Origin of the sequence: Actinomadura nitritigenes (assembly GCF_017573545.1) — a bacterium.
Classification (GTDB): domain Bacteria; phylum Actinomycetota; class Actinomycetes; order Streptosporangiales; family Streptosporangiaceae; genus Spirillospora; species Spirillospora nitritigenes.
Genome location: NZ_JAGEOK010000004.1, coordinates 56,587 through 284,651, shown reverse-complemented (window position 1 = coordinate 284,651; position 228,065 = coordinate 56,587). Strand labels below are relative to the sequence as shown.

General features: G+C 71.4%; 203 protein-coding genes, 3 tRNA genes, 1 other RNA gene and 1 pseudogene (2 of these 208 only partly in view). 124 read left to right on the top strand and 84 right to left on the bottom strand.

Annotated features, from left to right (window positions below):
- Together J4557_RS07630 and J4557_RS07625 are read left to right on the top strand one after the other, a co-directional pair.
- Positions 1-350, top strand: partial view of an AlkA N-terminal domain-containing protein gene (locus J4557_RS07630; protein WP_208265710.1) — the end only. 1,123 nt of this gene lie to the left of the window's left edge; the window shows 350 of its 1,473 coding nt (coding positions 1,124-1,473); its start codon lies beyond the left edge, outside the window; its stop codon occupies positions 348-350.
- A 15-nt stretch (positions 351-365) separates the two neighbouring features.
- Positions 366-875: a methylated-DNA--[protein]-cysteine S-methyltransferase gene (locus J4557_RS07625; RefSeq protein ID WP_208265709.1), complete on the top strand. Its 510-nt coding sequence runs from the start codon at positions 366-368 to the stop codon at positions 873-875.
- Here the strand turns inward: J4557_RS07625 and J4557_RS07620 are convergent.
- Positions 821-1,351 (bottom strand): DUF3995 domain-containing protein, encoded by a 531-nt coding sequence (locus tag J4557_RS07620; RefSeq protein WP_208265708.1) that lies wholly within the window; start codon positions 1,349-1,351, stop codon positions 821-823. The two genes, J4557_RS07625 and J4557_RS07620, sit on opposite strands and share 55 nt — an antisense overlap.
- A gap of 143 nt (positions 1,352-1,494) precedes the next feature.
- On the opposite strand from J4557_RS07620, the gene dnaN reads away from it, so the two are divergent.
- Positions 1,495-2,646 (top strand): DNA polymerase III subunit beta, encoded by a 1,152-nt coding sequence (dnaN, locus tag J4557_RS07615; RefSeq protein WP_372442454.1) that lies wholly within the window; start codon positions 1,495-1,497, stop codon positions 2,644-2,646.
- A gap of 34 nt (positions 2,647-2,680) precedes the next feature.
- Here dnaN and J4557_RS07610 read toward each other — a convergent pair whose 3' ends face one another.
- Both J4557_RS07610 and J4557_RS07605 read right to left on the bottom strand, forming a co-directional pair.
- Positions 2,681-3,265 carry a helix-turn-helix domain-containing protein gene (locus J4557_RS07610; protein ID WP_243775406.1) on the bottom strand — a complete coding sequence of 195 codons (585 nt, stop codon included), beginning with the start codon at positions 3,263-3,265 and terminating at the stop codon, positions 2,681-2,683.
- A gap of 92 nt (positions 3,266-3,357) precedes the next feature.
- The gene (locus J4557_RS07605; protein ID WP_208265706.1) at positions 3,358-3,840 is read right to left on the bottom strand and encodes a pyridoxamine 5'-phosphate oxidase family protein; all 483 of its coding nucleotides are present in this window, start codon (positions 3,838-3,840) and stop codon (positions 3,358-3,360) included.
- A gap of 135 nt (positions 3,841-3,975) precedes the next feature.
- Here J4557_RS07605 and J4557_RS07600 point away from each other — a divergent pair, with 135 nt between their 5' ends.
- The gene (locus tag J4557_RS07600) at positions 3,976-6,768 is read left to right on the top strand and encodes an ATP-binding protein (RefSeq protein ID WP_307799508.1); all 2,793 of its coding nucleotides are present in this window, start codon (positions 3,976-3,978) and stop codon (positions 6,766-6,768) included.
- Between the two features lie 5 nt (positions 6,769-6,773).
- Here J4557_RS07600 and J4557_RS07595 read toward each other — a convergent pair whose 3' ends face one another.
- A complete protein-coding gene (locus J4557_RS07595) occupies positions 6,774-7,226 on the bottom strand; it encodes an iron chaperone (RefSeq protein WP_208265704.1) in 453 nt (150 codons plus the stop codon).
- Positions 7,227-7,378: 152 nt separating this feature from the next.
- Positions 7,379-8,578: an alpha/beta hydrolase family protein gene (locus J4557_RS07590; protein ID WP_208265703.1), complete on the bottom strand. Its 1,200-nt coding sequence runs from the start codon at positions 8,576-8,578 to the stop codon at positions 7,379-7,381.
- 84 nt (positions 8,579-8,662) lie between these two features.
- On the opposite strand from J4557_RS07590, the gene J4557_RS07585 reads away from it, so the two are divergent.
- The 3 genes from J4557_RS07585 (at position 8,663) to J4557_RS07575 (ending at position 10,826) form a co-directional block, all read left to right on the top strand.
- On the top strand, positions 8,663-9,127 hold the full coding sequence (locus J4557_RS07585; protein ID WP_208265702.1) for a MarR family winged helix-turn-helix transcriptional regulator: 465 nt from the start codon (positions 8,663-8,665) through the stop codon (positions 9,125-9,127).
- A 152-nt stretch (positions 9,128-9,279) separates the two neighbouring features.
- Positions 9,280-9,945: a B3/B4 domain-containing protein gene (locus tag J4557_RS07580; RefSeq protein WP_208265701.1), complete on the top strand. Its 666-nt coding sequence runs from the start codon at positions 9,280-9,282 to the stop codon at positions 9,943-9,945.
- Entirely contained in the window at positions 9,945-10,826 is an 882-nt protein-coding gene (locus J4557_RS07575) for an EamA family transporter (RefSeq protein ID WP_208265806.1), read from the top strand. Before J4557_RS07580 ends, J4557_RS07575 begins: the two co-directional genes overlap by 1 nt.
- Positions 10,827-10,914: 88 nt before the next feature.
- On the opposite strand, the gene J4557_RS07570 is transcribed toward J4557_RS07575, so the two are convergent.
- The 3 genes from J4557_RS07570 to J4557_RS07560 all read right to left on the bottom strand — a co-directional run bounded on the left by J4557_RS07570 (position 10,915) and on the right by J4557_RS07560 (position 11,937).
- A tRNA-Ser gene (locus J4557_RS07570) sits at positions 10,915-11,002 on the bottom strand.
- 10 nt (positions 11,003-11,012) lie between these two features.
- Positions 11,013-11,483, bottom strand: coding sequence for a tRNA adenosine(34) deaminase TadA (gene tadA, locus J4557_RS07565; protein WP_208265805.1), 471 nt, complete (start codon positions 11,481-11,483; stop codon positions 11,013-11,015).
- A gap of 16 nt (positions 11,484-11,499) precedes the next feature.
- Entirely contained in the window at positions 11,500-11,937 is a 438-nt protein-coding gene (locus J4557_RS07560) for a tRNA adenosine deaminase-associated protein (RefSeq protein ID WP_208265700.1), read from the bottom strand.
- 161 nt (positions 11,938-12,098) lie between these two features.
- Here J4557_RS07560 and J4557_RS07555 point away from each other — a divergent pair, with 161 nt between their 5' ends.
- Entirely contained in the window at positions 12,099-13,397 is a 1,299-nt protein-coding gene (locus tag J4557_RS07555) for an alkaline phosphatase family protein (RefSeq protein ID WP_208265699.1), read from the top strand.
- Positions 13,398-13,401: 4 nt separating this feature from the next.
- On the opposite strand, the gene J4557_RS07550 is transcribed toward J4557_RS07555, so the two are convergent.
- Positions 13,402-13,887 carry a tRNA adenosine deaminase-associated protein gene (locus tag J4557_RS07550; RefSeq protein WP_151540955.1) on the bottom strand — a complete coding sequence of 162 codons (486 nt, stop codon included), beginning with the start codon at positions 13,885-13,887 and terminating at the stop codon, positions 13,402-13,404.
- 197 nt (positions 13,888-14,084) lie between these two features.
- Positions 14,085-14,456, bottom strand: coding sequence for a hypothetical protein (locus J4557_RS07545; protein WP_208265819.1), 372 nt, complete (start codon positions 14,454-14,456; stop codon positions 14,085-14,087).
- 83 nt (positions 14,457-14,539) lie between these two features.
- Here J4557_RS07545 and upp point away from each other — a divergent pair, with 83 nt between their 5' ends.
- The 7 genes from upp to J4557_RS07510 all read left to right on the top strand — a co-directional run bounded on the left by upp (position 14,540) and on the right by J4557_RS07510 (position 20,867).
- Positions 14,540-15,178 (top strand): uracil phosphoribosyltransferase, encoded by a 639-nt coding sequence (gene upp / locus J4557_RS07540; RefSeq protein ID WP_208265698.1) that lies wholly within the window; start codon positions 14,540-14,542, stop codon positions 15,176-15,178.
- 223 nt (positions 15,179-15,401) lie between these two features.
- Complete coding sequence (locus tag J4557_RS07535; protein WP_190863158.1) at positions 15,402-15,662, top strand: hypothetical protein; 261 nt, start codon at positions 15,402-15,404, stop codon at positions 15,660-15,662.
- 148 nt (positions 15,663-15,810) lie between these two features.
- Positions 15,811-16,341 (top strand): PH domain-containing protein, encoded by a 531-nt coding sequence (locus tag J4557_RS07530; RefSeq protein ID WP_151540952.1) that lies wholly within the window; start codon positions 15,811-15,813, stop codon positions 16,339-16,341.
- Between the two features lie 50 nt (positions 16,342-16,391).
- The gene (locus tag J4557_RS07525; RefSeq protein ID WP_243775405.1) at positions 16,392-16,922 is read left to right on the top strand and encodes an HAD domain-containing protein; all 531 of its coding nucleotides are present in this window, start codon (positions 16,392-16,394) and stop codon (positions 16,920-16,922) included.
- Between the two features lie 183 nt (positions 16,923-17,105).
- On the top strand, positions 17,106-18,572 hold the full coding sequence (locus J4557_RS07520; RefSeq protein WP_208265697.1) for a helix-turn-helix domain-containing protein: 1,467 nt from the start codon (positions 17,106-17,108) through the stop codon (positions 18,570-18,572).
- 128 nt (positions 18,573-18,700) lie between these two features.
- Positions 18,701-19,447, top strand: coding sequence for a FadR/GntR family transcriptional regulator (locus J4557_RS07515; RefSeq protein WP_208265696.1), 747 nt, complete (start codon positions 18,701-18,703; stop codon positions 19,445-19,447).
- A gap of 130 nt (positions 19,448-19,577) precedes the next feature.
- On the top strand, positions 19,578-20,867 hold the full coding sequence (locus J4557_RS07510; RefSeq protein WP_243775404.1) for a CynX/NimT family MFS transporter: 1,290 nt from the start codon (positions 19,578-19,580) through the stop codon (positions 20,865-20,867).
- A 31-nt stretch (positions 20,868-20,898) separates the two neighbouring features.
- On the opposite strand, the gene J4557_RS07505 is transcribed toward J4557_RS07510, so the two are convergent.
- Both J4557_RS07505 and J4557_RS07500 read right to left on the bottom strand, forming a co-directional pair.
- Positions 20,899-21,210 carry a type II toxin-antitoxin system VapB family antitoxin gene (locus tag J4557_RS07505; protein ID WP_151542554.1) on the bottom strand — a complete coding sequence of 104 codons (312 nt, stop codon included), beginning with the start codon at positions 21,208-21,210 and terminating at the stop codon, positions 20,899-20,901.
- A 72-nt stretch (positions 21,211-21,282) separates the two neighbouring features.
- A complete protein-coding gene (locus J4557_RS07500) occupies positions 21,283-22,077 on the bottom strand; it encodes a helix-turn-helix transcriptional regulator (RefSeq protein WP_208265694.1) in 795 nt (264 codons plus the stop codon).
- Positions 22,078-22,216: 139 nt separating this feature from the next.
- Here J4557_RS07500 and J4557_RS07495 point away from each other — a divergent pair, with 139 nt between their 5' ends.
- Positions 22,217-22,408 carry a DUF1059 domain-containing protein gene (locus J4557_RS07495; RefSeq protein WP_208265693.1) on the top strand — a complete coding sequence of 64 codons (192 nt, stop codon included), beginning with the start codon at positions 22,217-22,219 and terminating at the stop codon, positions 22,406-22,408.
- Between the two features lie 69 nt (positions 22,409-22,477).
- Here the strand turns inward: J4557_RS07495 and J4557_RS07490 are convergent, their stop codons facing one another.
- From J4557_RS07490 to J4557_RS07480, 3 genes are all read right to left on the bottom strand, one after another.
- Positions 22,478-23,233, bottom strand: a complete 756-nt coding sequence (locus J4557_RS07490) for an SDR family NAD(P)-dependent oxidoreductase (RefSeq protein ID WP_208265692.1) — start codon at positions 23,231-23,233, stop codon at positions 22,478-22,480.
- 195 nt (positions 23,234-23,428) lie between these two features.
- A tRNA-Ser gene (locus J4557_RS07485) sits at positions 23,429-23,516 on the bottom strand.
- Positions 23,517-23,526: 10 nt separating this feature from the next.
- Positions 23,527-23,871 (bottom strand): DUF952 domain-containing protein, encoded by a 345-nt coding sequence (locus J4557_RS07480; protein ID WP_208265691.1) that lies wholly within the window; start codon positions 23,869-23,871, stop codon positions 23,527-23,529.
- Between the two features lie 58 nt (positions 23,872-23,929).
- Here J4557_RS07480 and ffs point away from each other — a divergent pair.
- Positions 23,930-24,025, top strand: an RNA gene (ffs, locus tag J4557_RS07475) — signal recognition particle sRNA small type.
- Positions 24,026-24,082: 57 nt separating this feature from the next.
- Complete coding sequence (locus J4557_RS07470; RefSeq protein ID WP_208265690.1) at positions 24,083-26,764, top strand: DNA polymerase III subunit gamma and tau; 2,682 nt, start codon at positions 24,083-24,085, stop codon at positions 26,762-26,764.
- Positions 26,765-26,783: 19 nt separating this feature from the next.
- Here the strand turns inward: J4557_RS07470 and hemC are convergent, their stop codons facing one another.
- Positions 26,784-27,701, bottom strand: coding sequence for a hydroxymethylbilane synthase (hemC, locus tag J4557_RS07465; RefSeq protein ID WP_208265689.1), 918 nt, complete (start codon positions 27,699-27,701; stop codon positions 26,784-26,786).
- A 623-nt stretch (positions 27,702-28,324) separates the two neighbouring features.
- Between hemC and J4557_RS07460 the strand changes: the two genes are divergently transcribed.
- From J4557_RS07460 to J4557_RS07430, 7 genes are all read left to right on the top strand, one after another.
- On the top strand, positions 28,325-29,629 hold the full coding sequence (locus J4557_RS07460; protein ID WP_208265688.1) for a serine-rich family protein: 1,305 nt from the start codon (positions 28,325-28,327) through the stop codon (positions 29,627-29,629).
- A 399-nt stretch (positions 29,630-30,028) separates the two neighbouring features.
- A complete protein-coding gene (locus tag J4557_RS07455; RefSeq protein WP_194737378.1) occupies positions 30,029-30,424 on the top strand; it encodes a YbaB/EbfC family nucleoid-associated protein in 396 nt (131 codons plus the stop codon).
- Positions 30,425-30,487: 63 nt separating this feature from the next.
- Complete coding sequence (gene recR / locus J4557_RS07450) at positions 30,488-31,087, top strand: recombination mediator RecR (protein WP_208265687.1); 600 nt, start codon at positions 30,488-30,490, stop codon at positions 31,085-31,087.
- Positions 31,080-31,628: a DUF5063 domain-containing protein gene (locus J4557_RS07445; RefSeq protein ID WP_208265686.1), complete on the top strand. Its 549-nt coding sequence runs from the start codon at positions 31,080-31,082 to the stop codon at positions 31,626-31,628. Before recR ends, J4557_RS07445 begins: the two co-directional genes overlap by 8 nt.
- Positions 31,629-31,797: 169 nt before the next feature.
- A complete protein-coding gene (locus J4557_RS07440; protein ID WP_208265685.1) occupies positions 31,798-35,085 on the top strand; it encodes a DUF4132 domain-containing protein in 3,288 nt (1,095 codons plus the stop codon).
- Between the two features lie 46 nt (positions 35,086-35,131).
- On the top strand, positions 35,132-35,473 hold the full coding sequence (locus J4557_RS07435; RefSeq protein WP_208265684.1) for an ArsR/SmtB family transcription factor: 342 nt from the start codon (positions 35,132-35,134) through the stop codon (positions 35,471-35,473).
- A 97-nt stretch (positions 35,474-35,570) separates the two neighbouring features.
- Complete coding sequence (locus J4557_RS07430; protein WP_208265683.1) at positions 35,571-36,467, top strand: TIGR03620 family F420-dependent LLM class oxidoreductase; 897 nt, start codon at positions 35,571-35,573, stop codon at positions 36,465-36,467.
- Between the two features lie 136 nt (positions 36,468-36,603).
- Here the strand turns inward: J4557_RS07430 and J4557_RS07425 are convergent, their stop codons facing one another.
- Complete coding sequence (locus J4557_RS07425) at positions 36,604-37,419, bottom strand: alpha/beta fold hydrolase (RefSeq protein WP_208265682.1); 816 nt, start codon at positions 37,417-37,419, stop codon at positions 36,604-36,606.
- 190 nt (positions 37,420-37,609) lie between these two features.
- On the opposite strand from J4557_RS07425, the gene J4557_RS07420 reads away from it, so the two are divergent.
- Both J4557_RS07420 and J4557_RS07415 read left to right on the top strand, forming a co-directional pair.
- Positions 37,610-38,884 carry an aspartate kinase gene (locus J4557_RS07420; protein ID WP_151593830.1) on the top strand — a complete coding sequence of 425 codons (1,275 nt, stop codon included), beginning with the start codon at positions 37,610-37,612 and terminating at the stop codon, positions 38,882-38,884.
- Positions 38,885-39,159: 275 nt separating this feature from the next.
- On the top strand, positions 39,160-40,251 hold the full coding sequence (locus tag J4557_RS07415; RefSeq protein ID WP_208265803.1) for an aspartate-semialdehyde dehydrogenase: 1,092 nt from the start codon (positions 39,160-39,162) through the stop codon (positions 40,249-40,251).
- On the opposite strand, the gene J4557_RS07410 is transcribed toward J4557_RS07415, so the two are convergent.
- Positions 40,241-40,669 (bottom strand): nuclear transport factor 2 family protein, encoded by a 429-nt coding sequence (locus tag J4557_RS07410; protein ID WP_208265681.1) that lies wholly within the window; start codon positions 40,667-40,669, stop codon positions 40,241-40,243. The genes J4557_RS07415 and J4557_RS07410 overlap by 11 nt on opposite strands.
- Before the next feature lie 93 nt (positions 40,670-40,762).
- On the opposite strand from J4557_RS07410, the gene J4557_RS07405 reads away from it, so the two are divergent.
- Complete coding sequence (locus tag J4557_RS07405; RefSeq protein WP_208265680.1) at positions 40,763-41,431, top strand: TetR/AcrR family transcriptional regulator; 669 nt, start codon at positions 40,763-40,765, stop codon at positions 41,429-41,431.
- 13 nt (positions 41,432-41,444) lie between these two features.
- On the opposite strand, the gene J4557_RS07400 is transcribed toward J4557_RS07405, so the two are convergent.
- The 4 genes from J4557_RS07400 to J4557_RS07385 form a co-directional block, all read right to left on the bottom strand.
- Positions 41,445-42,506 (bottom strand): hypothetical protein, encoded by a 1,062-nt coding sequence (locus tag J4557_RS07400; RefSeq protein ID WP_208265679.1) that lies wholly within the window; start codon positions 42,504-42,506, stop codon positions 41,445-41,447.
- Between the two features lie 204 nt (positions 42,507-42,710).
- A complete protein-coding gene (locus J4557_RS07395) occupies positions 42,711-44,474 on the bottom strand; it encodes a S9 family peptidase (protein WP_208265678.1) in 1,764 nt (587 codons plus the stop codon).
- A gap of 33 nt (positions 44,475-44,507) precedes the next feature.
- Positions 44,508-45,443 carry a serine hydrolase gene (locus J4557_RS07390; RefSeq protein WP_307799505.1) on the bottom strand — a complete coding sequence of 312 codons (936 nt, stop codon included), beginning with the start codon at positions 45,441-45,443 and terminating at the stop codon, positions 44,508-44,510.
- A gap of 70 nt (positions 45,444-45,513) precedes the next feature.
- Positions 45,514-46,275: a MerR family transcriptional regulator gene (locus J4557_RS07385; protein WP_208265677.1), complete on the bottom strand. Its 762-nt coding sequence runs from the start codon at positions 46,273-46,275 to the stop codon at positions 45,514-45,516.
- 125 nt (positions 46,276-46,400) lie between these two features.
- Here J4557_RS07385 and J4557_RS07380 point away from each other — a divergent pair, with 125 nt between their 5' ends.
- Positions 46,401-46,559, top strand: coding sequence for a hypothetical protein (locus J4557_RS07380; RefSeq protein ID WP_208265676.1), 159 nt, complete (start codon positions 46,401-46,403; stop codon positions 46,557-46,559).
- Positions 46,560-46,573: 14 nt separating this feature from the next.
- Here the strand turns inward: J4557_RS07380 and J4557_RS07375 are convergent, their stop codons facing one another.
- On the bottom strand, positions 46,574-47,587 hold the full coding sequence (locus J4557_RS07375) for an NAD(P)H-binding protein (RefSeq protein WP_208265675.1): 1,014 nt from the start codon (positions 47,585-47,587) through the stop codon (positions 46,574-46,576).
- A 106-nt stretch (positions 47,588-47,693) separates the two neighbouring features.
- On the opposite strand from J4557_RS07375, the gene J4557_RS07370 reads away from it, so the two are divergent.
- Positions 47,694-48,656, top strand: coding sequence for a helix-turn-helix domain-containing protein (locus tag J4557_RS07370; protein WP_208265674.1), 963 nt, complete (start codon positions 47,694-47,696; stop codon positions 48,654-48,656).
- 55 nt (positions 48,657-48,711) lie between these two features.
- On the opposite strand, the gene J4557_RS07365 is transcribed toward J4557_RS07370, so the two are convergent.
- From J4557_RS07365 to J4557_RS07355, 3 genes are all read right to left on the bottom strand, one after another.
- Positions 48,712-48,870, bottom strand: coding sequence for a hypothetical protein (locus J4557_RS07365; protein WP_208265673.1), 159 nt, complete (start codon positions 48,868-48,870; stop codon positions 48,712-48,714).
- 54 nt (positions 48,871-48,924) lie between these two features.
- Positions 48,925-49,188 carry a hypothetical protein gene (locus tag J4557_RS07360; protein ID WP_208265672.1) on the bottom strand — a complete coding sequence of 88 codons (264 nt, stop codon included), beginning with the start codon at positions 49,186-49,188 and terminating at the stop codon, positions 48,925-48,927.
- A 329-nt stretch (positions 49,189-49,517) separates the two neighbouring features.
- The gene (locus J4557_RS07355) at positions 49,518-50,432 is read right to left on the bottom strand and encodes a LysR family transcriptional regulator (protein WP_208265671.1); all 915 of its coding nucleotides are present in this window, start codon (positions 50,430-50,432) and stop codon (positions 49,518-49,520) included.
- An 86-nt stretch (positions 50,433-50,518) separates the two neighbouring features.
- Between J4557_RS07355 and J4557_RS07350 the strand changes: the two genes are divergently transcribed.
- A complete protein-coding gene (locus tag J4557_RS07350; protein ID WP_208265670.1) occupies positions 50,519-51,634 on the top strand; it encodes a diaminopropionate ammonia-lyase in 1,116 nt (371 codons plus the stop codon).
- Positions 51,635-51,661: 27 nt separating this feature from the next.
- Here J4557_RS07350 and J4557_RS07345 read toward each other — a convergent pair whose 3' ends face one another.
- Complete coding sequence (locus J4557_RS07345; protein ID WP_208265669.1) at positions 51,662-52,564, bottom strand: helix-turn-helix domain-containing protein; 903 nt, start codon at positions 52,562-52,564, stop codon at positions 51,662-51,664.
- 119 nt (positions 52,565-52,683) lie between these two features.
- Between J4557_RS07345 and J4557_RS07340 the strand changes: the two genes are divergently transcribed.
- The 4 genes from J4557_RS07340 to J4557_RS07325 all read left to right on the top strand — a co-directional run bounded on the left by J4557_RS07340 (position 52,684) and on the right by J4557_RS07325 (position 57,676).
- Positions 52,684-53,658, top strand: coding sequence for a GlxA family transcriptional regulator (locus J4557_RS07340; protein ID WP_208265668.1), 975 nt, complete (start codon positions 52,684-52,686; stop codon positions 53,656-53,658).
- A gap of 127 nt (positions 53,659-53,785) precedes the next feature.
- The gene (locus J4557_RS07335) at positions 53,786-54,253 is read left to right on the top strand and encodes an RsbRD N-terminal domain-containing protein (protein WP_208265667.1); all 468 of its coding nucleotides are present in this window, start codon (positions 53,786-53,788) and stop codon (positions 54,251-54,253) included.
- 101 nt (positions 54,254-54,354) lie between these two features.
- The gene (locus tag J4557_RS07330) at positions 54,355-57,075 is read left to right on the top strand and encodes a helix-turn-helix transcriptional regulator (protein ID WP_208265666.1); all 2,721 of its coding nucleotides are present in this window, start codon (positions 54,355-54,357) and stop codon (positions 57,073-57,075) included.
- Positions 57,076-57,229: 154 nt separating this feature from the next.
- Positions 57,230-57,676 (top strand): DUF2690 domain-containing protein, encoded by a 447-nt coding sequence (locus J4557_RS07325; RefSeq protein WP_208265665.1) that lies wholly within the window; start codon positions 57,230-57,232, stop codon positions 57,674-57,676.
- 95 nt (positions 57,677-57,771) lie between these two features.
- On the opposite strand, the gene J4557_RS07320 is transcribed toward J4557_RS07325, so the two are convergent.
- The 6 genes from J4557_RS07320 to J4557_RS07295 form a co-directional block, all read right to left on the bottom strand.
- On the bottom strand, positions 57,772-59,445 hold the full coding sequence (locus J4557_RS07320) for a catalase (protein WP_208265664.1): 1,674 nt from the start codon (positions 59,443-59,445) through the stop codon (positions 57,772-57,774).
- A gap of 123 nt (positions 59,446-59,568) precedes the next feature.
- Positions 59,569-61,047, bottom strand: a complete 1,479-nt coding sequence (locus J4557_RS07315) for an NADH-ubiquinone oxidoreductase-F iron-sulfur binding region domain-containing protein (RefSeq protein ID WP_307799502.1) — start codon at positions 61,045-61,047, stop codon at positions 59,569-59,571.
- Positions 61,044-61,853 carry a hypothetical protein gene (locus J4557_RS07310; RefSeq protein WP_208265663.1) on the bottom strand — a complete coding sequence of 270 codons (810 nt, stop codon included), beginning with the start codon at positions 61,851-61,853 and terminating at the stop codon, positions 61,044-61,046. Before J4557_RS07310 ends, J4557_RS07315 begins: the two co-directional genes overlap by 4 nt.
- A 13-nt stretch (positions 61,854-61,866) precedes the next feature.
- Entirely contained in the window at positions 61,867-63,009 is a 1,143-nt protein-coding gene (locus tag J4557_RS07305; RefSeq protein ID WP_208265662.1) for a hypothetical protein, read from the bottom strand.
- 46 nt (positions 63,010-63,055) lie between these two features.
- On the bottom strand, positions 63,056-64,357 hold the full coding sequence (locus J4557_RS07300) for a sensor histidine kinase (protein ID WP_208265661.1): 1,302 nt from the start codon (positions 64,355-64,357) through the stop codon (positions 63,056-63,058).
- A complete protein-coding gene (locus tag J4557_RS07295; RefSeq protein WP_208265660.1) occupies positions 64,354-65,037 on the bottom strand; it encodes a response regulator transcription factor in 684 nt (227 codons plus the stop codon). Before J4557_RS07295 ends, J4557_RS07300 begins: the two co-directional genes overlap by 4 nt.
- A 100-nt stretch (positions 65,038-65,137) precedes the next feature.
- On the opposite strand from J4557_RS07295, the gene J4557_RS07290 reads away from it, so the two are divergent.
- The gene (locus tag J4557_RS07290) at positions 65,138-65,689 is read left to right on the top strand and encodes a hypothetical protein (protein ID WP_208265659.1); all 552 of its coding nucleotides are present in this window, start codon (positions 65,138-65,140) and stop codon (positions 65,687-65,689) included.
- A 132-nt stretch (positions 65,690-65,821) separates the two neighbouring features.
- Positions 65,822-66,583, top strand: coding sequence for an SDR family oxidoreductase (locus J4557_RS07285; protein ID WP_208265658.1), 762 nt, complete (start codon positions 65,822-65,824; stop codon positions 66,581-66,583).
- On the opposite strand, the gene J4557_RS07280 is transcribed toward J4557_RS07285, so the two are convergent.
- From J4557_RS07280 to J4557_RS07270, 3 genes are read right to left on the bottom strand one after another with little or no spacing between them, the layout of a single operon-like run.
- Positions 66,580-67,377 carry an ABC transporter permease gene (locus J4557_RS07280; protein ID WP_208265657.1) on the bottom strand — a complete coding sequence of 266 codons (798 nt, stop codon included), beginning with the start codon at positions 67,375-67,377 and terminating at the stop codon, positions 66,580-66,582. The two genes, J4557_RS07285 and J4557_RS07280, sit on opposite strands and share 4 nt — an antisense overlap.
- A complete protein-coding gene (locus J4557_RS07275) occupies positions 67,364-68,284 on the bottom strand; it encodes an ABC transporter ATP-binding protein (protein ID WP_208265656.1) in 921 nt (306 codons plus the stop codon). Before J4557_RS07275 ends, J4557_RS07280 begins: the two co-directional genes overlap by 14 nt.
- Positions 68,272-69,195, bottom strand: a complete 924-nt coding sequence (locus J4557_RS07270; protein ID WP_208265655.1) for a hypothetical protein — start codon at positions 69,193-69,195, stop codon at positions 68,272-68,274. The genes J4557_RS07275 and J4557_RS07270 overlap by 13 nt, the downstream gene beginning before the upstream one ends.
- Before the next feature lie 66 nt (positions 69,196-69,261).
- Between J4557_RS07270 and J4557_RS07265 the strand changes: the two genes are divergently transcribed.
- From J4557_RS07265 to J4557_RS07255, 3 genes are all read left to right on the top strand, one after another.
- Positions 69,262-69,561: a helix-turn-helix transcriptional regulator gene (locus J4557_RS07265; protein WP_190855998.1), complete on the top strand. Its 300-nt coding sequence runs from the start codon at positions 69,262-69,264 to the stop codon at positions 69,559-69,561.
- Positions 69,558-70,304, top strand: coding sequence for a hypothetical protein (locus J4557_RS07260; protein WP_208265654.1), 747 nt, complete (start codon positions 69,558-69,560; stop codon positions 70,302-70,304). Before J4557_RS07265 ends, J4557_RS07260 begins: the two co-directional genes overlap by 4 nt.
- 132 nt (positions 70,305-70,436) lie before the next feature.
- Complete coding sequence (locus J4557_RS07255; protein WP_208265653.1) at positions 70,437-70,979, top strand: Pycsar system effector family protein; 543 nt, start codon at positions 70,437-70,439, stop codon at positions 70,977-70,979.
- A 25-nt stretch (positions 70,980-71,004) separates the two neighbouring features.
- Here J4557_RS07255 and J4557_RS07250 read toward each other — a convergent pair whose 3' ends face one another.
- Positions 71,005-71,514, bottom strand: coding sequence for a hypothetical protein (locus J4557_RS07250; RefSeq protein WP_208265652.1), 510 nt, complete (start codon positions 71,512-71,514; stop codon positions 71,005-71,007).
- A 358-nt stretch (positions 71,515-71,872) separates the two neighbouring features.
- On the opposite strand from J4557_RS07250, the gene J4557_RS07245 reads away from it, so the two are divergent.
- The 10 genes from J4557_RS07245 (at position 71,873) to J4557_RS07205 (ending at position 89,094) form a co-directional block, all read left to right on the top strand.
- On the top strand, positions 71,873-73,000 hold the full coding sequence (locus J4557_RS07245) for an FAD-dependent oxidoreductase (RefSeq protein WP_208265651.1): 1,128 nt from the start codon (positions 71,873-71,875) through the stop codon (positions 72,998-73,000).
- Positions 73,001-73,580: 580 nt separating this feature from the next.
- Positions 73,581-74,945 (top strand): tyrosine-type recombinase/integrase, encoded by a 1,365-nt coding sequence (locus tag J4557_RS07240; RefSeq protein WP_243775403.1) that lies wholly within the window; start codon positions 73,581-73,583, stop codon positions 74,943-74,945.
- A gap of 587 nt (positions 74,946-75,532) precedes the next feature.
- Positions 75,533-75,658 (top strand): hypothetical protein, encoded by a 126-nt coding sequence (locus J4557_RS50755; protein ID WP_279576000.1) that lies wholly within the window; start codon positions 75,533-75,535, stop codon positions 75,656-75,658.
- Positions 75,659-76,291: 633 nt separating this feature from the next.
- A complete protein-coding gene (locus tag J4557_RS07235; RefSeq protein WP_208265650.1) occupies positions 76,292-76,981 on the top strand; it encodes a vWA domain-containing protein in 690 nt (229 codons plus the stop codon).
- 16 nt (positions 76,982-76,997) lie between these two features.
- Positions 76,998-78,434, top strand: coding sequence for a protein kinase domain-containing protein (locus J4557_RS07230; RefSeq protein WP_208265649.1), 1,437 nt, complete (start codon positions 76,998-77,000; stop codon positions 78,432-78,434).
- Positions 78,431-81,814 carry a DEAD/DEAH box helicase gene (locus J4557_RS07225; RefSeq protein WP_208265648.1) on the top strand — a complete coding sequence of 1,128 codons (3,384 nt, stop codon included), beginning with the start codon at positions 78,431-78,433 and terminating at the stop codon, positions 81,812-81,814. Before J4557_RS07230 ends, J4557_RS07225 begins: the two co-directional genes overlap by 4 nt.
- 1 nt (position 81,815) lies before the next feature.
- Positions 81,816-83,420, top strand: a complete 1,605-nt coding sequence (locus J4557_RS07220; RefSeq protein ID WP_208265647.1) for a hypothetical protein — start codon at positions 81,816-81,818, stop codon at positions 83,418-83,420.
- A 2-nt stretch (positions 83,421-83,422) separates the two neighbouring features.
- Entirely contained in the window at positions 83,423-85,813 is a 2,391-nt protein-coding gene (locus J4557_RS07215; RefSeq protein ID WP_208265646.1) for an AAA family ATPase, read from the top strand.
- Positions 85,814-86,154: 341 nt separating this feature from the next.
- Complete coding sequence (locus tag J4557_RS07210) at positions 86,155-87,921, top strand: hypothetical protein (RefSeq protein WP_208265645.1); 1,767 nt, start codon at positions 86,155-86,157, stop codon at positions 87,919-87,921.
- An 885-nt stretch (positions 87,922-88,806) separates the two neighbouring features.
- Positions 88,807-89,094: a hypothetical protein gene (locus J4557_RS07205; protein ID WP_208265644.1), complete on the top strand. Its 288-nt coding sequence runs from the start codon at positions 88,807-88,809 to the stop codon at positions 89,092-89,094.
- Here J4557_RS07205 and J4557_RS07200 read toward each other — a convergent pair.
- From J4557_RS07200 to J4557_RS07190, 3 genes are all read right to left on the bottom strand, one after another.
- The gene (locus J4557_RS07200) at positions 89,059-92,559 is read right to left on the bottom strand and encodes a phosphotransferase (RefSeq protein WP_208265643.1); all 3,501 of its coding nucleotides are present in this window, start codon (positions 92,557-92,559) and stop codon (positions 89,059-89,061) included. The genes J4557_RS07205 and J4557_RS07200 overlap by 36 nt on opposite strands.
- A gap of 302 nt (positions 92,560-92,861) precedes the next feature.
- On the bottom strand, positions 92,862-95,603 hold the full coding sequence (locus J4557_RS07195) for a phospholipase D-like domain-containing protein (RefSeq protein WP_208265642.1): 2,742 nt from the start codon (positions 95,601-95,603) through the stop codon (positions 92,862-92,864).
- A complete protein-coding gene (locus J4557_RS07190) occupies positions 95,600-97,354 on the bottom strand; it encodes a hypothetical protein (RefSeq protein WP_208265641.1) in 1,755 nt (584 codons plus the stop codon). Before J4557_RS07190 ends, J4557_RS07195 begins: the two co-directional genes overlap by 4 nt.
- A gap of 209 nt (positions 97,355-97,563) precedes the next feature.
- On the opposite strand from J4557_RS07190, the gene pglW reads away from it, so the two are divergent.
- Positions 97,564-102,114: a BREX system serine/threonine kinase PglW gene (gene pglW / locus J4557_RS07185; protein ID WP_208265640.1), complete on the top strand. Its 4,551-nt coding sequence runs from the start codon at positions 97,564-97,566 to the stop codon at positions 102,112-102,114.
- Between the two features lie 77 nt (positions 102,115-102,191).
- On the opposite strand, the gene J4557_RS07180 is transcribed toward pglW, so the two are convergent.
- Both J4557_RS07180 and J4557_RS07175 read right to left on the bottom strand, forming a co-directional pair.
- Positions 102,192-102,386 (bottom strand): DUF397 domain-containing protein, encoded by a 195-nt coding sequence (locus tag J4557_RS07180; RefSeq protein WP_208265639.1) that lies wholly within the window; start codon positions 102,384-102,386, stop codon positions 102,192-102,194.
- A complete protein-coding gene (locus tag J4557_RS07175) occupies positions 102,383-103,192 on the bottom strand; it encodes a helix-turn-helix domain-containing protein (RefSeq protein WP_208265638.1) in 810 nt (269 codons plus the stop codon). The genes J4557_RS07180 and J4557_RS07175 overlap by 4 nt, the downstream gene beginning before the upstream one ends.
- A 98-nt stretch (positions 103,193-103,290) precedes the next feature.
- Here J4557_RS07175 and J4557_RS07170 point away from each other — a divergent pair, with 98 nt between their 5' ends.
- From J4557_RS07170 to J4557_RS07145, 6 genes are all read left to right on the top strand, one after another.
- A complete protein-coding gene (locus J4557_RS07170) occupies positions 103,291-103,527 on the top strand; it encodes a hypothetical protein (protein ID WP_208265637.1) in 237 nt (78 codons plus the stop codon).
- A 478-nt stretch (positions 103,528-104,005) separates the two neighbouring features.
- Positions 104,006-107,584 carry a BREX-2 system adenine-specific DNA-methyltransferase PglX gene (pglX, locus tag J4557_RS07165; RefSeq protein WP_307799496.1) on the top strand — a complete coding sequence of 1,193 codons (3,579 nt, stop codon included), beginning with the start codon at positions 104,006-104,008 and terminating at the stop codon, positions 107,582-107,584.
- Between the two features lie 38 nt (positions 107,585-107,622).
- Complete coding sequence (gene pglY / locus J4557_RS07160) at positions 107,623-111,534, top strand: BREX-2 system ATPase PglY (protein ID WP_208265635.1); 3,912 nt, start codon at positions 107,623-107,625, stop codon at positions 111,532-111,534.
- Complete coding sequence (pglZ, locus tag J4557_RS07155) at positions 111,534-114,446, top strand: BREX-2 system phosphatase PglZ (RefSeq protein WP_208265634.1); 2,913 nt, start codon at positions 111,534-111,536, stop codon at positions 114,444-114,446. The genes pglY and pglZ overlap by 1 nt, the downstream gene beginning before the upstream one ends.
- Before the next feature lie 24 nt (positions 114,447-114,470).
- Positions 114,471-115,784 carry a BREX system ATP-binding protein BrxD gene (gene brxD / locus J4557_RS07150; RefSeq protein ID WP_208265633.1) on the top strand — a complete coding sequence of 438 codons (1,314 nt, stop codon included), beginning with the start codon at positions 114,471-114,473 and terminating at the stop codon, positions 115,782-115,784.
- Positions 115,784-117,874: a DEAD/DEAH box helicase gene (locus J4557_RS07145; RefSeq protein WP_208265632.1), complete on the top strand. Its 2,091-nt coding sequence runs from the start codon at positions 115,784-115,786 to the stop codon at positions 117,872-117,874. The genes brxD and J4557_RS07145 overlap by 1 nt, the downstream gene beginning before the upstream one ends.
- A 137-nt stretch (positions 117,875-118,011) precedes the next feature.
- On the opposite strand, the gene J4557_RS07140 is transcribed toward J4557_RS07145, so the two are convergent.
- Entirely contained in the window at positions 118,012-119,184 is a 1,173-nt protein-coding gene (locus J4557_RS07140; RefSeq protein WP_208265631.1) for a phosphorothioated DNA-binding restriction endonuclease family protein, read from the bottom strand.
- An 822-nt stretch (positions 119,185-120,006) separates the two neighbouring features.
- On the opposite strand from J4557_RS07140, the gene J4557_RS07135 reads away from it, so the two are divergent.
- From J4557_RS07135 to J4557_RS07120, 4 genes are all read left to right on the top strand, one after another.
- Positions 120,007-120,447 carry a MobC family plasmid mobilization relaxosome protein gene (locus J4557_RS07135; RefSeq protein ID WP_208265630.1) on the top strand — a complete coding sequence of 147 codons (441 nt, stop codon included), beginning with the start codon at positions 120,007-120,009 and terminating at the stop codon, positions 120,445-120,447.
- Positions 120,448-120,482: 35 nt separating this feature from the next.
- The gene (locus J4557_RS07130) at positions 120,483-121,985 is read left to right on the top strand and encodes a relaxase/mobilization nuclease domain-containing protein (RefSeq protein WP_208265629.1); all 1,503 of its coding nucleotides are present in this window, start codon (positions 120,483-120,485) and stop codon (positions 121,983-121,985) included.
- Between the two features lie 224 nt (positions 121,986-122,209).
- Positions 122,210-122,776, top strand: a complete 567-nt coding sequence (locus J4557_RS07125) for a hypothetical protein (RefSeq protein ID WP_208265628.1) — start codon at positions 122,210-122,212, stop codon at positions 122,774-122,776.
- 11 nt (positions 122,777-122,787) lie between these two features.
- Positions 122,788-122,988: a helix-turn-helix domain-containing protein gene (locus J4557_RS07120; RefSeq protein WP_208265627.1), complete on the top strand. Its 201-nt coding sequence runs from the start codon at positions 122,788-122,790 to the stop codon at positions 122,986-122,988.
- Between the two features lie 1,308 nt (positions 122,989-124,296).
- Here the strand turns inward: J4557_RS07120 and J4557_RS07115 are convergent.
- Both J4557_RS07115 and J4557_RS07110 read right to left on the bottom strand, forming a co-directional pair.
- Positions 124,297-126,174 (bottom strand): hypothetical protein, encoded by a 1,878-nt coding sequence (locus tag J4557_RS07115; protein WP_208265626.1) that lies wholly within the window; start codon positions 126,172-126,174, stop codon positions 124,297-124,299.
- A 960-nt stretch (positions 126,175-127,134) separates the two neighbouring features.
- A complete protein-coding gene (locus tag J4557_RS07110) occupies positions 127,135-128,397 on the bottom strand; it encodes a helix-turn-helix transcriptional regulator (protein WP_208265625.1) in 1,263 nt (420 codons plus the stop codon).
- Positions 128,398-128,932: 535 nt separating this feature from the next.
- On the opposite strand from J4557_RS07110, the gene J4557_RS07105 reads away from it, so the two are divergent.
- From J4557_RS07105 to cutA, 4 genes are all read left to right on the top strand, one after another.
- Positions 128,933-129,208 carry a hypothetical protein gene (locus J4557_RS07105; RefSeq protein ID WP_208265624.1) on the top strand — a complete coding sequence of 92 codons (276 nt, stop codon included), beginning with the start codon at positions 128,933-128,935 and terminating at the stop codon, positions 129,206-129,208.
- On the top strand, positions 129,151-129,762 hold the full coding sequence (locus J4557_RS07100; RefSeq protein ID WP_208265623.1) for a DUF2637 domain-containing protein: 612 nt from the start codon (positions 129,151-129,153) through the stop codon (positions 129,760-129,762). The genes J4557_RS07105 and J4557_RS07100 overlap by 58 nt, the downstream gene beginning before the upstream one ends.
- Positions 129,763-129,956: 194 nt before the next feature.
- Positions 129,957-131,090, top strand: a complete 1,134-nt coding sequence (locus J4557_RS07095) for a hypothetical protein (RefSeq protein WP_208265622.1) — start codon at positions 129,957-129,959, stop codon at positions 131,088-131,090.
- 44 nt (positions 131,091-131,134) lie between these two features.
- Complete coding sequence (cutA, locus tag J4557_RS07090; RefSeq protein ID WP_208265621.1) at positions 131,135-131,467, top strand: divalent-cation tolerance protein CutA; 333 nt, start codon at positions 131,135-131,137, stop codon at positions 131,465-131,467.
- On the opposite strand, the gene J4557_RS07085 is transcribed toward cutA, so the two are convergent.
- Positions 131,433-132,866: a helix-turn-helix domain-containing protein gene (locus J4557_RS07085; protein ID WP_208265620.1), complete on the bottom strand. Its 1,434-nt coding sequence runs from the start codon at positions 132,864-132,866 to the stop codon at positions 131,433-131,435. The genes cutA and J4557_RS07085 overlap by 35 nt on opposite strands.
- A 922-nt stretch (positions 132,867-133,788) precedes the next feature.
- Here J4557_RS07085 and J4557_RS07080 point away from each other — a divergent pair.
- The 7 genes from J4557_RS07080 to J4557_RS07050 all read left to right on the top strand — a co-directional run bounded on the left by J4557_RS07080 (position 133,789) and on the right by J4557_RS07050 (position 139,139).
- Entirely contained in the window at positions 133,789-133,977 is a 189-nt protein-coding gene (locus J4557_RS07080; protein WP_208265619.1) for a DUF397 domain-containing protein, read from the top strand.
- 453 nt (positions 133,978-134,430) lie between these two features.
- Positions 134,431-134,640 carry a hypothetical protein gene (locus tag J4557_RS07075; protein WP_208265618.1) on the top strand — a complete coding sequence of 70 codons (210 nt, stop codon included), beginning with the start codon at positions 134,431-134,433 and terminating at the stop codon, positions 134,638-134,640.
- A gap of 210 nt (positions 134,641-134,850) precedes the next feature.
- Entirely contained in the window at positions 134,851-135,045 is a 195-nt protein-coding gene (locus J4557_RS07070; RefSeq protein WP_208265617.1) for a hypothetical protein, read from the top strand.
- Between the two features lie 359 nt (positions 135,046-135,404).
- Complete coding sequence (locus J4557_RS07065) at positions 135,405-137,228, top strand: FtsK/SpoIIIE domain-containing protein (protein ID WP_208265616.1); 1,824 nt, start codon at positions 135,405-135,407, stop codon at positions 137,226-137,228.
- A 219-nt stretch (positions 137,229-137,447) separates the two neighbouring features.
- Positions 137,448-137,627, top strand: coding sequence for a helix-turn-helix domain-containing protein (locus J4557_RS07060; protein WP_208265615.1), 180 nt, complete (start codon positions 137,448-137,450; stop codon positions 137,625-137,627).
- A 146-nt stretch (positions 137,628-137,773) separates the two neighbouring features.
- The gene (locus J4557_RS07055; RefSeq protein ID WP_208265614.1) at positions 137,774-137,950 is read left to right on the top strand and encodes a CopG family ribbon-helix-helix protein; all 177 of its coding nucleotides are present in this window, start codon (positions 137,774-137,776) and stop codon (positions 137,948-137,950) included.
- Positions 137,928-139,139, top strand: a complete 1,212-nt coding sequence (locus tag J4557_RS07050; RefSeq protein ID WP_243775402.1) for a site-specific integrase — start codon at positions 137,928-137,930, stop codon at positions 139,137-139,139. Before J4557_RS07055 ends, J4557_RS07050 begins: the two co-directional genes overlap by 23 nt.
- 93 nt (positions 139,140-139,232) lie before the next feature.
- Here the strand turns inward: J4557_RS07050 and J4557_RS07045 are convergent.
- The 3 genes from J4557_RS07045 to J4557_RS07035 form a co-directional block, all read right to left on the bottom strand.
- Positions 139,233-139,306, bottom strand: a tRNA-Pro gene (locus tag J4557_RS07045).
- 37 nt (positions 139,307-139,343) lie between these two features.
- Entirely contained in the window at positions 139,344-139,973 is a 630-nt protein-coding gene (locus J4557_RS07040) for a class I SAM-dependent methyltransferase (RefSeq protein ID WP_208265612.1), read from the bottom strand.
- Positions 139,970-140,866: a metallophosphoesterase gene (locus tag J4557_RS07035; RefSeq protein ID WP_372442450.1), complete on the bottom strand. Its 897-nt coding sequence runs from the start codon at positions 140,864-140,866 to the stop codon at positions 139,970-139,972. The genes J4557_RS07040 and J4557_RS07035 overlap by 4 nt, the downstream gene beginning before the upstream one ends.
- Before the next feature lie 93 nt (positions 140,867-140,959).
- On the opposite strand from J4557_RS07035, the gene J4557_RS07030 reads away from it, so the two are divergent.
- A complete protein-coding gene (locus tag J4557_RS07030) occupies positions 140,960-141,415 on the top strand; it encodes a GatB/YqeY domain-containing protein (RefSeq protein WP_208265611.1) in 456 nt (151 codons plus the stop codon).
- 88 nt (positions 141,416-141,503) lie between these two features.
- On the opposite strand, the gene J4557_RS07025 is transcribed toward J4557_RS07030, so the two are convergent.
- Positions 141,504-143,780 carry a penicillin-binding protein gene (locus tag J4557_RS07025; protein ID WP_208265610.1) on the bottom strand — a complete coding sequence of 759 codons (2,277 nt, stop codon included), beginning with the start codon at positions 143,778-143,780 and terminating at the stop codon, positions 141,504-141,506.
- Between the two features lie 394 nt (positions 143,781-144,174).
- Between J4557_RS07025 and J4557_RS07020 the strand changes: the two genes are divergently transcribed.
- Positions 144,175-144,486, top strand: coding sequence for a WhiB family transcriptional regulator (locus J4557_RS07020; RefSeq protein WP_151540244.1), 312 nt, complete (start codon positions 144,175-144,177; stop codon positions 144,484-144,486).
- Positions 144,487-144,697: 211 nt separating this feature from the next.
- On the opposite strand, the gene J4557_RS07015 is transcribed toward J4557_RS07020, so the two are convergent.
- Positions 144,698-145,102 carry a hypothetical protein gene (locus J4557_RS07015; RefSeq protein WP_208265609.1) on the bottom strand — a complete coding sequence of 135 codons (405 nt, stop codon included), beginning with the start codon at positions 145,100-145,102 and terminating at the stop codon, positions 144,698-144,700.
- 125 nt (positions 145,103-145,227) lie between these two features.
- On the opposite strand from J4557_RS07015, the gene J4557_RS07010 reads away from it, so the two are divergent.
- A complete protein-coding gene (locus J4557_RS07010; protein WP_208265608.1) occupies positions 145,228-146,094 on the top strand; it encodes a MerR family transcriptional regulator in 867 nt (288 codons plus the stop codon).
- Positions 146,095-146,527: 433 nt separating this feature from the next.
- Here J4557_RS07010 and bagB read toward each other — a convergent pair whose 3' ends face one another.
- Together bagB and bagA are read right to left on the bottom strand one after the other, a co-directional pair.
- On the bottom strand, positions 146,528-147,688 hold the full coding sequence (gene bagB, locus J4557_RS07005; protein ID WP_208265607.1) for an ATPase BagB: 1,161 nt from the start codon (positions 147,686-147,688) through the stop codon (positions 146,528-146,530).
- A gap of 88 nt (positions 147,689-147,776) precedes the next feature.
- Positions 147,777-148,772, bottom strand: a complete 996-nt coding sequence (gene bagA, locus J4557_RS07000) for an ATPase BagA (protein ID WP_307799491.1) — start codon at positions 148,770-148,772, stop codon at positions 147,777-147,779.
- Between the two features lie 220 nt (positions 148,773-148,992).
- Here bagA and J4557_RS06995 point away from each other — a divergent pair, with 220 nt between their 5' ends.
- A complete protein-coding gene (locus J4557_RS06995; RefSeq protein WP_208265606.1) occupies positions 148,993-150,069 on the top strand; it encodes a slipin family protein in 1,077 nt (358 codons plus the stop codon).
- 78 nt (positions 150,070-150,147) lie between these two features.
- Here the strand turns inward: J4557_RS06995 and J4557_RS06990 are convergent, their stop codons facing one another.
- Positions 150,148-151,401, bottom strand: a complete 1,254-nt coding sequence (locus J4557_RS06990; protein WP_208265605.1) for an MFS transporter — start codon at positions 151,399-151,401, stop codon at positions 150,148-150,150.
- 81 nt (positions 151,402-151,482) lie between these two features.
- Here J4557_RS06990 and J4557_RS06985 point away from each other — a divergent pair, with 81 nt between their 5' ends.
- Positions 151,483-152,049 carry a MarR family winged helix-turn-helix transcriptional regulator gene (locus J4557_RS06985; protein WP_208265604.1) on the top strand — a complete coding sequence of 189 codons (567 nt, stop codon included), beginning with the start codon at positions 151,483-151,485 and terminating at the stop codon, positions 152,047-152,049.
- A 22-nt stretch (positions 152,050-152,071) separates the two neighbouring features.
- On the opposite strand, the gene J4557_RS06980 is transcribed toward J4557_RS06985, so the two are convergent.
- A complete protein-coding gene (locus J4557_RS06980) occupies positions 152,072-153,262 on the bottom strand; it encodes an FAD-dependent monooxygenase (protein ID WP_208265603.1) in 1,191 nt (396 codons plus the stop codon).
- Positions 153,263-153,419: 157 nt separating this feature from the next.
- Complete coding sequence (locus tag J4557_RS06975; protein WP_208265602.1) at positions 153,420-154,370, bottom strand: NADP-dependent oxidoreductase; 951 nt, start codon at positions 154,368-154,370, stop codon at positions 153,420-153,422.
- A gap of 156 nt (positions 154,371-154,526) precedes the next feature.
- On the opposite strand from J4557_RS06975, the gene J4557_RS06970 reads away from it, so the two are divergent.
- The 6 genes from J4557_RS06970 to J4557_RS06945 all read left to right on the top strand — a co-directional run bounded on the left by J4557_RS06970 (position 154,527) and on the right by J4557_RS06945 (position 158,049).
- Positions 154,527-154,931: a winged helix-turn-helix transcriptional regulator gene (locus J4557_RS06970; protein ID WP_208265601.1), complete on the top strand. Its 405-nt coding sequence runs from the start codon at positions 154,527-154,529 to the stop codon at positions 154,929-154,931.
- A gap of 141 nt (positions 154,932-155,072) precedes the next feature.
- Positions 155,073-155,438 carry a DUF4345 family protein gene (locus J4557_RS06965; RefSeq protein ID WP_208265600.1) on the top strand — a complete coding sequence of 122 codons (366 nt, stop codon included), beginning with the start codon at positions 155,073-155,075 and terminating at the stop codon, positions 155,436-155,438.
- Positions 155,439-155,487: 49 nt separating this feature from the next.
- Positions 155,488-155,646 carry a Sp36 family protein gene (gene sp36 / locus J4557_RS06960; protein ID WP_151540233.1) on the top strand — a complete coding sequence of 53 codons (159 nt, stop codon included), beginning with the start codon at positions 155,488-155,490 and terminating at the stop codon, positions 155,644-155,646.
- A gap of 54 nt (positions 155,647-155,700) precedes the next feature.
- On the top strand, positions 155,701-156,162 hold the full coding sequence (locus tag J4557_RS06955) for a RidA family protein (RefSeq protein ID WP_208265599.1): 462 nt from the start codon (positions 155,701-155,703) through the stop codon (positions 156,160-156,162).
- A gap of 131 nt (positions 156,163-156,293) precedes the next feature.
- A complete protein-coding gene (locus J4557_RS06950) occupies positions 156,294-157,112 on the top strand; it encodes an NUDIX hydrolase (RefSeq protein ID WP_208265798.1) in 819 nt (272 codons plus the stop codon).
- A 151-nt stretch (positions 157,113-157,263) separates the two neighbouring features.
- Positions 157,264-158,049: an MBL fold metallo-hydrolase gene (locus tag J4557_RS06945; protein ID WP_243775433.1), complete on the top strand. Its 786-nt coding sequence runs from the start codon at positions 157,264-157,266 to the stop codon at positions 158,047-158,049.
- A gap of 64 nt (positions 158,050-158,113) precedes the next feature.
- Here the strand turns inward: J4557_RS06945 and J4557_RS06940 are convergent, their stop codons facing one another.
- Positions 158,114-158,800, bottom strand: coding sequence for a Crp/Fnr family transcriptional regulator (locus J4557_RS06940; RefSeq protein WP_067483689.1), 687 nt, complete (start codon positions 158,798-158,800; stop codon positions 158,114-158,116).
- A gap of 207 nt (positions 158,801-159,007) precedes the next feature.
- Between J4557_RS06940 and J4557_RS06935 the strand changes: the two genes are divergently transcribed.
- Positions 159,008-159,634 (top strand): TetR/AcrR family transcriptional regulator, encoded by a 627-nt coding sequence (locus tag J4557_RS06935; RefSeq protein ID WP_208265598.1) that lies wholly within the window; start codon positions 159,008-159,010, stop codon positions 159,632-159,634.
- A gap of 1 nt (position 159,635) precedes the next feature.
- Here the strand turns inward: J4557_RS06935 and J4557_RS06930 are convergent, their stop codons facing one another.
- From J4557_RS06930 to J4557_RS06920, 3 genes are read right to left on the bottom strand one after another with little or no spacing between them, the layout of a single operon-like run.
- Complete coding sequence (locus J4557_RS06930; RefSeq protein WP_208265597.1) at positions 159,636-160,997, bottom strand: alpha/beta hydrolase; 1,362 nt, start codon at positions 160,995-160,997, stop codon at positions 159,636-159,638.
- Positions 160,998-161,026: 29 nt separating this feature from the next.
- The gene (locus J4557_RS06925; RefSeq protein ID WP_208265596.1) at positions 161,027-161,602 is read right to left on the bottom strand and encodes a carboxymuconolactone decarboxylase family protein; all 576 of its coding nucleotides are present in this window, start codon (positions 161,600-161,602) and stop codon (positions 161,027-161,029) included.
- A complete protein-coding gene (locus J4557_RS06920) occupies positions 161,599-162,477 on the bottom strand; it encodes an SDR family NAD(P)-dependent oxidoreductase (protein WP_208265595.1) in 879 nt (292 codons plus the stop codon). Before J4557_RS06920 ends, J4557_RS06925 begins: the two co-directional genes overlap by 4 nt.
- A gap of 182 nt (positions 162,478-162,659) precedes the next feature.
- Between J4557_RS06920 and J4557_RS06915 the strand changes: the two genes are divergently transcribed.
- On the top strand, positions 162,660-164,102 hold the full coding sequence (locus J4557_RS06915; protein WP_208265594.1) for a sigma-70 family RNA polymerase sigma factor: 1,443 nt from the start codon (positions 162,660-162,662) through the stop codon (positions 164,100-164,102).
- Between the two features lie 49 nt (positions 164,103-164,151).
- On the opposite strand, the gene J4557_RS06910 is transcribed toward J4557_RS06915, so the two are convergent.
- Positions 164,152-165,423, bottom strand: a complete 1,272-nt coding sequence (locus J4557_RS06910; protein WP_243775400.1) for a PucR family transcriptional regulator — start codon at positions 165,421-165,423, stop codon at positions 164,152-164,154.
- Between the two features lie 228 nt (positions 165,424-165,651).
- Here J4557_RS06910 and J4557_RS06905 point away from each other — a divergent pair, with 228 nt between their 5' ends.
- From J4557_RS06905 to J4557_RS06890, 4 genes are all read left to right on the top strand, one after another.
- A complete protein-coding gene (locus J4557_RS06905) occupies positions 165,652-167,856 on the top strand; it encodes a SpoIIE family protein phosphatase (protein WP_208265593.1) in 2,205 nt (734 codons plus the stop codon).
- Positions 167,857-168,037: 181 nt separating this feature from the next.
- On the top strand, positions 168,038-168,694 hold the full coding sequence (gene nth, locus J4557_RS06900; RefSeq protein WP_372442453.1) for an endonuclease III: 657 nt from the start codon (positions 168,038-168,040) through the stop codon (positions 168,692-168,694).
- Between the two features lie 125 nt (positions 168,695-168,819).
- Positions 168,820-169,416 (top strand): NUDIX hydrolase, encoded by a 597-nt coding sequence (locus J4557_RS06895; RefSeq protein ID WP_208265795.1) that lies wholly within the window; start codon positions 168,820-168,822, stop codon positions 169,414-169,416.
- Positions 169,417-169,598: 182 nt separating this feature from the next.
- Positions 169,599-170,795, top strand: coding sequence for a MarP family serine protease (locus J4557_RS06890; protein WP_208265591.1), 1,197 nt, complete (start codon positions 169,599-169,601; stop codon positions 170,793-170,795).
- 44 nt (positions 170,796-170,839) lie between these two features.
- Here J4557_RS06890 and J4557_RS06885 read toward each other — a convergent pair whose 3' ends face one another.
- The 5 genes from J4557_RS06885 to acs all read right to left on the bottom strand — a co-directional run bounded on the left by J4557_RS06885 (position 170,840) and on the right by acs (position 176,209).
- The gene (locus J4557_RS06885) at positions 170,840-171,292 is read right to left on the bottom strand and encodes a DUF309 domain-containing protein (protein WP_208265590.1); all 453 of its coding nucleotides are present in this window, start codon (positions 171,290-171,292) and stop codon (positions 170,840-170,842) included.
- Positions 171,293-171,390: 98 nt separating this feature from the next.
- Complete coding sequence (locus tag J4557_RS06880) at positions 171,391-172,314, bottom strand: alpha/beta fold hydrolase (protein ID WP_208265589.1); 924 nt, start codon at positions 172,312-172,314, stop codon at positions 171,391-171,393.
- Between the two features lie 9 nt (positions 172,315-172,323).
- The gene (locus J4557_RS06875) at positions 172,324-172,755 is read right to left on the bottom strand and encodes a phage holin family protein (protein WP_208265588.1); all 432 of its coding nucleotides are present in this window, start codon (positions 172,753-172,755) and stop codon (positions 172,324-172,326) included.
- Positions 172,756-172,782: 27 nt separating this feature from the next.
- On the bottom strand, positions 172,783-173,982 hold the full coding sequence (gene nhaA / locus J4557_RS06870; protein ID WP_307799489.1) for a Na+/H+ antiporter NhaA: 1,200 nt from the start codon (positions 173,980-173,982) through the stop codon (positions 172,783-172,785).
- Between the two features lie 259 nt (positions 173,983-174,241).
- The gene (acs, locus tag J4557_RS06865) at positions 174,242-176,209 is read right to left on the bottom strand and encodes an acetate--CoA ligase (protein WP_208265586.1); all 1,968 of its coding nucleotides are present in this window, start codon (positions 176,207-176,209) and stop codon (positions 174,242-174,244) included.
- A 246-nt stretch (positions 176,210-176,455) separates the two neighbouring features.
- Between acs and J4557_RS06860 the strand changes: the two genes are divergently transcribed.
- The 11 genes from J4557_RS06860 (at position 176,456) to J4557_RS06810 (ending at position 186,852) form a co-directional block, all read left to right on the top strand.
- Positions 176,456-177,247, top strand: a complete 792-nt coding sequence (locus J4557_RS06860; RefSeq protein WP_208265585.1) for a Fic family protein — start codon at positions 176,456-176,458, stop codon at positions 177,245-177,247.
- 87 nt (positions 177,248-177,334) lie between these two features.
- Positions 177,335-177,955, top strand: coding sequence for a pentapeptide repeat-containing protein (locus J4557_RS06855; RefSeq protein ID WP_208265584.1), 621 nt, complete (start codon positions 177,335-177,337; stop codon positions 177,953-177,955).
- Between the two features lie 1,021 nt (positions 177,956-178,976).
- Positions 178,977-180,053, top strand: a complete 1,077-nt coding sequence (gene ssd, locus J4557_RS06850; protein ID WP_208265583.1) for a septum site-determining protein Ssd — start codon at positions 178,977-178,979, stop codon at positions 180,051-180,053.
- On the top strand, positions 180,050-181,201 hold the full coding sequence (locus J4557_RS06845; protein ID WP_208265582.1) for a TadA family conjugal transfer-associated ATPase: 1,152 nt from the start codon (positions 180,050-180,052) through the stop codon (positions 181,199-181,201). Before ssd ends, J4557_RS06845 begins: the two co-directional genes overlap by 4 nt.
- On the top strand, positions 181,198-181,914 hold the full coding sequence (locus J4557_RS06840) for a type II secretion system F family protein (protein WP_307799488.1): 717 nt from the start codon (positions 181,198-181,200) through the stop codon (positions 181,912-181,914). The genes J4557_RS06845 and J4557_RS06840 overlap by 4 nt, the downstream gene beginning before the upstream one ends.
- Before the next feature lie 581 nt (positions 181,915-182,495).
- A complete protein-coding gene (locus tag J4557_RS06835) occupies positions 182,496-183,314 on the top strand; it encodes a type II secretion system F family protein (RefSeq protein WP_243775399.1) in 819 nt (272 codons plus the stop codon).
- Between the two features lie 108 nt (positions 183,315-183,422).
- Positions 183,423-183,617 (top strand): DUF4244 domain-containing protein, encoded by a 195-nt coding sequence (locus J4557_RS06830; protein ID WP_208265581.1) that lies wholly within the window; start codon positions 183,423-183,425, stop codon positions 183,615-183,617.
- Positions 183,618-183,640: 23 nt separating this feature from the next.
- Positions 183,641-183,994, top strand: a complete 354-nt coding sequence (locus tag J4557_RS06825) for a TadE family type IV pilus minor pilin (protein WP_208265580.1) — start codon at positions 183,641-183,643, stop codon at positions 183,992-183,994.
- A gap of 345 nt (positions 183,995-184,339) precedes the next feature.
- A complete protein-coding gene (locus J4557_RS06820) occupies positions 184,340-184,828 on the top strand; it encodes an Rv3654c family TadE-like protein (protein ID WP_307799484.1) in 489 nt (162 codons plus the stop codon).
- A gap of 177 nt (positions 184,829-185,005) precedes the next feature.
- Entirely contained in the window at positions 185,006-186,286 is a 1,281-nt protein-coding gene (locus J4557_RS06815) for a hypothetical protein (protein WP_208265579.1), read from the top strand.
- Positions 186,287-186,480: 194 nt separating this feature from the next.
- Entirely contained in the window at positions 186,481-186,852 is a 372-nt protein-coding gene (locus J4557_RS06810; RefSeq protein ID WP_208265578.1) for a hypothetical protein, read from the top strand.
- 85 nt (positions 186,853-186,937) lie between these two features.
- Here the strand turns inward: J4557_RS06810 and sftH are convergent, their stop codons facing one another.
- Positions 186,938-189,244: a DEAD/DEAH box helicase gene (gene sftH / locus J4557_RS06805; RefSeq protein WP_208265577.1), complete on the bottom strand. Its 2,307-nt coding sequence runs from the start codon at positions 189,242-189,244 to the stop codon at positions 186,938-186,940.
- Positions 189,245-189,492: 248 nt separating this feature from the next.
- Between sftH and J4557_RS06800 the strand changes: the two are divergent.
- A pseudogene (locus J4557_RS06800) lies at positions 189,493-189,847 on the top strand (STAS domain-containing protein).
- A 16-nt stretch (positions 189,848-189,863) separates the two neighbouring features.
- A complete protein-coding gene (locus J4557_RS06795; RefSeq protein ID WP_208265576.1) occupies positions 189,864-190,307 on the top strand; it encodes an ATP-binding protein in 444 nt (147 codons plus the stop codon).
- Positions 190,308-190,427: 120 nt separating this feature from the next.
- Here J4557_RS06795 and J4557_RS06790 read toward each other — a convergent pair whose 3' ends face one another.
- On the bottom strand, positions 190,428-191,360 hold the full coding sequence (locus tag J4557_RS06790) for an NADP-dependent oxidoreductase (protein ID WP_208265575.1): 933 nt from the start codon (positions 191,358-191,360) through the stop codon (positions 190,428-190,430).
- A gap of 124 nt (positions 191,361-191,484) precedes the next feature.
- Here J4557_RS06790 and J4557_RS06785 point away from each other — a divergent pair, with 124 nt between their 5' ends.
- The 3 genes from J4557_RS06785 to J4557_RS06775 all read left to right on the top strand — a co-directional run bounded on the left by J4557_RS06785 (position 191,485) and on the right by J4557_RS06775 (position 196,313).
- Positions 191,485-192,450 (top strand): AraC family transcriptional regulator, encoded by a 966-nt coding sequence (locus J4557_RS06785; RefSeq protein WP_208265574.1) that lies wholly within the window; start codon positions 191,485-191,487, stop codon positions 192,448-192,450.
- 619 nt (positions 192,451-193,069) lie between these two features.
- Positions 193,070-195,580: a sodium-translocating pyrophosphatase gene (locus J4557_RS06780; protein WP_208265573.1), complete on the top strand. Its 2,511-nt coding sequence runs from the start codon at positions 193,070-193,072 to the stop codon at positions 195,578-195,580.
- 259 nt (positions 195,581-195,839) lie between these two features.
- Entirely contained in the window at positions 195,840-196,313 is a 474-nt protein-coding gene (locus J4557_RS06775; RefSeq protein ID WP_208265572.1) for a SixA phosphatase family protein, read from the top strand.
- Here the strand turns inward: J4557_RS06775 and J4557_RS06770 are convergent.
- Entirely contained in the window at positions 196,288-198,606 is a 2,319-nt protein-coding gene (locus J4557_RS06770; RefSeq protein WP_208265571.1) for an FUSC family protein, read from the bottom strand. The genes J4557_RS06775 and J4557_RS06770 overlap by 26 nt on opposite strands.
- Before the next feature lie 179 nt (positions 198,607-198,785).
- Positions 198,786-199,274: an isochorismatase family protein gene (locus tag J4557_RS06765; protein ID WP_208265570.1), complete on the bottom strand. Its 489-nt coding sequence runs from the start codon at positions 199,272-199,274 to the stop codon at positions 198,786-198,788.
- Positions 199,275-199,367: 93 nt separating this feature from the next.
- Between J4557_RS06765 and J4557_RS06760 the strand changes: the two genes are divergently transcribed.
- The gene (locus tag J4557_RS06760; RefSeq protein WP_208265569.1) at positions 199,368-199,859 is read left to right on the top strand and encodes a VOC family protein; all 492 of its coding nucleotides are present in this window, start codon (positions 199,368-199,370) and stop codon (positions 199,857-199,859) included.
- 35 nt (positions 199,860-199,894) lie between these two features.
- Positions 199,895-200,695 carry a MerR family transcriptional regulator gene (locus J4557_RS06755; protein ID WP_208265568.1) on the top strand — a complete coding sequence of 267 codons (801 nt, stop codon included), beginning with the start codon at positions 199,895-199,897 and terminating at the stop codon, positions 200,693-200,695.
- 9 nt (positions 200,696-200,704) lie between these two features.
- Here the strand turns inward: J4557_RS06755 and serB are convergent, their stop codons facing one another.
- Positions 200,705-201,913, bottom strand: coding sequence for a phosphoserine phosphatase SerB (serB, locus tag J4557_RS06750; RefSeq protein ID WP_208265567.1), 1,209 nt, complete (start codon positions 201,911-201,913; stop codon positions 200,705-200,707).
- Between the two features lie 134 nt (positions 201,914-202,047).
- Between serB and J4557_RS06745 the strand changes: the two genes are divergently transcribed.
- A complete protein-coding gene (locus J4557_RS06745; protein ID WP_208265566.1) occupies positions 202,048-202,785 on the top strand; it encodes a VOC family protein in 738 nt (245 codons plus the stop codon).
- 9 nt (positions 202,786-202,794) lie between these two features.
- Here the strand turns inward: J4557_RS06745 and J4557_RS06740 are convergent, their stop codons facing one another.
- From J4557_RS06740 to J4557_RS06725, 4 genes are all read right to left on the bottom strand, one after another.
- The gene (locus tag J4557_RS06740; RefSeq protein WP_307799480.1) at positions 202,795-203,169 is read right to left on the bottom strand and encodes a hypothetical protein; all 375 of its coding nucleotides are present in this window, start codon (positions 203,167-203,169) and stop codon (positions 202,795-202,797) included.
- A gap of 14 nt (positions 203,170-203,183) precedes the next feature.
- Positions 203,184-203,402, bottom strand: coding sequence for a hypothetical protein (locus J4557_RS06735; RefSeq protein ID WP_208265565.1), 219 nt, complete (start codon positions 203,400-203,402; stop codon positions 203,184-203,186).
- A 234-nt stretch (positions 203,403-203,636) separates the two neighbouring features.
- Positions 203,637-203,864: a hypothetical protein gene (locus J4557_RS06730; RefSeq protein WP_208265564.1), complete on the bottom strand. Its 228-nt coding sequence runs from the start codon at positions 203,862-203,864 to the stop codon at positions 203,637-203,639.
- Complete coding sequence (locus J4557_RS06725) at positions 203,861-204,028, bottom strand: hypothetical protein (RefSeq protein WP_208265563.1); 168 nt, start codon at positions 204,026-204,028, stop codon at positions 203,861-203,863. Before J4557_RS06725 ends, J4557_RS06730 begins: the two co-directional genes overlap by 4 nt.
- 240 nt (positions 204,029-204,268) lie before the next feature.
- Here J4557_RS06725 and J4557_RS49345 point away from each other — a divergent pair, with 240 nt between their 5' ends.
- The 3 genes from J4557_RS49345 (at position 204,269) to J4557_RS06710 (ending at position 206,280) form a co-directional block, all read left to right on the top strand.
- Positions 204,269-205,087 (top strand): helix-turn-helix domain-containing protein, encoded by an 819-nt coding sequence (locus tag J4557_RS49345; RefSeq protein WP_208265562.1) that lies wholly within the window; start codon positions 204,269-204,271, stop codon positions 205,085-205,087.
- Positions 205,084-205,275 carry a DUF397 domain-containing protein gene (locus J4557_RS06715; protein ID WP_208265561.1) on the top strand — a complete coding sequence of 64 codons (192 nt, stop codon included), beginning with the start codon at positions 205,084-205,086 and terminating at the stop codon, positions 205,273-205,275. Before J4557_RS49345 ends, J4557_RS06715 begins: the two co-directional genes overlap by 4 nt.
- Before the next feature lie 222 nt (positions 205,276-205,497).
- Positions 205,498-206,280 (top strand): hypothetical protein, encoded by a 783-nt coding sequence (locus J4557_RS06710; protein ID WP_208265560.1) that lies wholly within the window; start codon positions 205,498-205,500, stop codon positions 206,278-206,280.
- On the opposite strand, the gene J4557_RS06705 is transcribed toward J4557_RS06710, so the two are convergent.
- Genes J4557_RS06705 through J4557_RS06695 form a run of 3 tightly spaced genes read right to left on the bottom strand, consistent with a single transcriptional unit; the run spans position 206,269 to position 209,338 of the window.
- Positions 206,269-207,297 carry an S-adenosylmethionine:tRNA ribosyltransferase-isomerase gene (locus tag J4557_RS06705; RefSeq protein WP_208265559.1) on the bottom strand — a complete coding sequence of 343 codons (1,029 nt, stop codon included), beginning with the start codon at positions 207,295-207,297 and terminating at the stop codon, positions 206,269-206,271. The two genes, J4557_RS06710 and J4557_RS06705, sit on opposite strands and share 12 nt — an antisense overlap.
- Positions 207,294-208,667, bottom strand: coding sequence for an MFS transporter (locus tag J4557_RS06700; protein ID WP_208265558.1), 1,374 nt, complete (start codon positions 208,665-208,667; stop codon positions 207,294-207,296). The genes J4557_RS06705 and J4557_RS06700 overlap by 4 nt, the downstream gene beginning before the upstream one ends.
- Positions 208,664-209,338: an SDR family oxidoreductase gene (locus tag J4557_RS06695; protein ID WP_208265557.1), complete on the bottom strand. Its 675-nt coding sequence runs from the start codon at positions 209,336-209,338 to the stop codon at positions 208,664-208,666. The genes J4557_RS06700 and J4557_RS06695 overlap by 4 nt, the downstream gene beginning before the upstream one ends.
- Before the next feature lie 189 nt (positions 209,339-209,527).
- Between J4557_RS06695 and J4557_RS06690 the strand changes: the two genes are divergently transcribed.
- From J4557_RS06690 to J4557_RS51565, 5 genes are all read left to right on the top strand, one after another.
- Positions 209,528-210,667 carry a GAF domain-containing sensor histidine kinase gene (locus J4557_RS06690; RefSeq protein WP_208265556.1) on the top strand — a complete coding sequence of 380 codons (1,140 nt, stop codon included), beginning with the start codon at positions 209,528-209,530 and terminating at the stop codon, positions 210,665-210,667.
- Positions 210,664-211,386 (top strand): response regulator, encoded by a 723-nt coding sequence (locus J4557_RS06685; RefSeq protein WP_190856097.1) that lies wholly within the window; start codon positions 210,664-210,666, stop codon positions 211,384-211,386. Before J4557_RS06690 ends, J4557_RS06685 begins: the two co-directional genes overlap by 4 nt.
- A 36-nt stretch (positions 211,387-211,422) precedes the next feature.
- Positions 211,423-212,208, top strand: a complete 786-nt coding sequence (locus J4557_RS06680) for a PP2C family protein-serine/threonine phosphatase (RefSeq protein ID WP_208265555.1) — start codon at positions 211,423-211,425, stop codon at positions 212,206-212,208.
- 478 nt (positions 212,209-212,686) lie between these two features.
- Positions 212,687-213,013 (top strand): DUF2752 domain-containing protein, encoded by a 327-nt coding sequence (locus J4557_RS06675; protein WP_208265789.1) that lies wholly within the window; start codon positions 212,687-212,689, stop codon positions 213,011-213,013.
- Positions 213,014-213,101: 88 nt separating this feature from the next.
- The gene (locus J4557_RS51565; protein WP_208265554.1) at positions 213,102-213,839 is read left to right on the top strand and encodes an RDD family protein; all 738 of its coding nucleotides are present in this window, start codon (positions 213,102-213,104) and stop codon (positions 213,837-213,839) included.
- A gap of 90 nt (positions 213,840-213,929) precedes the next feature.
- On the opposite strand, the gene J4557_RS06665 is transcribed toward J4557_RS51565, so the two are convergent.
- Positions 213,930-214,685, bottom strand: coding sequence for an Rv1486c family protein (locus tag J4557_RS06665; RefSeq protein WP_208265553.1), 756 nt, complete (start codon positions 214,683-214,685; stop codon positions 213,930-213,932).
- 241 nt (positions 214,686-214,926) lie between these two features.
- Between J4557_RS06665 and J4557_RS06660 the strand changes: the two genes are divergently transcribed.
- Positions 214,927-215,715, top strand: a complete 789-nt coding sequence (locus tag J4557_RS06660) for an ABC transporter ATP-binding protein (RefSeq protein WP_208265552.1) — start codon at positions 214,927-214,929, stop codon at positions 215,713-215,715.
- Positions 215,716-215,839: 124 nt separating this feature from the next.
- Positions 215,840-216,613 carry a sulfite exporter TauE/SafE family protein gene (locus J4557_RS06655; protein WP_208265551.1) on the top strand — a complete coding sequence of 258 codons (774 nt, stop codon included), beginning with the start codon at positions 215,840-215,842 and terminating at the stop codon, positions 216,611-216,613.
- A gap of 198 nt (positions 216,614-216,811) precedes the next feature.
- Here J4557_RS06655 and J4557_RS06650 read toward each other — a convergent pair whose 3' ends face one another.
- From J4557_RS06650 to J4557_RS06640, 3 genes are all read right to left on the bottom strand, one after another.
- The gene (locus J4557_RS06650) at positions 216,812-217,060 is read right to left on the bottom strand and encodes a DUF8836 family protein (RefSeq protein ID WP_151591000.1); all 249 of its coding nucleotides are present in this window, start codon (positions 217,058-217,060) and stop codon (positions 216,812-216,814) included.
- A gap of 90 nt (positions 217,061-217,150) precedes the next feature.
- The gene (locus J4557_RS06645; RefSeq protein ID WP_208265550.1) at positions 217,151-218,068 is read right to left on the bottom strand and encodes a Rieske (2Fe-2S) protein; all 918 of its coding nucleotides are present in this window, start codon (positions 218,066-218,068) and stop codon (positions 217,151-217,153) included.
- 321 nt (positions 218,069-218,389) lie between these two features.
- Positions 218,390-220,624, bottom strand: a complete 2,235-nt coding sequence (locus tag J4557_RS06640; protein WP_208265549.1) for a molybdopterin-dependent oxidoreductase — start codon at positions 220,622-220,624, stop codon at positions 218,390-218,392.
- 119 nt (positions 220,625-220,743) lie between these two features.
- Between J4557_RS06640 and J4557_RS06635 the strand changes: the two genes are divergently transcribed.
- The 6 genes from J4557_RS06635 to J4557_RS06610 all read left to right on the top strand — a co-directional run bounded on the left by J4557_RS06635 (position 220,744) and on the right by J4557_RS06610 (position 226,680).
- Positions 220,744-221,199 (top strand): NfeD family protein, encoded by a 456-nt coding sequence (locus J4557_RS06635; protein WP_208265548.1) that lies wholly within the window; start codon positions 220,744-220,746, stop codon positions 221,197-221,199.
- A complete protein-coding gene (locus tag J4557_RS06630) occupies positions 221,196-222,224 on the top strand; it encodes an SPFH domain-containing protein (protein WP_208265547.1) in 1,029 nt (342 codons plus the stop codon). Before J4557_RS06635 ends, J4557_RS06630 begins: the two co-directional genes overlap by 4 nt.
- A 146-nt stretch (positions 222,225-222,370) precedes the next feature.
- Positions 222,371-223,459 carry a CapA family protein gene (locus J4557_RS06625; RefSeq protein ID WP_208265546.1) on the top strand — a complete coding sequence of 363 codons (1,089 nt, stop codon included), beginning with the start codon at positions 222,371-222,373 and terminating at the stop codon, positions 223,457-223,459.
- A 49-nt stretch (positions 223,460-223,508) separates the two neighbouring features.
- Positions 223,509-224,267: a MerR family transcriptional regulator gene (locus J4557_RS06620; protein ID WP_208265545.1), complete on the top strand. Its 759-nt coding sequence runs from the start codon at positions 223,509-223,511 to the stop codon at positions 224,265-224,267.
- Positions 224,264-224,794, top strand: a complete 531-nt coding sequence (locus J4557_RS06615; protein WP_208265544.1) for a GyrI-like domain-containing protein — start codon at positions 224,264-224,266, stop codon at positions 224,792-224,794. The genes J4557_RS06620 and J4557_RS06615 overlap by 4 nt, the downstream gene beginning before the upstream one ends.
- 71 nt (positions 224,795-224,865) lie before the next feature.
- Complete coding sequence (locus tag J4557_RS06610) at positions 224,866-226,680, top strand: SDR family oxidoreductase (protein ID WP_208265543.1); 1,815 nt, start codon at positions 224,866-224,868, stop codon at positions 226,678-226,680.
- A 10-nt stretch (positions 226,681-226,690) separates the two neighbouring features.
- Here the strand turns inward: J4557_RS06610 and J4557_RS06605 are convergent, their stop codons facing one another.
- Both J4557_RS06605 and J4557_RS06600 read right to left on the bottom strand, forming a co-directional pair.
- Complete coding sequence (locus J4557_RS06605; protein ID WP_208265542.1) at positions 226,691-226,936, bottom strand: hypothetical protein; 246 nt, start codon at positions 226,934-226,936, stop codon at positions 226,691-226,693.
- Positions 226,937-227,112: 176 nt separating this feature from the next.
- Positions 227,113-228,065, bottom strand: the 3' portion of a protein-coding gene (locus tag J4557_RS06600) for an AraC family transcriptional regulator (RefSeq protein WP_208265541.1). Its footprint extends 142 nt past the window's final position; the window shows 953 of its 1,095 coding nt (coding positions 143-1,095); its start codon lies off the right edge, out of view; it ends in the stop codon at positions 227,113-227,115.

Sequence of the window (228,065 nt, the reverse complement as noted above, 5' to 3'; positions counted from 1 at the left end):
TCCCCAAGACCCGCCGCACCACCCTCACCACCCTCGTGGACGCGCTCGCCAACGGCGAGATCGACCTCGGTGTGGGAAGCGACTGGGACGAGGCCCGGACGCGTCTCTACGCCCTCCCCGGCTTCGGCCCCTGGACGGTCGAGACGATCGCCATGCGCGCGCTGGGAGACCCCGACGCGTTCATCGCGGGCGACCTCGGCATCAAGTACGCCGCCAAGGCCCTGGGCCTCCCGACCACACCGGCGGCTCTCACCGCCCACGCCGCACGGTGGCGCCCATGGCGCGCCTACGCCGTGCAGTACCTGTGGGCCACCAGCGACCACCCCATCAACTTTCTCCCCGCCAACTGACCAGGAGACGTACCCATGGAACCGACGCACGTCGTCGTGGACAGTCCCGTCGGGCCGCTCACTCTGGTCGCCATAGACGGCGCACTGTGCGGCCTCTACATGGTGAACCAGCGGCACCGTCCGCCACAGGAGTCCTTCGGCGCCCCGGGAGACCCCGGAGCCGAACCGTTCGCCGCCACCGCCGAGCAGCTCGCCGCCTACTTCGCCGGAGAGCTGACCGCGTTCGACCTTCCGCTCGACCTGCGCGGCACTCCCTTCCAGGGACGGGTCTGGGCCGCCCTCCAGGAGATCCCCTACGGCGAGACCACCACCTACGGGGAACTCGCCGTCGAACTCGGCAAGCCCAGCGCGTCCCGGGCCGTGGGCCTCGCCAACGGCAAGAACCCGGTCGGCGTCATCGTCCCGTGCCACCGTGTCGTCGGCTCCACCGGAAGCCTCACCGGCTACGGCGGCGGCCTCGACCGCAAGCGTTACCTCCTCGACTTCGAGCGGGGGACCCGCAGCGTCGAGGCGGCGCTCTTCTGAGCCACCGGGCTCCCCCGGAACGCCAGCCCGGCCAGGACGAACAGGACCCCGCCCGCGAAGAACCACGGCTCGTACAGCAGCGTGATGAACCGCTCGTCGGCGCCGAGATCCCCCGCGGCCTCGGTGCCGGCGGCCAGGCCGACCCAGTCCGGGACCGTCGGCAGCGCGTGCACCAGCAGCAGCCCGGCCGTCCCCCAGACGCCCAGGCTCAGCCACCGCCGCGAGATCCGCGCGCCCCACGGCCGGACGAGCGCCAGCGCCAGGACGGCCCCGGCCAGCGACAACGGGATCGCCGCCACGTCCACGACCAGCAACGGCACGTTGTCGAACAGGCTCTGCCCCGCCGGGAGCCCGGCCCGGCCACCCGCCAGCCAGTAGACGTGCACCAGCGCGAACAGCACCGCCCATGCCGCCGCCGCGTACGCGCCGACCGGGAACCTGCGGGCCGCCTTGCGGAAAGCCACTGCGTCGCTCATGCCCCCATCCTCCGGCGCGCCCGGCCGCCCGGCCTTCCCCCGCCGGTCGCGGGCACCTCCCCCGAACGGGGGAATCACCGTTCTGTCAGAGTCGGGAGTTACCGTGCTCGGAGAGCACGCGAAACGTGGAAAGGCAGACCAAGGTGGAGTTCCGAGTCGACCGTCAAACGCTCGCCGAGGCCGTGGCGTGGGCGGCGCGGACGCTGCCCGCGCGCCCCGCGCTGCCCGTCCTCGCCGGCATGCTCGTCGAGGCCGCCGCCGACGGCGGGCTCACGTTCGCCGGATTCGACTACGAGGCGTCCACCCGCGCGCGCGTCGACGCCGAGGTCGCCGAGCCCGGCCGCGCCCTCGTCCCCGGCCGGCTCCTCGCCGAGATCGTCCGGAGCCTGCCCGCGCAGCCCGTGGAGTTCACCACCAAGGGCGCCGAGGTCGTCGTCCGCTGCGGCCCCGCCGAGTTCGGCCTGCTCACCCTGCCCGTCGAGGACTACCCGACGCTGCCCGAGCCGCCCGCGCGCGCCGGCACCGTCCCCGGCGACCTGTTCGCCGCCGCCGTCGCCCAGGTCGTCCCGGCCGCCGGGCGCGACGACACCCTCCCCATGCTCACCGGGGTCCGCATCGACATCGACGGCGACACCATGTGGCTCGCCTGCACCGACCGGTACCGCATCGCCGCCCGCGAGCTGACCTGGTCGCCCGCCGAGGCCGGGTTCACCGCCGGCGTCGTCGTGCCCGCCCGCACCCTCGCCGACACCGCCAAGGCCATCCGCCCCGGCGCCGAGGTCGCCCTCGACCTCACCGGCGCCGCCGACACCCTGATCGGCGTCTCCGGCGGCGGCCGCAGCATGACCAGCCGCCTCCTCGACGACCAGTACATCAACTACCGGTCCCGGCTCACCGGCGACTGGTCGTCGGTCGCGGAGATCCGCACCGCGCCGTTCGTCGAGGCGATCAAGCGGGTCGCGCTGGTCACCGAGCGCGGCACCCCGATCCGGCTCGGGTTCACCGCCGGCGAGGTCCGCGTCCGCGCCGCGTCCGGCGACGCCGCCCGCGCCAACGAGAGCCTCGGCGTCGAGCTGTCCGGCGACGACATCGACATCGCGTTCGCGCCCCAGTACCTGCTGGACGGCCTCGCCGGCATCGACACCGAGTACGCCCGCCTGGAATGCGCCGGCCCGACCAAGGCCGCGCTGCTCACCGGCATCCCCGACCGGAAGGACGGCGAGGAGCCGCCCGCCGACGCCCCGTCCGACACCGGCTTCCGCTACCTCGCCATGCCCGTCCGCCTCTCCGCCTGACCCCGCCCGCCGCCGGAGCCCCGTGCCCGGCGGGTCAGAGGTCGAGGACGGCCAGGACGAACCGCAGGTCGCCGACGGCGGCGTTGCCGTAGGAGTGCGGGCGGTCGCCGACGAACACGGCGGCCGTCCCCGCCTCCAGCAGGTCGGTGCGGCCGTCCACGCCGAGCGTCAGCGTGCCCGCCTCCACGTAGACGATCTCCTTGGTGCCGGGGACGTGGGCGTCGCTCTCGCGGACCTCGCCGGGCCGCAGCTCCCACCGCCACAGCTCCAGCGACGGCCGCGGATCGCTGCCCGCGAGCAGCGTGCCCGTCCCGCCGTTCGCGCCCTCCCACAGCACGACGTGCCGTTCCGGGCGGAACACCCGCACCGGCGGCTCCTCCTCCACCTGCACCAGCCGGGTCAGCGGGACGCCGAGCGCGTCGGAGATCCGGATGAGCGTGCCGAGGTTGGGGTTGCCGCGCCCCTGCTCCAGCCCGACCAGCACGCCCTTGCTGACGCCGGACCGCCCGGCCAGCTCGTCCAGGCTCCAGCCGTGCCCCGCCCGCAGCGCCCGGACGGTCCGCGCGACGGCCTCGCCGATCGCCTGCTGCCCGCCCGACCCGTTCTCCTGCCCGCTCAACCCCGGCCTCCCGCCCGCACGGCCCGTGATCCGACGCCCTCCACGATCCCACCATCACCGGTCGCCGGCGTCCCGGCGGGCCCTCCGCGGCGTCAGGGCAGCCAGTGGCCGTCGCGCATCAGGTCGCGGTCGGGCAGCTCGTTCACCTCCCGCCACGCCTGGACGCGGCGCGGGGTGACGCGGAACCAGCGGTACGCGCCGGCCGACGTGCGCGGGTCGAAGCCGGTGCGCTCGGCGAACAGGTCGGCCCGCTCGCGCGGCAGCGCGTCCAGGTCGAGGGCCTCCACGTCCCCGTCGATCACGGTGACGTCGCGGGTGGGGCCGAGGCCGAGCCGGACGGTGCGGGCGGCGGCGAGGTTCCGGCCGGTCGGGCTGCCGGCCGGGGTGGCCATCAGCAGCGCCTCCCCGTCCCAGTCGAAGGACAGCGGCACCAGGTACGGGACGCCGTCGGGCGAGGCGGTGGCCACCCAGACGTCCACGTCGTGGGCGAGGCGGTGCTCGGTGTCGCCGCGGCGCCGGGCGCGGGACCGGGGTTCGGGAACGGTCCGGGTCTCCTGCTCGGAAGGGCTGGTCATGGTCGCTCCGGTGGTCGTGGGTTCGTGACCGGCCCGGGCGTCGCGCCGGGCCGGCCGGCGTGGTCCCAGCCTCTCCCCGCCGGGGCGCGGGCCGCCTCCGTGCCGGTCACGGAAACGACCACGGATAATGAACCGGTGTCCAGTCCAGCGGTGTCGGCCCGGGAGGCCGAGGTGCTCGCGCTGCTCGGGGAGCACCTCAGCAACGCGGAGATCGCCGCACGGCTGGTGATCTCCGTGCGCACCGTCGAGTCGCACGTCTCGTCGCTGCTGCGCAAGCTGCGGCTCCCGGACCGGCGGGCGCTCGCCCGGCACGCCGCCGAGGTCGCGCGCGCCGAGGAGGCGCAGGCGGCGCCCGCGCTGCCGGCGCCGCTGACCGCGTTCATCGGCCGGGCCCGGGAGCGCGGCGAGCTGGCCGGCGCGGTGCGGGCGCACCGGCTGGTGACCGTGGCCGGCCCGGGCGGGGTGGGCAAGACGCGGCTGGCGCTGGCCGTGGCGGCGGACATGGCGGGCGACTTCCCCGACGGCGTGTGGTTCGCCGACCTCGTCCCGGTCACCGAGCCGGGCCGGGTGGGGGCGGCTGTCGCGGCGGCCGTGGGCGTCGGCGAGCAGCCGGGCCGCGGCATCGACGACGCGGTGCCGGCCGCGCTGGCGGACCGCCGGGCGCTGCTGGTGCTGGACAACTGCGAGCACGTGCGCGACGGCGTCGCGCCGTTCGTGGAGCGGCTCCTGGCGGCCTGCCCGCGGCTGCGGGTGCTCGTGACGAGCCGGGCCCGGCTGATGGTGCCGTTCGAGCGGGTGGTGCCGGTCCCGCCGCTGTCGCGGGAGGGCGGCGACGAGTCGGACGCGGTGGCGCTGTTCATGGACCGGGCGGCGGCGGTCGGGTGGCCGCCGGGCCCGGCGGTGAGCGAGGGGGTCCTGGCCGTCTGCGAGCGGCTCGGCGGCATGGCGCTGGCGATCGAGCTGGCGGCGGCGCGGTGGGCGACGCTCGGCCTGGACGGCCTGACCGCCGGGCTCTCCGACCAGCTGCGGATCCTCACCGGCGGGTCCCGCGCGGACGACCGGCACCGGTCGGTGCGGGCGGTGCTGGACTGGAGCCACGACCTGCTGGAGCCGGAGGACCGGGCGCTGCTGCGCCGGGTGTCGGTGTTCGTCGCGCCGTTCACCGCGGAGGCCGCGGCGGACGTCGCCGGGTTCGGCCCGCTGGACCCGGCTGCGGTCGTCGACGGGCTCGGCCGCCTCGCCGAGCAGAGCCTCCTCTCGGTGGCGCCGTCGGAGACCGGCACCCGCTACCACGCGCTGGAGACGATCCGCCAGTACGGCACGGAGCGGCTCGCCGGCGCGGGCGAGGCGGCGGACGTCCGGTCGCGCCATCTGGCGTGGTGCCTGGCCGCCGCCGGCGCCCTGTCCGGCACCGGCGGCGCGGACTGGCGCGTCCGGTTCGACGCCGTCGCCGAGGACCTGCGGGCCGCCCTCACCTGGGCCTCCGACCAGCCGGAACACCGCGCGGACGCCTGCCGTCTCGCCCGCTCGATGGGCGAGCTGGCCTTCGCGCGCACGCTGCTCGGCGAGGCGCAGCAGCGGTTCGAGCAGGCCGCCGGGCTCGCCGGCGGCGCCGAGGCCGCCGCCGCGCTGCGGCAGGCAGCCGCCGTCGCCGGGTGCCGCAGCGTGGACGGCGAGATGTTCCGCCTGTACCGCGCCGCCGCCGAGTCCGCCCGCCGGGCCGGGGACTCCGCCGGCGCCGGACGCGACCTGGCGACGGCCGCGACCGTCGCGTACCGCTTCTCCAGCTCGTTCGAGCACGTCCCGCGCGTGGACGAGGTGACCGCCATGCTCGCGGAGGCGCGCGCGCTGTCCGGCGACGACGCGGGCGCCGGGGCGGCCGTCGCGCTGGCCGAGGCGGCGGTGCTCGCGGACGCGTTCGGCTCCGTCCAGGGGGATCCGGAGAATCCCGCGCAGGAGACGGTCGGGGAGGCCGAACGGGCGGTCGAGCTGGCCCGGCGCGCGGGCGACCCGGTGGCGGAGTCCGCCGCCCTCGACGCGCTCTCCGGCGCCCTGAGCTGGGCGGGCGACTCCTTCGGTGCGGCGGCCGCGGCCCGGCGCCGGATCGGCCTGCTGCCGGCCGAGCCGTCCGGGCCGGCCGAGACCCACGAGCTGATGGACGCGCTCGCGATGGCCGCCGGGACCTGCGTCGGGGTGGGCGAGCTGCCGGACGCGCGCCGGTTCGGCGGGCGCCTCGCCGGGCATCCGCTGCTGGCCGAGGCGGGCCACCACGCCACGTCCTGGCTGCTGGTCGCGGACGCGTTCGCGGGGAACGCCGGCGACGTCCTCGCCGGCAGCCTGCGGTTCCGCGACGCGTGGGAGCAGAGCGGGCGGCTGCGGACGCGCTCGCTCGGCCCCGCCGCCGCGTCCGTCGCGATGATCCACGGCCTGCGCGGCGACGCCGGCGCCCGGAAGGCGTGGCTCGCGATCGTCGACGAGGCCGGTCCGGAGGCGGACCACCGCCTCGGATACGGCGCGGTCTTCGACGCCATGGTCCGGCTCCACCACGGCGACGCCGCCGCGGCGCTGGACCGCGTCGCTCCCGCGCCCGGCGAGGTGTGGAAGTGGGTCTGCTGGGTGTGGCTGCACTGGTACGCGGCGCTGCGGGCGGAGGCGGCGGTGCTCGCCGGGCACGCCGCCGCCCGGGACCGGATCGCCGCCGCCCGGACCGTGGTCGCCGGCAACCCGGTCGCCTCCGCCCAGGTGGACCGGGCGGAGGCGCTGCTCGACGGCGACGTGCCGCGCCAGCTCGCCGCGGCGGCGGCGTTCGAGGCGGCGGGCTGCCGCTACCAGGCGGCCCGCACGCTGGTGCTCGCCGGGGGCGGGCACGCCGCCGCCGGGCAGGCCGCGCTCGCCGATCTCGGCCTCGCGCCCATGACCGTCCGGTAGCGCGGTCAGCCGACCGCTCGCTTCACCAGCTCGGCGATCCGGGCCTCGACCTCCTCCGTCATCTCGGTCAGCGCGAAGCCGGTCGCCCACATCGGGCCGTCGTCCAGCTTCGCCAGGTCGCTGAAACCGAGCGTCGCGTAGCGCGCCTTGAACTTCTCCGCGTTCTGGAAGAAGCAGACGACCTTGCCGTTCAGCGCGTAGGCGGGCATCCCGTACCAGGTCTTCGGCGCGAGCCGGGGGGCGGCCGCCGTGACGACGGCGTGGACCCGCTCGGCCATCACCCGGTCCGGGTCGTCCATCGCGGCGATCTTCTCGAGCACGTCCCGCTCCGCCTCCGCCGCCTTCTCGGCCTCCGAGGCGCGCCGCGCCGCCTTCTTCTGCTCCTTGGCGTGCTCCTTCATCGCGGCCCGCTCCTCGGCCGTGAAACCCTCGTAACCGCCGTTCCCGGTGGCCGCCATGATCGCTCCTTCGGTGGTGGTTCCTCGCGATCGCCGGTGCCGTCCCCGGCCGATCGCCGTGGTCACAGCCTTCCCCACCGGGAGTGCGGGTCGCCTCCGTGCTCACCACTGAATGTCCATTACGGAGCGGACCCCGGCGCCGGTCCGCGCGGTCACGCGGGGTGCGGCGCCGCGGCGGCCAGGCCGTGGACCCAGTCGAAGATCACCTCGTGCGCCTGCTGGAGGGCGCCGTTCTGGCAGTGCAGGTGCCCGCCGTCGGCCTCGGCGAAGGTGTGGACCCGCACGGAGCGGGCGCCGGTGAGGCGGGCGGCGAAGTCGCGGCCGAGCGCGGGGTCGTAGAAGTGCTCGCGCTCGGCCAGCAGGACGAGGGCGTCCGCGGTGATCCCGCCGGCCCAGGCGCGGTCGTCGAAGGGGCGCATCGCGTCGATCAGGCCGGGCAGCGTCCCGGCGCCGAACGTCCAGAGCGCGTTGGCGATCCCCCAGCGGGCCTGCGCGTCGAACCGGCCGTACAGGGGGACGGCGCGCCGCATCCACCACGGCATGCGCCGGAACGCGCCGCGCGCCGGCCGGGGCACGTTGTGGAGGAACGCGGTGAGCATTCCGGGGAAGTAGTCGTACAGGACGACACCGTCGTAGCGCGGTTCGAACGCGGCGGCCCTGGCGAGGAGGTGGCCGCCGAAGCTGATGCCGGCGCCGACCAGGAGCCGCGGCTCGACGAGGCCGGACAGCCAGTCGATCACCGCCCGGGTGGGACGCTCCCACTCGGCGGTGAACGGCATGCCGTGCTCGCGCAGCGCCGACCCCTGGCCCGGCCCGGTGAACATCAGCACGCAGTGGCCGCGCCGCACGGCCGCGGCGCCGAGCATGAAGTACAGCTCCTCCAGCGTGGAGTCGAAGCCGCCCTGCACGACCAGCACCGTGCGGGCGTCCGGGTCCGGGGGGCGCATGAACAGCGCCTCCAGGTCGGCGCCGTCGTAGGGGATGCGGGTGCGGGCGATGTCCGTGCCGAGGGCGTCGAGCCCGGCGTCGAACAGGTCGCGGCAGGCCGCCGCGGTCGCGGTGCGGCGCGGGTCGGCCGGGTCCAGGAAGAACTCGGCCTGCCGCGTGTAGTTGGCGGCCCTGAGCAGCGCGGTGCCCCGGGACACGGGCTCGCCGTACGCGCGTCCCCGCGCCGCCACCCGGTCCGCCATCGCGGACCACTCCCGGTACCACGACTCGAAGCCGCCCCGGCGGACGCGTGCCATGACGGCGGCGACCTCGCCGAACTCGCCGCCGTCGTAGGCCGCGGCCCACAGCCCGCGCAGCGCCTCGAAGTCGAACGCGGGCGTCCGGGAGAACCTGATCCTGCGCATGCGGCCCCATTTCTGTGTCATGACACATATCTGCCGGCGCCGAGCATATGCATGTCATGACACGTAAAGCAATAGACTCGTCCCGTGGAGCCCGTACTCGAACTGCTCATGGCCCTGAAGACCGCGCAACGCGAGGTCGAGCGGCGGTTCAACCACCTGCTGCGCCCCCTCGGCGTCACCGCCGTCCAGGCCGAGGCGCTGCTGATCATCGCCGACGAGCAGCCGGTCTCCATCGCCGACCTGGGCGCCCGGATGGCCGCCGACCCCGGCCATCCGAGCCGCCTCGCCGACCGCCTCGCCGCGGCCGGATGGATCGACCGCCGCCCCTCGCCCCGCGACGGGCGCCGGACCGACCTCACCCTCACCCCGGACGGCCGGGACCTGGTCGAGCGCATCGTCGCCGCCCGGCGGCCGTACTTCGACCGGGCGGCCGCCGCGCTCGCCGAGACCGGCCTCGACGGCGTCCTGCCGGACCTCCGGCGCCTGCTCGACCTGGTCCGCGCGCTCCCCGACCCGGCTGACGGATCCGCGGCGACCGACCCCGGCTGACCGAACCTGAGCGGCTGATCGGGGGTGGGCTCGCCGGAGAACAACCGGCCGCGTCCGCGTGTTGGAGATAACGGCTTTCCCAGAGCGCCCCTTCGGTCGGTATGATGAACTTTCGAGTTCACTCAAATGACCGCCAGAAGGGGAGCGACGGGATGCTGGAGCGGATCACCGTGGACGAGGCCGTGCGGGAGCTCCGTCCCGACTTCGCCGTGCTCGTCATGACCGCCGAGGGCCTGCACAACGGGCCGAGCGACGCGGTCTCCGAGGCATGGCTGCGCGAGGCCGGCGCGCACGCCGACGCCGCGGACCCGCACGTCGAGGCGTGGCACGAGGCGTACCGGGCGTTCGGCGCGAAGCCGAAGCGGACCCGCCCGTCCGTGGACGCCCTGCTGCGCCGCGCCGACGCGCTCCCCGCCGTCAACAAGGTCGTCGACGCCTACAATGCCGTCAGCGTCGCCCACGCCCTGCCGATCGGCGGCGAGGACCTCGACGCCTACCAGGGCCCCGCCCGGCTGGTCAGGGCCGCAGGCGACGAGCCGTTCGACGTGATCGCCGCCGGTGAGCCCGCCGTGGAGCACCCGGACGCCGGCGAGGTCGTCTGGCGCGACGACGCCGGCGTCACCTGCCGGCGCTGGAACTGGCGGCAGTGCGTCCGGACCCGGCTCACCGAGACCACCAAGAACGGCCTGTTCCTGCTGGAGCGCCTCGCGCCCTACCCCCTGGAGCGGCTGCACGCCGCCGGCGACGACCTCGCCGCCCGGCTGCGCGAGATCTCCCCGGACGTCCGGATCGAGAGCCGGCTCGTCGGCGGGGCGTGATGGTCACCGCCCTCGCCCTCGTCACCGCCGTCGCGTTCGGCGTCGCCGACTTCCTCGGCGGCGCCGTCTCGCGCCGGTCCACCGCGCTGAAGACCCTGGCGCTGTCCGCCCCGGTGGGGCTGCTCGTCGCCGTCGCGGCCGCGCTGCTCGCCGGCGGCGCGCCCGCGCCCGGCCCGGTCGCCTGGGGTTTCCTCGGCGGGCTCAGCGGCGGCATCGGCCTCATCACCTTCTACCGCGCGCTCGCCCGCGGCCCGATGAACGTCGTCGCGCCGGTGTCCGCGCTGGCCTCCGCGGTCCTGCCGGTCGGCGCCGGCGTCCTGCGCGGCGAGCGGCTGGACGAGACGGCCCTGCTCGGCGTCCTGCTGTGCCTGGCCGCGATCGGCCTGGTCAGCATGGAGAAGGGCGGGGAGGCCGAACCGTCCGGGACCGCCTCCCTCGTCCGCCGGCCGCTGGACAGCGGCCCGCTGATGGCGCTGGTGTCCGGCTCCTGCTTCGGCGTCTTCTTCATCGTGCTGAAGGCGGCCGGGGACGGCGCCGGGCTCTGGCCGATCGCCGCCGCCCGCATCGGCACCCTGACCGTCGTGTTCACGGCGCTGCTGATCACCCTGCGGACGCGCGGCGGCGACCGGGGCCCGCGGGTGAGGGGCCGGGCGCTGATCGGCCTCGCCCTGCTGTCCGGCATCCTCGACTCCGGCGCCAACGCCCTCTACTACCTGGCCGTCCAGGACGGCCTGCTCAGCCTCGTCACCGTCCTGACGTCGCTCTACCCGGCCATCACGGTGCTGCTGGCGAGGATCGCCTACAGCGAGCGGCTCCGCGCCGTGCAGCGCGTCGGGATGGCGATCGCGGTGGCGGGGGTCGCGCTCGTCACCGTCGGCTGACGCCTGCGAGGAACCGGCGCCGTCCACGGGGACCGGCGTTCATGAAAAAGGGCCGCGACCCGGATCCGGGTCGCGGCCCTCTCGACTGTGGCGGTGGTGGTGGGATTCGAACCCACGGAAGCTTGCACTTCACACGCTTTCGAGGCGTGCGCCCTCGTCCACTAGGCGACACCACCGCGGGGAAGCCTACCGGACTCTGCGGTGTACGAAGAACTCGGAGAGCAGCGCGCCGCACTCCGCCGCCAGCACCCCCGCGAGCACCTCGGGCCGGTGGTTCAGGCGGCGGTCCCGGACGACGTCCCATAGCGACCCGACGGCGCCCGCCTTCGGGTCGACCGCCCCGTACACGACCCGGTCCACCCGCGCCTGGACGGACGCGCCGGCGCACATCGTGCACGGCTCCAGCGTCACCACGAGCGTGCAGCCGGACAGCCGCCACTCCCCGCGCGCCCTCGCGGCGGCCCGCATCGCGACGATCTCCGCGTGCCCGGTCGGGTCGGCGCTCCGCTCCCGGTCGTTGCGGCCGGTCCCGATCACCGTGCCCGAGCCGTCCAGAACCACGGCGCCCACCGGGATCTCGCCGTCGGCGGCGGCGGCGCGCGCCTCGTCCAGAGCCCGGCGCATCGCCGCGCCGAACTCCTCGTCCGGTTCGGCCATGGAGTCGGCCTCGGAGTCAGTCACGGAGGCGGTCGAACTCCTCGCCGAACCCGGCGCGCTCGGCGACGGCCAGCAGCGCGTCGCCGGGCAGGGCCCGCTCGCCCAGGTCGCTGAGCTGCTCCGGGGCGACCCCGAGGTCCTCCAGCAGCGCGGGGTCGCCGCCGGCGTCGCCGTCCGGGACCTCCCCGACGAGTTGGTGGAACAGCGCGGCGAGCCCGTCCTCGCGGGCGGCCGACACGTACGCGCGGGGCTCGTCGTCGCCGTCCAGCCGGACGACCGCGAACCAGTCGTCGTCCTGCTCGACCAGCAGGACCACCGGGTCGCCGTAGGACTCGACGGCGGCCTCCCGCATCAGGTCGGCGACGTCGTCGACGTGCTCGGCCTCGGCGAGCTCGGCCTCGGCCCCGACCCAGCCCTGCGGGCTCTGCGCGAACACGGCGGCGAAGTACGGCACCTGCCCATTGTGACCCACGGGGTTGCGCCGGTCACACCCCTCGCGCGCTTTCGGTCATGAGGATATTTCGGGTTTTGTCCCATGGCGGTCCCCTGCGGTTCTTCCCCCGGTGCCCCAATGATCGTGATACTTCTCACCGGCCGGGCGGCGGGAGGAGCACCATGGGCAAGGACGAACTGACGAGGCGCGGGTTCCTGGCGGGAACGGCGGGGGCCGCCGCGCTCATCGCGGCGAGCGGGGCGGGCGGGACGGCGGCCGACGCGGCGGCGACCGTCCGGGCGCCCGTCTCCGAACTCCCCGACCCCGCCGACTCCGGCATCGACCACATCGTCGTCGTCATGATGGAGAACCGGTCCTTCGACCACTACATGGGCTGGGTCCCCGGCGCCGACGGCGAGCAGGCCGGGCTCACCTTCACCGACGCGCAGGGCGACGCGCACGACACCCACCACCTCAAGGTCCCGTACGGGTGCGGCTTCAACGACCCCGACCACTCCTACGAGGGCGGCCGCACCGAGTACAACGGCGGCGCCTGCGACGGATGGCTGCGCGCCGGCGACAACGACGTCTTCTCCATCGGCTACTTCAAGGGACCCGACCTCGGCTTCCACGGCCGCGCCGCCCTCGACTGGACGCTCTGCGACCGCTACTTCGCCGCCGTCATGTCGTCCACGTTCCCCAACCGGATCTTCCAGCACGCCGGGCAGACCGACCGGATCTCAAACACCTTCACCTTCTCCGAGCTCACCACGGTCTGGGACCGGCTGAAGGCGGAGAGGATCCCCGCGCACTACTACTTCAGCGATGTGCCGTTCACCGCGCTGTGGGGCCTCAAGCACCTCGACATCAGCCGCCACATCAACTACTTCTACGACGACGCCAAGCACGGCAGGCTGCCCGCCGTCAGCTTCGTCGAGCCCGGCTTCGTCGGCGAGGCGCTGCCCGGACTGTCCGAGGACGAGCACCCGCTCGCCGACATCCGGTTCGGCCAGAGCTTCCTCAACCGGGTCTACACGGCGATCATCGACTCGCCGAACTGGGCCCGCACCCTGCTGGTGATCAACTACGACGAGTGGGGCGGGTTCTTCGACCACGTCCCGCCGCCGGCCGGCCCCGACCCGCGTCCCGACCTCGGCACCGGGCTGCGCGGCTTCCGCGTCCCCTGCCTGCTGATCTCACCGCGCGCCCGGCGCGGCGCCATCGCCCACGAGGTGTACGACCACACGTCCGTGCTCAAGGCGATCGAGTGGCGCTGGGGCCTCGAACCGCTGTCCGTGCGGGACGCCGCCGCCCGCAACATCGCCGAGGTCCTCGACTTCGAGAGCGCCCCCCGGCTGAAGGCGCCGCACTACGACGTGCCGCGCCCGCTCACCCTCGGCTGCATCGACCCGCAGCACACCCACGCCGGCGACGACTGGGCCCAGCTCAACGCCTACGCCCTCACCCACGGGTTCAGGTGACGGGTCAGCCGACGGCGTCCAGGGCGCGTTCGAAGGCGGGGGCGAACCCGACGCGCCCCGCGATGCTGAGCAGCATCTCGTCCGGGTAGAGCTCCAGGTCGCCGGAGATCGCGCCGAGCTCCATCTCGTCCAGCCCCAGGTCCGCGAAGATCGACATGTCGCCGACCGGCAGCACCTGGTCGAGCTCCTCGTCCTCCGGGATCGGGATGTCCAGGTAGTCCAGGACCTGGCCGGCGAGCGGCCAGTCCACGGACGCCGTGACGTCCGACAGGAACACCATCACCTCGTCGCCGAGCAGCCGGATCGCCACGAAGAAGTCGTCGCCCACCGACACGAGCCCGACCGTCCCGCCCAGGCTCGGCTGCTGCCGCAGGGCATGGATCAGCCCGGCGAGATCCTCGGTCAGCGCCACCGGGAGGATCTCGGCCTCCCAGCGGTCGTCCTCGCGGTACACCACGACGGCGAAGTCCGTCGCGTCCACATCCGTCATTTCCACCCCACCGGCGCCGTTCCTGCCTGGGCATGGTCGCAGATGCGGCGCGCCCTCGCGTGCCCCACCGCCAAACTCGGCGGCGCACCGCCGGGTGAAGCGGGGAGTCGGCTCCGCTTTCCGGTACCCAACGGGACGAACCTACTCGATCCCCACTCATGCCCCACGAAGGGGGCGGCCCCTCCAGCGCCCGCCCGTCAGTTGATGCGGAACGTGCGGCGCCGCAGCGCCGCGTGGATCCGGGCACGCCGTGACCTGTGCGGCGTCACGCGGCGGCGCAGTTCCCGCGCCTCCGCCAGCTCCCGCAGGAAGATCGCCCGGCGGCGCAGCCGCTCGCGCACCTGCTCGGGCGAGATGTCGCCCCCGCCGCCGGGTCCGGGGCCCGCTGTGACATCGCTCACCGCCTCGTCGACGTCGGAGGCGTCGACGGGGAACGGCACCGGTTCGGGCGGGGGGACGAGGGAGTCGGGAGCCGGCGGCGCGCTCTCCGCGGGGCCGGATCCCGCCCCGGGCGGATCGGGCGCGGGCTCGCCCGCGCGCTCCGGCCGCCGCTCGCTGTCGCTGCTCATAACGCCATGGTGCCCAGCTCAGTGACGTCTATCCAAGATTCCGGCCCGGCCGCCTCGCGCGGACCGTGGGTTACGGTGTGCGCATGCAGACCCTCGCCGTCGACCATCCGCTCGTCGCGCACAAGCTCACCACGCTGCGGGACGTCCGCACCGACTCCCCCACGTTCCGCCGCCTGGCGGACGAGCTCGTCACGCTGCTGGCCTACGAGGCCACCCGTGACGTCCGGGTCGCCCCGGCCACCGTGGCCACCCCGCTGGTGGAGACGGACGGCGTCCAGCTGGCCAGCCCCAAGCCGCTCGTGGTGCCGATCCTGCGCGCCGGGCTCGGGATGCTGGACGGGATGACCCGGCTGCTGCCGACGGCCGAGGTCGGCTTCCTCGGCATGATCCGGGACGAGGGCACCCTGCAGGCCCAGACGTACGCCACCCGGCTCCCCGACGACCTGTCCGGCCGGCAGTGCTACGTGCTGGACCCGATGCTCGCCACCGGCGGCACCCTCGCCGCCGCGATCAAGCTGCTGTTCGACCGCGGCGCCGACGACGTCACCGCGATCTGCCTGCTCGCCGCCCCCGAGGGCCTCAAGTACCTCGAGGAGGCGTTCGCCGGGACGTCCGCGCCGATCCGCGTCGTCACCGCCGCGATCGACTCGCACCTGAACGAGCAGGGCTTCATCATGCCGGGCCTCGGCGACGCCGGCGACCGGCTCTACGGCGTCGTCTGACCGGGGGCACGGGGGCGCTCCCGCCGGGGTTCTGACCGCCGCCCGTAGCGGAGCGGCGGCGCCGGGGGACAGCGATCCGGGTGTGCGCCGCGTTCCAGATGTTCGTTCCTGGTGGCAAGGGGTACGAACGCGCTACGGAACGTCAGTGCGCGTTCCCCTCCGCCGCCCCGGCACAGGGGACCGTTACGGACCGGGCGGCGCGAGCGAGGGCCAAGGAGTCGCGATGACTCACCAAGGGGATGGCGACCTGCCGCGCTACGCCGCGATCGGCGAGCGGCTCACCGAGGAGTTCGAAGGAGTCCACCAGTCCGACACCGTGGAACGGTGCGTGTCCGCCGCGCGGCACGGCGCGGACGAGGTGTGCGGGGGAGCCTCGCCGGACCTCGTGGAGCGGATCGCGCGCCGGCACCTGGAGGTGCTCGCCACGGTCGCCGCCGAGAAACGCCGCAGGGCGCGCCGATCTTCTCTCGACAACGCGCCATAGCCCTTGCTTTGCCGGGGGTTGCGGCTGTGCGAAACTGAACCGGGGTCCGTGGGTCGACGCTCCGGGAGGCAGCCGTGCCCGCAAGGAAGCACATGACGAGGGCCGCGGCGGCCCCGCCCGATGGGCGCCGCTCCGGCCCGAGGCCGCGATGAGGCTGGTGACCCCGGGGGACTCGGCCCCGGCCTCGGTGAACAAGTACCTCCTCCCGCACGAGAACCAGGTGATCACGGTGCGCCGGCATCCGGCCGTGCTGATGGTCCCGGTCGGGCTCGTCCTCGGCGGGCTGATCGTCGCGGGCGTGCTGAGCAACACCGTCGCCAGCCAGGCGGGCACGGTGATCAGCTGGATCTGGTGGGCGTGGCTGATCCTGCTCGCCTGGTTCGTCTGGCGGGTCGCCGAATGGTCGGTCGACTACTTCGTGATCACGAACCAGCGGATGCTGCTGACCACCGGCCTGATCACGCGCAAGGTCGCGATGATGCCGCTGGCGAAGGTCACCGACATGAGCTTCAAGCGGACGATCGCGGGCCGGATGCTCGGCTACGGCGAGTTCGTCCTGGAGTCCGCGGGCCAGGAGCAGGCGCTGTCGAACGTCCCGTACCTGCCGTACCCGGAGCAGCTCTACCTCGAGGTCTGCGAAATGATCTTCCCGAACAAGAACGCCACCGCCGACGACTGACCCGGCGGACCCCTCCGGCCCCGCCCGATTCCGGGCGCTACGGTGCGGTCATGACCGGTTCCGCGCGGCGTCCGCTGCTGTTCCTCGACGTCGACGGGCCGCTCATTCCGTTCGGTTCGCCGCAGCCGTACCCGACGTACGAGACGGATCGGCCGCAATCGCGGGAGGCCGCCGCGCATCCGCTGCTGCCCAGGCTCGATCCCGCGCACGGACCGCGCCTGGCGGCACTGCCCTGCGAGGTGGTGTGGGCGACCACCTGGACGACCGACGCCAACGACTGCATAGCCCCCCGCCTCGGCCTGCCGGAGCTCGCGGTGGTCGCCTGGCCGGACCCGTCCGACGAGGACGGGCGGGACGAGCGGCACGGCCTGCACTGGAAGACGCGGACCCTCGTCGGCTGGGCGGCCGGACGGCCGTTCGCCTGGGTCGATGACGAGATCTCGGACGCCGACGGCGCCTGGGTGTCCGTCCATCATCCGGGACGGGCGTTGCTCCATCGCGTCGACGCGCGCGCGGGGCTGCGGGATGGCGATTACCGCGTCCTGGAGGAGTGGCTTCGGGGCCTCCGGGTTCCGGCGTGAGGGGTGCCGGAGCAATCTCGGCGGAATCGGCGATCTTGCGGGGATCGTCGGATAACGTCGGAGGCGACAGGTGCCGCGACCGCCCGGGGGGTCCTGCTTCATTACTCTCGATGTGCGATAACCCGCAATGTGCAATCATGTCGGCACCCCAGCCGCCTGATTACTTCCGCTAAGTGAGTCCACATGCCGGGTCCAGGCAATGTCGGCGAACGTGTCCGCAACCTGCGGCTCACCAGACGCCTGTCGCAGGCACAGCTCGCCGGTCACGACCTTTCCGACAGCTACATCTCATTGATCGAGTCCGGTAAGCGGACTCCGACGCCGACGGTCCTGCGCATGCTGGCCGAGCGGCTCGGCTGCACGCCGGAGTACCTCGCCGAGGGCGTCGAGCCGGAGCAGCGCGCGCACCTGGAGGTGCGGGAGCGCCACGCGCACCTCGCGCTGCTGGGGGGCGACCCGGGCACCGCCGAGTCGGGCTTCGACGAGGTGATCGCGCGCAGCGACGATCCGGACCTGACGTCCCGCGCCCGCTGGGGCCGCGCCCGCGCGCTGGAGGAGCTGGGCCGCGCCGACCAGGCGATCGCGCTGTTCGAGGAGCTGCGCGAGCAGGCCGAACGCGATCCGGGACGGGCGAGCTGGCTGCCGCCGGTGATCGCGCTGGCGCGCTGCTACCACACGGTCGGCGACCTCGGGCAGGCGATCGCGCTCGGCGAGCGGGCGATGGACCGGCTCGGCAAGCTCGGGCTCACCGCGGGGCAGGAGTACACCGAGGCGGGCAGGATCCTGCTCCTGGCCTATGTCGACCGTTCCGACCCGGCGCGCGCGCACGAGCTCGGTAGGCGGCTCCTGCATCCGGAGGACTCCGCAGGCGGCGAGTCCACGAGCGTCCACTACCAGCGGGCCAGTATGCGCGCGCTGGAGGAGGGGACGATCGGCGACTCCCTGTACTTCGCCGACCAGGCGCTGGCCGCCCGCACCGACGCGACGCCCGTGCAGGCGCGGGCGCGCCTCGACCTCGCCGCCGCGAAGGCGCTGCTGAGGGGCGTCACGCCGTTCTCCGAGCCGGCGCCCTCGTCGGCTGCGGACGTCGTGTCGCCGGGCGAGGGCGTGCCGGGCATCGAGAAGCCGCGCGCCGAGGGCTCCCGCCAGGCCGCGCAGGAGGCATTGGAGCTCCTGCAGGGGACGGACGCGCTCGAAGGGGCCGAGGCCACCGAGAGCACCATCGCCAAGGCGCGCGCGCTCGTACTCGTGGGGGAGCTGGACGAGGCCATCGCCGAGCTGGAGCAGTTCCTCGACACGGGGATGGCTCTGGCGCCGCCCGAGAAGGGGAACACCCTCACGCCGCATCCAGGCAACGACCTTGCCGCGCGCACACAGAAGACCGTCCTGGCCCGCCTGGTCCTGGCGCGGGCGAGGGTCGCGCAGGGCGACCGCGCGGCGGCCCAGGTCGTGCTGCGCGCCGCGTCCGAGCAGCTGAGGACCCTGCCGGCCGGGCGTCCCGCCGCGCACCTGCTGCGGGAGCTGGGCGAGCTGTTCGAGCTCGTCCAGGACAGCGAGTCGGCCGCCGCGGCGTACCGGCAGGCGCTGGAGGCCGCGGGCCTGCACGCCGCCCCCTCCCAGGAAGCCAACCACGACCTCGGACGGGTCTGACCCGCGGCGCGTCCGACCGGCGCGGCGGCCCCGGAATAAAAGCGGCGATGCGCCTGTCCTAAACTGGTGACGCAAACATGGGATGACTGGCTGACCGGATGTCGGCGCCCCTGGCTCGAGGAGGGACCGTGACGCTGCGCACCGCCCGCCGGTCATCGCTCGTCGACCAGGTGATCGAGCAGCTCAGGGGCGAGATCACCGGCGGTGCCTGGCCGGTCGGCGAGAAGATCCCGCCGGAGCCGGTGCTGTCGGAGACCCTCGGCGTCGGCCGCAACACCGTCCGCGAGGCCGTCCGGGCCCTCACCCACGCGGGGCTCCTCGACAGCCGCCAGGGCGACGGGACCTACGTGCGGGCCACGAGCGAGCTGTCCAGCGCCGTCCGGCGGCGCCTCGAGACGGCCGAGCTCGTCGAGATCCTGGAGGTGCGGCGGGGCCTGGAGGTGGAGGCCGCCCGGCTCGCCGCCGCGCGCCGCACCGACGCCGACGTCACCGCCATCGCCGACGCCCTCGCCCGCCGGGACGCGGCGTGGGCCGCGGGCGAGCACGCCGCGTTCGTGGAGGCCGACCTGGCGTTCCACACCGCCGTCGTGGAGGCGACGCACAACCAGGTCCTCACCGACCTGTACCGGGACTTCAGCACCGCGCTGAGGGCCAGCATCGGCGCGGCGGGCACCCTCCTGGAGCACGCGGACGTCCCGCACGGCCCCATCGCCGCGGCGGTGGAGGCGGGCGACGCGGCCGCCGCCGCGCAGGCCACCCATGCCTGCCTGGACCAGATCCTCGCCTCCACCGGCCCGTGGAAGGCCACGGCCCCGGCCGAGCAGGCTCCCAACTCGCCGAAGGTCCCGGAGGCCCCCGAGGAGCGCGAGCCCTAGCGGCGGAGCGCGTCCGGCATCACGCGGTTCGCCGCGTCCCATCAACGATCACCGGCGTGGCCGGCTCCCTGAGCCCGCCATGCCGCCCCCCAACGGTTCGACGCGCCCAACGGCGCATGACGAAGGCGACATGAACACCTCGGCGACACCCCCCGTCCCCCGTGCCCTGACCGCCTGGTCGCTCGCCGGCCTGGTGCTGCTGACGATCAACCTGCGGGCCGCCATCACCGGGATCTCCCCGGTGCTCGGCGACCTGCGCGACGCGTTCGGCCTCTCCGGGGCCGAGGTCGGCGTCCTCACCACGCTGCCCGTCCTCTGCCTCGGCGTCTTCGCGTCCCTGGCGCCGGTCGCCGCGCGCCGGCTCGGCACCGAGACCGCCATCGCCGGCTCCCTCCTGCTGATCACGGCCGGGATCCTGCTGCGGGTCGTCGCGGCGCCGCTGCCGCTGTTCGTTGGAACGGTCCTGGCGGGTGCGGGGATCGCGATGGGGAACGTCCTCATGCCCGCGGTCATCAAGCGCGCCTTCCCGAACCGGGTCGGGTCCCTCACCGGCCTCGCGATGATGCTGATGGCGACCAGCGGCGCCGTCGCCGCCGGCCTCGCCGTCCCGCTGGACGACGCGGGCGGCTGGCGCCTCGCGCTCGCCGTCTGGGCCGTCCCGTCGCTGGTCGCGGCGCTCGCCTGGGGGCCGCTCGCGCTCCGCGGCCGCCGCTCCCCCGACCGGCCGGCCGCGCCCACCGCGCCCGCCTACGCCGCTGCGGCGCGGGAGGGCTCGCTGCTGCGCTCGCCCGTCGCCTGGTACGTCGCGGTGTTCATGGGCCTGGCGTCGCTGATGTTCTACGTGCTGATGTCCTGGCTGCCGGAGATCATGAAGGACGCCGGGTTCGCCCCGGCCGCGGCCGGGATGATGGTCTCCACGATGATGATCGTCGGCATCCCGCTCGGCTTCCTCGTCCCCGTCCTCGCCGCCCGGCTGCGCGACCAGCGCGTCGTCGTCGCGGGCGTCGTGCTCACCATGGTCGTCGGGATCGGCGGCCTGATGGTCGCACCCGCCGCCGGCTGGGCGTGGACCGCCGTGCTCGGCATCGGCACCGGCAGCGCGTTCCCGCTCGCCTACACCCTGCTCAGCCTGCGCTCGCCGAGCCCGTCCGTCGCGGCGCGCCTGTCCGGCATGGCGCAGACCGGCGGCTACCTGCTCGCCGGGTTCGGCCCGCTCGCCATGGGCGTCCTGCACGGCGCGACGGGAGGCTGGCACGTCCCGCTGACGCTGCTGCTCGTCCTCGTGGCGCCGGAACTGGTCTTCGGGATGCTCGCCGCCCGGCCCGGCCTCGTCCGGCCTGCGCCGCGCCCGGGCGTCCCGGACGGCCGCCTCGTCGAGCCGAAGGGCCTGCCCGCCGCCGAACCCGCCCGCGCCCGCTGACCCGGGGCCGCACCCGGCGGCGGTCGCCGGATCAGCCGGTCATGTCGACGGCGTCCAGGTCCAGGACGCGCGCGTGCAGGACGAGCCGCTGGTGCAGCGCCGCCCGGAGCGCCCGGTGCAGGCCGTCCTCCAGGTAGAGCTCACCCTTCCACTGGACGACATGGGGGAACAGGTCGCCGTAGAACGTGGAGTCCTTCGCGAGCAGCGACTGCAGGTCCAGCTCCCGCTTGGTGCTCACGAGCTGGTCCAGGCGGACCTGGCGAGGGGGGATCTTGGCCCAGTCCCGGGACGACAGTCCGTGCTCGGGATAGGGCCTTCCCTCGCCCACCGCCTTGAAGATCACGCCCCGAGTCTACGTGCCCCGACTGGCCCGGTCACCGCATTCCACCGAATGGTAAACCAGTTACACCGCAGCTCAGAGGCCCCGTGAGTAACTGCCGTCACTCGGGTCCGGCGGCCCGGGAAGGGGCCCGGACGGCCCCCGGCGGGCGCCACCGGAGGACAACCAGGTGGTCGCCGCGTCCACCCGGCCGTGCACGCCCAGCTTCGGGTAGGCGTGCTCCAGGTGCTTCTCGACGGTCCGCGGGCTGATCGCCAGCCGCCGCGCGATCTGCCGGTCGGTGAGGCCCCGCGCCAGCAGGTCGAGGACCGCGGCCTCCCGCCGGGTCACCCGCTCCCGCGCGGCCGGCGCGAGCCGCCGCATCGCCCGCGCGAGCCGGGGCCGCAGCAGCTCGGCGACCGTCCGGTCGTCGTCGCCGAAGTCGCCGCGCCGCCGGTTGACGGCCAGGCACACGCTGCGCGGCTCATCCCCCGCCCACCCGGCGGGGAACGCCATCGCGAGCTGGTGCTCGGCGCCGAGCGGCCGGTACACGTCCGCGTAGGCGGCGAGGGCGTGGTACTCGGCCCGCGACTGCAGGTCGGAGCGGAGGAGGGGCGTGCCGGGCCCGGACGTCATGCGGGCGACCAGCGGATCGGCGGCCTTGTCCCGCGCGAACGCCGCCAGCGCGTCGCGGCTCAGCAGCCCGGCCGGGACCGTGAGCGGCCCTCCGGCGCCGTCCGGGCGCACCGACCACACGAGGCTGTCCCCCGGCAGCACGCTGAGCAGCATCGGCAGCAGCGCCGGGAGCAGCGTCCGCTCGTCGTCGGCGTCGATCAGGAGGTCGGTGACCGCCAGTACCCGCCGCAGCCCGACCTCCCCGGAGCCGGTCATGCCTCCCACTGTAAAACCCCAGGTCAGACGGGGACAAGGCGGCGTTCCCGGCCTGCCGTCGGGGCTGCGCATACGGGATTTCACGTATTCGCCTCCGGGCGCGCGCCGACCGAGACTGGCAGGGAGGGGAGGTACCGACATGCGCAAGGTAGCCGACTGCAGGGACTACCCGAGCGAGATGAACTGCACGCTCACCATCGCCGGCGAGGAGCAGGAGGTGGTACGGGCGGCCGCCGAGCACGCGGTGTCCGTTCACGGGCACGACGACAGCCCCGAACTGCGCGAGGAGATCCGCCGGGGGCTGAAGGACGAGGTGCCGCAGCACGCCTGAGCACACGACGTCCGGCGTGGCCGGGACGGAACCCCGTCCCGGCCACGTCCGTGTCCGGGCGGCGGGCCGTCAGCGGAGCTTGATCGCGCCGCCGTCGGCCATGACCGTCTGCCCGGTCATGTACCGCGCGTCGTCACCGGCAAGGAACGCGACGATCGGCGCGACGTCCCGCGCCGGGTCCCCGAACCGGCCCAGCGGCACCTTGGCGGCCGACTGCGCGTACTGCTCGGGCCGTGCCTCCGCCCACTGGACCACCCCGGGCGTCATCGCCATCGGGCAGACCACGTTCACCCGGATCCCGTACGCCGCCCACTCGTTCGCCGCGACCCTGCTCAGGCCGCGGATCGCCTCCTTGGCCGCCGCGTAGGACGCCTGGTTCGGCTGCCCGTCCAGCCCGGCGCCCGACCCGAAGTTGACCACCGACGCGCCGCCGGCCTTCTTCAGCTCCGGCAGCGCGGCCAGCATGAAGTTGCGCGTCGCGAACAGGCCGGTGTCCATCGCCAGCCGCCAGTCGTCGTCCGTCTGCTCCTCGAAGGGCTTCTGGCGGGACGCGCTCGCGTTGTTGATCAGCGTGTCGAGCCGTCCGAACCGCTCCACGGCCGCGGCGACGGCGCCGTCCGCGACGTCCCGGTCCGAGACGTCGCCCTGCCGGAAGACGACCGCGTCGCCGAGTTCCAGCGCGAGCGCCTCGCCCGCTTCCCGCTGCAGGTCCACCACGACGACGCGGGCGCCGCGTTCGGCGAACAGCCGCGTGACCGCCCCGCCGATCCCGGACGCACCGCCGGTGACGATGGCCACCTTCCCCTGAAGGCTCCCGTTTCCCATGCTCGGCCCCGCTCTCCACCTGGTCGTACGCCGCGGCGTTTCCCCACAGCTACCAGGCACGACGAAGCTTCCGGACCGGCGGTTCGACTCAGTGGGACCTCGCCGGGCGCCCCCTCCCGGGCGACCCGCCGGCATCGGGAAACGACGAAGGTCCCGGCCGCTGGGCGGTCGGGACCTTCGTTCGGCTCACGCCGATGGCGGAGGATGCGAGATTCGAACTCGCGAGCGCTTGCACGCAACACGCTTTCCAAGCGTGCGCCCTAGGCCACTAGGCGAATCCTCCACGGGAAAGCCTACCGGTTCCCGGGCAGTGACCTGACATCAATTACGGCGGAGACGGGGATCGGCCCGTACACGTGCGGGAAGACCTCGTCGCCGACCGGCTCGTGACGGACCGGCGCGTCCAGCCGCGCCGTGTCGATGACCAGCAGGACCAGGTCCGAGCGGGGGACGGAGCCGTAGAAGCGGCCGAGCACGCCGTCCACCTGGCCCATGTCGGACGAGCAGTGGACGAAGCCCTCCTCGTCGAGCGTCCGGCCGAGCGTCGACATGGCGTACGACACACCCGAGTCCCGCGCGGATTCCCAGTGGCGGCGTTCGGCGATGTGCAGGAGCGTCTGCTGCGTGGCGTCGGTCATGGGCGGGAGAGTACGCGGCAACCGTGCCGACCTTCGCCGCCGATGCCATAGACTCTGTGCAGACCCCTCGCACGGCGTCACCCTGTGAACCTCCCCAGGGCCGGAAGGCAGCAAGGATAAGCAGGCTCTGGCGGGTGTGCGGGGGGTCCCTTGCTTTGACCGCGACACCGCGCCTGTGACGCTCTGCTTCTCGAGGGAGGGCGGACCCCCGATGAGTCTGGCTCTGTACCGCAAGTACCGGCCAGCGACCTTCGCCGAGCTGAAGGGGCAGGAGCACGTCGCCGAGCCTCTCCAGCAAGCGCTGCGCAACGGCCGGATCAACCACGCCTACCTGTTCAGCGGGCCGCGGGGCTGCGGAAAGACCTCCAGCGCCCGCATCCTGGCCCGCTCCCTGAACTGCGAGCAGGGCCCGACGCCCGACCCGTGCGGCACATGCGACTCTTGCGTCGCGCTCGGCCCGTCCGGCACCGGCCACATCGACGTGATCGAGATCGACGCCGCCTCGCACGGCGGTGTCGACGACGCCCGCGACCTGCGCGAACGCGCGTTCTTCGCGCCCGTGTCGGCGCGCTTCAAGGTGTACATCATCGACGAGGCGCACATGGTGACCCGGGAGGGCTTCAACGCGCTGCTGAAGCTCGTCGAGGAACCGCCGCCGCACCTGAAGTTCGTGTTCGCGACCACCGAACCCGAGAAGGTCATCGGGACGATCCGGTCCCGGACGCACCACTACCCGTTCCGGCTGATCCCGCCGGGCGTGCTGACGGAGCTCGTCGAGGAGATCCTCAAGTCCGAGGACGTCCCGTACGAGGCGTCGGCGCTGCCGCTCGCGGTGCGGGCCGGCGCCGGGTCCGCCCGCGACACCCTGTCGACCCTCGACCAGCTCCTCGCCGGGTCCGACGAGCAGGGCATCACCTACGCGCGGGCCGTCTCGCTGCTCGGCTACACCGACTCCACGCTGCTGGACGAGGTCATCGCCGCGTTCGCCGCCCGCGACGGGGCCGCCGTGTTCGCCGCGATCGACCGGGTGATCGAGAGCGGCCAGGAACCGCGCCGCTTCACCGCGGACCTGCTGGAACGCATCCGCGACCTGGTGATCCTCTCGAACGTGCCGGAGGCGGGCGGCTCGGGGCTGCTGAACGTCCCGCCGGACGAGCTGGAGCAGATGCGGCGGCAGGCGTCCTCGATGGGGCCGGGGGAGCTGACCCGGGCCGCGGACCTGCTGCACACCGGGCTCACGGAGATGCGCGGCGCCACGTCCCCGCGGCTGCTGCTCGAACTGATCTGCGCCCGGATCCTGCTGCCGGCCGCGTACGAGGACGAGGCGTCCATGTTCGCCCGTCTGGACCGTCTCGAACGCCAGGCCGCGCAGGGCGGCTTCGGGGGCGGCGCGCCGGGTGACGGCCTGGCGCAGGCCTTCGCGCCGTTCGCGTCGTCGGGTCCGGGGCCGGGTCCGGGTTCCGCGCCGTCGGCGGGAGCCGCGGGGATGGCGCCCGGTGGAGGCGTTCCGGGAGGCGCGTCTTCAGCGGGTGTTCCGTCCGCTGGTGCTCCGTCGGCGGGTACTTCGGGTGCTTCGGCGGGAGCGGCTCCGGGAGGAGGAGCTTCCGCAGGAGGCGTCCCGGCGGGAGCGGCCCCGGCGGAAGCCGGCCCTGCGGGAGGAAACCCGGTCGGCGTCTCCTCGGCGGGAGGTGTCTCGGTGGGAGGCGGCACCGCAGGAGGTGCGTCGGCCAGTGAGGTTGCGGGCGGCGGGGCGTCTTCTGAGTCCGGCGGGGCGTCTTCTGAGTCCGGGGTAAGGCAGCCCCCGCCCGCCCAGGGGGGCGACCCCACTTCCAGTGTCGACCCCGCTCGCGGACCGGCGGGAGTGGAACCCGGTTCTGTGGATAACCGCCGCTCCGCCGCAGCCCAGCCGCAAGGTGCCGGTGGGCAGAGCGCTGTTGGGCCAGGTGCCAGCGGGCCAGGTGCCAGCGCGCGAGGTGCCGGTGGGCAGGGTGCCGGTTCTCAGGGGGCTGCGGCCTCCGGGACGGGGGCCGCTGCCGGTGGTGCGACCGGGCAGGCGCCCGCTGCGGCCGGCGGGGTGGACGTCTCGACGGTGCAGCGGTACTGGCCGGACATCATCGAGGCCGTCAAGCAGAAGAGCCGCGCGACCTGGATGGTCATCATGTCCGGCGTGCGGCCGGCATCGCTCGAGGGCCGCGTTCTCACCCTCGCGTTCGACGCCGAGGGGAACCGTCTCGGATTCGTCAACGGCAACCGCGACGTGATCCTCAGCGAGGTGCTCCGGGAACGGATGGGCGTCGACTGGCGGATCGAGACCGTGTCCGGCGGTGCGGGCGGCGGCCGGGGCCAGGGCGGCCCCGCGGGCAACACCGGACCGGGCGGTGGACGGCCCGGCGCGAGCGGCCCCGGTGGTCCGGGCGGCGGCGGTTTCGGGTCCGGTGGCGGGTTCGGTTCCGCCCCCTCGGGCGGCTTCGGATCGTCCGCCACAGGCGGATCTCCGTCCCCTGGCGGGTTCGGTTCGTCGGCGCCGTCCGGCTTCGGCGCCGGAACGGGCCAGAACGTGCCGCAGCAGGGCGGACCGGCTTCGAACGCCGTCCCGCGCCCGGCCTCCGGCGGGAACGGCGCCAACGGCGCCAACGGCGCCAACGGCTCGAACGGGGCGAGCAGCGGGAGCAACGCGTTCGGCGCGGGCGCGGCGGCCGGGGATCTGGGGCCGCTCCCACCCCCGCCGGACGAGCCGCCGCCGCCTCCCGAGCCGTCCCCCGTGGACGAGAGCGACGAGGTGGACCCGGAGGGGGACGCCGACGCGGACGGCACCGAGGCGGAGATGAGCGGGATGGCGCTCATCCAGCGGGAGCTGGGCGGTCAGATCATCCGGGAGATCGACAACTCCTGAGGTGCGGTGGCGGATCCCGTCAGTGCGGGATGCTCTCGATCAGGTCTCCGGCGCCCTTGCGGAGCAGGTCACCGGCCACGCGGGCGCCGAGATCCGCGCCCTTCTCCGGCGGGGACCACTCCTGCGCGTGCACGAAGCGCGAGCCGTCCGGGGTGAAGACCGCCCCGCGCAGGCTCAGCCGCCCGTCGCGTTCGATCCTGGCGTGGCCGGCGATCGGACTGTTGCAGTGCCCTCGGAGGTCGCGCAGCATCGCGCGTTCCGCGCTGACGCACAGCCGGGTCTCCCGGTGATCCAGGAGGCGCACCAGGTCCACGACATCGGAGTCAGCGCGGCGGCAGTCGATGGCGAGGACGCCTGATCCCACGGCGGGAAGGATGTCGAGGGCCTCGCCCGGCCTGTCGATCCCCAGGCGGGTGAGGCCCGCCCGCGCGATCACGACGGCGTCGAGGTCCTCGCCCGAGTCGAGCCGTTCCAGCCGCGAATCGACGTTGCCGCGCAGGTACTCGATCCGCAGGTCGGGACGGATCCGCCCGAGCTGGGCGCGCCGCCGCACCGCCGACGTCCCCACCCGTGCCCCCGGCGCGAGATCGGCCATGCGCCGGATCTCGCCCGCCGCCGGGAAGAGCAGCACGTCGGCGGCGTCGTCGCGTTCGGCGTACGCGGCGAACACCAGCTCGTCCGGCCGGGGCACGTCGCCGGGCACGTCCTTGAGGCAGTGCACCGCGATATCGACGCGGCCGTTCAGCAGCGCCCGGTCGATCTCGGTCATGAACGCGCCCTTGCCGCCGAGCTCGCCGAGGTGCCCCTGGTGCCGGTCGCCGGCGGTCGAGATGCCGACGACTTCGACGGGCACGTTCGCCGCTTCCCGCAACCGGGCGGCCACTCCGCGGGCCTGCACCATCGCCAGCGCCGACGTCCGGGTGCCCAGCCGCAGCACCCTTCCGTCCCCGCCCCGGGAGGACGCGGGTTCGACCGTGTCCGAACCGGCGGGCACCGGTGCCGGCGCCCCCGAGCCGTCCGCCGCGCCTTCCGCGGGGGTACCCGTTTCGCCGTCGCCCGTCATGTTCGTTCCCTTCTGTCGCGGCCTCGGGATTCCGCCGCCGTCCGCACGGTGGGCCGCTTCCTTGCCTGTGATTGAACCGTGCCCGCCGCGCGGCGCGTCGGGGACCGTGCCGTCCGCTGCCCGGCTGGTCGTGCGACACCGCCGCACGGACGCGGGGGTACCTGCTGACCTGGTGGTTCGGCGCTATCCTGCACAGAGAGCGAGTGATCAACTACAGGTGGCGATGACATCGCCATACCGGGAGCGGCGGATGCGGGCACTGATCGGCGAGCGTCGGCGATGCGCGGTCGACGGCACGGCCCTGTCGGCACGGGCCAGGCGGCACGGGCGACGGGCCCGCTCTCGCGTCCCCCGGACCGAGCCCGCCTCCCCCCATGTCACCCCCCTTCACGGACACGGCGCCTGACCGTTCCTGGTCGGCGTCGCTACCGAGTCCCCTCGCTGAGGTCGGCGACCGGAGGGGACTCCACTTCTCCGAAAGGGATGTGCACCACCTCATGATCGACAATCTCAAGCGCGGCCTGCTGGTCGCGGCCTCCATCAGCGGGGTCTTCGTCCTGGGTCAGGCCGCGGCACAGGCGGCCGGGGACGGCCACGACGGTCACGGCCATGCGAGCGCCGGTTCCGGCAACCAGAGCGCCGCCGTCAGCGGCAAGACCGGCCACGGCGGCAACGGGGGCAAGGCCACCAGCCATAACGCCGCAGCCTCAGGCAAGACCGGGAACTCCGGGAACTCCGGATCCACCGGCGGGAACACCGCCGGCAACCTCTGCGTCATGGCGGACTGCGCGGCCCTCGCGTCCTCCGGCGACTCCGGCAAGACGGGGAACACCGGCGACAGCGGGAAGGCCTGGAACGCGTCGAGCACCACCGGCGGCCACGGCGGCCGCGGCGGCGACTCGGGCAACAGCCTGGCGGAGGGCACGTCCGCGGCCGCGGCGGTGACCTACGCCAAGACGTACGGCGGGTGGAACGGCGTCGGTAACGCCGGGGCCGCCTCAGGCAACAAGTCCCTGGCGCACAGCGGCGACACCGGCAAGGGCGGGAAGGGCGGCGACGCCAAGAGCGAGAACATCGCCTTCTCCGGCCAGACCGGCGACTCCGGGAACTCCGGCTCCACCGGCGGGAACACCGGCTACAACGTCTGCGTGATGAGCAGGTGCGGGGCCGCCGCCACGTCCGGCAAGTCCGGCAACACCGGCAAGACCGGTGACTCGGGCGCCGCCGGGAACATCTCGCAGACCGGCGGCGGCAACGGCGGCCGCGGCGGCGACTCCGGCGACGCCGGATCCGAGGGGCACAGCAGGGCCCAGGCCGCGAGCGGCGCGACGAGCGACGAGCAGTCCCAGTCCCCGGAGGAGGGTCACCGGCTCGCGAACGGGGGCGGCGACGGCTGGTCCGCCGCCGACTCGGGCGACCACACCGCCGCCGCCACGGGCGACACCGGCAAGGGCGGAAACGGCGGCAACGCCGAGAGCGAGAACATCGCCGTGTCCGGTCAGACCGGCGACTCCGGCGACTCCGGCTCCACCGGAGGCAACACGGCCGTCAACCTCAGCCGCTCCCACCAGGACGGTGACGAGCACGGTGAGGAGCACGGTGACGAGCGCAGCGAGCACGGTGACCGCCCGCTGATGCTGGCCTTCGCCTCCTCCGGTGACTCCGGCAAGACCGGGAACACCGGCGACAGCGGGAAGGCCTCGAACAAGTCGAGCACCAAGGGCGGCAACGGCGGCCGTGGCGGCGACTCCGGCGAGGCCGGGGCCGAAGGCCACAGCGAGGCCTTCGCCGGCAGCCGGTGACCCGAGGTCGCATCGGCGACTGAACATCAGGTGACAACGCCGCCCCGCCCCGGCTCGAACGCGGGGGCGGGCGGCGACTCACCTGGACGGACCCGACGAACGGTCGAGGCCCCGTCCGCGTGGGAGGGGCCACCAGACCGGGGGCGCGCGCCTTGTGGCGCGCGCCCTTCGTCGTGCACCGACCCTCGGGGTCCCGCAGGCGGCGGGGACCGTCCGGGAGATCGGCGGGTCCCGCGGCGCGGAGTCCGGACATCGGGCGGCCCGCACGTACCGCATCGTCCCGTGACCCCGTAGTCTCGGGGGACGGACGTCCGGTGGTCGGCGCGGTCGCGAGAGAGCAAGGCCCTTCCGAGGGGGCCGGAAGAGGAGTGCACCGTGGAACCCGGTGGTCAGTTGAACATGCAGGAGCTGCTGCAGCAGGCGCAGGCCATGCAGGAGCAGCTGTTCGCCGCGCAGCGGGAGCTGGCGGAGGCGGAGGTGAAGGGCACCGCGGGGGGCGGGCTCGTCACCGCGACGGTCAACGGCCAGGGCGAGGTCACGGGGCTGTCGATCGACCCGAAGGCGATCGACGCCGACGACCCGGCGGACACCGCCGAGACCATCGCCGACCTGGTGCTCGCCGCGATCCGCGACGCGGCCCGGGAGGCGGCCGAACTGCAGCAGGAGAAGATGGGGCCGCTCGCGGCCGGCCTCGGCGGCGGGGGCGGCATCCCCGGCCTCGGCGGAGGCGGCGCGCCGGGCGGCGGCGGGATCCCCGGCGGCTTCCCCGGCCTGGGCGGCGGCTCAGGCGCCTGACGGCCGCCCCGCGCGAGCGGCCGCGACCGGCACAAGAGATCGTGAACTGAAAGGAGGGGTCCGTTGTACGAAGGGGTGGTCCAGAACCTCATCGACGAGCTGGGCAGGCTGCCCGGCGTCGGCCCCAAGAGCGCGCAGCGGATCGCCTTCCACCTCCTCGCCGCCGATCCGGCCGACGTCGAGCGCCTCGGCAAGGCGCTCAAGGAGGTCAAGGACAAGGTCCGCTTCTGCAGGACGTGCGGGAACGTCGCGGAAGAGGAGGAGTGCCGGATCTGCCGGGACGCCCGCCGTGACCCGTCGATCATCTGCGTGGTCGAGGAGTCCAAGGACGTCGTCGCGATCGAGAAGACCCGCGAGTTCCGCGGCCGGTACCACGTGCTGGGCGGCGCGATCAGCCCGATCGAGGGCGTGGGCCCGGACGACCTGCGGATCCGGGAGCTGATGCAGCGGCTCGCGGACGGCACGGTGACGGAGCTGATCCTGGCGACGGACCCGAACCTGGAGGGCGAGGCGACGGCGACGTACCTCGCCCGGCTGGTCAAGCCCATGGGGCTCACCGTCACCCGGCTGGCGAGCGGCCTGCCGGTGGGCGGTGACCTGGAGTACGCCGACGAGGTGACCCTGGGACGCGCATTCGAAGGACGGAGGCTGCTCGATGTCTGACACCAACAGCCCGCAGGACTGGAACGCCCTCGCCGAGCGGGTGGCGTGCCACGTCGACAACTACCTGAACGGGCTGGAGGCCGTGGCGCGCGGCGACGGCGGGGCGCACACGATCCCGCTGCTGCTGCTGGAGGTCTCGCAGGTCATCCTGGCGGGCGCGCAGCTCGGCGCCAGCGCGGACGTGATCCTTCCGGACAACTGGGAGCCGGAGATCGGCGACGACCCGGACCTCGACGCGGTCCGCACGGGCCTGGCGGAGCGGCTCGGGGACCTCGACGAGTACGTCGAGGTGTTCGACCCGTACAAGGACACCGAGCCGACGTCCTACCGCCTGTCGGACGACCTGGTGGACGTCGCCAGCGATCTCGTGCACGGGCTGCGGCACTACAACCAGGACCGTCCCCTCGAAGCGCTGTGGTGGTGGCAGTACTCGTACTTCAACCACTGGGGCAACCACGCGGGCGCGTCCCTGCGGGCGCTGCACGCCTACCTCGCGAACGACCGGCTCGGCGTGGCGCAGGAGGCCGCGGTAGCCCAGTAGGCCGCGGTAGCCCAGTAGCAGGCCCATCGCCCGGCAGGCGGGGCGAGGGTGTCCTCGGCATTGCGCCCTCTTCGCGGATTTCCGGTCGGCTCGTGGTTGCGCGCTGACAGCGGTTCGGATGCGCGGGATCGCGGGGTGGGTGTCGGAGGGCTGCCCTAGCGTGGGCGGTATGGATGATCTTTCCGCTTCGGAGGAAGACGCCCTGATCCTCCCGGACGCGTGGCGGCGCCGGATGTTCGCGCGGCGGGGCGGCCGGCCCGGGCCGGCGATCAAGGTGGACGGGTCCGCCGCGGAGGGCGTGCGCGAGCGGGTCCGCGCGCTGGAGGCCGAGCGGCCGATCGGCGAGCGGGACGGTGTCGGCCCGGAGATGGCCGAGGCGGCGCGGGAGTACCTGGCCGGTGCCGCGAACCCGCTGGGCGCGGCCGTCGTCGCGGCGCTGCTGGCAGAGGACGCGCGGTGGGACGGCGCCGTCGAGAAGCTCGCGGCTCCGCTGGCGGACGCGTGGGTGACCGAGCACGGGCTGCCGTTCGCGGCGTGCGCGTTCGCCGAGCTCAGCGGGATCCGGTGGGGCGTCCCCGGCCTCCGGGCCGGCGGGGCGGACGAGGGGGCCGGCAGGTCGGTCGGGTCGACGCCGGCGTGGCGGATCGGTGCCCGGCTGCGGGGGCTGCTGGCCGTCGCCGCCGAGGACGAGTACGACAGGGCGGTCGGCGCCCTCGCGCGATGCCGGCGCGGTGCGGCGCAGCGGACGGTGGTGTCGTTCCTGGTGCCGTCGCGGCTCGACTGGGTGCAGGAGTGCTGCGAGGCGCCGCCCGACCTGCGGTACGAGTCGGGCTTCCTGTGGATGCTGCACTGCGCGCTCGGAACGCCCCGCCATGTGGAGACGCTGGCCTGGTACGGGCTCCCCTACGTGTACACGTGGAACCGGTCGTGCCTGGTGACGATGCTGGACGGGCTGGACGGGCTGGGCGCGGCGGCGGTGCCGCTGTTCGTGGCGGCGTTCGACGCGAACCAGTGGGACACCGACCTCCGGAAGCTGATCGCGGAGACGCTCGCGATCGTGCCGGGCGACGAGGCGTTCCAGGCGCTGGTGGACCGCGCCGACCAGAGGCACGTGCGGCCCGCGCTGCTCGCGGCGATGAAGCGGTTCCCCGCGCGGGCGCTGCGGCTGCTGGTGCCGGCGGCCGCCGGCGCGCCGCATCTCGCCGAGGTGCTGGCGGGGCATGTGCGGGCCCATCCGGAGCTGGCGGCGGCGGCCGGTGCGGCGGTGCGGGACGACGGCCGGCTGCCGGACGCTCCGCTGGACGCGCTGCCGGGCCCGCTGGCCGATCCGCCGTGGCTGCGGAAGGCGAAGGCGGCGAAGCCCGTCGTGGTCGGGGGGCTCACGCCGCCCGCCGAGCCCGCGATGCGGTGGGAGCCGGGCGAGCGGGAGGAGTGGGCGAAGACCGACGAGCGCCACCGGGTCCCCGCCGGTGACGACTGGGACGCGCTGGTCGAGGAGTTCCGCGAGGGCCGCGCCTACGGGTACGGGCTGGGCGTTCTCACGTACGGGCCGGTGGAGAAGGTCCGGCCGTGGCTGGCGGGCTGGAAGCCGCAGCTGTGGGAGGCCGAGATGTGGCTGCGGCCGGTCGTGGCCCGGTTCGGGGTGGACGCGCTGCCGGTGGCGCTGCGCGTCGCGGAGGCCGATCCGGCGGGGCTCGCCGACCGGGCGCTGCCGTTCCTGGACGCGGGACTGGCACGGCTGATGGCCGCGTTCCTGACCAAGCCGAAACGGGGCCGCAAGATCGCGCTCGCGTGGTTCGGCCGGCACGGCGTGGACGCGGTGCCGCTGCTGGTCCCGGCGGCGCTGGGCAAGCCCGGCCCGGCGCGGAGGGAGGCCGAGGGCGCGTTGCGGCTGCTGGCCGAGAAGCACGGGAACGACGAGGTCATCGAGGCGGCGGCGCGCGCGCACGGCGACGAGGCCGCGGACGCCCTGCGGGCGGCCGTCATGGTGGATCCGCTGGAGCTCCTGCCGAAACGGATCCCGGTGGTGGGCGAGTGGGCCGTCCCGGAGACGCTGCCGCAGATCAGGCTCCGCGGGCGCGAGGACGCGCTGCCCGCCGATGCCGTCCGGCATCTGCTGACGATGCTGGCCATGTCCAGCAAGGACGAGGTGTACGCGGGGGTCGGCATCGTCAAGGAGACGTGCGATCCGGCGTCCCTCGCGGAGTTCGCGTGGGCGCTGTTCGAGCAGTGGCGGCGGAACGAGGCGCCTGCCAAGGACGGCTGGGCGCTGGCGCAGCTCGGCTGGCTCGGCGATGACGAGACCGCGCGCCGGCTGACGCCGCTGATCCGCGCGTGGCCGGGGGAGGGCGGCCACTCCAAGGCGGTCGCGGGCCTCGACGTCCTGGCGGCGATCGGCACGGACGTCGCGCTGATGCAGCTGTACGGCATCGCGCAGAAGGTGACGTTCAAGGGGCTGAAGGCGCGCGCGCAGGACAAGGTCCAGGAGGTCGCCGACGGGCTGGGCCTGACGGCGGAGCAGCTCGGCGACCGGCTGGTCCCCGACTTCGGGCTGGACGCGGACGGCGGGCTCGTCCTGGACTACGGGCCGCGCCGGTTCGCCGTCGGGTTCGACGAGCAGCTCAGGCCGCAGGTCGCGAACGAGGACGGCACCCGCCGCAAGGCCCTGCCGAAGCCCGGCGCGAAGGACGATCCGGAGCTGGCGCCCGCCGCGTACAAGCGGTTCGCCGAGTTGAAGAAGGACGTGCGGACGGTCGCCGCCGACCAGATCCGGCGGCTGGAGCGGGCGATGGTGACGCGGCGCCGCTGGACGGCGGGGGAGTTCCGGCGCCTGTTCGTGGAGCACCCGCTGATCTGGCACATCGCGCGGCGGCTGGTGTGGGTCGCGGAGGACGGCGGCAAGGCGGCGGCGTTCCGGGTCGCCGAGGACCGGACGTTCGCCGACGCCTCCGACGACGTGCTCGCCCTGCCGGAGTCGGCGCGCGTCGGCATCCCGCACCCGCTGGAGCTGGGCGACGCGCTGGAGGAGTGGTCGGTGCTGTTCGGCGACTACGCGATCCTGCAGCCGTTCCCGCAGCTGGGCCGGGAGGTGCACGAGCTGACCGGCGCCGAGCGCGCCGCCCGGCGGCTGGCGCGGTTCGAGGGCCGCACCGTCGATCCGGCGGACGTGCTCGGGCTGGAACGGCGCGGCTGGCGGCGCGGGAGCCCCATGGACGCCGGTATCCAGCACAGCATGTACCGGGCGGTGCCGGGCGGCCTGTACGTCAACGTCCACCTGAATCCCGGGATCGACATCGGCATGGACTTCTCCGGTGCGCAGGAGCTGGAGGTCATCTGGGTGGACGACCGCCCGGAGACCGGCGACTGGTGCGCCCGCGAGGGGCGGCGGCCGATCGGCGACCTGGACCCGGCGTCCGCGTCGGAGGTGCTGGCGGAGCTGGCGCGCGTCGCGACCTGACTCATATCGGGATTCCGTGGATCGTCCGGGTAGACTCGGCGGCACCATGACGACCCACGCCGATCCCTCCGAGGACGTCGCGGCCGAGCTGCTGGACGTGTTCAAGGCGCTGGCCAACCCGGTGCGTCTCCAGCTGCTGCAGTGGCTGCGGGAGCCCGAGCGGCACTTCCCGGTCGAGGAGGCGATCGCGGACCCGGTGGAGGTCGGCGTCTGCGTCAGCCACATCCAGGCCAAGATCGGGCTCGCGCAGTCGACGGTGTCGGCGTACATGGCGGCGCTGGAGCGCGCCGGGCTCGTCCGGTCCACCCGGGTCGGGAAGTGGACGCACTACAGGCGGGACGAGGACCGGATCGCCTGGTTCGTCGACGCCCTCGGCCGCTCGCTCTGACCTCGCCCTGCCCGCCCTCCGGTGCCCCCTCGGTTGACTCATATCGAAATTCTGCGATACTTCGAATCATCGGTAGGGACGATGTCCGGGAGGACACATGGGCGCGATCGCCGGAAGGGACCTCGGCCGCTTCGGGGTCTGGACGTTCGACTTCGAGGACCGGCCCGCGGCCGCGATCCGCGAGTCCGTGCGGGAGCTGGAGGAGCTCGGCTGGCCGGCGATCTGGATCCCGGAACGGGACGGGCGCGAGGCCATGACCCACGCCGGGTTCCTGCTGGCGTCCACCGAGCGGATCGCGGTCGTCAACGGCATCGCGCGGATCTGGTCGCGGGGCGCGCGGTGGACGCACGGCGCCGCGGTGCTGCTGGCCGACGCCTACCCGGACCGCCACGTGCTCGGCCTCGGCTTCGGCGGGAGGCCGCAGCCGGGGACGACACCGCTGCGGGCGATGGACGAGTACCTGGACGAGATGGACGCGACGACCAACGCGAACCCCGCCCCGCGGTCGCCGGTCCGCCGCATCCTCGCCGCGTACGGCCCGAAGATGCTGGAGATGGCCCGCGACCGGTCCGCGGGCGCGCACACGTACCACGTGACGGTGGGGCACACGGCGCAGGCGCGGGAGGTGCTCGGCGGCGGCCCGTTCCTCGGCGTCGAGCAGGCGGTGCTGTTCGAGAGCGACCCGGCGCGGGCCCGCGAGATCGCCCGCGAGCACCTGCACGGCTACCTGACGGAGAAGTACAACATCGCCAAGTTCCTCCGGCTCGGCTACACCGAGGACGACATCGCCGGCGGCCGCGGCAGCGACCGCCTCGTCGACGACCTGGTGGTGTGGGGCGACCTCGACACGATCGCCGCGAGGCTGCACGAGCACCTCGACGCCGGCGCGGACCACGTCGGCGTCCAGGTCCTCCGCACGGAGCCGGGCGAATCGGCCATGCCGCACTGGCGCCGGCTCGCCGAGGCGCTCCTCCCCCAGCACGGCCCCGCCTGACCGGCTCCCCACCTGACCGGTCCTCTGCCCGGCGGGATCCTTCGTCCCCCCGGGCTTCGGCGGCGGTGGCCTCCGCCCGACCAGAGCCTTCGCCTGGCCGGGGCTTCAGGGGACGGCCTCCGCCCGCCGGGCGGGATCAGGACTTGAAGAACGCGAGCAGGTCGTCGTTCAGCTGGTCCTTGTGGGTGACGAACAGCCCGTGACCAGCGGCGGGGTACTCCTTGTAGACGGCGCCGGGGACCAGGGCGGCGGTGCGGCGGCCGGTCACCTCCACGGGGGCGGAGAAGTCGGCGTCGCCGTGCACGACCAGGGTCGGAACGGTGATGTTGCGCAGCGCCTCGCGGTTGTCGGCGTAGTAGACCGTCTTCTGCACCTCCAGGACGGCCCAGGGCGTGGCGTCCAGGCACATCCGGATCATCCACTCGATGGTGGCGGGGTGGACCTCGTTGCCGAGGTGGGTGGCGAAGAACGCCTGCGCCTGCGTGGCGAGCCACTTCGGGCGCTCCGCGCGGATCATCGCGATCATGCCGTCGAACAGCATCTGCGGGATGCCCTCGGGGTTGTCGTCGGTCTGCCGGAGGTACGGCAGGATCGCGGACAGGAACGCGACGCGCTGGACGCGGTCCTCGCCGTGCCGGGCGAGGTAGCGGGCGATCTCGCTGCCGCCGGTCGAGTGCCCGACCAGGATCACGTCCCGCAGGTCGAGGTGCTCCAGGAACGCGGCGAGGTCGTCGGCGAGAGAGTCGATGTCGTACCCGGCCGACGGGCGCTCCGACCGCCCGTGCCCGCGCCGGTCGAAGGTCAGGCACCGGTAGCCGTTCTCGACGAAGAACGGGATCTGGTACTCCCACATGCCGGTGTTCAGCATGGCGCTGTTGACGAAGACGACCGGGCGGCCCTGCCCGTACTCCTCGTAGGAGAGGCGGGTCCCGTCGTGGGTCTCGAAGAACATCTCGGCTCCTTGTTCGGCGTTGAGACGATCATGGCTGGTGGAGGGAGCGCGGGTCGATGACGTGGGAGGTAATGCTCCCGATGACATGGGGCCGCGGGGGCGTACGCAGTTACCTGCCCGTGATCCACCTTCGGGTCCTCGGTAGACTCGACGGTCAGTACGCCGACCCCGATCCGAGGAGCGCCCACCCGTGGCTCTTGTCGTGCAGAAGTACGGTGGCTCCTCCGTCGCCGACGCCGAGTGCGTCAAGCGGGTCGCCCAGCGCATCGTCGCGACGAAGAAGGCGGGGAACGACGTCGTCGTCGTGGTCTCCGCCATGGGCGACACGACGGATGATCTCATCGACATGGCCAAGCAGGTCAGTCCCCTCCCGCCGGCCCGCGAGCTGGACATGCTGCTCACCGCGGGCGAGCGGATGTCGATGGCCCTGCTGGCCATGGCCATCGCCAACCTGGGCCACGAGGCCCGCTCGTTCACCGGCTCCCAGGCGGGGGTCATCACCGACGGCACCCACGGCAAAGCCAAGATCATCGACGTGACGCCGGGCCGGATCCGCAGCGCGCTCGACGAGAACGCCGTCTGCATCGTCGCCGGTTTCCAGGGCGTCTCGCAGGGCACGAAGGACATCACCACGCTCGGCCGCGGCGGCTCCGACACCACGGCGGTCGCCCTGGCCGCGGCGCTGGACGCCGACGTCTGCGAGATCTACTCCGACGTGGACGGGGTCTTCACCGCCGACCCGCGCATCGTCCCGCAGGCCCGCAAGATCCCGAAGATCTCCTACGAGGAGATGCTGGAGATGGCGGCGACCGGCGCGAAGATCCTGCATCTGCGCTGCGTGGAGTACGCGCGCCGGTACAACATCCCGATCCACGTGCGGTCCTCGTTCTCCCAGAAGGAGGGGACGTGGGTCGTCGACAGCAGCGAGATCGAAGGACAGGACATGGAGCAGGCGATCATCTCCGGGGTCGCGCACGACCGGAGCGAGGCCAAGATCACCGTGGTCGGGGTGCCCGACAAGGTCGGTGAGGCCGCGACGATCTTCACGGTGCTGTCCGAGGCCGAGATCAACATCGACATGATCGTGCAGAACGTGTCGGCGGCGTCCACCGGGCGCACCGACATCTCCTTCACGCTGCCGGCGAGCGACGGGCAGTCCGCGCTGACCGCGCTGAACAAGCTGAAGGAGCGGATCGGGTTCGAGTCGCTGCGCTACGACGACCGGATCGGCAAGGTGTCGCTGATCGGCGCCGGGATGCGCTCGCACCCGGGCGTCACCGCGACGTTCTTCGCCGCGATCGCCGACGCCGGGGTGAACATCGAGATGATCTCCACCTCGGAGATCCGGATCTCCGTCGTGGTCGCCCAGGACGACGTGGACACCGCGGTCGCCGCCGCGCACCACGCGTTCGACCTGGACGTCGACCAGGTCGAGGCCGTCGTCTACGGCGGCACCGGCCGCTGACGCCGCCCGGCTCCTTCGGCGCTCGGCCGCGGGCCGTACGGGACGCCCCGTACGGCCCGCGCCGCTTCTCCGGGGTGTGCCGCTCTTTTCGGGGCGTGCCGCTCTTTCCGGGCATGCGGCTTTCGCGGGGCGTGCCGCGTTCTGGGGCGTGTGGCGCAGACGCGCGCGGCGCTCCGTGGCACGCTCGTCCGGGAACCGGCCGCCCGCCGCGGAAGTTCACAGTGCAGGGGCGCGCCGCGGACGACCCGACCGACGACGAGAGGGTGATGGCGACCATGGGCTCGACCGCCGGGCCGAGGACCGGACGCGACGGGCGGTGGGCGCCCACGCTGGCCGTGGTCGGCGCCACCGGCGCCGTCGGCACCGTGATGCTGGACCTGCTGTCGACCCGCCGCGACGTGTACGGGGAGATCCGGCTCGCCGCCTCGCCCCGCTCGGCGGGCCGGACGCTCCGCGTGCGCGGCGAGGACGTCGAGGTCGCCGCGCTCTCCCCCGAGGTGTTCGACGGCGCCGACATCGCGATGTTCGCCGTGCCCGCCGCCGTCGCCGCCGGATGGGCGCCCGCCGCCGTGGCGCGCGGCGCCGTCGCCGTGGACGGGTCCGAGGCGTTCCGCGCGGCGCCGGACGTCCCGCTGATCGTCCCCGAGGTGAACCCGGGACTCGTCCGGGACCGCCCGCGCGGCGTCCTCGCGGGCCCCGGCTGCACCACCCTGTCGATGATCGTGGCGCTCGGCGCGCTGCACGAGCGGTACGGGCTGCGGGAACTGGTCGTCGCGTCGTACCAGGCCGCGTCCGGCGCGGGACGCGAGGGCGCCGACACCCTGTACGCGCAGATGGAGAAGGTCGGCGGCGACCGGGCGCTCGGCCACCGCGCCGGCGACGTGCGCGGCGTCGTCGGCGACCTCGGCCCGTTCCCGGCGCCGCTCGCGCTCAACGTCGTCCCGTGGACCGGCGACCCGGCCGAGGACGGATGGGGCTCGGAGGAGCTGAGCATCCGGGACGAGTGCCGCAAGGTCCTCGGCCTGCCGGAGCTGAGGGTCGCGGCGACCTGCGTGCGGGTCCCCGTCGTCACCGCGCACTCCGTCGCCGTCCACGCCGTCTTCGGCGAGCGCGTCGACCAGCGCGAGGCGCAGGACGTGCTGGCCCGCTCGCCCGGCGTCGTGCTCTGCGACAACCCCGAGATGCTGGAGTTCCCGACCCCGTCCGACGCCGTCGGCACCGACCCGACGTGGGCCGGGCGGGTCCGCCGCTCCCTCGACGACCCGCGCGCGCTCGACCTGTTCCTGTGCGGCGACAACCTGCGCAAGGGCGCCGCGCTCAACACCGCGCAGATCGCCGAGCTCGTCGCCGCCGAGCTCACCCCGTGACGGCTCCGAGCGTGTCGAGCACGGCGGCCGTGTCCAGATAGAACGGCCGGAACTCGCGGACCAGCCCGTCCCGCACCGTGATCCACTGCAGGACGGACGTCTCCAGCTCCCGGCCCGTCGCGCGGGCCCGGAGGACGCAGCGGTTGAGGACCGCGACCCGCGCGCCGTCCACGGCGCGGTGCTGGTCCAGGAACGTCAGGCCCGTCCACGCCTCGCTCATCGCGGCCATGAACCGCTCCATCCCGTCATGCCCGCGCCACGTCCCGCCGTAGGGCAGGCTCGCCGCCTGGTACATCACCACATCGGGTGCCAGGTGGGCGGCCATCCCGGAGAAGTCGGCCTTGCCGGGGCCGCCCGCGGCCAGGTAGTCCGCCTCGGCGGCGTAGAAGCGCTCGAGCACGTCCCATGCGTCGATCATGGCGGGGTAACACCGGTATGGCCGCGCCGGTTGCGGGCGCGTGCGGATCGCGGCGCCTGCAGGACGTCCGATCGGGGCCGTAGGGTGGCATGCGTGACCGAGACGAAGGCGGTGAAGTCCGAGCAGACCCGGGCCCTGATCGTCCAGACCGCGCTGCGGCTCTTCCGCGAGCGCGGGTACGAGGCGACGACGATGCGGGCGATCGCCAAGGAGGCCGGGGTCTCGGTCGGCAACGCCTACTACTACTACGGGTCCAAGGAAGAACTGATCCAGGCGTACTACGACGAGCTTCAGGACGAGCACCTCGCCGCCTGCCGCGCCGTCCTCGACGCCGAGACCGGCTTCGCCCCCCGCCTCCTCGGCGTCCTGAAGGCCCGTGTCGACACGATGGTCCCCTACCACGAGTTCGCCGGGAAGTTCTTCAAGTTCGCCGCCGAGCCCACCAGCCCGCTCAACCCGTTCAGCGCCGAGTCCGGCCCCGCCCGCGACTCCGCGGTCGCGATCTACCGGGAGGTCGTCGAGGGCTCCGACCTCAAGATCGACAAGGAGTTCCGCAAGGAGCTGCCGGAGCTGCTGTGGATCTACTCGATGGGCATCGTCCTGTACTGGGTGCACGACAGCTCCCCCGGCTGCCGCAAGACGTACCTGCTGGTCGAGCGGACCGTCCCGCTCGTCAACCGGATGGTGTCCATGTCCCGGCTGCCCGGCTTCAAGTCGGTCACCCGGGAGCTCGTCGGCATCATCCGCGAGGTCCGCGCCTGACCGGAGGCCGTGCCTAGCGGAAGGTGATGTCCCAGTGGTCGCGCTCGCGGGCGAACAGCGTGCCGTCCGGTGAGCGGTACAGGCGCGCGCCGTCGCCACGCACCCCCTGGTACGGGAAGCGCCTGATCGCCGCGTCGACGCACCGGCTCGGCGCGATGTCGAGCTTGTAACCGGTGCCGTGGCTGCGGGGGCCGCCCGCGTGGCCGCGCTCCGTCCCGCCGGTGACCGTGATCGGGCAGCCGCTCTCCGCCTGGAAGTCCAGCAGCCCCTTCAGCGTCCCCCAGCGCAGGCCGTCGAACGACGTGCAGGACGGGCGGCCGCGGTCCGAGCAGCCGCCGGTCGACCTCCATCGGATCCCGGTCGCGCGCAGGAACTCCGCCGCGTCCTCCTGGTGCAGCCGCACCGACTTCGGGAGGTCGGGGAGGGCCGTCTTGAGGACGTTCGTGACCGCGCCCGCCGCCTCGTCCGGGACGGTCCCGGCCTGCGGAGCCTCGTCCTCTGCGGCGGAAGGCGCGAGCCTCGGCCCTGAAGCGGCCTTCGGAGGCGGGGACGCCGGGGCGTTCGCCGGAGGCAGGACGCCGCCCACCCCGGTGGCCGCCGCGAGCGGCGCCAGGCCGGCGAGCGTCCCGGGCAGCGGGTCGGCCGGCTCGGCGTTCGCCGGCCGCGCGGCGGGCGGCGGCGCGGGGGACGGGTGGCGGGGCCGCGTCTGGGCTCCGCCGGCCTGGTGCGGGACGGGCGGGCGGCCGGGTGCCAGCGGTGGGCGGGACGCGGGCGCCGGGACCTCGGCGGACGCCGGCGTGACCGGCGGGACGCCGGCGGCGGCCGTCGGCGACAGGGCGGCCGCGGCGCCGTCAGGCGGACGGGACGGGGCCCCGCCGGCCGCGGGGTCGGGCGGCGGAGGCGCCGCCACGGGGGCCGGGCCGGGCGGCGGGGCGGCGGCGCCCGCCGGAGCGGCCTGGGCCGTGGCGACGAGCGCGGCGGCCGTCGCGAGCAGGGTGGTCAGCGCGGTGCGCGCGGGTCTTCGGTGCGGGCGCGAGCAGGGCGCGGGTGTGCGGACGGCATGCGGCCGGTTCATGGAGATCCCCCCGGTTCGGCTCTCCGCGCGGAGAGCGGCGGTGAGCGCGCCGCCGCACGGGGCGGCGGCGCCCGGGGGGCCGCCGGTCGATGACCGGCCCTCTCTTGTCGGCAGCGCTCGGTGGCGGCCGATCGGAGGAATGCCCGGGTCCTGGATCTTGTAAACGCGGGGGCGGGCGGGGCGACGCCCGTCCCCGCGACTGTGTTACGACATACCCAGATGTTTCCGAGCGAAGTCCATTTCTGCCGACATTTGCTTGATGCGTTCCTCGACGACGAGGGAGCCGTGGCCCGCGTCGTAGCGGTACGTCTCGTGCGGCAGGCCCAGCTCGGCGAGGCGGGCGAGGTAGTTGTCGATCTGCCGGATGGGGCAGCGCGGGTCGTTCTCGCCGGCGAGGATCAGCACCGGCGCCCTCACCCGCTCGACGTAGGTGATCGGCGACGACTCGCGGTACCGGTCGGGGACCTCCTCGGGCGACCCGCCGAACAGCGACCGGTCGAACGCCTGGAGCCCCTCCATCTCGTCCTCGTAGGCGGCGACGTAGTCGGCCACGGGCACGGACGCCACGCCGACGCTCCAGTCGTCCGGCTGGGTGCCGATGCCGAGCAGGGTGAGGAACCCGCCCCATGACCCGCCGGTCAGCACGAGCCGGTCCGGGTCGGCGAGGCCGGTGGCGACGGCCCAGTCCCGGACGGCCTTGACGTCCTCCAGCTCGGTGAGGCCGACCCGTCCCTCGATCGCGTCGCGCCACCGCGAGCCGTAGCCGGTGGAGCCGCGGTAGTTGACGCGGACGACGGCGAACCCGTGGTCCACCCACGCGGCGGCGGCGGGCGCGAACGAGTCGTCGTCCTGCGCGGTCGGCCCGCCGTGGACGTCGAACACGGTCGGGAACGGGCGCTCCCCCTCCGGCCTGCTGACCAGGGCGTGGATGCGCCCGCCGGGGCCGTCCACCCAGGCGTCCTCCACCGGGACGGACGGCGGGGCGGGCGGGCCGGGCGGGGTGAGGACGACCGCGCCGGACGACGACCGGATCACCGGCGGCTCGGCGGCCGACGACCAGGAGAACTCCACGGTGCCGTCGGGCCGGACGTCGGCGCCGCCGATCACGCCGCGCGGCGTCTCGACGCGGGACAGGGACCCGTCGCCGAGGTCGTGGCGGTACAGCTCGTCGCGCGCCTCGTGGTTGTGGGAGATCAGCAGCGCGCTCCCGTCCGGGTACCAGCCGGCGCCGATCTCGCCGGGCAGGTCGAGGACGATCTCCCGCTCGGTGCCGGCGACGGGGTCCCAGATGAGGATCTCGTCGCGGCCGCGGCGCTCGTGGCCCACGAGCAGGCGGGTGTCGCCGGGGACCGGCGCGAAGCCCATGCCGTAGACGCCCTTGCCGGGGCCGTCCCACAGGTCGGCGACGGCGGAGCCGTCCGGGCGGACGACCCGCAGCGCCATGTGGCGGCTGTCGCCGTGCTCGCTGTGCCCGATCGCGACCAGCGACTCGTCCCGGGACAGCGCGGCGACGTGCGCGTCCTCGGCGTGGTGGTAGAGGACCTCCGGCTCGGCGCCGGGACGGCACAGGTGGACGGTGGTGCCGTCCTCGCCGGTGCGCCCGACGACGGCGAGCCCGCTCGCGCCGAGGGACAGCCCGGCCGGGTAGGACGGCTCGAGCCCGGGGACGGCGGGGGCGTCCTCGCCGCCGCCGAACGGGACGCGCCGCCAGACGCCGAACTCGTCGCCGTCGGTGTCGGCGAACCACCACACCCACTCCCCGGTGGGGTCGACGGTGCCGATCCACGTGCCGTTGGGCCGGTCCGTCATCTGCCGCTGCTCGCCGGTGCCGCGGTCCCAGGCGTAGATCTCCCAGGTGCCGGTGGCGTTGGAGCGGTAGATGCTGCGGTCCGGGGCGTCGCGCGCCCAGCGGGGGAGGCTGAGGCGTGCGGCGCGGAACCGCGCCTTCCAGCGTTCGTCGTCGACCATCCCCCCAGTATCGCGGCGCGCCGGCGGCCGGTGTCAGGTGCCGGGCGGGACGGAGCCGTCGGAGGCCTGCGGGACGCCGTCCGGGAGGCCGCCGCGGAGCGCGGCGCGGGCACCGGGGACGAGGCCGCCGTGCACGGCGCGGGCGACGCGCTCGATGGTCTCGACCCCGTACGCCATGCTCGGGGCGCCCTGGGTGAGGACGGCGATCAGGTATCTCTCGCCGTGGCCGGTGAACGCGCCGACGCTGTGCACGCGCCAGTCCCCGCCGTGCCGGGGCAGCCAGCCGTTCTTGACGTGCCAGGTGATCCCGGCGGGCGTGCCGGCGGTGGCACCCCAGCGCTGGGACGCGATGACGCGGTGCATGAGGCCCAGCTCGTACGCGCGGGCCTCGCCGGTGAGCAGGGCGTTGGGCTCGGTGAGGCGGCGCAGGAGGGTGATCTGGTCGGCGGCGGTGATCCGGGTGAGGCCCCAGTGCCCGGCCGGGTCGAGGGTGGTGTGCGCCATCCCGGCCTTCCGGAGGAACCGGGCCAGCCGGGCGGGTCCGACGGAGCGCCACAGCGCGGACGCGGCGCGGTTGTCCGACCTGGTGATCATCCTGGTGGCGAGGGCGTCCTCGGACGCGGTGAGCGGGCGGTGCCCGGCGGCGGCCTCGCGCAGCAGCGCGGCGAGGATCGCCGTCTTGACGACGCTCGCCGAGTCGTAGTGCCGTCCGGCGAGGACGCCGCAGCGGACGCCGCGTCTCCGGTCGTAGACGGCGACGGACTCCGTGCCGGTGCGGCCCGCCAGCGCGGCGGTGATGCGGCGGCCGAGCCGCTTCGCGAGCACCGGATGCCGGGCCGAGGAGCACACCGGGGCGTCCGACGCGCGGGCGGGCGCGGCGGCGAACGGCACGGAACCGGCGGCGAGCGCGGCGGCGGCGAGCGCGGCGGCGGGTCCCGCCGTCAGGGTCCGCAGGAGGAGTCCAGGCACCCGCCCACGCTAATGATCAAGGGGGTGCCGGGCGCGTCACGACACGCGACGGCAAGGTGACGGAGCGTCGTCAGGGCGTGGCGAGGCGGCCGAGGAGCTGGTCGATCACGGCGCGGACCTGCCGGTCCATGGCGCGGGCGAACCCGGCCTCCACGGTGACCTGCGCGCCGGGCCGCAGCCGGGCGAGGGTCTCGGTGAGGTCGCCGAGGTCCTGCTCGCCGACGTCGCCGACGACGTGGTCGGCGATCAGCCGGACGAACATCGCGGCCAGCTCGTCCATGCTCTCCTGGAGCCGCTGCCCCGCCGACAGCACCTCCGCGAGCGGCACCCCCGCGCGCACCAGCGTGACGGTCGCCTCCAGCTGCCGGCGGCTCCAGTGGGTGACCCGGTCGCCGTCGATCTCGATCACCCCGGACGCCAGCGCCCGCTCGACGGACTCGGGGCCGACCTCGCCCGGGAAGAGCGCGGCCAGCTCGTCCAGCGTCATCGTGACGGGGACCTCGTGGGACCACGGCGCGGTGGCGACCTTCTCGACGCCGAGCACGGTGCCGATGTCGCGGCCCTGCTCCCACGCCGACAGCAGCTCGCGGATGCCCTCCAGGGTGTGGCCGCGCTCCAGCAGGTTGCCGATCATGCGGAGGCGGGCGAGGTGCTCGTCGGAGTACAGGCCGATGCGGCCCTTCCGCCGGGGCGGCGGGAGCAGCTTGCGTTCCTGGTAGTAGCGCAGGGTCCGGACGGGGACGCCGGCGGCGCGCGCGAGCTCGCCGATCCGGTACTCCCGGCCCGCGTCCGCGGAGGGGGCGCCCTGGTCGTCCGCCGGCTGTTCGGTCACGGGAGAAGCATAGTTCGCTACGACACGCGACCGGTTCCGGCCCGCCCGGGGCGCCGGGCGGCCGGAACGGGCGCGGCGCGGCCCGCGTCTGATGAGCCGTTGACCCCCGGAGCGAGAGGTTCCTCATGTCGAAGACCCGTCCGGCCGTGCTGGCGGCGACCGTCCTGCTCGCCGGCCTCGGGCTGACCGCCTGCGGCAGCAGCCACCACCATCACCACACCACGGTCGTGCACCACCACACGACGGTGAAGCACAAGACCAAGGTGAAGGTGAAGCACCACTAGGCGCTCCCAGGGCGCTACGCGGGCAGGTCGAGGGAGATGTGGGGGGACAGGGCGCGGAGGAAGCCGGGCGCGTCGAAGATCGCGCCGGCGGAGGCGACGCCCGCCGTCCTGGCCTGGCCGGTGAGCAGGCGGTGGACCGCCTCCACGGCGAGCGGCGCGGTCACGGCGTAGATGTCGCGGCCCGTCGCCGCGGCGCGCCGTTCGGTGCCGCCCGAGCGCACGATCACGTCGACGAGGAAGGTCTGCGCGGACCGGCCGCGCTCGTCCGCCGGGGCGGGGGCCGGGGTGTCCGGGTCCGCGATGTCCCTGGCCGCCTCGACCGTCATGTAGGTGGTGACCTCGGGGACGGACAGGTGGCTCGGCACGGTGACGACGTCGGCCATGGCGTACTCCCCGATGACGGTCCGCGGCCCCATCGGGTCCGGGAAGGGCCACTCCAGGGTCGGCGGCTCGTCGTCGCGGTACTCCAGGCGCCCGTCCGAGTAGCGGACACGCCGGCCGTCGCGGCGGCGCCGGGAGACCGCGCCCGCCGCCCGCGTCCCGGCGGTGGGGTGCCAGCCGCTGAGCCCGTAGGCGACGTGCACCTCGTCGGCCTCCGTCCGGCCGTCCAGGGCGGCGGTGGCCAGCAGGTCGCCGAGGCCCCCGAAGAAGGCCATGGCCGGGACGATCGGCGTCCCGCCGGCGTGCCGCGCGAAGCGGGCGAACGTGTCGGCGTTGGCCTCGATCTCGGCCGCCACGTCCACGTACGGGATCCCGGCGCGCAGGGCCGCCTCGATCACGGGCGCCGCGGTCGCCGCGAAGGGCCCGGCGCTGTTGACCACGGCCGCCGCGCCGGCCAGCGCGCGGTCGAGCGAGGCCGGGTCGTCCACCGAGGCCGGGCGGGCCTCCAGCCCGGACGCGGCGGCCAGGGCCGCCAGCCTGCCGGCGTCGCGCCCGGACAGGATCGGGACGAACCCGCGGTCCTTGAGCTCGTCCACCACGAAACGTCCGGTGTGCCCGTACGCACCGAACACCGCGACCTTGTCCATCGTTCGTCCACCTCGTGATCTGCTGCGATCCGTCGTGGACCATCCTCGCGAGCGCGGCCGTCCCGGTGTGAGTGTCCGGAACGCCATTACCCGTACAATTCCGGCCATGACCACCGTCGCGCTGGCCGCCGCCGAGGGGATGCTGCACTTCGAGCTGTCGCTGGCCTACGAGGTCTTCGGGTCGGGCCCGCCCAGCGTGCCCGGCCCCTGGTACGACCTCGTCGTCTGCGGAGCGGAGCCCGTGCGGACCGGCCGGTTCCGGCTGGAGCCCGACCACGGCCTCGACCGGCTCCCGGACGCCGACACCGTGATCGTCCCGGGCTGGGACACCGACGTCGATCCGCCCGCCGACCTGGTCGGGGCGGTGCGCGCCGCGCACGAGGCGGGCGCGCGCGTGGCGTCCCTCTGCACGGGCGCGTTCGTGCTGGCCGCCGCAGGGCTGCTGGACGGGCGGCGCGCGACCACCCACTGGGCGCACACCCGGACCCTGGCCGACCGCTATCCGCGCGTGGAAGTGGACCCGGACGTCCTCTACGTGGACAACGGCAGCGTACTGACCTCCGCGGGCAAGGCCGCCGCCATGGACCTGTGCCTGCACCTCGTCCGCCTCGACCGCGGCTCGGCGGTCGCGAACACGGTCGCCCGCCGCCTGGTCGTGCCGCCGCACCGGGACGGCGGGCAGGCCCAGTTCGTCACCGCCCCCGTCCCCGAGCCGGGCGACCACCCGCTCGCGGGACTGCTCCCGTGGGCGATCGAGCGGCTGGACCGGCCGCTGACCGTGGCGGACCTGGCGCGCCGGGCGCGGATGAGCCCGCGCAACCTGGGCCGCCACTTCCGGGCGGTGACCGGCACCACGCCGCTGCAATGGCTGCTGGCCCAGCGGATCCGCCATGCCCAGCAGCTCCTGGAGACGACCGACGACGGGATCGACGCCATCGCCGCGGCCACCGGCATGGGCACCGCCACGACGCTGCGCCGGCACTTCAACCGCACGGTCGGCGTCCCCCCGGACACCTACCGCCGCACCTTCCGCTCGCGCGCCGGGGAACGCCCGCTCCCCGGGGCATGATCATCGGTCGTGCGCGGGACGGCGGCCGCCCTGCGGCGGGGCCGGGCCGCGCGGCCTAGGTGACGCGGCGGACGGGCATGATCCGGCGTCTGCGGCGCCGGCGGCCGTCCTCGTGGCGCTGCGCGGCGTCGGCGGCGATCAGGTCGCGGAGCGTGCGCGGGACGATGTCCTCCCGCCTCTCGGCGAAGCGGCTGCGCGGGGCGGTGGAGCGCATGGCGGTCCCTCCCTGCTGTCGGAGCGGATCCCGGCCCGGTGCCGGGCGTGGCGGTCAGGCCGCGGCGGTGAGGTCGCCGTAGGCGTCGTGGACGGTGTCGAGCGCCCACCGCATCCGGACCGCGAACGTCTCGGGGTGGTCGCCGGCCTCCTGGGCGACGCGGGCGGCGCAGGCGGACGGGTCGTCGCCGCACGTGCGCGACAGGGCGGCGACCGCGGTGCGGACCTGCTCCGGAGTGGGATGGTCGGAGGCCTGGAGGCCGGAGCTGAACAGGATTCCGGCGAGCTCGGTGGCGGTCATCGAGGGATTGGGCGGCATGTTCGACATCGTGTGCCTTCTTCCTACGAGGGGGCCTCGTCCCCCTGCTGCCGACTACGACTCTGCCGGAGAGGCGGAATCATCGCCATCGGGGAGAACACCCATTCGAGGTGCGGGTCACCCCGGGAACACCCGTAGGCGACGGCGTTCCGGAGTCGGGGTTCAGGAATCTTCAGGGAGCCGGCGTGGCAGGGCCCTGTGCCGGGCCCGTGCCGCCGGGCGTCTCGTCCCGGTCGTCGCGGCGCCGGCCGGCCGGCGCCGTCGTGCGCGCTGAGTTCCGCGTACCAGGAGCCTTTCCCTGGCGCGGCGCGTTATGCACACGATCCAGGCTAGTCGGAGCCCGCAAATCCCGTACCCCCTGCCAGGGCGGCCCTGAAGGCCCGGACGGCGGGGTGCGCGCCGCCGCCGCGGCGGGTGGCGGTGAACAGCCGCCGGACGCGCCGCCCGGCGGGCAGCGGCGCCATCGCGACCGTCGGCGGCCGGCCCGTCCAGACGAGCCCGGGGAGCAGCGCGGCGGCGTGCCCGCGCTCGGCGAGCCGCAGGTGCAGCAGCAGGTCGCTGGACTCGAACCGGACGTCGGGCTCGAACCCGGCGTCGCGGCACAGCCGGGTCGCCCAGGCGCGGGCGGCGGTCCCGGCGGGCTCCATCACCCACGGCGAGTCCGCGAGGTCGGCGAGCGCCACGTCCGCCGGGGCGGCGTTCACCGGGACGGTGCCGGGCAGGGCGAGCCGGATCTCGTCCTCGCCCAGCTCCTCGTACTCGACCCCGGGCGGCCGGGGGTGCGGGTCGCCCGGGTACTCCTCGGTGACGACCACGTCGAAGTCGCGGGCGAGCAGCGCGGGCAGGGCGCTCTCGGGCTCCCGCTGGGTGATCTCGACGCGGAGGCCGGGGTGGGCGTCGCGGAGCGTGCTGAGCGCGTCGGGGACCAGCGCGAGCGCGGCGGTCTGGAACGCGGCGACGCGCAGCACGCCGGTGATGTCGCGCAGGGACGCGGCGAGGTCGGCCTCCGCCCGTTCGAGGCGCTCCAGCACGGCCTCGGTGTGCGCGACGAGGATCTCGGCCTGCGAGGTCAGCCGGACGCGCCGCCCCACGGGTTCCAGCAGCCGCACCCCGGCCTCCCGCTCCAGCACGGACAGCTGCTGCGAGATCGACGAGGGGCTGTAGGAGAGCGCCTCCGCCACGGCTGCGAGGGTCCCCCGGTGCTTGAGCTCGCGCAGGAGCCGCAGCCGGTGCAGGTCGAGCATGGCCCTCCCATCCGTCGGTTCTTCCGATGATTATCGCTCGGAAACATTTGCTGGACCGATGGTTCGCCGTGCGGAAGCGTGGCCCCATGACCCCCGCCGCTCCCGCCTCGCTCGCCCGGACCTCCTGGTTCTCCCGTCCCGCCGCCCGGGACTGGAGGTGCCCGCCCGCCTCCCGCGAGGTCGCCGCCTTCCACGCCGCGCTGCCCGGATACGCGCCGACGCCGCTGGTCGAGACGCCCGCCCTGGCCGCGGGCCTCGGCGTCGGGCGGGTGTTCGTCAAGGACGAGTCGTCCCGCCTCGGACTGCCCGCGTTCAAGATCCTCGGCGCGTCGTGGGGGGTGTGCCGCGCGCTGGGCGACCGGCTCGGCGTCCCGGTCCCGGCGGCCGACCCGGTCGGCGCGCTGCGGTCCCGCGCCGGGGCGTTCCGGCTGGTCACCGCGACGGACGGCAACCACGGGCGGGCCGTCGCCGCGATGGCCCGGATGCTCGGCGCGCGGGCCGAGGTGTTCGTGCCGGACGGCGTGCACCCGGCCGCGCTCGCCGCGATCGAGGGCGAGGGCGCCCGGGTCGTGCGGGTCGGCGCCCCGTACGACGCGGCGGTGCGCAGGGCGGCCGAGTCCGCCGAGGGGGACGCGTCGGCGCTGCTCGTCCAGGACACGGCCTGGCCCGGCTACGAGCGCGTGCCCCGGTGGATCGTGGAGGGCTACTCGACGCTCTTCACCGAGATCGACGCGCAGCTGCGCGCGGCCGGCGCGGGGTCGCCCGGCGTCGTGGCGGTCCCGGTGGGCGTGGGGTCGCTGGCGCAGGCGGCGGTGGTGCACTACCGGTCGGGCGCGTCCGCGCCGAAACTGCTCGCCGTGGAGCCGGACGCGGCGCCGTGCGTGCTGGCGAGCCTGCTCGGCGACCGCCTCGTCACCGTGGAGACGGCCGCGACGGCCATGGCGGGGCTGAACTGCGCCACGCCATCCTCGTCGGCATGGCCGTACCTGCGGGCAGGGGTGGACGCCGCCGTCAGCGTCGCGGACGCGGACGTCGCCGACGCCGCGCGCGAGCTGGCGGCGCTGGGCGTCTCCGCCGGTCCGTGCGGTGCCGCGGCCCTGGCGGGGGTGCGGGCCGCGCTGCCCGGTCTCGGCGTCGGGCCCGCGGACACGGTCGTCCTGCTGAGCACCGAGGGCGCGGCCGCGAACCCGCCGCCCGCCTGACCCGCGGCAGGTCCGGCGGGGCGGCCGTCACAGCGGGCCGGGCAGGCGGGCGAGGAGGGCGCGGCTCGCGTCCGGCGGCAGCGCGGCGGCCGACAGGCGGCCCCAGGCGGCCGTGTAGGCGGCGACGTCGGCGGGCTTGTCCAGGTACAGCGCGGTCGTGAGGAACTCGAGGTAGACGACGTCGGGGAGCGCCCCTCCCGCGAAGCCGAGGATCGAGAAGCCGTGCGAGAGCGGCGGCGGGCCCTCGCCGACCGGGATGATCCGCAGCTCGACCCGGCCGGTGTCGGCGAGCGCGGCCAGGTGCCGGAGCTGGCCGCGGATCAGCTCGGGCCCGCCGACGAAGCGGCGCAGCGCCGCCTCGTCCAGGACGGCGGCGAGCGTGCGGCCGGGGTCGTCGGCGAACCGCCGGCGGCGCAGCCGGCGGACGGCGGCCCGCTCGTCGATCTCGATGCGCCGGTCGCCCTCCCGGATCCCGTCCCGGATCGCCAGGCAGGCGCGCGTGTACTCCTCGGTCTGGAGCAGCTCGGGGATCTGGCAAGGCTCGTAGGCGCGGACCTCGCGGGCGGTCTCCTCCAGGTCGAGGAACCGGTGCGTCCAGGCCGGGACCAGCTCGCCGTACCGGTGCCACCAGGCGCGCTCGTTGGCCTCCCGCGCGAGGCGGAGCAGCTCCTCGCGCTCGGTGCCGTCGGGCACCCCGTAGAGGGTGAGCAGGTCGGCCACGTCGCGGCGGGCGAACGAGGTGCGGCCGAGCTCGAGCCGGCTGATCTTGGACGCGCTGCCGCGGATCGCGTAGCCGGCCTGGTCGCGGCTCAGCCCGCTGCGTTCCCGCAGGCCGCGCAGCCGGGCGCCGACGAGCATGCGGCGCGCGGCCGGCCCGCGCACGGCCCCGGTCCCCGGTCCCGCCGCCCCCGGCTCCTGCCCTGCGCTCAACACCGCTCCTCGGGGGTGGGGATCCTGCTGGCGGGATAGTAGCGGCAGGTGCATATGCACGTGCAGTAGATGCCGGAGCCGCTCTGTGGCCAGATCCTGCCGTGTGAAAGACTCCGGCCATGCACCGTGTCGTCGTCCTCGCCCTCGACGGCGTGTACCCGTTCGAGCTCGGCATCCCGGTCCGGATCTTCGGCTCGGCGACCGACTCCCGCGGCGCCCCCCTCTACGAGGTGCTCACCTGCGGCATCGACGGCCGCCCGGTGCGCAGCAGCGCCGACTTCGCGATCGCCGTCGAGCACGGCCACGAGATCATCGAGACCGCCGGCACGCTCGTCATCCCGCCGTTCGGATGCGGCCCCGTCGTGGCGCCGCAGTGCCCGGAACCGGTCGCGGGCGCCCTCTCCCGGCTCCGTCCCGGCGCCCGGATCGTCTCGATCTGCACCGCGTCCTACCTGCTCGCCGCCGCCGGCCTCCTCGACGGCCGGCCCGCCACCACGCACTGGGCCGAGGCCGAGCGCTTCAAGCGGCTGTTCCCCGGCGTCGACGTGAACGCCGACGTGCTGTTCGTGGACGACGGCGACGTGCTCACCTCCGCGGGCGTCGCCGCCGGGATCGACCTGTGCATGCACATCGTCCGCCGCGACCACGGCAGCGAGGTCGCCAACCAGGTCGCCCGCCGCTGCGTCGTTCCGCCGTGGCGGGAGGGCGGCCAGGCCCAGTTCATCGAGCGGCCCGTCCCCGAGCCGGACGCGGCCGCCACGTCCGCGACCCGCGCGTGGGCGCTCGGCGAGCTGCACCGGCCGATCACGCTCGCCGAGATGGCGCGGCACGCGCGGATGAGCGTCCGCACGTTCTCCCGCCGGTTCCGCGACGAGGTCGGGATGACGCCGGGGCAGTGGCTGGCCCGGCAGCGCGTCGACCTGGCACGCCGCCTGCTGGAGACCACGGACCTGCCCGTCGACCGCATCGCCGAGCAGGCGGGCTTCGGCACGTCCGCGTCGCTGCGCCAGCACCTGGTCGCCTCGATCGGCGTCCCCCCGTCCGCCTACCGGCACACCTTCCGCGCCGCGCGCCCGCACGCCCCCGCGCACTGATCGGGACGGGGTTGGCGAGAGATCTCCCTTTTAGGGCGGTACATCCGGCTTACGCGTGAGTAACATAATCCCACCGCGGACGCGCGGGACGGATCGACGCGACGACGGAGCCATGAGGGACGCCGCCATGAACCCCGTGACCGAACTGCTCGCCGAGCGGCTGGACGAGATCACCGCCGAGATCGTCGGCGAGATCGCCGGCCGCGTCCCCGCGTACACCGGCCTGAGCGCGGCGATGATCCTGAGCCTCGTCCGGGACGCGCTGACCGTCTACACGGGCGCGCAGGACCGCGGTGCCGCCCTCGACCACTTCCGCCGCCTCGGCGCCCACGAGGCCCGCGCGGGCCAGGACGTCCGGCACCTGGAGTCGGCGCTGCGCAGCGGGGCCCGCGTGCTCATCCGCCGCACCGCCAACGCCGCCGCCCGCGTCCACCCGCCGAACACCGAGTTCATCGCGGTGATGGAGAGCGCGTTCAGCGCGGAGGACCAGATCGTCGAGGCTGCGGTCGACGGCCACCACCGCGCCGCGCGCCCCCGCAACGGCTCGCGCCTCTATCCCCTCATCGCCGGCGGCCAGCGCTATTCCGCGAACTGACCGCCCGCTCCTGCGCCCGCGCGCCCGGCCGGCCGGTGTGACATTCCGGGCTGACCGTCATCGGCCAATCATCCCGATCACCGCCGCATAAGATCGTCAAAGTGCTGGTGGGCAGGGACCCGGAACTACGGACCATCGAACGGCTCATCGACGGCGCCCGCGCGGGCGCGGGCGGGGCGCTGGTCGTCGTCGGCGACCCGGGGATCGGCAAGACGGCGCTGCTGCAGCAGGCGGTGGAGCGCGCGTCGCCCGGCATGCGGGTGCTGCGCGTCACGGGCGCCGAGAGCGAGGCGGAACTGCCCTACTCGGCCCTGCACCTGCTGCTCGGGCCCGTCGCCGACCGGATCGGCCTGCTGCCGGACCCGCAGGCCGCGGCGCTGCGCGCGGCGTTCGGAATGGAGGCCGCCGCCGGCGTCGACCCGTTCCTCGCCGGGCTCGCCACCCTCACCCTCCTGTCGGAGCTGGCGGCCGAATGCCCGCTGCTCTGCGTGGTCGACGACGGCCAGTGCGCCGACGTCGCGACCGTCGAGGCGATGCGGCTCGCGGCGCGCCGGATCCAGCACGACCCGATCGCGCTGCTGGTGGCGACCCGGGGCGGCAGGCCGCCCGACCGGGCGCTGCCCCCCACCGACCTCCCCGTCCTGCGCCTCGGCGGGCTGTCCGCCGAGGCGTCCGCGGCCCTGATGGACCGGGAGGCGCCCGGGCTGCCCGCGCGGCTGCGGGACCGGGTGCTCGGCACCGCCGGCGGCAACCCGCTCGCCCTGCTGGAGCTGCCGAGGGCGGCGGGCGCCGGCGAGGCGTGGGGGCCGGGCCCGCTGCCGATCACCGAGCGGCTGGAGCGCGCGTTCCGGGGGCAGGCCGACCGGCTCGGCGACGCGGCGCGGACGCTGCTGCTCGTCGTCGCGGCGGACGACACCGGATCCCTCGGCACGGTGATGCACGCGGCCGGACTCCTCGTCCCGCCCGCCGCCGCCCTCGCCGAGGCCGAGCGCAGCGGGCTGGTCGTGGTCACCGGCGGGTCGGTCCGGTTCCGGCATCCGCTGGTGCGCACCGCCGTCTACCAGGGCGCCCTGTTCACCCAGCGGCAGGCCGTCCACCACGCGCTCGCGCGGGTCCTGCGGGACGGCGACCGGCACCGGCGGGCGTGGCACCTCGCGGCGGCGGCCATCGGCCCGGACGAGACGGCCGCCGCCGCGCTGGAGGAGGCCGCCGAGGACGCCGCCCGCCGCAGCGGCCAGTCCGCGGCGATGCGCGCCTACGAGCGCGCGGCGCAGCTCAGCGAACGGGACGGCGACCGGGCCCGGCGGCTCGCGGCGGCCGTGAGGGCGGCGGTGGAGGCGGGCGCGTTCGGCCGCGCCGAGGAACTGTGCGACGCCGCCGCGCCGCTGACCCGCGACCCGGCCGTCCTCGCCGGCCTCGCCGGGGCGCGCAGCCGGCTGGCGTTCGAGCGCGGCATGCCGCGCACCGCCGCGCGCGTCGCCCTCGACGGCGCCAAGGGGATCGCCGGCGCGGACCCGGTGGCGGCCGCCGAACTGCTCGTACTGGGCACCTACTACGCCGGGCACGGCGTCGACACGGGGCTGACCGGCGAGGCGGCAGCGCTCCTCGACGCCCTCCACCTGCCCTCCGACCACCCCTTCCGGCCCTACATGCGGCAGGCCCGCGCGTTCCACCGGCTCTCCACCGGCGAGGCGCCCGACCCCGCCGCGTTCGCCGTGCGGCGCCCGCGGACGCTCTGGGAGCAGACGTGGACGGCGCGGGTCCTCAACATCTCCGGGAACGCGGTGGCCGCCCTGGAGGTCGCCACGGACATGGTCGCCGCCGCACGGGCGGGCGGTTCGGCGGGGCATCTGGCGAACGCGCTGTTCCACGAGGCGGGCGCGCAACTCGTCCTCGGCCGGCACCGGGCCGCCGCCGAGGCCGCCGGGCCCGCCCTCACCGTCGCGGTCGAGACCGGGCAGGGCTCGGTGGCGGCGTACCTGCGCGGCCTGCTCGCCTGGCTCGCCGCCGCCGAGGGCGACGCCGACCGGTGCCGCGCGCTCGCGGGCGAGGCGATCCGGTACGCCGACGACCACGGCGCCCCGCCGAGCGGGGCGGACGCGACCTGGGCGCTGGCGCTGCTCGACCTCGGGAAAGGCCGCTACGACGCCGCGTTGGCCACCATGGAGAACCGGTGGCCGTTCTGGCCGTGCAGCAGCGCCTGGCTGCGCAGCGCCGCCGACCACCTGGAGGCGGCGCACCGGGCGGGCTCGGCGGACGTCGCGGCCCGGCTGATGGACGGGCTCGACGCGGCGTCCGGGCGAATCCTCGACCCGTGCGGACCCGCCGTCCTCGCCCGCTGCCGGGCCCTGCTCGCGTCCGGCGACGAGGCCGAGGCGCACCACGTCGAGGCCCACTACGCCGAGGCGCTGCGTCCCGGACCGTGCGACGACCGGCCGTTCGACCGGGCCCGCACCCTGCTCTGCTACGGCGAATGGCTGCGCCGCGAGCACCGCAAGGCGGACGCCCGGGTCCCGCTCCGCACCGCGTTCGACCTCTTCCGGCGCTGCGGCGCGGTGCTGTGGGCCGAGCGCGCGCGGGCCGAACTGCGGGCGACCGGTGACCGGTCCGTGCAGGCTCCCGCCGACGCGGGCGCCGCGTCCCGGCTGACCCCGCAGGAGCTGCAGGTGGTCCGGCTCGCCGCGACGGGCGCCACCAACCGCGACATCGCGGCGACGCTCTTCCTCAGCCCCCGGACCATCGCCCAGCACCTCTACCGGGCGTACCCGAAGCTCGGCATCAGCACCCGGACCGAACTCGCCGCCCTGGACCTGGGCACCTGAGCGCCGGCTGAGTCGCATTACTCAGTTCCGGCGCCGCCGGCGGCGCGGCGACGCAGTCATCTTCCTCTGTCCCGGCCCATCGGGCGTGCCTAGGTTCGTGCCAACTGATCTTGCGGGGGCGCGGCGTCGCGGCCCCGCGAAAGGGAGGTCCCAGGTGAAGACCCGGATCATCGCCGCCGCGACCGCCGCGGCCGCCGCCGCGTCGCTCTCCGTCCTGGCGTCCCTGCCCGCGAGCGCGTCGTCGCTCGACGGCCAGGACCCCTACAGCACCGGCTGCGCGAGCGGCTCCTACTCGGTGAAGCACGCGGACATCAAGAACCAGGAGGGCGACAAGCTCGGCGACGTCTACCTCTACTGGTCGCCGACCTGCAAGACCAACTGGACGGAGGTGCGGGTCGCGACCAACGGCTACGGCGCGGTGAACGTCTACGCCGACGGCGGGAAGGCCGAGTACTTCAACTACCAGGCCGGGAACGGCGGCCACCACTGGGGCAACATGGTGTACGCCCCCGGCATCTGCGCGTGGGGCCAGGGCACCGTGGTCGAGGGAAGCGGCTCCCTGCTGCACGGCAGCGGCTGGACGGCCGAGGCGTGCGGCTGACGCCCACGGCCCGCCCCTGAAGGCACGGGGGCGTCAGGACGCCGGAACGGGCGGTGGCGCGGAGCGCGCCGCCGCCCGTTCGCCGTGCGCGGGCCTCAGCCGTTCGGGCCGGACGGGAGGTGGACGGCGCGCTCGTTCGGGACGCAGTGCGTCATCTTGAGACCGTCCACGTCGCGGGGACCGTTCCTGCCGAGGTCGCCGAGCCGCCGCCGGTCCTCGTCGGTGAGGTCCTGGCCGTGCAGCGGCTCCAGATGCGCGACGTCCTCCGGCGCGATGCCGAGGCCCTTGCCGACGCGCAGCCCCAGGTCGTCCTCGACCAGCAGGAAGTGCCACACCATCCGCTCCTGGACGGGCCGCACGCACTGCGACAGCTGGTCGACGAGGTTGGTCACCAGGTCGTCGCGCTCCCAGTCCTCCATCAGCAGGTAGCGCTGCCCGGCCTGCGCGTAGTCGTTGGCGCGCGGGATCCGCTTGCGGGTCAGCCGGCCGTGGATCTCCGGGCCCTGCTCGTCGTGCGTCGGGTACTGCGCCTCCCGGAGCCCGCCGGTGATGGACGGCTCGTAGTTGACGTGCGGGTTCTCGCCCCAGCCGTCGACGTAGAAGGTCATCTGCCCGTCGCGCTGGTTGGTGTGGACCCGCGCCTCCTTCGCCCGGTTGACGGGCAGCTGCAGGTAGTTCGGCCCGACGCGGTGCCGCTGGGTGTCGCTGTAGGAGAACGTCCGGCCGACGAGCATCTTGTCGTCGGAGAAGTCGAGGCCGTCGACCAGCACGCCCGTGCCGAACGCGATCTGCTCGTTCTCCGCGAAGTTGTTCGCGACGTTCCGGTCGAGGACGATCCGGCCGACGGGCTTCGGCGGGAAATCGTTCTCCGGCCACACCTTCGTGTCGTCGAGCGGATCGAAGTCCAGTTCGGGGTGGTCGTCGTCGCTCATCAGCTGGACGAGCAGCTCCCACTCGGGGTACTCGCCGCGGTCGATGGCGTCGTGCAGGTCCCGGGTGGCGTGGCCGAGGTCGTTCGCCTGCACGGCCGCGGCGTCGGCGGCGGTCATGCTGCGGACGCCCTGCTTCGGCATCCAGTGGTACTTGACCAGGACGGTGTCCCCGGCGTCGTTCACCCACTTGTAGGTGTTGACGCCGAAGCCCTGCTGGTGCCGGTAGTCGGCGGGGATGCCGCGCGGGCTGAACAGGTTGACGAGCATGTGCATCGCCTCGGGCGTCTGCGACATGAAGTCGAAGATCCGGTTCGGCTCCTGCCGGAACGTCACGGGGTCGGGCTTGAGGGCGTGGATGACGTCGGGGAACTTGATGGCGTCCCGGATGAAGAAGACCGCGAGGTTGTTGCCGACGAGGTCCCAGTTGCCGTCCTCGGTGTAGAACTTGATCGCGAACCCGCGGGGGTCGCGGGCGGTCTCGGCGGAGTCCCGGCCGCCGATGACGGTGGAGAACCGCAGCGCGACCGGGGTCCGCTTGCCCCGCTCCTGGAACAGCCTCGCGCGCGTGTAGCGGGAGATCGGCTCGTCGCCCCAGGAGCCGTTCGCCTCGAAGTAGCCGAAGGCGGTGGCGCCGCGCGCGTGCACGACCCGTTCGGGGACGCGTTCCCGGTCGAAGTGGCTGATCTTCTCGAGGAACTGGTAGTTCTCCAGGGTGGCGGGGCCGCGCGCCCCGACGGTCCGCTGGTTCTGGTTGTCGTAGACCGGATGGCCCTGCCGGTTCGTCAGTATCGGGCGCTCGTCCCCCGGCTCGGAACCCATGCTCGCAACGTCGGTCACGCCGGCTCTCCCCCTCGTTCTGCTCGTGGCCGGTCGGCGGGATGGCACTACCCGCAGGCCGCGCCCCGGAAGGTCCGGCGCCGGTAAAGCCCTCATGACCGGGGGATCCGGCCGTGCGCGGGGTCAGGCGTTCCGCACGGACAGCGCGAGGGCGGGGCACATCTCGGCGGCCTGGACGGCGTCGCGCAGCAGCCGCGCGGGGACGGCGGCGCCGGCGATGACGGGGTAGCCGAACTCGTCGAGCCGGACGAGGTCGGGCAGCAGGTGGCGGCACAGGCCGTGCCCGGCGCAGCGGGACCAGTCGATCGCGAGCCGGTGCGGGGACGTCTCGGCCTCCTCGGGCTCCTCGCCGCGGACGGGCAGGAAGCGGCGGGTCGGCCGGCCGCAGCCGCCCCGGTCGAGGTGCGCGGCGACGTCGTCGTCGAAGGCGCGGAGCGCGGACAGCAGGAAGCGGGTCGTCCCGTCGGGGTGCTTGCAGGCGCCGCGCCCGCGGACGGTCGCGCTGCCCCGGCGGACGGCGGCGACGGCCTCGTCCCCGGCGGTCCCGGCGGCGAGCGCGGCGACGGACCGGGCGATCGCGGGCAGGCCGAGCCGGCAGGGGCCGCACTGCCCGGCGGACTCGGCGCCCATGTACCCGGCGACGCGGGCGATCTCGCCGAGCGGGCAGGTGTCGCGGGGCAGCGGGATGACGATCCCGGCGCCGAGCGCGCCGCCGGCCGCCGCCATCGACTCCCGCGACACCCTGACCTGCGCGGCCTGCGCGGGGGTGAGGCAGGCGCCGTGGTAGCCGCCGACGATGACGCCCTGCCCGGCGTCGGTGCCGCAGTGCCGGAGCACGTCGGCGAGCGGCACGCCGGCGGGGGTCTCGACGACCATGTGCCCGCCGTCGGGGAGGGTGACGGTGAGCAGGACGGTCCCGGGCTCGCGGGGGGTGCCCGCGGCGCGGTACCCCTCGGCGCCGAGTTCGGCGAGCACGGCGAGCTGCGCGAACGTCTCGGCGTTGGACAGCAGGGTGGGGAGCCGGTCGACGCCGCTGTCGGCGGCGCGGACCTTCTGCCCGGGCGGGATGGGCGTCTCGCCGTTGACGCCGCGGACGAGCGCGCCGCCCTCCCCGGTGACGAACCGCTCGGGGAGCTGGACGACGCGGGCCCGGTCGCGCAGCCGGGTCTCGGCGATGGCGAGCCGCAGCGACCGGGCGGCGAGGCCGTCGTCGGTGACGCCGATGACGAGCTCCCGCGCGCCGAGCGCCTTGACGGCGAGGACCGCGCCGTTCAGCACGAGGTGCGGCACGTGCGCGAGGAGGGCCTTGTCCTTGGAGCTGGCGGGCTCGCCCTCGGTGGCGTTGACGAGGACGACGCTGTCGCGGCCGGTGCGCTGCGCCGACCGGTGCACGGCGGCGAGCTTGCGCGCGAACGGGAACGCGGCGCCGCCGCGCCCGCGCAGGTCGGCGCTCTCGGCGAGCGCCGCGAGCTCGCGGAACGGCAGCCCGCGCGGCACGGGGTGGACGAGCCGGTGCGCCGCCGCGTCCAGCCGGGACGTCCGGTCGAGGCCGGCGAGCAGGCGCGGCGGCCCCATGGTGGTGAGGCGGAATCCGCTGCTCACGGGCGGCTCCTCGACCAGCGTTTCGCCTCGTCCTTGAGGTCCGCCCAGAACTGCTCGTCGGGGACGCGGGCTTCGGCGGCGGGGGCGGGCCGCCGGGCCGGCGGGCGCGCCGCCGCGGCGGGACGGGCCGGCCGCGGCCCCCTCGTGCGGCGGTGCCGGGACGCGACCGCCAGCCGCACCACCACCAGCAGGACGACCGCCGCCGCGCACAGCAGGTAGCTGTAGACCACCCAGCTCTTGGCGGTGCGTCCGGCCTGGAGGCCGTGGACGAGCGCGACCGGCCAGCACACGTACACGGCGAGGTGCAGCAGCCGCCACGTCCAGGCGCGTCCGGCGCCGATGAACCGGCCGCGGGCGACGCCGGTGAGCGCAGCGAGGATCATCAGGTCGCCGGCGACGGGCCCGAGGCTCACCATCAGCCCGTGGCCCTGGAACCCGGCGGCGGGGAGCGCGGCGTCGAGCGCGGACGCGTGCTTCTCCAGCACCTTCAGGACGATGTGGACGGCGAGGAAGCTGAGCGAGAGCGTGGCGGCGGCGCGGTGCCCGGACTGGGCGAGGATCCGCAGCCGGATCGGCGTGGACCGGCTCGCCGCGAGCAGCCCGAACACGACCGCGCCGGTCAGCCCGACCAGCGTGAACACGCCGGAGAAGAACTCCAGGAACGCGTGCGCGGCGGTGAGGAGGTGCGCGGCCCGCCCGGTCCGCCCGGCGGCCGCGGCGGCGGCGAGCGCCGCCGCCATCAGCGTGATCTTGAGGGCCCGCCGGCCCGCCGGGACCCGGACGGGCGGGGACGAGGCCGTGTTCACGCGCGCCTCCTCGTCATGACGACGCCACCGTCGTCGGGGACGTCGCGGGCGACGAGGTAAGGGTCGGCGACGGTGCGGGGGTGGGGACCACACCGTCGCCGAGGTTGAGCAGCGGGTCGCCCTGCTCGACGCGGACGCCGGACCGCGTCGCCGCGACCGCCCGGCCGGACGCGGCGACCTGCAGCGTCCAGCCGCCGATCCGTAACCCGTCGAGCGCGGCGGGCCGCCCGCCGGACAGCACTCCGAACACCACGGACGCGGGACCGGGCGCCTGCCCGGTCGAGCACGGCAGGCCGCGCCCGGTCGTCCCGAGGTAGGTGCCCGTCCGGACAGCGCCGCCGTCCTCCACCGCGGTCAGGGCCGTCAGCCGGGAGAACGTCGACGCGAGCCCGTTGGGGTGGATCAGCAGCAGCATCGCGTGTTCGGACGTCCGGCCGCACAGCCGGTAGAGGCGGCCGGGCCCGGGTGCCAGGACCCGGCCGTCCCCTCCCGCGAACGCGATCGCCCTGGGGTCGCCGGCGGGCCGCATCGTCCACGACTTGCCGGGACCCCAGGGCAGCTCCAGCCCGGTGGCCGCCCCGCTCGCGGCGGCCTTCCCGTAGCGGGCGAGGAGCACGCGCTCGCCGTCCGGCACGACGTCGGACGGGGCGTGCTTCGCGAACGCCGCGAAGGTCGGCGCGCCGGTCACCGACACCTGCCAGCCCGTCTTGAGATGCCGGGCGATGAACAGGGACGCGTCGGGCGGCGCGTCCACCCCGTCCGGCGGCGCGATCACCGACGAGCCGAACGCCCAGCCCTTCGCGGCGTCCGACCGGGACAGCAGCACGGTCGGCGCCTGCGGCGCGCGCCCGCCGAACTCGCGGCGCGCGATCGTCGAGCGCTGCCGGAGCACCGCGGCGCGGATGGTCCGGACCAGCGGGGTGGTCTTCGCGGTCGTCTCCGCGGGTCGGGAGCCCCGCGACGCGTGCGCCGGGCGGGTCCGCTGGGACGCGGGCTCGGGCGCCGCCGCCGGGCGGCCCCGCGGCGCCTGCGTCGCCTGGGCCACCACGGCGCACAGCACCAGCAGGACGGCGCCCGCGCCGGCGCCGCCGAGCCGCACGATGCGGTTCGCCAGCGGCAGGACGGATCCGCCGCCGGACCGCGGTGGGGACATCACCCCGCCAGAGTCGCGGCTCGCCCGATAAGGCGGCGCTTCGGACGGGTTAAGAGTCGGCTAAGGCGCGTGATGTCCCGTCGCGCGGCGGGACGCCGAAACGGACCATCACCCGCGCGCCCCCGGCCGGTGACTCGCCGAGTTGGAGGCTGCCGTGGCTCGTCTCCGCCGTCCGCCGCACGATGTCCAGCCCGAGCCCCGTCGACGACGCGGTGCTGACCCCGCGCCGCAGCAGGTGGCGGCCGCCGAAACCGGGGCCCGCGTCGTCCACCGTCAGGTACACCGCGCCGCTGCGCGCCTCCAGCGCCACGCCCATCGCGCCGCCCTCCGGTGTGTGCGCGAAGACGTTCCCGAGCAGCGCGTCCAGGCACGCCGACAGGTCCTCCGCGCGCACACGGACCAGCAGCGGTCCCGACGGGATGCGCATGTCCATCCGCCGGTCCTGCTCGTCGGCCAGCACCGACCAGAACCGCACCCGCTCCGCCACGACCGCCGTCGCGTCGGTGCACGGGGCCTCCGTCCGCACCGGCCGCCGCGTCGCGTTGATCAGTTCGGTGACGGTCCGCTCCAGCACGTCGACCTGCTCGCCGATCCGGCCCGCCTCCGCCGGGTCGCGCAGCGTCTCCGCCTCCAGCCGCAGCACCGTCAGCGGCGTGCGGAGCCGGTGCGACAGGTCCGCGGCCTGCTCCCGCTCCCGCGACAGCAGCGCGTCGATCTGCCCCGCCAGCTCGTTCAGGCCCACCGTCACGTCGCGGATCTCCGGCGGCCCGCCCGGTTCGATCCGCGCCTCCAGGTCCCCGGTGGAGATGCCCTTCGCCAGCGCCGCCAGCTTCGTGATCCGCCGCACCAGCGACCGCGCCAGCCGGTCCGCCACCAGCACGCTCACCGCCAGCAGGCCCGCCGCGAGCCCCGCCAGGATCGCCCACGCCCGGCCGACGCCCGCGAACATCTGCCGGTCCGTGACGAACGCGCGGATCACCGCCGTCCCGCCCCGGCCGCCGAGCACCGCCACGAGGATCTCCCGCCCGCCCGGCGTGTCCACGGTCAGGCTCCGGCCCCGCTCCGCCAGCCGCACCCCCGCGTCCCGGTCGGCGGGCGCGCCGCTGAACCGCCCGTCCGGCCACAGCACCGTCATCGGGTAGCCGCTCGACGCCGTCTGCTGCAGCGCCACCTCGACCGTCCCCCGGTCGCCCGCCGCCACCACCGGCGCCAGCGCCTGCGCCCGCACGTTCGCCGCCGCCAGCGTCCGCGTCCGCGCCACGTCCCGCACCAGCAGCGAGAGCGGGACGAGGAACGCCACCAGCACCAGCACCACCGTCGACGCCACCAGCAGCGTGATGTGCCGCCTCACGACGGGTCGACGATCTTGATGCCGGAGCCGCGCACCGACCGGAGGTACCGCGGCCGCGACGCCGACTCGCCCAGCTTGCGCCGCAGCCACGCCACGTGCACGTCGATCGTCTTGTTCGCCCCGCCGAGCGGCACGTGCCACACCTCGGTGAGCAGCTCCCGCTTCGACACCACCTGCCCCGGCCGCGACGCGAGGTAGAGCAGCAGGTCGAACTCCTTCGGCGACAGCCCCAGCGGCCGCCCGTCCAGCGACGCCTCCCGCGCCGCCGCGTTCATCCGCAGCCCGCCCACCCGCACCTCCCGGGCCGCGCCTCCGGGATCCTCCGCCCGCCGCAGCACCGCCCGGACCCGCGCGTCCAGCTGCCCGGCCCCGAACGGCTTCACCAGGTAGTCGTCCGCGCCCGCGTTCAGGATCCGCTCGATCTCCCGCTCGTCGTCGCGGGCCGTCGCCACGATCACCGGGACGGAGCTGACCGCGCGCAGCATCCGCAGCACCTCCGCGCCGTCCAGGTCGGGCAGCCCGAGATCGAGGATCACCAGGTCCGGCCGGGCGCTCACCGCCCGCCGGATGCCGTCCATGCCCGTGGGCGCCGACGCGACCGCGTGCCCGCGCTCGCCCAGCGCGCGGACGAGCCTGCTGCGCACGTCGGCGTCGTCTTCCACCAGCAACAGTTGCGCCACGGCGCCACGCTAGACCGGGAACGCACCCGATGAACGTCCTATAGACGCCTTAAGGGCTGCTTAACCGAACCTTAGCCATGAATATGGAACAGTTTCGCGCATGTCCAAGCACAGCGCGCTCGCCGCCATGGTGTGGTCGGCGGCCGCAGTGCTCGGGGTGGGAGCCGGCATGGCCGCGATCTCCGCCGTCGGCACCGGCATCACCGAACGCGGCGTCAAGCCGATGACGCCCGGCGAGGTGAACGCCGCGCTCGCCGTCCCGGCCACGCCGCCGGGCCCGCCGCCGTCCGCGTCCGCACCGGCCTCGCCGCCGCCGCGCGACCCGCCCCGTCCCGCCCCGACCGTCACCGTCACCCGCCAGGTCACCGCCGCCATCACCAACCTGGCCTCCGAGGCCGGCGACATCGTGGCCCGCTGCGACCGCGGCACCGCCTTCCTCGTCTCCTGGACGCCCGCGCAGAACTTCAGCGTCGGCGCCAGCAACCGCACGCCGCCGGGGGCCGTCTTCGTCCGGTTCCAGTCGTCCGCCCGGTTCGTCACGATGACCGTCACCTGCCGCGCGGACCGCCCGTCCGCCGCCGTCAGCGTGGACCGCCGCGACGGGGAGCCCCGCTTCCCGTACCCCCACCGCCATTTCCCCGGCAGGGGCTAGCGAGGCCCCCGACTCGCTAGCCCCTGCGCCCCCTCCCCGGTGACGCGGATCACTCCGCGCGGCATGTCACGTTCCCGGCGCGAGGCCCCGTCTAGGTGGTCGATCGCAACGAGAACGGCCCAGGAGGACGACATGACCGCGCAGATCCTGCTCACCGGCGGCACCGGCACCCTCGGCGGGCACGTCCTGCCCCTGCTGCGGGACGCCGGGCGCGACGTCCGGGTGCTGAGCCGCCGCCCGCACGCGAGCACCGCCGGCGTCGAGTACGTGACCGGCGACCTGCTCAAGGACGAGGGCGTCGAGGCGGCGGTGGACGGCGTCGGGACCGTCCTGCACCTCGCGGGCGGTGCGAAGGGCGACGACGAGGCGACCCGGAACCTCGTCCGGGCCGCCGCGCGCGCGGGCGTGCGGCACTTCGTGCTGATCTCGGTGATCGGCGCGGACCGCGTCCCGATCGGCTACCTGCGCACGCAGTTGCGCGCCGAGGAGGCCCTGACCGGGTCGGGCGTGCCGTGGACGATCCTGCGCGCCGCCCAGTTCCACGACCTGGTGTTCACCATGGCGCGGAAGATGGCGAAGCTGCCGGTCGTCCCGAAGCCGGGCGGCCTGCGCTTCCAGCCGGTCGACTCGCGCGAGGTGGCCGCCCGCCTGGTGGAGCTGGCGCTCGGCGACCCCGCCGGACGCGTGCCCGACCTGGCCGGCCCGAAGGTGTACCGGATCGACGAGCTCGTCCGCGGCTACCTGGACGCGGCGGGGAAGCGCCGGCCGATGCTGCCCGTCCGCGTGCCCGGCAAGGCCGGCCGCGCCTACCGCGACGCCGCGAACCTCTCGCTGGACAACGCCGACAAGGGCGCCCTGACGTGGGAGGACTTCCTCGCCGCCCACGTCGGCTAGGCCGCCGGATCCCGGCGAAGGAGGACGAGCACGGACACCCCCGCGGCCAGGACGATCGTGGCGAGCTGGCACGCGATCCCGGTGCCGAGGCGGGCCGTCCCGCCGGCGTCGAACAGGTGCGTCCAGTCCTGCCAGTAATGCACCGGCAGGACGACCTGGACGGCGTGCAGCACGGACGACCCGTTCAGGATGCTCGCCACGACCACGAACCCGACGGCCGCGCCGAGCGCCTCGGCGCCGCGCGGCAGCAGCAGCCCCAGCGCGAACGCGATCCCGGCGATGCTGAGCATGCACAGCAGCGTGTAGCCGGACGCGGCGAGCACCCGCCCGATCGCGTCGCCCGTGGACAGGTCGGGCGCGCCGATGACGCGGAACGGGTGCCAGCCGAACAGCACCAGCCCGGCGCCGACGCCCCCGGCCAGCACGAACAGGGTCGCGGCGGCGGTCACGACCGCGACGGCGCCGAGCTTGCCCGCCAGCAGCCGCCCCCGGCCGACCGGCGCGACGTACAGGTACCGCAGCGTTCCCCAATCCCGGTCGGACGACCCGATCGCGCTCGCCAGCAGCGCCACGACGACCGGCAGCAGCAGTGGGCCGATGAACTCCAGGCTCGCCATCGCGTGGTTGAGCGCGGAGAACGACGACGCGCCGTACAGCCCGCCCTGGGCGCCGTTGCGGTGCCCGGCGCGCGACGCGGTCGCCAGGCCCGCGATGACCGGCACTGCGGCCAGGCACGCCAGCGCCACCAGCGTGCGGATCCGCAGCAGCTGGGTCCTCAGTTCAACGCGCAGCACGCTCGCCCTCCCCTTCGGTCATGGTCAGGAACGCCTCCTCCAGCGACCGGTCCGCCCGGTTCACCGACATGACGCCCACACCCGCCGCGACCAGTGCCTCCACGAGCCGGGCCGGCGGCGTCCCCGGCGCGGTCACGACCAGGTGCCCGTCCCGCACGGCGACCGACTCGACGCTCCGCGCCTCCCGCAGCACGGCCGCCGCCCGCCCGGTGTCGTCCACCTCGACGCGGTAGGCGTCCTCGCCGCCGAGCAGCTCGTCCAGCGGGCCCGACGCGACGAGCCGCCCCCGGTTCATCACCACGGCGTGCGTCGCGAGCTGCTGCACCTCCGCCAGCTGATGGCTCGACACCAGCACCGCCGCCCCGCCCCGCGCCAGCTCCCCGAGCCGCTCGCGCAGCGCCCGCACCTCCGCCGGGTCCAGGCCGTTCGCCGGCTCGTCGAGGATCAGCACGTCCGGCGCGCGCATCAGCGCCTGCGCCAGCATCAGCCGCTGCTTCATCCCCATGGAGTAGCCCTTGACCTTCCGGTCCACGGCCGCGCCCAGGCCCGCGAGGTCGAGGGCGCCGTCCAGTGCGGGCGGCGGCCAGTCCCGTCCCGTCGCCGCCCACAGCAGCCTGAGGTTCGCCATGCCGGACAGGTGCGGGACGAACGCCGGGCCGTCGATGAGCACCCCCACCCGCCGCAGCACCGGGGCCCCGAGCCGGACCGGCTCGCCGAGGATCCTCGCTTCGCCCTCGTCCGGGCGGGACAGCCCGACCAGCATCCGGATGGCCGAGGTCTTCCCCGCCCCGTTCGGCCCGAGCAGCGCGCAGACCTGCCCGGCCCCGACCGTGAAGCCGAGCCCGTGCACCGCCTGCCGCCGCCCGTACCGCTTCGACAGCCCGCTCGCACCGATCACCGCTGCCATTGCCTTCCCTTCGTCATGAGCAGCACCCCGGCGACGGCCGTGGTGGCCGCGCCGGCCCCGAACGTGAGGGCGGCGGCGTCCGCCACCGACGTCACCGTCCCCGGCCAGAGCGCGTCGCGGAACGCCACCGCGAGCTGCACCGCGACGCACCCCGCCACGACCGACGCCTCGCCGGCGCGCCGCGTCCACGGCCGCTCCGGACGCGCGACGAACCCGGCGACCGCGTTGGCGATCAGGCAGAACGCCAGGTGGGACGTGAACTCGACGGCGAGCGCCCAGGCGATGAGCCACGGGTCCGTCCAGTGCTCGCCGACGACCATCGCGCCGACGATCCCCGCCGCGGCGAGGGCGCTGGCCAGCACGAACACGCCCATCGCGTGCCTGCGCACCCAGTCCGCGGCGGCCGGCGCGGCCCATCGCCGCACCACCGGCGTCCGGCTCGCGACCAGCAGGACGTCCCCGAGCCAGTCGTGCCGCCACCGCACCCGCGGGCCCCGGCACCGCGCCAGCATCACCGCCACGGCCGCCGCGCACACCGAGGTCACGGCCAGCCCGCCGGCCAGGACCCACGTCCACGCGCCCCACGACCGCCGCACCGCCGCGACGGCGGCCCACTCGAACGCCAGCGTGATCCCGACGAGCGCGGTCATCGCCCCCGCCGCCCGGACCGTCTGGCGCTCCCGGTCGGGGCCGCCCGGCGCCCGCCACGCGAGCAGCCGCAGCGCGATCACCGCGGCGAGCATCGGCACCGCGAACTGGGCCAGCGACACGGCCGCGTCGTAGGGGTCGTCCTGCCAGGGGCTCTGCGCCCGGACCCCCTTGTCCTGGGTGGCGAACACCGTCAGCGCCTCGAAGAGGCAGGCCAGGGCAAGGCCCGCCAGTACGGCCCGCAGCCGCTCCGTCCGTTCCATGGCCGCCATAGTACGCGCCTCGTACTACGTGGCAAGTAGCATCGCGTCTCGTACTACACTGGGGGCGTGCACAGCAACGACGCCCAGATGCTCGTCTTGACCGTCCTCGCCGAGGGACCCCTGCACGGTTACGCCATCAACACCGCGATCGAGGAGCTCACCGGCCGCAAGCTCGGCCCCGGCAGCCTCTACGGCGCGCTGTCCCGCCTCGAGGCCCGCGAGCTGATCCGCCCGTCGGACGACGCGTCCGACGCCCGCCACCGCACCATGCGCATCACCGACGCCGGCCGCGCGGCCCTCCGCGTCGAGCTGGAGCAGATGGCCCGCGTCTCCCAGGCCGGCCTCCGCGCCCTGGGCCCGGCATGAGGGCGTCCGCGCTCTACCCGCCGCCCGTCCGCGAACGCTGGGGCGCCGAGATCGACTGCGCGCTCCGCGACGCCGGCCCGCGCGCCTGGCCCGACACCCTCGCCGGCGCCGCCCGCCTCTGGCTGCACCCCACCGACTGGCCCGAGTCCCGCACCGGCCAGACCCGCCGCACCGTCGCCGTCGCCCTCTTCGCGGTCCTCGCCCTGTCGACGCTGCTGCTGCGCGCCGTGGAGCCGTCGAGAACCCTGACCGCCGACCCGGGCCACCCCGCGACCAGCCTCTGGCTCGCCCCGGTCCTCCTCGGCGCCGCCCTCGCCGCCCCGCTCCCGCCCCTCTGGCGCCGGACGGTCCTCCGCGACCTGGCCGTCCAGGCCGTCCGCACGATGACGGCCCCTGCCCTGGCCGTCCTCGCCATGCTCCTCATCGCCAAGACCGGCGCCCTGGAGCACCCGCCCGCACCCATCGACGCCGCCCTGTTCGCCTACTACTGGGCCACCCTCGCCTTCACCGCCTACCGCCTCTGCACCCTCATCGCCCGCGCCGCCCGCACCGCGGCACTGCCCTCCACCCGCCGCCTGACCGTCGCCCTGGCCCTCACCGGCACCGGCCTCGCCGCCGCCGCGGCCCAGAGCGCCGCGACCGCCGTCCCCGCGACCCTCGCCCTGGCCGCCCTCTCCCTCCCCACCCTCCTCACCGCCCACGACCTCGCCACATCCACCGGAACGCCCCTCAGCCGCCCCTAGCAGCGGCCGGCTTCCGACTCCGGGAAATCCTCGCCTCCCCGGTTACCCGCGAGACACACTCAGGTTCCACCGGAGCGCACCGTTCTCCTCACCGCGTCCGATTGAGAGAGCCGGCGACGCTGGAGGGGAACGATGACGCAGACCTCGAACCATTCCGGCCGGCAGTCCGGGGCCGGCGACGAGTCCTTCGAGACCTACGCCTGGCGCGTCCACCAGGCCCTGCACGACTGGACCGCCAAAGTCGACGCGAAGGCCTCCGTCGTCCTCACCCTGGAGACGGCGATCCTCGGCATGATCGTCGTCTTCGCGCAGTCCGGAAAGCGGCTGCGGCACCTCTCCGACCTCGAGACCTGGGCCTTCGGCATCGGCGTCGGCCTGCTGGTCTGCGCCATCGTGCTGGCCGGAGCCGCTGTCTTCCCCCAGCTCAACCGCCTGGAGGCCCGGAGGAACTGGCGGCGCAACTACGTCTACTTCGGCCACCTGCGCCGCTGGGACCCGGCCGAGCTCGTCACCGCCCTCGAACACGGCGTCGGCCGGCGCAACCGCCTCGTCCTCAGCACCCAGCTGATCGCCCTCTCCAGGATCGTCTGGCGCAAGCACTCGTTCCTGCAGTACTCCATGATCACCGTGATCCTCGGCAACATCGGCGTCTGGCTCCCCCTCCTGCTCTCCTGAAGGGGAGCCGCCCCGCCCCCCGCCGCTACTGGGTCTCGGTGATGCGGACGGCGGCCGGGCCGGAGATGCGGACGGAGACGTTGTGCGGTGCGGCCTGCGCCCACTGGTCGAGCCCGTCGACGGAGCACTTCATCACGTCGGGCGGGGTGGGGGAGCCGTCGGGGCAGGTGTCGCCGGCGACGTACAGGACGGTGTCGTTCGCGACGAAGAAGGCGACGTCGCCGACGAGGAACTTGCCCGGGGCCAGGTAGCGCAGCCGTCCCCACTTGGTGACGGTCTGCTGGCCGCCCTGCGGCGCGGGCGGCGTGTGCCGGACGACCGGGGCGCCCTGCCCGCCCGAGCCCTGCGGGGTCGAGGCGCCACCCGGCGTGGACGGCGCGGGCGTCCCCGGCGACGAGCTCTCGCTCGGCGCTGCCGGGGAGCCGGCGGGCGAGGAGGGCGCCGCCGCCGCGGTCTTGCCGTCGCCGTTGCCGCCGCAGGCCGTCAGGCCGAGCGCCAGTGCCGCCGCCACTCCGGTGATCACGATCTTCCGCATGGGCCGCCGCTCCCTCTCTCGGTGCGCGGCCCTCGTGGTCGCGCTGTGCCGGGTGAGATGCGGACGCGGCCCGGCGGAGTTGGCGCGGCGGGACGTGATCAATCCGACCCGCCGTTCCCCGAACCCGCGGCCCGCCGCGGGCGTCAGGATGTCCCGAGAGCGCACAGAAGTTCGCGGCTCCCCGAGATTCCTTCGAGACCGGCGACCCGGCCCCGCGTCCAAATGCGATGTACTGCGCAACCGTCTAAGCCATACCTTCCCAGGGTCAAGTTCTGAGGCATGCCGTTTTGCGGGCGACGGCGGAAGGGCAGGCAAGCAGCCGGGAAAGGGAAGTGGGAGCGCCGGAAGGGGAACCGTGATGCCGTCCGTGGACGCCGATCTCCCGACGCCGCACTTCACCTTCGACGCCGACGCGCCGGGCGCGTGCGTCGCCGGGATCAGGCCCTACCGCTGCGGCTCCTACCGCCTGGAGGCCGAGGCGGTGTCCGGCAGGTTCGTCGTCCACAACTACGGCCACGGCGGCGCCGGCATCACGCTGAGCTGGGGATGCGCCGCCAAGGTGCAAGACCTCGTCCGTGCGCGCGTCGCCGCGTCGCACGAGACGGAGGCCGCGGTCCTCGGCTCGGGCGTCATGGGACTGACGGCTGCGACGCTCCTGCTCGACCTCGGCCTCACCGTCACGATCTATGCGGACCGCATGTTCGCCGACACCACGTCCCACAAGGCGGGCGGCCAATGGGCGCTCTCATTGGTCGAATACCACGGCAACGAGAGCGAGCTCAAAGACATCCTCGCCAAGGCGTACAACACCTTCAAAAGCAGCATCGGCCAGAACTTCGGCGTATACGAGCGACCGAACTACGCCTCGAAGGTCTCGCACAACCTGGAGGAGGTGCTGCGGATCGCGCCCGGCCTGATCCCGCGCCGCAAGGATCTGCCGCGCATGCCGTTCCACGGTCACCACAACGCGGGGCACCTGTATCAGACCCTGCTGGTCGAGCCGCCGACCTTCCTGAAACGGCTGGCGGACGACCTGAACACGCGCGGCGTCCGGTTCGTGCAGTGCAAGTTCGCCGACCAGGCGCACCTGTTCAGCACGGTGACGCAGAAGGTCATCGTCAACTGCACCGGCTACGGCGCGAAGAAGCTGTGGAACGACCCGGCCATGCACGCCATCCGCGGCGACCTCGCGATGCTGCCGCCCCAGCCGAGCCTGCAGTACCTCTACAGCCAGGGCGGCTACATGTTCCCCCGCACCGACCACGTGGTCATCGGGGGAACCTTCGAGTGCAGCGAGAACGAGCAACCGGACAAGGCGGAATGCAAGAAGCTCGTAAGGGCGATCGCCATGAACTTCGGCCTGGCACCGCCGATGGCGATCCCGGAGAACTACATCCAGCATCCGCGCATCAGCGAGTGGCTGAAGCAGCGCCGCCTGGCCCCCGCGGACACGCCCTGCACCCCACCCTGCACGCCCCCGCCCTGAACGGCCGAGCAGCACGCTCGCGGAAGCCCCCACCGAGCGCAGCCCAGTCGTCGTCAACACCGCCCCGAGGAACCAGGCCGGCCCGACCTAAGCGCCAACGGCTCATCACCGCGACCGCGACGAAGCAGAAACGCCCGCTCAACGTCGAGATCAACCTGCTCCGAGACTCGCCCCACCCGCCACCGCCCGAACCGCAAAACAACTCACAGCCACGATCGCCGATCTAACGACAACCACCCCGGCGCTGAACCAAGAAAACCACATTCACCGCGCAAGTCCCACGTCAACGAGGCAGCCTCACCCACTCATCAGTCCATCGGCAGACGCAATCAAAGATTGACTAATCAAGCAACCGAATTCGCCAGCCCCGGGGAAACTGGGCTCTCCAGTCTAGGACTGCAAAATTAACGAATCTGAACCCACGACCTCTTCGTCCCGAACTCCAAGTAATGCCCATTCGGGGGTCATGCAGGTAAAGGCGATCCGCGTTAAAATCCCAGGTAGACGGCCTGTGACGGTGTCAGCCATTCACGGACAAGGATGGCCTGTCCGCCACCGTCCACGGACAAATCACGGACGGATGATCATGGAGGATCGCGCCTTGGGATACGCAAAGAAGCGCAAGGGCAACAACGGAAAGTACCGCTACACGGCCTGCTACGTCGACATCAGAGGTCGACTGCGGTCAGCCGGGACATACTCCAACAAAAAGGAAGCCGACAAAGCATGGCAACGAGCGGAGGTCGAAGTCTCCAGAGGCCGCACGGGAGACCCCGGCCGAGGAAGACAACGCTTCAAGGACTACGTGGAGGAGACCTGGCTCCCGAACCACCAGGTCGAGGCCACGACCCGTGAGGGCTACACGTACGCGATCTACAGGAACATCATGCCGACGTTCGGCTCGATGCGGATGATCGACATCCTCCCTGAGCACGTCCGCGCGTGGATCACGGCCCTCAAGAACCAGGGCATGAAGCCGGTGACCATTCGCCACAACAAGATCATCCTCAGCGCCATCTTCACCACGGCGATGGACGACCAGGTCACCTTCATCCACCCCTGCCGCGGAGTACGCACGCCCCCAGTCGTCCGCAAGCCCCTCGAGATCATCACACCCGAGCAGTTCGACGACGTCTACCACGCACTCCCCGAGGGCGCCTTCCGGCTCCTCACCGAAACCGAGATCGAGAGCGGCCTCCGCTGGGGCGAGCTCAGCGAGCTGCGCGTGAAGGACCTCAACCTCAGGTCCCGCATTCTCACGGTCAGCCGCACCGTCGTCGAGCTGAACCCGAAGTTCCACCCGGAAGGCCGCCATTTCCTCGTCAAGGACTACCCGAAGGACAAGGAGTACCGCCGCTTCAAGCTCAGCACCCAGATCACCGAGAAACTGGAAGCCCACATCAGGTCAGCGGGCCTCACCCAAGACGACCTCCTCTTCCAGATGCCGCCCCAGGACAAGCCCCGAGCCCGCATCACGGAGATCCCGGACCCAGCCACCCTCGGCCGCACGGAACCGAACGAGAAGGGCCGCACCTACAACCACGGCACCCTCAGCGGGTACACCGCCGGCCGCTGCCGCTGCGACTACTGCCGAGGCTGCTTCACCCTCTACCGAGCCGCCCGCCGCGCGAACGGCAAGGACAACCCGCGCCCCCGACGCGTCCGCGAGACTGACGGCCACATCCCGAATGACTGGTTCCGCCGCAAGATCTGGTACCCCGCCCTGGCCGCCGCTGGCCTCAACTTCAGACCCACCATGCGAGACCTGCGCCACGCCCACGCCTCCTGGCTCCTCAACGGCGGCGCCGACCTCCAGGTAGTAAAGGAACGCCTAGGCCACGCCTCCATAGCCACAACCGAGCGCTACCTACACACCCTCCCCGACGCCGACGAAACAGCCCTAGAAGCCCTAGCCAAAACCCGCAGCCGCTCAACCACCCGATAGCCGTTACAAGCGCACCCCAGCAGGAGAGTCGGGTTGCGAACCCGGCTCTCCTTAGCTGGCCTGCGGTAGATGTTCAGAAGAAGCCCCATCGCGCCCCTTCACGCCCGGCCGTGTAAATATGCGGTAGCCATGTGCCCGCGCCCACCGCCGAGCCGCATCGGCAAGTCGAGCCGAACTGGAGTTCAGGAAGTCGGTGGCCGTTTCCTGGCACCCGTAGGCGTCCAGCATCAGTGCTAACCGTTCCTCTGACCCGGGCATCTTCACCTTGACCGCGGGGCCCACCACCAGCCTGCCTCTCGTAGGAACACCTCGGACGATTGCTAGGTTGTAGACGTGTGGCGATCGTTGCATCAGCGCCTCGTCCAAAGAACGTCCTCGCTCCTTGTCGTTCCATGTGATGCCTGAATCAGACATACATGTGAAGGTCTGTTCCAGGAGCTGTCCGGTCCCGCCGACCTCCTTTATCTCCGCCGGGGTCAGGGCATCGTGGTTGCGCGGGGTCTCGCCACCGCCCAAATCAGACGACTGGCGCCACCGAACACGCCCACCCGATTGAAGCCGCCGTCACCGCAGTCGATCTCGACCGCATGCAGCACGAGATCGACATGCTCAGCGAACGCGTCCTACTGTTCGTCGCCTGCATTCGCGCCCGCGAAGAGCTCTACCGCTGGCGGAATGCGACGAAGCCTGATGTGAGCGCCGCGTGGGCCTAGAGCCTGCGAGGGCTATTCGCTTAGCCAGCCGCCGCGGAGGCCATCGGAACCGGCGCCGCCATCACTGGCTTTGTTTGCGAGAACGGGTATCAGATGTCCACGGGTTTGGATAACGTCGAGCTCTCATGGTGTTGATCAAAGTCGGCGAGAAACAGCGCCATTTGTGGATCTCCTGGACTCCCGCATATATCGATGACCGGCCTGGCCGGTTGTAGACCGTAGTGTCGATCGCATGCTATTTGCGCCAACGCACTGACATGCCGATGAGCGTGAGTTAAGTAGGACCGCCTCTTTGAATGAGCGTCGAGTCCGTAACTATCTGATCACTTTGCTCTGGAAAAATACGGACGCGGTGAACGGTCCCTGCTGACCTTGTTACGTACCGTCGGCCCCGGCCTTGAACCCGGATCCGGTCAGGGGGCGAAGGTTGACCGGTCGGCCTGCGGGCAGTGGTGTGGGCTGGCCGTAACAGGTCAACCGGCATACCTGACCAGGGATGATCGTGCTAGTTAGAGATGACTGGCGAGTAACGTCGACAATCCCCTTGACTGGCCCCAAGTCTGGTGAAATCCTACAACGTTCTCCATGGGACCGCTGTAAGCGATGAGATGAATCGTTGGGAGAGTTGCCTCAATGAGTGACGATGTCGGCATGCCTTTTGCCGCGGTGCAGCGGCCACGTCCGCTTCCCGTTCTGGTCCTCGCAGATATCAGCGGCAGCATGGCGGTGGACGGCAAGATGACGTCGCTCAACGTGGCGATGGGCACCATGATTCGAGGTTTCGCGAGGGAACGCTCTGCCCGCGGGGAGATCACCGTCGGGGCCGTCACCTTTGGCGGCACGGGAGTCGCGTTGCACCATCCGCTCGTTCCGGCCGCCGAGGCGCGCTGGGCGGACATGTCCGCGGCGGGCGGTCCAGAGGGCACTCCTATGGGGGAGGCATTCGATCTCGCATGTGAGGTACTGGCGGACGAGAGCGTGGTGCCGCCGCGCGCGTTCGCTCCGACTCTCGTCCTAATCTCCGACGGCGCCCCGACCAGCGAATGGAAGCCGCAACTGGGCCGGCTGCTGGCGTCCGCGCAGGGCAGTAGGGCGCTGCGCCTCGCCATCGCGATTGGGCCGGAGGCGGACAGCAGCGCCTATCGGGTACTCGAATCCTTTGTGGCCGATCCGATCTACCCGGTGGTTCGGGCCGAAGAGGCTGGCCGCGTCACAGAGATCTTCAACTACCTCACACAGAGCATGAGCGTCCGCGCCAACAGTGCACGGCCTGATGACGTCTCGGTGTTCGATCCTGATGACCTGCACGACCTGAGCGACTGAACGAGTTGAGGGAAACGTGCCCACCACAGACAGAGTGTCCGGGCGCCGTTCTCGCCGCCTCCGGTCCGGTGACATCGTCCACGACGATCGGGGAGAGGCGCTGGAACTGGTGGAGGAGATTGGCGGCGGTGGCCAGGGAACGGTCTGGTCGCTGACCGGAGGCCGGGCTGCCGCCAAGATCGCCAAGCCCGGTTCCGGTATGGCTGCCGACCGGCTACGGGCTCGGCTTGCCGCTGTCCGCCGGTTCGACCTTTCAGGTGTCCCCATAGCCCAGCCGCTCTCCCTGCTCACCGGCGACCATGTCGGCTACACGATGGAGCTCCTGGATGCCATGATCAGCCTAGGGTCGTTGGCTGTACCCGAGCCTGACATTAAGGAATGGTTCATTCGGACGGGCGGCCTTGCACGGCGGCTACGGCTGCTCGCGCTCGCCGCCGAGGCGTTCGTGCGCCTGCACGCCCGTGGGCTGGCTTATGGCGATATCTCGCCTGGCAACGTCCTCGTATCGGCGGACAGTGGCCATGACCAGGTCTGGCTCATCGATCCCGACAACCTTTCTGCTGAGGTGGGTACGGGCGATCCCGCCTATTTCACGCCTGGCTACGGCGCGCCCGAGCTGGTCACCGGGCGCTCCGGACAGGACAGTCTTACCGACGTGTTCTCGTTCGCCGTGCTCGCATTCCAGGTTCTCTCGCTGGCCCATCCGTTTCAGGGAGACGGCGTTTACGACGATCCGGTACGGCTGGAGGAAGCCGCGTTTGCTGGACGGCTCCCCTGGATCGACCACAGCACCGACGACGGCAACCGCAGCCGCCTTGGGCTTGACCGTTCCATAGTGCTAACCCGCGGACTTCGCGCGCTGGCCCGCCGCACCTTCGAGGGAGGGCTGCACCATCCCGCGCAGCGGCCTGGGATGGAGGAGTGGCAGGACAAACTCGAACAGGCGGCGCTGCTCATGGTGACCTGCCCTGGCTGCGCCTCAAGCTTCCACGGCGGTGAAGACCAGTGCCCCTGGTGCTTCCGGGAGCGTCCTTCGATCCTTCGGTGTGACGTCCGCGGGTACCTCCCCGCCGGAAGCGTTCCCGGCACCAGCGATGAATGCGAGACCGGCAGGCTCCGGTCCCTGCTTCTCACCGGGCGGCAGGCTCAGACCGTACGTGCGCGGACCGCTCTGCTCCATCTCGATCGCGGGCCGGCCGACATTCCCGTCGACCCCGGAGAGCCGGTGGTGCGGCTGGAATGGGATGGTCGCGGTCAGTTGACCGTCCAGCGTATCGGCCGGCATTCAGCACGCATGGTCGACCGGACGTCCGGCCGGAGCATCCCACTCAGCAGTGGGGACATCTGGCCCTTCGACATGAGTGAGACTGGCCGGTGGACCATCCATTTCGGACCGCCCGGCGAGCCTCACCGCTTCATGGAAATCCTGCAGTCGCGGCGCGGTGCCCGATGAGCGCCGCCATGGTGCGGCCACAGGCGGAGCGCTTGGCCAGCGCGCTGCCGGTACCGCCGCAATTCGCATGGATAGAACTTCCGTCCGGAATTACGGGCGATGGGATGAAGGGCTGCGAGATCAGCTTGGTCCGTCTCGGTCCCACGATTACGGTCACGCAGCACGGACACGACGGCACGGAGCACGAGTACCTCGCGCGCGGGCGTACCGAGACCGACAACGATGTGCTCTTCTCACTGGTCACCGAGAACGGGCCTGTCGCCGCGTTCGTGAAAGACGTCTCCGACGGATGGCTGCGCCTCGGCATTCATGAGATCGCGGGCAGGTATGCCTGGGGCGAGCTGCGCGTCGGGGCGGACGAGCGCGTCTTCGGCGCCGTCCGCAAGATCGAAGGTGAGGACGCGCCGCGCGGTGCCCGAAGAGTGCTGAAGTGGCTGACCGACAATCTGACGTTTCAGACGCCGACCGGGCCTCGGCTCATCGTCATTCTCGCACCCGAGCAGGATGGGACGAGGCCGGCTTCCGTTCGGTTGCGTGGGGACGGTATCGCCGCCCAGCTACGCGAGATCGACGGAGAATGGCTGCTGGAGTCCGTGCATAGGGACGCGTCCCAGGTACACCACAGAGATCGGGTTGCATTCGTCCACGCCGAGGTCGAGTTCTTCGATGCCACCATGAGAGGTCAGCTGGAGCAGCACAAGCGTGACGAGATCGAACGTTTCAGGCGGGATCAGCAAGACAAGTCCTTCCTGGCCTTATGGCAGCGCTACCAGGATATGGAGAACAGGAACAGCTTGCGCAGGATGGCAGACTTCGGGTATCTCCAGTATTCCAGTTGGAGATACCTCGATGATGCTGAAGACATCATCCGCTTTACCGTCATCGGGGGCGGCGGCAGAGTTTTCCAGCGGTTGCAGGAGGAACTCGACGCTGATCAGGAAGTGCAGCTCGAATGCGCGGTCGAACTGCCTGAGGTGCTTGGCGGGGGCGCCCGGATGGCGGGCTCCGGCGGGCTTCTGGAACAGGACCTCGCCCACGGCAACGAGGTCGGAACCGTCCTGCACATGGATGCTTCGTCTGGTGCGGTGGACATGCGCATGGTCCGACGTCACCGCGCCCCCGGCCAGCGGGCCGACCAGGTCGCGCACCCGCCGCGCCAAGGCTTCCTGCACATCGGAGTGTGGGGCGACCGGCGTCGCCTGGAGCGTCGGCGGCGCGCGCTGAGACGGCTACTGAACCGTGAGGTGCCGCTGCCGCAGTTGCTGTTGCTGCTACAGGGCAAACCCGGGCGCGGCAAGGATCCGAGTCGGGCAATCCCGGCGATGTCGGAGGCCGCTGCGAAGTGCTTCAAGAAGCCGCCGAACGAGATGCAGAAACTCGCTCTGGAGACGGCTCTGAACACTCCCGACATCGCGGTAATACAGGGGCCGCCGGGCACCGGCAAGACCCAGCTCATCGCGGCACTTCAGGTACGGCTCGCCGAGGAAGGGCGCCGCTCGGCGACGGTAAGCCGCAGCATGCTGCTTACCAGCTACCAGCACGCAGCGGTGGACAACCTCGTCGAGCGTTCGACGGTCCGCGGCCTTCCCGCGTTGAAGATCGATTCGCAGGACCGGGGCTCGACTGCCCACATTGAACAATGGCGGACCCGGACGATTGCGGCGCTCAGCCACGACTTGGCCGACACCGCGGAGGGCCGCCTCGCGGCCGCGATCCGTCTCGTCGCGCGCAGGACCGCCGCCTACTGCGCCGCGCCCGAGCCGACCGAGGACCTGGCGCCGCTCATTGAGGAGGTCGCCGGGCATGTCGACGGGCTCGTGTCCGACCCGCTGCGGGAACGGCTCGAAGCGCTGGGCATGGAGTTGCGGGCAGCCGGGAGAACCGCTGCACTCCGGGCCGACAGCCGGCGGGAGAGCACGCTGCGCGCAGTACGCGGTGTCCGGTGCGTCCCTGTGGCCTTCGCCGATGACGGTCCTCAGATGGCGGCCGCGGCACTGCAGCACTTGCAGCGGCTCCCCGCAGCGGACGACGCCCACCTGGACCTGCTCGAACGGGCCGCCGACTGGATCGCCGCGGAGCCACCAAATTTCCTCGGCGACCTGGCCACGGTGCGCGATCAACTCCTGGACAGGCTGACACGCGGCGCAGACAGGCTTGTCCGGCCAGCGGTCCGCGAAGACGTCGTGGACCGGCTAAACGAGGTGATCGAGGATCTGGAGGAGAGACGCGGTGCTGGAGCAGAGGGCGTCGAGGCGGCCCTCGTGGAGTTCCTCGGCGCGCTGGAAGGCGATCCCGAGGCTGTCCTGGCGACCTTGCGGCTCTACACGACGTCGCTGGCGGCCACCTGTCAGCAGGCCGACTCACGGGCGGTTCGGGAGGCCAAGGACGAGGAGGAGTCGCTGTTCGATACCGTGATCGTAGACGAGGCGGCCCGCGCGAACCCACTGGACCTCCTGATTCCGTTGACGCTCGCCGCGCGCCGCGTCATCCTCGTCGGCGACCAGAACCAGCTGCCGCACATGCTGGAACCGGACGTGGAGCGGGAACTCCGCGTCGGTGGGGACGACACCCTCGCCATGCTTCGAGAAAGCCTGTTCGGACGCCTGTTCACCTTGCTGCACGAACAGGACACTGGAGGGCGCAGAGCCGTCCGGTTGAACGCGCAATACCGCATGCACCCCATCCTGGGTGACTTCGTGGGAAAGCACTTCTATGGCGGAGGCTTGAAGTCGCCCAACGGTGCGGAGGGCTTTGCTCACGGCTTGGAGGGCTATCGGGACCGCCCGGCCGCATGGCTCAACGTCCCCAACTCAGCGGGTCGCGAACACGCAGGGCAGAGCAAGGCCCGCCCCGCAGAGGCGCGCGCCATCGCCGCAGAACTGCAGCGCCACGTCCTCTCGCGGCCGGACCTGACTTTCGGGGTGATCTCCTTCTATAGCGCGCAAGTCCGGTTGATCTGGGAGGAACTCGTCCGGGTGGGGCTCGCGGAGCCTGCCAGGGACGGATACCGGACGACCGATGCGGTCGGGGAGAGACTGCACGTTGGGACCGTCGACGCGTTCCAGGGCAAGGAGTTCGACGTCGTCTTCCTGTCCGTCACACGGTCAAGCCCAATCCCAAGTTTCGAAATGGGCGACACGAACCCGGAACGTCCTCACGTCCGCTACGAAATGTGGGTGCGACGGGCCTACGGGCACCTCCTGTTGCGCAACCGGCTCTGCGTGGCGATGAGCCGGCAACAACGGTTGCTCGTTGTCGTAGGGGACGACGCCATGTTCATCAATGCCGTGGTACCTCCAGGGGTGCGACCGTTCGCCGACTTCCGCGAATTGTGTTCACCGGGGTCGGCATCCGGCATTCTGCTGGGGGAGCGCGGCTGACATGTTCGAGATCCGCCGCGGGGTTCTGCAGCCGTCCCGAACCCCAAACGAAGGCGACCAGTTGTTTATGTGCTGGCCGGTACTCGTCTACCGAGTTATCGCGCCAGTGATCAAGGTCCGTCATCTCAACATCATTGAGAGGGTGGTGCTGGCGCTGTGCCGCGGCGGCGTACGCCATCCGCCGGACATCGCCGCGCGCATCCACCAGGACGGGGAACTGTGCATCCATATTTTGGACCAGCTTCGGAAGGCCGGGAAGCTTGATAAAAACAACGTCCCGACCGAAGCCGGGCTGGAAACCCTCCGCACTAGTCGGGTGGGCGAAGAGCCGGAGTTGATCGTCACCCATGTCTTCCAGGACCCGGTGGCCCGGCGCCTGTGGCCAAGGACCGCGGACGGGCTGGTCTTCCAGCCGGTCCGGAACGTCAACGGCGACCAAGCACGCTTGCGGCTGAACACCGCCGGGGAGGCACGGTGGGTGACGGCTCATGTGCTGAACTGCTCGATCGACCCCGGGAAGGTGCGGCCACCGACCGCACAGGAGGTCATCGACGCTGTCGGAGCGCACAGGCAGGCGGAGATCACGCGCCGCGCCAACCTGTTCGGTAACGCCCAGGGACAACGACAGGCGGGTGCACGCCTTGCCGAGGAGGATCTGCAGGCGCTCACCACCGAACTGACCGTGACCTCCGGCCATACCGTGCATCAGGTCCTCGAAATCGGCCCCGCGATGCCGGAGTACCTGCTGGTGTGGTTGCACGGGAAGGACCCTGAAACGGGCAGATGGCAGGCTGCTGATCCGTTCGGGCTGAATCCGAACCCGTTGGTGCAGCGACTCCTTGCCGAACGGGTCCGCGACGATCCGGGTACGGCCCAGCGGGTCATGGAGTTCGCCGATACGGCCGAAGGGCGGCTGCGCCATGCCTACCGGGCCGCTGGCGCCGGAATCCGGGCGAACGCGGAACGCAGGTTGGTGCAGACGTTGGGCCCAGAGTTGCGCGGACGAACAAAGGCCCTCGACCTCCTCTTGGAGTTGGAGGAAGCCGCAACACGCGGCGGTGATGCGGGTGTCGAGAGCGTGGCTCGCGCTGCCTACCGGCTGTACGAGTACCTCTTCCGCCTGCTGGCGGGTGAGTTCTCGCTCCCGGCCCGGCCGAGCTGGGACGGCGGGTCCACCTCGCCTGCGGCTCCGGTCGTAGCGGCAGCGCTCAACGGCGCCGTCCAATATCTCGGATTCAATTTCTTGCCGGACAGGTACGTCAAACCATTGGACGCCATTAGGAAATATCCAACTCGACTCCGAGATGATAAAGATGCTGTCGATATCAAGAGTGCCTCTGTTAATAAGATCATTCCCTATCTGCTAATTGCTGCGGCGGACTCCGCGAGCCCACATCGGGGCCGGCATCCTCTCCAGGAACTTGCCAAACGGCGTCCCACCTTGTTGAACGATCTGGTGCAACTCGGTGATTTGCGCAACCGCGGCTCGCATGGTGAGCGGGACGCCACGGTCGAAGACGACGTTGAATGGTGCCGCTCGCTAGCCCTCGAGGCGGCGCGGCAAGTCGTCGACCTCCCTGCACTCAATATTGAGAGGAACGGATAGAGATGTCGAATAACCGTAACAAGCGCACGAAGAGTCAGTCTAATGGCAGGACGAGAGGCGGAGGACGTGCGGCGGGCACCGCCGAGTCGGTCGAAAAAATCATGCAGAAGGCGGCCGAATTGGAAGCGGCGGAGCAGGAGAAGCCCACAGCCGCACCAGATGCGGGTGTAGTGGACACGTCGGATGCGGCGCAGCCCAAAACTGTTGAGACCGGCCAGGTGAGTACCGAACGACTGCGGGACGCCGTTGCCAAGGCCGAGAGGGCGCGAGACTTGGCCGATCGGCGTGAAAGGCAGATCGATACAGCGAAGAAAGAGCTGGAGGAGAAATTCAAGAAGCGCCATGAGCAGCTGGACCATCGGGAGGAGATGCTGGCGAAGGAACGCGTTGCACAGGACGCGAAGCTCGGCGAGTTCGAGAAGCGTGAAGCGGCACTGCGCGACCAGGAGAACTCGGCCGCCGAACGCGCGGCGGACCTTCTTGTGCAGGAGCAGGAGGCTGCAGCTGGCTTTGCTGCGATGCGGCACGAGCAACTCGCGCGTCTTCGGATAGAGCTTGATGAACACAGGTCGACGTTCGACGACGATTTGAAGGAGCGCGAGAAGCGCCAAGCCGAATGGTTCGCCGCGAAGGAGGCCCACCTCGCCCAAGGAGTGCAAGAGTTGGAGAACCGGGCCGCAGAATTGGAGCGGACACGGCTAGAACTTGAGCGGACGCGTCGCCGTATCACCGCCAAGGAAGAATCCCTGGACCAGGAGGTGGCCGACCGGGTCAAGGATCAGCGGCGGGAGTGGCAGGCCGAACTCGAAGCGGCTGTGCAAGAGAAGGTTGAATGGCGACTGCGATACGACAGGATTAAGGAGCTCGCTGAAGACAGGGCGGAAAAGATCGCCGCACAGGATGCCGCCATGCTCGAGTTTGGGAACCTCACCGCGACGGAAGTCGTTGCGGAATTGAGGCAGCTGCGCTCCGAGAACGCCGAGCTGCACCGTACGCTGATGGCTCATCCCGCCAGTGAGCGGGAACGTGCAGAGGAGATTGAGGCTCAGAATCACGATCTGATGGTTGAGCGGGACAGGCTCGTAAGAGAGAACGCCGAACTGCGCAGGCAGTCGGCGGCGGCGAGGATATCGGCGATCGAGCGGGAGAACTCCCGCATGATCAACCAAGCGTTGGAACAGCTCAACAAAACGCTCTCTGATGAGATCCACCAGCAAACCGTGAAGCTGCAGGAGCTGCAAGTTAACTCACAGAGCAGCTCGCCTTTTCCATCCTGCTTCGCCATGGACGAGAATCAGCACTTCGCCCGCCGGCCGGAACTGAACCACGCCCTCATCGATTTGCGGAAGTTTATCGTCCGGCTTCGCGCGCGGATGGCGGCCGACCTGAACCTTTACTACTCCGAGTCGGACCTACGCTGCTTCGTGGCGGGGCTGGCGGCAAGCCGGCTGCATCTGCTGCAGGGTATCAGCGGCATCGGCAAGACTAGGCTGCCGCAGGCGTTCGCGCGAGTGATGGGGGCGGGGTGCGAGCTTGTTGCCGTCGCTGCGGAATGGCGCAGCCCGCAAGATCTGATGGGGTACTACAACCCGTTCGAGCGAAAGTTCTACGAAACCGGCTTCACTCAGGCGCTCTACAAGGCGCAACTTCCCCTGTTCAAAGAAAAGCCGTTCTTCGTCGTTCTCGACGAGATGAACCTGTCACACCCGGAGCAATACTTCAGCGATCTGCTGTCGGCATTGGAGAGCAAGGCTGGCGATCCGTCGGAACCGGCGAGACTGCAGTTGATGACGGCCAAAGTCAACCCCGCGCCGGCCTTGCTCTACGACGGTCGTTTCCTGGAGCTGCCGGACAACGTGTGGTTCATCGGCACTGCTAACAACGATGAGACGACGGTCCGGTTTGCCCCCAAGACCTATGACAGGGCCCATGTCCTGGAGTTGCCAGCCAAACCTGTGCCGTTCAATCCGGGGGCTGGCGGTACCGAGCCCATCGAGCCCATCTCGATGAGGGGCCTCGTGGCAGTGTTCGACGAGGCAGTGCAGCGGCATGGCCAAGCAACAGACCAGGTCCTCGGATTTTTCGACCGGGAGATGGAGGATCGGCTGCGCGATGATTTCGGTGCCGCCTGGGGGCCTCGGCTGCGGCGCCAAGCGGAGCGGTTCGTCCCAGTCACCGTCGCCGCGGGTGGGGACGCCGGGGAGGCCGCCGACCATCTGCTCGCAACCAAGATTCTTCGTTCACTGTCGGGCCGGATCGAGATCCAAGCGACCCAGTTGCGAGCACTCGAAGAGCACGTCACTGCCAGCTGGGCGAAGACGTTCCCGGACTCGCGGCCAGAGAAGTCGGTGCATGCTCTGCGGGGCGAAATCAAGTCGAGGGGGATCGCTTGAGTGACCATCCACTGATGTGGGATCGGCTATCCGGTCGCGTAGTCCCCCTTCGCGACCCATCGGTGCAGTTGGGGCGTTACCAGGTTCCCCCAGAGCAGCGCGGCTACAGCATCGGTACCGCCAACGCGGAACCGGGAGCGTACTTGGCCGGGGCAAGGGGGCGATGGACTCTGCGGCACGATGGGGTCCGGTGGTGGTCCGGAGATTTCGGAGGTGTTCCCCTCCCGGCGGCGGTCATCGTCGAGAGCATCAGAACGATTTCGAACAAGCTGCGGGAACTCGAACGGACCGATGCCTCCCTGGAGGCATGGACGGACGTTCCACCAATGATTGACCGAGTCGTGGAGCGGCTGGGACCAGATCCGCTGGAGAAGCGGCTGCATGCCGAGTTCGCGCATCTGCGGAAAGTATGCAACGCCCCACATGCCCGGCTTCGTACCGAGGATGTCCTCGTCCCGGTCAGTCGCGCGCGCCGCATCACCTGGCGCACTGTCACCCATCTCGCTGGGCACAGCGAGACCTGGGCAGCACGACGCCTGCACGGCGTGGAGCCCGCGAAACTGTTGACTCCCGTCCAGGTGCCCGACCACGATCTTTACGAGAACCGTGTAATCGCCACCCTCGTGGATCGATTGTGGAAGCATCTGCTCTCACGCATCGCCGAGGTGGACTCGATCGAGGGCATGGTGGGCCAAGCGCGGGTGCTGTTGCGGGAGATCGGGCAGCGCCACGACCACCGTGAGAAGGAGCGCCTCTATCGGTTCGTCGCCGACCTTCTGGAAAAGGACGATCTACCGCAACGCATTGAGGAACTCCGTAAAGACCTCACGTCTTTGCGGGATGCTCTGGCTCCGTTGTTGACTTCGGAGCTGCGAACCGCCGTTCGAGGGCCCTATACGGGTTCTCCTCAATTGCGCCCGACCAATCTTTGGGACAACGATATCGACTATCGGCATTGCCGGGAACTCTGGGAGGCTGAGGTCAAGTCGCACCATGCCGCGAGCAGTGAACCCGATGATGCCATCGCTCAGTGGTGTGGCGACTTTGCCCAGTACGTGCTGTTGTTGACTTTGCGTGCACTAAACCAACTCGGCCTCAAGGGAGAACCCGCTCCTGACCGGAGAGGCTTTCAGTACCTCAAAATGGGGCATGTCGTTGCTCTCAACTCGAATACCGACGACACGATCACGCTTCAGGTTGATGGGCGACCGGTTTTGCGGCTCGTACCGTTGCCGCATGCGTTGACAGCCGGTTCGGACGAGGCAGGCATGATAAGAGCGCTCGACACCCTGATGACTGCCGACCCCACAGCGGTGGCCGTCGTATACCCCGGCGAGACCCCCGAGCGAACGGCGCTACCGCGCTCGCTCCGCCTGCGGGTCCACACATCGAGCGGGATGGGCAAGCGCCCGGCCATGGTGCCGGTTAGCCCGTCCGACCTTGGCAGTATCAGCCGCATGGCCAGGATGCTTCGCAACGCGATCGACAGTCACATCCTTCTCTCATATCCGCTGAAGGTGAGGTGCCGGGTACCACAAGCAGAGAGCCTTGCCCGGCGTTTCAGGTGGATAAGATGGGATGCCGGGCAACTCGTGGTCACCGACCTGGTGCCGCAACAGGACCTGGAAGAATTGCAAATAGAGCTGAACAATCTCCGGACTCGTACGGACACAGCGAGGCGACACGGTGACAACAGGAAAGAACTGGAGGCTCTGCGCACTGACTTGTTCCACGCGATTCATGCGATCGCAAACCTCGCCTACTGTCCGATTTGTCATCATAAAGCCGCGGAACGTGCGTTTACATCGCGGGATGGAAGCACCTATCGTTGCTCCTGCCAGTGCGGCACGGTTTGGGAAACTCGGCGCTGTGTATCGTGTTCTCGATCCTATGCCGTCCTCACCGCGCCAGGCTCGGCTGAACAGGTCGGAGGCGACGGAGACCGACTGGACATGGTCTTCTCGCAAGACCTCCTCGCGGCACCCTGCTGGACGCGGCCGACTAGCTACATTTGTCCTTCCTGTGGCTGCTGTCCAGAAGCCAGATCGGAAGAAAAGTGTCGTACTTGCGACCGCTGCGACATTTTTCCGTCGCCTCGCGACCTTTAAGTGAGGGCGCCGCTTCGGTGGACTTATTGAGAAAGCTGTGTGCGACGCACTCGGTTGGCCCGGTACACGACTGCCCCGGTGGCTTCGTTCACACCTACTTCGACGGGCTCCTGCGCCCCGGCGCCTGCACCGTCTGCGATGAACCGCCCGAAGTACACCTGTGGGTGTTTATTTTCCTCACCGGCTAGCGCCCTTAGGGCCCGGGACGACCCGTGGGCCCGGTCCGCCAGCTTCCCCGCGCCCGGTGACGTTGCCCCGGCCGCACCCTCCGCCGCCGATGCGAGTTTGGATCGGTATGGGTTGGCCACCCAGTTGTCTCCAAGCCGCTCAGAATTTCCTGCCAGAACCCGGCAGCGTGAGGCATGGCGAGCGCGACGTGCTTACGGTTGGTGCTATGGGGTCGAACCGGCTGGCTGGGTGCGATCTAGTCGCGTATGGCGGGAGCGCCGAGAGCGTTGTGCTGATGCGGGCTTTCGGTGACCAGACTGGTGGGTTCTTCGTGGACGGGGGCCGGTGGCCCCGGTTCAGGGGTCGCTGACCAAAACCTGATGGATCGGCTCGGATCGCGCGGGGTCAACGTTGAGCTGCTGCCCGAGCGCTTCGAGAGGTTGCGGGCTGCTCGGCCGGCTGATGTGACGCTGGACGTGGCGATCGGGAGCGGCCTGGCCTGGCGAGCTTCTTCCGGATCGTCCCGGGACGGGGGCAAACCGGCGGCGGTGGTCTGAGCACGCTGGAGCGGGAGGTGTTGGCGGTGCACCACGGCGATGGATGGCGGTGTGAGGAACTGCGCGTCGAGGTGAGGCGGCTGGAGACGGTGCTGTCGGAGCCGGGATTCGATCTGTTGGAGGTGGACGTCGAGGCGGTGAGGCATCCGTATTGGCCTCGGTGGATCTGGCGGAATGGCGGCCGCGGGCGATCGTGCTCGAGGCGACGGTGCCGTTGACCTCGCGTCCCAGCCATTACGAGTGGGAGCCGGAAGTGCTGCCGGCCGGGTATGACGTGGCGCTGTTCGACAGGCTGGACCGCTTCTACGCACGTGATGACGGGCCTGAGCTTCGCGAGCGGATGTCGGTGCCGGCCAACGTGCTGGACAACTGCATCCCGTATCGGTGGGTGCTGCGGCTTGGGCCTGGTGGTTCAGAGATGCAGGTCGTCCTCCATGAGCGCCAGTAGGTCTGGGTGGTTGTCGCGCAAGTAGCGGGCGATCCACTGGCCGGCTGTTTCGGTCAGGCCTAGGGGGACTGTGTCGATGAGGCGGCGCAGGAGCATGAGCGGAAGCAGGGCGTCCAGTGCCGCGCGGTCGACCTCGCCGTAGCCCTCCAGGAGCGGTTCGGTCGACCCGCCAAGTGGTAGGTCCACGGCAAGCGCCCAGGCCAGGTCGAGCATCGGCGGGCCCTGCTCGATAGCGCCAGGGTCCAGGATGCCGGTGAGGGTGTCGCCGTCGAACAGCGCGTTATGGCCGACGGCGAGGTCCCCGTGGATGGGCGTCATCGGCATCGCGTCACAGGCGTCGCTGAAACGTTGGGCGAGGGCGGGGTACGCGCGGGGGACAGCGCGGCGTGCCCCGCCGAGCAGGACACCGAGCGCGCCGGGGTCGTCCAGGCGCAGGCCGACGGCTGGGCGGTGGGAGTGCCACGCGCGCAGCGTGCGGCCGAGTGCGCGTTGCTGCTCGACGGTGGGGTGGTTGCTATGCGCTCCTGGGAGCCGTTCGAGGATGGCCCACCAGGTGCCGCCGGGGTCGGTGCCGTGGTCGAGGAGTCGTGGCGCCGGGACGCCAGTCGCGGTGCGGAGATGTTCCAGGTGCAGGGCGGTTTCTAGGCGCTCGTGGGCGCGGTGCTGGAGTTTGATGACGGTGCGTTTCCCGATGATGATCCCGTCGTCGCCGGCTTGCTGGACGGGTGACCCATCGAAAGCCGGCGAGGTGGACGCCGACCGTGCAGCGCGATCGAGGATGTCGTTGGGGAGCCGGTCGGTAGGAATGAATGCCTTTCGGTCTGCCACGTCGAGCGGTGCGCACATACTGCGGTGCAGGCGCCGGAGCCGGTCTAGGGGCTCTTTCCAGCGCTGTTGGGCGGTGTCGGTACCGTCCAGCAAACGCAAGCCCGCGTCCTCTAGGGCAGGAAGATCGGCCCACCAGCTGGTCACTTGAACCCAGACGGGCAGGCTCTCGGGTTGCGGGCCTTGGGCGGACGTGGCGAGGCGCGTGGCGATGGCTGTGGCTTGGTCGATGCGTCCGTCGGCGGCGTACTGCAGTACCCGGATGGCTTCCGCGGGGGTGAGTTCACCGGTGGCGCCGAGCTCTTCGTATTGACGGGCTGCGGCGGCCAGGAGGTCGGCGGCCTGAACGTGCTCGCCGCGCAGGGCGTGGGCCATGGATGCGGCCAGGTCGCACTGCGCCACACCGATCAGTTCCCCGACGGCGGAGTTGAGGTCGCGGGCCCGGGGGACGAGGGCGAGGGTGCGGTCGGGGTCGTACCACATCAGCGCGAGGGCCAGATGCCGCAGAGCGCGGGCTTCCCACAGCGGCGTTCCCGCCGCCTGGGCGGCTTCCAGCGTGGTCTCGAAGAGACGGGCGGCATCGGCGAAGCGAGCATTGTGGATATATGTGTGGCCGAGCATGTCGGCGACACGGATGCGGTCGAGGCCCTCGTCGGTGGCCTTGTCCATCAGGTCGGCAACCTGCCGGTAGTCGCCGCGGCGTAGCGCATTGTCGGCCAGGCCGAACAGGGCGCTTGCACCGATCAGCGAGCCGTCGGCCGCGATCGCCGTCAGGTGCTCGATCGCTTCGTCCAGCCGTCCGGCGACGTGGGCGCGCGTGCCCAGCTCCCAGCGGTAGTAGTCGGCGAACGGGTCGGCGGACTCCGGCGTCGCGTGCTCGCCGACCAGCTCGTGCATCGCCTGGTAGCGGTCCTCGGCGTTGAGGTCGCCGCGGGTGGTCAGCCGGGCGACGGCGGACAGCCGCCTCAGCTCGGGTACCGCGTCCGGCGCAGGGAGGGACGCCAAAACCTGCCAATGGCCGGCGACGCTCAGGCTATAGGCGAGGTCAGCCAGCACCGGCGGCAGAACACCGTGCTCAATCGCAGCGCGCAACAGCAGCAAGAACGCGGCGACGGTCCGGCGGCTCCGCTCGGCCAGCGAGGCCGACTCCTCCTCGTCCCAGATCGACAGCGCGACCTTCGCCAGGTGACTGATGGCGCGCTCCAGATGTTCCCGGCGTTCGCCAGCCGTCCATCCATCGGGAGTGTGGGCGTCACAGTCCAGGACACTTCGGCGCAGGTTCTCGTGCAGCCGGTACGCAGGCCACACCGACTCCTCATGCCGGACGAACGGGCGCGAGATGAACGCGTCGATACGCCGACGGCGGATGCCCGGGAGCATCGATTGCAGCAGGTCGGCATCGAACGCTTCGAGCAGCGCGGCGGCACGCAGCAGGTCACGGTCGGTTTCCGACAGGTCCCGCATCGTCCGTAGCACCAGCTCGGGAAACCCGAGCCCGAACACCTCCGGTGGTGGCGTCTCGCCACGCGCGAGGTACTGCGCGTACAGGCTCGCCGACAGGTCCAGGTACAGCGGTGACCCGGCGGATCCGGCGATCATCCGGTCCCGCACCGCCTCGTCGATCGCGGGACGGTCCTCCACGGTCAGCCGGGACGTCAGGTACTCGTTCGCGGCCACCGGGTCGAAGCCGTCCAGCCTTACCTGGACCGGCCCGGCGAGTTCGGGCCAGCGGTGCGCGCCGCCGTAGGTCAGTCCAAGGGAACGGACGGGGTCGTGCCAGCCGAGCGGCAGTCGGCTGGCCGCCAGGAACGCCACGTTCGGCATCAGGTAGACCAACCGCGACACCAGGTCTTCCAGGCCGCCGCGCTCGGACGGCAACCCTTGGACGATCTCCAGCGTGTCGAGAACGCACACCGCGAGCACGGGCTTCTTGGCGCGGGCACGTTCCAGGTCGGCCGACAGCAGGACGGGCATGTAGCCGAGCATCCGGTCGGGATCGGGCTCATCAAGGATGGGGTCGAGTGCGGGCAGCTCGTTGCGCAGCGACTTCAGCTTGGCCTTCTGTGCGACGGTGCGTCCGAGCTTGTCCAGGACCTGGTAGGTGACGCTGATCGCGCCGAACCCGCCGAGGAGTTGGTCGACAGTCCCACTGACCTGGTCCGCCGCACGCCGTCCGTCCGCCGACCCCTTACCGAGAAAGGCAGCGAGCGACTCACCCGGATGCTTGCGCTCCCAATAGAGGGCCAACGCGACATCGAACGCCGGCCAGCTACGCGCCAGACGCCCCAGCCCAGCCCGGACGCGCAGCAGCAGCGACTCGAAGCTGGAGGTGTCGGGGTCCGCGAAATCCAGAACGGCGCACGCCCGGTTCTTCGGCAGCCCGTCCAACTCTCCCCGAACCGTGAGGTCAGCAACGTGCCGCGTCAGCGTCGACTTGCCGATGCCGCCCTCACCAGCCACCGCGAGGATGTTGGCCGCCGGCCGCTGGAAGTCCATCAGCGCCGGGACGGGCCACCCGCGTGCGGAGTGCTCGATCAACCAGCGATGACACCGCTCGATCTGCGCTTCCCGGTTCGTGAACACCTCATTGGTGGCAAACGGAGCGTTAGGCCCATAGCCGAAGAACTGATCGATGCTCACTGGAACAGCCGACCACATGAGACCGCACGATGACAACGCCGCCCGCAGCGTGCCCCCCGCCGGGGGCGTCGAAAGCCAAGCGCTCGCGGGTTGTGGACCAGCCTCGTGTGCTCGTGCATCTCCGATCGAGAGCGACATCCTGGCCTTCAAGAACAAGTCTGAGGCCGTCCGTCCCCGCCGCGTCCGCGAGACAGATGGTCACATCCCCAACGACTGGTTCCGCCGCAACATCTGGAACCCAGCTATCGCCGCGGCCGGCCTCGGTCCTATCCGCCGTTCGCCGCCTATCGCCGGGGCTCAACCTAGGCGACAACCCGGGTGGGTCTGCGTGCATCTGCCCAGTCTCGAAGTTCGTCAAGGACGAACAACCAGTCCGGCCAGGGGGGATCGAGAGCGACGCCGTCGCTCTCTTCGTCCCCGACCTGGATGAGGAGCTTCCAGTCGTCACCTCCTTCGTCCCAGATCCCCACATCCCGCCCGTTGCCTTCGAAGCGGATGCGCAGATAGGAGTAATCGAAGCCAGCGAGGCGGCGCGCTACAGCCAATCGGCCAAGTGCTGCTCGAACGTCGTCGCTGCTGAGATCAGGCACATGCTCACGGATGACCAGGACGCCCGCTTTCAAGGTCGTGATCTGACCTGCGCGTGTGCGTCGAACCTCCGCGACCTCCCAGGTAGCGGCAAAGCGTGACAGACCCAGGGGCGAAAGAACGTAGTCTCCCTGTTCTTGCTGGCTGGAGGTATTCGCGATCTCCGTGAGGACGGCGAGCATGGTCGGGGTCCTGCTGCCTTGGGGATCGAGGGCCTGAAGAAGTCGCTCGTCGAGGCTGAAGTCGTGGTCGACGATCAAATGGCGCACCTGATCGCGAATTGCGTGACTCAGTGCCTCGTCGAGGTCGTGATCGTAGATGCGGACCATTGCTCGCATTGCGGCAGCTTGAACCTCTGCTTTCGAGAGTCGTGCTGCAATCTCTGTTCTCTCGTCATCAGCAGCAAGTTCGAGTACTCCGTCTCGTCCCGCGGGCGACCCCCATAGCAGTTCCCATACGGCCAGTTGCGCTTCTATGATGCGATGTGCGTCCGCATAGTCATTTTCCGACAGCTGTTCTAGCAGAACACTGAAGATGGCCGCGTTCGTCGCGGTTACCAATGGGCCCATTTCCTTGACGAACTTGTTGTCCCGCGTGGCGACGGCGTAACGCCTGATGAACCGGTTCCAGGCCATGCGACCCTTCGTGCTGATCGAGAGCGTCCGTCTTGTCTGCTCATCTTCCAGTTCATCTTCGTGCTCCTCCGCGCCATCGGCAGACTCGGTGCCCCCCTCGCGCGCCAGATCCGATTCGTCATCGTCGCGATCAGGCGTCGGGGGGAAGACACCGAGGTTCCCGAGACGGCCACTGATTGCAGCGAGGATGAGTTGGATGTCGGACGGCGCGGCCCCGGGACCGCGGCCACGCGAGAGGTAGCCCGTGTATCGCGAGTCCCGCCGGACACGGTCCCAGTCGAGGTCGTCCCACGAGATCGACACGCCTTCGCCATCTGCCTCAGGCGGCGGCACGGTCGGCTTTGCCACACGCCAGGCCGTGGTGGCGTCGATGATGAGTGACTGCTCCAATTCATGGAGGAGCTCGATCAGTTCTGTTTCAGTGTCTGGAAGCTGGCTGATCCTAGCCAAGTGTTCTCGTCGCCCGGCTCTCTCCAAGCGTCCCCGGAGCTGGGCGAGTTGATACGGCCAGGCGTGGCTCGCGGCATCTTCATCGTCGCCGAGACGGACCTCGACGGCTCCGCCTTCCGCCACCACGGCAGCCGACTCAGCGGTGAGCTGCAGCACCACGAATGTACCGTCGGTCTGGACTGAGGCGTACTCAAGCACTACGCCGCCGATGGTCGCCGACAGCTCCACTCCAGCCTCGACCTCGTGGTTGAAGACCAGGGTGAGTGCCTTGCCGTCCAGCCGACTCCACAACAGGACCGGATGGTCTGGCCGCCCGATCTCCTCCTCGGTAGAAGGTTGGATGCGGAGCCCAAGCTCTCCGGTATCCGCGACGGGCGTTCGGAGCAGATGCTCGTAGAGAGAGGTGAAGCCTCCCGTTGCGCCCTCGCGTATCAGGCCGACCTCGATGTTCCCTGTCTCGGCGGAGTGGAGCAGGGCTGAGCGTGACAAGTTGGCCGATCCACTCAGGAGCGCCTCTCTGTCCTGGCCGATTAGGTGGACCCACTTCGCATGGACGTACGTCGTGGGGTGCCCCTCTACGGCGATGACCTCCGTGGATGCGGTTGGCACTCTCGACAGAACCGAGTTCAAGTGCTCGGGCTCGACGGAGGTCCCCTTGCTCACGAGGGCGGTCACCTTTGCGGGGGAGAACCTCGTGATCAGCTCGGCAAGGGCCGCACACTCGGGATCGTGGAAGGGGGCGTAAGCGACGAGTTCGTGGACTGGCCAGGTGACTTTGTCAGCGAGCTGGTCGATCAAGGACTGATCGAGGTTGTGCCGTATGAGGGTGTCGGCGACTCCTGTAGCCGGAATCCAAGGGGCCGTTCCCCAGACGTCTCCCAGTAACTCCACGACCGGGGGATCCAGGAGGCCGCGCCCAGCCATGCCATCGATGAGTGATCGCGCCGCCACGAACTCCGAAAGGTGGCCGGGGCTTTCGTCGTGATAGCGGAAGATGCTCCAGAGTTCCCCGGGCGACGCGTATCCGTCGTGACCGAGGTTTCCGGAACCGACGACCAGCAGTCCCTTGCGCTCTGCGGCCAGCATGATGACCTTGGCATGTGCAGACCGCTGATGCCGGATCGGCCCGGCAACGTACGTTCGGTTGGCCCGCCTCCAACGCTGACCGGTGGTAGTGGCCTCCGCGAGCTTGGCTCCGAGTTGCTCGCCATCGGCGAGGATCACCCGGAGGGGAACTTGCGAGAGCTGGCCGAGAAGGCTGGTCTCGAAGAATCCGAGCTCGGCCCCGAAGGTCAGGATGACCAGACTCGACCATTGCCCTTGGAGAAGTTCCGGCACGACGAGTTGTGCCGGGACGGCCGGCTCGGTCACTTGGGATCCTCCCGCGGGGGCTCGAAGGCAGCCGCAGCCGCTTCCATGTCCCCTGCTTCGAGGTCCCCTTGCACGAGCAGTTCACGGCCGGGTGCCGTCAACCTGCGGTCTGCATCTCGCAGGGGACTCACCAGCCCTAGCTCGTGAACGGTCGTGCTCAGCGCAAGAAACCGGCTGTCGTTGAAGGCCGCCGGCGCCTCTTGAACAAAGAACCGCAGCTGCTCGCCAGATCGCCGTACTCGGAAGGTGTCATACGGGAGCTTGGACGTCGCGACCCGTTCGTGCTGGATGATCACGTGGTACTTGATGACCCAGCGTGCGAGGCCGGACAGGGTGACTCCGGCAAGAACCTTTTTGTGGAGCTGGGTGAAGAAGCCGAGCATCCCGATCCGCAGCGATTCACCACTTCGGAGGATGTTCCAGTCCGATTCGAGGTCGGCCACCCTTCCTGGCGTGCCGAGTCGGCGGTAGAGGAGCAGGAGGACGGCCAGCATCGCCACCAGGGTCTCGGCATCGTCGACCTGAGAGGTGCACCGCTCGTAGAGTGCGTGTTCGTCGACGCCGGCGTTTCGCGGCCAGATGGCGTTGACGCCAGGACTGAGGTCAACGTGCTTGGCCAGCAGGTCGGCGAACGATGCCGCTGTCGTGGTCGTGTCCACCACGTTGTCGCCAAGATCGCACTCGCTAACGAACCTGCTCTCGTCGAGGGCCCGATCGACTATCTCCCAGAGCCGGCCGATGGGGGCCGGTGAGAGTCCATCCTCGGACTCGTCCAACCCCGTGCGGGTCACCCAGCCAAAGAGGCGGTTGAACGCGAAGGAAAAGTACTCGCGTGCCTGATAGAGCCGCCAGCGGCGAGCGACGACGGCCAAGTCCTCCCGCGGCTCGTACGTTGCACCTCCTAGCTCGCGATAGAAGGCGAGCTGGCGGAACTCATCCGGCTCGATTCCGACCGCCTGCGAACTCTGACTGAGATCGAGGACGAACCTTAGTGTTTCCCGGCGAGCTGCAGGCTCGTTACCGTGACCGACGTGTAGGAACAAATCCCGCACGAGGGGAAGATCAAAGTTCTCGGCAACACGGAGTCGGCATAGGCAGGCTGCGTTGGCGAAGGCGATGACATTTTGACGCGAAACGCGTTCAGGTATCTTGTCAGCTGCCATCATTTCACCAAGAGGCGTCTTCTCGACAGTCCGCCCATAGGCTGCAGCAAGTGCCCTGCCAACCGGAGTCGGGGCATCGAAGGGGAAGTCGTTGTCCGTTCCGGCTATGACCAGAACCCCCATCGCCTCCATGGCCGACCGATAGTACAGACCGTAACCGCCGAGCGGCTCCTTGATGTAGTCGTACTCTGGATCGAAGGTCTGGTCGTTTCGTAGACCCTGTACGCGCCGCGACCCCACTATGTTGCCGACGAGCGTGTTGTGCTCGGGAGCCTCGCACACATGACAGGCCATCGAGAAGAGTGCCTCACGAGGCCGGTAGAAGCTCCTGAACGACGCCCTTGTCCGGGGGATATGATTCTGATTCCAGAACGTCGCCAGCACCCAGGCGTAGAACGACCAGTACCTCGGGTGGATGGTCAGCACGTTGATGCCCGGCGACAACGCCGGCAGTATCCGGTCGGAGCTCACCGAGCCAAGACCCAGGTGATCCTGTCCGCCCTTGGGGTCATATGCCTGCGCGCCCCAGACCGGACCGGTCCTGTCCTCCCAACCCCAGTCAGATGTCGTGGACTTCCGTTTCGCCATGTCGCGCCGCCATTACTCAGGACTTCTTGCGGGGGTACGAGGCAATGCCTCCTTCAGGTCGGTCGTGGCCGCTTCTATGGATGTCTCCCCTGATGATAAGTCGAGAACTCCTCGAGGGGCGTCCGAATGTCCGCGTTCGGCTATAGCATCTGACCACCGGTGGTCAGGCGGGCGGCCGGTGAGGTACGCGTCGATGGGTGGGGTTGGGGATGCTCGAAGGTCGGTGGACGACGGTTACGGAGTCCGAGTTCGAGCACGAGCGGCGCGGCCTCCAGGCGATCCGTGAGCAGCTGCCGGATGCCGACCCGTGGCGTGCCTGGTCGAACTTCACGTTCACTGCTCACACCGGTCATATCCGTGAGGTGGACCTGCTGGTGGTCACACCCGGTGGCGTCCACATGATCGAGCTGAAGAACTGGCATGGCCGTCTGACCACCGAGAACGGCACCTGGGTACAGATGGCGCCGAACGGTCGGCGCATTCCGCACGGCAATCCGCTGCATCTGGTGAACCAGAAGGCCAAGGAGCTTGCTGGGCTGTTGGGCCAAAACGGGGAACGTGTGTGGGTGGGCGCCAGTGTCTGCTTCACCGACTCCTCGCTGCGAGTCCAGCTCCCGACGGGAGACCGGCACAGCGTCCACACCATCGCCGAGCTCATGCAGATGCTTCGCCAGCCGCCGAACGACGAGCGCCGGCGGATCACTGGTCCCCGCTCCCGGGCGATCAAGACCGCGCTGGAGCGGGTCGGTATCCGCCGCAGCGAGGCGGAGTTCAAGGTTGGTCCGTACCTGCTGGAGAAGACCGCGTTCGACACAGGCCCGACCTGGGCCGACTACCTAGCCCGGCACAGTGACCTGCACGAGATGGCGCGGGTCCGTATCTATCTGAGCGAACGCGGCGCCGACGCAACCATCCGCCGTTCGGTGGAGAACGCCGCTCGCCGGGAAGCCGCTGTCCTGCAGAGGTTCCACCACCCGGGTGTCATCCAGCTCAGGCAGTACGACCCGTCCGGCCATTCCGCCGGTCCGGCTCTGATCTTCGACTTCCACCCCGACACGCTGCGGCTGGACGAGTACCTCGTCCGCTATGGCGACAAGCTGAGCATCCTCGACCGTATGGCCCTGGTCCGGCAGCTCGCCGAGACCATTCGTTCCGCGCATTCCAGCCGGATCCACCATCGCGCCCTGGCGGCGCGTTCTGTTCACGTGATCCCGCGTCCGCGCCGGCGTGGCGACGCGTCCTCTGACGAGGACGCCCGCTGGCTCTCGCCGGCGCTGCAAATCTCCGATTGGCAGATTGCGACGCAGCGCGCCGGGTCGTCAGGCATGACACGTTTCGCTCCGACCCGGCTGTCGGCGATCCATGTCTCGGACGGCTCCGACGCCTACCTGGCACCCGAACTCACGGCTCCGAGCCCCGACGCAGTGGCGCTCGACGTGTACGGCCTGGGTGTGCTGACCTACCTGCTGGCAACGGGCAAAGCTCCTGGTGCGAGCCAGGCCGAAGTGTTGGCCCGACTGGAGAAGGGCGACGGGCTGCGTCCCAGCGCGATCGTCGACGGCCTGTTCGAGGACATCGACCTGCTGGTGCAGGCCGCCACCGCGTACCGTCCGGACCGGCGGCTCGCGACGGTGGACGAGTTCCTGGAGCTGCTGGAGTCCGTCGAAGACGTACTGACCGCTCCGGCCGCCACCGCCGATCCGGCGCCGGAGCCCACGCCGGAGAAGGATCCCCTGGATGCCGTCCCCGGTGATGTGCTGGCCGGCCGCTGGGAGGTCCGGCGGCGGCTTGGCACCGGTTCGACGAGCCGCGCCTTTCTCGTCCGTGATCTGCATGCCGATCTGGCGGTCCGGACCAGCCGGCCGCTGGCCGTCCTGAAGATCGCGCTGTCGGACGCGCGGGCCGCGATCCTGGTCCGCGAGGCGGAGGTCATGGGGCGGTTGCGCGCCGACTCCCGGGTGATCCGCCTGGTCGAACCGGAGCCGCTGACCATCGGCGGTCGGACCGTGCTGGCCCTGGAGTACGTCGGTGACGAGCGCGTCGCCGACGAGCAGCCCGGCCAGGGCTCCCGGCACCGCCAGGAGACCGTGGCCCGTGAGCTGCGCGAACGTGGACGCCTGCAGATCGACCAGCTCGAGGCGTACGGCGACTACCTGTTCGGCGCGGTCGACTTCTTGGAGGGCGAGGGTGTCTGGCACCGCGACATCAAGCCCGACAACATCGCGATCCGGATCCGTCCGAACCGGACCCGGGAACTCGTCCTGATCGACTTCTCGCTCGCCGGCTACCCCGTCCAGGAGACCGAAGCGGGTACCGAGGGCTACCTTGACCCGTTCATCGGCGGCCTGACCCGTTCGGTGTACGACGCGAATGCCGAGCGGTACGCGGTCGCCGTCACCCTGCACCAGATGGCGTCGGGCGAGCTCCCCAAGTGGGGCGATGGCAAGGTGTCGGTGAGGCAGCTGGATGCGGAGGAATGGCCCTACCCCACCGTCGCCGCAGACGCGTTCGACCCGGCCGTCCGCGACGCCCTGGTGGCGTTCTTCCGCAAGGCCCTGCACAGGGACGCCGCGCGGCGCTTCGCCGAGCTCAAGCCGATGCGGGACGCCTGGAAGAAGATCTTCCTGGACCTGTCCGAGAGTGCCCCGTCCACCTTTCCGGGGAGCCGCCACCCGGCACCGGTGGACGAGGCGACCGGCATCGCCGACGCCGAGCCGGAGACCGCGCAGCAGCAGCGCGACAAGCTCGCCAAGCAGGTCACGCGTGAGACTCACCTGACAGCGGCCGGCCTCACACCCGCCGCCGAATCGTTTCTGTACAGCCTGGGCATCACGACCGTGGGAGAGTTGCTCGACTACAGCCGACGCAACCTCGTCAACGGTCCCGGTCTCGGGCCGAAGACGCGAGCCGAGATCCAGGCTCGGCAGCGTCAATGGGCCGAGGATCTCGGCCGGGCACCGCGGTCCCCGCTGACGCCCGAGGGACGCAAGGCTGCGGCGAAGGAACTCAGCGAGGCCGAGTCGTCGCTGGTCGACTCGGTGGTGTCGGGCGACCAAGCGGATGCTCTGCCGGGCCGCGTGCTGCGCATGGTCAGCCTGGATGCGCTGGCGGCACTACTGGTGCCGAAGCTGAAGGCGGACGGTTCGAACCGCAACGAGGTCGAGATCGTCCGGCTGCTCCTCCGGCTGCCGGACGAGACCGGCCAACTGCCGGACCTCCCGGTGTGGCCGACACAGGCGAAGGTGGCCGAGCCACTGGACATCAGCCGAGGCCGGGTCCCGCAGGTACTGAAGGAGCAGCGCAAGCGTTGGCGCAAGCTGGCCGCGGTGAAGGAGCTGCGCGAGGAGATCCTCGAGTTGCTGGCCGGGTTCGGTCGGGTCGCGTCCGCCGCCGAGATCGCCGAACTGCTCACCGTCCGTCATGGCACCGAGTTCCAGTCGCCTGTGCTGCGCCGTGCCCTCGGCTTGGCCGCCGTGCGGGCGGTGGTCGAGGCAGAGCAGTACGACCCGGAGAACAGCGCGTTCCGTCACACCCCTAACCGCGACGATGAAGGCGGCGCCGCCAACGGCGGCCTGCTGGCCTTGGAAGTCGGCGAGGACGACGGTCCCGACACCCCGTCGGCACCCGGCCTGCTCGACTACGCCGTGCGACTGGGGCGGGTCGCCGACCGTTTCGCGCGCCTCGACACGCTGCCGACGGCCGCGACCGTCCTCGGCGAACTCGGCGCGATCAGCCCGCCGCCCGGCGCGATCGATTGGGACGAGCGCCGCACGGTCGAGATCGCCGTCGCCGGCTCCAAGACCGCCGCCGCCACCCCGCGGCTGGAGATTTACCCGCGTGACCTGCCGCTGGTGCGGGCGCTGCGGCTCACCCAGGCCGGTCTGGTGCGCCTGGTCCCCGGGCTCCCGGAAGAGCGCCAGCCCGGCCTGACCGCCGAGGAGATTCACGAGCGGGTCCTGACCCGTTTCCCTCGGTTCAACGACACGGGCGACCGGTTGCCCAACGACGGCCGGCTGACCAAGGCGCTGCGCGAGGCCGGTTTCGATCTGACCCGGTCCGAACGCCGCGACACCGGCACCCGCCGGTACTTGCCGACCGACCTGGACATCATCTCCAGTTACGTGACCGCCTTGGCCGCACGCCGCTCCACACGCAGGGGCGACGCGGCACGCTACTCCGACGACCCGCTGATGGCGGCCGCCGCGGCGGCCGAGGAACGCCTGGAATCCTCGGTCCATCGCGACGGCTTCCGGGTGCTGACCGTCCGCGCCGGCCTGAGCGGGGAGGCGGTGGCGGAGCTGTCGGGCGCACGTTTCGGCGCCGAGCCGCTGTCAGTGACGGACCTGTTTCTGCGTGTCCTGCACGAGCTGGTTCCGCCCGGCACCAAACCGACCTGGGAGACGATTCTGCGCGCGGACGTCGCCGAGCCCGGCAGTAAGGCGGCGATGCGGTTCAGCGAGTACACGCGAACGGCGTGGGGTCGTCTGGAGCCGATGATCCGTGAGCGGATGGCGTCGGGCACTGGGCCGTTGCTGCTGACCGACACCACTGCCTTCGCCCGCTACCAGGCGATGGGGTCGCTCGCCTCGCTGGCCGCCGCCGCCCGGAGAGGCGGACGAGGATTGTGGCTGCTCTGCCCGCAGGGCGACCCGTTCCGCGAACCCCGTCTCGCCACGGTCGCCGTCCCCTACCAGGACGCGCTGGGCGAATGGATACAGCTACCCGACTCCTGGATCAACAACGTGCACCGCGCCGCCTGAGCAGCGAGCCCACCACCAGGAAGGACGAGCCCTCGACCCGCACCGGGCCGAGGGCTCGCACAACGCCAGGGGACAGGTCAGGTCAGGTCGTGGTCTCCGCGCTTCACACGGTCGGCGAACGCTCGCCAGTCGGCGGCGCCGAACACCAGGTGGGGAGCTTCGGGGGCCTTGGAGTCACGCACTCCGATGGTTCCGGGGAGCTGTGCGACTTCCACGCAGTCGCTCTGGCCGGACGTGCCGCTCCGGCTGGACTTGCGCCAAACGAGAGTCAATGAAGCCCCTCCATTACTCGCTTGATCAGCTCGATCGAGGCGTCAACTGGCAACGCGTGGTCGCTGATGCGGTCGAATCGAAGGCGGAACGAGCGTACCTCCTCCACGTCCATGACCAGTCTCCCACCTCCACACGCTTCGGTGTAGGCGATGTCGGACTTGCCGACCGTCATGATCTTGAACGAGCCGTCTCGTCCCATGTGCGCGCCTACGCTCCTCGGGACGATCCGGAAGGTGATGTTCGGGTGTTGTGACCACTCCACGAGTGCGGCGAGTTGGGCTCGCATGACATCTGGACCGCCGACGGGCTGTTCAAGGACGCCTTGGTCGAGGAAGGCGCGCACGACGGGAACGGGCTGGCGGTTCAGAACCTCCTGGCGCTTCATCCGGTTTGCGAGGTCAGCCTCGACGTCCGGCGCGCCGGCCGACTCGAACAACGCTCGCGCGTAGTCCTCCGTTTGGAACAGACCCGGTATCCAGGACAGCTCCCAGATCCTCAGCTCCGAGGCGCGGAGCTCCATCTCGGAGTGGGCCTTGAACCATTCGGTGTCATGTCCGGCTATGGCGAATCCAACCAGAAATGCGAACAAACCGTCGGTCTGCCACTCCTGGTCGAGGATCTTCGCGTGCTTGAGCTGGAGCTTCATCCCGCCAGATTCAAGGCGCGAAACACTCGACCTATCAAGATCGAGTATTAGCGCCAACTTCGATCCGGACATTTTTCGCTCTTCGCGGTGTCTTCGCAGCTGAACGGCTATGAGGTCCCACAGGGAACCGGCTGGATCGAGCATGTCTCGAGCACTCATCGCCACCTCCTTCTGGTGAATTTCGTGCGCGAACGTAGCGAAGATAACTCGCGGCACTCATGCTTGTCTCAAGGAAACGCAGAGGGCGGAGGTCGAGCGTGAGCGAGATATCCGATCACGAGGATCAACAACTTGATGGTCTTCGCATCGAATTCACGGGTCACCGGATCTGGCGGGCGGTCCGCTGGGACGGGCGGCTGGGCGACTGGGTCGCCAGCCTCCACGACCCGGCCGCCGGCATCTACCCGACAGTGATCTGCTCGGACGCTGCCGCGCTCCGCGACGCCTTGCGTGCGGAGGCCGAACGGGCCGCCGCGCGAGGAGGACTCCGGTGATCGAAGAGCCGCATTACCAGGCGGCCCAACCACCGGAAGGGACCGCGACCCCCAGGGCGGTCCCGTGGAAGGAGGTGGAAGCGGCGCGTCCGGTGCGCGTCCCCCCGGGCACCCCGGCCGCGCCGCTCCACTGCTTCCCCCCACCCCCGCCCCAGCACCGAGAGTCGCCTACCGTGGCGGACATCGAGGAGCACTTCCCGGGCGTCCGCTGCTGGTGGGGGCTCTACACCTGTAACTGGTGGGCCTACATACCGACCGCGCGGGGCGGTTGCCTGCGGGAGGCCGTCACCCCGAACGCCCTCTTCACACAGATATCGGACGCGTTGCGAGCTGCGGGCCGAACTGGTGCAGGCGGACGATGACCGGCGTGCTGATTGAAATAACGAATTGGGTCACATCGCCCAGACGTGAGGCCATCCGACGATAGCGTGTGCTTTGGGTAGTCAACCAGAGTTCAACAGCTGATCGGACGGCGTACGTGATCGATCGGAAGGCCCTGCTCGCCGACCTGAAAAAGCAGGTCACCTCCCTTGAGAAGGACCTGTCACAGCAGGTCAGGGCCTTGCCGGAGATCAACTCCCGGCTTCGAGCCGAATATGATCAAGCACGCAAGCTCGGCCGGACCGCCACGACGTGGAACTCCTGGCTGGACGAGCGCATCACCCAGGTAGCGGTGGCGTGGGTCCTCGGCACGGTCTTCGTCCGCTTCTGCGAGGACAACCGCCTGATCCCCGAGCCTTACCTGGCAGCTCCCGGGGCCGACCGCCACGACCTCTCCCGCGCCCGCTACGAGGCGTACGTGGAGGAGGATGACGACCCGACCTACCGCGGCTGGCTGGAACGTGCCTTCGCCGAACTTGGTAAGGGACAGGCCGGAAAGCTCCTTTTCGACCCAGTCCACAACCCGCTCTTCCAGATCCCGATCAGCCACGACGCTGCCGGTGCCTTGATCACCTTCTGGAAGACGCGTGAAGATGGCTCCCTGGTCCACGACTTCACGGACCCCCTGAACGACGATGGCACGGAGGGCTGGGACACACGCTTCCTCGGCGACCTCTACCAAGACCTCTCTGATTCGGCACGCGCCACATACGCCCTGCTCCAGACTCCCGAGTTCGTCGAAGAGTTCATCCTTGACCGCACCATGGATCCGGCGATCCGCGAGTTCGGCTACGAAGAACTCAAGATGATCGACCCGACCTGCGGCTCTGGACACTTCGTCCTCGGAGCGTTCCGTCGTCTGGTCCGCCTATGGAACGAACGCCAGCCCGGCCGCGACCTCGCAGAACGCGTCCATGCGGCTCTCGATTCTGTCCATGGCGTCGACATCAACCCGTTCGCCATCGCAGTCGCTCGTTTCCGCCTAATGGTCGCAGCGATGGCAGTCGCCGACATCCGAACCCTTGCCCAGGCCGCAAAATATGAATGGCCCATTCACCTAGCCATTGGCGATTCCTTGCTTAAGGAGCGCCAACTAGAGTTCGGTCTAGTCGGTGAGTCGATAGGTGATCTACTGGCGGGGTTCTCATACGCCACCGAAGATATCCACGAGCATCCAGGCATCCTAGAAGCGGGCCGCTACCACGTAGTCGTCGGAAACCCCCCATACATTACGGTCAGAGACAAGAATATAAACATGCTTTACCGAGCTCTATACTCTGTCTGCTCGGGAACGTACGCGCTAACCGTTCCATTTGCGCAGCGCTTTTTTGAACTGGCCAAGCAAGGAACGTCAGACACCGGCGAATATGGCTTGGTGGGACAGATCACGTCAAACTCTTTCATGAAGCGTGAATTTGGCACCAGACTCATCGAAGATTATTTCGCGCACCGGGTCGAACTGACCGAGGTAATCGACTCTTCTGGCGCTTATATCCCCGGACACGGAACCCCAACTGTCATTCTAGTGGGCACCCGTCGATCGGGCTCCAGCCGATCGAGCACCGTCCGCACTGTGCGGAGCATTCAAGGAGAACCTGCTGCTCCAAAGCACGGCGATACTGGTCTGGTCTGGGCTGCCATCGTCGGCCAGATCGACCAGCCAGGTTCGGAAAGTCAGTGGGTGTCCTGCGCAGATCTTGAGCGAGAACGTTATTTCTCTAAACAGCCATGGATATTGGTTGATAACGGTCTCGAAATGACTGAACTTCTCAGTAGGGCAAGCGGGAAAAAGTTGAAAGAAGCAATTGCTCCACCAATTGGGCGAGCAATTCGGACTGGAGCCGATGAAGCCTATGTACGTCCAGGGGAAGGCAAATATCGAAGCTTCGAGTCTGCATTCATCCGCCCACTTGTAACTGGTGATGTCGTTCGCGAATGGTCGGTAACGCCCAAATCGTTGATTCTTTTTCCTTCTTTGGAAGAAGGAAAAAAAGGTGTCTTGCAGACTGTTCTGTGGCCTCTGCGGCGTCTACTGCAGGCTCGCCGAACCTTTCAAGGTGATATGGCAGACGCGGGCCTTGCTTGGTGGGACTACATGCAGTTCACGCCATCTGCATACAGCACTCCACTGTTTATTACCTTTGCCGAAGTCGCAACCCACAATCATTTTGCGCTGATTCAAGGGAAATTTATATTCAAGCAGACCGCCCCAGTGATAAAACTTCCCCAAAAGGCCGAGAGGGCGGACCATGTGAAGCTTGTGGGGCTCCTTAATAGCTCTACTGCATGCTTCTGGCTCAGAATGATGTGCCACAATAAGGGTAGTACTGTCGACGTAAAAGGTGCACGCCAAAGCGGGATCCCATTTGACGATTTCTATCAATTTAATGGCTCAAATGTTGAACGCTACCCTCTGCCTGTAGAGTATCCGGACCGCCTTCCAAATCTCCTTGACATATGCTCGCAAAAGATATCAACCTCTGGCCCTGTCGAAGTCGTGGCAGCCGCGACACCAACTGCCTCAGCTTTACAGGGTGCGCGCCTTGTCTGGGAGTCTCTGCGTGCGCGGATGATCGCGTTGCAAGAGGAGTTGGACTGGCAGGTCTACTCGATCTATGACCTCCATCCGGAGGATCTGCGGGCCCCCGAGGACGATGTTCCTGAGTTGGCGCTTGGGGAGCGGGCCTTTGAGATCGTGCTTGCTCGGCGGGTAGCGAATGGCGAGGCGTCCGGCGAGTGGTTCAAGCGGCATGGGTCTACGCCCATCACGGTGATTCCCTCGCACTGGCCGGAATCCTACAAGCAGATCGTGCAGAGGCGGATCGACGCGATCGAGACGTCCCGTGCGATCGGGATGATCGAGCGGCCCGAGTACAAGCGGCGGTGGGCCACCGAGGGGTGGGACGCGCTTCAGGAAAAGGCCCTTCAATCCTGGCTACTCGACCGGATCGAGAAGCGTGAGCACTGGTTCGACGCGAACGACATGCCGGTCCTGGTCAGTCTCTCCCGGCTGATCGACATGCTGTCCCGGGATGACGACTTCGTCTCCGTCGCCAAGCTGTATCGGCCTCGTGACGAGTTCGCAAAGGTCGTCGCCGACCTTATGGCCGACGAGCATGTTCCGTTCCTGCCCCAGCTCCGCTACAAGCCGTCCGGGCTCAGGAAGCGGTCCGACTGGGAGCACGTCTGGGACCTCCAGCGGCAGGAGGACGCCGCAGAGGGCGAGATGGCCAAGCGGAAGATCCGGGACTCGATCCCGACCCCGCCCAAGTACGCCTCGGCCGACTTCCTCAAGCCGTCCTACTGGCGGGCGCGCGGCAAGCTTGATGTTCCCAAGGAGCGTTTCATCTCCTACCTGACGGCCCTGGGCGTCCAGCCGAAGCTTTTCGGGTGGGCCGGTTGGGATCATCGGGAGCAGGCGCAGGCCCTCGCGACCTACTTCACGAACCAGGCGCTCACCCGCGAGGAGATCACACCGTTCCTGGCCGGTCTGCTGGAGCTCCAGCCGTGGCTGAAGCAGTGGCACGACGATATCCATCCGCTTTACGGCGGCTCCCCCGCCGCCTTCTTCAACGGTTACCGGCAGCAGATTTCGGGCGAGCACGACCTGACCGACGACGACCTGCGCGCCTGGCGGCCGGATCCGCCGGCCCGGGGCCGAAGAGCGGCCAAGTAGACGCAACCAGACGGCGGAAAGACGGAGGGGGAGTACACATGACACAGCGGCCGCCGCTGCTTCGCGAACTGATCCCGATCAAAGAGTCGATCTCCACCTCGGACTACGTGCTGAGCCTCGCCGAGGCCACCACGCCCGAGGGGGCCGAGCGCGCCCTTGAGAACTACGTGCTCACCGACCGCCTCCGGGAAAACTTCAACGAGGCCCTCGACCTGATCAGGTCAGCGGTGGACGGGCACACATCCAAGGCCGCCTACCTTCACGGCTCGTTCGGTTCCGGTAAGTCGCACTTCATGGCGGTGCTCTACGCGCTGCTGTCACGCCATCAGAAGGTGTGGGGCGACCGCGATTTCGACTCTGTGCTGACCCGGCACGATTGGGTCCAGAGCGATGGCAAGAAGTTCCTGCTGGTCCCGTACCACATGCTGGGTGCGCAGTCGCTGGAGCAGCGGGTGCTCGGCCGGTACGTCGAGTACGTCAAGCGGATCCACCCGGACGCGCCCGTCCCCCAGGTCTACAAGACGGACGCGTTGTTCGACGACATCCGCCAGCAGCGCGCCAACTACGGCGATGCGGCCGTCATCAACGGCCTCGGCGCGGGCGGCGATGACGAGGGCGAGGACGACTGGGGTGACTCGTTCGAGTGGACGTCGGAGCTGCTCGACCAAGCCTTGGCCGCTGAGGAGTCGCACGAGGAAGGTGTCGCGCTCGACCTGCTGAATCCCTCGACCCCCGCGGAACTGCGCGCCAAGCTGGTCCAGGACGCCTCCACCCGTCTGCTCCCCGGGTTCGCCAAGAAGGCCGCCGAGGACGAGCACGGCTTCATCTCGCTCGACGCCGGCCTCTCTGTGATCGCCGAGCATGCGAAGTCACTCGGGTACGACGGGCTGATCCTTTTCCTGGACGAGCTGGTCCTGTGGCTGGCGACGCTCATCCACGACCAGAAGCTCGTCGCCCGCGAAGCAGGGAAGATCACCAACTTCGTGGAGGGCGGGGACGCGCGGCGCGCGATTCCGGTCGTGTCGTTCATCGCCCGCCAGCGCGACCTGCGAGAGCTGGTCGGCGAGGAGGTGTCCGGGGCCGCGGAGGCGTCGATCCAGGACACCCTGAACCTGGCGTCCGGCCGGTTCGACAGGATCACGCTGGAGGACCGGAACCTGCCGCAGATCGCGCACGCTCGGCTGCTCACCCCGATCGGCGGCCCGTCCGGCCCGGCCGCCCAGCAGATCGACGACGCGTTCCAGAAGACCAAGGCGCTCGGCCCGAACGTCTGGGACACGCTGCTCGGGTCCGACAAGAGCACCACGGGCGCCGACGAGGAGTCGTTCCGGCTGACGTACCCTTTCTCGCCCGCGTTCATGGACACGCTCGTCCACATCTCGTCTGCGTTGCAGCGGTCCCGGACCGGTCTGAAGCTGATGGGCGAGCTGCTGGCCGTGAACCGCGACCATCTGCGCCTTGGCGACCTGATCGCCCTCGGTGACCTCTACCCGGTGATCGCCAGAGGTGGCGACAAGCCGTTCGTAGACGACCTGAAGGTGGTGTTCGCCGCCGCCGACAAGCTCTACAAAACCAAGCTGCGCCCCTACCTGCTGAACACGCACGAGGTGACCGAGGAGGACATCCAGCGGTACCTGCACGACCCCGAGGATGTCACCGACCCGCAGCTGGCACAGCGGTGCAAACTGTTCGTCGGGGACAACCGCCTGGCGTGCACGCTGCTGCTGTCCGCGCTCGCTCCGAGCGTGCCAGCGCTGAACGACCTGACGCTCCGGCGGCTCGGCGCGTTGAACCACGGCTCGGTCGTCGCGCCGATCCCGGGCAGCGAGGTCGGCATCATCAAGAGCAAGATCGAGGAGTGGGCGGCCCGGTTCCCCGAAATCAAGCAGACCGGCACCCCGGCCAACCCGGGCGTGCGGCTCGAGTTGACCGGCGTGGACGTCGACTCCGTCATCGCCAACGCTCGGGTCAACAACAACCCCGGCAACCGCAGCGCGCTGGCCCGCCGTCTGCTGATTGATGAGCTGGACGTCGAGTACACGTCGGGCCGGCTCGGCGGCGGCGACGAGCTCAACCTGGTGTGGAAGGGCTCGCAGCGCACCCTCGAAGTCCTCTTCGGCAACGTCGCCGACGAGGACGAGCTCCCCGACCACGACCTAATGCCGCAGATCGAAGGCCGCTGGCGGATCGTGATCGACCTACCGTTCGATGAAAGCAACTACGGGCCGGTCGAGGACGTCAACCGCATCCGCAAACTCCGTGAGAAGCAGCGCGACCCCGCCCGGACCGTCGCCTGGCTCCCCACCCACCTGTCCGCGCAGCGCTACGAGGACTTCGAACGCCTCGTCATCATCGACAAGGCCCTCGACGACGACCAGCGGTTCGCCACCCAGTACGCAGCGCACCTCAACGCCGACAGCCGCGACCGTGCCAAGGGACTACTGGAGAGCCAGCGTGACACCCTGAAGAAGCAGGTCAAGGACGCTTTCAAACAGGCGTACGGGCTGAAGCCGAAGGACGCCGCGCACGTCCAGGTCGAGTTCGACCAGCACTTCCAACCGCTTCCCAGCGATCTGCCCGAGCTGAAGGTGCAGTTCGGGCAGTCGATGCGGGACGCGATCCGGCACATCGCGGGCCGACTGCTGGAAGCCCAGTTCCCGGCGCATCCCGACCTCGATCCGGAGAGGAAGGGGACCGCGGTGAAGCCGTCCGACGCCAAAATCGTCTTCGGGTACGTGCGGACCGCGGCGGAAGCCCGCGATCAGCAGGCGGAGGTCCCCGCGAAGGACCGCAAGCTGATGGCGCGGCTGGTCGAGCCGCTGCGGCTCGGCACGCAGCGAGAGGCGTACTTCAAGCTGTCCCATGACTGGGCCGACGACTTCAGGTTGAAGGCGAAGAACGAGGGCGTCACCGGTGACCTCAGCTTGATCACGCTGCTGGACTGGATCGACAAGCCTCACCGGCGTGGATTGGACACGTTCCTCGCGCACCTGATCGTTGCCTCGTTCGCCGAGATGGACGACCGGGTGTGGGTGCGCGGTGGTGTCCCGTTGACGCCCGCCCCCGAACCGACCCAGATCAAGGACGGCGACGCGCTGCGCACCCAGCCGCTGCCGAGCGAGCAGGACTGGGCGACCGCCGGGGAACGCTTCGAGACGATCTTCGGCAGGCCCGCACCGACGTTGCGGCGCGGGCGGCTGGTGAACCAGTTCGCCCGGCAGATCAGCCAGGAGGCGCAGGCACTCCGCAGCGCCGCCGAGGACCTCGTCCGGCAACTGGAGGAGCATGCCCACTTCCTGAAGCTGGACGAGACCGACGACAGCGGGCGGCTCCAGATCGCCCGCCGGTCGGTGGAACTGCTGAAGGCCGTGGAAACGGTCGGGCACGGCAGCGCCGGCGCGAAGAAGACCGTCGAGACTCTTGCCCGGTTCGACCTGGGCGAGGTGTCCGCCGACCGGTATGGAACGTCCATGAAGCGCGCCCACAATGTCGCGCAGGCGCTGGCCGGGGCGGCGTGGGACGTCATCGCGCTCGCCGACAGGCAGGGCGCCGAGGGCGCCGTGCTGCTGGAGGAGCTGCGCCGTGTGGCGCGCGTCGACGAGCGGACCGCCGGCCTCGTCGCGGCGCTCCAGGACACTCGCCGGAAGGTCACCGCTCTTCTCGGGCGCGACCGGACCCCGGTTCCGCCGCCCGGGCCGACGCCGCCACGGCCAGGGCCGCCGACGCCTCCCGGCCCGAAAGGTCCGGACGGCGTCGACCTGGGGAATGGAAGCAGTCACCCACCCGTTTCCGCTGACCCGCCGTCAGGCGGGGGAACCGGAACGACGCGCAGGTCCGGCACGCGGCGCACGTCAGCGGCTCGCGCGGCGGACGACCTGCGTCGCGAACTCGCGGAGCTTGAAGTGCCGGCCGAGGCGGCCATCGAGATCACCTGGCGCGTGGTGGACTGATGCCGGTCACCACCGGGAACGGTGCGATGCGGCTCAGCGTCGCGGCCGTCACCCAGTACCTGGCGGCCCGCAAGCGCATCAACGAGCGCCCGAAGCGCCGGGTCGTGCTCCTGCGGGCCGTCCCGTCGTGGGACGGCCCGCAGGAACTGTCCTGGGGCACCGAGCAGCAGGCCCGGATCGTTCCCGGGACGTCGCCACTCGCGATCCATGAACTCGTGCTGGCACATCTCGGGCCGGACGCGGACGGCCCGCAGGTGCTCGTCGTGCTGACCGACCGGGAAGAGAGCGAACTCGACCCAGGGATCCTCGCCCGTGTTCACCGGAAACGCGTGGAGACCGTCGACAGCTGGAACCTCGTCCAGGAGACGTTCGCCGCCACGGAGCGCGACCCGCGGCTGAGCGACGAAGGCTGGGCGGCCGAGGCGCTCCTTGACGCCACCCCGCCGGGTGGCTGGCCCCGGCTGTCCGGTGGTTGGCTGTCCCGGCGCGTCGCACTTTCGTCGCTCGCGCTGCGGCGCCTGCGGCTCGGCCGGTACGCCTCCGACGCCGCCGGCCCGGGTGACGGTGATCCGGACGCCGGGCGACCCGATGCGGACGGTCTCGACATCCGCATGCTGCTGCGCTGGTCGCTCGCCCCGGGCGGGCCGGAGCAACTGGGGGCGCTGCGCCGCCCCGAACGCGAAGGGCTGATCGCTTTTCTGAGTGAGGCGGAGCAGGCTGGAGCGGCCGGGCGGGTCCTATTTGCCCTCGTGGAAGCCGATCACGGCCCTGATGCGGTGCCGTTCGGACTGCTCTGCGCGGCTCTGTGGCTGGACGCACCCGCCGACACCGATACCTACCGGGCCCGCGGCCGGATCGAACGCTGGCTGGGCGACCCGCTGCCCGCCACCGGAGAGGCTCTGGACACCTTCCTGAGCACGTTCGGCCAGGCATGCCAGGAGTTCGTCGCGGCCCTGCTCGCGGCTGGCGACACCGACGAGGGCGAGGCCGGGCGTGCGGCCCGGCGGACCGCCGACCGGGTACTCGGCCGAGCTTCCGAGCTCTCCCGACAGTTCGGGATTGAGCAACAGGCAAGGCACAGCACCGTGCTGCCCGAAGGCCTCAACGAGCGCTTCACCTCCCTCGGCCATGCGCTGCAGGGAACAGACCTCGACGCGGTTCTCGCCGGCCTGGCCGCCGTGCAGGACCACGGCCTGGCCACCGGCCACGATGCGCGGGTCCGAACCAGACGGGCCCGGATGGCGGCGCGGCTCGTCCACTGGCTCGCCACCGGCCCGGCCACCGACTCGGCCAGGGACGTGCCGACGGTCGCGGCGGGCATCGACCGGCACGTGGCCGAGACCGGCTGGGCCGACCAGGCCCTCGACCACATCGAAGCCGGCGGCGACCCCGACCCTGCACTGAAGTCCGCCTACGACCTGATCGGCGAACGGGTGCGCGAGGCTCGCAAGGAGATCGACTGCTCCTTCGCCAAGGCGCTGGAAAGGTGGACGGCCGCAGGTACCGGTCCGGGGTCGATGCTGACCGTGGAGACGTTCCTGCCCCGGGTCGTCAAGCCGGTGGTGACGGGCAAATCGCCGCGCCGCGTGCTGCTGCTGGTGCTGGACGGCATGAGCGCCGGCATTGCCGCCGAACTCGCTGAGGAACTGCGCCGCAACTGGGCCGAGTACGATCCGATGCCCGACACGTCCAGCACGTTGCCCCGGCGGCGGGCCATGGCGGCTGCCCTTCCCACCGTGACCGCGGTATCGCGGACCTCCCTGTTCGCCGCCGAACTGATGACGGGCGGGCAGGCCAACGAGAAGCGGTTGTTCCCCCAGCACCGGTTCTGGGGCAACGCGAAGGCCGCCGTGTTCCACAAGGACGACCTGCGCGGCGAGACCGCCGGATCCCCGTTCAGCGAGGCGTTGACCGACGCCCTCAAGGATGAGACCGTGCACGTCGCGGTCGTGCTGAACACCATCGACGACCGTCTCGCCAAGGAACAGAAGCTCGGTGACGCCACCTGGCGGCTGGAACACATCGGTGAACTCAGGGAACTGCTGCGGGAGGCCGCCGAACGCGGCATGGCGGTGCTCCTCACCAGTGACCACGGGCATGTGGTGGACCGTCGCGGAGCCAGGCTCGACTGTGCTGACATCGTCTCGGCGCGATACCGCCTACCCGGTGGGCCGCTCGTTGACGGCGAGGTCACGCTGTCCGGGCCTCGCGTCGTCAGGGATGTCCCAGGCGGTGAGATCGTGGCGCTGTGGGATCGCGACCTGCGGTACACAGCGCAGCGGGCGGGCTACCACGGCGGCGCGTCGCTCGCCGAGTTCGCGATCCCCGTCCTGGCGTTCCTGCCGTTCCGTTCCGCGCCCCCGAAGGGATGGCGGGAACTGGGCGACCAGCGTCCCGCCTGGTGGCGGCTGGAGACCGAGCAGACGCAAGCCGAGTCCCTCAGTCCTCTGGCACAAGCGTCGGCCGAATCGGCTGCGGTGCACCCGCCTGCTTCCGTGACGGTGAAGGAGTCGACCGACGCGCTGTTCGACCTGGAGGCTCAACAGCACGAGGTGCTCCCTGAGCCGGAAGCCGTACCGGTCCCGGAACCCGAGCCTGCGCCCGCGCCGGACGACCTTGCGACCTCACTGCTCGCGTCGGAGACCTTCCAGGAGCAGCTGAGCCTGGTGGCACGCAAGCCGCCCCTCGGCAAGATCGAGGCCGCAGTGCGGGCCTTGCTGGATACCGGCACGCTTCCCGTCACCGCGTTGGCGCAACGGGCCGGATACCCGACCACCCGCGCCGACGGCTTCGCCGCCGTGCTCGGCCAGGTGCTCAATTACGACGGCGTCCAAGTCCTCGAAACTTTGCCGGACGGCCGCACGCTACGGCTGAACACCGTCCTGCTGCGCGAGCAGTTCGATGTGCGGTGACGGGGTGGTGGAACACTGGTGGACGTGAGCACCGCACGATCCAGCCAGGTCAGTATTGTCCGCCGGCGTGCCGTCATCGACGCGCTCCGCCGCGGCGCGGTACCAGAGAGCGGACTGGACCTGCTGGCCACCGGGCTCGACCGCTTCGAGGCCGCGCTTGACGGAGAACTGAACACGGTCGCGTCCGGTGGATCGGTCTTCAAAGCCGTCCGCGGGGAGTACGGATCAGGCAAGACGTTCTTCACACGGTGGCTCGGTGAACGCGCGAAACGTCGCAACTTCGCCGTCGCTGAGATCCAGATTTCCGAGACCGAGACGCCGCTTCACAAGCTGGAAACCGTCTACCGGCGGCTGACCGAACGGCTTGCCACTGCGAGTTTCCCGCCGAGCGCGCTGCGGCCGGTGGTGGACGCATGGTTCTACGCGCTGGAAGAGGACGCGTTGGCGGCCGGGGCGTCCGAAGAGGACATGGCCGGCGAGGTCGACCGGTTGCTTACGGCGCGGCTCGCGGAGGTGTCACGGCAGGCGCAGTCGTTCGCGACTGCGCTGCGCGGCTACCGGGCGGCTCTCACCGCGGGCGACGAGGCCACCGCTGCAGCCATCCTGGCGTGGCTCGGCGGAGAGCCGCACGTCGCCGCAGCCGCTCGCCACAGCGCTGGAGTACGGGGAAATCTTGACCACTTCGGCGCGCTCGGCTTCCTGCAAGGTCTCCTGACCGTCCTGCGGGATGGCGGGCATCCAGGTCTGCTGGTGGTGCTCGACGAGGTCGAAACGCTGCAGCGGGTCCGTTCCGACGTCAGAGACAAGGCGCTCAACGCGCTACGGCAGCTCATCGACGAGATCCACGCCGGCCGCTTTCCTGGCCTCTACCTAGTGATCACCGGAACGCCGGCGTTCTATGACGGGCAGCAGGGCGTGCAACGCCTCGCACCACTCGCGCAGCGGCTCGCGACCGACTTCACCACCGACCCGCGCTTCGACAACCCCCGGGCCGTCCAGGTCCGGCTGCCCGGCTTCACCCTGGAATCGCTGACCGGGCTCGGCATCACCATCCGCGACCTGTACGCCGCGGGAGCCGACGCACCCGAACGGATCAAGGCGCTCGCCGACGACACCTACATCGCCGACCTGGCTCGCGCCGTCGGCGGCGCACTCGGCGGGAAGGTCGGCGTCGCACCGCGACTGTTCCTCAAGAAACTCGTCGGTGACGTCCTGGACCGCATCGACCAATTCTCCGATTTCGATCCCCGGATCCACTACAAGCTCACCGTCTCCGGCACCGAGCTCACCGACGTGGAACGGAACCTCACAGCGGACGACATCCAGCTGGACGTGTGATGGAACGGCTGCACCCCGTCGTTCTGCATCACATCGTCAACTCGCTCGGATGGCCCGACCTGCGCCCCCTGCAACGTCAGGCAGTCGGACCGGTCCTCGACGGCGACGACACTCTCCTACTGGCACCCACCGCGGGCGGCAAGACGGAGGCGGCGGTGTTCCCGATTCTCACCGCCATGACCGAGCAAGAGTGGACCGGCATCTCGGTGCTCTACCTGTGTCCACTCAAGGCACTCCTCAACAACCTCGCGCCCCGCGTCGACCAGTACGCGCAGTGGATCGGCCGGCGCGCAGGACTCTGGCACGGCGACACCCGCGAATCTCAGCGGCGACGCATCCGCATGGATCCCCCGGACATCCTGCTGACCACGCCTGAGTCGCTCGAGGCGATGCTCATCAGCTTCAAGACCGACCACTCCCACGTGCTTGGCAGAATCCGTGCAGTGATCGTCGACGAGGTCCACGCTTTCGCCGGAGACGATCGCGGCTGGCACCTGCTCGCCGTCCTGGAACGGCTCACCCGCATCACCGGCCGCCCCATCCAGCGGATCGGCCTATCGGCGACCGTCGGGAACCCTCAGCAGTTGTTGACCTGGCTTCAAGGCGCAGGAGCCGGGACCCGACCTGCCCGGGTCGTTGCCCCAGAAGCCGACGCGCCGACCGCAGCGCCGATCGCCCGGATCGAACTGGACTACGTCGGCTCCATCGAGAATGCCGCCAAGGTCATCGCGTCCCTGCACCGCGGCGAGAAACGCCTCGTGTTCTGTGACTCACGAAGCCAGGTCGAGCAGCTCGGTGCCGCCCTACGCGCCCGCGACGTCACCACCTTTCTCTCCCACGCCTCCCTGTCCGCTGGGGAACGCCACCGCTCGGAGCAGGCCTTCGCCGAGGCACGTGACTGCGTGATCGTCTCCACGTCCACGCTGGAACTAGGCATCGACGTCGGCGACCTGGACCGCGTTGTCCAGATCGACTCCCCCGCCAGCGTGGCTTCCTTCCTGCAACGACTGGGCCGCACAGGTCGGCGCGCCGGAGCCGAACGGTCCTGCCTCTTCCTCGCAACCAAGGAACGTGCACTCCTACAGAGTGCAGGACTTCTCCTGCTGTGGGGACGAGGGTGGGTCGAGGACGTCGCTGCCCCGCCGATGCCGCGCCACCTGGTCGCGCAACAGATCCTTGCCGTCGCGCTCCAGGAACGCCGGATCGGGAACAGGCTCTGGTCGGAACACTGGAACGGCCTACCACCATTCGACCGTTCCGGCGAGCCGATCCTGCGCCACCTCGTCGCAGAAGGCTTTCTCGACGAAGACGGCGGCATGCTGTTCATCGGTCCCGAAGCAGAGAAACGGTTCGGCCACCGCCATTTCATGGACCTCACCGCGTCCTTCACGGCGCCGCCACAGTTCACCGTCCTGTCGGGGCGCGCGGAGATCGGTCGCACCGACCCATCGGTACTCACCGAGGACCGCCCCGGTCCGCGCCGCCTCCTCCTCGCCGGGCGAAGCTGGCAAGTCACCTACATTGACTGGAAGCGGCGCCGCTGCTTCGTGGAACCGGCCGAAGGTGGCGGCATCGCCAAATGGACCGCCGGCGGCATAGCGGGACTGTCGTTCAACCTCGCCCGTGCCATGCGTGACGTCCTGCTGGGCACCGACCCTCCCATCGCGCTCACAGGGAGGGCGAGCACGCGGTTGCAGCACATGCGGGGCGAGATTGCATCCGAGTCCGTTCACCCCGCCGGCCCGATCATCACCCGCGCGGGCAGCGACGTCCGCTGGTGGACATGGGCCGGGTACCGAGCCAATGCCACACTGGCTGCCACATTGTCGTCCGTTACCGACCAGGTCCAGCGTCCCACGGACTTTAGCGTGAGGCTCCGTGAGGAGCTAACACCCGACATGTGGAAGGCGGCGCAGGCCGAGGCGCCCCTCGTGCTGCCTGACGTCGATCCGCGGGCCGTCCGGGGTCTGAAGTTCTCGACAGCTCTCCCCGACCATCTTGCGATTGCGACCGTGGCGGCCAGACTCGCCGACCTAGACGGTGCTGCGAAGGTGCTCGACGAGACCACGCGCTTCACTGTCTTGCACTGAGCCCGATGAATTCGGGACCCCGGTTAGCCTTGGGGCCTTAGGAATCCGACCCCGCCGAGCACGGACGTGGCCTGATCTCCAAGGACCGTCACGCCAGGCTGAAGGCAGCACTCTCTCGGACCGCGATGGCACCTGAGCTAGCTTTCGTACGCCCAAGCATTATGTCTCGCCCGAGCCTCCGAGAGGAGAAGCTTTGTTAGCTGCTCACCCGTTCGACCTCGTGTCTTGATGGCGTGACAGTTTGGGCAGAGTGCAATCATCTGGGTCGGGTGGTCGCGACCCCACGCTGCTCGGTCTTGGACATGGTCGACCTCGAGGATGGGGTCGCCGTTCTTGGTGACGTCATTCGGCTGACCGGTGCACGTCGGGTTCTCGCAGCGCCCAGCGCTTCGGATCAGGACGGCCTTGACCGCGGCCGCGGAGCGTACAGGCTGTTCGCGGGTGGTGATCGTGATGCGGTCGTGGTCGCCATGTGCCTCTGCGGCTTCGATCGTCCGGCAGAGGCGTAGGTAGGTTTCCAGCGGACTCGGACCATGAGGTGGTGTTACTGCGGTCGGCTCTGCCTGGCGCAGACCAACTTCCTCGAGCAACCCTTGGGGGAGCTTGCCGTCGAAGAACGCGCCGCCGAGCATCTCGACGGCCTCTGCGCGCGTGGATTCATCGAGCGCGACGAACTCATACGCCCAAGCCTTGAGGCCGCAAGACGGGTTCTGCTCATCAAGCCAGGTGATCGGTTTGCCGTGTGCAGGCGGGATGGGCCCAACGTGGCCTTGAAGTTCCCACAGGTCCGTGCGAGCAAGGGCAAGGACGGGGAACTCAGGAGTCGCCTTCGAGGTTGGCTGACCGTACTCGCGCATGAGACCGCGTAGCTCGGGGTGTGCGTCTTGCCACGGGACAAGGCGCGGACGATGGTGTGCTGCTCGTCCCAGCGCCCAAAGAAGGGTTATGGGTTGATGCCGAGCGGGGCCGTCCGGGGTGTTCGCGACGCGTAGCGTTCCGAGGAGTTCAAGGAGGCGCTGCTGAGGTGAGGGTGGCTCGTCGGCGACGACCTCGAAACCCAAGCGTGTGAGGAGCCGGCCGACGGTTTGTTGCCCGCCAGAGAAGTCGCCGGCGGACAGCGGGTCCCCTGCCACGTAGCGGTAAGCCACCCCAACGATGGCCTTGGAGTCGTAGTAGATGCCGTCGTGACGAAGGAAGTATCGACGGGCTCGCTCGAATCCGTACTGCTCGAGGAAGCGGTCACGTCCGAGCTGGTCACACTCGGCGATCGCGTCGAAGACTGCCTCACGTGTGATCACCGAGAGATCCATGTAGGGATGGTACGACCGATATGACACGAATGTTCTTTTGATTACTTGGTTCTGCTAAACAGGTCAGCAGGCCCCCATGCGCTGGGGCCTGCGCCATCGACGCCGGTGATCTGGCGAGTTGACTCGATTTGCGCTGCCGAGGGCGATGTGGCTGACAAGGGGTGCTCGGGCGGCCACGCGGGCAGATGGCGTGACGCATGGGGTCCATGCCCAGGCGCTGCGGCGACCACCCTGACCGGCTTTTGTCCGCCGTCCGTCCGCCGTCCGTCCGCCGTCCGTCCGCCGTCCGCCGTCCGTCCGCCGTCCGTCCGCGGTCCGCCGTCCGTCCGCCGGGCGGACTGCCCCGGCCCGGTTGCGGACAGATCATTGGCCAGCGGCGCACGAAGCACGGACCGGGCTGTGCGGCGGCGCGTCCGATGCTGGGCAGGCTTGCTGGGCACCACTGTCGCGATCTCAATTGCGAGAACTTGTCGTCCCCTAGCTTTCGTCGTCTCTCTCTGCCGGCACGCCGGTAGAGAGAGACGACGTCCCATGGTCAGCTCTAACGTGGCTTATAGAAGGTGAGTGTCGCGGCGCTAGCCTGAGCGCGGGGAGAGTTAACCTATGTGCCGTTCGTTGAAGATGAGAATCATATGACACTGGGCGACACTCATTGGCACGTCTATACGGTCAGCGGCGGAGATGGTGTAGCAGCTGACAAGGACCTTGCGGTCTCTCACAAGGCCCTTCTTAGGGGCTGCAAGGTAGGACCGTGTCGCGACACGCAATGAACCCGCGGCGGTCCATCACGTGCACACCCGGCTGGGCAGACCGGGCGCGGTCATGATCGATGTGATCGGAGGCGGAGCCACGGAAGACGAGCAGGTCAGCACGTCACGCAAGCTGCAGCGACGCTCGCAGCTCGGCGAGGGACGCCGGCGGGACCGGGAGATGAGGTTCCGAGTCAGCGACGAGGAGTACAAGGAGATCTGCGAAGCAGCGCACCGAGCGGGAGCTGCCTACGGGACATTCATCGTCCACACCGTACAAGCGGCCAATCGACAACACAGATTCGGACACGAACTGACACCGGATATCTGCGAGGAACTACGCGGCATCGCACGGCAGCTGAACCGGATCGGCGTGAACCTCAATCAGCTGGCCCGCATCGCGAATGCCACGGGACAGATACCCCGCGAACTGCCCGCTGCTTTGGCGTACCTGCAGAACGTTCTTCGAAGAGTGGACGCCTCGTCCGTCGAGCTCGGCCGGCTCCAGCGTTGATCGGCAAAGTGACCCGGGGCGAGAGCGTCGCCCGGTTGCTGTCCTACCTCTACGGCCCCGGCCGGCGCAACGAACACGTCAATCCCCACCTCGTCGCGGGCTTCCGACTCCCCATGGCTCTGGAACCCGGACTGGACGTCAGAAGCGATCGGGACTTCCGGCACCTGGTCGGAGTCCTGACCTCCCCGCTCGACACTCTCCGACATACCCCGCTGGCGTCTCCGATCTGGCAGTGCTCGGTCCGCACCGCCCTCGCGGACCGGCGCCTCTCGGACGACGAATGGGCCGACATCGCCGAGGAGGTGATGCACCAGACCGGGTTCGCGCCACGAGGCGACGACGAAGCATGCCGCTGGATCGCAGTGCGACATGCCGACGACCACATCCACCTCGTAGCGGTCCTGGCGCGCGAGGACGGGCGCAACCCCAACGTCCACCGCGACTACTTCAAGGTCGCCGACGCCTGCCATATCGTCGAGAAGCGATACGGACTCACCCCGACCGCGCCCGCAGACCGGACAGCAGCCCCACGACCAACCCGAGCCGAGACAGAACTTGCCCACCGGAAGAACTGGGCCGAGCCGCCCCGCATCGCCCTCCGCCGACTCGTAGCCACCGCAGCAGCCGGAGCCGAGAACGAGGGCGACTTCTTCGCCGCCCTCGAACACGCCGGGGTGCTGGTCAAGATGCGCCACAGTGCCCGCTCACCCGAGCGGATCACCGGTTACGCCGTTGCGCTCCCACATCACAACAACAAGGAGAACCAACCAGTCTGGTTCTCCGGCAAGAAGCTCGCGCCCAACCTGACGCTCCCCAAACTTCGCGAGCGCTGGTCGGCGCCGCACGAAGGCAACCGCTTTGACCGTCGCCCCTTCGGCGAGGTGGAGCTGACCCACGAGGAGCGATCCGCTGCATACCAGCAGGCTGCCCGAGCCACCGCGACGGCCACCTGGCAGATGCGTCATATCCAGGACCCGGCCGTCCGCGCCGACGTAGCAGCCGCAACCTCCGACGTCTTACACGTGACCGCGGCGCTCACAGGAAACCGGGAACTCGCCCGTGCCGCCGACTTCTACGACCGCGCAGCTCGCGAACCTTACGGACGCCAACCACCCTTGACTCCCTACGGCACGAGCCTCCGCAGGGCTGCCAGAGCACTGGCTCTATCCGGTATCCGGGGACAACGCGGTAACCGTCCAAGCCTCGCCGGCGTCCTCTCCCACCTGGTCGTGCAACTCGTCGCCCTCATCGAGGCGATCGCGGAGTACCGGCAGTTGCAGCAACGCGCTGCTCAGGCAGCTGCCGCCCGCAAGGCTGCCGCCCAACTCAGCAGACTCAGCCGACCAACTCCGCGGCCATCTTCCCCCACGCTGCCACGGACACCACCGAACTACACGGCGGAGCAGAACGCCGCGCGCCTCGCTGCCACAGCCTTCCCCGTACCCCTCAGCGACCAGCTCGCAGGCAACCCATACCGACCCAGCGCGCCCACACCGTCGCCGTCCAGCCCTCACCGCCGCCGGGGCCCAGCGCGGTAACCCGACCACGCAACCCCGGCGCCACGCCGTCCTGGTCCTGGCACAAAGATCAGCGCCTCTGCATACTACGGAGCGTAAAAAGTGCCAACAATGCGCAAGTAGTGCACCGCCGCAGCGTCCGCGCCGGCAGAGCAGCACTACCTGACAACCACCACGCAAGAGAGGCGAAGCCATGACCGATCACAGCCCCCAGGCAGGCCCCTTATCCACAAGGACACATTCACATGACCGACCACAGGCAGGCTCCCGCTACCGCTCGTAACGACGACCAAACAGCCGACCTCGCGAGCAACCTCTACGAACACGTCCGCCAGCTCAACGACGCCACGACCGGCCCTCCGAGCCTCACCCTCCCCGGCACCGCGTACACCATCCTCGGCAATCTCAGCGCAGCGACCTACGGCCTCGATCAGCTCCTCGACCAGATAAACCGCTTCTTCCTCCGGGAGCTGCAAGCCGACCGTCTCGGCCACGACCAGGCCGAAGACCTCGCCGACGTCCTGAGCCGCCACGGCCAAGCTCTAGCCGAAGCCAGGCAGCACTCCCGAGCTCTCTGCGCGGCCCTCAGCGATGCCCAATCGACCATCAACGCCGTCCACTCCCGCGCCACCCACGGACGCGAAGCGTCCCCAGCCACCGACGGAAGAACGCGCGTGGATGACGTCGGTGTAGCAGCAGCGGCCAACGACTTCCCCAGACCAATCACCGATCCGATGCTCCTCGCGCCCCCTCCTGCTGGCGAACGAAGCCGTTTCATTCGCATTCGTCCTACGAACACTCCGGAGGCCTGAGCATGGAGCCGATGACCCACGAGGAGCTCGCAGCCCTCCCCACCACAACCACCATCGAGACCGCCGCCCGAGCTCTGGGCCTCGGCCGAACCCGCGCCTACCAACTCGCACGCGAAGACCTCTTCCCCTGCAAGGTCATCCGCATAGGCACCACCTACCGAGTAGTCACCGCCGACCTCCTACGCCTTATGTCCAGCAACAGCAGTGCGTAGCCCGGACACGGAGCCTCCTCGCCGCACCACTTGGTAGCCCTGGCACGGTCGCGAGCGGCTGAGTCCGGCACTGAGCGGAATCACGGCTCGACAACCGACAGCTTCCCCATAGCCAACCCTGGGGAAGCTGTCGCGCCTGTTCCGCCGGTCCCGTCGCGCAGCTCGCCTGCGACCGCCCCACGGTTTACGCCTGGCCGACTTCGGCGCTGAGTCCCTGGCAGAACAAAACCGGCCGCTCACTGCAGGATCGATCTCCAGTGCGGGCCGGACTTTTTACTTTTCAAAAGTGGAAAAGTCGTCCGAGTTTTCATAAGTCAAAAGTCCTTGGGGCGGCGCTCGTGATGGTCATTAAAATGAGGCGTAGGTCACATTGCAGGTTTAGGCTAGGTGCTGTGAGCTGCGCAAACGCATGAGGAATTTCTCCCGTGTGTGTCGAACGGACGCCGCTAGCGTCACTCTTTGTCCGATTTCTGAAGTCCCGAGTAGACCCCGGATGAAAGATGGCGCTAGTCTCCAAATGACCCAATGGAACGGCCGCGCAAGTGGAAAATCTGATTCTCGTGCTGGAGGATCACGCCTGCGCGGCCACGCGACTCACGAAGGAGTCATAGTGAGGGTACCGCCCAGTGCCAATCCTGTTCTCGCCCTGCTCGTGTTGGGCCTGCTGCTAGCCGTCCTCGCGATGCTAGGGGTGAGTCCAACTTATCTTCACCTCATCACGGTGGAACTAGTCGGACTTGTTACTGGCTTCGCACTTGGTGGAACTGAACGGCCGCCAACGTCGCACGTGTAGGCGTGAGACGCAAGGGGCCTTGAACGTGCCCGAAGCTGGGGCTTCGCAGCCCCCACGAGCCGAGGCACTCGTTCGCGTGAGACGGTCTGTCGCGGGCTGGGCGCCGTTCGCGCGAACGAGTACCCCGGACCGGTTGAAGTCGGTGCGGCCGCTAATGGCAGTGCTAACAACAGAATTGGATGATCTCGGACGGGTGTGGACTTGCGGGAGGGCGCGAGGCCGGCAGCGCTGATCAGTTCAAGGGCGGTTGCCGTGTCCTGCTCGACCGAGGATCTGTGGACACTGGCAGCGGTCGCCCTACCCCCGGCGGGCACCCCAACTTCTCGGCCTGGACGCATAGTTTGCTTCATCGACCGGTGCTGCATCCGCACCGGTCGACGCTGTGCGAGCCACGTACCTAAGCGCCGCCCCGCGCGCACGCCAGGTACGAGTGGTGTAAGTGACGACCTCGTGAGCCACGACGTGCGTCGCGTCGGCCATGCCTACCGACCCCCAGCATGGCTTGTCACTGCCCGTCAGAGCAGACCGACTCCTGACAGCGCTGCAGACATGGCAGGTGAATGGTCTCTAAAAATGTGCCCGTGTTCGAGGCTCTTCAAGAGGACGGCTTCACCGGGGACGCGATCAACATGAAACGTGGACCACGTCCGGCAAACTGGACAAACCTGACCCACTAGAAAGGGGCGCAACAGATGCAGTTGGTGACCAGAGTCACGCATGTACAGGCTACCCTTCTCTAGGTCGTTTCTAGGCACAGCCATGGTCTTGGTCGGCACTACCGGATGATCGCCCATCAGCTCACGGAAATGCACCAGGGCCGTTCTTTCCAGGGTATCCCAGCGCACGTCTGTGAGATGCAGGAGAGGCAAATCAGCCAGAAAACGAGCCCTGTCAGTCAGAATAGTCAGGTCCGCGAAAGCTGCCTGAATGGCTCCTGGCAGGTCGATTGAATCGATACGGCGCAAATGCGCTTCATCATTGCGGCGGCCGTACAGACGCTGACGAGCGTTTGTGGCTTCCGAACCAGCGAAAAGTGCTCGGATATCCTGCAGCGGGTGTTCAGTTGGCAGGTTGCGCAGTCGGCGACTAGTAGCGGACTCATCCAAGACTGCGACCCAGTCACCGAATCCAGGGCCGCTGCGACCGCTTGTGAGCTTACCCTTGATCGCCACTACTGCACCGAAGTTGAGGTCCTCCTCTCGTCCAAGCGCGAGTGCGACCTGGGCAACATAACAGAGCAGGATCTCGGCTGTGTCCAGAACAGCACTGTAGGCAGCCCGAGGATCGCCAGCACTTAATTGCGCCTCAGTCTCACGCCATCTGGATGCAATGGGGTAAGGGAATCGCGTACGTATGGTGTGCCCTAAATCATCGAGTAGCGATGCAGCTTCCACGCGCAACCGCAGCGCGCGACCCTTGTCAATGATCTCTAGGCGAGCCTGAGCCGGGGTTTGATGCATGAACACTGATCCAAGCAACGAATCCGCCTCGAGTTGCCACTCCTCAAGCCGCAGCCGAACTGCATCGAGCTCATCGAATGCCTTTTCCAGAGCTTCGTCAGGCTGCGGCACTGGAAGCGTCAGCAGATTCTTAACTGAAACATGCACTCCTGATGTGCCAGCCAACGTGCGAGCCAGCGGCGTACGTAGCCACATCATGGCAAATCCGATCCGCTGGCTTTCCAAATCAGCCTTAGGGCGCAGCACGATCGTCGTATGAGATGCGGCAGCTGGCAGATCCTGCTCGGTTACCTCCGCCAGGCAAAATCCGTGTGGGTCGCCGGGGGCGTAAATCTCGCGAAGAATCAAGTCCCCTGGGGCGAGCAGGTGTTCGGGTTGTGCCCGCACCCAGTAGGCTACGTCGCTCGGAGGTGCGATGGTACCGTCGCGCTGCACATCGCGCCCTCCCACCAAGCGGACTGCGCCGGGCTCCGCGTCGGTACTGATCAACTTCGAGTGGCCCGCCGTGTGGATTCGCGCAACCACGTCGAAAAGGTCGCCCATGGTGCTGACACTGCCGAAGCCAGCAAGGTCGGCGCGCTGCTTTAGAACGACGGGATCGTAGCGGTCGAAGTCAAAGCCTTCCTCCCATTGAGGCATTTCTCGGATCACGTATCCGTATCGCGTACGGCCTCCTTCGCGGGCCAGAAGCTTCTCGAAGTCCTTCACGACAGCGGATTCGTCTTCCCTGCGGGGCACCTGGAAGACCTTGAGAGGCGGCCGGTGTGCAGCTTTGACACGAAAGAATGCGGTGGCCGCCGTAAAGCTAGTGTGGAACCCACCGATCAGGCCGGTGCTATAAAGAAGAAGGAGTGTGTCCCAGCGCTCGCTCAGATCACGTCTGAGTTCGGCTGCCCATGGGGCGACCGAACTCCACAACTCCATGGGTGTCATGACAGCCATCACACTGTCAGCGTCCACTGGCGCGCATGCACGGAGCGTGTCCTCGTACGGGCGAAGGGCGCGACGTCGCCCCGCCTTCGCTGCCGCGGCGTCCGGTTGACGCTCCCAGGACGGTAGCAGGAGGACAGGGCCCGCCCCAAGAAGATCACGAGCCTTGTTGCTCAGAGCCTCAACTGACTCGCGGACTACGGGCCACCCCGCAGGCGGCTCGATCGAATCCTCACCGCTCATCAACGTCGTCACAGACCCTGTGCTGAAGTGCGTGAATCCAATCATAAGCAGATGCTGGAACAGCGGAAGCAGTCCCTTCTCTGAAGCCAAATTGTCCTCCCTGGACAGTCACCGGATCCCAACACGACAGAGCCCCTCCGCCGCCTGCCCAATGTACTGTGCAGCACGATCACCGATCGGTCACCCGAGAGGCAGTCGCGGCAGGCTCCCCCAGACAACGGCGGAACAGGCGAGGTAGAACACCCAGATCTACTCGATGGCCCATCCGTGTTCTTGAGCAGCACGCCGGTCCGGCTGGCCAGCACCGCGTCGGCTGCGCCTCGGCATAGTGATCTCAGCCGTTCCGACACAGAGAAGCGGAGGGCCAAGGTTGAGCGTGTTGATTCTTTGGCCGCCGAAGTACCAAGTGATCGCATCGGTCAGTGTGGAAGGGGTGGTCGCGGACGAGGAGGGCGATCTGCCGGTCCCAGACCTGCGGGTCGACGAAGGACCTGGGGTCCCTGGTCGTGCTGTCCGACGGACGGGCCTCCTGGACGGTGATGCTGGTCATGATGGCCTCCTTCAGCCGATTGGCCTTGGCCGTCTTGTGCGGCCTTAACTCCAAGGTCGGTCAACGGTGCGGTTTGAGGAGGCGTGTGTGCAGGTGCCGGACAGGGTGTGCGTCCCTTGCACATGCTCTGGTGTGCGCTGGCTGTGCGGCTTACGTTGAGCGGTTGGGTGTCAGCGGATGCCGCAGCGGGCGGCCAGGCCGCGCAGGTCCGGGGATGTCCGGCCCGAGGTCAGGAGGCCGGCGACCAGGTCGCGGACGGCTGGGCGGGAGTGCGTCTCTTGCGGTGCGGCGCGTTCGGCGTGCAGGAGGGCCTCCAGGCATTGATCGCGGCGGCCCCATATCCCGTATGCGCGAGCGATGTCTGTGAAGTAGCGGGCTCGGCGCTCCACAGTCGGGAGCGCGCTGGGAGGGATCTTGCGGGCTGCGGCTATGGCCGCCGCCGGGTCTCCAGCGACGTACTCGGCCGAGATCCTGTGGAGCTGGACCGCTGTTGGGCTGAAGCCGCCGCCGTGGTCGCGGAGGAGAACTCTACCGCCGAGGCGATTGGCGAGCCTTGCAGCCTGGTCCGTTAGTTCCCGCATGCCAGAGCGGTCAGCGGCATGCGCTGCCGTGTAGGCGGCCGACATGACGAGAAGGCCGCGCTCGGCCGTCCGAGCAGGGTCGCGGCCTTGGAGGATGTCGCTCTCGGCCATGCCTATCGCGATCTGCCCGGCTTCGGAGTGCCAGCCGGCGCGGCGTGCCAGGACGGCTAGGTTGCGGGCCGCTTCGCCGGCTACGAGGGGGTCGCCGTTCGCTGCAGCGAGAAAGCGGGCCCGGTCTGCTGCGATCCACCCGAGCTGGTCGTCCAGCTTGATCATGAGGCGTGTGACCAGGGTGTAGGTCTCAGCCAGGACGGTGTCCGTGGTGCTGTCAGTGGCGTGGGCGTTGGTAATCAGCTGTGGGAGGACAGTGGCGAGCTTGGCGTACTCGCAGTTGTCGTAGGCGCGGATCGCGGAGGCGAGCGTGGCACGGAGCTGGGCGGGAGGGCTTGGGGCGGCCACAGGGTCTGTGGTCAGCATGGCGCTGCGGACTCGGGCAACGAGGAGGTCCGTGGGTCTTGCTTGTGCGTCCGCGGCTGCGGATGCAATGGCACGGGCTGGAGGGCTGGCGGCAGCAGCGGTTACGGCGAGGTTGGTCAAGAGCTGACGGCGCCGCACATCATCCTCCGCGGGTGGCTGAACCGTCACCGTAGCGGTGATCCCCAGCGCCGTCGGGGAGATCTGTAGGACTTCGGCGAGGCGGCGGAGGGTGGCGACGTCGTCCAGAGCTTGTGCTCCGGTCTCCAGGCGCGAGACGGTCGAGCGGGAGCAGTGAAGGCGGTCGGCGAGGTCGCGTTGCGTCCAGCCGTGGGCGACGCGGGCAGATCGAACGAGCGTGCCGAGATTCTTGCTCATGGCGGCCCCGTAGTCCGAGGAACGACCCCGTGGGAGTCATGCCCAACCTTGGGGGTGTGCACTGTTTTGGGCGGCGGCCATGTGGGGTCTCTTGCTAGCCCGTTGCGTGACGCGGAGCTATGTCCGTTCCGGGCGTTTGGGTGCGGGCGGACGGAGCGTGGATCTGAACGCGGGGGCGGTGGAGGAAAATCCGCTCAGTGCTGGTCCCGGATGGACGGTGTCCGTGGGTGACGGTTGGGTTCGCGGACGAATCGCGGACAAAAGATCTTGAGGCCGGTCTCCTTGGCGGAGAACCGGCCTCTGATCTGGCGTTTTCTGTCGGGGTGGCGGGATTTGAACCCACGACCTCTTCGTCCCGAAGCAAATCAGGCGAATCGATCTCCGTCGAGGTCAACCTAGAGCCGAACGGGGCGCCCCTCACCTGCTTCAACGCCCGGATGGGGTCGCGGTGAGTCCGGATGGGTCCCGTGCTGTTCGACGGCATTGGCTCCCGTTCTGGCTCCCGTGACTCCCCCGGTGCGGGAGAGGAGCCCACATGGCAATCAAGATTAACGACACCCGCATGATCCTCACGGTGAACGACGCCGTCGTCGGCAACGCCGTTCTCGTCGATGGAGTCTGGCACGTCAGCACGTGGCCGACGCCCCTCAACCGACACCAAGCGATCACGGCGCTCACGATCGCCGAACTCCTCGCCATGGGGCGCAACGAGAATGACCCGCTGGTGCTCAACGTTCCGAGAGGAGTTGGCCCATGGCTGATCACCTCACTCGGATCACCACAGCGCTTGCCGTGGGCATCGTTGCCGTGATCGCGGCCGTGATCTCGTACCGCCATGCGTACGAGTTGGTACGCACCCATGGCGAGACCGGTCTGACGGCCCGGTTGGTGCCGTTCACCGTCGACGGTCTCATCTGGGCCGCTTCCATGGTGATCCTGGACGCAAGCCGCCGGAAGCAAGGCGTACCAGCGTTGGCCAAGTGGAGCCTGGCTGTGGGCATCGTGGCCACCATCGGCGCCAATGTGGCGCACGGCCTGAACCACGGTCCCACTGGGGCCCTCGTCAGTGCATGGCCGGCACTCGCTCTCGTTGGCTCGTTCGAGCTGCTGATGATGCTCACGCGGAACGCTACGTCATCAGCGGGAACGCTCGGACAGCCCGACCCCGCGGAGCCAGCGTCAACGGAGTCTGAACCAGACTGCACCAAAGTGGAACAGACTCCCAAACAAGCGGTTCTTGCTGACTATGTGGCGAGCCTGAACGGTCCGGGCAAGCCACTCTCACAACGGGCACTAGCCGACCGACACGGCATCGACCGACGCAGGGTCAAACAGATCATCAGCACCGTGGAACACACCAGCTAGACTAGCGCCAACCCACAGGGCTCGCCGGGCGTAAGCTCGGCGGGCCCTTCTTGTTGCCCTGTCTTCGCGTCCAACCCTCTTCGTACCTCAGACTGTCCCATGTCATGACTTCGCATGCCTTTGCCTTCCCCCAATCTATCGATGGATATCCACTTCTAGTAGCATCGATAGGCAGGAAGATGTATTTTGGGGTGATGGCTTCGATGGCAAGCGAGTCGGACGCTGGGCAGCTTGGCGCCGGTATTTCCGCTGCATCTTTGATGGAAGCAGTCAGAAGGTCGGGTTATCCATTTCAAGCTGAAGTAGCTCGTGACCTGCGATCCGCATTGTCTGAGCTAGGTGGTCGTTCGTTCATTCAAGAGGAGTGGGCGTTCGTTGATTCCGAATCAGAGCAAACGCGAACGCTAGATATTTGGGCAAAAGTGCCCCTTTCTAGCCCCGAAACAATTCGTCGGCGGCAAATATTGCCTCACCTTGACATGTTGATTGAGTGCAAGCAAAGCGAATTGCCTTATGTCTTCTTTTTGCGTTCCGAGTTGTCTGGAGAGACGTTCAATTACCCCGAAATAGTAGGATTGCCAGATGGTCGATTGAAAATTTTCAGAGCTTCGTCAGATGGCAAGCCTACCGGCGCATCTCTTAGTATAAGCTTGCAGAACGCGCTCAATGCAGAGAACCTAGAATTCTGCAACATGCCAGCCCCTGTCGCTATATCCTTTGCGAAGGTGTTGCGTAAGGGTGGCTCTAAGCTTGAGCTAACGGGCGAGGATACATATCGCGCGATTACAATGCCGCTTAGTAAGGCTGCAGACTACCTGAAGTCTAGCTATGAAATTCGGCAACCCAAGAATAGAGTAAGGCTCAACTTTATCGTTTGTCTGGCAGTGCTTAGGGCGCCAATGGTGGGAGTCTACCTTCATCAAGGAAAGCAAATGCTTATGAATACACCCTGGATACGTGTGTCACGAATGGAACCCCTTCGCGAAAGTGATGGAGGTGGTAGAGTAAATTCCATGATCAGATACTTCGACGTTATCCACTTTGACTACTTTAAGCAGTATGTGAAGGTGCTCATTCGGGATATGCAAGCATTGGCGCAGCGTTGCGCTGATCATTCCGAGGTTCTTCGAGCAGGTGTTGGGCTGCAAGTGGATCGATCCGGTGGATTGATGCCACTTCCATCTGAATTCAGTGCTTCTGTAGAGAAGGCGCCAGTAATCCTGTCCGTTCGCGCAACGCGTACGGAATATCGTATACCAGATGAAGTTCAAGAGGGTGAAATAGTTCAAATGGTTCCCAATGCACTTCTTTCGGTGGAGTCTGATTGAACTTCATCATGCTGGCTGGGTGATAGCGTAGAAGGGATTGAATCATGTCGAACTATGTGCAGGTATTGACGACGACGGACAGCGAGGAGCATGCGCTTGAGCTTGCAGCCCGCATCACCGATGCTCGGTTGGCTGCCTGCGCTCAGGTCGTCGGGCCGATTCGCTCGCTGTACTGGTGGGATGGCAAGGTTCAGAACGAGCAGGAGTGGCAGCTCCTCATCAAGACGACTGGTGAGATCGTGCCTGCCCTCAAGAAGTTCATCAAGGAAAACCACAGCTACGACGTGCCAGAGATTATCGCGACGCCGATCATCGAGGGCAATGAGGATTACCTCGACTGGATCACCGAGCAGACGCGCCAAACTGACGCTTCGTAACTGCGAGGTCTTCCAGGAAGGATCTCACTGGATCCTTGGTTCGCCACTGGTTTACGCCCTTGGCTACCTCTTCGAACTTCGGTAGCCACATGGCGAACTCCGATTCGCGTACAGCGGCAAGGCCATCTTTGGCTATGCGGGATGCCTCGTTGATGTGGCCGTGTCTCAGGTGCGCCGCTGCGATGTCGCCGAGGACGATCGCCACGCGCTTTTGTTCGAAATCGCCGACCGATGCGATCATGTCGCTTGCGATCTCCTCGGCCTTATCGAGTCGACCCGGGATGTTGGCGTAGGTCGAGATACGGCACGAGTCGAATCGTGCTTGATCGAAAAAGCATGTCCAAGAGCGATCCTCGGCAGGGTCCGCGACGCTGAAGGCGTCTTCTGCTCGACCCCATGATTCCAGCGCTTGCTTCCTGTCACCTAGCGCCGCGCTTTCTTCGGCATGGCGTGCCGCTAGCCATGCCTCAGTCGTTGGTGAGACAGAAGCGGGTAGCACTCGTAGAGCCTCTGTGAGGAGTGCGCGGGACCGGCCATGCGCTCCCCTCATGCTGGGGATGTAGCTCTTGTAGGCCAGCAGACAAGCGTTAATTGCAGGGTCGGATGCCTCTTTGGCTGCTCTTTCTGCTGTCTCGTAGAGGGTGCGAGCAGCGGCCATGTTTCCGAAATCGCTTGCCCACCATCCAGCGAGAACGCTGCTTTCTCCTGCTGAGATGATGAGTCGCTTCCTCAGCTCATTGTGAGGGTCATCGGCCATGCCGTTGAGGAGCGTGGTCAGCTCGTTGAGATGAGCCAGAATCGCTTTGAAGAGGCTTCGTGATGGCATCACGAGGTCGAGTTGATGGAAGCCTTCCGAGCGGAGTTCCATCTCACGGACAAGGGGCTCGTCTACCGCCGCTGGCTTGGTGATTGCATAGGCAAGGCGCTCCCACATGTCGTTTCGCCCGAAGGCCATCCCTGCGCCGATGGTGGCAGCGAGTTCGAGCATTTCGCGCCGCCTCACTTCGCCTCCTCGCCTCCCAGCTTCCGTCGCGAGTTGCAATATGTCGAAAGCGTCGAGGGGGGTTTGTAAGTCGCTGCCGCCGTTCTGTGGGGTTGGGTCTGCCTCCTGCCTTGGGGCGAGACCCATGGCCCTACGAGCAGGGGCGGGCATGTTGAGCCCGTTGGCAAAGCTTTCGAAGACGGACGTCTTCTCGGGGACCCGTTTGCCGGTTTTGTACTCACTCAGACGACCTTGGGCGATACCGGTCCGAGATGCAACCTGCCCCTGAGTGACACCGTGTCTGCCAAGGATGCGGAGGATGGCCCCGAGGTCGCGGCTCTTGCAAGCCTCAAGGGTGTCCTGACGTGCGAAAACACGATCAAGGGTGTCCTGAAAGGTCTGCTGGTCAACGGCCATGGCTCGGCGTATCCGCTCCCTGGTACCGCGTTCGGGGGATCGTGACGCTCCAAGTCCATCACATCGTGCTATATCACCGTGAGATTTGCTAGGGCCCTGCCGGCTGCCAGCGTTCCGCGTGACCGGCGGAGCGCCACTCACGCAGGGTCAGAGAAACGGCTGTCCGCGCATCTCGACATGAAGCGTCCCGATCAACTTCGTGCGGACTCCCTTGGCGTGCCGTAGAGACAAAGCGGCCCCGGCCCGATGCGCCAACATCGGGGGACCCGGGGCCTGACCAGGAAGTGAGGTCCTGGCTATGGATGATCGTACGGGTGACTATGACCCGTTGGCGGCGCTGGGTGCGCACTTGTCTGCGCGTCGCCTCCAGGTCGAGCTGACCACGCGCGGTCTCAAGGTCCTGAACCCCCAGACGCAAGGGTGCTGCGTCGAGTCGTCAAGGACGAGCGACACGATCACGTGCCGCGCCCGGTCCGAGGACGGCGGTACCCGGTGGTTCTATACCTCGTGGCGGGAGCCGATCGCGCCAGCAGATCAGATCATTGACGCAAGCGTCCGCATCGTGGGCTACCTCGCAGGGACCCACGTGACGGCTCGGGCCGCATGTGGGCCCGATTGCCAAGACAGCGCATGCTGACGGGGGGCCTTCCCGTAGCGCCCGATCACTGGCATGTGGCGACGTCCCGTCGTGGGATGTGGGAGACGTTCAGTGAGCGGTATGACCGCACGAGGGCACGTGAGGTTCTGCGCAGTCTGCTCATGGCGGATGGTCGTGCAACCGGTGACACCAGGTATGACGACGCGCTACGTGCGATCGACCGTGGTTACTGCTCCTATCGGGTCGACCGGTTCTGTTACGTGGCTTTCGCCTGCGCATGCCCGCAGAAACTCAAAGAGGCTAGCGAGAAGGGGCAAGCCGAGAATGCGCGTGCTGAAGTACCGGAGGGCTTCTCGGTGCGAGGAGCTGAATCAACAAGGATGCGTCGAGGTGGCCAACGGCCCGGGGTTCGTCGCAGTGCGTGATTCAACCGACCGGAACGGCCCCGTGATCTTGGTGACCCGCCGTAACTGGCAACGCCTGATGCAGGCTGTGAACAGCGAGGCATTGTGATCACCCCTACGCGAGAGGTCCTGCTTAGGGTCGCTCTCGGCCGTGATGGGTGGACTGTGACCGCGCGCTCTGAGGGACGTCTCGGGCTCCTACGGATGGGCGGCTACCCCCGATGCGGCGTTCGCCTTCCGCTACTCGCCTGCGAGCCGCTCAGGCCCAACGGGCCGGACTGGTGGGTGTGGGTTGACCAAGATGGTCGGCACAAGCCCATCCCCATCTGTCCAGGGAACCGGATGGACGTGGCCGCGCGCTTGATACGTAACACCCTGCGCAAACTTGCCCCTGATCAGGGACTATGACTCTTACGCGCTCCCGAGCGCGATTATCTCACCGCGATATTCGACGGCGATATATATCAGCGCAGGATCTCATCCTGGGATAGGTGTGCTCCTTTCACCGGACCTACTGTCACTGGCGTAGGTTCCCCCAGTAGGTGAAAGGGAGTGATCCCCGATGATCCTCATTCTCGCGTCCATCATCGCAGTGTTTCTCGCCGGAGCCGTGTCCGGCATCTTCGCGATGCTCGTCATCGGTATCCACTCGGAAGAGCGTCGCGTCCTTCGTAACGCTACCGCCTCCTCCAGCGCGGGTATCGCCTCCCGCAGACTGCTGCGCACGCAGACGTGCGACGACCTCCCCGCCCGCGTCAAGGCTCGGAGGTAAGCAGATGAACCAAACGCAGATGCCTCGCATCATCACCGGTTTCCGGTGCGTGTGTGGTGCCCGAGTGGAGCCGGGTAACCGGAAGTGCCGCAAATGCCGCGCGCGGGCTCGCTGGCGTCGCCGCAAGCAAGGATCCCGGTTTCCCGACCTGTGGCTCTGATCCCGAAAACCGGCCATCTCCCGACTCAGTGAAGGAGGTGAGTTCCCTCAATGAACGTGTCGTTTCCGCTCTGGATGGTGCTGGCGGCCGTTATGTGGCTGGCATGGCGGTACATGAGCCTGCGCGCATGGCATGCAGTCGTCTGCTTGCTGTTCGGCTTCTTTCTGGCTGCGACAAACGCCGCACCTGAAATCCGTCGAGTGGTCACCGCGGTTCTTCAATCCCTGACCAAAACCCATTCCTGATGGCCCCGGCTTAAGGAGGGATGCCTAGTGCCCGACACTCCAAAGCCCCACACGATCGATCTCCAGGAGGCCAAACTCCGCAACATCACGGCTCGTGAAACGGTCGCCGTTCTGTCCGAGTCGATGACCTCGATGTCGCGACTTTGGGAGCACCTGAACGCCGCCCTTTCCGATACCCCCCGCCTCATCTCCGAAATCACACGGCTCCGTACCGATATCGATGCACAGCGTCTCTCGCGCGCGAATCTCCTCGCCGCTGCGCGTGCCACACTCGCCGCTCAGCGCGAGGGAGAGCCCGACCCCTTCTCATACCTGCGCGACGAGTTGGACGCGCAGGGATGGCCTCACGGGGGGCGCCCATGAGGCCACAGCAGATGCGCCGCAACGCCCGCAGGATGCGCCGCTACGGCCTACAGCCGATGGTGGTCATGAACTCCGGTGACCAACTCCCAGAAGCCGCCGCTGTCGTGTTCGCTCGGTGGCTGTGGCGGTACCGCTCCGAACTGGCACCGTTCAACGTCGCTGCGCTGGCACTGATTGCCGCGTCAGCCCTACACGCCATCCACCCGGAGTGGTGGCCATGGCTCCTCGGGGGCGCGGGCCTTGCCGCGTCGGCTCTCGTCGGAGTGGGCGAACGGCTTGGCCTTGCCCGCCGTGTCGAGCGTCTCTATGCAGCCGCTGTCACAACAGCAGTCGGTTCGTGGCTCGCGGTCGGAACGGCTCTTGGGCCGTTCGTCCGGCCCCTCCCACAGCTCCTCTTGTTGGGGATCGTCCTACTCGCCGGCCCCTGGTGGGCGCACCGTCGGCGCCGTGCCCGTGTCCGCGTCGAGCGTAAGCTCGCAGCATGGCCCGAGATCTCCGAAGCGATCGGGCTCAAGGGCTCGCGTGTCATGTCCGCCGTCGTGGACGTGTGGGGATGGCGTGCGCGCTTCGGGCTTGCACGCGGTCAGACCATCCAAGACGTGACAGGCAAGATTCCCGCACTGGAGTCGGCCCTAGGCACCTTCAGAGGTGCTGTCCGTGTCCACCCCACTCCCGACGACAAGGCCAACCGGTTCGAGCTGCGCGTTCTCGACATCGACCCGCACGCCGATGCGATCCCGTGGCCGGGCCCCTCCGTATCGTCCATCACTGAGCCAATCGACCTCGGCCCGTTCGAGGACGCCGCCCCCGCGCGCGTGCTGTTCCTGCGCCGACACGCCCTGTTCGGCGGAGCGACAGGAGCAGGCAAGAGCGGCGGAATCAACGTCTTGATGGGCAACCTCACGGCCTGCGCCGATGTGGTGGTCTGGGCGATCGATCTCAAGCGAGGAATGGAACTCAACCCTTGGTCGCCATGTATTGATCGGCTCGCGACCACCCCCGAACAGGCACGGGCCCTGCTGCGTGACGCCGTGACGGTCCTCGAAGGTCGCGCCGAATGGCTCGCAGCACGCGGTCAACGTGTGTGGGAACCAACGCCGGAGTTCCCTGCGCTGGTGATCCTCATCGACGAGTACGCCGAACTCGCCGATGATGCGCCCGACACTGCTGCCGATACCGACTCCATCGCGCGTCTCGGGCGGGCCGTCGCCGTCCAGCTCATCGCCGCGACTCAGCGCCCGACCCAGAAGGCCATGGGCGGGGGTGCCGTTCGATCGCAGATGGACATTCGCGTCAGCTTCCGCGTCCGGGAGCGTAAGGACGTCGATCTCATCCTTGGGCAAGGGATGCTCGCGGCGGGATGGCACGCACACACCCTCAACGCGCCCGGCAAGTTCCTCATCTCCGCAGCCGGCCACGACAGCCCCCGCCGTGCCCGTGCCTACCTGGTGACGGATGAGGCCGTGAGTGCGACGGTCCACCAGCACGCTGACAACCGCCCGGCTCTTGACCATGTCTCGCGGTCGGCTCTCGAAGCTGAGCGAGACAAACCGCGACAGACGGTCGCGGAGGGGGCCGGAGACGCCATACCCGAAGTGGCGGAGCCCGAGTTGCCGAAGCGTGACGAGAGCGGCTCTGAGGCCGCGCTGTGGACGCTCCTGTCAAGCGCCCCCGACGAGGGGGTCACCATCGCCCATCTCAAGAGCGCAACGGGCAAGGGCCGCTCCTGGGTCTACTACCGGCTCCAGGAGCTAGCAGACGAGGGGCGCGCCAGACAGGTCACCCGAGGACGGTGGCGCGCCACGCAGTCCAACTCGTAACGATCTGTGATCGTCCACGTCCACGTCCACTTGCGCGCGTCTGCACGTAAAGGCCCGAAACGCAGCCGTGGACATGGACGTGGACGAACACGAAACGTAACCACGGAAGGAGGTGACGAGCTTCTGATCAACACCACGTAGCCGTCCCGCGAACGCGACGAGGGGAGAGCCCTACGCCCGACAACCTCCGAGCAAGGCTCGGGAGACGAGGAGGTGAGCATGCAGGCTTACACCGTCGAACAGGTCGCCGAAATCCTCCAGATAGGACGAGACAAGATCTACTTCCTGCTTCGGACCGGCCAACTCCGCAGCATCAAGATCGGCAAGCTCCGCCGCATCACTGACCGGCACGTTGCCGAGTTCATCGCCTCACTCGAAGAGAAGACGGACATGCCGTAGAACACTGTGCTACGTTGTTCTACGTGACCTCGGGGTGCGCCCGAGAGGGAAGGCCCCGAGGTCCCGCTTCTTGATAACTCCATCGACGCGAGCGCGCTCCCGACCTGGTAAAGGTCACACAGAACCACACGAGAGGAGACGCTCACATGACCGACGACAAGACGACCCTGCCACCGGTACGCGTGGAGAAGGCGTTCAAGGATCGCCTAGTCACGTACGCCGCTTCGCAGGAGCGCGATGTGTCATGGGTCATCAGGAAAGCGATCAAGGAATACCTCGACCGACACGAGGAGGAATCCCTTGGCAAAGATCCTGATCGGTAGCTACGAAGCGACCATCTACCCGGAAGGCAACGGGTACACCGGAGCCATCTCACTCGGCTTCAAGCCGGACGGTAAGCGGAACCGGCCCAAGCGCAAGGGGCGCACCAAGACGGAGGTGAAGGAGAAGCTTAGGAAACTCATCAAAGATCTTGAGGCCGGTATCGACGGCCCTGAGAACTACACGGTCGCTGACGCGGTCAATGACTGGCTCGCCATGGGACTCAGAGGACGAGACCCGAACACGGTGACCACCAACCGCATCCTCGCCGAGAAGCACGTCATCCCGCTCATCGGCAAGGTCAAGCTCAAAGACCTGCGTGCCGACCACGTGGACGACTGGTTGGACGGGCTGAAAGGCAACCTCGCGACGCGGACCCTGCAAGGCGTTCACTCGATTCTCAAGCGATCGATCCGCTTCGCTCAGGCACGTGACCGTGTTCTCCGGAACGTCGCGGATCTCGTCACCACGCCACCGGGCAAGGCGGGACGTCCGAGCAAGGCGCTCACATTCGAGCAGGCAACGGCCGTTCTGGAGGCTGCGAAGCCGTCTCGCCTTCACGCGTACGTTGTCCTGAGCCTGCTCACCGGTGTCCGCACTGAGGAAGCCCGAGCCTTGACGTGGGATCACGTCGTCGCATGGCTGGACGACGAGAAGGCATGGGGCCCTGTGACCGCAGTTGGATTCGATCACGAACGCCTCGCGGTCCACGTTTGGCGTTCGGTCCGGGCGACCGGGGACACCAAGACCCGCAAGTCCCGACGCACCCTCGAACTCCCGGCCCAGGTAGCCGAGACGCTCCGGGAGCATCACAAGAGCCAGGCCAAGCAACGCCTCAAGGCGGGCCAGGCATGGAAGAACAACAACCTCGTTTTCTGCTCACCGACCGGTACGCCGCTCGATGCCGCCAATGTGCGGCGTGCCTTCCGGCTGATCACCAAGAAGGCAGGCATCGGGGAGCAGTGGACGCCCCGAGAGTTGCGGCACTCGTTCGTCTCGATCATGAGTGACAGCGGCGTCCCCCTGGAGAACATCGCCGATCTCTGCGGGCACTCGTCCACAGCGGTCACCGAGGAGGTCTACCGGCACCAGCTCAAGCCGGTGATCACCACGGGCGCCGAGACCATCAACAACGTCTTCGCCGCACGAGCGGCGGGGATTAGTCGCAAGAAGTCCGAAACCGTCGCGTGACGGTGGCTCCCCGTTTGGCTCCCCACGGACCTCAAAGATCGAAAAAGGGCCCCGGACGATCTCCGAGACCCTCTCTCACCTGGTACTTCAGTGTCGGGGTGGCGGGATTTGAACCCACGACCTCTTCGTCCCGAACGAAGCGCGCTGCCAAGCTGCGCTACACCCCGGTGGTGGCTGCCCGGGAGTCGTACGTGCTCCCGGCGCCTAGACCACTTTAGCGGATGTTCGGGAGTGGTGCGTCCCTGATTTCCGGGCTGTGAAGCCGGTCACGGCGCCGGACGGGGCGAGGGTGATGTCGGTCAGGCCGGCGGCGGTGAGCCAGGCGCGGAGATCGGCGGTGGTGCCGGAGGGGCCGAAGAGGCCGAAGCGGCGCATGAGGGCGAAGAGGGCGTCGTGGCGCCGGGAGGTGCCGCGGACGAGGGTGGTGCCCCGGAGGGTGCCTCCGGGGCGGAGGACGCGGGCCAGTTCGGAGACGGCCTTCGCGGGGTCGGGGAGGCAGTGGAGGCCGTTGTAGGTGAGGCAGGTGCCGAAGGCGGCGGACGGGAAGGGGAGGCGGGTGATGTCCGCCTGGACGAGGGTTCGGGCGCCGCGGCGGCGGGCTCGGTGGAGCATGGCCGGGGAGAGGTCGGCGGAGACGTGGTGGGCGGCGGGGGGCACCAGGCCGCCGCCGCAGGGGATGTCCAGGGTGGGGCCCGCGGGGCGGACGGCGAGGCTGCGCCACAGGTGCGTTATGTCGTAGCCCCACAGGAGGCGGGCGGCCAGGCGGGCGACGGTGGGGTTGTGGACGCCGGCGTCGTAGAGGGCGGCTTGGAGGTGGGCGGTCTTCCAGTTCACCGCGGGACGAGGGTGAGGAGGGACGCCTCCGGGGGGCAGCAGAAGCGCATGGGGGCCTTCGGGGACGTGCCGAGGCCGGCGGAGACGTGCAGCCAGGAGCCGCGGTGCCGGTGCAGGCCCTTGACGCGGGGCCGGTCGATGCCGCAGTTGGTGGCGAGGGCGCCGTAGAAGGGGACGCAGACCTGGCCGCCGTGGGTGTGGCCGGCGAGGAGGAGGTCGTAGCCGTCGGCGGCGAAGCGGTCGAGGTTGCGGGGCTCGGGCGAGTGCATGACGCCGAGGTGGACGTCCGCCTGCGGGTCGACGGGGCCGGCGACCTTGTCGTAGCGGTCGCGGTTGATGTGGCTGTCGTCGATCCCGCCGAACTCGACGTCGAGCTCGCCGACCTTGAGGCGTCCGATGCGGTTGTTCAGGTCGAGCCAGCCGGCGGCCTGCAGGGACGAGCCGAGCTCGCGGTAGGGCAGGTCGGGCTCGCGGCGGTGCCGCTTGTAGTCCGACTTGCTGGTGCGCCAGATGTAGCGCAGGGGGTTCTTGAAGATCGGGGAGTACAGGTCGTTGGACCCGTAGACGAAGACGCCGGGACGGTCCAGGAGGGGGCCGAGGGCGTCCAGGAAGGGGCCGATCGCGTCGCGGTGCGAGAGCGTGTCGCCGGTGTTGACGACGAGGTCGGGCTCCAGGGCGTCCAGGGAGCGGACCCAGTGGATGAGGCGGGAGCGTCCGGGCGTCAGGTGCGCATCGGAGATGTGCAGGATCTTGACCGAGGGGCGGCCGGGCGGCAGCACCGGCACGTCGAACCGGCGGAGCCGGAACCAGTTCCGCTCGATCACCGAGGCGTACCCGAAGGTAGCGGCGCCCGCGCCCAGGAGGCCGAGGGACGCGGCGTAGATCTTTCGCACGGTTCTCCCTTCTCTGGTTCCCATGGTTCCAGAGATGGGCACCTCGCGGTAATCCTGATGAGGCGGCCGGGTTCGTGCGGGCATGATGTGACCATGAGTGCCCTGAAGGAGAAGCTCGAGACCGACCTGTCGGCGGCGATGAAGGCGCGCGACGACGTCCGCACGCGGACGCTGCGGATGGCGCTGACGGCCGTGAAGAACGAGGAGGTCGCCGGCAAGCGGTCGCGCGAGCTGTCCGACGACGACGTGGTGAAGGTGCTGACCCGGGAGGCGAAGAAGCGCCGGGAGGCCGCGACGGCGTTCGGGGACGCGGGCCGCGCCGAGCAGGCGCAGGCGGAGCGGGACGAGGGCGCGGTGCTGGAGGAGTACCTGCCGGCGCAGCTGTCCGACGAGGAGCTGACCGCGCTGGTCGCGGACGCCATCGCCGAGACGGGCGCGGCGGGGCCGCGGGCGATGGGGCAGGTCATGAAGGTCGTGAACCCGAAGGTCGCGGGTCGCGCCGAGGGCGGGCGTGTCGCCGCGGAGGTCAAGCGGCAGCTCGCGGAGTGAGCGAAGGGCCCGGCGGTCGCCGGGCCCTTCCCGTGCCCGGCGTTCGCCGGGCTCTTGTCATGCCCGGCGTTCGCCGGGCCTCGCGTCGTCAGTTGCCGGGCGGCGGCCAGCCGGGGTAGCCCTGGCCGTTGCCGTTCCCGCGTCCGTTCCCGCCTCCGCCGGCCTTCTTGCCGCTGCTGATGTAGAGGATGACGGTGGTGCCGGGCGGGACCTCGGTGCCCGCGTCCGGCGAGGTGGACACGACCGTGCCCTTCGGCTGGTCGGAGTCGACGGACCCGGACGCGACCTGCACCTTGAGGTCGGCGCCCAGCAGCTTGGCCCGGGCCGCGGCGACCTTCATGCCCTTCACCTTCGGGACGCTGGTGGTGTCGCCGAAGTCGCGGGACGGGGTGTTGAAGTCGGGGGCGGGCTTGCCGGCCAGGGCGGACTCCATGCTCTGCTGCCACATGGCGCCGGGGGTGTCCGCGCCGTACACGCCGTACACCTTGTACTGCCAGGGGCCGCGGTAGTCCCAGTAGGCGGTGGCGGCGGCCATGTTCGGGGTGAAGCCGGCGAACACGGCGCAGGTGAACTCCTCACAGGTGCCGGTCTTGCCGGCGGCCGGGCGGCCGATGCTGCGCCCGGCGGCGGTGCCCTTGGTGAGGACGCCCTTGAGGATCGAGTTGACCTTGTCGGCGACGGCCTGGTCGACGGCCTGGTGGCAGTCCTGCTTGGGCAGCTTCAGCTGCTTGCCGTCGGAGTCGATGACCTGCGTGACCGACAGGGGCGAGCAGTACTTGCCGCGGGCGGCGAAGCCCGCGTAGGCGGCGGCGAGGTGCACCATGTCGATGTCGTTGCTGCCGAGGACCTGCGACGGGACCGGCGCGATGTCCTCCCCGTTGCCCCGCTTCATGCCGAACGCCTTGGCCATGGCGACGGCGTCGCAGACGCCGACGCGCTTCTCCAGCTGGGCGTAGAACGTGTTGACCGAGTGCCAGGTCGCGGTCTTGAGGTCGAAGTTGCCCGCCTCGCTGTCACCGGCGTTGTGGAGCGTCCAGGTGCCGCCGCCGGCCATCTGGTTCTTGTACTTCACCCCGTTGATGGTCCCGGTGTACTTGCAGGGCTGGAAGCCGCCGACGGTCGTCGTCTGCGGCGAGTTGATGGTGGTGCTGACCGGGATGCCCTCGTCCAGCGCCGCGGCGAGCGTGAACGTCTTGAACGTCGACCCGGCGGACACGCCGGTGCCGCCGCCGTGGTGGGAGTCGGCGGGCAGGTTGATGGTGGTGCGGCCCTTGCCGGCGCCGAACCGCTTGCTCAGCCCGATCGCCTTGATCCGGCCGGTGCCGGGCTCGACCATCGCCTCGGCGCCGACGCGGTTGCCGGCCGGCGCGACGTTGCCGCGCAGCGCCCGGTCGACGGCGTTCTGCGCCTTCATGTCGAGGGTGGTGCGGATCGTGTAGCCGCCGCGGTTCAGCTTGTTGACGACGGTCTCCTGCTCCTTCGGCGTCATCGACCAGTACTTGCCGTTGGAGAGGATGTCGAGCATGTCGTACTTGACGTACTCGCAGAAGTACGGCGCCTTGCTGGACTCGCAGCCGCCCACCGGGTCGGTGCGGTTCAGCAGGATCGGCTTGGCGGCCTCGGCGTCCGCCTGCGCCTTGGAGATGTCCCCGAGCTGCGCCATCCGGTAGAGGACGATGTCGCGCCGCTTGCGGGCCTCCTTCGGGTTGCGGATCGGGTCGTACAGGGTGGGGTTCTGCGTGACGCCGGCCAGCAGCGCGGCCTGCCCGAGGCTCAGCTTGGACGCGGGGACGCTGAAGTAGCGCTTGGCGGCGGCCTGGATGCCGTACGCGCCGGCGCTGAAGTACGCGACGTTCAGGTAGCCCTCGAGGATCTGGTCCTTGGTCATGTGCTGCTCGATGTCGAGCGCGTAGCGCAGCTCGCGCAGCTTGCGGCCGACGGTCGGGGCCGTGACCTCCTTGTACTCCTGCTCGGTCGTCGCCTGGTCGACGAGCAGGTTCTTCACGTACTGCTGGGTGAGGGTGGACCCGCCCTGCGTCTGCTCGGACTCGACGTTGGAGGCCAGCGCGCGGATGGTGCCCTTGAGGTCGAGGGCGCCGTGCTTGTAGAAGCGCGAGTCCTCGATGTCGACCATCGCCTGCCGCATGATGGGGGCGACCTGGTCGAGCCGGACGGACTCGCGGTACTTGTCGAAGAACGTGGCGATCTGCTTGCCGTTCGCGTCGTACATCACCGTCTTCTCCGACGGCGGTGTCGTCTTGAGGGCGCTGTCCATGTTCTCGAAGTTGTTCGCGGCGTCGCGCGCGGTCAGTCCCGCGCTGCCGACGCCGGGCAGCGCGATGAACGCGACCAGGACTCCCGCCACGACACCCGCTCCCAACAGCCTGAACAGCGTGGAGAAGGCCTTACCCCGAGCTAGCTTCGCATCGCGCACGGGGTCTAGGGTACGCGGGACGACCAGTGCATACGGGACAGGTCCCCCGGGCCTGGGCGCAGCGGGCCGCGGGCGCAGGATGTTCGTCCGGTATGTGCCCCTCGTGACAACCTGCGCCGTGTCTGGCGCGTCAACTACAGGTAACTAGTCCGTTCCGGCGGTATGGCCCCGGTGGGCTATATCGAGAATGGGCCCATCGGGGTCTGTTGAATCGTCCCTCGCTTCCGTAAGTTCTTCCCCACGGCTTTCGTTTGGCGGCCTGACGTCCGCGCCCGTCCGGCCAAGGAGCGCAAATCGACACAGACCCTAGGGGAGTGGGGCCAAGATGTGGATCACGGATTGGACCGCCCGCGCCGCCTGCCGTAACGCGGATCCGGACGCCCTGTTCGTTCAGGGAGCGGCGCAGAACCGGGCCAAGCTCATCTGCCGCGGCTGCCCGGTGCGCACGGAGTGTCTCGCCGACGCCCTCGACAACAGGATCGAGTTCGGCGTCTGGGGCGGCATGACCGAGCGGGAGCGTCGCGCGCTCCTGCGCCGGCGGCCGGACGTGCGTTCGTGGCGCGACCTGCTGGAGACCGCCAAGGAGGAGTACGAGCGGTCGGTCGAGGCCGACGAGGAAGAGCTCGTCGCGAGCTGAGCGGGACTCGGCACCGGTTGGGATGACGCCCACGGCCCGTCCGGTGGACGGGTGAGGGCACGGACGGGCCGCCAGGTCCGTCCGGCGACGGCAGGTGACCGCGAGGTCCACCTGAGTGCGGCTGCGGGCCCGTACCGATGAGGTACGGGCCTGCCGCCGCGCCTGCCCATGCTCACACCGCGCAGTGGCGCGTGTGCGCTGGGCTCGCCGGTCATGCCTTCAGGGGCTGCACGGTGAACTGGTAGTCGTAGCGGATGAGGTCGTCCTCGCCGAGGACGAGGAACGCCCGCGCGGCCCACGCGACGTCGCCGTCCTTCGTCACGAGCCGGACGGTGAACGTGACGGCGTCGTGGTGGCCGGACACGTCGCCCGCCGGCACCACGGCGAACTCGCGGCCGACCACGAACTCGTCGTAGGCCTCGGTGATCCTGTCCTCCAGTTCCGCGTGGCCGCTGAACCGCGCGGACTCGACGAGCTCCACGCCGTCCTCCGCCCACAGCGCGGCGATGGCGGCGCGGCGCCTGCCGGCGTCGGGTTCGCTCCACACCGCGACGTAGCGGCGGGCGATGTCCTCGATCGTGGCGGGCGGCAGCCCGTGGTCGGTCGCCTGCGTCATCGTCGGTCTCCTTCCGTCGGCCCGGCGGGCCGTCGCGACCGACGCTCCCGGCTGCCGCACGGGCAGGGTCAAGCCGGACGCGCGGCGAGGACTCTCCCCCAAGGGGAGACCGCACAATGGGCGGCATGACGTACCTGTCCATCGGGGACTTCTCGCGCGCCACCCACATGAGCGTGAAGACGCTGCGGCACTACCACCGGGTCGGGCTGCTCGAACCCGCCCACGTGGACCCGGCCACCGGCTACCGCCGCTACACCGCCGAGCAGATCCCGACCGCGCAGGTCATCCGCCGTTTCCGCGACCTCGGCATGCCGCTGGACGACATCGACGCGGTGCTCGCGGCGCCGGACGTGCACGCCCGCAACGAGCGGATCGTCGCGCACCTGCACCGGCTGGAGGACGACCTCGGGCGGACGCGGCGCGCCGTCGCCGCGCTGCGCGACCTCCTCGCGCCTCCCCCGGCGGACGCGTCCGCGAACGTCGAACTGCGCGGCGTGCCGGCGGTGCGCGCCGCGGCCGTCACCGGCGTCGTCGACGTCGCCGACATGGCCGCGTGGTTCGAGGGCGCGCTGGGCGAGTTGTACGGGACCCTCGCGGCGCAGGGCGTGCAGGAGACCGGCCATGCCGGCGGTGTCTTCGCGGACGAGGTGTACACGCGGCATCGCGGCGAGATGACCATCTTCGTGCCGTGCGCCGGGACCGTCCGCCCGATGGGCCGCGTCGTCCCGCATGAGGTGCCGGCGGCGGAGCTCGCCGTCATCACGCACCACGGACCGCCCGCCGAGGCGGACCGTTCCTACGGCCTGCTCGCCGCGTACGTCTCGCGGCACGCGCTCGCGGTGGACGGCCCGATGCGCGAGTACTACCTCGTCGGCCGCCGCGACACCCCGGACTCGTCCCGCTGGCGCACCGAGATCGGCTGGCCCGTCTTCCAGACCGCCCCGGCCCCCGCCGACCCACCCGCCCCACCCCACCCCGCACGAACGGACTAGCCCGGACGGGCGCGTCCTCGGGGCCCAACCTGGTGCTGCCTCACGCGTCCCGGCACCCCTGACGGCCCGGATGTCCGCGGAACCGCACGAGTCACGCGCCCTGGAGGAACGCGGTGCCGAGGGTCTGGAGCAGCCGGAACGTCTTCTCGGCGCGCTCGCGGAACCCCCCGAACATGGTGTCGAACGCGGCGACGAACGTCTGGTGACGCCACCGCTCCCGCGACGAGGCGCCGGACGTGGCACGAGCCGCAGCCGCGGAAGTTGGTGGTCGGGGGCCCGAGCCGTCGCGCGAGCGCGCTATCTGACCGGCGGGGCGATGCCGGAGGCGAGCCCCGCCGGGAAGCTCGCGAAGCGAGGTCGCGCTCGCCCAAGCACGGTCAAGCGCCGAGCCGCTAGGCGAGGCGCTTGGGCCGGGCTTGCGGAGACACAGCCGCTAGGCGAGGCGCTTGGGCCGGGATTGCGAAAATACAGCGAGGTCTTCGCCGACCTGGCGGAGGCCGTCGAGGTCGTGGACGTCTTCGGCCTGGGCGGGGACGGCGGTGACCGGGACGGTCGGGTGCGTCGAGGCGAAGTGGTCGCGGAGGCGCTCCTCGCGCGCGGCGAGCTGCATCCGGTCGGTGTGCAGGCGGAGCAGCGCGGCGGTCAGCGTGTGCTCGCCGCGTTCCTCCAGGGTCTCGGCGGCGGCCTGGCTGCGCGCGGCGGACAGCCCGTCGGCGGCGGACTCGTGGACGCGGTTGACGACGAGTCCGGCGAGCGGCATCCGCTCCTCGGCGAGCCGCTCGACGAAGTAGGACGCCTCGCGGAGCGCGTCCGGTTCGGGCGCGGCGACGACGAGGAACGCGGTGCCGGGGGTCTGGAGCAGCCGGAACGTCTTCTCGGCGCGCTCGCGGAACCCGCCGAACATGGTGTCGAACGCGGCGACGAACGTCTGCACGTCGCGGAGCAGCTGGACGCCGAGGACCTTGTTGATCGCGCCGGTGAACATGCCGAACCCGGCGCTGATCACCTTGACGCCGAACCGTCCGCCGGTCTTGGCGGGGGCGGCGAGGATCTTCATGAAGCGGCCGTCGAGGAAGCGGCCCATCCGCTCGGGCGCGTCCAGGAAGTCGAGGGCGTTCCGGGACGGCGGGGTGTCGACGATGATCAGGTCCCAGGCGCCGGAGCGGTGCAGCTGCCCGAGCTTCTCCATCGCCATGTACTCCTGCGTGCCGGACAGGGACGAGGAGAGCGACTGGTAGAAGGGGTTGGCGAGGATCTGCTTGGCCCGGTCGGGGTCGGCGTGCGCCTCGACGATCTCGTCGAAGGTCCGCTTCATGTCGAGCATCATGGCGTGGAGCTCGCCGTCGCCGTCGATCTCGATCCTGCGCGGGTTGTTGTCGAGCTCGGACAGCCCCATGGACTGGGCGAGGCGGCGCGCCGGGTCGACGGTGAGGACGACGACGTCGCGGCCGCGCTCGGCGGCCCGCACGCCGAGGGCCGCGGCGGTGGTGGTCTTGCCCACGCCGCCGGACCCGCAGCACACGATGATCTTGGTGCGCGGGTCGTCGAGGAGCGCGTCGACGTCCAGCGCGGGCGGGTTCTTGGCCGGGCTCATTCGGTCTCCAGGATCACGCGGGTTTCCTGCGGGAGGCGCCCCGGCACGCCCCTCGGCGAGGACGGCCTCGGGACCTCGATTCGCCCGGTCATGCGGCGCCTTGGGCGCGGAGGGCGGCGGCCAGGTCGTACAGGCCGGCGAGGTCCATGCCGTCGGACAGCATCGGGAGCGTGTAGCGGGGCCGGTCGACGGACTCCAGGCGCTCCTTCTCGCGGCGCTGCAGCGCGGTGCGGCGGGCGTGCTCGCCGGCCTCGGCGGCCAGGACCGCGGCGACGGACTCGGCGTCGTGCTCCAGCCCGGCGGCCTTCACGCCGCGCAGGATCTCGTCGGTGTCGAGGGTGCCGGCGGCGGCCGCGGCGAGGTCGTCCTCGGACAGGACGGGCTGGTGCTCCATGTTGACGATGACGCCGCCGACGGGCAGCCCGACCCCGGTCAGCTCGCGGATGCCGTCCATCGTCTCCTGGACGGGCATCTCCTCCAGCAGCGTGACGAAGTGGACCGCGGTCTCGGGGCTGCGGACGACCTTCATCACGGTGTCGGCGTGGTTGCGGACCGGGCCGACCTTGGCGAGCCCGGAGACCTCGTCGTTGACGTTGAGGAACTTGGTGATCCGGCCGGTGGGCGGGGCGTCCATGACGACGGCGTCGTAGATGAACGTGCCGTCCTTCTTCCTGCGCCGGACGGACTCGGAGGTCTTGCCGGTGAGGATCACGTCGCGCAGGCCGGGGGCGATGGTGGTGACGAAGTCGACGATGCCGAGCTTGGTCATCGCCTTCCCGGCGCGCTTGAGGTTGTAGAACATCTCGAGGTACTCGATGAGCGCCTCTTCGGTGTCGACGGCGAGCGCGTAGACGTCGCCGCCGTCGGGCGCGACCGCGACGCGGCGCTCCTCGTAGGGCAGCGGCGGGCAGTCGAAGAGCTGGGCGATGCCCTGGCGTCCCTCCACCTCGACGAGCAGGACCTTGCGGCCGCCGGAGGCCAGGGCCAGGGCGAGTGCGGCCGCGACGGTGGTCTTCCCCGTCCCGCCCTTGCCGGTGACGACGTGGAGGCGTACGCCGTCCCAGTCGGTGTCTCTCGCGCTCACCCGATCGACCATATCGTTCACTCGGCAAGGACTTTAGAGGGCGCCCTCCCTGATGCAAGTGATCCCTGACACGATGCCCTGCGCGTCGGTAGATCGCTCGCCGGGGCCGTTGTGCCGGGCGTTCCCGCGAGGTTAGCTGGGAAACGTGAGGCCGGCTCTCGGGCCGGGTACGTCCGCACCCCGACGGGTACGGACCGTCCACGAGCGAAAGGTGGCCCTGATGGCAACGGTGGCCCTGATCATTGTGCTGATCGTCGTGGTGGGCGGTTTGATCACGCTCGCCTCGTCGCTGCGCGTCGTGCAGCAGTTCGAGCACGGCATCGTGTTCCGGTTCGGCCAGGTGCAGCGCGGGGGGCACCTGCGGCCGGGCGCCGTCCGCCGCCCCGGCCTGACGGCGATCATCCCGTACGCCGAGCGGATGCAGAAGGTGAACCAGCAGACGGTCACGATGGGGGTGCCGGCGCAGGACGGCATCACCCAGGACAACGTGAGCGTGCGGGTGGACGCGGTCGTCTACTTCCGGGTGGTCGACCCGGTGAAGGCGATCGTGAACGTGCAGAACTACGGGTACGCGATCTCGCAGGTGGCGCAGACGTCGCTGCGGTCGGCGATCGGCCAGGCGGACATGCAGGAGCTGCTCGGCGAGCGCGAGAAGATCAACGTCCGGCTGCGCTCGATCATCGACGAGATCACCCAGGATCCGTGGGGGATCCTGATCGAGCGGGTGGAGATCAAGGACGTCTCGCTGCCGGAGGGCATGAAGCGGTCCATGGCCCGGCAGGCGGAGGCGGAACGGGAGCGGCGCGCCCGCATCATCACGGCGGACGGCGAGTTCCAGGCGTCCAAGCGGCTGGCCGCGGCGGCGGAGATCATGTCGCAGGACCCGGCGGCGCTGCAGCTGCGGCTGCTGCAGACGGTCGTGGAGGTGTCTGCGGAGAAGAACAGCACGCTGGTGATGCCGCTGCCGGTGGAGATCCTGCGGTTCTTCGACAAGATGAGCGGCGGCGCGGACGGCGGGTCGAAGTCCGAGGCGAACCGGCTGGACCTGCGGGAGCGGCTCGCGAAGGCGGAGGAGGACCTGGCGAAGGCGGCGGAGCAGCCGTCGACGCTGGAGTCGGCGGAGGACGTCCCTCCGGTCATCGGGCTGGACGAACCGCGGCCGCGGCACGGGGCGGCGCGGGACGAGCGGTCCGGCGAGGTGCGGGGGCCGAAGGAGGGCGAGCGGCGCGGCATCGAGGGCGGCGACCGCCCGGCCGGGGGCGGCTCTCGCGAGCAGGAGCCTCCCACCGACTTCTGACGCCCGCCGCCTCCCCGTTCACGCGCGCCCGCCCGCCGCGGGCGCGCGTGACGCGTGCGCCCCCGAGGCGGCCGGGGATCAGGGTGCCGCGGGGACGGGCCCGGGTCCGGTCTGGGCGGCCTTCGGCATGGTCAGCGCCCGCACGCCGGGGACCGCGGCCGTCCCCAGGCAGCTCGCGCCGACCAGCACCGCGCTGATCATGAGGGGGACGGACGGGCCCCACGTGGACGCGGCCCACGGGGCGAGCGCGTAGCCGAGCGGCGCGGCGCCGAGGGAGAGCAGCCAGTCGTAGGAGGTGACGCGCGCCAGCGACCGCTGCGGGATGGTCAGCTGGACGACGGTCTCCCACGTGGGGTTCAGCACGCCGAGCCCGGTGAGCGCCAGCCCGTACGCCGCGATGACCAGCGGGGCGGGCGCGGCGACCGCCAGCAGCGCGAGCGGCAGCGCGAACGCGGCGAGGCCGAGGTTGGCGACGAGCACCGGCCGGTGCGGCCGGACGCGGGCGGCCAGCAGCGCGCCCGCGACCAGGCCGACCGCGCCGACCTGCACGGTCGCGACCCAGGTGCCCTCGCCGCCGAGCCGGTCGACGGCGATGGCGGGACCGAGGGTGAGCAGCACGGCGGACGCGCCGTTCCAGGCCGCGTGCGCGATGAGGCTGGTCCAGTACCAGTCGCGGGAGCGGACCTCGCCCCAGCCTTCGGCGAGGTCGCGGAGCAGGCGGCGGGCCGATCCGCCGTCCGTCCGGTCCGGGGCCGGGGCGCGGCGGACGCGGGCGAGGGCGAGCAGCGCCGCGCTGGCGGCGAACGAGGCGGAGTCGATCAGGAACGTCCAGCCGGGCCCGGCGGTGAGGATGAGGGTGCCGGCGAGCGCGGGGCCCGCCAGGCGGGTGGCGCCGTTGGCGGTGCCGAGCAGGGCGTTGGCCTTCCGCAGCCCGCCGGCCTCGACCGTGCCGGTGATCACCGGGGAGATCGTCGGGGTCTGGAAGGCCGACGCGGCGCCGCCGACCGCCTGGGCGGCGGCGAGGTGCCAGAGCCGGGGGTGGCCGCCGAGCAGCTCGATCGCGGCGAACAGCTGGGCTCCGCAGCCGGCGAGGTCGGTGGCGACGGCGACGGTGCGGGCGTCGAGCCGGTCGGCGAGGACGCCGCCGACGGGCAGCAGGAGCAGGCGCGGCACCATCGCGCAGCCGAGCACGAGGGCGAGCGCGGACGTGGAGCCGGTGGCGCGCAGCACGGCGAGGGCGAGCGCCGCGGGCACGGCGGCGTCGCCGGTGAGGGACAGCACGCGGGCGGTGAACAGCAGCCGGAAGTCGCGGCCGCGCAGGGGGTGGGCCATGCGCCGCAATGTAATTCGCTGCCGAACTATTCGTCAAAGAATTATTCGCCGATGAAGTAGCGAGGGTCGTACGATCCGTGCATGGACGGCAGCAGGGACGGCGGCGGGGGCGGCAGGGACGGCGCGGACGACCCGGCCGGCGCGGGCGGGCCGCGCGACCGGACCGACGAGCACGTCGCGCGGTGGGCGCGGATCCTCACCGACCTCGATCCCGACATCGAGGGCGCCGTCACCCGGATGATCCGCTTCGTGGAGCACATCAGGCGGGTGAAGGACCGGTCGCTCCTGGAGTACGACCTGCACCGGCACGAGTACGACACCCTGCTGGCGCTCGGCGGACGGCACGGCGCCGCCGCCCCGTCGGAGCTCGCCGCCGACCTCGGCATGCCGCCGAACTCGGTCACCGGCCGGCTGGACGCGTTGGAGCGGCGCGGGTTCGTCCGCCGGACCCCGTCGGCCACGGACCGGCGGCGCGTCCTGGTCGAGCTGACCGAGGAGGGGCGCGCCGCGTGGCTCGGCGCGATGGGCGGCGTCGGGCACGAGGAGTACCGGCTGCTCGGCGGCCTCACCGCGGACGAGCGCCGCACGCTGTCGGACCTCCTGCGGCGCGTCATGGTGCGCGCCGAGCAGGAGGTCCGGGAGGAGTGACGGGAGCCGCGAGGGCCGGCGGTCATGCCGCGCGCGGCGGCTCGGGGTAGTCCTTCAGCTTGATCGCGGTGGCGGCCTGCGTCGCCAGCTTGTCGAGGACCTTCGCCAGCGGTCCCCTGGTCAGCAGCTTGTACAGGGCGACGCGGCGGCGCAGCGAGCCCGCGCTCTTCGGCGCGAAGAACGACCCGGCGCCGCCCGCGACCCGCTGGCACGCCGTGGTGAACTTCTTGATCCCCTTCTCGTAGGCGGCGAACGCGGCGCGGTGGTCGCCGCCGGCGGCCGCCAGCTCCCCGGCCAGCACGTACGCGCAGACGACCGCCAGCCCGGTGCCCATCCCACCGCAGGTCGCGCCGTACCCGGCGTCGCCGAGCAGCGCGACGCGGCCCTTCGTCCAGGAGTCCATCCGGACGATGCTGATCGAGTCGCAGTAGAAGTACGGGGCGTTCCACATGTCCTGCAGCAGGGTGCCGGTGTGCCAGCCCATCCCCTGGAACCTGTCGGCCAGCGCGCGCTTCCGCCCGTCCACGTCGCGGTGGTGCGGCCGGAGGCGGTCGTCGGTGAACACGCACATCACGTTCGCGCCGGCGCCGCCGCGCGTCGGGTAGACCGACACGCCGCGCCCGACCTCGCTGTACAGCTTGCCGGTGTCGAGGCCGAGCCGGTTCGGCGCCTCGAAGATCGCGACGTGGTGGCCGGAGTCCTTCACGTACCGCGACTCCTCCCCGAACGCGAGCCGCCGGACGTTGGAGTGCAGCCCGTCCGCGCCGATGACCAGGTCGAACACGCGGGGCGCCGCGTGCTCGAAGGTGACGTGCACGCGGTCCCCGGTGTCGGCCAGGGCCGCGATCGAGTCGCCGAAGACGTACTCGACGCGGTCGCGGGTCAGCGTGTAGAGGATCTCGGCGAGGTCGCCGCGGTGGATCTCCACGTCGCCGCCGGTGAAGGAGTCCGGCAGGCTGACCTGGACCCGGCCCTCGGCGTCGACGAGGTCGAGCGCTCCGCCGTGCGTCTGGCGCCGCTGGATCTCCTCCAGGACGCCCATCTTCCGCAGCACGCTCAGGTGGACCTCGCCGCGGAAGTCCACGGCCTGCCCGCCGGGGCGGATGCCCGGGGCCCGCTCCACCACCGTGACCCGGTGGCCCTGGCGGCTCAGCCAGTAGGCCAGGGAGGGGCCCGCGATGCTCGCACCCGAGATCAGCACGTTCATGGTCATCGTCGTCTCCGTTCGTCGTCGCCGTTGACACAGAGACTCGGCGGACGCCCTGACCGGCGGCGCACCGGTCGCTGACCGAGGGAGGTCCGGCGGCGTCAGCCGGGGTCAGCGGGGGTCGGGCGGCCCCGGCCGGGGCGGCGCCGGCCGGGGTCAGGGGTCAGGCGAGGGTGAGGACGAGCCGCCCGCGCAGCCCGCCCGCCTCCAGCCGCTCGTGCGCCCTGGCGGCCTCCTCCAGGGGGAACGTGCCGGCGACGCGGAGCGTGAGGCGTCCCGCGTCGACGAGCGCGGACAGCTGCTCCAGCCGCGTGCCGTCCGCCCTTATCCACACGTTGTGGACGGCGATGCCGCGCAGCGGCACCGGGGCGGCCGGACCGCCGCTGACCGCGACGAACGCGCCGCCGCCCCGGACCGCGTCGAGCGCCGCGACCGACAGGAGCGCCGCGTCCAGCGCGCCGTCCACCCCGCCCGGCACGAGCGCGCGCACCGCGTCGCCCAGGTGGACGCCGCGCGGGACGAACCACTCCGCGCCCAGCCCGCGCACCAGCGCCTCGTCCGCCGCCGACGCCGCCGCGACGACCCGCAGCCCGCGCAGGACGGCGAGCTGGACCGCGAACCCGCCGACCGCGCCCGCCGCGCCCGTGACCAGCAGCGTCCCGCCGGACGGGAGGTCCAGCAGGTCGAGGGCCTGCGACGCGGTGAGCCCGTTGAGCGGGAGCGTTGCGGCCTCGGCGGGGGACGCGGAGCGCGGCGCGCGCCCGACGGCGGACGCGTCCAGGACGATCGCGTCCGCGTAGGCGCCGAGCGGGACGTCCAGCCGGTCCCGGAGCCCGACGACCGGGTCGCCGGGCGCGAACCGGGTGACGTCCGGGCCGACCGCGTCGACGGTCCCGGCGACGTCCCAGCCGATGCCGATCGGGCCCCGCGAGCCGAACGGGGGCATCAGCCCCGCGTCGGCGAGCAGCCCGGCGCGGGTCGCCGCGTCCACCGGGTTCACGCCGGCCGCCGCCGTCCGGATCCGCACCTGCCCGGGTCCCGGGCTCGGCTCCCCGACCTCGGCGACCTCGAGCGCCTCCGGTCCGCCGGGCTTCTCCACGATGATCGCGCGCATGCCGTAACTCCGTTCCTGACGTGGGAGGGAGCGGGGGAAGGCCCCCGCGGTACGGCCACTGTCGCCCGGAACATCGCGGCGCCGGAAGAGGTTACTTCGGAGTGCGATCGGCACCCGCAGGTGAGTTTGCAGCATGACGAGAGATGAGCCAGCAGCATGACGACGATGACCGCGGCCGAACGGCGGCGCGAGGCGAAGGCCGCCTTCGACTCCTACATGGACGCCTGCCCGACCCATGACGTCCTGGCCGTCCTCGGCAACAAGTGGACCTCGGTGGTGGTGTTCCAGTTGACGCAGGGGCCGCGCCGGTACGCCGACCTCGCGCGCGCCCTGCCGGGCGTCAGCGCCAAGATGCTCACGCAGACGCTCCGCTCCCTCGAACGGGACGGGTTCGTGGCGCGCAGCGTGACCCCGTCCGTGCCGGTCCAGGTCGAGTACACGCTGACGCTGCTGGGCGAGCGCCTCGTCCCGCTGCTGGCGTCCGTCCGGCACTTCGCCGAGCACAACATCGCCGACATCCGCGCCGCCCGCGACCAGTACGACGCCACCGCCACGGACTGACCCGGCGCGCACCGCGGGTGCGGCACGAGCCCGCACGAACCGGCGCGGCCCGAAAGCACGGCACGTTCTTGGAAGCGGGGGTCCGGCGCGGCGCGCCATGCTCCCGGGTGAACGCATTCGGCGAACGCCCGGAGGTCGAGCATGCCCACCGCCGTGATCGCGGTCGTCGCGGTCTTCTTCCTCGGGATGGGGATCTACGGCCTCGTCGCGCCGGCCGCGCTGATCAGGCCGTTCGGGGTGGCCCTGGGGTCGCCCGCCGCCCGGACGGAGGTCCGCGCCGTCTACGGGGGGTTCGGCGTCGCGATGGCGGGACTGCTCGCCGCCGCGGCGGCCGACGCGCACGGCGTGCGGCAGGGCGCCGTCATCGCCGTGGCGTGCGCGCTCGGCGGGATGGCGGCCGGGCGCCTCGTCGGGTGGGCCGCGGACCGGTCCGGCGGTTTCTACCCGACGTGGTTCTTCTTCTGCGTGGAGGCCGCCGCCGCGGCCGCGCTGGTGGCAGTGCTCTGAAGGCGGGTTCCGGCGGGGGCGGGACCCGCTGATCGCTAGGCTGAAACCCATGAAGAAGTGGGAGTACGCGACCGTTCCGCTGCTGGTGCACGCGACCAAGCAGATCCTCGACAACTGGGGCCAGGACGGGTGGGAGCTCGTCACCGTCCTGCCGGGTCCGAACCCGGAGAACCTGGTGGCCTATTTCAAGCGCGAGATCCAGTCGTAGCCCGCCGACGGTCACCACAGAGCACCTGACAACGCCTCAACGAGGAGGAACGCCATGAGCACGCCCGAAGAGCGCATCACCGAGCTGGGGCTGGAGCTGCCGGAGGTCGTCACGCCGCTGGCGTCGTACGTGCCGACCGCGCGGACGGGCTCGCTCGTCTACACCGCCGGGCAGGTCCCGCTGGTGAAGGGCGAGATCGCGGTGACCGGCAAGGTGGGCGCCGAGGTCTCCGCCGAGGTGGCCGCCGAGCAGGCCCGGATCTGCGCGCTGAACTGCGTCGCGGCGCTGAAGGCCGAGGTCGGCGAGCTGTCGCGGGTGGTGCGGATCGTCAAGGTCGTCGGGTTCGTCGCGTCCGCCCCGGACTTCTACGGCCAGCCGCAGGTGGTCAACGGCGCCAGCGACCTGCTGGGCGAGGTGTTCGGGGACGCGGGGAAGCACGCCCGCAGCGCCGTGGGCGTCGCCGTGCTGCCGCGCAACGTGCCCGTCGAGGTCGAGCTGATCGCCGAGGTCTCCTGACCCGGGCCCGGACCCGCCTCCGGACCCGCCGCCGGGGTTGACGGAACGCCATTCGGTATGTCCGAATGAACCGCCATGAGTGCGACGAGTGGGGCGGGGCGATGGTGAACGGGCTGAAACTGCCGGAGACGATGCGGGGCCAGATCGACGACATCCTGTCCGGCAGGGCGCAGCCGGCCCCCGCCCGGCACGCCGCCACCGTGGTCGTCCTGCGCGACCACGACCGGCACGGGCTGCAGGCGTTCATGCTGCGCCGGGTGCGGTCCATGGCGTTCGCGCCCGGCGCCTACGTCTTCCCCGGCGGCTCGGTCGACCCGCGCGACGGGGAGGCCGACCTCGCCTGGTCCGGGCCGACCCCGGCCGAGTGGGGCGCGGCGTTCAAGGCCGACGAGAAGACCGCCCGCGAGCTGGTGTGCGCGGCGGTCCGGGAGACGTTCGAGGAGACGCTGGTCCTGCTGGCCGGCCCGACCGGCGACTCCGTCGTGGACGACACCCGCGGCGACGACTGGGAGGCCGACCGGCAGGCGCTGCTGGACCGGTCCCAGTCGTTCGGCGGGTTCCTGGCCGGGCGCGGCCTCGTGCTGCGCTCGGACCTGCTGCGCCCGTGGGCGCACTGGATCACCCCGAAGATCGAGCCGAAGCGCTACGACACCCGGTTCTTCGTCGCCGCGATGCCCGAGGGGCAGCGCGCGCGCGACGTCAGCACCGAGGCCGACCAGGTCGCGTGGGTGCGTCCGGCGGAGGCCGTGGAACGTGCCCAGGCCGGCGAGTGGTTCATGCTGCCGCCGACGCTGGCGACGCTGAGCGAGCTGTCGGCGTTCGACACGGTCGCGGACGCGCTCGCCGCGCCCCGCGAGATCGTCGTGCACGAGCCCACCGCCGAGATCATCGACGGCGAGGCGTGGCTGGTGCTGCCCGAGAAGGCCGCCGAGTACTACCCGAAGGGCTAGCCGGGACGTGGCGCGCCGGGTGCCCGCTCATGGAGGCTGGTCGCGGGCCGTCATGTGGCGGCTGGCGGGCACGTCCGTGCTGCGGCACCTGGAGGCGGTCGGCTGGAACCCGGTCCGCCACCCCGATCGCGCCTCGGGCAGGATGGGCGATATGAGCGATATCGATGGGATGGGCACGGAACGCGCGACCTGCGTGCTCGCGCCGAACCCGTCCGCGATGACCCTCGACGGCACCAACACCTGGATCATCGGCGAGCCCGGCGCCGAGGAGGTCGTCGTCGTCGACCCCGGCCCCAAGGACGGCAGGCACCTGCGCCGCGTCGCCGACCTGATCGCCGGGCAGGGGCGGCGGGTCGGGCTCGTCCTGCTCACCCACGGCCACCCCGACCACTCGGCGGGCGCCGCGAAGTTCGCCGGGCTCGCGGGGGGCGGCGTCAGGGTGCGGGCCCTCGACCCGCGGCACCGGCTCGGCGACGAGGGGCTCGGAGAGGGCGACGTCGTCACCACCGGCGGCCTCGAACTGCGGATCATGGAGACCCCGGGCCACAGCGACGACTCGCTCACGTTCTGGCTGCCGGCGGACCGCGCCGTCCTCACCGGGGACACCGTCCTCGGTTACGGGACCACCGTGCTGGAGGGGAGGCTCGGCGACTACCTGGGCTCGCTGGACCGGTTGCGGGCGTTCTCCGCCGAGCGGGACGCGGCCGTGATCCTCCCCGGACACGGCCCGAAGCTGGACGACCCGCTGGCCGCCCTCGACCACTACATCGACCACCGCCGCGAGCGCCTCGCGCAGGTCGAGGCCGCCGTCGCGGCCGGCGCCGGCACCGCCCGCGAGGTCGTCGAGATCGTCTACGCCGACGTCGACAAGTCGCTGTGGCCGGCGGCCGAGTGGTCCGTCCAGTCGCAGCTGGACTATCTGAACGAACGCTCCTGACGCCCGCCCTGGCCCTCCGCGCGCCGCTGGGCGGAGGCCGGGACGGCCGGGCGCCCGGCGGCCCCTACTTGGAGCGCTTGCGCAGCCGCTCGATGTCCAGGATCACCACCGCGCGCGCCTCGATCCGCAGCCAGTTGCGCTGCGCGAAGTCGGCGAGGGCCTTGTTGACCGTCTCCCGGGACGCGCCGACGAGCTGCGCCAGCTCCTCCTGGGTGAGGTCGTGGTGGACGTGCAGGCCCGCCTCGGACGGCTGCCCGAACCGCTCGGCGAGGTCCAGCAGCGCCTTCGCGACCCGGCCCGGCACGTCGGTGAAGACCAGGTCGGCCATCACGTCGTTGGTCTTGCGGAGCCGCTGGGCGAGCGCGCGCAGCAGCTGCACGGCGACCTCGGGGTGCCCGGTCAGCCACGGCCGCAGGTCGTCGTGCCCGAGCCCGGCCAGCCGGCACTCGGTCACCGCGATCGCGCTCGCGGTGCGGGGGCGCGGGTCGAACAGCGACAGCTCGCCGAACATCTCGCTCGGGCCGAGCACGCTCAGCAGGTTCTCCCTGCCGTCCGGCGCCGTCCGGGTGAGCTTGATCTTGCCTTCCAGGACGACGTACAGCCGGTCGCCCGTCTCGCCCTCGTTGAAGAGCGTCTGACCGCGTGCCAGACGCACCTCCGTCACGTTGGCGCGCAGCGCCTTGGCACCCTGCTCGTCGAGGGCCTCGAAGAGCGGGGCTCTGCTCAGAACGTCCACGTCGCGGTCGGTCACGCTTCTCCTCCTCGAACACCTACATGCATAGTGTGACGTACGTCCCACCGCGTACGTGAAGGTAGGGTCACGGCGCGCCGAAACGCAGGACCGCCTCCACGATCCCGTTCGCCCAGTGTACGGACCATCCGGTGAATGGCATCACACCGGTCTCTTCCCCGTTTTCCGGACGCCCGGCGCCGCGGGCGGGTGCTCTATCGTGATCACGTGCCGCAGTCCTCGCCCGCCCGGCTCCCGCGGGGCCGCCACGCGCTGTCCCGTGCGGAGGTCGACCGCGTCCACCGCGGGCGCCTGCTGGCGGCGATGGCCGAGGCGATGACCGAGAAGGGGTACGCCGGCACCTCGGTGGAGGACGTGCTGAAGCGGGCCCGGGTGTCCCGGCAGAGCTTCTACCGGCTGTTCTCCTCCAAGCTCGACTGCTTCATGGCGGCGTTCGACCAGGCCGGCGAGCTGGTGCGGGACCGGCTCGCGGAGGCGGCGCAGGGCGGCGCCGACCCCGCCGACCGGTTCGAGCGGGCGATCGGCGTCTACCTGGACGTCCTCGCGTCCGAGCCCGGCTACGCGCGGGTGTTCCTGGTGGAGGTGTTCGCGGCCGGTCCCGAGGCCGTGGCGCGCCGGTCGGCCGTCCAGCGCGACCTCGCGGCGGCGCTCGCCGACCTGATGGGCGCGTCCGGGGAGCGGGCGCGGTTCGCCTGCCAGGTGGTCGTCGCGGCGGTCGGGACGATGGTGACCCCCGCGGTCGCGTCCGGCGACATGGCCGCCCTGCGCGCCGTCGGCCCGCCGATCGTCGAGCACGTGCGCGCCCTGGCCCGCTCCGGCGTCCTCGACGGCTGAGTCAGCGCCGGGTGATCGTGGCGCGGACCGTGGTGACCTTCGTGGCCGGCGGGAGCGTGACGGTGAGGCGGCCGGAGGCGCTGGCCGTGGCCGTGATGCTGCGGCTTCCGATCGTGACGGTGTAGCGGGCGCCCGGACGGTAGGACGGCGGGGTCGTGACGGTCGCCGTGCCGCTCGACGTCAGGGTGAAGCCGGTGGACGTGGCCTCGCCGAGCCGGCTGAACTCCCGGGGCGCGCGCCGGTCGAGGGAGACCGTCCAGCCCCACTGCGTCCAGGTCCGGTCGATCGACGTGTAGGAGACGCGCGCCGGCGGGCGGGCCGGGTGGCCGAACGCGCTCATCAGCGGGCCGATCTCCTCGCGCAGGTCCCGCGCCCAGTACGGCCACGTGTGCGTGCCGAAGGTGTAGTCGTCGAACCGGCTCGGGATGCCCAGCCGCTGGATCCGGCGGTGGAAGGTCAGGGTCGACTGGTGGGTGAGGGCCTCGATCCCCATCGCCTCCGGGTCGGGTGCCCCCTGGTCGAGCGGTCCGGGGAGGCCGGTGGCGGTGTAGAGCGACAGCCGGGTCCCGCGCAGGTTGGCGGCGAGGGTGGCGGGGTCGTGGCCGCGCCAGTTGATCGCGTCGGCGATCCGCGAGCCGAAGATCGCTTCGGGCGGGACGCCGTCGTTCACGGCGGCGGCGTAGGAGATCACGCCGTACGCCCCGGCGGCGGTGACCGGGTCGTGCGCGATGTCGGGAGCGCCGGAGAACGAGGTCGCGGAGGCGAACATGTCGGGATGCCGGGCGGCGTAGCTCATCGCGCCGAACCCGCCCTGCGACAGGCCCGCGACGGCCCTGCCCCGCCGGGCGGCCACGGTCCGCAGGTTGCGGTCGATCCAGGGGACGAGCTGCCCGATGTGGAACGTCTCCCACCGGGACGGGCCGAGCTTCGTCGCCGGGTCCGCCCAGTCGGTGAACCAGCCGCCGCCGTCGCCGTCGAACCCGGCGTCCGGCATGACGGTGATCAGCGGTCTCCCGGCGGTGGTGGCCTCGGCGCCGCCCTTCCCGACCCAGTCGGAGGCGCGGCCGCCCGTCCCGTGGAACAGGTACAGGACGGGATACCGGGCGGTCTTCGCCGGGTCGTAGCCCGTCGGCAGCAGGACGCGGACGTCCACGGCCCGTCCCAGTGCGGCGGTGCCGACCCGGATCGCGTACTGCCGGTCGTCGATCCGCTGGACCCGCTCCACGTGGATGCCCGCCGCGTCGGCGAACCGCACGGGCACCGGGGTCGGCGCGGCGGCGGCGGGCCGTCCTGCTGCCGCGACGACCAGGCCGGGAGCCCCTACGAGCAGCAGCGTCGTGGTGATGAACCGTCGTGTGCGCATGGGGGATCTCCTGGGGGGCGGGGCCGGGGTCAGGGGCGCGGACGGGGGCGGGTCGGCCGGGGGACGTCGGGACGCACGCGCAGCGCGGTGATCACGGTCGCGAGCATCTCGTAGTGGCCGGCGAGCATGCACAGCTCGACGCACTCCGCTTCGGTGAGCCGTTCGCGCAGGCGCGCCCAGGTCTCGTCGGAGAGGTCCCGGCGGTGGTGCAGCTCGTCGGCGGCGGCGAGGATCGCCTGCTCGCGCGGGGTCCAGCCGTCGGCGTCCGGGCCCTCCCCGAGGCGTTCGACGTCGGCGGCGCGGACCCCGGCGCGGCGGGCGAGCCGCACGTGGTGGTCGAACTCGTAGCGGCAGTCGCGCAGGTGGGCGACGCGCAGGATCACCAGTTCGGTCTCGCGGCGCGCGAGCCTGCCGCCCGGCATGAGCCGCCCGCCGAACCAGAGCCAGCCGCGGAACAGGCCGCGCTGCCGCGCCAGGGTCAGGAAGAGGTTGGGCGGCCCGGTCCCGGCGACCCGGCCGGACACCGCGCAGATCAGCCAGTTGAGCGGTCCGACGTCGCGGAGGCCGCCCGGCGCCACCCGCGGCGCGTCCGGTGCGGCGCTCACAGCGCGCGGTCCGCTTGCGGGGTGGTCAGGGCGGCGTGCTCGTCGCGCGCGATCTCCAGCGCGCGGCGCAGGCCCGGCTGGAGGACCCGGTCCAGCACGGGCTGGAGCGCCGCGCGCGCGGGCAGCGCCCCTGCCACCCACCAGGGCGCGACGATCCGGCGGGAGCGGCGGGCGATCCCGCGTTCGAGCGCGTCGATCCCGGTCTTGAGGGGCGCGACCCGCGACACCATCGCCCCGCGCGCGCCCTGGGCGAGCGCCGCGGCGGCCTCGGTGCCGAAGCCCCGGCTGGTCATGTCGGTGTCGAGCTCGGCGAAGTAGGCGACGCCGGCCTTCGCGCCCCACGGCCGCAGCTCGATGCGCAGCGTGTCGCCGAGCGCCTCGGCCGCCGCCTTGGACGCGCTGTAGGCGCCGAGCAGCGGGAGGTGGACGGCGGCGGCGAGCGACGCGACGGTCAGGGCGTAGCCGCGCCGGTGGCTGATGTGCGGGCCGGCGGCCGACAGCGTGTTGTGGGCGCCGAGCACGTTGACCCGCAGGCTCTGCTCCAGCACGGCCGGGTCGCCGCCGATCACCGGCATCTGCGCGGCGACGCCGGCGTTGGCGACGACGACGTCCAGGCCGCCGAGCGCGCGCGCCGCCTCGTCCACGACGGTGCGGACGCGGGCGCGGTCGGTCACGTCGCAGGTCCACCAGGGGGCGTCCCCGCAGCCGGCGGCGACGGGGGCGAGCAGGTCCGGTTCGAGGCCGGCCAGGGCGACCCGCGCGCCGCGCTCGTGCAGCCGGGCGGCGAGCGCCGCGCCGATGCCGCGCGCCGCCCCGGTGATCAGCACGCGCCGGCCCGCCAGGGTGGCCGTCCAGCGTGCGGAGTCGTAGATCATGCCGGGACCGTAGCATAAAAAAACACACCCGTCTTTTTAAGACGGGCAGGGGTGCGCGTCCGCATTGCTCAGGAAACTTCCGGAAACCTCGTAATCAAGTGAGTGATCGGGCGTCTTACGGGGCAGCGGATGGCGACCTACGAGGGTTGTGATCAGATGCGTGCTCTGGGTTGGATGTCGTCGTGGTGACAGGCGCGGGGACCGAGCCGGACGCCGATCTCGCGGCCGCCGCCGGCGCGGGCGACGAGCGGGCGTCGGACGAGCTGTACCGGCGGCATCACGCGGCCGTCCTCGGCTACGCCCGCGGGCTCGTCCGCGACCAGTACCTCGCCGAGGACCTCGCCAGCGAGGCGTTCGCCCGGACGCTGGCGGCGCTGCGGCAGGGCCGCGGCCCGCGCGAGGCGTGCCGGCCGTACCTCTACACGGTCGTGCGGAACGCCGCCGTGGACTGGGCGCGCTCCGACCGCCGCACCGTCGTCACCGACCAGGTCGCCGAGTGGGCCGACGGCCCGCCCGAGGAGCTGCCCGACGTCGACGAGCTGGACGCCCTCGTCCGCGCGTTCCGGTCGCTGCCCGAGCGCTGGCAGACCGTCCTGTGGCACACCGTCATCGAGGAGGAGCCCGTCCAGCGCGTCGCGGAGATCCTCGGGATGGAGGCGGGCGCGGTCGCCCAGCTGTCCTTCCGGGCCCGCGAGGGGCTCCGGCAGGCGTACCTCGCCGCGAGCTGCGAGGGGCATCCGGACTGCGCCGAGTACACCGCGCAGCTCGCCGCGTCCGTCCGCCGCCCGGGGCGCCGCCGCAGCCGCGCGCTGCGCCGCCACCTGGAGTCCTGCGAGCGGTGCCGCCGCACCGCCGAGGAGATGTCCGACCTGAACGCGCGCCTGCGGCGCGCGCTCCCGATCGGCGCCGTGCTGCTGGCCGCGCCGGCCGCCCCGTTCGGGGGCCTCGCCCCGGCCGCGTCGTTCCCCGCCTGGGCCGTCCCGGCGGGGGTCGCGGCGGCCGCGGCGGCGGGCGTGCTGGCCGTCCTGCTCGCCACGGGCGGCGGCGACGGGCCGCCGGGCACGGCCCGCGCCGCGCCGCCGACCGCCGCCTCGCCGTCCGCCGCGAGCACGGCCGCGCCGGACCGGGAGGCGGTGGCGCCCGACCACGCGTCCGGGAGGAGGCCCGGCGGACGCGGGCGGCCCGGCGGCCCGGACGGCGCGCCCGCGGCCGCCGATCCGGCGGGGACCGGCCCGTACCGCGTGCGCAACACGACCCTCCAGTCCTGCCTGGCCCCCGACGGGACGAACGTCGTCCAGCGGGCCTGCAGCGGCACGGCGACGACGTGGCGGCGCAAGGACACCTCGGGCGGCTTCACCCTGACCAGCGTGTCCACCGGACAGTGCATGGCGCGCGGGCAGCTCTCGGCGGGGCCCATGTGGGAGGGCGGCCAGGAGTACTCCGTGGTGATGGCCTCCTGCGGCGGCGCGAACCAGGTGTGGAAGCTGGTGCAGTTCGGTGGCGTGTACCGGCTGGCCAACGGCGACGGCTGGTTCCTGCAGGCGAGCTGGTCGGGCCTGAAGCCGGTGACGCTGAAGCCTTCCTCGTATGCGGGGATGGCCGCCCAGGGCTGGGCCGTGGGCTGACCGTCCCCGCGCACGCCCTCTCCTCCGGACGCCCGCACGCCGGGGGCCGTCAGCCGTAGCGGAGCTGCTCGCGCGCGGACGGCTCGGGGTTGAGCGCGAGCCACGCCCGCAGCGCCATGTGCAGCTCCAGCCGGTCCGACGTCGCGTAGATGCTGTTACCGAACAGCTCCTCGAGCTGCCGGAACCGGTACCGGACGGTCTGCGGGTGCACGTGCAGGTGGCCGGAGACCGCCGTCGCGTTGAACCCGCACTCCAGCGAGGCCAGCAGCGTCTCGGCGAGCCGGTGCCGCTGGGCGGGACGCGCCGCCGTCAGCGGCGCGAGCCGGCGCTCGATCACCTTCTCGACCAGGTCCCGCTCCCGCATCATCACGATGATCGGCATGTGCATCTCGGCGGCGATCGGGGTGTCCGGGGCGAGCGGGTCCCGGTCGATCAGGCCCTGGTCGGCCAGGTCCAGCGCGTCGCGCGCCCAGCGCAGCGACCGCGCCGCCCCGGTCACCTCCACGGCGGGGCCGATCGCGGCGCTCCAGCCGTCCAGCCGCCGCTCCAGCAGCCGGGCGCGGCCGGGGCCCTCCGGGTCCGGGACGATCAGGCAGGGCTCGGCGCGGTGCAGGCCGAGCAGCACGTCCGGCGGCAGCGACGGCCGCCGCGTCTCGGGGCCGCGCTCGCGCAGCGCCACGGCCGCGACCGTCCGGGGCAGCGGCCAGGACGCCTCGCCGGCCGCCTCCCGCAGGTCCCGCACGGCGGGGGCGGGGTCGTCCAGCAGCAGGTCCAGCAGCCGCCGCCGGTGCTCCTGCTGCGACCCGGCCGCCCGTGCGGCGGCGTCGGCGTGGCCTTCGGAGACGGCCGCCGCGAGCTGGTTCATGTAGTCGAACATCGCGTGGGCGAGGCCCGCCATGGTGGACGCGTCGACCCGGTAGCCGAGCCGTCCGGCGCGCTCGGTGAGCTCCTCGACCGCGACCCCGGCGCCGATCCGGACCGCCGTCTGCCAGGGGTCGAGCGTGCGCCCCTCGCCCGCCTCGCCGGCGCCGACCCGCCGCCAGAAGTCCAGCACGTCGGCCGACGAGACGCCGGGGTCGGCCAGCAGGTCCAGGAAGTGGCCGATCGCGCACTCCACCGCCGCCTCCATGACCCGGCCGTACCGGGGGTCGTGCGGCCGGACGAACTCGGGGAGCCGCTTCTCGATCCGGCGCGCCGCCTCCTCGGCGACGGCGGGCACCTCGCGGCGCAGCCGGCCGGCCAGCCGGGCGGAGCCGTCGAAGGACAGCCCGAGGTCGATGCGGCGCACGGGAAGGGAAACCACCTGGCTGAACTCAGACAATGAGATCTCCTTCGCGGGGGACGACGTGCTGAGAGAGACGGCCCGCACCGCCCGCGATTACGGGGTTTCGCGGAAGTTCTTCCACCCGGCCGCGCCCGCGCCGCCCGGAGCCGGTTCCGTCACGACCTGCCCAAAGCTGCGGTGATTCCTGGGTCGATGGCCGATCGGTGGGTAATGTGACGAACCTGACCTGCGACAACCGGGGGAAAACGGACTTCTGCGGGGCGGATGACAGTGGACACCCACACCAACACTCCTCTGGCCGGCGGCACCGGCGGGGACCGGCGCGCGGACGCCCCGTCCGCGCGGATCACCGAGTGGGCGTTCGACCAGTCCCCCTTCGCGGTGGCCGTCCACGACACGGACCTGGTGTGCCTGCGCGTCAACGACCGGATGTGCCGGATGTTCGAGATGACGGAGGACCAGATCCGCGGGCGGCGCCTCACCGACGCCCTGCCCGGCCCCCAGTTCGAGGCGCTCGCGCGCTACATGCGCCAGGTCCTCGACACCGGCGAGCCGGTGCACCGGGAGACCTACCGCAAGGTGCCCGGCGAGGACCTCGAACGGGCCTGGTCGGTGTCCATCGCGCCGCTCAAGGACGAGCGGGGCCGGACGTGCGCGGTGTGGGTCGGGGTGCTCGACATCACCGAGCAGTACCGGGCGCGGCAGCGGCTGGCCCTGGTCAACGAGGCCAGCACGGCCATCGGCAGCACGCTGGACATCACCCGGACCGCCCGGGAACTGGTCGACGTGGCGCTGCCGCGGCTCGCCGACGTCGCCATCGTCGACCTGCTCGACTCCGTCGTCGGCGGGGGCGAGCCGCGTCCCGGACCCGTTTCGGCCACCGTCGTGATGCGGCGCGTCGCGCACGGGTCCGCCGGAGGGGAGGTGCCGAGCGCGGTGCGGCTCGGCGACGTCGACCACTACCCCGAGTCCTCTCCCGCGGTCCGCGCTCTGACCGGCGGCGAGCCCGTGCTGACCGGCAGCGGCGACCCGGCGTTCCTGTCCTCGATCAACAGCAATCCCCAGCGGGTCGAGGCCGTCCTGGAACACGGCCTGCACTCGCTGCTCACCGTGCCGATCCGGGCCCGCGGCATCACCCTCGGCGTCGCCACCTTCCTGCGCGGCCGCGACCGCGAGCCGTTCGGGCCCGACGACGTGCCGATCGCCGAGGAGCTCACCGCCCGGGCCGCCGTCTGCCTCGACAACGCCCGCCGCTACAGCCGCGAGCGCGCCACCGCGCTGGCGCTGCAGCGCAGCCTCCTGCCCCAGCGGTTCCCGGAGCAGTCCGCGGTGGAGGTCGCGGGCCGCTACCTGCCCGCCAGCACGCACAGCGGCGTCGGCGGGGACTGGTTCGACGTGATCCCGCTGTCGGGATCGCGGGTCGCGCTCGTCGCCGGCGACGTCGTCGGCCACGGGCTGTACGCGTCCGCCGCCATGGGCCGGCTCCGCACCGCCGTGCGCACCCTCGCCGACCTCGACCTGCCACCGGACGAGCTGCTCACCCACCTCGACGACCTGGTCGCCCGGTTCGGGGGGGAGGGGGACGACGGCGAGCCCGGCGAGCAGGACCCCGGCCTCGGGGCGACGTGCGTGTACGCGGTGTACGACCCGGTCTCCCGGCTGTGCTGCATCGCCCGCGCCGGGCACTGCCCGCCCGCGCTCGTCACCCCCGACGGCACCGTCGACTTCCTCGACGTGCCCGCGGGCCTGCCGCTCGGCCTGGGCGGCCTGCCGTTCGAGAGCGTCGAGATGGAGCTTCCCGTGGGCAGCACCCTCGTGCTCTATACCAACGGCCTGGTCGAGTCCCGTGACCACGACATCGACGAGGGCCTGCAACGGCTGCGCCGCGCGCTGACCCGGACGTCCCCGTCACTGGAGACCACCTGCGAGCACATCCTCGGCTCCGTGCTCCCCGAGCGTCCGATGGACGACGCGGCCCTGCTGGTCGCCCGCACCCGCGTGCTGAAGCCCGACCAGGTCGCCACCTGGGACATCCCCACCGACCCCGCCGCCGTCGCCGACGCCAGGCGGAAGGTGACGGAGCAGCTGTCGGCCTGGGGTCTCGGGGACGCCGCGTTCGTGACCGAGCTCGTGGCGAGCGAGCTGGTCACCAACGCGATCCGGCACGCCGAGGGCCCGATCCGGCTGCGCCTCATCCTGGACCGGACGCTGACCTGCGAGGTCTCCGACGGCAGCGAGACCGCCCCGCACCTGCGCCGCGCCCGCGCCTTCGACGAGGGCGGCCGCGGCCTGCTCCTGGTCGCCCAGCTCACCCAGAGCTGGGGGACGCGGCACACCGCGCACGGGAAGACCATCTGGGCGGAGCAGACACTGCTCGCCCAGACCCCGCCCGGCGTTCTCGGCGGCTTCGGCGACTTCGGGGACCTCGACGACCTGGACGACTTCGACGATCTCGGGGACCTCGGGTGACGGCTCGGGCGCGCGGTCGTCTTGGCGCGGTCCGGCCGCCGGGGGTTCTAGTCTGAGCTACATGGCTGAGGAGACGGGGGCCGGCAAGGCGTCGCCGGGCGGGGCGTCGCCGGGCGGGGCGGCGCGGGCGCGCAGGTTCCGGAACGAGACCAGGATCGGGCTGGTCCGGCGGGCCCGCCGGATGAACCGGGTGCTCGCCGAGACCTACCCCGACGCGCACTGCGAGCTCGACTTCGGCACCCCGTTCCAGCTGCTGGTCGCGACCGTGCTGTCGGCGCAGACCACCGACAAGCGGGTGAACCTCACGACTCCGGCGCTGTTCGCGAAGTACCCGACGCCGGAGGACCTGGCCGCCGCCGACCCCGAGGACGTCGAGGCGCTGCTGAAGCCGACCGGGTTCTTCCGCGCCAAGACGAAGTCGGTCATGGGGCTGTCCGCCGCGCTCCGCGACCGGTTCGGCGGCGAGGTCCCGGGGCGGCTGGAGGACCTCGTCACGCTGCCCGGCGTCGGCCGCAAGACCGCGAACGTCGTGCTGGGCAACGCGTTCGACGTGCCCGGCATCACCGTCGACACCCACTTCGGGCGCCTGGTCAACCGGTTCGGCTGGACCGGCGAGGACGACCCGGTGAAGGTCGAGAAGGAGATCGGGGAGATGTTCCCCCGCAAGGACTGGACGATGCTGTCGCACCGGCTGATCTGGCACGGCCGCCGGATCTGCCACGCGCGCCGCCCCGCCTGCGGGGCCTGCCCGCTCGCCGGGGACTGCCCCTCCTACGGGACGGGCCCGGTCGACGCCGAGGCGGCCCGCAAGCTCGTCAAGCCGGGCCCGTTCTCGTGAGCGGCGGGGATGGAACCGTTCCCGCCGGGAAGGAACGCGGGCGTTCCGGAGTTGGGAGTGGCGTGACCGAGATCGCATCCACCTGCCCGCCGTGGCTCGACCGGTTCCGCGCCGAGGCGCCGCGGATGCCGGTCCCGCCGATGTTCGAGCCGGCGCCCGGAGCCCGCGCCGCCGCCGTGCTGATCCTGTTCGGCGAGGGCCCCGACGGCCCCGACGTGCTGCTCACCGAGCGGGCCGCGACGCTGTCCAAGCACGCCGGGCAGCCCGCCTTCCCCGGCGGCCGGATCGACCCCGGCGACGCCGGGCCGGTCGCGGCGGCGCTGCGGGAGGCGTGGGAGGAGGCCGGCGTCGAGCCGGCCGGCGTGGACGTGATCTGCGCGCTCCCCGAGCTGTACCTGTCGCACAGCCGGCACCGCGTCACGCCCGTCGCGGGCTGGTGGCGGGAGCCGTCGGAGGTCGCGCCCGGCCATCCCGGCGAGGTCGCGCTGGTGGCCCGGGTCCCGATCGCCGACCTCGCCGACCCGGCGAACCGGCTGACGGTCCGGCACCCGTCCGGGATCAAGATGGGCCCGGCGTTCCGCGCCGGCGGCATGCTGGTGTGGGGGTTCACGGCGGCGGTGCTGACGCAGGTGCTGGTCGCGGGCGGCTGGGACCGCCCCTGGGACCCGAGCCACGTCGAGGACCTGCCGCCCGACGTGCTGTCCCTCGCGTCCCGCGGCTGACCCCGGGCGCGGTCCGTCGGACCCCTCCCCGCACGCCCGGAGTCCGCGCAGGTCAGAACGGCGGCGTCATCCCGGGTGCGGACAGGGCCCGCGCCGCGTCGCACTGCACGGTCATCCGCCGCACTCCAAACTGGTCCGTTGAGGGGACGTGAAGCAGGGCCGGCGCACTATACGGTGAAGCGGTGCTGCACGACCACGTTCTCGATCTCATCCTGCTCGTGCTCGTCGTGCTGTTCGGAGTCTCGGGGTACCGGCAGGGCTTCATCGTCAGCCTGCTGAGCTTCGTCGGCTTCGTCGGCGGCGGCGTGATCGGGGTGCTCATCGCACCGCCGATCGCCGAGGCCACGGTGAACGGGGCCGCGCAGCAGGCGCTCCTGGCCATCGTGGTCGCGTTCCTGGCCGCCACCCTCGGGCAGCTGATCGCCTCCTCGGTCGGCGCGGTGCTGCGCAACCGGGTGACCGGGCTGAACGCGCGCACCGCGGACGCGGTCGGCGGCACCGTCGTCAGCGCGCTGTCGCTGCTGGTCGTCGCCTGGTTCTTCGGGAACCTGGTGGCGAACTCGGAGTTCAAGCCGGTGCGCACCCAGGTCAAGGGCTCGGTGATCATCAAGGGCCTCAACGGGGTGATGCCCGCGCAGGCGCAGACCTGGTTCACCTCGTTCCAGGGGTTCGTGAAGAGCAGCGAGTTCCCGCAGGTGTTCAACGGGCTCGGCGGCGAGTCGGTGGTGCAGGTGCCGCCGCCGGACGAGTCGGTGCTCAACACCGCGGGCCTCCGCGAGGCCAAGAACAGCATCGTCAAGGTCGTCAGCACCGCGCCGCAGTGCCAGCGCCGCATCGAGGGCACCGGGTTCGTGTTCGCGCCGCAGCACATCATGACGAACGCGCACGTCGTCGCGGGCGCCCAGGGGCCGTCGGTCGTGGAGTCCCGCACCGGGAGCCGGACCCGCGGCCGCGTCGTGCTGTACGACCCGAAGCGCGACATCGCGGTGCTGTACGTGCCGGACCTGGACGCGCAGCCGCTGAAGTTCGCCGGGGAGGCGCGGGTCCGCGACAGCGCGATCATCGCCGGGTTCCCGAAGAACCAGCCGTTCACGCCGGGCGCCGCCCGGATCCGCGCCCGGCAGACGGCGCGCGGCCCGGACATCTACCACGCCGGGCAGGTCAGCCGCGAGATCTACGCGATCCGCGGGAAGGTCGAACCGGGCAACTCCGGCGGGCCGCTGCTGTCCACCGAGGGCCGCGTCTACGGCGTGATCTTCGCGGCGGCGCTGGACACGCCGTCGACCGGGTACGCGCTGACGGCCGCGGAGGTCGCGCCGGACGCCAGGGACGGCGCGTCCCTCACGAAGGCCGTCGGCACGCAGAGCTGCTCCGACTGACGCCCGCCGCCCGACTACGGCTACGGGCCTGGTGGTCTGCGGCGCTAGGGCGCTGTGAGAATGAGCTTCACCGGGGCGTCCTGGGGGTGTTCCGCCAGCGCGCGCGCCCGCCGGACGATGCCGGCCACGTCGACGCGGTGCGGCGGGGCCTCACCGTACGGCTCGATGCGGTCGGCGGCGCGGCTCAGCAGCGCCTGCGCGCCGCGCAGGTTCCCGCGCCGCAGGTGAGTGATCCCCACGGCGACCTGGGCGAGCCCTCTCCACAGCTCCCGTTCCGGCTCCGGGGCACCCTTCCAGACGGCTTCGAGGATCTCGTGCGCATGGAAGGGCCGGTCCTCGTCCAGGAGGCGCTGCGCCTCCACGAGGGCCTCCTCGGGCGGCATGTCGAGGTCGTCCGGCATGGTCGGCACCCCGGCGGCCCCGTGCGGCAGCGGTCGGCCGTACGCGTCGCGCGGCCGTGCGTTGCGTGGGCGTCCGGACTCGTCACGATCCCGCATGCCCCCAACCGTACGCGGCGCCTCGGCCGTCGGAGGGACGCGGGCCGGACGGGGCCCCGCGTCGGCCATCGGCTCCTGCGTCGGCTTTCGGGCCCGCGTCAGCTTTCGGGCTCCGGGTCGGAGAGCCACCCGAGGAGCTGCGCGTCGAACGCCCGCGGACGCTCCTGGTGGGGGAAGTGCCCCGCGCCTTCGATGAGCTTCCACCGGTACGGCGCCGCCACGTACCGTCCCGACCCCTGGGCGCTGGAAGGGAGCGTGCAGGTGTCGAGGGCCCCGTGCAGTTGGAGCGTGGGCACGTTGATGGCGGCCCGCATACGGTGCGCGTAGCGGATGCCGTCCGGACGGGCCTGCGACCTGAACAGCCAGCGGTGGTACTCCAGCGCGCAGTGCGCCGTCCCCGGGATCTGCACCGCCTTCCGCACGAAGCGCTCCGTCCGCTCGTCCGGCCACCCCGGAGCGGACCAGTCGCGCAGCAGCCGCCCCGCGAGCGCCCCGTCGTCCCGGACGAGCCGCCGCTCGGGCCACATCGGCATCTGGAAGCCGAACGTGTGGCGCGCCGCCCAGCCCTGCCCGCGCGGGTCGCCCAGCACGGACCGCCGCAGCCGCAGCGGATGCGGCGCCGCCACCACGGCCAGCCGCTGGACGATCTTCGGGTGGTAGACGGCCGTCGTCCACGCCAGCAGCCCGCCCCAGTCGTGCCCGCACACGACGGCGTTCGCCTCGCCGAGCGCGCGCACCAGCCCCGCGGCGTCCCCGGCCAGCGTGATCAGGTCGTAGCCGCGCGGCGGCTTGTCGCTGCCGCCGTACCCGCGCAGGTCCACCGCGACCGCCCGGTATCCGGCGTGGGCCAGCGACACCAGCTGGTGGTGCCACGACCACCAGAACTGCGGGAAGCCGTGCAGCAGCAGGACCAGCGGCCCCTCGCCGGCCTCGGCGACGTGGAACCGCGTCCCGCCGGCGCTGACGGCGCGGTGCGTCCACGGTCCGTCGACCTCGACCAGGGACGCGTCGTGCCCGGACATGGCAGGGGGTCAGTCCGTCAGGGCGGGCGTGTCCGAGTCGCCGCGGTGCCGCAGCGCCGCGAAGTCGTCCTTGAGCGTCCTCCGCGTCCGCTTCGCCCCGTCGATCTTGCGGATGCGCAGGTAGCCGAAGCCGATCAGGCCGGCCGCGAGCACCAGGTAGATGGCGGACACGACCAGGAACGCGGCCCAGTGGTAGAGCCCGGCCGCGACGAGCCCGTACGCCAGCGCGATCGACAGCAGGATGACGATCAGCCCGCCGATCAGCGCGGCGATGGTGAACATCACGCTGCCGTAGGCGGCCTTCTTGGCGTCCGCCTTCAGCTCCAGCTTGGCCAGGTCGATCTCCGCCCTGACCAGCGCGGAGACATTGGTGGACGCCAGCGCGACGAGCTCGCCGAGGGACTTGTCCTCAACGCTCTCGCCGGGCAGTGCCTCGGACATGGCGCTCCTCTCCTTCAAGGTCGGCCGTCACTCCGCCGGGCGCGGGCGCGCCCTCCTCCGGAAGACGACGGCGGCGGCCGCCGAGGCGATGATGCTCGCGATCAGGACCGCAGTCGTCACTCTCTCGAATCGGGACGGGTCGGTATAGGCCAAACCGCCGATCAGCAGGGAAACGGTGAATCCCACCCCGGCGAGCATCGCGACTCCCGCGATCTCCCGCCAGCGCAGCTCCTCCCCGAGCGTCGCCAGGCCGAACCGCACGGCCGTCCAGGCGCCGCCGAAGACCCCCACGAACTTACCGATCACCAGGCCGGAGATCACACCGAGGGCCACCCGATCACCCAGAACGGCCCCGAGCGCGGACCCGCTGAGCGCGACGCCCGCCGACAGGAACGCGAACACCGGCACGCAGAACCCCGCCGACAGCGGCCGCAGGACGTGGTCGGCCCGCTCGGCGTTCGTCGGCCGCCCGTCGGGCGTCTCCTTGGCGCCGGTCAGCATCCCCAGGGCGACACCTGCGACCGTCGCGTGGATGCCGCTGCGCTGTACGCAGTACCAGGCCAGCACCGCGATCGGCAGGTACAGCCACGGGGACCTGATGTTCCTGCGCTGGAGAAGCCCGTAGGCCGCTATGAGGACGACGCCTGCGCCGAGCCACGTCCAGTGCAGCGTCTCCGTGTAGAACAGCGCGATGATGGTGATGGCGATCAGGTCGTCCACCACGGCGAGCGTCAGCAGGAACGCCCTCAGCGGCGCCGGGCACGACGAGAACGTCACCGCGAGCACGGCCAGCGCGAACGCGATGTCGGTGGCCGTCGGGACCGCCCAGCCGCGCAGGGCCCCGGGCTCCCCCGCGCTCACCGCGACGAAGATCAACGCGGGCATCGCCACGCCGGCCGCGGCCGCGATCACCGGCAGCGCCGCGTCCCGCGGGTCGCGCAGCTCCCCGTGCGTCAGCTCCTCGCGCAGCTCGAGGCCCGCGATGAAGAAGAACACCGCGAGCAGCCCGCCGGACGCCCAGTGCTGCACGTCCATGTGCTCCAGACCCAGCCAGTGCGGGCTCAGCTCATGGCTCTGCAGGCTCTTGTAGGCGTCGGCCCAAGGGGTGTTCGCCCAGACCAGCGCGGCCACGGTGGCGAGCAGCATGACGATGCCGCCGACCGTCTCGGTGCGCAGCGCCGCGGCCACCTGCCCGCTGTACCGGACCGTCGGACGGAACGGCCACACGTGGGCGATCTGGCGCCTTTCAGGCGTGGTGGACGGGCGCGGCATGAGTTACCCCCGGGGACGGCGACGGTCCGGACGCGGAGCCCCGCCCGCACATCGACGCGAGAGGGGGCGTCCATCGCCGACCAGACTTCCCGGCACACCTGATCACCAGGCTACCCGCCCCGCCGGTGCCCCCGGCCCCGTGACGAGCGGCGGCCCGTGCCGGAGCGCCTTTCCACGCTCCGCCACGGGCCGTCCGCCGGATCAGTACAGCCGGTCAGTCCTCGGTCTTGGCGCTCGGCAGCTTCTCGGAGATCAGGTCCATCACCGTGCTGTCGGCGAGCGTCGACACGTCGCCGATGCTGCGGTTCTCCGCCACGTCCCGCAGCAGGCGCCGCATGATCTTGCCGGACCGGGTCTTCGGCAGCTCCGGCACCATCATGATCTGCCGCGGCTTGGCGATCGGGCCGAGCGTCCGGGCGACGTGGTCGCGCAGCTCGGCCAGGAACTCGGCGCCCTCGACCTCCTCGCCGGCGCTGCCGCGCGGGATCACGAACGACACGATCGCCTGCCCGGTCACCGGGTCCGTCGCGCCGACGACCGCGGCCTCCGCCACCTTCGGGTGCGACACCAGCGCCGACTCCACCTCCGTGGTGGAGATGTTGTGCCCGGACACCAGCATCACGTCGTCGACGCGGCCGAGCAGCCAGATGTCGCCGTCCTCGTCCTTCTTCGCGCCGTCACCGGCGAAGTACTTGCCCTCGAAGCGCGACCAGTACGTCTTGATGTACCGCTCGTCGTCGCCCCAGATCGTCCGCAGCATGCCCGGCCACGGCTCGGTGAGGACCAGGAACCCGCCGCCGCCGTTCGGCACCGGCTCGCCCTGGTCGTCCACCACCTCCGCCGAGACGCCCGGCAGCGGGCGCATCGCCGCGCCCGGCTTGGCGGACGTCACGCCCGGCAGCGGGCTGATCATGATGCCGCCGGTCTCGGTCTGCCACCACGTGTCGACCACCGGCGTCCGTCCGGCGCCGATGTTCTCCCGGTACCAGACGTACGCCTCCGGGTTGATGGGCTCGCCCACCGACCCCAGCACGCGCAGCGACGACAGGTCGTACTGCGCCGGGATGTCGTCGCCCCACTTCATGAACGTGCGGATCGCGGTGGGCGCCGTGTAGAAGATCGACACCTTGTACTTCCGGATGATGTCCCACCAGCGGCCCTTGTTGGGCGTGTCCGGCGTCCCCTCGTACATCACGCTGGTCGCGCCGTTGGCGAGCGGCCCGTACACGATGTAGGAGTGGCCCGTCACCCAGCCGATGTCGGCCGAGCACCAGTAGACGTCCGTCTCCGGCTTCAGGTCGAACACCGCGCTGTGGGTGTAGGCGACGTGCGTCAGGTATCCGCCCGTGGTGTGCAGGATCCCCTTCGGCTTCCCCGTCGTGCCGGACGTGTACAGGATGTACAGCGGGTGCTCGGCGTCCATGGGCTCGGCGGTGTGCTGGTCGCTCTGCCGCTCCACCAGGTCCTGCCACCAGACGTCGCGCTCGTTCTCCGCGACCTCCTCGCCGGTGCGGCGGACGACCAGGACGTGCTCGATCGTCGGGGTCTGCGCGACCGCCTCGTCCACGGTCGGCTTCAACGCGGACGGCTTGCCGCGCCGGTACCCGCCGTCGGCGGTGATGACGAGCTTGGCCTGCGCGTCGTCGATGCGGGTGCGCAGCGCCTCGGAGGAGAAGCCGCCGAACACCACCGAGTGGGTGGCGCCGATCCGCGCGCACGCGAGCATCGAGATCGGCAGCTCCGGGATCATCGGCAGGTAGATCGCCACCCGGTCGCCCTTGCGGACGCCCAGTTCCAGCAGCGCGTTCGCGGCCTTGTTCACCTCGCGCTGGAGGTCGGCGTAGGTGAGGGTCCGGGTGTCCCCGGGCTCGCCCTCCCAGTGGTAGGCGATCTTCGCGCCCAGACCGGCCTCGACGTGCCGGTCCACGCAGTTGTAGGCGGCGTTCAGCTCACCGCCCACGAACCATTTGCCGAACGGCGGATTGCTCCAGTCCAGGATCTCGTCCCAGCGCTTGGACCAGGTCAGCCGGTCGGCCTGCTTCGCCCAGTAGCCCAGGCGGTCGGCGGCGGCCTCGTCGTACGCCTCGGCCGTGACGTTCGCCGCTGCGGCGAGCTCGGCGGGCGGGGGGAAGCTCCGCGTCTCCTGCAGAAGGTTCGACAGTGTCTCTTGGCTCTGGCTCAACGCGTACTCCTTGCTAGCTGAACGGGGGTCGCCCGGTATCCCCACTTCACCAGGAAGGTCCCGCCCCCACAAGGCCGCATTCCCGGGTGTCGAGGGAAGAGCGCGACCGGCGCTCACGGCTCCGGATAGTGCTGTGATGCCCGACACACCTTGCCTTCCCAGTGCCGCGGCCCGGGAACCGCCTCCGTTCTACGCGCGTGCAGGGGGGTTGCGCGAGCGATACCGGTGACCGCATAGGGTCGGGCCGTGACCGATGCCCTTGCTCAGCTAGCGAACCTGCCCGGCGTCGCGGACGCCGTCGCCGACGCGCGCTCCGCCGTGGACCGGCTGCTCGGCCACCGCATCCTGCGGCGCCGCAGCGCCGAGGTGTCCACGGAGTCGGCGCTGCGCGGCGCGCGCGCGTCCGCCGTGCTGGAAGGCGCCTCGGTCACCCTTGAGGACCTTCGCACCACCGAGAACCCCGCGGACCCGGTCGTCCAGGGGGCGCTGCGGGTGTCGGCGGAACTCGGCACGCTCGCCGAGACGTGGCGGCAGGCGCCCCGGCAGGTCCTCGCGCGGCTGCACGTGCTGGCCGCGGCGGACGCCGTCGACAGCGCCGACCTCGGACGTCCCCGTGCCGAGGGCCGGCCGGTGAAGGACGTCCTCGGGCTGGGCGCCCCGCCGTCCCCGGCGGAGGTGGCGGCGCGCCTCGACGCCCTCAGCGCGCTCCTCACCCAGCCCACCAAGGCCCCCGCGCTCGTGGTCGCCGCCGTCGTGCACGGAGAGCTGCTGACGCTGCGGCCGTTCGGCTGGGGCGACGGCATCATCGCCCGCGCCGCGCAGCGCATCACGCTCGTCGCCCGCGGCCTCGACCCGAAGTCCTTGGTCGCGCCAGAGGTCGGCCATGCCGAACTGGCCGACGACTACGCCGAAGCGCTCCGCGCCTATGCGACGGGGACGCCGGAGGGCGTCGCGCAATGGCTCGCGCACTGCTCCGCCGCCGTGGCCGCCGCCGCCCGCGACTCGCAGGCCATCTGCGAAGCCTTCATGCGCGGCTGATCGCGCACGCTCGGCCGCCGTTCTCTTCGGTGCGGCCGCCGCGTGGGCGGCCGCTGTTCCGTCGTTGGGGAGGTCCATGCTGTCCCCATGGCCGAACGGAAGGACGGGCGCGCGGCGGCGCCCACCGAGACCACCATCGCGTCCGCCGACTGGGACTCGCGCGACCTGACCGGTGAGCGGCACGAACGCGTCCTGTTCGTGGACGTCGACATGACGGAGGCGACCGGCACCGGCGCCGTGTTCACCGACTGCACCTTCCGCGGCGTCCGGTTCAACGCGTCCACGCACACCGACGCGGCGTTCCTGAACTGCACGTTCGTCCGCTGCGGCTTCTTCGACGCGACCTTCGCCGGCTGCAAGGTCGTCGGCGGGATGTTCGACGCCTGCACGCACGACCTGATGAAGGTCACCGGCGGGGACTGGTCGTTCACCGGGCTGCCCGGCGCCGACCTGCGGCGCGCGTCGTTCACCGACGTCCGGCTGCGCGAGGCGGACCTCACCGGCGCGCGGTGCGCCGGCGCGACGCTCCGCGGCCTGGACCTGTCGGGAGCCTGGCTGCACCGGGCGGACCTGTCGGGCTGCGACCTGCGCGGGAGCGACATCTCGTCGATCGACCCGCACACCGTCGAGCTGAAGGGGGCGATGATCGACCCGTACCAGGCGGTGGTGCTCGCGACGGCCCTCGGCCTGGACGTGCGGGGCGACTGACGTCCTACGCGGCGCCTTGTCCGGGGGCCTGTGTGGCGGGTCGTGCGGGGGCGGGGTGCGCGGGGGCGGGGTGTGCGGTGTCGGACACAGCGGACGGCGCTCGCGAGGGAGCGCCGTCGCCGATCACGTCACACCGGGTTACCAAGCGTGCACCTCACTTTCGCCGGATCGGGTCAAGCCCGTCTCGGCGCGCCTCCCGCGGCTGGTCGCGCGTGGGTGCCCGGCTGCCGTGCCCGGACGCGTGGTCCGTAGACCCTGTCTACGCCTCATCCGCCCAGTTGACAAGCCCCTTTTTGGAAATCCGGGCGGTCCGTGACCCCCGCCCGCCGCGGCGGCCGGGCCGACTTCTTGCGTCGATAAGGGGCGAAACATGCAATTTCGGGCTATCCGCAACCGGGGCTCCGCCCACCAAAGCGATCACGCAGTGTGACCGTTTCTTTTTGGTCGCCGATCGGGTGCTCGGCCGGAAAAATCTTGGGTTCTCCGGTACGCTCCGACTTCCGTCCCGTTGCACTCCGTATGGGCGGGGACGGGCCCTGTGGTCCGCGATCCGCCGCCCCGCACGGACGTCTGGAGAGGGAGGGCAGACAGATGAGGATAAACACCGCTCTCCGGGCGACTTCGCGACTCGACGGAACTGCCACCGGTCGGGCAGCATATGTTGTATCTGCTTAGACTGGGAGACAACGAGTTTGCCTCTCCTATAGACCGGCCTTGCTAACGGCTCAGCCGATCTCACCGAGACTTTCCTGGGAAAACGGACCGGCTCTACCCCCCCGGAGCCGGACCGTTAGGCGACCCCCGCTCTCCCCCCCGGCGGGGGTCGCCCAAACATGCGGCGGGCGGACGGTGGCGCGTCCAGATCCTCCACGCCACCGTCCGCCCGCCGCCTCGTTCTCCCGCCGCCCCGTCCTCCCGGCCCCGCCGAGGGTCGCGGCGAGTTATCCACAATTCACGGAACGCTTTCGGCCGCCCGGCGCGGCGCCGCACGCTGGAGTCCTCTGAACGCACGGGAGGACCGATGAACATCGCGGCACTGATCGTCACCGCCGACGCCGCCACCGCCGACGCCCTGCTCCGCCTCGCCGCGGCCGCCGACGCGCACGCCGAGGTCGCCGCCGGCCCCGGCGAGGCCCGCGCCGCCTGGGCCTGGCCCGCGCTCGTCCTGGTCGGCACCGACGCCGCCGGGGACGTCGCGTCCGCCGGCCTGCCCCGCCGCGGCGGCGTCGTCCTGGTCGCCGGCGCCGCCACGCCCGAGGCCTACCAGGCGGCCGTCCGGATCGGCGCGCAGGACGTGGCCGTGCTGCCCGACCACGAGCAATGGCTGATCGACGCGTTCGCCGCCGCGAGCGAGCCCGACGCCGGCCGCGCCACCACCCTCTGCGTCGTCGGCTCCCGCGGCGGCGTGGGCGCCAGCGTCCTGGCCGCCGCCCTCGGCGTCGCCGCCGCCGGCAGCGGACTGCGCACCCTCCTCGTGGACGCCGACCCCCTCGGCGGCGGCGTCGACCTCATGCTCGGCCTGGAAGGCCGCGAAGGCGCCCGCTGGCCCGACCTGGCCGAGCGGCATGGCCGGCTGAACGCCGCCACCCTCCGCGACACCCTCCCGTCCTCCGGGGACCTGTCCGTGCTGTCGTGGCGGCGCGGCGCGGCCGTCCCGGTCGCCGACACGGCGGTGGTGTCCCTGCTCGACGCCGCCTCCCGCGGCTTCGACCTGGTGATCGCCGACGTGCCCCGCTTCCTCGGCGACATCGGCCGCGCCGCGCTGCGCACCGCCGACGTCACCTTCCTGCTCGTCCCGGCCGAGGTCCGCGCGACCGTCGCCGCCGACGGCCTCGCCGCCGCCCTGCGCCGCGACACCGCCGACCTCCGCCTGATCGTGCAGGGCCCGTCCCCCGGCGGCCTGACGCCGGGCGCCGTCACGCAGGCGCTCGGCCTCCCCGTCGCCGGGGGCTACGAGCGCGACCGCCGCCTTCCCGCCGCGATCGAGGAGGGCGACCTCGCCCGCGCCTGCCGCCGCGGCCCCCTCTCCGACTTCTGCGCGCGCCTCCTCGCCGATCTGGCCCTGCAGCCCTACGCCTACCGCGAGGAGGCCGCATGACCAGGCTCTCGTCCGCCGTCCGCGACCGGCTCGCCGACGCCGGCGGCGAGGCCACCGCGGGACGCGTCGCGGCGGCGCTCCGCGCCGAGGACAGGCTGCTCGGCGACCGCGAGGTCCTCGCCCTCACCGACGAACTGCGCGCCGAGTTCGTCGGCGCCGGTCCGCTCGAACCGCTGCTCCGAGCGCCGGAGGTCACGGACGTCCTGGTGAACGGCCCCGGCGAGGTGTGGATCGACGCCGGTGCCGGGCTCGTCCGCACCGACGTCCGGTTCCCGGACGAGGCCGCCGTGCGCCGCCTGGCCCAGCGCCTCACCGCCGCCGCGGGCCGCCGTCTCGACGACGCGTCCCCGTACGCCGACGCCCGGCTGCCCGGCGGGATCCGGCTGCACGCCGTCCTCCCGCCGGTCGCCGCGAACGGCACCTGCGTCTCCCTCCGCCTCCCTCGCCGGCGCGCCTTCACTCTCGGCGAGCTCGTCGCGACCGGCACCGTCCCGCCCGAAGGCGCCGCCCTGCTCTCCGCGCTCATCGAGACCCGCGCCGCCTTCCTCATCAGCGGAGGAACCGGGACCGGCAAGACAACGCTGCTCAGCAGCCTGCTCTCCCTGACCGACCCGGGGGAGCGGCTCCTGCTGGTCGAGGACTCCGCCGAGCTGCGCCCGACGCACCCCCACGTCGTCCGCCTCGAAGCCCGCCCGCCCAACGTGGAGGGCGCCGGCGGCGTCACGCTGAACGACCTCGTCCGCCAGGCCCTCAGGATGCGTCCCGACCGCCTGGTGGTCGGCGAGGTGAGAGGCCCCGAGGTCGCGGATCTGCTCCAGGCGCTGAACACCGGCCACGAGGGCGGCTGCGGCACGCTGCACGCCAACACCGCCGCCGACGTCCCGGCCCGCTTGGAGGCGCTGGCCTGCGCCGCCGGCCTCTCCCGCGAAGCGGTCCACAGCCAGCTCGCCGCCGCGCTCGACATCGTCGTCCACCTGGTCCGCGAACCCGGCGGCGGCCGTCGCCGCGTCGCCGAGGTCTGCCTGCTGCGCCGCGCCGCCGACGGCCTGGTCGGCGTCCTGCCCGCCGTCACGTTCACCGCCGCCGGAGAGACGATCGCCGCGGCGGGAGCCGACGCCCTCGCGGCCCGGCTGGGGTGGGCGCCGTGAACGGCGAGATCGGGTTTGCCATCGTCTGCTCCGCCGCGTCCGCCTGGCTGCTGCTCGGGCCGTCCCCCGCCGGTCTGCGCCTCTCGCGCATCGCCGGCCCGGCCCCCGCACCCCCGGGCCCGGTCCCGGCTCTCCGGGCCCGCATCGAGGTGATCAGGGAACGCCGGAGCCGGCCCGGCCGCCGCCGCACCTCGATCATCGAGCTCTGCGACGGGATGGCCGCGGAGCTGGCCGCCGGCCGCACCCCCGACGAGGCGTTCGCGCTGGCCGCCGCCGTCCTCGACCCGCACGTGGCCGCGGAGCTCCTCACCTCCGGCCGCCCGCCCCCGTCGATCCCCGACCATCTGGCCGAGCTGGCCCGCGAGCCCGGAGCCGAGGGCCTGCGCCTCCTCGCGGCCTGCTGGCGCGTCGGCACCGAACGTGGCGGCACCCTCGCGACCGTCCTGGACGGCCTGGCCGCCGCACTCCGCGACGAAGAAGCCCAACGCCAGGACGTCTCGGTCCAGCTGGCCGGCCCCCGGGCGACGGCCCGCCTCCTCGCCGCGCTCCCGCTCCTGGGCGTCGGCATGGCCGCCGCCCTGGGCGCCCATCCGCTCACCTTTCTCTGCGGCTCCCTCCCCGGCCTCGCCTGCCTGTTCACCGGCCTCGCCTTCAATGCGACCGGCCTCTACTGGACCCGCCACCTGGCCAGAACCGCCGAGTCACCTGCCTGACTCACCCACACCTGACCAACAGCTCAGCAACCCGACCGCGCCGCCAAGCCAACGCCGCCTCGACGCCCCAGACCCACCGAAGGCCCACAGCGGTGCCGACGAACCAGCGTGAGGTCGAGCCACGACCGATCATTCACCTGGCAATCACCAACGACACCGCAGCTCGGCAGGCCGACCTCGTCAGTACAGCGACGACACACCGGCGACCCACGCCCACAGGTGCATCGAAGGAGCTTGGCGGTGCAGATGAAGCAGCAACGCGTCCGTGCTGCCGAGCCAAGGCCGCCGCGTCACCTGGCTTATAAAGCCGCGTCACCTGGCTCATAAGGACGACACGAACCACAGCAACGCCCGAGATACGGCCCATCCGACTGGGCGGCGGGCAGCACCAGATGACAAGTCGCCAAGGACCGGTGGCGATACGGGCGGCGGCACCGCATCAACGGCCGCACCAGTGCCGGGATGCGTCGTTTCGGAAACGTCGGACCACAGCCGCCGAAGACCCGACCGGGTGCAGCCAGCCCCATCCCGCCAAGGCGCCCTGGGCGGCGAACCGAAGAGACGCGAGAAACGGAGGAACGATGGTGACGTTCACGGTGATGCTCTGCGCGGCGGTGTCGGGCTTCCTTCTCCCGCAGGGAGCGAACGCGGCAGGACGCCGGCTCGGCGGCCAGTTCGACCAGGCGAGAAGGCGGCCGCTGAGGCCGCGAACACGCGACCCGGATGCCTCGGGTTCCACCCAGGCACGGCATCCGGAGAACGGCGACGTCGAGGAGCGTGCCGGGAGCGGGCGGCGCGAGGTGACGTTGCGGCGTGCTGCGTGCCTGATGGCTGGTGTCCTCTGCTGGGTGGCCTTCGGCGGGCTGATGGGCGGAGTGCTCAGCGTCGTCGTTGCCGCGGCCGTCCGGTACTCGTTCAGCCGGCTCGGAGGCGCCGACCGGCGACGACGGCAGGCCCGCCTCATCGCGGACCTCCCGGTCGCCGTGGACCTTCTCGCCGCGTGCCTGCGCGGCGGCGCCCCGTGGCACGACGCGGTCGAGGCCGTCGCGGACGCGGTCGGTGGTCCCCTCGGTGAGGAGCTGCGCGGCGTGGCCGTCCAGATCCGCCTCGGCGCCGACCCCGTGGACGCATGGCTCGCGCTCACCGGGGAGCCGATCCTGGCGCCGTTGGCCCGTACTGCCGTCCGGGCCGTCTCCAGCGGCGCGGCCTTGGCGCCGTCCCTCGGACGGCTCGCCCGGGATCAGCGGCGGGTGGCGCGCACGGCGGCGGCCGCGCGTGCCCGCGCCGCCGGCGTCCGGGCGCTCGCCCCGCTGGGGTTGTGCTTCCTGCCCGCGTTCGTCCTGCTCGGAGTGGTGCCGGCGATCGCCGGAATCGCCTCGACCATCCTCCTGCCGTGGTGACCGCGCCGAGTTATCCACAGAACGCGGTTCACCTGGTGGCCGGATCCGCCGCACCCGAGCCTGGGATCGGACGCGATCGGGCGTCCCCGAGGAGAACGAGGAGGCCCCATGCGGGCGACACAGATGGTGGTGCGGAGATGGCGACGCCTTTCCGGGGACCGAGGGATGTCCACCGCCGAATACGCCGTCGGCACCATCGCCGCCGCGGCGTTCGCGACACTGCTCTTCAAGATCGTCACAAGTCCGGAGGTCCACACCCTGCTCACCGGGATCATCAAGAAGGCCCTGCAGATGGCCGGGTGAGCCGTGGCGCCCGGGACCGGGGCATGGTGACGGCCGAGATCGCGCTGGCACTGCCCAGCCTGGTCCTGGTCACCGCCATCGCGCTCTGGGGCGTGGCGGTCGCGTCGGCCCAGCTCGCCTGCACCGACGCCGCGCGGACCGGCGCACGGGCGGCGGCGCGCGGCGAGTCCCTCGCCGCGGTGCGGGAACTGGTGGTCAAGGCGGTCCCGCCGCACGCCACGGTGACGGTCCACCGCGATGCCGCCACCGTCGAGGTAGACGTCTTCGCGCCGGTCGAGCCCCCGGCCGCGACCGGCCTGCCGTCCCTGACCGTCCACGCCCACGTCGCTGCTCCCACGGAACCAGGCGCCGGAACGGACCCCACCCCGGCCGCATGACCACACCCCCGCCCCGGGCATCACGACGCCCCCCGGGGCGGTGCGGTGAAAGGAATGCCCGACGGGACTGGGATGCAGCAGCGGCCCGGCACTGCGGTGGTCTGCGAAGCCCGCCCGGCTCGGGAAGAGATCGCCCAACGGGAGAGGGTGCGTGTGTTGGAGGGGTGTTTGGGAGGGGCGCGTGTGTGGAGGGCACGCGAGTGGAGGGCTGTGGGTGGAGGAGTGCGCGGGGGAGGAGTGCGCGGGGGAGGAGTGCGCGGGTGGAGGAGTGCGTGTGCGGAGGGTGTGTGGAGGGGCTTGGGGAGGGGGTTCGGTAGGGGCGTGCTCTGAGGGGATCGGTTCGGTGTGTGTGGGAGGCCGCTGGGTGGGAGGGGGGCGGTTGTGAGGTGCGGGTTGGGTGGTCGGGGGGCGGGATGGGCGCGAAAGGTCTCTGGGAGGTGGAGGTGTGATCGGGGGGCGGGGACCATCTGGGTGGTGGCGTTCATGGCCGTCGTCTGGACCGGCGGTGTGGTGGCCGTCGGGGTCGGCGGAGTGCGGGCGGCGCGGCATCGGGGGGACGCGGCGGCGGACCTCGCCGCGCTGGCCGGTGCGGCACGGGCGGCGGAAGGGGCGGCGGACGCGTGCGGGAGGGCGCGCGAGGTCGCGAGGAGGTCCGGGGCGCGGATGGCGCGGTGCCGGGTCCGCGGCGAGATCGTCGATGTCGAGGTGACGGTGGCGCTGCGGGTGCCGCTCGGGGGCGGTGCCGTTCGCGTCCGGTCGAGGGCCCGGGCTGGCCCCGTGGGGCCGGACGGCGTAACCTGGCCCGGCGCGACTCGTTGCACTGAGTGTCAATAGGGAGGTGCGTGAGGTGGATCCGGTATCCGCGACCTCTTTGTCATCTTCCTGTGATTTTTCCTACCGTCCGGTACGTTACGCTGCCCTGAGCCCATAGTCATCACTCGGCACAGTGCACCCCGCGAGCGTCGTCCTCCGCGGGTGGAGATGCAGGACGCTGTCGAAGGGATTGAGGCCGTGACCATCATTCGCAGGATCGGTGCAGTCGCGCTCGCGGCTCCCCTTGCGATGAGCATCCCGGTCCTCGGGGCGTTGCCCGCGGGCGCCGCGACGACGGCGGTGATCAGCCCGGCGAACGGCGCCGTCATCACCAGTGGGACGAGCGTCACCGTGAAGGCGCACTACGACTTCGCGCTGAAGATGCAGCTGCGCGTCGACGGTCCCGGGATCGGCGACACGTTCCTCAAGGAGAGCAGCTGGGCCGGCGACCTGTCGGCCCCGCTCGAGCTGCGCCGCAACGGCAAGTACAAGGCCTACCTCAAGGGCTCGATCACCAACCAGGTCTACGACTCCAACACCTTCACCGTGCGGATCGCGCCCGCCGCGCCGACCGGCGTCTCCGCGAGCGTGTCCGGCGGCAAGGTCGTGGTGAAGTGGAACCGCGGCTTTGAGGACGACCTGCTCGGCTACTCGCTGTCCGGGGCCGGGGTCCGCTCGAAGTCCGGGTCGATGGGCTCGCTCTGCTCCGGCACGAGCTGCTCCGCCAGCCTGTCGCTGACGCGGTCGAGCGGGACGGTCTCGGTGGGCGTGCGGGCCCGGCGGTCGACCGGGACGGGCGGTTCGCTCTACTCGTCCCCCGCGACGGCCAGCGCCGTGGCGGGCGGCGTCACCGGGAGTCTGCCGACCGGTTCCGCGCCGTCGCTGCCGACCGGGACCTCCGCTCCGGGCACGTCCACCCCGCTGACGCCGTTCAACAACGAGTCGCCGGTCACGCTGCCGTCCGTCCAGCCCGACGGCGCGACGCCCGGCCTCACCTACCCCGCGCCGCAGATCGCGACGGACGCGCCGAAGGCCGTGAACGTCGCGGCGACCGACCGGCTGCAGTGGGGCAAGAGCGTCGGGATCGCGCTGGTCCTGCTGATCGTCGCGGCCCACCTCGGCACGTGGACGCGGCGGCTGCGCGTCACCCAGGCCGGGTCGAACAGCCTCGGGATGGCCGCGCGGATCGCCCGCAACGGGACCGGGCGCAAGCGCGTCAAGAGCGCCCGCGAGCGGATCGCCCGCGCGGAGGCCATCGCCAAGACGGGGTCCGTGAAGACGGCCGTCGGCGACACGATGGTGCTCGGCACGGCGTCGAAGGCGAAGCCGAAGCCTAAGCCGAAGTCGAAGAGCAGGGCGGCGCGGCGTCCTGCCACGCAGGGCAAGTCGGGCGGCGTCGACGTCCAGATCGCCAAGCCGTCCTCCGCGAGGCCCGCCGGCAAGCGCCGTTCCTCCGCTCCCGGACGCCGCCGCAAGTAGTCCCTCTCGCAGGCGCCGGGCGGCCGCACCTCGCGTGAGCAGGGTGGTGGCGGGGCCCGCACAGAGGATGCGGCACGTGAAGGGGAGTCGTGTGAGCGGCAGGTGCGGTCTTGGACGGCGGTTGAGAACGGTCTAGGCTGCCTTGCCAGTCGGATTCCCCCGGATCGTCCGGTACGGGAGAGGAGACCCTCCACATGATCATTCTGGGGCTGGTCGTCACGCTCGCCGCCCTCGCCGCGGCCGTGGCCGTCATCCTGGGCAATACCGGCGCCGTCCACGTGACCGCGTTCGGGCAGGAGGTGCCCGGCGTCACGCAGCAGTGGCACCTGTTCCTGGCGGGCGTCGTCGTCGCCATCGTGTTCATGGCGGGTGCGGGGATCGCCGCCCTCGGGTTCCGGCGCAGCATGAACATCCGCAGGGAGCTGCGGGATCTGAGGGACGAGCACGAGGAGTCGCTGCAGACGATGGAGCTCGAACGCCGTCGGCTGCAGCAGGCGCTGGCGCAGGCCCGCCGCGGGCTGGACGAGCAGCCGTCCGTCCCCGCGCAGCGCGTCGCACCGAACTAGCCGGTCCCGGGCAGTGAGGTAGAGGAGCAGGCGGGGCGCGTCGCCGACCATTGCGCGGACGGTCGAGGCGCGCGGGGTCGTGCGGTCAGGGAGCGGCTCGCAGCAGGACGGCGAGGAGGGTCAGAGCGCCCTGCTTGTCGAGGGGGTCGTTGCCGTTGCCGCACTTCGGGGACTGGATACAGGACGGGCAGCCGGAGTCGCACTCGCAGGAGGCGATCGCGTCGCGGGTGGCGCGGAGCCAGGCGGCCGCGTCGGCGTAGCCGCGCTCGGCGAAGCCGGCGCCGCCCTCGTGCCCGTCGTAGACGAACACGGTGAGCAGGCCCGTGTCGGGGTGGACGGCGGTGGAGACGCCGCCGATGTCCCAGCGGTCGCAGGTGGCGTAGAGCGGCAGCAGTCCGATGGAGGCGTGCTCGGCGGCGTGCGCGGCGCCCGCGAGGTCGAGGTCGCCGAGGGCGTCGACCTGCGATTCGGACAGCGTCCACCAGACGGCGCGGGTGCGCAGGGTGCGGGGCGGCAGGTCGAGGGGCTTCTCGCCGAGCATCTCGCCGGTCTGGACGCGGCGCATCTGGTAGCCGACGACCTGGCTGGTGACGTCGACGGTGCCGTAGCAGAGGGTCGCGTCGCCCCAGGAGGCGGAGCGGAGCGTCTCGGCGATGGTGATGTCGGTGACGTCGCGGGCGGTGGTGGAGTAGTCGGGGTCGGCGGCCTCGACGAGGGCGACGGAGTCGTCCAGGTCGAGGGTCTGGACGATGAACGAGTCGCCCTGGTGGATGTAGACGGCGCCGTCGTGGACGGTGGTGTGCGCGGACGCCTCGTCGACGGTGCCGAGCAGGCGCCCGGTGGCGGTCTCGACGACCTGGACGGGCTCGCCGCCGGCGCCGCGGATGTCGGCGAGGTCGCACGCCTTGTCGCGGCGCGTCCAGTACCAGCCGTTGGGGCGGCGGCGCAGGAACCCGCGGCGGACGAGGTCGGGCAGCAGGTCGGCGGTGGACGGTCCGAAGAGCGCGGCGTCGTCCTCGGTGAGGGGGAGCTCGGCGGCGGCGGCGCACAGGTGCGGTTCGAGGACGTACGGGTTGTCGGGGTCGAGGACGGTCGCCTCGACCGGCGTCCCGAAGATCGCCTCTGGGTGGTGGACGAGGAAGGTGTCGAGGGGGTCGTCGCGGGCGACGAGGACGGACAGGGCAGCCTGCCCGGACCGCCCGGCGCGGCCGGCCTGCTGCCAGAGCGACGCGCGGGTGCCGGGCCAGCCGCAGACGAGGACGGCGTCGAGACCGGACACGTCCACCCCGAGTTCGAGGGCGTTCGTGCTGGCCAGGCCCACGATGGAGCGGGAGCGCAGCGCGGCTTCGAGGGCGCGGCGCTCCTCGGGGAGGTAGCCGGCGCGGTAGGCGGCGACCTGCTCGGCGAGGGCGGGCGCGACCTCGTGCAGGGCGCGTTTCGCGCCGAGCGCGACGGACTCGGCGCCGCGCCGGGACCGGACGAACGCGAGGGTCTGGACGCCCTCGACGACGAGGTCGGCGAGGAGGTCGCCGGCCTCGGCGGTGGCGGTGCGGCGGACGGGCGCGCCCTGCTCGCCGCGCAGGTCGGTGAGGGGCGGCTCCCACAGCGCGAACGTGGCCGGGCCGCGGGGCGAGGCGTCGTCGTCGACGGCGACGACGTCGAGGCCGGTGAGGCGGGAGGCGGTGGACGCGGGCTCGGACGTCGTGGCGGACGCCAGGATGAAGGTGGGGTCGGCGTGGTAGCGGGCGCAGACGCGGCGGAGGCGGCGCAGGACCTGCGCGACGTGCGAGCCGAAGACGCCGCGGTACCCGTGGGCCTCGTCCACGATGACGTAGCGGAGGCGGCGCAGGAACGACGACCAGCGGGAGTGCCCGGGCAGGATCGACCGGTGCAGCATGTCGGGGTTGGTCAGCACGTAGTTGGCGTGCTGGCGGACCCAGGAGCGCTCGTCCCGGGGGGTGTCGCCGTCGTAGGTCGCGGCGCGGACGCGGGTGAGCCGCAGCCCGCGCAGCGCGCGGAGCTGGTCGGCGGCGAGCGCCTTCGTCGGGGACAGGTAGAGGATGGTCCCCTCGCGGCGGTGGTCGTCCTCGCCCGCATAGATCGCGTCGATGGAGGGCAGCAGGTAGGCGAGGGACTTTCCGGACGCGGTGCCTGTGGCGATGATCACAGAGCGGCCGTCGCGGGCGTGCTCCGCGGCGGAGGCCTGGTGCTCCCACGGGGCCTCGATCCCGGCGGCGGCCAGCCGGTCCACGAGCAGCGGGGGCGACCATGACGGCCATGGTGCACGGCGGCCCTCACGTGCGGGAACGCGCTCCACATGGGTGATGCGGTCCCGCCGCGACGGGTCGGCGAGCAGCCGGTCGAGAGGGGTTGAAGATCTTTGGGCGGCCATCAGGTTTTCAGTTTGCCAGCCGGGGCAAAACTACGGGAACGCCCCGGCGCCGGTGGGCCCGTTCCCCCTGTGCTCATCTGTGGACCAGCAGGTCAGACGGGACGGCGCGAACTTTCGCCCGACTGGTCGATAACGTGCGTGCGCCGCGCCGGAGCGTGGTTGAATCACGGCGATGTCTCGCCGCCCGGGTCGCCGCCGCGGAGCCCGGAGGGCGGGATCGGATTGTGCTGCACGGCGCTGGAGGATTTGTGGACCTGAAGGTGAACGACTACACCACCGACGATGGCCTCACCGTCATCAACGTGGAGGGCGAGATCGACGTCTACACGGCGCCGAAGCTTCGCGAGAAGCTCATCGACCTGGTCAACAAGGGCAAGTTCCACCTGCTCGTGGACATGGAGTAAGGTGGAGTTCCTGGACTCGACCGGCCTCGGCGTCCTGGTCGGCGGGCTGAAGCGGGTCCGCGCGCACGACGGCTCGCTGGAGCTGGTCTGCACCCAGGAGCGCATCCTCAAGATCTTCCGGATCACGGGGCTGACCAAGGTCTTCGGCATTCACGACTCGATCGCCGAGGCCGAGGAGAAGCGCAAGGGCGCGAAGTAGGCGGCCTGACACCACGATGGCGACCGTTGAACTGTCCTTCAGTGCGCTGCCCGTCCACGTCCGGACCGCCCGGCTGATCGTGACCGCGGTGGCTCGCCGCAGCGGCGTCGCCGAGGCGCTGCTGGACGAGGTGAGGCTGGCGGTCGGCGAGGCGTGCTCGCGGGCCGTGGAGGCGCACCGCCTGCACTGCCCGGACGAGCCCGTCCGGCTCGAGCTGACCGGGGCGGGCCGCCGCTTCGAGGTCACGGTGAGCGACGCCGTGCCCGGGGACGACGCGGGGGGCGGTCCGCCGGCCGCCCGGCCGGACGAGGACGACCTGGACTTCGATCTGGGCGAGGGCACCGCCGAACTCGGGCTGGCGGTCATCGCCGGGCTCGCCGACGACGTGGAGATCGCCACCACCCCGAAGGGCGTCCAGATCAGGATGAGCTGGCCGGCGGAGGCCGAGGCGACGATCTGACCTCGGCGCGGCCGGGGGCGCTCCGCGGAACGCACGCTCGCGCCCATCCCCCAGACCGCATGGCGAAGGCCCCGCTCCGGCGGGGCCTTCGCCGTCCCCGGCGCCGCCCCGCTCGGGCGGTCAGGGAGTGAGGACGATCTTGCCCTGGGTGCGGCCGGACTCGACGAGCTCGTGCGCCTTGGCCGCGTCCGCGAGCGGCAGGACGTGGGCGACGTGCGGGCGGAGCAGCCCGTCGTCGACGAGCGCCGTCAGCGCCTCGAGGGCGGTGTGGTCGGGCTCGACGCTGATGCCCGCGAAGCGGCGCCCGGCCGCGGCGGCGGCCGCCGCGAGGGCGGCGTCCTCGCGGTCCACGGCGGTGACGAGGAGGCCGCCCGGACGCAGGACGCGCAGCGAGCGCTCGCCGTACCCGCCGCCGACGGCGTCGTAGACGATGTCGAGGTCGCCGGTCGCCTCGGTGAAGTCGTCCGTCCGGTAGTCGATCACCTCGTCGGCGCCGAGCGACCGGACGAAGGCGTGCTTGCCGGCGCTCGCCGTCGCGACGACGTGCGCGCCGCGCGCCTTGGCGATCTGCACGGCGACGTGGCCGAGGCCGCCGCCGGCGCCGTGCACGAGGACCCGGTCGCCCTCCCGCACTCCGGCGGCGTCCACGAGGCCCTGCCAGGCGGTGAGGCCGACGAGCGGCAGCGCGGCGGCCTCGGCGTGGCCGAGCGCGGCGGGCTTGCGCGCGATCTGCCGCGACGGCGCCGCGACGTACTCGGCGTAGCCGCCGGCGGCCCGGGGGAACAGCGGCATGCCGTAGACCTCGTCGCCCGGCTGGAAGCGCGTCACGCCGGGGACGACCTCCTCCACGACCCCGGACACGTCCCACCCGAGGACGAACGGCGGTTCGCCGAGGAGCGGGAACGAGCCCGCGCGGATGGAGGCGTCGACCGGGTTGACCGCCGTCGCGCGAACGCGGACGAGGACCTCGGACGGCAGGGGCAAGGGACGCTCGGCCTCGACGACCTCAAGGACCTCCGGGCCGCCGAAGGCCCGCTGGGTGACCGCACGCATGTCTTTCTCCTGGTGTCGGCGTGAACCTGATGGCGATCACGCTACGGAGCGGATCGAAGACGCTGAATGTCTCGCAGTCGTCGATTCATGTCCGTCCGTCTCACGCTCGCGTAGCATCGCGGGCGTGGACGTCCTCAGCGAAGTGATCGCCTCGATGCGGACCGGCCTTCCGGCGGCGACGCGCACCGACGCGCGCGCCCCCTGGGCCATGCGGCTCCGCCCGGTCGCGGGCGCCGGGTTCCACGTGATCCTGGAGGGCGCCTGCTGGCTCGTCCCGCCGCGCGAGCCGGGCGAGCCGAACGGGCCGGGCGAGTCCGGCGCGGCGGGCGAGCCCGTCGAGCTGGTCGCGGGCGACGTGGTGTTCCTGCGGTCGGGGCGGGAGCACGTCCTCGCGGACGATCCGGCCACGGCGCCGACCAGGTTCCACACCGGGCCGGAGGGAGGCGGCGGCTTCGGCGAGCTGACGATCGAGGGCCCGGGGGCGCGGACGGTCATGCTCTGCGGGGCGTACGACCTCGACCAGGCGCGCCCGCATCCGCTGCTGCGCGGCCTGCCGCCGGTGATCCGCGTGCGGGCGCGGCACGGCCGGCACCCGGAACTGCGCTCGGCGGTGGCGCTGCTCGGCGCGGAGCTGTCCGGCGGGCGGCCGGGCGTGGACGGGATCGTCCCGCCGATGATCGACGTGCTGCTGTTCTACGTCCTGCGGGCCTGGCTGGACGAGGCGGACGCCCCCGACGGCTGGGCGGCGGCGCTCGCCGACCCGGGCATCTCGCGCGCGCTCCGGGCCATCCACGAGGAGCCCGGACGGCCGTGGACCGTGGAGGCGCTCGGCCGGTGCGCCGGGCTGTCGCGGGCGGCGTTCGCGCGGCGGTTCGCGGCGCTGGTCGGGGAGCCGCCGCTGGCGTACCTGACGCGCTGGCGGATGACGACGGCGGGCCGGTTGCTGCAGGAGACGCGCGACCCGCTGAGCGCGGTGGCGGAGCGGACCGGGTACACGTCGGAGTTCGCGTTCGCCAAGGCGTTCAAGCGGGAGTTCGGCTTGGCGCCGGGCGGCTACCGCAAGTCCGCCGCCCGCCCCCGCTCCGCCTGACCCGGGCCCTGCCCCGCCTGACCCGGGCCCTGCCCCGCCTGACCCGGGCCCTGCCCCGCCTGACCCGGGCCCTGCCCCGCCTGACCGGGGCCTCGCCCCGCCTGACCCGGGCCCGCTCCGGCCCGGCGTCCGGCCCCTGCTCCGGCCCGGCGTCCGGGTCGTGCGGGAATGGGGCGGGTGGGGCCGGTGTGACCCCCGGGACGGAGCACCCGCCGGCATGTGAGATTCTCTTCCAGGAATGATCTTGAATCGTCCCGATTTGGGCCTGGACATATTGCGTGATAATGCCTAGCTTAATTACCAGCGGCGCGTGCGGCGCCGCTGGACGGCGCTGACCGCGGCCCTGTCGATGTGGCCGTGGGGTAAGACCATGCTTACCTCGCCCGACCTGCGGAAATAGCGGCCGACCCGGCTCAAAGGTCAAATTACGGCGTAATGCGGATTGCTTTTCCGTGACATCCTCATTAAGGGTCTGGCGCCCTTCTCATTCGCCCTTCGCGTGCGTAGACTCCCCGCACCCGCGCTGCCGTGCGAGGCGTTCGAAATCAGGACTCGCGGGGTAGGCGGTAAAGATCGTCTTTTGACGGTCGGATCGCAACGCCCCTGTCGAGGAGGACGGATGTCTGGGCTTTCCCTGTCAAGCCCGGCCACTGCAGCAGCAAGCGTGGATCTCGGCGGCGGCGACCTCTCACTGGTCGTCGTCGTAGCCGTGATCGCCCTGCTGGCACTGGCCGTCGCCGCGGGTCTGGTACGCGATGTACTGGCCGCGGGTCAGGGCACCGAGAAGATGCAGGAGATCGCGCGGGCGGTCCAGGTCGGCGCGAGCGCCTACCTGAAACGCCAGTTCCGCACGGTCGGCGTCTTCGTGGTGCTCATTCCGCTGGTGCTGCTGCTCCTGCCCGCCGACACCTGGAGCGAGCGCATCGGGCGGTCGGTGTTCTTCGTCATCGGGGCGGTGTTCTCGTCCGTCACCGGCTTCACCGGGATGTGGCTGGCGGTCCGCGGCAACGTGCGGGTCGCGGCGGCGGCCCGCGAGGCGGGCGGCGAGAAGACCGCGATGCGGATCGCGTTCCGCACCGGCGGCGTCGCCGGCATGTTCACCGTCGGCCTCGGGCTGTTCGGCGCGGCGATCGTCGTGCTGGCCTACCAGGGCGACGCGCCGAAGGTCCTGGAGGGCTTCGGCTTCGGCGCCGCGCTGCTCGCGATGTTCATGCGGGTCGGCGGCGGCATCTTCACCAAGGCCGCCGACGTCGGCGCCGACCTCGTCGGCAAGGTCGAGCAGGGCATCCCGGAGGACGACCCGCGCAACGCGGCGACGATCGCCGACAACGTGGGCGACAACGTCGGCGACTGCGCCGGCATGGCCGCGGACCTGTTCGAGTCGTACTCGGTGATGCTGGTCGCCGCGCTCATCCTGGGCACCGCGGCGTTCGGCACGCAGGGCCTGGTGTTCCCGCTGCTGGTGCCGATGATCGGCGTGATCACCGCGGTGATCGGCATCTTCGCGGTGACGCCGCGGGACGGCGACCGGTCCGGGATGTCGGCGATCAACCGCGGCTTCTTCATCTCCGCGGTCATCTCCGCGGTGCTCGTCGCGATCGCCGCGTTCGCCTACCTGCCCTCGTCGTTCGCCGACCTGGACGGCGGCATCCACAACGTGGACGCCGACCCGCGCTGGGTGGCGCTCGGCTCGGTGCTCATCGGCATCGTGCTGGCGAGCGCGATCCAGCTGCTCACCGGCTACTTCACCGAGACCAACCGCAAGCCGGTGAGGGAGGTCACCGACAGCGCCCGGACGGGCCCGGCGACCGTCATCCTGTCCGGCATCTCGCTCGGCCTGGAGTCGGCCGTCTACACCGCGCTCGTCATCGGCGGGGCCGTCTACGGGGCGTTCCTGCTCGGCTTCGGCAACACCACCGTCGCGCTGTTCGCGGTGGCGATGGCCGGCACCGGCCTGCTCACCACCGTCGGCGTGATCGTGTCCATGGACACCTTCGGGCCCGTCTCCGACAACGCCCAGGGCATCGCGGAGATGTCCGGCGACGTCCAGGGCGAGGCAGCGAAGGTGCTGGAGCGGCTGGACGGGGTCGGCAACACGACCAAGGCCATCACCAAGGGCATCGCGATCGCGACGGCGGTGCTGGCCGCGACCGCGCTGTTCGGCTCGTTCGGCACGGCCGTGAACTCGGCGCTGGCGGACGCGTCCAAGTCCGCGCGGGACGCGATCGGCTCGCAGTTCAACCACGGCATCAACCTGTCGATCGACAACCCGAACGTGCTGATCGGGCTGATCATCGGCGCGGCCGTGGTGTTCCTGTTCTCCGGTCTGGCGATCATGGCGGTGGGCCGGGCCGCCGGGCGGGTCGTGGTCGAGGTGCGCGAGCAGTTCCGCACCAAGCCCGGCATCATGGACTTCACCGAGAAGCCGGACTACGACCGGGTCGTCGACATCTGCACCCGGGACGCGCAGCGCGAACTCGCCACCCCCGGACTGCTGGCGATCATGACCCCGATCGCGGTCGGGTTCGCGCTCGGGTACGCGCCGCTCGGCGCGTTCCTCGGCGGCGCGATCGCGGTGGGCGTGCTGATGGCGGTGTTCCTCGCCAACTCCGGCGGAGCGTGGGACAACGCCAAGAAGGTCGTCGAGGAGGGGTACCTCGGTGGCAAGGGCAGCGAGGCCCACGAGGCGACGATCATCGGCGACACGGTCGGCGACCCGTTCAAGGACACCGCCGGCCCCGCGATCAACCCGCTGATCAAGGTGATGAACCTGGTCGCGCTGCTGATCGCGGACGCGGTCGTGACCTACGCCGACAACTACGCGCTGCGGGTCGGCGTGACGGTCGTGGCGGTCGGCATCGTCGTCGCGGCGATCGTCGTCTCCAAGCGCCGCGCGGACCCGATCGCCCCGTCCTCCGGCGCGGGCGGCGGCGAGGCCGCGAACCCCACCCTGGCCAAGGGCGGCGACGCGAAGGGCGGCGAGGCCGAGGGCGGTGACGCCGAGGGCGGCGCCGTCGAGGCCACCGCGCCCGAGCAGGCGCCGGCCCCGGCGGAGGAGGCGGTCGCGGTCGAGGCGAACGGCTCGGCGGCGTCCGGGAAGGCCGACGAGTCGCCGGCCGGGGCGTCCTGATCCGTCCGGGATCGGAGGGGCCGGTGGCGTCGCGCCACCGGCCCCTTTCCCTTTCCCCCCGGGCGGTGTCCGGAGCACGCGGCACCGGTCGTACGCTGTACGCGGGAACGCGACCGAGGAGACGGGAGGCGCTGTGACGAGCGGCGACAAGCCGGCCTTGTCCGGCGGTAAGGGCTTCGCCCTGGTGCTCTGCGGGATGCTCGCCATCCTGCTCGCGCTGTGGGGGCTGGCGGCGCTGGTCGCGCCGTAGGGTGGCGGCATGCCGACGCTGATCGTGCTCCGCCACGCCAAGGCCGCCGCGGGCTTCGGGACGGCCGACATCGACCGCGCCCTGGACGGCCGCGGGCGGCGCGACGCCGCGGCGGCCGGGGAGTGGCTGCGCGCGGAGGGCCTCGCCCCCGCGCGGGTGCTGTGCTCCCCCGCCGTCCGGACGCGGGAGACGCTCGACCTGCTCGCCGTCCGGCCCCCGGCCGGGACGGCCTTCGAGCCGAAGATCTACGACAACGACCCTGACCTGCTGCTGTCCCTGGTCGCGGAGGCGCCGGACGACGCCGGGACGGTCCTGCTCGTGGGCCACAACCCGGCGGTGCACCAGTTCGTCCACGACCTGACCGGTGAGGCCCCGGACACGTTCCCCACCTGCGCGCTCGCGGTCGTCGAGCTGCCGGGCGCGTGGGCGGACGTCCGGCCCGGCCTCGGCACCCTCGTCACGTTCCGCTCCCCGAAGGACTGACCGCCGCGGCGTCCGGCCGGGGGGCGTCCGCCCCGGGGGCGGGGGAGTCCCGGCCGACCGCCGACAGCGACGCGTTGATCACCCGTCCGGTGTCGCGGCGCAGCGACCGGACCGTGTACCGGGTCCCGGACACCTGTGCCAGCGCCTGCCGCAGCGGGGTGAACTCCTCCCGGCCGACGCCCGAGCTGATCTCGGCGCGGCGCCGCTTGGTGAGCGTCTTCAGGTAGTCATCGAGGCCGGCGAGCTCCTCCTCCAGCTCCGCGGCCGGCGAGCGGCTCTGCAGGTCCTCGTCGGGGTCCTCCAGCAGCCCGGCGGCCTCCTCCAGCTGGTCCGCGAGCCGGTCCAGGATCTCCGGTACCGGCCCGGCGTCGACGGCCCGCTCCCGGGTCACCCGGGAGACCGCGATCAGGTGGTCGCGGACGCGGTGCGCGGCGCGGACGGCGTCGCGCAGCCGGCCGATCTGCGCGGTGTCGGGCACCCGCTCGTGGGTCAGCCGGTCCCGCGTCTCCGCGACGGCCTCGGCGGACCGCTCGGCGGTGACGACCTTCTCCTGCGGCAGCCGGACCTGCTCGCCGCCCACCACGTCCGCCGCCGAGCGGACGAGGTCGGCGTGCACCCCCAGCATCCGGCCGAGCTGGATCGGCAGCCGCTCCAGGTGCCCGGCGGGCCAGAGCAGCCGGACGGCGAGGAACGACAGCACGGTCCCCCCGGCGACCAGGGCGATCCGCTCGCCCGCGATGCGCCAGTCGGACGGTGCGGAGAAGTCGAGCAGCATCATCGCCAGCGGCGTGCCGAACAGCCCCCAGTAGGCGAAGTTGATCGACCGCAGCGCGAACCCGGCCAGCGCGAACACGAAGACGATCAACGCGATGACCGGCTTCGTCGGCGCCAGCGTCAGCACGACCGCGGCGACCACCGATCCGGCGGCGGTGCCGCCGACGCGCTGCACCAGCCGCTCGACGGTCTCCCCGTACGTCGCGCGCAGGCTCAGCATCGCGGTGATCGTCAGCCAGTGGCCGTGCGGGATGTGCAGGCCCGCGGCCAGCGCCATCGACACGACCGCGGTGACGTACACCCGCGTGATCTGCCGGAACAGCGGGGAGCGGGTGCGGACGGCGCGGCGCATGCGGGCCACCGCCGACCTCGGGTCGGGCGCGCCCGGCATCCGCGGCGGCCCGATCCCGAGTCGCAGGCCGCCCGCGATGGTGCGGCGCGCCGAGGCCGTCTCGCCGGCGATGCGGTCGATGGAGCGCCGCACCTGACCGATCAGCGACACCGCGATCAGGTCCTCGTCACCGGCGAGCCCGGCGCGCCGGATCTGCTCCGACAGCCGCCCCATCCGGCGGACGGCCCCGGACTCCTCGCCGCCGAGCGGCGCCTCCCCGTTGGTGGCGATCGCGCCCGCGAGCAGCCGCAGCCGCGCCGCGAGCGCCGACACGGCGGTCTGCGTCTCCAGCGCCCACTCGCGGTCCGGCGGGTAGTTCTTGGCGGCCTCCAGCACCGCCTGCAGCGTGACCGTCTCGTGCAGGACGCGGCCCAGCGCGTCGATCAGCCGTTCCGGCCGGGTCGGCTCGTCGCGGCCCCGCCCCCGCCCGGACCGGTACAGCCCGTAGGTGGCGCGGGCGTCGGTGAGGGCCTCGGACGCGGCGCGGCGCCGCTCCTCCCAGTCCGGCATCCGGGCGACGGCCAGCAGGTCGGGATTGGTGAGCTCGACGGCGTTGAGGGGGCTCGGGTCGGGCGCGCCGACGTCCTGCGCGACGGCGTCGAGGGCCTCGGCGACGCGGTCGGCGGCCTCGGCGAGGGACTCGCGCAGCGGCCGGAGCCGCCGCACCGGCCACGGGACCAGCAGCAGCGCCATGGTGAGGAGCCCGCCGATCAGCTCCAGCAGCCCGATGCCGATGACGTCCGCGGACGGCGGCCGGATCGCGCTCAGCAGCACCGCGAGCCCGGCGGTCGACCCGATCCGCGGCACCCCGACGCCGAGCGCGATCAGCGGCGGCACCACGACCACCGCCGTCCACGCGTGCCCGCTCAGCAGCCCGCCGACCGCGGACCCGACCGCGACCATCAGCACGCCGCTCGCCAGGTCCCGCGCCCGGTTCCCGTACGGGCCCTCGGGCGCGCGCAGCGCCACCAGGTACGCGCCGAGCGCGATCATCGAGCCCTGCGCGGCGCGGCCCGTCAGCGACCCGGCCAGCAGCGGGATCGCCATGGCGAGCGCCGCCGCCAGCCCATAGAACGGGGCCGACTGCCCGTTGATCTGGGCGTACGCCGACCGCGCACGTTCCAGCACCGCTCCGGCTCGCCTTCCCGACTCGTCCCGCCGGTCCCGGCGGATGCCGGTGACCGCGTACCGGCACTCCTACCCCGAAACCCCCGCGATGATCGTTCCGGGCCCGGGCCCGGGCCCGGGCCCGGGCGGCGGGCCCGGGCGGCGGGCCCGGGCGGCGGGCCCGGGCGGCGGGCCGGGGATCAGAGATAGGCGGCGGTCTCGCGCACCGCGCCGAACCGGGGGAAGATCCGCCGCACCGTGAACTCGTGCTCCTCGGCGTCGAACCCGGACATCGCGTCGGACGCGAACTCGACCTCGTAGCCGTGGTCGTCGGCCGCCCGCGCGGTCGACTCGACGCCCATCGTCGTGACGAGCCCGCCGAAGACCAGGGTGGTGGCGCCGCGCTCCCGCAGCCGCTGGTGGAGGTCGGTGCCGTGGAACGCGCCGACGGTCCGCTTCACCACGAGGATGTCGCCGGGTGCGGCGAGCCCGTCCGCGAGGCCGCTGCCGGGCGGCTGCTCCGCGACGTCCGGCCGCTCGGCCCGCACGAGCGCCACCGGGAGGCCCTTCGTGCGGAACGCCGCCGCGAGGGACCGGCACCGTGCGAGCACCTCCTCGCCGGAGTGAGGGGCGAGGGGGAGGGCCACGATGCGGGGCATCAGGTCGATGAGCACGAGCGCGGAGGACATGATCGTCACCCTAGGCCCGGACCGCCGCCGGAGGCGCCCCTCGGACCGCCGGAGTTGACCCTGACGTCGCGGGAGGGTCGACGATCGGGACCCATGAGCGAGTACATCAGCCCCGTTCCCGTGCCGGCGCCGGACGTGAAGCCCGCGGAGATCTACCGCGAGATCTACGGCATGCCGATGTTCGTCACCGTGCCCGCCCGCGACCTCGCGGCCTCCAGGGACTTCTGGATCCGCGGGCTCGGCTTCGTCGACCTGTTCTCCGTCCCGGACCGGGTGACCCACCTGCGGCGCTGGGCGTTCCAGGACGTCCTGCTGGTGCCCGGCGAGCCGGCCGGCGCGGCCACGGCGGTGAGCGTGAGCTTCGCCTGCGTGCTCGGCCAGATCGACGAGATCGCCGCGCGCTGCGAGGAGCTGGCGCCGGGATGCACGGAAGGGCCGGTGGACAGGCCGTGGAACTCCGTCGAGCTGGAGGTCGTCACGCCGGAGAACGCGCGGGTCGTGATGACGGCCGCCAGGCCGCTCGACCCGGACGGGCCGCAGGCCGCCTGGATGCGGGAGGCGGGCTTCGAGGTCCCGCGGCCGTGACCGGGCCCGTCACCGGCCCGGTGCACACTGGGCCGGTGACGTATCCCGAGGCGGACGGGCTGACCGTCGGGCGGGCGGCCGCGCTCGTCGGGGTCAGCGTGAAGACGCTGCACCACTGGGACGCGGTCGGCCTCGTCCGCCCGAGCGGGCACACCCCGGCCGGGTACCGGGTGTACTCGGCGGACGACATCGCCCGCGTCCACCGCGTGCTGGTCTACCGGGAGCTGGGCTTCCCGCTCGCCGAGATCGCCCGGATCCTCGACGACCCGTCCGCCGACGCCCGCGACCATCTGCGGCGGCAGCGGGCGCAGCTGGAGCGCCGCGCGGGCCGCCTCCAGGAGATGGCCCGCGCCGTCGACCGGATGCTGGAGGCGCTGGACGCCGGGCTGCGGCTCACGCCGGAGGAGCAGGTCGAGATCTTCGGCGCCGACTGGCGCCCGGAACGGGTCGACGAGGCCCGCGACCGCTGGGGCGGCACCGCGCAGTGGACGCAGTACGCCGAACGCGCCGCAAGGATGACGCCAGGGGACTGGAAGGACGTCGCGGCGCGGACCGAGGCCCTCAACGCCGACCTCGCCGCCGCCTGCCGCGCCGGTACGGCCCCCGGCTCCTCCGAGGCGAACGCGCTGGCCGAACGGCACCGCGCGCTGCTGGGCACCTACTTCGACTGCACCCACGCGATGCACGCGTGCCTGGGACGCATGTTCGCCGACGACCCCGGCTTCGCCGCCTACTTCGACGGGATCGAGCCCGGCCTCACCGCCTGGCTCCGCGACGCGATCTTCGCGAACGCCGGAGCGCGGGGTGTCGACCCCGCCACCGCCGCCTGGGAGTGATCCCCCGGGTCAGCCCTGCCGGGCGGCGTCGGCGGCGTCGGCGGCCTCGACCTCCTCGCGGGAGATCCCGAGGAGGAAGACGATCGTGTCCAGGTACGGGACGTTGACGGCCGTGTCGGCGGCCTGGCGGACGACGGGCTTGGCGTTGTAGGCGACGCCGAGGCCCGCGGCCTGGAGCATGTCGAGGTCGTTGGCGCCGTCGCCGATCGCGACGGTCTGGCTGACCGGGACGCCGGCCTCCGCGGCGAACCGCCGCAGCGCCGCGGCCTTGCCGGCCCGGTCGATCACGGGCCCGGTGACCCGCCCGGTGAGCTTCCCGTTCTCGATCTCCAGCGTGTTCGCGGCGGAGTAGTCGATCCCGAGATCGTCCACGAGGGCGTCGGTGACCTGCGTGAACCCGCCGGAGACGATCGCGAACTTGTAGTCGAGGCGCTTCAGCGTCCGGACCATGGTGCGGGCGCCCGCCGCCAGCCGCAGCTTGTCGCGGACGTCGTCGATCGCGGCCGCGTCGAGCCCCGCGAGCAGCGCGACCCGCTCCCGCAGCGACCCCTCGAAGTCCAGCTCGCCGCGCATCGCGGCCTCGGTGACCTTCGCGACCTCGTGGAGGCAGCCGGCGTGCTCGGCGAGCAGCTCGATCACCTCGCCCTGGATCAGGGTCGAGTCGACGTCCATGACGATCAGCCGCTTGGCGCGCCGGCTCAGCCCGCCGTGCTGGACGGCGATGTCGACCTGCTGCTCGGCGGCCTCGGCGGCGAGCGCGGCCCGCAGGGTGTCCGGGTCGGCGCCGGACACGTCCATCTCGATGCAGGTCACCGGGGTCTGCGCGAGCCGCTCGATCCGGTCGATGTTGGCGCCGTGCGCGGAGATCCGCCCGGCGATCCCGGCCATCGCGGCGGGCTTCAGCGGGGCGCCGAGCACGGTGACGTGCAGCCGGCCGCTGCGCTTCGGCATCCGCTTGTTGCGGCCGGTGGACAGCTCGATCTCCATGTCGAGATCGTTGGCGACCTTCTCGGCGGCGTTCCACACGCGGCCGATGTCGGCGCCCTCGGTGTAGGCCAGCAGGACGCCGAGGACGAGCCGTCCGCGGATCACGACCTGCTCGACGTCGGCGACGGTGAGCGGGAACTGGGAGAGTGTCCGGAACAACCGTGACGTCACGCCGGGGCGGTCGCGTCCGGTGAGTGTGATGAGCAGCGTTCGCTGTGCTGACCCGTCCATAGCTGTCCACAACGGTACCGGCCGCAGGAGACCCCTCGCGCGGCAGGTCCGGCATGCGAGACGCCGCCCGGAGATCAACGCCCGGAAGATACGGACGATCTACCCCATGCGTTTCGGACGTTAGGATCGGCCGCATGGCGGCACGGTTGATTCAGATCGCGATGAAGGCTCGGGACGACTCGTCGCTCGGCCGGTTCTGGGCGGACGCCCTCGGCTGGGGCACCGACAGCGAGGGGCCCGGCGTGACCAACGTCGCGCCGGACGGCGGCGCCTACCCCGATCCCGCCGTGCTCTTCATCGACGTCCTCCGCGTCCCGGATGCCAAGACGGTCAAGAACCGCCTCCACATCGACCTCGCCACCACCTCCCCCGCCCATCAGGCGGACCTGGTCGCGCGCCTCCGGGAGCTCGGCGCGACGCCCGCCGACATCGGCCAGGGCGACGTCCCGTGGACGGTCCTCGCCGACCCCGAGGGCAACGAGTTCTGCGTGCTGGAACCACGGGAGATCTACCGGGACACCGGGCCGATCGCCGCGCTGGTGGTCGACTGCGCCGACCCGCGGGCCATGGCCCGATTCTGGGACGAGGCGATGGACTGGACCCTGCACGAGGTGACCGACGATCACGCGAGGCTGCGCTCCGCCGAGGGCGTCGGGCCGTACCTGGAGTTCGTCCGCACGCCCGACGTGAAGACCGGCCTGAACCGCATCCATTTCGATCTCCGCCCGTACGCCGGTGACGATCATGCGGCGGAGGGGGACCGGCTGCGGGCTCTCGGCGCCACCGACACCGACATCGGCCAGGGCGACGTCCCCTGGACGGTCCTCTCCGACCCCGAAGGCAACGAGTTCTGCCTCCTCACCCCCCGTTGACGCCAGGGGTCACCCGACCCGGTTCTCCGGCCGGTCCAGCCAGACGCGCTGCCCCTCAGGGGTGACCATGACCCCGTAGCGCCCGACGTCCGGCCGCCCCGCCGCCTCCCAGCGCTCCTCGGCCCCGTCGAACGCCGAAGGCGGGCTCTGCTGGTCCCGCAGGGGCATGAACCATCCGGGGACGTGGAAGCGGCCTTCGGCCGTGCCGTCGGCCCGCACCTCCAGCCGGGCGACGGGGCAGTCGGGATAGAACACCGGCCCCCACGGCGCCACGATCAGGCCGCCCGGCCGGGTCTGCGGAAGCGCGTTGACGGCGGCCGTGGCGATCACCCGGTCGTACGGGGCGTCCCCGGCCTCGCCGTCCCCGGTCACCACGTCGACCACGTGCCCGGCCCGCCTCAGGTTCCGCCGCGCCCGCTCGGCGAGATCCGGCGCGATCCGACCGACGTCACCCGGTGCGGTCCGGTGATCTCCGCGATCAGGGCCGCGTTCCAGCCGGTCCCCGGGTCGAACTCCACCTTCGTGACGACGGGGTCGCTGCCGGACACCGCCTCACGCCACCGCCCGGGATCGTCCGACCGCCGCAGCGGCACGAGCCACCCGGCGCCGTCGCGCACGAAGATCTCGTCCGGGATGAATCACTCCCGCGGAACGACCGCGAAAGCCGCCCCTTACCCATCGCGCTTTCCCTTCGTGTCGTTGCGAGACGCCCCGGAGCCCGGCGCTGCCGCGACTCCGGGACGCCTCTCCCGGGCGTCGGGGGACCACCCGGGGTTTCGGGGCCGCCCTCCACGGCGACCCCGCCTCGCACCGGACGTCAGGGGGGCCACGTCCAGCACGAGCGCCTGCTTTTAGTGGGGACGAGGTCGGTAGACGTCGCGCAGCGGGTCCGTCGGGGCGGCGACGATCAGCGGCGGCGCGTCCGGTTCGCGGCGGTGCCGTGGTCGTCTGGCCGGACGCCGGCGCCGGGACGTCCACAGGGCGCCGCCGATCGCGCCGACCAGCCCGCAGACGGCGCCGAAGGCCACGACCACCAGCGCGACGCCGGCGAAGCCTCCGGTCGCGAGCGCGGGGCTCATGCGTCCGCCCGCTCGGTGAGGACGCGGGCTATGTCGGCCGCGACGTTCTCGACGGCGTCCACGACGCCGATCAACTCGCCGTCGGACGCCCACGCGTACCAGTCGTTGCCGTCCACCCTCCGGCACGCGATCTCGACGGAGTTGAGCGCCGAACCGATCCGCACGACGTTCAGAACGACGCCTTCACCCCCGCGCCCCACAATCCCGCACGCCAAACCAGGCCAAGTAGCCACTTCCCGGTCAAGCCGAGAGATGAAATGCCGCATATCGTCCCGCGACATCGCCACCCTCCCCATTCCGCCCACCTCAATCTCTCGGGAATTCGGAACAACTGCCTGCTAAGAATCCCTCGGCAGAGGTAAGTTCGCTACGTTCATACACCAAATGCACCGGCAGGAGCGCGGGTGGTGAAAGATCAGGATTCCCTGGACCCGGACCGGTCGATGTGGGACTTCATAGCGGTTGAACTGCGAAGACAGCGCCGTGCGCGGGGGGTGTCCGGCGCCGCGTTGGGGCGGCTCATCGGGCGTGATCGTTCAATTGTTTCACGCATCGAGTCTGGCCAGATCCCCATGCAATTGGATCACGCTGAGATCATCGATCGCGAATGGGATCTCGACCGCCTGTTCACCAGGCTCGTGAAGTTCGCCAAGGAACGCAAAAGCGACGAATGGCGACTCGGTGACCTCTCGGAGCAGGAGGCACGCGCATCGCGCGTGCGCATGTGGGAGGTCGGGCTGGTACCCGGGCTGCTGCAAACCCCCGCCTACGCCCGTGCCGGGTTCTCTGTCGGGCTCGTCCGGGACCTGGACGCGGCGGTGAACACCCGTCTCGCACGGCAGGCAGCGGTGTTCGATCGGGACCGGCCACCGGAGGTGTCCGTGATCCTCAACTGGGTGGTCCTGGAACAACCCGTCGGCTCGTCCGACATCATGCGCGAGCAACTCGCCCATCTACTGGAACTCGGCGACCTGCCCCACGTCAACGTCCGCGTCGTGGAGAGAAGCGCCGGGGTCCACGCCGGATATGACGGTCCATTGCATCTGCTCACGGTCGATTCCCGGGACATTGCTTACGCAGATGCGCCCCATGGTGCGGGACTCGTGACCGACCCGGCGGAGGTTCAGGACTTCGAAGTACGCTACGACCGTATCGGTCACATCGCTGCCCCCATCGGACCATCGCGAGCGATGCTCCAACGAGCCATGGAGATGTACCAATGACGCAGTGGCGCAAGTCGAGCCGTAGCGCGACATCGGACAACACCAACTGCGTGGAAGTTGCACAGCTCGCGCGAAACATCGGCGTCCGTGACTCCAAGGACCCCGCGGGCCCCAAGATCGCACTGCCGTCCGCCGGGTTCCGGGCTTTGGTGGACGCGGTCAAGCGCGGCGAGCACGACCTCGCGTAGCCGCCCGCCCGTCGGTGCTTGCGTGGTGGCGTGGGTCAGCCGAGGGGACGCGATGGCGGCGGAGTCGCTATTTCGCATCGGGCGGGCTGGCCGCGCATTGGTTGATCTCTATCCCTTATGCCGGTTCAGGGGGCGCCTTGTGCTGCGAGGAGGCGGCCGGGCGGGAACCTTGGGGGTGGGGGCGGCGTCGTACGGCGGACGATCGTGCGACGGGAGTGGGCTGTGCCTGTGGAGTTGGAGCTGGCGGATCCTGAGGACCTGTGGGCGGAGTCGTGCGCAACGGCCATGCTGAGCGTCGGCACCCCCGGGTGGGGCGCGACGATGCGCGCCGACGGGGTGCGCACCGACGACGTCGGCAACGGCTGGCACGGGATGAGCTGGGTCGAGGGTGGGCGGGTGATCCTGTACGGCTACGACGTCGACTACAGCAAGACCCGGTTCCAGGTGCCGCCCATCGATCTGCTCGCCGGTGGGCCGGGTTGGCTGCCGTGGGAGTGGCTGGCGGAGATGATGCGCGTGGAGCAGCTCATCCAGTACGTCTACTGGTGGGACGGCTCGTCCTGGGGCCGCACGGACTATCCGGACGGCCTGGAGGACGGCGGGGGCGGCAGCACGGGGCGCGCGGACCAGGTCGAGGAATCCTTCTTCGCGTGGGGCGACGACCCAGAGGGTGCGGCGGACGCCTTCGAGAACCTCATCCGGGCGGCGCGCGCGCGTGCGGTGGACCAGGGCGTGGTCGAGGCGCTGTTGCAGCAACTGGATCCCGGGGAGTTCGACATCGAGGCGACCGAGCCGATGGACGCCGACGCCATGCTCGCGGTCGCCGCGGCGGCCGGGCTCACGGCGGGCTCCGTCCGGACCGAGCTGCCCGCGGGACGGGGCGAGCCGGAGGGCCGCCGCGCCCACCTCATCGACCCTGCCATTGGCTGGGCGCCGTACGAGGAGAGCTTTCTGACCGACGGGATCCCCGCGCACCTGTGCTGGTCGCCGTCGCTACGGGAGTAGGAGGTTGAGGTCGCCGAACTCGTGCCAGAGGTAGCCCTCGTCGAGGGCGGCCTGGTAGGTGGCGGCGAGGAGGTCGCGGCCGGCTATGGCGGTGAGCATCATCAGGTGCGACGAGCGGGGCTCGTGGAGGCCGGTGAGAAGCCCGTCGACGGCGCGGACGCCGCGCTCCGGGGTGACGACGTGCTCGGTCCATCCCGCGGAGCCCTGGACGCGTCCGGAGGCGTCCACGGCGCTCTCCAGCGCGCGGACGGCGGTGGTGCCGACGGCGATGACCCGCCCGCCGCGGGAGCGGACGTGTCCGACGAGCGCGGCCGTGGCGGCGGGGACCTCGTAGCGCTCGGCGTACGGGGGCTCGTGGGCCTCGGGGGACGCGACGCCGGTGTGCAGGGTGATCGGGGCGATCAGGACGCCGCGCGACACGAGCCGGGTGACCAGTTCGGGCGTGAAGGGGCGGGCGGCGCTGGGCATCTCGGCGCTGCCCGTCGTGCGGTCGTGGGCGAAGGCGGTCTGGTAGGCGGAGGCGGGCCAGTCGCGGCGGACGTACCCGTAGCGGATGGGGACGCCGTGCCGCCGCAGGTAGGGGACGACGCCCGTGCTGAGGCGCGCCTGCCAGAGCCGGTCGGTGCGGCGGCCGATGAGGGTGAGGGTGGCGCCGCCGGGCATCGGTATCCATTCGCCGGGGCTGCCGCCGCCGTAGGGGAGGCTCGCCTTGCCGGACAGGTGGCGGAGCTCGACGATCCAGTCGCGGTCGCCGCCGTCGCCGGGCAGAGGCGTGGAGAAGTGCACGCTGATGCGGTCGAGGCGGACGGCGGCGGGCAGCGTCGCCGAGGTGTTGACCACGAGGAGGTCGCCGGGGTCCAGGAGCGACGGCAGGTCGCGGAACCCGTGGTGGGAGACCTCGCCCGTGGCGCGGCGGCCGACGAGGAGGCGGACGCCGTCGCGGGTGCGGCCGCGGGCCTCGGGCGGTTCGTGGGCTTCGAGGTCGGGCGGCAGGGTGAAGTCGATGATGTCGGTCATTTCCGGGCCTCCAGGCGGAGTGCGGCGACCACGCCGGCGGCGGCGATCGCGGCGAACATGACCCCGGCGGCGGCGAGCCCCAGGTGGAGGCGGCCGGTGCCGAAGCCGGTGAGGAGCGCGCCCGCGGCGCCCACGACGAGGGACGAGCCGAGGGTGTCGGCGATCTGCAGCGCCGAGGAGTTGACGCCCTGCTCGTCCTCGGGGGACAGGTCCAGCATCAGGACGCTGAGGCTGCCGATCGCGAAGCCCATGCCGGCGCCGCCGATGACCCAGGCGGGCAGGGCGGCCCAGCCGGACAGCTGGAGCGCGACGGTGACGGCGACGATCCCGGCGGCGACGAGCACCGCGCCGAGCAGCGCGAAGAACGCGCGGGACCGCTTGGAGCGGCCCTGGATCTGGGACGCGGCGGACCAGCCGAGGCCCCCGACGGTCAGCACGACGCCGGCCTTGGTGGGGCTGAACCCGTGCAGCGAGGTGAGGGTCAGCGGGATGAACGAGTCGGCGCCGAAGAACGCGCCGGACAGCAGGCCGCGGACGAGGACGGCGCTGGGCAGCCCGCGCCGCATCCGGAGGGTCCCGGCGGGCAGCAGCCGGGGCAGCCCGTAGCCGAGCCCGGCGAGGCCGATCAGGGCGGGAGGGGCCATGGTCCAGCCGGTGCGTCCGAGGCCGTACAGGAGGAGCCCGGCGCCCGCGGCGGCGGCGATGGCGGCCGTGTAGCGGGTCCGGCCCGCCGCGTCCGGTGCCGCGGCGGACCGGCGGACGCCGCGCAGCGTGGGCGTCAGCAGCAGCGCGGGCGGGACGACCAGCGGGATCAGGCCGAGGAACACCCAGCGCCAGCCGAGGTGCTGGGCGACGGCGCCGCCGACGGCCGGGCCGATCAGCGACGGCAGCACCCACGCGGCGGACAGCGCGGCGAACACGCGGGACCGCAGCTGCTCGGGGTAGACGCGGGCGATGACCACGTACAGCGCGACCATCGGGACGCCGGAGCCGAGGCCCTGCACCGCGCGCCCGGCGACGAAAAGCCACATCGTCGGCGCGGCGCCGGCGACGGCGAGCCCGGCGACGAACACGGCGAGGCCGATCATGAACGGGCGGGCCGGGCCGGACCGGTCGACCCAGCCGCCCGCCAGCACGGTGGACAGCAGGCTCGCGATCAGCGTCGCGCTGAACCCCCACGCGTACAGCGGCAGCCCGTCGAGGTCCTTCGCGACGGCGGGCATGACGGTCCCGACGGACATCGACTCGAACGCCAGGAGGGTGACGACGAGAACGATCCCGAGGGTCGCCACCCGGTACCCGCCGTCCATCACCCCCTGGCGCGGCCGTTCCCCGGCGGCGGCCTCGTCCGGTTCGGTCACGGTCGTCATCGTGCGGCCGCCAGGTCCGCGGCGCGGTACCGGCCGCTCGCGGGACGGCCGTCGACGAGCCGGCGGAACGCGGCGGCGGCCTCCTCGGGCGGCGGCGCCGCGTCGGCGTCCTCGCCGGCGGCGCGCAGCATGTCGGTGCGCATCTCCCCCGGGTCCGCCCACCAGACGCGGACGTACGGCTCCTCCGCCGCGAGCACGTTGGACAGCTGCTCCAGCGCCGCCTTGGACGACCCGTAGCCGCCCCACGTCTCGTAGTTCTCGACCGCGGCGTCCGAGGTGACGTTGAGGATCGCGCCCTGCCGGTCCCGCAGCGCCGGCAGGACGGCCTGGATCAGCGCGAGCGGCGCGAGCACGTTGGTCGCGTACGTCGCCGCGAGGTCGGCCACCGGCTGGTCGGCGAGCCGGGGCAGCGGCGTCGTCCCGAGGGTGCTCGCGTTGTTGACGAGCAGGTCGAGCCCGCCGGAGACCGCGCGGACGAGGTCGGCGCGGTGCGCGGCGTCGGCGACGTCCCCGGCGATCGCGGTGACCTCGCCGCCGATCTCCCGGGCCGCGGCCTCCAGCGCCGCGGCGTCCCGGCCGTCGATGACGAGCGTCCAGCCGTCCGCGGCGAGCTCGCGGGCCAGCGCCCGCCCGAGCCCGCGGGACCCTCCAGTGATCAGTGCCGTCTTCATGCCCTCGACGCTAGGAAGCGGGCGGCGATACGGCATCGGCCATCGGCCCCCGGGCCCGCTCCGCAAATGGTCGTAGGACCCCCGGACCCCCTTGCCGGCGCTCGCGTCCGGAGGCGCGGGGGCAAAACCGAGTACGGTCTTCACTGTGCGCGTTGAAAGGCGCGCCAAGGGGGGAGACGAGAGGCCGGAATGGGCGACGCGGAAGGGCTCGGAGCCGGGCAGGGCGCGACCCTGCACGCGGTGAGCTCCGCCGTGCTCGCCGTCACCCGCCACCTGTCGGTCCACGAGGTGCTGCAGGTGATCGTCCGGGCCGCGGCGCGGCTGCTGGACGCCCGGTACGCGGCGCTCGGCGTGCCCGACGACGAGGGGTCGTTCGCCGAGTTCGTGGTCGAGGGCGTCTCCGACGAGGACTGGGAGCGGATCGGCCCGCTGCCCCGCCAGCACGGCATGCTCGCGGCGATGCTGCGCGGCGACACGCCGAAGCGGCTGGCCGACATCCGCCGCGAGCCGGAGTTCGAGGGCTGGCCCGTCGCGCACCCCGTGCTGAAGGACTTCCTGGGCGTGCCGATCAAGGACGGCGAGGACGTCCTCGGCATCATCTTCCTGGCCAACAAGAAGCGGCCCGGCGGGTTCACGCAGGACGACCAGGACCTGCTCGCGCTGTTCGCGGCGCACGCCGCGATCGCGATCACCAACGCCCGGCTGTACGAGCACAACCGCGAGCTGACGGTCGTCGCCGAGCGGAACCGGCTGGCCCGCGAGCTGCACGACGCCGTCGCGCAGAAGCTGTTCTCGCTGCGGCTGACGGCGCGCACCGCGTCGGCGCTGGCGGAGAAGGACCCGGTGCGGACCGTGCGGGAGCTGGAGCAGGTGGAGCGGCTCGCCGCCGACGCGCTCGCCGAGCTGCGCGCGGTCATCTTCGAGCTGCGCCCCGCGGACCTCGCGGACGGCCTCGTCGCGTCGCTGCGCAAGCACGCCGAGGTGCTGGACCGGGCGCACGAGACCGCCGTCCGGTTCAGCGCGGCGGAACCGGTCGTCCTGCCGGAGGAGCAGGAGGCGGTCGTGCTGCGGATCGCGCAGGAGGCCGTCTACAACGCGCTGCGACACGCCGGGGCGCGGACGGTCGACGTGAGCCTGCGCGTGCTGGACGGCAGCGCCGTGCTGGAGGTCGCCGACGACGGGTCGGGGTTCGCCGCGTCCGACGGCGACCAGCAGGGCGGGCTCGGCCTCGCGTCCATGCGCGACCGGGCGTGCTCGATCGGCGGGACGTTCGGCATCGACGCCGGGCCGGGGCACGGCACGACGGTGCGGCTGGAGGTGCCGCTGTGACGCCGCCGCCCGCGCCGCCGATCCGGGTGCTGATCGCCGACGACCATCCGGTGGTCCGGCAGGGGCTGCGCACGTTCCTCGGCATCCAGGACGACATCGAGGTGGTCGGCGAGGCGGAGGACGGCACCTCGGCGGTGACGCTGGCCGAATCGCTGAAGCCCGATATCGTGCTGATGGACCTCAAGATGCCGGGCGCCGACGGCGTGACCGCGCTGACGGAGTTGCGGGCTCGGGGGGTGGAGGCGCGGGTGCTGATCCTGACCAGCGTCACCGAGCGCGGGCACGTGCTGCCGGCGGTGCAGGCGGGCGCGGCCGGCTACCTGTACAAGGACGTGGACCCGCGCGCCCTCGTCCAGGCGATCAGGGCGGTGCACGACGGGCACGTGCTGTTCGCCCCGGACGCGGCGGAGGCGATGCTGCGCGCGGAGCCCGAGCGCGAGCCGGCCGACCGCGGCCTGGGCGCGCTCACCGAACGGGAACGGGAGGTGCTCGTGCACATCGCGCGGGGGAGATCCAACCGGGAGATCGCCCGCGCGCTCGTGGTCTCGGAGAAGACGGTCAAGACGCACGTCAGTAATCTGCTCATGAAACTGGGAGTGCAGGATCGGACGCAGGCGGCGCTCTACGCCGTCCGGCACGGCGTCGGGCGGGACGGCACCGCCCGGGACGGTGCCGGCCGGGATGGCGCGGACCGGGCCGGGGAGGCCGCTCGTGAGTGATACAACTCCTCTGACAGGATCGTCATCGAAATCGGTATGAACGTAGCAATCAGGTACGCAGCAGGCAGTGACATCGGGTGCAACCGAGAGAACAACGAGGACTCGGGCTACGCCGGTGCGCGGTTGATCGCGGTCGCGGACGGCATGGGCGGCTATGCCGGCGGCGAGGTCGCGAGCTCGACCGTCATCGGCTCGCTGCGCTCGCTGGACACCGGCGCCCATGGTGACGATCTGGTCGAGAGCCTCGGCCGCGCGGTCGCGGAGGCCAACGAGAAGTTGCGCATCGTCCGCGAGGAGCGGCCCGACCTGAGCCGGATGGGCACCACGCTCACCGCGATGCTGTGGTCGGGCGACTCGGTCGCCCTGGCGCACATCGGCGACTCCCGCGGCTACCTGCTGCGCGACGGCGAGCTGTTCCAGATGACCCAGGACCACACGATGGACGAGCTGCTCAAGGCGGAGGCCGAGCAGGCGGGGCAGACCGCCGACCCGGCCGAGACGTCGCGGCTGTCGCACGTGCTGTACCGGGTGCTGGACGGGCGGGACGACCGCGAGCCCGACCTGCGGCTGCGCGAGGCCCGCCTCGGCGACCGCTACCTGCTCTGCTCGGACGGGCTGAGCGGCCCCGTCGAGGCGCAGCGGATCTACGAGCTGCTGTCCGCGGAGGCCGACCCGCAGCGCGCCGTCGCCGCGCTGATCGAGGAGGCGCGGGCCAACGGCGGCCCCGACAACATCACCGCGGTCGTGGCGGACGTCGTCGAGGCGGAGTACCACGCCGACGCCGGCGGCCCCGTGGTCGTCGGCGCCGCGGCCCAGGCCTGACCCCCGGCGCGGCCGCTCCCGCGGCCGCCCGAACGGGGTGCTTTCACGGGATGCCCGTACGCGGCCCACCGAACGGGGTGCTCGTCCGTGGCCGCCCGAACGGGGTGTACGCATCGGGTGTTCGCACGGCGTGCCCGTCCGCCGCGTTCCCGTGCTGCTCGCGACGTGATTCGTGGCATCCGTAACCCATAACTCTGCCCGCGTAGCTGGCGATTTGTCCTACTCTTGCTCCGAGGTGGGCTCAGCGTGCCCTCGGTAACGGTCGCGTCGCGGATCGTTGCCCGCACTTGACCCGCCTCCGGGTGCACCCGGTATACGGGTCACTCAGCCGTTTGTCTTCGAGGCGGAGGATTCGTTGGGGGGAGCGCCCGGGGCGGCGGCCGCCGGTGCACCGGAGGGTGCGCTCGGCCGGCTCGTCAGCCGGACCCTCACCGCAGCGCGGCACGGCCCACGAGGCGTGCTGCTGCGCGTTGCGGCGATGGCCGTTGCGGCCGTCGGCGTTTCATGGATCCACCGCCTCCACGACCCCGGCGTGCTCTGCCCCCTGCGGGCGCTCACCGGTCTCCCGTGTCCCCTGTGCGGGGGGACCACCGTGTTCATCGAGTCGGGCGAGGGCCATCCGGTCCGCGCCGTCCTCGCGAACCCGCTGGCCCTGACCGGTGCGGCCGCCGTCGCCCTGGCCCCGCTGGGGCTCGGAGGACGGTGGTGGGCACTCCAGCCGAAGACCCGCGCCCGAATGCTCGGCGCCGCCCTCGTCGGGTCGGAGCTGTGGCAGCTCGTCCGGTTCGGTGTTCTGCGGGTTTGAGCCGCGGTCGATCGTCGGTCAGACTTGCGGAGCCCTCCGGGTCCGGCGGGCGTCACATATCCACAGGGTCAATCAATAAGGAGCAAGTGTGGGTAACCCCTACGACCCGTACGGTCAGCAGCCGGGCTACGGGCAACAGCAGCCCGGGTACGGGCAACAGCAGCCCGGGTACGGCCAGCCCCCGGCCCAGCAGCCCGGCTACGGCCAGCCGCCGGCCCAGCCCGGCTACGGCCAGCCCCCGGCGCAGCCGGGTTACGGCCAGCCGCCGGCGCAGCCCGGATACAGCCAGCCCCCCGCGGCCCAGCCGGGCTACGGCCAGCCGCCGGCGCAGCCGGGCTACGGCCAGCCGCCCGCCGCGCAGCCGGCCTACCAGGAGGTGCACCACCACCACTACGGCTCGACCGGCCAGCTGGCCGAGTGGGGCTCGCGTGCCGGTGCGGCCATCATCGACGGGCTGATCATCGGCGCGCCCGTCGGCATCCTCTACTTCATCGCCCTCCTGCTGATGAGCTCCGGCAGCGGCGGCGGCGCGTTCCTCGGCCTGCTGTTCCTGCTGGTCGCCATCGTCATCGCGTTCGGCGGCGGCATCTGGATGATCTACCAGGAGGGCACCACCGGCCAGACCATCGGCAAGCGCCAGATGGGCATCAAGGTCGTCAGCGCCCAGACCGGGCAGATCCTCGGGTTCGGCGGCGCCTTCGTCCGGCGCCTGGCGCACATGGCCGACAGCTTCGCCTGCTCCATCGGCTACCTGTGGCCGCTGTGGGACGAGCGCAAGCAGACCTTCGCCGACAAGATCTGCAACACCCTCGTCGTCCGCACCTGAGCGCACGCGGCGCACTGAGGCGGGACGTCCCTCCGGGGACGTCCCGCTTTCCTTTTTGGCACGTTCTCATCACCGTGCCGGGAGGGGTGTCTACGGGACGGGATCGAACGCGCTGTTGCACGCGGCCACCCGCGCCCGCCGCACGGCACGGTCGAGCAGCCGCAGCGCCTCGCTCCGGCGGCGCATCTGGTCGGCGGTGAGGCCGCGCTCGTCCATCCGCCGCGCCAGGTCCACGACCAGGGACAGCCGGCCCGCCAGCGCCGCCACCCTGTGCGCGCGCGGCGGATACCCGGGGGCCAGCGGATGGTCGCCGCGGTGCGGGTCGCGCAGGTCGACCAGCGCGTCCGCGATCTCCGGCGGCACCCCGGACACGTCGTCCACCGTCAGCAGCGCCTCCGTCGCGTCCCGCATCGCGAGCGTCAGCTGCCGGTCGGCGTCGGCGAGGCCCGGCACGTCCGGCGGGTTCGCGGACGCGTCGTGGGTCGTCCAGCGCACCCCGACATAGGACGAGCCGCGCCGGTCCTCCTCGGGGACCAGCCCGATCGCCCGGTCGCCGAGCAGCGCGACCACCGCCGCGCCCGCGTCGATCGCGGACCGGTTGAACTCGGCCGGACCGGTCAGCCCCAGCGGGTCGCCCGGCTCGGGCAGCGCCAGCCGCAGCGCCGTCAGCCCGCCCACGCGCAGGTCGCCGAGCCCGCGGCGCAGCGTCACCTCGGCGGGCTCGCCGCCGAGGATCTGCGGGCCCGCCGCCTTCTCGACCGCGTCCACCGCCTCGTCCAGGCCGACGCTGCCGGTCAGCCAGGCATTGCCCCACGCGACCAGCGCGGTCGCCACGTCCCTGCTCATCCCGTCCGAGCTCATCGCGTCCGACACTCCCCAATGGACATGCGATCCACCATAAGCGCTCGGATCGCCCGTGCCATCGGGCCCGCGGGACGTTCCTCCCTTCCGGTGCGCGCGGGACGGGCGGCTCGGCGGGGAGCCGGGGGGCGGCGGAGGCCCGGTATCGCATAGGTTCTTTCCTGGAGAACGGACCGGTCCGGACCGGGACCGGTGGGATCACCGGGAATGGGGACGAAGGCACGCGATGGCCGGCGAGGTACTTCAGCTCCGCGGAGTCGGGGTCAAGCGCGGGGGCTCGGCCCTGCTGCGCGATGTCACGTGGACGGTGAACGAGGGCGAGCGGTGGGTCATCGTCGGCCCCAACGGGGCGGGCAAGACGACATTGCTGCAGATCGCCGCCGCGATGATGCACCCCACCGAGGGCTCGGTGGAGATCCTGGAGGAGGAGATCGGCCGCACCGACGTGTTCGAGCTGCGGCCCCGCATCGGCCTCGCCAGCACCGCGCTCGCCGAGAAGGTCCCCGCCGGCGAGAAGGTCATCGACCTGGTGCTCACCGCCTCCTACGCGATCCTCGGCCGCTGGCAGGAGGAGTACGACTCCACCGACGTCAGCCGCGCCGTCGCGCTGCTGGACGCGCTCGGCTGCGCCGAGCTCATGGGCCGGACGTTCACCACCCTGTCGGAGGGCGAGCGCAAGCGGGTCCAGATCGCCCGCGCGCTGATGCCCGACCCCGAGCTGCTGCTGCTGGACGAGCCCGCCGCGGGCCTCGACCTCGGCGGCCGCGAGGACCTCGTCGCCCGGCTCGCCGTCCTCGCCGACGATCCCACGGCCCCGACGATGGCGATGGTCACCCACCACGTCGAGGAGGTCCCGGACGGCTTCACCCACGCGCTGCTGCTGCGCCGGGGCGAGATCGTCGCGCAGGGCAAGGTCGACGAGGTGTTCACCGCCGAGCACCTGACGGACTGCTTCGGCCTGCCGCTCACCATCGAGAGGCAGGGCGGCCGCTGGTACGCGCGCGCCGTCCGCTGAGCGGGCCCACCCGGCGTTCCGGGCCGACCGCCAGGTAACGGGCACCCCCATTACCGTCCTGAGCTGCGCTGTCCCTACCATCGTGAGCGCCGTTGCCAACCGCTAGCGCTGGGATGGGGCCCTCTTGAACCTGTTGGACGCGGCCGCGGTCTTCGCGGCCGGGGTCGCCGCCGGAGGCATCAACACCGTCGTGGGCTCCGGCTCCCTGATCACGTTCCCGACGCTGGTGGCGCTCGGCTACGTCCCGGTCGTGGCGAACGTGTCCAACAACATCGGCCTCGTCCCCGGCGGCGTCACCGGCGCCTACGGGTACCGCGCCGAGCTGAAGGGCCAGCGCGCCCGGCTGCTGCGGCTGGGCAGCGCCTCGCTGACCGGCGCCGTGATCGGCGCGCTGCTGCTGCTCGGCCTGCCCGCCTCCGCGTTCAAGTTCATCGTCCCGATCCTGATCGTCATCGCGCTGATCCTGGTCGTCGTGCAGCCGCGGCTCCAGGGCTGGATCCGCAGGCGCCGCGAGGACGGCGGCGGTCACGCGCACGGCGGGCCCCTGCTGTGGGTCGGCGTGCTGCTCGCCGGCATGTACGGCGGCTACTTCGGCGCCGCGCAGGGCATCGTGCTGATCGCGCTGCTCGGCATCATGCTGGACGACGACCTCCAGCGGCTCAACGCGAGCAAGAACGTGCTGTCGGCCGTCGTCAACGGCACGGCGGCGATCATGTTCATCGCCACCTGGCTGTTCGGCGACACCGGGATCAACTGGTGGGCGGTGCTGCTGATCGCGGCGGGCTCCACCGTCGGCGGCTTCATCGGCGCCAAGGTGGGCCGCCGCATCCCGCCCCTCGTCCTCCGCGGCGTCATCGTCGTCGTCGGCCTGGTCGCGATCGTCAACCTGCTGCGCTGAGTTCCAGGGGGGCGCCCCCCTGGAACCCCCGTTGCGACAGACGAGGCGTTTCGCGCTCCGCTGGCGCTCCGCGCGAAACGCCTCGTCTGTCGTCGGGCGTGCCCGCTGCGCTCGCTGCACTCGCTCCGCGTGCACGCCCGTGGTGGCGGCAGGGCTTCAACCTGCCGGTGGCTGGGGCTCAAGCTGCCGGGGCCGGGGTCAGGCGGGTGGGGTGGGGTCGTCGGGGTGGGTGTCGCTGTTGGGGTACTCGACGAGGGCCAGGACGCGGCTGGCCATGAAGCGGGCGGTGCGGACCGGGGTCCCGGTGCGGGTCACCTCGCTGACCTCCACCACGCCGCGCCGCGTCGCGACCTCCACGCGGCGCCCCGCCCGGGCGGCGACCACCTCGTACGTCCGCGTCCCCTCGCCCCCGGCGTCGATCACGATCTCGACCCTGTCGCCCTTCATCGGCGCGAACCTCCGATCGTCGAACGTATATTCGACTCATACCCCGAAAAGGGCCTCGCGAACCGTCACGAAGCGGGTGAAAACCGCTGGTCAGCCCACGGGGCGGACCTGGACGACGCCGTCGGTCACGCGGGTCTCGAAGGAGGGCTGGCGGGCGGTCGCGGGGCCGTGCACGACGGAGCCGTCGCGGACCCGGAAGGTGCTGCCGTGCCAGGGGCAGACGATGCAGGTCTCGGCGTTGTCGTCGGTGGTGACGCGGCCCTGGTGCAGCGGCCCGGCGAGGTGGCTGCACCGGTCGGCGAGGACGTTGATCTCGTCGCCCTCGCGCAGGACGAACAGGCTGATGTAGCCGAGGCGGCGGTGCACCGGCCAGCCGTCCGGCAGCTCCTCGGCGGTGCACAGGTCGTGCCAGCCGGTCGCCACGAGGTGGGCCGTCTGGTCGGCGTGGCTGGCGCCCGCGGCCTGCCGGAACGCCAGGTGCCCGCCGAGGTAGGTGCCGCCGAGCAGCACGGTGAGGCCCGCGAACCCGAACGCCTTCCCGGCGCCGTCCCGTCCCTGGTAGCGGGCGGCGAGGGACGCCGAGTACAGCATGCTCGCGGTGACCGTCGCGGACGCGTGCACGAGGCCGACGCGCTGCTGCTCGCGGTGCAGCGCGGACCAGTCGGCGATGCCGGTGAGCATGGTCGGGACGGCCCCGGCGAGCCCGGCGGCGACGAGCGCCTGGGAGGCGCGCGCCGTCCCCGGCATGAGGTCGAGGATCGCCGACGACATCCAGCAGCCGATCGGCACGTCGGTGAGCGGTGTGTGCGCGGGATGCCCGAACGGGACGCCGTGCAGGGTGTCCTTCAGCGGCCCGGGGCGGAGCGTCCTGCGCACGGCGGTGGACAGCACCCGGATGGTGCGGTCGAGGCCGTGCGCGCGCTCGATGGTCTCCGTCGCGTCCGCCAGCCGCTGCGACGCCTGCGTCCGCGCGCCGCGCCGGAAGATGTTGCTCGACCGCCGGTTCATGTCCCTCCCTCGGGTGCGTGCGGGCGGCCCGCCCGAGGCGGCGCCCGGACCCATCGGTTCCGTCCGGCCCACTGGTTAGAGACGGCCGTAATGGGACGCTCGTTTGCGAGGTTAGTCGATCCCCCGTGTGACGTTCGAGGCGGCCCGAGCCGCCCGCGGCGAGGGATACCTACCTGGACGCGCCGGGACTAAACACATCGTTCCCGGGCGTGCACGCGGAGCGAGCGCCCGCAAGCGCAGCGGGCACGCCCGTCGGCGAACAGGCCGTTTCGCGCTGGAAACGGCCTGTTCGTCGGGACGGGGGTTCCAGGCTGAACAGCGTCAGGGCCGTACCGGTGCCAGGGTGACGGGGACGCCGTTGAACACGGCGTTGCCGGACAGCGGGTCGATCTCCTGCTCGTCGGTGACGGCGTTCACGTTCACCCCGGCGTGCTCGCGGGCGACGGCGGTGCGGGTGCCGGGACGGTCGTGCCCCCAGCCGTGCGGGAGGCTCACGACGCCCGCCATGACCGCGTCGGTGGGCTCGGCGACGGCGTCGACGGACCCGGTGCGCGAGACGACCCGGACGGTGTCGCCCGCGCCGACGCCGAGCCGGGCCGCGTCGGCCGTGTTGAGCTGGAGCGTGCAGGTGTTGGAGCCGCGCACCAGCTCGGGGACGTTGTGCAGCCAGCTGTTGTTCGACCGCAGGTGCCGCCGCCCGATGAGCACGAAGCCCTCGTCCGACGGGCGGTGCGCGCGCAGCGCGGTGTGCAGGCGGTCGACGTCGGCGGCGCAGGTGGACGGGCACAGCTCGACGCGTCCGGACGTCGTGCACAGCACCTCGTCGATGCGGGGCTTGAGGGCGCCGAGGTCGAGGCCGTGCGGGTGCTCGGTGCGCAGCCGGGTGAGGGTCAGCCCGGACGGGTCGGCGCCGAAGCCGTCGCCGTAGGGGCCGAGCCGCAGCATCATGTCGAGCCGCTGCTCGGTGAGCGTGCCGCTTTCGGCCAGCATCTTGCGCAGCTCGTCCGCCTCGCGGCCGTGCACGGGCGAGCCGGGCAGCTCGGTCGCCTTCCGCAGCGTCGTCGAGATGATCATCTCGTCGAGCGCGGCGGGGTCGCCGTCCGCGCCGGACGCGGCGAGCGCGAGGCGGGCGAGCAGGTCGGACTCGCTCGGCCGCCCGTCCGGCAGCGGGACGGCCGGCGGCGAGTAGCGGGCGTAGTCGCGGACGGCGAGGCCGGTCAGCGCGATGTCGTAGTGCGGCGTCTGCGCGGGCCGCGGCGGCGGCAGGACCACGTGCGCGTGCCGGGTCGTCTCGTTCAGGTACGGGTCGACGCTCACCATGAAGTCGAGGCCGGCGAGCGCGCGGTCGAGCCGGGCGGCGTTCGGCGCGGACAGCGCGGGGTTCCCGCCGACGGTGATCAGCGCCCGGATCCGGCCCTCGCCGGGCGTCTCGATCTCGTCGGCCAGGGTCGCGACGGGGAGCTCGCCGTTGACCTCGGGCAGGTCCCGGACGCGGCTGCGCCACCGCCCCGTCGTGAACGGCCTCTTGCGGCGGTACACGGGCGCGTGCGCGGGGCGCGGGAACATCGCGCCGCCGGGCCGGTCCAGGTTGCCGGTCAGCACGTTCAGGACGTCCACGAGCCAGCTGTTGAGCGTCCCGAACGCCTGCGTGCACGTGCCGATGCGCCCGTAGACGGCGGCGCGGTCGGCGGCGGCCAGCTCGCGCGCGGTCCTGCGGATCGTCTCGGCGGGGATGCCGGTGACGGGAGCGACGCGCTCGGGCGCGAAGTCGACGGCGAGGGCGCGCATGTCCGCCAGCCCGTTGACCAGCCCGTCGAGGCGCACCGTGACGAGGTCCTCGGCGAAAAGGGTGTGGACGAGCCCCATCAGCAGGAACGCGTCCGTTCCCGGGCGGATGAACAGGTGCTCGTCGGCGAGGGCCGCCGTCCGCGTGCGGCGCGGGTCGACCACGACGACCTTCCCGCCGCGCTCGCGGATCGCCTTCAGCCGGCCGGGGAAGTCGGGCGCCGACGCGAGGCTCCCGTTGGACTCCAGCGGGTTCGCGCCCAGCATCAGCAGGTGCCCGGTCCGGTCGAGGTCCGGCACGGGGATGGCGAGCGGGTCGCCGAACATGTGCCCGCAGCTCACGTGCTTCGGCATCTGGTCGGCGGTGCTCGCCGTGTACAGGTTGCGGGTGCCGAGCGCCTTCACGACCGCCGCCCCGTACAGCGGCCCCGCCACAGAGTGCGCCGTCGGATTGCCGATGTAGACGGCCACGGCGTCCCGGCCGTACCGCTCGACGACCCGCGCCAGCTCCCGCCGGACCGTCTCGAACGCCTCGTCCCAGCCGGCCGTCCGGTGGGCGTCGCCGTCGCGGACGAGCGCCTCCTGGAGCCGGTCGGGGTCGCCGTCGAGAACCCCGAGCGTCGCGCCCTTCGGGCACAGGAACCCCTTGCTGAACGGGTCGTCCTTGTCGCCGCGCACGCGCGTCACGGCGCCGCCGTCGTCGAGGGTCAGCTCGAGCCCGCAGAGGGCCTCGCAGAGGGGACAGGTGCGGAAGGCGGTGCGGTCGCCCATGTGTAAACGCTCCTCCTGTGGGCCGAACTCCATTCTGTCGCGTTCTTCTGAAGGGCGCCATTTCCACATTCTGGAGTTACTTTGTTGTTGAGGACTTCCGGCAGCCACAAGGAGCTGCTATGGACGCGTGGGTCGTCTGGTTGCTGATCGCGGCGCTCCTCGGGATCGCCGAACTGCTGACGCTCACGCTCGCGCTCGGCCTGCTCGCCGTCGCCGCGCTCGCCGCCGGCCTCACCGGCGCCGCCGGCCTCCCCCTCGCCGGCCAGGTCGCGGTCTTCGCCGCCGGCTCCGCCGCGGGCCTCGCCGTCGTCCGGCCCGTCGTGCGACGGCACGTCCGGCAGCCGCCGCCGCTGCGCACCGGCGCCGCCGCCCTCGTCGGACGCGAGGCCCTCACGCTCACCGAGGTGTCCCGCGCCGGCGGGCGCGCCCGGATCGGCGGCGAGGAGTGGTCGGCCCGCCCCTACGACCCCGACCTCGTCATCCCGGCCGGAGCCGCCGCCGACGTCCTCGCCATCGAGGGCGCCACCGCCCTGCTGTACCCGGTCCCCGGCGGACCGGGCGAGGAGACACCATGACCGAGATCGCCATAGCGCTGCTCATCGTCGTCGTCGCCGGGCTGGCCGTGGTCGCCACCGCGGTGATGCGGTCGGTCTGGATCGTGCCGCAGGCGCGCGCCCGCAACGTCGAGCGCCTCGGCCGCTACCACCGCACCCTCGAACCCGGCATCAGCTTCGTCCTCCCGTTCATCGACCGCGTGAAGTCGCTCATCGACCTGCGCGAGCAGGTGGTCTCGTTCAAGGCGCAGCCGGTCATCACCGAGGACAACGTGGTCGTCCACATCGACACCGTGCTGTTCTTCCAGGTCACCGACCCGCGCGCCGCCGACTACGAGATCGTCAACTACATCAAGGCGATCGAGCAGCTCACCGCGACGACGCTCCGCAACGTCATCGGCACCCTCGACCTGGAGGCCACCCTCACCTCCCGCGACCGCATCAACACCGCGCTGCGCGGCGTGCTGGACGACGCGTCCGGCAAGTGGGGCATCCGCGTCACCCGCGTGGAGATCAAGGCGATCGAGCCGCCCGCGTCCATCAAGGACGCCATGGAGAAGCAGATGCGCGCCGAGCGGGAGAAGCGCGCCGCGATCCTCACCGCCGAGGGCGCCCGCGCGTCCAAGATCCTCACGGCGGAGGGGGACAAGCAGTCGACGATCCTGCGGGCGGAGGGCGCGAAGCAGGCCGCCGTGCTGGAGGCCGAGGGTCAGGCGAAGGCGATCGAGCGCGTCTTCTCCACCATCCACGCGGCCGACCCCGACCCGAAGCTGCTCGCCTACCAGTACCTCCAGACGCTTCCGAAGCTCGCCGAGGGCCAGGGCAGCACCTTCTGGGTCATCCCGAGCGAGGTGACGAGCGCCCTCCAGGCCGTGACCCAGGCGTTCGGCGGCGCCAGGCCCGGGCCCGTGCCGGACCCGGAGCCGACCGGATCCGACGAGCCCGCGTCGCCCCGCGAGATCTCCTCCGGCGACCCGCTACCGCCCTACCAGCTCACCCAGGGCAAGCCCAACGGCCAGGAGACCCCCACCGATCCCACCACGTGACCGCCGCCCTGGCGTGCGGGTGCGCCGTGGGTCTGGTGTTGAGGAATGAGCGGGTTCGTCCGGAGGGCCGGATGTGGTCGGGGGTGGGGTGGGGGTGATTGTCCTGGTCGTGCCATGCTTGGCCGATCAAGACGGGGAGGTCTCCCATGCGCGTTTTCGCCGTGGCAGCCGCGGGCGTGCTGGTCGTCGCCGCCGCCGCGTCCGCGTGCGGCGGGTCCGACGGGTCGAAGGCCGCGGGGGCGACGCCGCCGGCGTCCACGGCTCCGGCGAAGCCGAAGGGGAGGACGGCGCCGTCGAAGGCGGCGCCGCAGCCGATCGTCATCGCGTTCGGCGGGGACACGCACTTCGAGGGGCAGCTGCGGTCCCGGCTGGGGAACCCGGCGACCGCGCTCGGGCCCGTCGCGTCCACGCTGCGGGCCGCCGACCTCGCCATGGTCAACCTGGAGACGGCGATCACGACGGGCGGCACCCCCGCGCCCGGCAAGCAGTTCACGTTCCGGGCGCCGCCGTCGGCACTGACCGCGCTGCGCCGCGCCGGCGTCGACGTCGCGTCCATGGCGAACAACCACGGCATGGACTACATGGAGGAGGGCCTGCGCGACTCGCTCGCCGCGATCAAGCGCAGCGGCTTCCCCATCGTCGGGATCGGCCGTGACGCGGACCAGGCGTACCGGGCGTACCGGACGACCGTGAAGGGCAACCGGATCGCGATCGTCGGCGCGACGCAGGTGCTGGACGACAACCTCGTCCAGGCGTGGACGGCGACCGGAGACAAGGGCGGCCTCGCGTCGGCGAAGGACGTGCCGCGGATGGTGCAGGCGGTGAAGGACGCGCGGAAGGGCTCCGACCTCGTCATCGTGCATCTGCACTGGGGGCAGGAGCTGAAGGCGTGCCCGCTGCCGCGGCAGCAGGAGCTCGCCAAGGCGCTCGTCGACGCGGGCGCGGACATCGTCGTCGGCGGGCACGCCCACGTCCCGCTCGGCGGCGGGTATCTGCAGGGCCGGTACGTCCATTACGGCATGGGCAATTTCGTGTTCTCGTCCGCGCACGGGCAGACGGCGAAGTCCGGGGTGCTGCTGCTGCGGGTGGAGGGCCGGAAGGTCACGAAGGCGAAGTGGAAGCCGGCGGAGATCACCGGCGGGCTGCCCGTCCCGATGACGGGCGCGGCGGCGGCCGCCGAGGTGAAGCGGTGGAACGGCCTGCGCGCCTGCACGGGCCTGACCGCGCGCCCCTAGCCGCGTCCCGGGTGGACTCTCCCACTGTGGGAGACGTCAGGCTGAGGGCGTGAGCAACGATCTTTTGCCCATCGGGCGGTTCGCGCGGCTGTGCCGGCTGAGCGTCAAGCAGCTGCGGCATTACGACGACCTGGGCCTTCTCGCCCCGGCATGGGTCGACCCCTCGTCGGGCTACCGGTACTACCGGCCCGAGCAGGCGCGGGACGCGCTGATGGTCGGGATGCTGCGGGAGCTGGACGTCCCGCTTCCCGCGGTGGCGCGCGTCCTCGCGGGCCAGGGCGCGGCGGCGCTGCGGGACGCGCGGGACCGGCTGGAGGCGGACGTGGCGCGGCGGCGCCGCGCGCTGCGGCTCCTGGACCGGGTGCTGGCCGAGGGGCTGCCCGAGACGGAGGTGTCGGTCGCCGAGGAGCCGGCGCGGAGGGTGCGGGTCGCGCGCGAGGCGGCGACCCCGACGACGATCGCGGCGGCCACCGGGGCCTGCGTGGCCCGGCTCCTCCAGGCGGCCGAGGGGCCGCCGAGCCTCGTCGGGCTGTTCCCGCTGGACATGGCCGACGAGTTCGAGGTGCGGGTGGCGCTGGAGTCGGCGTCCGGCGAGGACGTCCTGCCCGGCGGGGCGTTCGCGCAGGCCCTGCACACCGGCCCGTACGAGGAGATCGCGCTCACCGTCCACGGCGTGCTGGCCTGGTTCGGCGACCACGGGCACGCGCCCGCGGGGCCGGTCCGCGAGGTCTACCTGAACGACCCGGGGAGCACGCCGCCCGAGCACCTGGAGACCCGGGTGCTGATCCGACTGGAGGATGTCCGATGAGCTGGTACGAGGCGGCGGAGAAGCCGGAGATCGCGGAGTTCGGCCCGGTGTCGGGGCTGGCCGTCACCGGACGCGGCGAGCCGGGCGGCGCGGCGTACGGGGCGAGCGTCGGCGCGCTGTACGCGGTGATGGGCGCGCTCGGCGCGCCGATGGTCCCGCTGGAGGGCCGCTGGTGGGTGGAGGACGAGCGCTCCCCGTTCGAGGTGCCGCGCGAGGAGTGGTGGTGGCACCTGTTCCTGCGGCTGCCGGACGAGGTCGACGCGATCGAGGCGGCCGTCACGGAGGTCAGGCAAGGGGTGCCGGCGGCGGCGCGGGTCCAGCGCGTCACGTTCACCGACGGGCGGTGCGTGCAGATGCTGCACCGCGGCCCGTACGCGGACGAGCCCGCGAGCCTCGCCGAGATGGACGCGCTGATGAAGGCGGAGGGCCTCGCGGTGAACGGCCTGCACCACGAGATCTACCTGTCCGACCCGAACGAGCCGGACCAGTCGAAGGCGCGCACGATCCTCCGCCAGCCCGTCCGCTGAGGGCCACTGGACAGCGAACCTCATCGGCGTAGGTTCTCGGGCAAACCCCCGAAGAACGGTAGGGAGCGCCGATGCGGGACCAGCGGGTGAGGTCGGGCGGGATCGAACTGGCCGTACGGGAGCGCGGGGAGGGCGGGGAGGGCGACCGGCCGGTGGTCGTCCTCGTCCACGGCTACCCCGACACCGGCGCGATGTGGGACGACGTCGCCGAGCGCCTCGCCGGCCGGTTCCGCGTGATCACCTACGACGTGCGCGGCGCGGGCGGCTCGTCCGCGCCGTCCGACCCGCTGGACTACGGCCTCGACGCGCTGATGGGCGACCTGGAGGCGGTGCTGGACGGCGTCGGCGCGGACCGGCCCGTCCACCTCGTCGGCCACGACTGGGGGTCGGTGCAGGGCTGGGAGGCGGTCATCGGCGGCCGGCTGCGGGGCCGGTTCGCCTCGTTCACCTCGATCTCGGGCCCGGACCGGCGGCATCTCGCCCGCTGGGTGCGGACCGCCGTCCGGTCCGGGCCGCGCGGGGTGCGGGAGGTGCTGGGGCAGGCGCGCCGCAGCGTCTACATGCCGGTGTTGATGGCGCCCCGCGCGGGCGAGGTGGCGGCGCGGCTGCTGCCCGCCGGGTTCGCGCGCGGGCTGCGGCTGCGGGAGGGCGCCGAGCCGCGCCCCGGGCATCCGGCCGCCACGCTGGCGCGGGACGCGCGCAACGGGCTCGGCCTGTACCGCGCGAACATGGGGCGCCGCCGCGGCGGCGCCCAGGAGCGCCGCGCCGCCTCCGAGGGCGACGGGCGCACCGACGTGCCCGTCCAGCTGATCGTCCCGATCAAGGACCGGTACGGGTCGCAGCCGCTGCTGCTGTCGCCGCGCGGCGTCGTCCCGAACCTGTACGTGCGGCGCGCCCCGGCCGGGCACTGGGTGGCGCGCAGCCACCCGGACCTGGTCGCCCGCTGGATCACCGAGTTCGTGGAGCATGTCGAGGGCGGGCCCGAGACGCCCGGTCTCGCGCACGCGCGGGCCGCCGCCGAGCCCGGCAAGGAGTTCGGCGGCGACCTCGTCGTCGTCACGGGCGCGGGCAGCGGGATCGGCCGCGCGACGGCCCGCGCGTTCGCCGACGCGGGGGCGCGCGTCGTCGTCGCCGACATCGACGAGGGCGGTGCCAAGCGGACCGTGGACGAGATCGGCGCGGCGGGCGGCGAGGCCCACGTCTACGGCGTGGACGTCGCCGACCCGGAGGCGATGGAGCGGTTCGCCAGGTACGTGAAGGACACCTGGGGCGTTCCGGACGTCGTCGTCAACAACGCCGGCATCGCGCTCGCGGGCTCGCTGCTGGAGACGCCGGAGGAGGACTGGGCGCGGATCCGGTCCATCAACCTCGACGGCATGTACCGCGGCTCCCGGCTGTTCGGGCGGCAGATGGTCGAGCGCGGCGAGGGCGGCCACATCGTCATCGTGTCGTCGCTGGCCGCGTTCACGCCGAGCCCGGAGCTGCCCGCCTACGGTGCGACGAAGGCGGCGGTGCTGCAGCTCGCCGAGTGCTTCCGGCTGGACATGGAGCGCTACGGCATCGGCGTCACGGCGATCTGCCCCGGCGCGGTCGACACCCCGATCACCCGGCAGACCCGGTTCGTCGGGACGGCCCCGGCGGTGGACGCCGAGCTGCGCGAGCGGATGGGCCGCGCGGTGGAGCGGCGCGGCTTCCCGCCGGAGAAGGTCGCGCGGGCGATCCTGCGGGCCGTCCGGCAGGACGCGGCGGTCGTCCCGGTCGCGGTCGAGGCGCACGTCGCGCGGACCATCGCCCGCGTCTCGCCCTCCGCGAACCGGGCCCTCGCGCGCCTCGGCCGCCGCGCCGGAGACCGCCTCCTCGCCGGCGTCCAGGACCGCCACGCCTGACGGTTCCGGCTCAGCCGGGGAAGCGGCGCTTCTTCGCGGTGTCGATCCAGCACAGCAGGGCGAAGGCGACGCCGATCGCGAGGAGCGACACGATCCACCAGGCGGGGGACGGCAGCCGCAGCGCGATGACCAGGAACCGCTTCGGGCCGTCCGGCTTCCAGCCGAACAGCTTGCTGATGAACGGCACGACGCCCGTGTACACGCCGAGCATGAACACGAAGGAGGACAGGCCGTCGTAGGACTTCGGGTCGTTCATACCGTGGAGACTGCCGGGGCGGGGGCGCGCGGGATACCGACCAAGGTCGATGCCGCGCGTCCGGACGGCCGCGGGTCACGTGGTCACGCGGTCAGGTGGTCACGCGGTCAGGTGGTCGCGCGGTCAGGTGGTCGCGCGGTCAGGTGGTCACGCGGGCAGGCGTGCCGGTCCGCGGGTCAGGCGGGCGGGACGGCTCGTCTCAGGGTCTCGGTCGGGGTCTCGCCGAAGCGCTGCCGGTAGTGCTCCGCGAACCGGCTCATGTGCAGGTAGCCGGCGGCCGCGGCGACGTCCGAGACCGTCCGGCGGCCCGGCTCGGCCGAGCGGAGCGCCGCGCGGGCGTGGTCGAGCCGCACGCCGCGCAGCAGCCGCGTCGGGGTGAGGCCCCACTGGGCGCGGCAGATCGCCTGGAGCTGCCGGACGCCGATCCCGGCCGCCGCCGCGATGTCGGACGCGCCGATCGGCCGCTGGTGGTGCGCCTCCACCCATTCGCGGATGAACCCGGCGAGATGGTGCGGGACGCGCCGGGGCGGCTCCGCCAGCTCGGGCGTCGCGGTGTTCGGCAGGCCGAGCAGGACCGCGGTGAGCAGCGACTCCTCCAGGCTGCGCGCCGCGAGGGGGTGCAGGCCCGCCGCCGCGCTGTCGTCGAGGACGGCGCAGACGTGCCGCCACGTCCGCTCGACGACGGACGCGGGCGCGAGGGCCGGGCCGTCCGCAGGGTGGAAGCGCAGCGGCGGGTCGTACTCGCGGCCGAGGAAGCCGCCGAGGTGGTCGGCGAGCCGGCCGGTGCTCGTCGCGATCACCAGGCAGCCGCGCCGGGGGTCCGGGGTCAGCCGCATCGCCTCGTCGTGGGCGACGACGAGGCTGCCGGCCGCGGTGGCGCGGCCGCCGGACCGGCGGTACTCCACGCCCATCGGCGCCATCGGCGCGCACAGCGCGAACGCGCCCTCGGTCGGCGGGGTGTCGACGATGACGCCGCCGCCTCCGTAGCGGACCCAGACGAGCTTGACCGCGCCGACGCCGAGCGCGTTGACCAGGCCGTCGAGGGGGCGGCCGGGGTCGCGGGGCCGCAGGTCGTGGCCGACGGCGTACGGCTCGACGGTCCGGTGCAGGACGTCGATGTCGCCGCTGG

Bases quoted from the DNA above. Each gene is read 5' to 3' on its own strand.
- J4557_RS07625 (WP_208265709.1), top strand. From the start codon at position 366: ATGGAACCGACGCACGTCGTCGTGGACAGTCCCGTCGGGCCGCTCACT.
- J4557_RS07620 (WP_208265708.1), bottom strand. From the start codon at position 1,351: ATGAGCGACGCAGTGGCTTTCCGCAAGGCGGCCCGCAGGTTCCCGGTC.
- J4557_RS07605 (WP_208265706.1), bottom strand. From the start codon at position 3,840: ATGACCAGCCCTTCCGAGCAGGAGACCCGGACCGTTCCCGAACCCCGG.
- J4557_RS07595 (WP_208265704.1), bottom strand. From the start codon at position 7,226: ATGGCGGCCACCGGGAACGGCGGTTACGAGGGTTTCACGGCCGAGGAG.
- J4557_RS07590 (WP_208265703.1), bottom strand. From the start codon at position 8,578: ATGCGCAGGATCAGGTTCTCCCGGACGCCCGCGTTCGACTTCGAGGCG.
- J4557_RS07580 (WP_208265701.1), top strand. From the start codon at position 9,280: ATGCTGGAGCGGATCACCGTGGACGAGGCCGTGCGGGAGCTCCGTCCC.
- J4557_RS07575 (WP_208265806.1), top strand. From the start codon at position 9,945: ATGGTCACCGCCCTCGCCCTCGTCACCGCCGTCGCGTTCGGCGTCGCC.
- tadA (WP_208265805.1), bottom strand. From the start codon at position 11,483: ATGGCCGAACCGGACGAGGAGTTCGGCGCGGCGATGCGCCGGGCTCTG.
- J4557_RS07555 (WP_208265699.1), top strand. From the start codon at position 12,099: ATGGGCAAGGACGAACTGACGAGGCGCGGGTTCCTGGCGGGAACGGCG.
- J4557_RS07550 (WP_151540955.1), bottom strand. From the start codon at position 13,887: ATGACGGATGTGGACGCGACGGACTTCGCCGTCGTGGTGTACCGCGAG.
- J4557_RS07545 (WP_208265819.1), bottom strand. From the start codon at position 14,456: ATGAGCAGCGACAGCGAGCGGCGGCCGGAGCGCGCGGGCGAGCCCGCG.
- upp (WP_208265698.1), top strand. From the start codon at position 14,540: ATGCAGACCCTCGCCGTCGACCATCCGCTCGTCGCGCACAAGCTCACC.
- J4557_RS07535 (WP_190863158.1), top strand. From the start codon at position 15,402: ATGACTCACCAAGGGGATGGCGACCTGCCGCGCTACGCCGCGATCGGC.
- J4557_RS07530 (WP_151540952.1), top strand. From the start codon at position 15,811: ATGAGGCTGGTGACCCCGGGGGACTCGGCCCCGGCCTCGGTGAACAAG.
- J4557_RS07525 (WP_243775405.1), top strand. From the start codon at position 16,392: ATGACCGGTTCCGCGCGGCGTCCGCTGCTGTTCCTCGACGTCGACGGG.
- J4557_RS07520 (WP_208265697.1), top strand. From the start codon at position 17,106: ATGCCGGGTCCAGGCAATGTCGGCGAACGTGTCCGCAACCTGCGGCTC.
- J4557_RS07510 (WP_243775404.1), top strand. From the start codon at position 19,578: ATGAACACCTCGGCGACACCCCCCGTCCCCCGTGCCCTGACCGCCTGG.
- J4557_RS07500 (WP_208265694.1), bottom strand. From the start codon at position 22,077: ATGACCGGCTCCGGGGAGGTCGGGCTGCGGCGGGTACTGGCGGTCACC.
- J4557_RS07495 (WP_208265693.1), top strand. From the start codon at position 22,217: ATGCGCAAGGTAGCCGACTGCAGGGACTACCCGAGCGAGATGAACTGC.
- J4557_RS07490 (WP_208265692.1), bottom strand. From the start codon at position 23,233: ATGGGAAACGGGAGCCTTCAGGGGAAGGTGGCCATCGTCACCGGCGGT.
- J4557_RS07480 (WP_208265691.1), bottom strand. From the start codon at position 23,871: ATGACCGACGCCACGCAGCAGACGCTCCTGCACATCGCCGAACGCCGC.
- J4557_RS07470 (WP_208265690.1), top strand. From the start codon at position 24,083: ATGAGTCTGGCTCTGTACCGCAAGTACCGGCCAGCGACCTTCGCCGAG.
- J4557_RS07460 (WP_208265688.1), top strand. From the start codon at position 28,325: ATGATCGACAATCTCAAGCGCGGCCTGCTGGTCGCGGCCTCCATCAGC.
- J4557_RS07455 (WP_194737378.1), top strand. From the start codon at position 30,029: ATGCAGGAGCTGCTGCAGCAGGCGCAGGCCATGCAGGAGCAGCTGTTC.
- J4557_RS07445 (WP_208265686.1), top strand. From the start codon at position 31,080: ATGTCTGACACCAACAGCCCGCAGGACTGGAACGCCCTCGCCGAGCGG.
- J4557_RS07440 (WP_208265685.1), top strand. From the start codon at position 31,798: ATGGATGATCTTTCCGCTTCGGAGGAAGACGCCCTGATCCTCCCGGAC.
- J4557_RS07435 (WP_208265684.1), top strand. From the start codon at position 35,132: ATGACGACCCACGCCGATCCCTCCGAGGACGTCGCGGCCGAGCTGCTG.
- J4557_RS07430 (WP_208265683.1), top strand. From the start codon at position 35,571: ATGGGCGCGATCGCCGGAAGGGACCTCGGCCGCTTCGGGGTCTGGACG.
- J4557_RS07425 (WP_208265682.1), bottom strand. From the start codon at position 37,419: ATGTTCTTCGAGACCCACGACGGGACCCGCCTCTCCTACGAGGAGTAC.
- J4557_RS07415 (WP_208265803.1), top strand. From the start codon at position 39,160: ATGGGCTCGACCGCCGGGCCGAGGACCGGACGCGACGGGCGGTGGGCG.
- J4557_RS07410 (WP_208265681.1), bottom strand. From the start codon at position 40,669: ATGATCGACGCATGGGACGTGCTCGAGCGCTTCTACGCCGCCGAGGCG.
- J4557_RS07400 (WP_208265679.1), bottom strand. From the start codon at position 42,506: ATGAACCGGCCGCATGCCGTCCGCACACCCGCGCCCTGCTCGCGCCCG.
- J4557_RS07395 (WP_208265678.1), bottom strand. From the start codon at position 44,474: ATGGTCGACGACGAACGCTGGAAGGCGCGGTTCCGCGCCGCACGCCTC.
- J4557_RS07380 (WP_208265676.1), top strand. From the start codon at position 46,401: ATGTCGAAGACCCGTCCGGCCGTGCTGGCGGCGACCGTCCTGCTCGCC.
- J4557_RS07375 (WP_208265675.1), bottom strand. From the start codon at position 47,587: ATGGACAAGGTCGCGGTGTTCGGTGCGTACGGGCACACCGGACGTTTC.
- J4557_RS07370 (WP_208265674.1), top strand. From the start codon at position 47,694: ATGACCACCGTCGCGCTGGCCGCCGCCGAGGGGATGCTGCACTTCGAG.
- J4557_RS07365 (WP_208265673.1), bottom strand. From the start codon at position 48,870: ATGCGCTCCACCGCCCCGCGCAGCCGCTTCGCCGAGAGGCGGGAGGAC.
- J4557_RS07360 (WP_208265672.1), bottom strand. From the start codon at position 49,188: ATGCCGCCCAATCCCTCGATGACCGCCACCGAGCTCGCCGGAATCCTG.
- J4557_RS07355 (WP_208265671.1), bottom strand. From the start codon at position 50,432: ATGCTCGACCTGCACCGGCTGCGGCTCCTGCGCGAGCTCAAGCACCGG.
- J4557_RS07350 (WP_208265670.1), top strand. From the start codon at position 50,519: ATGACCCCCGCCGCTCCCGCCTCGCTCGCCCGGACCTCCTGGTTCTCC.
- J4557_RS07340 (WP_208265668.1), top strand. From the start codon at position 52,684: ATGCACCGTGTCGTCGTCCTCGCCCTCGACGGCGTGTACCCGTTCGAG.
- J4557_RS07335 (WP_208265667.1), top strand. From the start codon at position 53,786: ATGAACCCCGTGACCGAACTGCTCGCCGAGCGGCTGGACGAGATCACC.
- J4557_RS07290 (WP_208265659.1), top strand. From the start codon at position 65,138: ATGTCCAAGCACAGCGCGCTCGCCGCCATGGTGTGGTCGGCGGCCGCA.
- J4557_RS07285 (WP_208265658.1), top strand. From the start codon at position 65,822: ATGACCGCGCAGATCCTGCTCACCGGCGGCACCGGCACCCTCGGCGGG.
- J4557_RS07275 (WP_208265656.1), bottom strand. From the start codon at position 68,284: ATGGCAGCGGTGATCGGTGCGAGCGGGCTGTCGAAGCGGTACGGGCGG.
- J4557_RS07270 (WP_208265655.1), bottom strand. From the start codon at position 69,195: ATGGAACGGACGGAGCGGCTGCGGGCCGTACTGGCGGGCCTTGCCCTG.
- J4557_RS07260 (WP_208265654.1), top strand. From the start codon at position 69,558: ATGAGGGCGTCCGCGCTCTACCCGCCGCCCGTCCGCGAACGCTGGGGC.
- J4557_RS07255 (WP_208265653.1), top strand. From the start codon at position 70,437: ATGACGCAGACCTCGAACCATTCCGGCCGGCAGTCCGGGGCCGGCGAC.
- J4557_RS07250 (WP_208265652.1), bottom strand. From the start codon at position 71,514: ATGCGGAAGATCGTGATCACCGGAGTGGCGGCGGCACTGGCGCTCGGC.
- J4557_RS07245 (WP_208265651.1), top strand. From the start codon at position 71,873: ATGCCGTCCGTGGACGCCGATCTCCCGACGCCGCACTTCACCTTCGAC.
- J4557_RS07240 (WP_243775403.1), top strand. From the start codon at position 73,581: ATGATCATGGAGGATCGCGCCTTGGGATACGCAAAGAAGCGCAAGGGC.
- J4557_RS50755 (WP_279576000.1), top strand. From the start codon at position 75,533: ATGCAGCACGAGATCGACATGCTCAGCGAACGCGTCCTACTGTTCGTC.
- J4557_RS07235 (WP_208265650.1), top strand. From the start codon at position 76,292: ATGAGTGACGATGTCGGCATGCCTTTTGCCGCGGTGCAGCGGCCACGT.
- J4557_RS07225 (WP_208265648.1), top strand. From the start codon at position 78,431: ATGAGCGCCGCCATGGTGCGGCCACAGGCGGAGCGCTTGGCCAGCGCG.
- J4557_RS07220 (WP_208265647.1), top strand. From the start codon at position 81,816: ATGTTCGAGATCCGCCGCGGGGTTCTGCAGCCGTCCCGAACCCCAAAC.
- J4557_RS07215 (WP_208265646.1), top strand. From the start codon at position 83,423: ATGTCGAATAACCGTAACAAGCGCACGAAGAGTCAGTCTAATGGCAGG.
- J4557_RS07190 (WP_208265641.1), bottom strand. From the start codon at position 97,354: ATGGCGAAACGGAAGTCCACGACATCTGACTGGGGTTGGGAGGACAGG.
- pglW (WP_208265640.1), top strand. From the start codon at position 97,564: ATGCTCGAAGGTCGGTGGACGACGGTTACGGAGTCCGAGTTCGAGCAC.
- J4557_RS07175 (WP_208265638.1), bottom strand. From the start codon at position 103,192: ATGAGTGCTCGAGACATGCTCGATCCAGCCGGTTCCCTGTGGGACCTC.
- pglY (WP_208265635.1), top strand. From the start codon at position 107,623: ATGACACAGCGGCCGCCGCTGCTTCGCGAACTGATCCCGATCAAAGAG.
- pglZ (WP_208265634.1), top strand. From the start codon at position 111,534: ATGCCGGTCACCACCGGGAACGGTGCGATGCGGCTCAGCGTCGCGGCC.
- J4557_RS07145 (WP_208265632.1), top strand. From the start codon at position 115,784: ATGGAACGGCTGCACCCCGTCGTTCTGCATCACATCGTCAACTCGCTC.
- J4557_RS07140 (WP_208265631.1), bottom strand. From the start codon at position 119,184: ATGGATCTCTCGGTGATCACACGTGAGGCAGTCTTCGACGCGATCGCC.
- J4557_RS07135 (WP_208265630.1), top strand. From the start codon at position 120,007: ATGATCGATGTGATCGGAGGCGGAGCCACGGAAGACGAGCAGGTCAGC.
- J4557_RS07125 (WP_208265628.1), top strand. From the start codon at position 122,210: ATGACCGACCACAGGCAGGCTCCCGCTACCGCTCGTAACGACGACCAA.
- J4557_RS07120 (WP_208265627.1), top strand. From the start codon at position 122,788: ATGACCCACGAGGAGCTCGCAGCCCTCCCCACCACAACCACCATCGAG.
- J4557_RS07115 (WP_208265626.1), bottom strand. From the start codon at position 126,174: ATGACACCCATGGAGTTGTGGAGTTCGGTCGCCCCATGGGCAGCCGAA.
- J4557_RS07110 (WP_208265625.1), bottom strand. From the start codon at position 128,397: ATGAGCAAGAATCTCGGCACGCTCGTTCGATCTGCCCGCGTCGCCCAC.
- J4557_RS07105 (WP_208265624.1), top strand. From the start codon at position 128,933: ATGGCAATCAAGATTAACGACACCCGCATGATCCTCACGGTGAACGAC.
- J4557_RS07100 (WP_208265623.1), top strand. From the start codon at position 129,151: ATGGCTGATCACCTCACTCGGATCACCACAGCGCTTGCCGTGGGCATC.
- J4557_RS07095 (WP_208265622.1), top strand. From the start codon at position 129,957: ATGGCTTCGATGGCAAGCGAGTCGGACGCTGGGCAGCTTGGCGCCGGT.
- cutA (WP_208265621.1), top strand. From the start codon at position 131,135: ATGTCGAACTATGTGCAGGTATTGACGACGACGGACAGCGAGGAGCAT.
- J4557_RS07085 (WP_208265620.1), bottom strand. From the start codon at position 132,866: ATGGCCGTTGACCAGCAGACCTTTCAGGACACCCTTGATCGTGTTTTC.
- J4557_RS07080 (WP_208265619.1), top strand. From the start codon at position 133,789: ATGCGCGTGCTGAAGTACCGGAGGGCTTCTCGGTGCGAGGAGCTGAAT.
- J4557_RS07075 (WP_208265618.1), top strand. From the start codon at position 134,431: ATGATCCTCATTCTCGCGTCCATCATCGCAGTGTTTCTCGCCGGAGCC.
- J4557_RS07070 (WP_208265617.1), top strand. From the start codon at position 134,851: ATGAACGTGTCGTTTCCGCTCTGGATGGTGCTGGCGGCCGTTATGTGG.
- J4557_RS07065 (WP_208265616.1), top strand. From the start codon at position 135,405: ATGAGGCCACAGCAGATGCGCCGCAACGCCCGCAGGATGCGCCGCTAC.
- J4557_RS07060 (WP_208265615.1), top strand. From the start codon at position 137,448: ATGCAGGCTTACACCGTCGAACAGGTCGCCGAAATCCTCCAGATAGGA.
- J4557_RS07055 (WP_208265614.1), top strand. From the start codon at position 137,774: ATGACCGACGACAAGACGACCCTGCCACCGGTACGCGTGGAGAAGGCG.
- J4557_RS07030 (WP_208265611.1), top strand. From the start codon at position 140,960: ATGAGTGCCCTGAAGGAGAAGCTCGAGACCGACCTGTCGGCGGCGATG.
- J4557_RS07020 (WP_151540244.1), top strand. From the start codon at position 144,175: ATGTGGATCACGGATTGGACCGCCCGCGCCGCCTGCCGTAACGCGGAT.
- J4557_RS07015 (WP_208265609.1), bottom strand. From the start codon at position 145,102: ATGACGCAGGCGACCGACCACGGGCTGCCGCCCGCCACGATCGAGGAC.
- J4557_RS07010 (WP_208265608.1), top strand. From the start codon at position 145,228: ATGACGTACCTGTCCATCGGGGACTTCTCGCGCGCCACCCACATGAGC.
- bagB (WP_208265607.1), bottom strand. From the start codon at position 147,688: ATGAGCCCGGCCAAGAACCCGCCCGCGCTGGACGTCGACGCGCTCCTC.
- J4557_RS06995 (WP_208265606.1), top strand. From the start codon at position 148,993: ATGGCAACGGTGGCCCTGATCATTGTGCTGATCGTCGTGGTGGGCGGT.
- J4557_RS06990 (WP_208265605.1), bottom strand. From the start codon at position 151,401: ATGGCCCACCCCCTGCGCGGCCGCGACTTCCGGCTGCTGTTCACCGCC.
- J4557_RS06985 (WP_208265604.1), top strand. From the start codon at position 151,483: ATGGACGGCAGCAGGGACGGCGGCGGGGGCGGCAGGGACGGCGCGGAC.
- J4557_RS06980 (WP_208265603.1), bottom strand. From the start codon at position 153,262: ATGACCATGAACGTGCTGATCTCGGGTGCGAGCATCGCGGGCCCCTCC.
- J4557_RS06975 (WP_208265602.1), bottom strand. From the start codon at position 154,370: ATGCGCGCGATCATCGTGGAGAAGCCCGGCGGACCGGAGGCGCTCGAG.
- J4557_RS06970 (WP_208265601.1), top strand. From the start codon at position 154,527: ATGACGACGATGACCGCGGCCGAACGGCGGCGCGAGGCGAAGGCCGCC.
- J4557_RS06965 (WP_208265600.1), top strand. From the start codon at position 155,073: ATGCCCACCGCCGTGATCGCGGTCGTCGCGGTCTTCTTCCTCGGGATG.
- sp36 (WP_151540233.1), top strand. From the start codon at position 155,488: ATGAAGAAGTGGGAGTACGCGACCGTTCCGCTGCTGGTGCACGCGACC.
- J4557_RS06955 (WP_208265599.1), top strand. From the start codon at position 155,701: ATGAGCACGCCCGAAGAGCGCATCACCGAGCTGGGGCTGGAGCTGCCG.
- J4557_RS06950 (WP_208265798.1), top strand. From the start codon at position 156,294: ATGCGGGGCCAGATCGACGACATCCTGTCCGGCAGGGCGCAGCCGGCC.
- J4557_RS06945 (WP_243775433.1), top strand. From the start codon at position 157,264: ATGAGCGATATCGATGGGATGGGCACGGAACGCGCGACCTGCGTGCTC.
- J4557_RS06930 (WP_208265597.1), bottom strand. From the start codon at position 160,997: ATGCGCACACGACGGTTCATCACCACGACGCTGCTGCTCGTAGGGGCT.
- J4557_RS06920 (WP_208265595.1), bottom strand. From the start codon at position 162,477: ATGATCTACGACTCCGCACGCTGGACGGCCACCCTGGCGGGCCGGCGC.
- J4557_RS06905 (WP_208265593.1), top strand. From the start codon at position 165,652: ATGACAGTGGACACCCACACCAACACTCCTCTGGCCGGCGGCACCGGC.
- nth (WP_372442453.1), top strand. From the start codon at position 168,038: ATGAACCGGGTGCTCGCCGAGACCTACCCCGACGCGCACTGCGAGCTC.
- J4557_RS06895 (WP_208265795.1), top strand. From the start codon at position 168,820: ATGCCGGTCCCGCCGATGTTCGAGCCGGCGCCCGGAGCCCGCGCCGCC.
- J4557_RS06885 (WP_208265590.1), bottom strand. From the start codon at position 171,292: ATGCGGGATCGTGACGAGTCCGGACGCCCACGCAACGCACGGCCGCGC.
- J4557_RS06880 (WP_208265589.1), bottom strand. From the start codon at position 172,314: ATGTCCGGGCACGACGCGTCCCTGGTCGAGGTCGACGGACCGTGGACG.
- J4557_RS06875 (WP_208265588.1), bottom strand. From the start codon at position 172,755: ATGTCCGAGGCACTGCCCGGCGAGAGCGTTGAGGACAAGTCCCTCGGC.
- J4557_RS06855 (WP_208265584.1), top strand. From the start codon at position 177,335: ATGGCCGAACGGAAGGACGGGCGCGCGGCGGCGCCCACCGAGACCACC.
- ssd (WP_208265583.1), top strand. From the start codon at position 178,977: ATGAACATCGCGGCACTGATCGTCACCGCCGACGCCGCCACCGCCGAC.
- J4557_RS06845 (WP_208265582.1), top strand. From the start codon at position 180,050: ATGACCAGGCTCTCGTCCGCCGTCCGCGACCGGCTCGCCGACGCCGGC.
- J4557_RS06835 (WP_243775399.1), top strand. From the start codon at position 182,496: ATGGTGACGTTCACGGTGATGCTCTGCGCGGCGGTGTCGGGCTTCCTT.
- J4557_RS06830 (WP_208265581.1), top strand. From the start codon at position 183,423: ATGCGGGCGACACAGATGGTGGTGCGGAGATGGCGACGCCTTTCCGGG.
- J4557_RS06825 (WP_208265580.1), top strand. From the start codon at position 183,641: ATGGTGACGGCCGAGATCGCGCTGGCACTGCCCAGCCTGGTCCTGGTC.
- J4557_RS06810 (WP_208265578.1), top strand. From the start codon at position 186,481: ATGATCATTCTGGGGCTGGTCGTCACGCTCGCCGCCCTCGCCGCGGCC.
- sftH (WP_208265577.1), bottom strand. From the start codon at position 189,244: ATGGCCGCCCAAAGATCTTCAACCCCTCTCGACCGGCTGCTCGCCGAC.
- J4557_RS06795 (WP_208265576.1), top strand. From the start codon at position 189,864: ATGGCGACCGTTGAACTGTCCTTCAGTGCGCTGCCCGTCCACGTCCGG.
- J4557_RS06790 (WP_208265575.1), bottom strand. From the start codon at position 191,360: ATGCGTGCGGTCACCCAGCGGGCCTTCGGCGGCCCGGAGGTCCTTGAG.
- J4557_RS06780 (WP_208265573.1), top strand. From the start codon at position 193,070: ATGTCTGGGCTTTCCCTGTCAAGCCCGGCCACTGCAGCAGCAAGCGTG.
- J4557_RS06775 (WP_208265572.1), top strand. From the start codon at position 195,840: ATGCCGACGCTGATCGTGCTCCGCCACGCCAAGGCCGCCGCGGGCTTC.
- J4557_RS06765 (WP_208265570.1), bottom strand. From the start codon at position 199,274: ATGTCCTCCGCGCTCGTGCTCATCGACCTGATGCCCCGCATCGTGGCC.
- J4557_RS06760 (WP_208265569.1), top strand. From the start codon at position 199,368: ATGAGCGAGTACATCAGCCCCGTTCCCGTGCCGGCGCCGGACGTGAAG.
- serB (WP_208265567.1), bottom strand. From the start codon at position 201,913: ATGGACGGGTCAGCACAGCGAACGCTGCTCATCACACTCACCGGACGC.
- J4557_RS06745 (WP_208265566.1), top strand. From the start codon at position 202,048: ATGGCGGCACGGTTGATTCAGATCGCGATGAAGGCTCGGGACGACTCG.
- J4557_RS06730 (WP_208265564.1), bottom strand. From the start codon at position 203,864: ATGAGCCCCGCGCTCGCGACCGGAGGCTTCGCCGGCGTCGCGCTGGTG.
- J4557_RS06715 (WP_208265561.1), top strand. From the start codon at position 205,084: ATGACGCAGTGGCGCAAGTCGAGCCGTAGCGCGACATCGGACAACACC.
- J4557_RS06705 (WP_208265559.1), bottom strand. From the start codon at position 207,297: ATGACCGACATCATCGACTTCACCCTGCCGCCCGACCTCGAAGCCCAC.
- J4557_RS06700 (WP_208265558.1), bottom strand. From the start codon at position 208,667: ATGACGACCGTGACCGAACCGGACGAGGCCGCCGCCGGGGAACGGCCG.
- J4557_RS06695 (WP_208265557.1), bottom strand. From the start codon at position 209,338: ATGAAGACGGCACTGATCACTGGAGGGTCCCGCGGGCTCGGGCGGGCG.
- J4557_RS06690 (WP_208265556.1), top strand. From the start codon at position 209,528: ATGGGCGACGCGGAAGGGCTCGGAGCCGGGCAGGGCGCGACCCTGCAC.
- J4557_RS06680 (WP_208265555.1), top strand. From the start codon at position 211,423: ATGAACGTAGCAATCAGGTACGCAGCAGGCAGTGACATCGGGTGCAAC.
- J4557_RS06675 (WP_208265789.1), top strand. From the start codon at position 212,687: ATGGCCGTTGCGGCCGTCGGCGTTTCATGGATCCACCGCCTCCACGAC.
- J4557_RS06665 (WP_208265553.1), bottom strand. From the start codon at position 214,685: ATGAGCAGGGACGTGGCGACCGCGCTGGTCGCGTGGGGCAATGCCTGG.
- J4557_RS06660 (WP_208265552.1), top strand. From the start codon at position 214,927: ATGGCCGGCGAGGTACTTCAGCTCCGCGGAGTCGGGGTCAAGCGCGGG.
- J4557_RS06650 (WP_151591000.1), bottom strand. From the start codon at position 217,060: ATGAAGGGCGACAGGGTCGAGATCGTGATCGACGCCGGGGGCGAGGGG.
- J4557_RS06645 (WP_208265550.1), bottom strand. From the start codon at position 218,068: ATGAACCGGCGGTCGAGCAACATCTTCCGGCGCGGCGCGCGGACGCAG.
- J4557_RS06640 (WP_208265549.1), bottom strand. From the start codon at position 220,624: ATGGGCGACCGCACCGCCTTCCGCACCTGTCCCCTCTGCGAGGCCCTC.
- J4557_RS06635 (WP_208265548.1), top strand. From the start codon at position 220,744: ATGGACGCGTGGGTCGTCTGGTTGCTGATCGCGGCGCTCCTCGGGATC.
- J4557_RS06630 (WP_208265547.1), top strand. From the start codon at position 221,196: ATGACCGAGATCGCCATAGCGCTGCTCATCGTCGTCGTCGCCGGGCTG.
- J4557_RS06625 (WP_208265546.1), top strand. From the start codon at position 222,371: ATGCGCGTTTTCGCCGTGGCAGCCGCGGGCGTGCTGGTCGTCGCCGCC.
- J4557_RS06615 (WP_208265544.1), top strand. From the start codon at position 224,264: ATGAGCTGGTACGAGGCGGCGGAGAAGCCGGAGATCGCGGAGTTCGGC.
- J4557_RS06610 (WP_208265543.1), top strand. From the start codon at position 224,866: ATGCGGGACCAGCGGGTGAGGTCGGGCGGGATCGAACTGGCCGTACGG.
- J4557_RS06605 (WP_208265542.1), bottom strand. From the start codon at position 226,936: ATGAACGACCCGAAGTCCTACGACGGCCTGTCCTCCTTCGTGTTCATG.